This is a genomic window from Sorangium sp. So ce281 (assembly GCF_051527395.1).
GTDB classification, from domain to species: domain Bacteria; phylum Myxococcota_A; class Polyangia; order Polyangiales; family Polyangiaceae; genus Sorangium; species Sorangium cellulosum_B.
Genome location: NZ_CP150322.1, coordinates 11,682,247 through 11,912,932, shown reverse-complemented (window position 1 = coordinate 11,912,932; position 230,686 = coordinate 11,682,247). Strand labels below are relative to the sequence as shown.

The window sequence follows — 230,686 nt, the reverse complement described above, 5'->3', positions numbered from 1 at the left end:
CAGCGCTGGGCGAGGGCCTCCTCGGCGCCTTCAGACGGCGTGTCGTCCCAGTCGAGCTCAGGCGGCCGGGGCGGCGAGAACTCCGCGTCATCCGCTCCGCTCTTCGCCTTCGCGTTCCGGGGTCGGCGCTTCGGCGGCGCGGCGCTGGCCTGCTCGCCGGCGCGCGCTCTCGGGGGGCGCATCCGCGGCGCCGCCGGTGGCTCGGCCGCCGCGCGCTTCCCCGGCGCCGCCGGTCGCTTCGCGGCGGCCTCCACGAGCGAGGTCGCGCCCTTCGCCTTCCTGGGCCTGGCTCCCGAGCTCGCGGGCGCCCGCTCCTGCCGGTCGCGCAGCGCGGCCGGCGGGCCCACCTTCGCGCCCCCGCGCTCACCCGCCTTGCCATGGCGCCGCGCGCGCGCGGATCCGCTCGATGCCTTGACGGTGCGCCTGGGTTCGGCCGATGTCCCTCGACCGCGCGGTTTGGGCATTGCGACAGGCTATCACGAGCTCGAAGCGCAATATCGAGGGAGGCGCCCGAGAAACGCACAGGGTGAGCCGAGCGCCAGACCGCTCGGAGCGCAGGTCCTGGAGCCCTGCGCCGGAGCGCGCGCCGCCGGGAGGCGCGTGTCGCGGGTGTTCAGGTGGTGTTCAGTTCGCTTCGCTGAGGGCGCGCCGGACTACCTTCTTGAATTTCGCGAGCGGCTGGGCTCCGCTGACCAGGTAACCGTTGATCACGAACCCGGGAGTCCCGGTGATGCCGGCGCTCCGCGCGGTCTGCGCGTCGGCCTCGACGGCGGCGCGATGGGTGCGCTCGTCGAGCGCCTTTGCGAAGCGCGCCGCGTCGAGCCCGAGGCTCGCGGCGTGCTGCTCCAGGGCCGCGCGGTCGAGGTTCGAGGCGTCGTTGGCCTTCAAGAGCAGGTCGTGCATCTTCCAGAAGCCGGCCGGCCCCTTCTGCGCGAGCGCCTCCATGGCCGCTTCGGCGGCCAGCTGCGCCTCCGGGTGGAAGGGGAGCGGCAGGTGGCGGTAGACGACACGGACCTTGCCCGGGAACGCCTTGACGAGCTCGTCCATCGTGGCGGCGGCACGCGCGCAGAAAGGGCACTGGAAGTCGGAGAACACCTGGATGACCACCTTGCCCGCGGCCGCGCCCTTGCTGGGGTGGCCCTTGGGCACCGGCGGCACGGCCACCTTCGGCGGCGGCGCCGGCGGGACCGCCTGCCTCTGGATGGCCTCGTACACCTTCGCGCGCGGCGTCCCGGCCACGACCATCGCCTCCGCCTTGGCGATCTCCTCGTCGATGATCGCCTGGAACTTCTCGATCGGCTGCGCGCCGACGAGGCTGCGGCCATTGATGAAGAAGTGCGGGGTCCCCTGGGCGCCGAGATCGTCGGCGAGATCCACGTCGGCCTCGATCTTGGCGGCGTGCTTGTGCGAGGCGACGGCGCGCTTCACCGCGTTGACGTTCAGCCGGAGGTCCGCGGCGACGGCCTCGAGGGCGGCGTCGTCGAGGGCGGCCTCGCCGGCGAGGAGGCGATCGTTGGCCTGCCAGAAGGCGTCATTTCCCTTCTGGGCGCGGGCCTCGCGCGCGAGCTCTGCAGCGGGCTCGGCCCGCGGGTGGAACGGGAGCGGGTGGTCCTTCCAGACGACGCGCAGCTTGTCGCCGTACTGCGCCCTGAGCTTCTCGACCGTCGGCGTGACCCGCCTGCAGAACGGACACTGATAGTCGCTGAACAGCACCATCGTGACGAGCGCCGTCTCCGCGCCGCGCACGGGCGAGTCCCCGACGGGCACGAGGTGCACCACGCCGCCGTCGCCTTCCTCTTCGGCGTCGGGCTCCTCGGCAGGAGGGGCGAAGTTCTTCTCCGCGAGCGCCGCGTAGATCTTCTCCGGCGGCGTCCCCTCGGCGCGGAGCGCCTGCGCCGCGGCGAGCTGCGCGTCGATGATCTCCGAGAACCGCTCCGCCGGCTGCGCGCCGGCGAGGAGGACGCCGTTGATGAACGACGCCGGCGTGCCGTTCACGCCGAGCCGCCCGGCGAGCGCCATGTCCGCGTCGACCTTCTGCGCCGCCCCGCTCTGCTGGACGAGCTGCTGGATCTGGCCGGGGGTCACCCCGGCCCGCCGGAGCGCGGTGGCCTGGAGCTCCGGCGAGAGCCGCTCGTCGGCCGTGAAGATGGCGTCGTGAAACGCCCAGAAGGCGCTGGGACCCGCGTGCGCGAAGACCGCCGCCCCGGCCTCGGCCGTCGGCCGAGCCTGCTTGTGGAAGGCGAGCGGGAAGTTCTTCCACACGACCCGCAGCCGCTCCGCGCCGTACCGCTGCTCCAGCTGCCTCAGCGTGCCGCCCAGGTGCTTGCAGAAGGGGCATTCGAAGTCGGAGAACACGACGATCGTCACGGGCGCGAGCCGGCTGCCGCGCGCCGGATCCACGCGGGTCACCGGCACCGGGCCGGGGTCGCCGTCCGCGACCATCACCTCGTCGAGCGCCGCTCCCGGAGCGGCGGCTGGGCCCGGCTGCCGCGCAGGGGCGCCGCTGGTCTTCGCCTGCGAGGCGTCTGGAGGGGGCGGCGGCAGCGCGGAGCTGCAAGCCAGGACGAACAGCAACGAGAGCCAGGCGACGGCGGCGATGGCGCGGCGGGACATCGCGCGAGTGTACTCCGGTTCCGCGATGACGCCTTCGCCGTGCGGGCGTCGCTGTGCCCAGCGCGGAACGCCTCGCCGCGCGGCCAGGCGCGATTGACGCCCTCGCCGCCTTCGGCCATGACGGGCGCGGCGCGCCGCTCTGCCGCGCCAGGAGAGCGCACCGGAAAGCCATGGAGAAGGTCTACAGCGCCGCCCGCATCCAGCCGGAAGAGCACAGGGACGTCCTCGCGCAGCTCTGGAAAGAGAACCTCGCCCACGGCGAGGTAGCGCAGGAGCTCGTGGAGCGGCGGATGCGCTGGTTCCAGGAGCAGAACCCGGCCGGCCCCCCGCGGACCTGGATGGGCTTTCACGGACCGGAGCGGGAGATCATCGGGAGCGGCTCGTTCTACCCGCGCGACCTGGTTGTCGACGGGCGCAAGCTCAAGGCCGGCGTCCTCGGCGACTTCGGCGTGACCAAGGCGCACCGCATCGCGGGGGCGGCCATGAGCATCCAGCGAGAGCTCGCGAAAGGCTGCCGCGACGCCGGGGTCGATTTCGTGTTCGGCTTCCCCAACAAGGCCTCATTCCCGATCTTCCAGCGCGCCGGCTACAAGAAGATCGCCGATTCCATCATCTGGGTCCGGCCCCTCATGGCCGCGTACAAGCTGAACGAGCTCGCGGCCTCGTCGGCCGGCGAGCAGCGGAACACCGTGGGCGCGGTGGTGCAGCGGATCGCCGAGCGGGCCGCGTCGGCCGTCCCCCACCCCCGCTGGCGCGCGCTCTGGGAGGCGGCGGAGCCGGGCGCCCCGCCCGCCCCGCTCGCGCAGGCGCTGTCGACCGCGGCGGAGCGCGCCGTCCAGCGGGCGACGGTGAAGCCGGACAACCTCCTGGTCCGTGCCGCGGGCAGCGCCCTCGACGCCTCGATGGCGCTCCGGGACACCGCCGCGCTGCTCGCGAAGGGGAGCCGCGTGCGCACCGAGCTCGTGGACACCGCCGATCACCGCTTCGACGCGCTGTGGTCGCGGGCGAAGCCCTGGCCGGTCGTCGGCGAGCGGAGCGCCCGGTTCCTGAACTGGCGCTATGCGCAGCTCGGCGACGTCCGATACCGCTTCTTCTGCATGCTCGACCGGCATGACGGGCGGCTGCTCGGCTACGCCGTCTACTCGGTGCGGAACAACAAGGTCGAGATCAGCGACCTGTTCTGCGAGGACAACGGCCCCACGTTCGACGCCCTGCTGCTCGAGTTCTGCCAGGCGATGCGGCGAGAGGGGCACGTCTCCGTGGGCATGCTCCTCGTGGCGCCCCCTTCGTTCAGCGCCCGCCTGCGGGCGCTCGGGTTCTTCTCCCGCCCCCACCCGCCGAACGTCGGCTCGCGGTGGCTCATCGTACACCTCGATCCCGCCTTCCCCGACGAGCTGCGGCGCGTGCTGCTCGACGCGGAGAGCTGGTTCATGACCGACGGCGAGCTCGACGTCTGATCGCCCGGGCTCCCGCCGCCCGGGGGATCCCACCGATCCGCTGGACCACCTCCTCCCGCCGGTTACCCTTGCCTCTCCATGGATAACGAGGCGCCGGCCCTGTCCATCGCGCGGCTGCGCTCCGTCTGGGATGCGGAGGTGGGCCCCTCCGCGCGCCGCGCGCTCACCGCGGCCGCTTGCGCAGGGCTGTTCGGCGCGGCGCACGTGGCGCGCGTGGGGTCCCCGCTCGCCCGCGGGCTCGCCGGCGCCGGGCTCGCGCTGCTGCTCGCGGCGATCGCCGCGCGGGCCATCCTCGTGCGGCGGCGGCGCGGCGACGCCAGGCGCACGGTGCGCGAGATCATCGGTCGCACGGACGAGGCGCTCGGCGCCGCCACGCTGCGGGCGCTCACGCTCGCGGATCGCGCCGCGGCCGACGATCGCGTCGGGTCGCCGGAGCTCGCCGGCCTGCACCTCCGGCGGCTGCTCGGCCGCGCCTCGCAGGCGCGCGTCGTCGAGCGCGCGCGCCAGGCGGCGACGCGGTGGGCGAGCGCGGGCCTCGCCCTCGGCGCGGCGGCGCTCGCGGCGGCGGCGATCGAGCCGTCGCGCGTCGTCGAGGGGCTCGACGTCCTCGCCGCCCGCGGCGGCGAGGCTCCCCTCGATCTGCCGTGGATCGAGGAGGTCGAGATGACGGCGGCGCCGCCCGAGTACCTGCACCAGGGCGCGGAGGAGCTCCTGCCGTTCGCCCCGACGATGCAGCCCCGAGGGACCGTGATCACGGTGCGCGGCCGCCCCGTCCGCGCGGGGCGCGCGCTCGTGCTGACGGACGGCGGCGCCGAGGTGCCGTTCGTCGACGACGGCAAGGGCAGCGTGGTCGCCCGCTGGACGCTCGGCGAGTCGACGACCCTCCAGGCGGCCGCGCGCTTCGGGCAGGTGCGCGTCCGGCAGGCCGACGCGCAGCGCGTCGTGTCGATCCCGGACGACGCGCCGCGCGTCACGCTCGAGGGCGCGCCGCGCACGGTGAAGCTCCTCGACGAGCCCAGCATCCCGCTCCGCTACGAGATCACCGACGATCACGGCCTGCGCGAGGTCGATCTCGTCCTGCGCGCCGGAGCGAAGGAGGAGCGGCGGGTGCTCTCGCGGCCGGCGGCGGACGCGAAGGTCGACCGCGGAGGCTACGAGCTCCGGGCGCGCGATCCCTTCTTCCGCAGGACGTACGTGCCCGTCGAGGTGCGGATCGAGGCGCGGGACAACGATCCGATCGAGGGCCCGAAGTGGGGCAGGAGCGAGGCCATCCTGGTCGTCCCGCCCCAGGTGGGCGAGCCCGAGGCGCGGCGCTACGCCGCGCTCGTGAAGGCGCGCGACGCCCTCACGGATCTGCTCGCCGACCGCATCGGCCAGAGGCCGCCGGAGGCGGGCGGCGCCGCGGCGCACGCGGCGCACGAGGCCGAGGTGCAGGCGGCGGCCAAGGCGGCGGTCGAGGCGGCGCTCGCCGCGGATCACGGCGGGCTGCGGGTGCGGGGGCGCATCGCGTCGCTCGCCCGAGGTCAGCTGGCCCGGCTCGACGCGGCGCTCGCCGCCGAGCGGAAGTCGACGACCCGCGCGGCGCACCAGGAGCTGCTCGACGAGACCGAGGGCGCGCTGCTCGCGTTCGACGCCGGCCTGCGCGGCCTGGGCCACCGCGACGCCCGGGCCGTCGCGCAGCGGCTCGCCGACGTCGCAGACGAGGCGGCGGCGGCGGCCGAGCTCCTGGACAACGGCGACCGCGAGGGCGGCGAGGTCCGCCTGGAGGCGGCCGTCACGGTGCTGGGCGGCGGGGGGGTCGAGCTCGGCAAGCTCGGCGAGCTCGGCCTCGACCTCGGCGAGATCGTCGCGAACGACCTGCGCCGGATCGCGCGCGCCCGCGGCGCCAGCGACTGGCTGCACGCCGAGCTCTCGGCGCGCGACCTCGCCGCGCGGCTCAGGCGGCCGGAGCCCTCGTTCGGCGGCGGCGGCCGCGGCGGGGTGGAGTCGGGCGCGCCGCGCGGGCCTGACCCCGGGGACGCGTCGAACGCCGACGAGAGCGTCGCCCAGAGCGAGCGGGATCTCGAGGAGCTCGCGCGCGATCACGCCGCCGAGACGAACGCGGTCGCCGAGGAGCTCTCGCGCGCGTCGCGGCCCGAGGACATCGCGGCGCTCCGGGAGGAGGCGAAGAAGCACGCGGAGGCGATCCGAGAGGCCGTGCGGGACCTGCCGCAGCCGGGCGCGGCGCCTGGCTCGGCCGAGGCCGCCGCGGCGGCTGGCCGGGAGCAGGCCGAGGCGATGGCCGGCGCGCTGGAGCAGGGCCGCGCCGAGGAAGCGGTGACGAGCGGCCGGGGCGCGATGCGCTCGCTGGGCGACGCGAAGCGGCTCGGCGCGCAGGCCGGCGGCTTCTTCCCCGAGGAGCGCGCCGCTCGCGAGGCCGGCGAGGCGCAGCAGGCGCTCGCCGAGGAGCTGGCCTGGGCCGAGGAGGCGCTGCGCAAGCTGCGGCAGGCGGCGGCGGAGCGGGCGCGGGACGGCCTCGGGAAGTCGAGCCAGCGCGAGGGGTCGCTCGCTGACCGCACGCGCGATCTCCGCAAGCGGGGCGAGCGCGGCGACGGCCGCATGCCCGAGGAGATGCTCGATCGTCTCGACGAGGCCGAGCAGGCGATGCGCGACGCCCAGCGCGCCCTCGCCGAGGGGGACGGCGAGGGCGGCAACGAGCGCCAGCGCGACGCGCAGCGGCTGCTCGAGATGTCGCGCAGCGAGGACCAGGGTCAGGACAGCGACGCCGAGTCGGAAGGGGAGCGGAACATGGCGAGGAAGGCCGACATCCCGGACAAGGACAAACACAAGGGCCCCGAGGAGTTCCGCCGTCGCGTGCTCGAGGGGCTCGGGGGGACCTCGGAGCCGCGGTTGCGAGAGGCGGTCAAGCGTTACGCGGAGGGGCTCCTGAAATGACGCGCACAGGCGGCGGGGCGGCCACGGCCCGGCGTGGGGCGACGGCGATCGCGAGGCGCGGCCTCCGGGCGGCGATCCTCGCCGGGCTCGCGACGGCGTCGGCGACCGCGTCCGGACGCCTCACCGTCGGCGATCTCGATCGCGCGGCGCGGGCCCGGGCCGCGATCCTGGAGATCGACGTCCCCGCGGCGCGGGACGCCCTGAAGGACGCGGACCCGGCGGACCTCGCGCTCGCGCTCGAGCGCGGCCGCCTCGCCATCTACGAGGGCGACTGCGACGCCGCCTCGGCGATCCTCGCGCGCCCCGATCTCGCGGCGACGGCCGAGGGCGCGGCGCTCGGGGACATCGCGCGCGGCTGCGCCCGGGCCACCGCGGCGACGGTCGTCGTGAACGACGAGGAGCGCGGCGTCTGGGTGCGGCTCCAGGACGACGACGATCGCGCGCTCGTGCCGCTCCTCGTCGACGTCGCGGCGAGGACGCGCGAGGTGCTCGCGAAGGACCTCGGCGTCGAGCTCCTCCGGCCGCTGCGGATCGATCTCGTCCGCGATCAGTTCACGCTCTCCGCGATGACGGGGCTGCCCGAGGACGCGGCGCGGACGACGGGCACGGTCGCCATCGCCAAGTGGGGGCGGGTGACGATGCTCTCGCCGCGCGCCACGCCGAGCGGCTATCCCTGGCTGGACACGCTCGCGCACGAGATAACGCACCTCGCCCTCTCGCGCGGGACGCGCGACAACGCCCCGCTGTGGCTCCAGGAGGGCGTGGCCAAGCGCGAGGAGGTCCGCTGGCGCGAGCCCGACCCGCTGGACGACGTACCGTCCGCGGACGCGATCGCCTTCCTGGGCCTCCAGCGGGGCCTCGGGCGTCCGCTCGACAAGATCGGCCCCTCGATCGCGATGCTCCCGAGCGCGGAGGAGGCGGCGGTCGTGTTCGCCGAGGTCGCGAGCTTCATCCGTTACTGGACGAGGGAGGCGGGCGACACGGCGCTGCCGCAGCTCCTGCGCCGGCTCAAGGACGCGAGCAGCGACGCGGACCTCGAGCGGGCGATCGCCGAGATCTCCGGCGCGGACCTCGCGGCCTGGGACAAGCGCTGGCGCGCCTACCTCGCCAGCGTGCCGGCCGACGTGCCGCCCGACCTCGCGCCCGGCGCGGACATGCCGCACCGGCAGGAGGTGAGCAAGCGGGTGCGGCTCGGCCAGCTGCTCCACGACCGCGGCCACCACGCCGCCGCCGCGGTCCAGCACGCGCGGGCGCAGGCGCTCGCGCCGCACGAGCCGGCGGTGCGCTGCTTCCTCGCCGCCGCCCTGCTGGCGTCGGGCGAGCGCGCGAGCGCCTCGCCCCTCGTCGAGCGGGTGGAGGACGTGCACAGCCGCTACGGCCGGTGGTGGTCGCTGCACGGGCTGCTCCACGGAGGCCCCGACGGGGGCCGCGCCTTCTCGGCGGGCACGGCGCTCGATCCGCTGAACCCCGACGTGGCCTGCGAGGAGAAGCTGCCGCCCGATCTCCCCGGCGACCCCCGCCGTTCGGCCCTCTGCGAGGCCGCGCGCCGCAGGGCGCGCTAGCCCGTCGCACGCGAGATCCAAAAAAAAGACGGTGAGCCGAGGAAATAGCGCCGCTCGACGCAATGGGGCGCGAGCGGCGGTTTGTTCGCGAGCGGGCCCGCTCCGGATTCCGTCGCGCCGGAGCGCGCTCCTACGGTGCGCGGGATGCCGAACCCTGGTCGCATCCCCTTGATGATCGCGCTGGGCCTCGCCCTGCCGGCCCCGGCCTACGCCCAGGGCACGCAGCGCGCGCCGCAGCCGCGCGTGCAGAGCGAGTTCAGCGCGTCCTCCGTGCTGGCATTTGGCCTGACGCCGACGGCGGGCCTCGGCCTCGCGCCCGCTGCCGCTCTCCGCTGGTCCGACCTGTCCGTATCGCTCGAGGCGCGGGCGCTCGTCGCGCTGGGCGGCCCTCCGAGCGATCTGCCGAGCGGCGGGCCGCGGCGCATCAGCGCCGGGCTGGGGGTCATGTCGCTCTGCAGGTACCGGGACGACGTCTTCCTGTGCAACGTCTTCCAGCTCGGCGCTGTCCGCGCGCCCGCCCCGGAGAGCATCACCCAGACGGCAGGCGACGTCCTCTGGCTGCTCACCTCCGGCGCGCGCGGCGGCGCCGAGTGGCGCATCGCGCGGCACCTCCAGCTGCGCAGCTTCCTCGAGCTGCACGTCGTCCTGGCGCGCCCTCTGCTCTCGGCCGGCCCGGCCGGGAGGTGGAAGACCTCGGCCGTCGCGGCGATCGCCGGGATCGGCCTGACGTTCCCGGTGGACCCGGGGTAACCCGGGGTGAAGAGCGTCGCGCCTGCGCCCCGCGGCCCGCGCCTCCGCGGGCCTCGCGCGGCGCGGGCGCCGGGCCGGAGGAGATCGCGCGCTCCGCGCGGCCTCAGTGCTTCGCGCGGAGCGCGCGCGCCAGGGTGTTCCTGCCGACGCCCAGCCGCTTCGCCGCTTCCGTCTTGTTCCCCTCGCACGCCCGGACCATCGCCTCGACGTAGCGCCGCGTCGCCTCGTCGAGGGTGAGCCCGAGCGGCAGCGCGACCCGCGCGTCGCCCTCGGGCGCCGCGGCGGCGTGCGGCGGGGCGCCTTCGCCCCGGCGCGTCGGCAGGTGCCCCGCGGAGATGCGGCCGTCCGGCGCGAGGGCGATGGCGCTCTCGACCCAGTGCTCGAGCTCGCGCACGTTGCCTGGCCACGTATGAGCGCGGAGGTGGCGGAGCGCTTCCGGATCGAAGCGCGGCGGCGGCCTGCCGTACCTCGTCGCGTAGACGTCCGCGAAGTGCCGGGCCAGCGTCTCGACGTCGTCGGGGCCGCGCTCGCGCAGGGCCGGCAGATCGATCTCGACGACGCGCGCGCGGTAGTAGAGGTCCTTCCGGAAGCGCCCCTCGGCGACCGCGCGCTCGAGGTCGCAGTGCGTGGCGCACACGACGCGCACGTCGGCGCGGAGCGACTGGCGACCGCCGACGCGCTCGAAGGAGCGGTCCTGCAGGAAGCGAAGGAGCTTGCCCTGGATGTCCAGCGGCAGGTCCCCGAGCTCGTCGAGGAACAGCGTGCCGCCCTCGGCGAGCTCGACCTTGCCCGGCACGCGCCGGTCCGCGCCGGTGAACGCCCCCCGCTCGTGGCCGAAGAGCTCGCTCTCGACGAGCTGCGCCGGCAGCGTCGTGCAGTCGACGGTGACGAAGGGCCTCGTCTGGCGCCGCGAGTTGACGTGGATCGCCCGGGCGAACAGGCTCTTGCCGGTGCCTGTCTCCCCGCGGAGCAGCACGGTCGCGTCGGTCTGGGCCGCGAGCTGGACCTTCTCGTACACGGCGGTCAGCCGCTCGCTCCGGCCGACGATCCGGTTGAACGGCCCCTGCAGCACGACCCCCGGGCCGCCGCCCTCGGCGGCGCGGAGCGTCGTCAGCGAGAGGGCGCGGGCGAGCTGCGTCGCGAGGGCGACGAGGTAGCGCTGGTCCTCCTCGTCGAAGGGCGCGCCCGCGCGGTTCAGCAGCTGGACGACGCCGCGGACCGGGGCGGCGCCGTCCTCGCGGATGGGCGCGACGAGCATCGAGCGCGTCGTGTAGCCCGTGGCCCGGTCCGCCGACGGATCGAAGCGCGGGTCGCGCGAGGCGTCGTCGACGCGCACGACCTGTCCGGTCGTGGCCACGTGCCCGGCGATGCCGCGCTCGAGCGGCTGCCTGAGCGAGGGGAGCTCGGGCAGCAGGGCGACGCGCGTCACGAGATCGCCGCGCTCGGCGTCGACGAGCCAGATCGTCGCGCGGTCGGCGCGGAGCGCCTTCGCGAGCCGCTCGCACGCCGTGCCGAGGAGGGCGTCGAAGTCGACCTCCCGGGCGAGCAGGGAGGCGAGATCGACGAGCAGCGAGAGGCGCGACATGGATAGCGGAGCAGTATCCAGCATAGATTGCGCGGCGCTCGTCGTCATCCGGGTCATCACGCGGCCCGCGCGAGGGCCTCGACGCGGATGCAGAGCCCCTCGCGCGCGGCGACCGAGGCAGGGAAGAGCTCGCGGGAGAGGCGCTCGATCTCCGCGACGCCGGCGTCCGTCCGCTGCGGGTCGTGATGGAACAGGACGAGCTTCCGCGCGCCGCACGCCCGCGCGATCTCCGCGCCCGCGACGTACGTCGAGTGCCCCCAGCCGACCTTCGAGCGCCCGCCGTCGCCGCGGTACTCCTCCGGGGTGTACTGCGCGTCGTAGATGAGCACGTCGGCGCCGTCCGCGAGCGCGCGCAGCGCCGGATCGACGCAGGCGTAGTGCTCGGTGTCGGTCGCGTAGACGACGCTGCGGCCCTCGTGCTCGACGCGGTAGGCGAGGACGCCGCCCGGGTGGTTGAGCTTGGCGATCCGCACGTGGACCTCGCCCACATCGAACGCCTCGCCCGGCCGCGCCTCCCGCACGGCGATCTGCGCGCAGAGCTCGTCCATGCGGACGGGGAAGCTCGGCGCGGCCATCTGCGTCGAGAGCACCTCGCGGAGGCTCCCGACCCCGTGCGCGCTGCCCACGAACGACAGCCGCGAGCTCGGCAGGTACGCCGGCACGAAGAACGGCAGGCCCTGGATGTGGTCCCAGTGCAGGTGCGACAGCAGCACCGTCGCCTCGACCGGCCCCTCCCGGAGCAGGGCATCTCCGAGCTTGCGTACGCCCGTCCCTGCATCGAGGATGATCCGCGACGAGCCGCAGCGAACCTCCACGCAGCTTGTGTTTCCGCCCACCGCAGCCGTCTCCGGCCCAGGCGAAGCGATGCTCCCGCGAACTCCCCAGAACTTGATCTCCATCGTTGTTGCGAGCCTCCTCGGCCGCTCTTCAGCGAGCGGCGTGCCAGGACGCAGGCCCTTGAAACCGCTCCGCTTTTCTGCTGCGCCCGCGGAGGTCGATCGAAGTCGCAGCGCGGGGTCCGGATCGCCGCTTCAGAATGGAGCGCGTCGAGGGGACGGCCCGCGGGCCCTCGCGCCCCCTTTTGCGCGGAGCGGCGCTTCGCGATTGACGCGCTCGCAGCGACGTGGAGAAACGTGGGGCGCGGGGGACGGGCCTGGCGTCGCGCCTCGGATCGCGCTGTGCGTCGCGTCAAGGCTGAGCTCCCTCGCAGGTTGGGGACCGCGCCGACGCTGGAAGGTTCGTCTGACCCGAGCGTTGACCAAGGTCGTTCCTGAGGCCTAGCATTCCTGCACCGCTCTCTTTCCCGCATCGTTACCGCTGCTCCGCACAATGACCGTTGCCACCTACGCCGCCGCACAGCTGTTGCGGGTGCTTCCGCGAGAGCGCATTACCCGGGCCGTTGGCCGCCTCTGCGACGCCAGGGCACCCGCCGCCGTCTTGAACGCGGTGGTGAAGCTCTACGCGCGCGCGTACCGCGTCGACATGGACGCCGCCGAGGTGCTGACGAGCCCTTACGAGAGCTTCGACGCGTTCTTCACGCGCAAGCTCCGCGAGGGGATGCGCCCTGTCTGCTCCGATCCCGGAGCCATCACCAGCCCCGCCGACGGACGGGTCGAAGCGCTCGGCCCCGTGACCGAGGGCGGGCGGCTGACCATCAAGGGGCGGCCCTACCGCGTGGAAGACCTCGTGGGCGACCCCGCAGAAGCCACGCGCTATGACGGCGGGCAGTTCGCGATCGTCTACCTGTCGCCTCGCGACTACCACCGGGTCCATTCGCCCGTCGCCGGGCGGGTGAGCCTCATCCGCTCGATGCCGGGGGAGCTGTTCCCGGTGAACGCGATCGGCGAACGCCACGTCCCGGGCCTCTTCGCGCGCAACCGGCGCGTCGCGATCGTGATCGACACGGAGCGCCAGGGGCGCGTTACGGTGGTGATGGTGGGCGCGATGATCGTCGGACGGATCACGGTGAGCGCCGTCGACGCGCGCGACGTGCCGCTCGGCCTGCACGCGATCTCGCCGGCCCTTCCGGTCGCGTGCGGCGAGGAGATCGGCAAGTTCCACCTCGGATCCACCGCGGTCATGTTCGTGGAGCGCGGGGTGGCGCCCCCCTGGAGCAGGGCTCCTGGGCCGATCCTTTACGGCGAGCCGCTGGAGGGAGGGGGCCGGCGATGACGAGCGAGCGGCCGCGCAACCCCCTGGCTACGCCCGCCCAGGAAGGCGGCGCCCCCGGAGAGCCCGGCGCGCCGCTGCCGGACGAGGCAGGGAACGCGGCCGCACCGGCGCCGCAGGGAGAGCAGGGAGAGCAGGGCTCGCTCCCCGCGCGAGCGTCCGCTCCACGGCCCGAGCGCTCGCCCAGCGCGCGCCCGCAGCTCGCGACGACGACGCCGCTGCCGCGCCTCGATGTCGTCGCGGGCATCGCGGACGGGGGCTCCGGCGGGCAGATCGCGGAGATCCCGGACCTCGATCTCGACCCGCGGATCGCCGGACCGCCCACGGAGCGCTCGCGGCACGGCGCTCCCCTGCCGACGAGCACCGGCTCCAGGCGGTCCTGGCAGTCGCTCGCGACGGAGGTGGAGCGGGTGGCGGAGGTGGAGCGCGGCGAGGGCGCGAAGACGGGGCGACGACGCTCGCGGCGGCTCGTGAACGTGTCCGGAGACGCAGCGCAGCAGGACGACGAACAGGCCGCCACGCGCGACCGCGCCACCGTGCCCGAGGATGCCGCGGCGCAGCGCTCGCGCACGCTCGACGAGGCGGACGACGACGGGTGGCCGAGCGCCTCCGAGAGGCGGCCCAGCTACCCGACGCTCGACGCGCCCCGGCATCCCAGCGAGCCCGCGCTGGATGGATCCAGGCCTCCCAGCAAGCCGGCGGCGGCGACGGCGGCGGCGGCGGCGAACCTGGCCGAGCTGGTCGCGCCCCGCGCCGTCCCGCGCCCGTCACCGAAATCCTCGAGCGTGCCGCCGATGCCGGCGCCGAGCGGGCTCATCATCGATCCCGATTCGGTCGCGGTGATCCGGCCGCTCCAGATTGTCAGCATCGAGTCGGACCTGCCGCCGGTACCGCCGGTCACCTCGGCCGCCGAGCCCGCCAGGCCGCCGCTCTTGACCGATCCGGCGGAGCACGAGTGGCCGCCGCTCCAGTTCAGGATCCGGCCGGACGACGCCCCCACCGGGATGGGCCTCGAGTCGTTCCAGGAAGGCGTCTCCGAGGGCCCGCCGACGGCGCGCGACGCCGCCTTCGACGCCCTCCAGCCGCAGCCTCGAAGGCGGCCCAGGAGGCAGGCCTCTGCGCCGGAGATCGACGCGCACCCCTTGGATTGGCCCCCGCCGGGGGCGGGCGCGGACGAGGTCGCGGAGGTCGAGCCCGAGTCCGGGCCCGTCGCCGAGGCGAAGGCCGGGCTGTCGGGCGCTCCTCCCGGGGGAGGCGAAGGCCAGCAGGGGCAGGTCGACGCGACGCGCATCACCGTGCCGCCGAAGAGCACCGAGGTCGAGCTGGAGGAGGTCGAGCCCGAGCGCGACGCCGAGCTGGCCGACCCGGGCTCGACCGCGCAGACCGACCCGCACGCTGCGCAACCCAAGAAGCCACCGCCGCCTCCCTTGCCGCCGCGGCGCCCGCGCGCGCAGGCGCTGGCATCGCCGGATCTCGCGACGTTCACGAGCTCGGTGCCGCCGCCGCCCGTATCGGCGCCGCCCGTGTCGGCGCCTCCGTCTCCCAGCGAGCCGTCCGCGCCCGCGCGGCCCGCCGCTCCCGCCGCGGCGCCCGCGGCGAAGCAGGTCGAGCACGATTCCGGCCCGTCGACCGAGCCCGCCGCGCGCCGGAAGCGCCCGTGGTGGGAGGAGCTCTTCGGCGACGACTTCCTGCGCACGCTCGACAAGATCGACAGCAAGGTGGTTCGCCGCGAGGTCGATTTCATCGAGGAGCGGCTCGGCGTCGAGAAGGGCGCGGTGATCCTCGATCTCGCGTGCGGCGCAGGCGGCCACGCGATCGAGATCGCCAGCCGCGGCTACAGCGTGGTCGGCTACGACCTGTCGCTCGCCATGCTCGCCCGCGCCGCCGACGAAGCGCAGGACCGCGGCCAGAAGCTGAACTTCCTCCAGGGCGACATGCGCGAGATGACGTTCGAGGAGACCTTCGACGGCGTCTACTGCTGGTCGACGAGCTTCGGCTACTTCGACGACGAGAAGAACGCCGATGTCCTCGCCCGCATCCGCCGCGCCCTCCGCCCCGGCGGAATGCTCCTGCTCGACATCGTCAACCGCGACTATGTGGCGTCCCGCCAGCCGAGCCTCGTCTGGTTCGAGGGGGACGGCTGCGTCTGCATGGATGAAATGCACGTGGATTTCTTCACGAGCAGGCTCAAGGTGAAGCGCACCGTCATGTTCGAGGACGGCCGCTCGCGCGAGCTCGACTACTCGCTCCGCCTCTACGGGCTGCACGAGCTCGGCAAGGTGCTCCACGAAGCGGGCTTCAAGGTCACCGAGGTGACCGGACACCCTGCGCACCCCGGCGTCTTCTTCGGCTCCGAGTCGCCGCGGCTCATCGTCCTTGCCGAGCGGAGCTGAGGCGCTAGGGCTCCCCGCGCATGAGCTTCGAGGCCGCGATCGCGCGCGCGTTGCCGGGGATCCCGCGCAGCGCCTCCCCCGTCGATCAGATCGCCTACGCCCGCGATCTCTGGCCGCGGCACCACCTCGCGGTGTCGGAGGGCCGCATCGCCGAGCACCGGCCCGGGATGATCGTCTGGCCGTCCTCCACGGAGGAGGTCGCCCAGGTGGTGCGCTTCTGCGCGGACGAGGGGCTCCCGCTGGTGCCTTTCGGGGCGGGCTCGGGCGTGTGCGGCGGCGTCTTGCCGGACGAGCGCACGGTCGTGCTCGACCTCAAGCGGCTCTCCCGCCGCCGTTCGCTCGATCGTCAGGCCCCGTCGGTCGAGGTCGAGGCCGGCGCGCTCGGCATCCGCTTCGAGGAGGAGCTCAACGCCGAGGGCTTCACGCTCGGCCATTTCCCGTCGTCCATCCTCTGCTCGACCGTGGGGGGCTGGGTCGCGGCGCGCAGCGCCGGCCAGTGCTCCGGGCTCTACGGCAAGATCGAGGACATGGTCGCGTCGCTCGAGTGCGTCGTCGGCCGCGGCGAGATCGTCCGCTTCGATCGGCGCGCGCGAGGCCCGGATCTCACGCCGCTCCTCATCGGCAGCGAGGGCGTGCTCGGCGTGGTCACCGCCGCGACGCTCCGGCTGCACCCGGCGCCCTCGGCGCGCGCGTTCGCCGCGTTCTCGTTCCCCAGCGTCGAGGCCGGATGGGACGCGATGCGGGCGATGTTCCAGGCCGGCCTCCGCCCGGCGGTCTCGCGGCTCTACGACCCGTTCGACTCCTTCATGGCCCGGCTGGGCGCCGTGCGCCGGCAGCGCGCCCACGCCGGCGCAGCCGATGAATCCTCCGAGGGAGCGGCCGCGCGGGGGCACGGCGCGCGCGGCCCTGGGGCCGGCGCCGCGGTGCTGCGCGGCCTGCTGCGCGCGCCGGGGCTCCTCAACCAGATCGTCGACGGCGTCGGGTCGCGCGTGCTCCGCGGCGCGACGCTCATCCTCATCTTCGAGGGCACGGCGCGCGCGAGCGCGGACGACCTCGCCCGCGCCGCGGCGATCGCGGAGCGCGGCGGGGCCAGGCCGCTCGGCGAGGAGCCCGCGCGCCACTGGCTCGCGCACCGCTACAGCGTGAGCTACCGCCAGGCGCCCGTGTTCATGGCGGGCGCGTTCAGCGACACCATGGAGGTCGCCGCGCCCTGGTCGCGCCTCGACGGGCTCTACCGCGCGGTGCGCGGCGCGCTCGGGCGCCACGTGTTCGTGATGGCTCACCTGTCCCACGCGTACCCGGACGGCTGCAGCATCTACTTCACCTTCGCTGGCAGCGCGCCGAGCGTCGCGGCGGCCGAGGCGAAGTACGACGCGGCCTGGCGGGCGGCCCTCGACGCCGCGATCGACGCTGGCGGGACGCTCTCGCATCACCACGGGGTCGGCCGGAGCAAGGCGCCGCGGCTCGGCGCCGAGCTCGGCCTCGGCGTCGACGTCATCCATGCACTCCGCGGCGTCTTCGACCCCGCCGGCGTCATGAACCCTGGCAACCTGCTCCCGCGCGAGGCTCCCTCCGCCGCGCGCCGCCCGCTGCCGCCGCCGCCCGCGGCGCCTGTCCTCGACGGCGACTCCATGCTCGTGCACGCCGCTGGTACCGCTCGCCTCGGCGACATCGAGCGCGCCCTCGAGCAGCGCGGCCTCACGCTGGCGATCGACTTCGGCGCGACCTCGCCCGAGCTGACGCTCGACGCGTGGATCGCGGCGGGCGCCCCCGGGGCCCCGGATCCGTGGAGCGATCCGGTCGATCACCTGGTCGCCGGGTTCACCGCGCGGCTCGCGTCCGGCGCCGAGCTCGCGGTGCGGCCCGCCCCGCGGCGCGCGGTGGGCCCGGATCTCTTCGCGCTGTTCCTCGGCGTGGGCGGGCGCGTCGGCGCCATCACGTCCGCGCACCTCCGCGCCCACGGCGCGTCGCGGCCCCGCGCCCTGCCGACCGCGCTGCCGCGGCAGCCGTCGCTCCGCGACGACGAGGCGGCGTGGCTCGACGCAGTGGTGAGCGCGGCCCGCGGCGTCCGCTGAGCGCGGTCGGCGCGGCGCTCGCTCGGAGCGCGGCCAGCGCGGGCGGCGTTCAGCCGGGAGGCCAGGCCATCGGCCTTCCACCCATCACGTGGACGTGGATGTGGAAGACCGTCTGGCCGGCGTTCGCGCCGCTGTTCACCACGGTCCTGAAGCCGCTCTCCGCGATGCCGGTCAGCTCTGCCACCCGCCGCGCTGCGAGGAGCAGCCGGCCGAGGACGGCCTCGTCCTCGGGCGTGGCCTGGGCGATGCCCGCGATGTGGCGCTTCGGGATGACGAGCGCGTGCGTGGGCGCCTGCGGGTTCACGTCGTGGAAGGCGATGACGTGCTCGTCCTCGAACACGACCTTCGACGGGATCTCCTTGTTCGCGATCTTGCAGAAGATGCACATGGCCACCTCCTACTCCCAGGGTGCTTGCGAGTCACGCCGCGCCCGGTCACGCGGCAGCGCCCTGGTCCCGGGGTCCGGCTCTCCCGGCTCCCCCTGGCCAGGACACTCCAGCGCTCCGCCGGCCTTCCCCTCGGGCAGCAGCCGGGCGAGCGCGCGCTCGATCCGCGACGTGTCCGCCGGCTCGGGGAGGAGCTCCTGCGGCAAGGCGGCGCCCGTCGCCGAGCTCGGCGCGGCGCCCCCGCCGCCCGGCAGCTCGGCCCGCGGGACCGCCCCGCGCGCGACCGCGATGCGGAGCACCGCGAGCTCCAGGGCGTCGAGCGCGGCGGTGCGCTTCAACCCGAGCGACGGCACGTCGTAGGTGAGCAGCGCGCCGCCGCTCGCGGCGGGCGCGAGCCCGGCGCGATCCGCGCCCGCGACCAGCTGCCGCACGATGCTCCTGAGCAGCGCCGCCCGCCGCCGCACCCGGCGCGCCGCCGGGTCGGCGTAGAGCGAGAAGAAGCGGTTTCGCGAGAAGGTCGACGGCGCCAGCACGAGCGCGACGAGCAGCGCGTCCAGATCGACGGGCGGCGCCCCCCTCTCGACGGACGGCGCCCCCATCACGTGGCGGGCTCCAGCACGGGCCCCGAGAGCCCGCCGCGCCGGAGGAGCTCCGCCTGGCGGTGCGTGCGCAGCGCGCCGATGAGCTCGTCGAGGTCCCCTTCGATGATCTTGTCGAGCTTGTGCAGCGTGAGGCCGATCCGGTGATCCGTCACGCGATTCTGCGGGAAGTTGTAGGTCCGCACCTTCTGCGCCCGCTCCCCCGTGCCGACCATGGTCCTTCGCTCGGCGCTCTGGGCCTCCTCCTGCCGGCGCTGCTCGAGCTCGAGCAGCCGGCTCCGGAGCACCTTCATCGCCTTCGCCTTGTTCTTCAGCTGGGAGCGCTCGTCCTGGCACTTCACGATCATGCCCGTCGGCAGGTGCTTGATCTGCACGGCGCTGTTCGTCGTGTTGACGCCCTGACCGCCGGGGCCGCCCGACGCGGCGATCGAGATCTCCAGGTCCTTGTCGTCGATGTGCACGTCGACCTCGTCGGCCTCGGGCAGCACGGCAACCGTCGCGGTCGAGGTGTGGATCCGCCCCTGCGTCTCCGTCGAGGGGACCCGCTGAACGCGGTGGACGCCGCCCTCGTACCGGAGGTGGGAGTAGACGTCCTGCCCCGTGATCAGCGCCGCGACCTCCTTGTAGCCGCCGGCGGAGGCCTCGCTCAGGTTGAGCACCTCGACCTTCCACCGCTTCGTCTCCGCGTAGCGGCAGAGCATGCGGAAGAGATCGGCGGCGAAGAGCGCCGCCTCCTCGCCGCCCTCGCCGCTGCGGATCTCGATCACGGTGTTCCGCGTGTCGTTGGGGTCCTTCGGGAGGAGGAGCACCTCGAGCTCGCCGGCGAGCCGCTCCCGCTCGAGCTCGAGCTCGGGCAGCTCCGCCTGGGCGAGCTCGGACAGGTCGGGATCGCTCAGCGCCTCGCGATCCTCGGCGATGCGCCGCTCGACGTCCCGCAGCCGGGCGAAGGCGGCGACCACGGGCTCGATCTCGGTCCGCTCGCGGTTGAGCCGCTGGAGCTCGGCCGGCGCGGAGAGCACCGCCGGGCTGCACATGAGGTGCTCGAGTTCCTGAAAGCGGCGCTGAACCGCCTCGAGTTTCGCGATAGGTAGCATCTGCAATCCGAAGACGACGCGGGGTTGGACGGCGGCGAGGGGCCCGGCGGAGCCGGCGCGCGCTAGCCGTGAGCGCCTGCGTAGCCGGGGTCGGCCAGCAGCTTGGAGTAGTCGGCGAACACCCGATCGGGCTGGACAGGAGCGGCCACCGAGGCCTCGCGCCAGAGCGTCGCACGGAGCGACGCGAGGGCGATCTCCAGCTGCGCGTCGTCGGGCTCCGCCGTCGTGATCTTCTGGACCAGGAACCCCGGCCAGAGCAGCGCGCGGAGCGGGCCGGTGGTGCAATAACGCGCGAAGATCCGCTGGATCTCGAAGGTGACCGCGGCAATCAGCGGGAGGAACGGCAGCTTCATCAGGAAGAAGGTGACGCTCTCGACGAGCCGGCCGCCGGGCAGCTTGGGCAGGAGCGCCCCGAGGGACGCCCCGGCCACCGAGAACACGACGATCGACACGAGCGCCACCATGACCAGGAACGTCGTCCCGCAGCGGGGATGCATGGCCGTCTTCCGGCGCGCGTTCTCGACCTCGAGGACCTCGCGCGCCTCGTAGGTGGAGATCGCCTTGTGCTCGGCGCCGTGGTACTGGAAAACGCGTCGGACCTCGGGGATCTGGCGGATCAGCAGGAGGTAGCCGACGACGATGGCGAGCTTCGCCACGCCGGTGATCGCCTGGAACGCCGGCGACGTGACCTCGAGACCGAGGCCCAGGAGCTTGTTGACCAGCTCGGCGCCGGCCTGGGGCGCCGCCACGAAGAGCAGGACCGCGAAGAGGATCGGGATCATGCCCATCCCTCCTCCGCGCTTCTTCCCCTCTGCGCCGCCGTCCGGCGCGGGGCCGCCCGTGACCTGCGCGGGCTCCGCGTCCTGCGCCGCGATCGCCGCCATGCTGAGCGCCAGGGAGGTGAGGTTCACCCCGCCCGCCTGCCCCGCGCTCGGGCGCTTCGACTCCGGCTTCTTGGCCGAGCCCGCCTCCTCGGCCGAGAGATCTTGCTCGTAGAGGTCCGCGGACCAGCGGAGCGCCTGGGATCCCAGGCGGAGCGACTCGACGAGGGTCGCGACCCCCCGCACGAACGGCCACGTGCGCGGCCCCTTCGAGACGGCGGTCATCGGCTGCTCGCGAACGACCAGCTCTCCCGAGCGGCGCCGGCAGACGATCGCGACCGAGCTCGGCGACCGCATCATGACCCCTTCGATGACCGCTTGGCCGCCGATATACGGACGTGCAGGCTGATCGCTCATACGCGTTCCAATCTAGCGCATAACACGGCCAGCGCATCGGCCCGACCGACCAGCGCCGCACAGGTGAATGTGCCGACGTCGTTCGATCCGCGTCCGCCCGCGTCCGCGGCGCGCGACGTCTCGGCCGCTTTGGCCGCTCACGCGCTGCACAGGGGCCAGCGAGCTCGACGCGAACCAACCCATCCGCCACGCCCCGGGCGGGCGCGGCATGACGGGCGAATCCGGTGAAAGAAGGGATATCGGGGGTGGAGGGACGATCGGCCCGGCTACTTGCCTGCGGTCGCGTACTTCCTGCGGAAGCGGTCGACGCGGCCGGCGACGTCCATGATCTTGTGCTTGCCCGTGTAGAACGGGTGGCAGGCGGAGCAGACATCGGTGGTGAAGCTGCCGCGGGTGGAGCGGGTCTCGACGATGGCGCCGCACGCGCAGGTGATCGTGGAGGCCTTGTACTCGGGGTGGATGCCGGGCTTCATGGTGAGTCCTTCGGGTGTTGCGAGGGAGGGCGCCTATAGCTCAGCGCGTCTTGGACCGCAAGAAGCCCTTCAGACGCGCCCGCTCTTCTATCTCTCGTCCGGCTCTCGTCCGGCCCGCTCGGCGGCGTTTGCGCAAGGTTGCGCAGGGTTGCGCGGGTTTGGGCGAAGCCGCGCAGCGAGGCGGCCCTGGCGCTGCCGGCCGAGCCCGCCGCGCTTCCCCCAGGAGCTAGGCCCCCGGCTCGAGACGCTGGCGGCGCGAAGCGCGGACCCCTTAGGTGCGGCGCGACCGGGCTCTGGTCAAGGTCCAGGCAGCGCCGGCCCGCGCGCACGGCAATTGCTAGAGGCGGCGTTGACGCTCGGGCGCACATGGTTAGCTTCGCGGTCGCGAGCCAGCGAGCTCGCGAAAACTCGGCGAAAGTATCCGGATTCCCAGCGGTTTTTGACGGCTCTGGAGCGGTGGCTCGCGGCAGCTGTCAGCTGAGCCCTGCTGGCCGGTCGGGTCTTCTCGCCCCCCGTGGTCATCAGGCCGTCGCGTAAACAGTTCTCGGAGGGTTCAACGTCATGGGCAAGATCATCGGCATCGATCTCGGCACGACCAACAGCGTCGTCGCGGTGATGGAGGGCAAAGAGCCCAAGGTCATCGTGAATGAGGAGGGCTCGCGCCTCACGCCGTCCGTCGTGGCCTGGGACGACAAGGGCGAAGTGCTCGTCGGGCAGATCGCCAAGCGCCAGGCGGTCACGAACCCCACCAACACCATCTACTCGGCCAAGCGCTTCATGGGGCGCCGCTACGAGGAGGTGCAGGAAGAGGCGAAGCGCGTCCCGTACACGGTCAGCAAGGGCAAGAACAGCGACGCCTCGATCGCGGTGCGCGGCAAGCAGATGTCGCCCCCCGAGGTCTCCGCGAAGGTCCTCCAGAAGCTGAAGAAGGCCGCGGAGGACTACCTCGGCGAGAAGGTGACCGAGGCCGTCATCACCGTGCCGGCGTACTTCAACGACTCGCAGCGCCAGGCGACCAAGGACGCGGGCCGCATCGCCGGGCTCGACGTGAAGCGCATCGTCAACGAGCCCACGGCCGCCGCGCTCGCGTACGGGCTCGACAAGAAGAACGAGCAGGTCATCGCCGTCTACGACTTCGGCGGCGGCACGTTCGACATCTCGATCCTCGAGGTCGGCGACAACGTCGTGCAGGTCATCTCGACCAACGGCGACACCCACCTCGGCGGCGACGACGTCGACCACCTCGTGATGGACTGGCTCGCGGCCGAGTTCAAGAAGGACACCGGCATCGACGTCTCGAACGACAAGATGGTCGTGCAGCGGCTCAAGGACGCCGCGGAGCAGGCGAAGATCGAGCTGTCGAACGTGCAGGAGACGACGATCAACCTGCCGTTCTTGACCGCGGACGCCTCGGGGCCGAAGCACCTCCAGAAGCAGCTCACCCGGGCGAAGCTCGAGCAGATGATCCGGCCGCTCATCGACCGGACGCTCGAGCCGACCCGCAAGGCGCTCGCCGACGGGAAGAAGTCGCCGCAGCAGATCGACGAGATCGTCCTCGTCGGCGGCTCGACCCGCATCCCGCTCGTCCAGGAGACGGTCAAGAAGTTCTTCGGCAAGGAGCCCCACAAGGGCGTGAACCCGGACGAGGTCGTGGCCGTCGGCGCCGCGGTCCAGGCGGGCGTGCTCTCGGGCGACGTGAAGGATCTCGTGCTGCTCGACGTCACGCCGCTCTCGCTCGGCGTCGAGACGCTCGGCGGCGTGATGACCGTGATGATCTCGAGGAACACCACGATCCCGACCCAGAAGAAGGAGATCTTCTCGACCGCGACCGACAGCCAGCCCAGCGTCGAGGTCCACGTGCTCCAGGGCGAGCGCACCGAGGCCCGCTACAACCGGACCCTGGGCCGCTTCCACCTGGAAGGGATCATGCCGGCGCCCCGCGGCGTGCCGAAGATCGAGGTGACGTTCGACATCGACGCGAACGGCATCCTCTCGGTCCACGCCAAGGACACGGCCACCGGCAAGGATCAGCGCATCACGATCACCGCGTCGGGCGGCCTGAAGGAGGACGAGATCAACCGGATGGTCAACGAGGCGGCGGCGCACGAGGCGGAGGACAAGCGCCGGCGCGAGGAGATCGAGCGGCGCAACAAGCTCGATAACCTCTGCTACACGCTGGAGAAGACGATCAGCGAGAACAAGGACAAGCTGCCGGAGGGCGACGTCTCCGCCCTGAACGGGATCATCGCCGAGGGGCGGTCGGCCATCGAGAAGCAGGACGACGCGGCCGTGAGCGCGGCGCTGGAGAAGCTCGAGAAGGAAGCGCACCGCATCGCGAGCGTCATGTACGAGAAGGCCGGCCCGCCCCAGGACGGCGGCGGCGCCGCGCCCGGCGGCGCGCCGGGAGGCCAGCAGCCGCCCCCCGCCGGCGGCAAGGGGAAGGACTCGGTCATCGACGCGGAGTTCGAAGAGTCGAACTGATCGCCGCGAGGAGCCCGCTCCTCGACGGCGTGCGACGAGCGCGGATTCGTCCGCGCTCGTTCGCCAAGCGGCAAGCGCAACGAGCGCGGATTCGTCCGCGCTCGTTCGCATTTGGAGCGACCGCCGCGCGGGAGGCGGCGCATGCGACCGTCGCCTGCGCGGCGCGCTCCTTGGGCGTCGACTCGGATGTCCGGGAGCCGTATAACCGGCGCTCATGCGAACTCTCCTGCCGATCGCCCCCCTGGTCCTCATGGCCGGTTCCCTCGCCTGCGGGCCGTCCCCCGCGCCTGTCGCGCCGACAGCAGGACAGGGCGAGGTCAAGGGCGGACCTGCCCAGGTCGCCGCCGGCCCAGCGTTCGATCTATCGCCCGTCGCCGAGCCGGCCGACATCGTCGGCGTGCTCCGCTGGAGCAACCCCGCGGCCACGCTGTCGAGCATCGCGACGTGCGCGGGGCTGCCTCCGGCGCTCGCGGAGACGGGCGCGCAGGCGTTCTCCTCGGGTGTGCTGGGCGAGCTCGTGAGCCCTTCCATCGACACGGACCAGCTCGCCACGGTGCTCGCGCTCGACGCGCCGGTGCACCTGATCGTCGCGCTCGATGACAGCTCGAAGCGGGGCAAGCCCGTGGCGGCCGTGTCGTTCGGGCTCACGTCGCTCGAGCGGGCGAGGGGCGCGCTCGAGGCGGGCGCCGCGCTCACCGAGGTGAAGCCCGGCATGTGGAAGATCGGCGGCAAGGAGCCCTCGTCATCGAGCTGCTTCCTCGCCGCGTCCGCCGGCTCGGCGCCCGCGCGGCTCCTCTGCGGCGATCGGGACCGCGACGTCACGACGCTCGGGCCGTACCTCGCGCGCACGCTGCCGACGCTCGCGCCCGAGGCGCGCGATCTCCATGGCGAGGTCCGCTTCGTCCCGCTCAGCACGAAGTTCGGCGGCATGGCGAAGCAGCAGCTCGGCGGGCTCCCGATCCTCGCGCAGAGCCAGCTCTCGCTCGGGCAGCCCCAGTTCGACCGGGCGCTCACCGACGCGGCGACCTCCGTTCAGCAGGAGCTCGAGGCGCTCATCAACGACGCGAGCAAGGCGGTCGTCGATCTCCAGGTCGACAACCAGTCCTGCGTGAACCTCACCGCTGCCCTGGAGCTCCGGGGCCAGTCGTCGTGGCTCGCCAAGACGATGACCGACAGCGCGAACCGCGCCGCGGCCGCGCCGGCGCTGTACTGGCGCGCGCCGAAGGACAGCGCCGGCGCGTTCTTCGACCACGGCTACGACCCGGCGCACTACGGCGGCATCCTGAAGACGCTGCGCGAGATGCTCGAAGGGTGGCTGGAGAAGGAGAAGATCGGCAAGCCCGCCGATCGCAAGGCGCTCGCCGACCTCCTCGCGCTGCCGATCAACCAGGGGCCGAGCGTGTCCGCCCACGGGTACCCGGACGCGCCTCCTGCCGCTGCCCAGGCCGGAAAGCCGACGCCGAACGAGGCGCTCGACAAGATGATGGGGGGCTTCGTCGGCTGGAACCTGTTCGGGTTCGAGGAGGCGCCCGACGCGCTCATCAAGTACGTGAAGAACGCCGTCACCGCCTACAACACGCCCGCGCTGCGCAAGCGACTCCCGGAGATCGACGTCGATCCGAAGGATCTGCCGACGGTCAAGGTGGTCCAGGCGCCGAAGGAGCTCGGGAAGACGTCGCTCGCCGTCGAGATCCAGATCGTCCGCGATCTACCGCCGCTCGACGACGACGCGGGCTCGACCCCCGCCGCCAAGGGCAAGCAGAGGCCCAAGCTGACGATGACGCTCCACCTCCTCGTCATGGGTGAGGAGAAGACGACGTGGATCGCCTTCGGACACGACAAGGGCGATCTGCTGAGGCGGCTCGCCACGGTGAAAGCGGGCGCGCCCGCCGCGGCGACGCTCGCGTCACGTCCGGGGCTCGAGAAGCTGAAGACCGGGAAGTTCGCCTGGGGTGGATTCTCGACGCTCGCCCCGATCACCCGCACGTTTCAGAGCATGCTCTCGACGCTGGATCAGCCCGGCGCGGCGCCGATGGCGCTGCCTCGGGAAGCTCGAATCTTCGGCGAAGCGCTGGCAAAGCTCCCCCACAACGGGGAAGGGCTGATGTTCTTCACGACCCAGCAGCAGGGCGGCGCCGCGCCGCGGGCCGAGCTCTCGATCAACGTGTCGAAGCCCGTGCTCGAGGACATCGGCGCGCTCGTCGCGGCAGGGCTTCGAATGGCCGGCATCACGAAGCCATAGGCTCGTGGATGCGCTATCACCACAGCCAGTGAGCTGGCGCGGCTGCTCCTGCTCGTTCGTGTTCCCTGGTCACCGCGCCACGCGCGTGCTTCGTCCGCCCATGTTCAAGATCGGTACGCGAATTGCCACCGAAAAGATGAGAGGAAACAATGAACAACCGTGAAGGTGCGAGTCGCGACGGAATGAGCCCGGCGCGGCCAGAGACAGCCGCCACGACGGCAGCCGCCATGCCGAGGCCGCCCGTGCGCCGCGCGGCGCCCGAAACGGACGACTCCGATCTGCCCGATCTGACCCCGGAGCAGCTCGGCGAGCTCAGGCAGGCGCTCGAGGAGCGCCGAGCGAGCCTCGTCGCCAACATCGATGAGCGGCAGCACGCGGAGCGCGACATCTCGCGCGAGGTGGGCGACGAGATGGACGAGGCCAACGCCGAGGGCGCGACGTCGCTGACGTCGAAGCTCCTGGAGCGCGATGTCCGCGTGCTCGCCGAGATCGACCGTGCTCTCGCGAAGATGAAGGAGGGGAGCTACGGGATGTGCGAGGGCACCGGCGAGCCCATCGGTTACCGCCGCCTCAAGCTGCGTCCCTGGGCGCGCTACAGCGTCGCCTACCAGGAGCAGATCGAGCGCGAGGAACGGACCGGCGGCGGCGCCTGATCGCTCCCCGCCAGCAGGCACCGCACGTCCCTCCCCGCCAGCGCGGGCGAGAGACGTGCGGCCTGCGCTAGCGGAGGCGCATGTCCGCGGGGGCGCTCGAGTTCGTGCCGAGCGCCCTGGTCCGCGCAGCGATCACACGCACGAGCAGGACCCGCGCGACGAGGCACCTCAGCCGCCCATCCGCTGGATGAACGGGACGATGCGCTCGACGAAGGGCTGCTTGTGATAGCGGTCGAACTCCGCCCACGTGCAGAGCGTCCGCGGATCCTTCACGCGATCGACGAAGAGCACGCCGTCGACGTGATCCTTCTCGTGCTGGAAGGTGCCCGCCGACAGCCCGCGCACGATGCGGTCGATCGGCCTCCCATCGCGATCCAGGCCGGTGAGCCGGATCTCGGTGGTGCGGTCGACAACACCCCTCAGGTTCGGGACGCTCAGGCACCCTTCGTAGTTCTCGAACGTCTCCTGCGTGAGCGGCTCGATCACCGGATTGACCACGACGGTGAGCGGGATGTTCGGCTTGTACGGATAGCGGGGGTTGTTCTGCACCTCGACCGCGAAGATGCGCACCGGCACATGGACCTGAGTGGCGGCGATGCCGGCGCCGTTCGCGTCGCGCATCGTCTCCACCAGATCGTCGATGAACGCCTGCATCGCAGGGGAGGAGAGCTCTTCTGGCGTGACCTCACGCGCTCGCTGCCTGAGGACAGGGTTGCCGATGTGGGCGATTTTCAGGAGCGTCACGCGGCGATCGTACCATGGACGCGCGCTGTCGGCCTGGCTGGCCATGGCGGCGCCCAGGCGCTGGTCCATGCGGCGCGCGGCGGCGTCAGCTATGGAGACGGGGCATGCACCACTTCCCTGACGAGCCTTGCGTCCCCGAGCAGCAGCAGGCGACCGCCGTCATGCACCTCCGCTTCGAAGACGTCAGCCAGAACGGACGGGTGATGCTGGACGCGCTGCCGCACGGCCTCGGGCCCGCGGTCTGGGTGAAGCTCCTGCGGGCGAGCCCCATCGAGGCGCTCATGCTCACGCAAGGGATCGTCCCGATCCTCACCCGCCTCATCATCGAGGGCGGAGAGGGGCCGATCGCGACGCGGGAGCCGCTGGAGCTGCAGGGCCGCTACCAGCTGGCGCACACGGAGGACGCCGCCTCCCAGGTGAACCGGCTGATCCTGGCCATGTGGCTGTCGGCCAGCGGGCGCCGCGGCCGGACCTACGGCCCGCCGCCGCCAGGCGCGGGCGAGCGGATCCAGGTCGGTCGCGTGTTCGCGGAGCACGTCTTCACGCGGCTCTTCGCGGCGCCCGAGGCGCGCAAGGTGCTGCGCTTCGAGTCACCGGATCTGCCGGCGGTGCCGCCCGAGCGCTACGACTTCCGCTCGCCGGAGGCGTTGATGGGCCTGCCTGAGGGCGCGGAGCCGCTCGACGCGAAGCCGACCCTGGATCCGATCCCGGTGGTGTTCGGCCTGGATCACACGGACGGGAACCAGCACGTGAACTCGCTCGTGTACCCGCGGCTCTTCGCGGAGGCCGCGCTGCGACGTCTCTCGGCGCAGGGCCACAGCACGGCGGTGCTCGCCCGGAGGGTGGAGATCGCCTACCGCAAGCCGTGCTTCGCGGGCACGCGGGCGAGGATCCTGCTGCGCACGTTCACGCTCGGCGGCGCGCTCGGCGCGTTCGGTGCGTTCGTGCCGGACTCGCCGGAAGACCCCGCCAGCGCAGCCCCCGGGGCGCGCGCGACCTGCTACATCCGCACGCTGTTCCAGGGCTGAGCCGGCGCGAACGCGAAGACGGCGCGCCCTCTGGAAGGACCGGCCTTCCGGGCCGGCGCCGCGCGGCGGCGCGCGCGATGACCGGCCCGCTACGCGCTCACCGTCCGGGGAAGGCCGGCGCGATCGGCGATCTCGTCGTGGAAGGCGCGGAACGTCGACTCCTGGGGCCACGAGGGCGCGTTGGCGAGGAGCTCCTCGACGCGGGTGAGCTCGCCCTCGTCGATGGCGACGACGGCCGCGGCGTAGCGCATGGCCCAGAAGATGAGCGGGCTGGCCTCGCTCGCGCGCTCCAGCAGCGCGCGGTCGCCCGGCACGCTCGTGTGAGCGAAGGCGCGTGCGAGCGCGCCGGCCGCCGATCGCAGGGTGACCACGCGGCTGCGAAAGGGCGAGCTGATGTCCGGGAGAGGGAGGCGCGCCAGGCGACGCGCCTGCGCGAGCGCCGTGTCGCGATCGCCCTCGAAGGTGCAGAGGAGCGTGTCGAGGAAGAGGCGGTGCTCGAGGGCCGCTTCCCACGCGGGCCCCCGCTCGGCGGCGGCCATGGCCGCGCGCGCATTCTCGACCCAGCCATAGGCCGCGAACGCCGTCGCCGTCATGAGCGGCGCCATCGTGGCGGGGTGCGGGATACGGTGAAGCGACGTCGACCAGCGCCGCAGCACCGAGCCCACATCGCCCGAGCGCAGCAGCCGGCGCAGCTTGCGGCGCGCGAGCCAGCGGGCCGCGGCGAACACGAGAACCACGCTGAGCACCGCCCCCATGATCACCGGCTGCTGCCAGGTGAACCGGAGCGCGACCGCTGCCAGCGCTGCGGAGCCGATGAAGAGAAGCGCCGGAATCAGCCGGTCGCCCCGTCCCTCGTCCTCGGAATCGAACGGATTCACGACACCTCCAAGCGTACGGGGCTTCCTGAACGAGGCAAGTCCCGGCCGATGCCGCTCCAGGTCGATCGCTCCGCGCTCACACCACCACCCTTTGCACACCCCGATCGCCCCCTGCTCACGCGCACACCCCACTCGCCTCGCACCGCGCTCACCCCCCGATGGCCCCGAGGAGGGAACCGCGACGTGGGCAACGTGGGCAACGTGGGCGACGCTGCGTTCGCGAAGGAGCCGAGAGGCCATGGCCCACGAATCGCCGCCGCGCGCGCCGTGGGGCTCGACATAGGGACGAGGTTCGACTACGAAGTCCCTGCGTCAGGCAACAGCGCCTGGACCTCATGGGTCCGCCGACAGCGCGCCGTGAACCCCGCCAGGCCCGGAAGGGAGCAACGGTAGCGGAAAGCGAGTGTGGCGGGCCCACTTACTTTTTGTCGGCCCAGGTGTGGGCCCGACGCGCTCCCGCGCTCACCTCGGGACGCGCTCCCAGGGCCCGGTCGTCGCCGCGCTGATGCAGGCCTCACGGGGCGTCGAGCGCCGCCGGCGCGATGGGCGCGACGGGCACGGAGAACAGCGCCTCCGGGCTCGTCACGATGCGCGGGACCTCCGCGTCGCGCAGCGGACTGAGGCCGTCAGGGGGCAGACGCTGCTGCACGATGCCCGCCGCTTCGTCGCCGCCCTCCAACGTCACGGCGGAGAGGCGGCTGTCCAGACCGACGCCGCCGTCGATGAGCACGCTCGCGCGGCGTGACGGGCTGATGGAGGGGTTGAGGGACTCGAGCCCGTTGCCGCTCAGGACGAGCCCGAAGATCGCGGCCTGCGCGCGCTCCTGCCAGCTCACGCCGTCGCCCACGACCTCCTGGGCGAGCCCGCCGTCCGCGCTCACCACCGCCGAGTCGGCGAAGGTCCCGGCGATGCGCATGCCGTCGATGATGATGCCGCGCGCGTCGCCGCTCATCCCCAGGCCGATGGCCCGGTTCTTCTCGAGGAGACCTCCCGTGAGCTGGACGGTCTGCTCCGGCGTCGTGTGCTGTATCCAGATCCCGGGCTGGTTGCCGCTCACCTCGAAGCCCTCGCCGCTCTCGCCGAGGGATGCGCTCGCTCGATCGATCAGGAGACCGAACCCGGTGTTGCCGGCGACCTTGAGGGCCGCCGCGTCGAGGGCCGAGCAGCCGGACACGGAGATGCCGCCGCTCGGATCGAACCCGCTCAGGCCATTGCCGCTGACCTCGACGCCAGACATCGTGGCGCGCGCCCCGACGAGCGACACGCCGACCACCTTGCTGTCGCGGACGAGCGCGTCCTCGACGTGGAGCTCCAGCGGCGCATCGCAGTCACAGCCGCCGGCGCACTGCGCCCACAGCCCCGGCCCCTGGGAGCCCGAGACGACGGACCGCACGACGGAGACGCGGCCGGCGTCGAACGCGCTCAGGCCGTACCGCGCGGAGCCCTCGATCGCCGACGCGACGAGGTCGAGCGACGCGCCGAGGCCGAGCGTCACGCCGTCGGACGCGCTGCCGACGACGCGCACCGCCTCGATCCGCGCCCGGGCGCCGGCCGCGATCCGCACGCCGCCCGCGCCCACGGTCAACGCCCGGAGGACGGCGCCGTCGCCGGCCGCGAGCGAGACCGCCGCGACGCTCACGGAGCCGGCGCCGCGGCCGAGCAGGCTCACGCCGGGGGGCAGGTCGATCGGGCCGTAGGCGCCCGGGCCGAGCGCGATGCATACCCCAGGTCGAGCGGCCTCGGTGGCCTGCGAGAGCGCGGCGGCGCTCGAGACCTCGAGCACCTCGGCGCAATCGACCGAAGCGGCGCAGAAGTCCCCGTCGCAGAGCGCTCCCGCGGGGACACCGATGCACGCGCCGGACGCCGCGCGCGCGCCAGGACATCCGCCCGGCGGTGCGGGATCCGACGCGCACCCGAGCGCCGCCGAGCCGAGCGCGGCCGCGGCGGTCAGAACGATAGCTGCCTGATTCCAAGCCTTGATCATGACGAACGTCTCCCGCGCGGCACGTCGCGCTACCTGACGAGAAAGGGTCAGCGCCTCAGGGATCCGAGAGCAGCGCGCGGCACTCGCCCGCCCGCGCCGCGAGCTCGCCGTCCCGGAAATGCGCCGCCAGCGAGGCGGAGAGCTGCGCCACGGCCGCCTCGGCGCGAGGGCGGGTCGAGGCGTCGCGGAGGGCCGCGCGGCAGATCCGCGCGAGGCCGAGCGCGACGTCCGCGAGGTACACGCGCCCGCCGCCCACCTCGGCGAGGCGCAGCGCCGCGCAGCCGGACTCGAGCGCGTCGCCGACGTGGCCGGCCGCGAGCAGCGCGGCGGCGAGGTTGCGGTATGCGTCCGGGAGATCGGCGCCGGCGCCGGCCTGCTCGCCCAGCCTCACGGCGCGCCGCGCGTGCTCCAGCGCGGCGTGCGGGCGCGCGAGGCGGAGCTCGACCTCCGCGAGGTTGTTGTGACCCGACGCGATCGCCTGGAGATCGCCGAGCCGCTCCTTCAGCGCGAGCGCTCGGGCGAACACCTCCCGTGCGCCGCCGAGATCGCCCTTCGCGAACAGCACGGCCGCGACGCCGTTCAGCGCGAAGCCCAGCGCCTCCGGGTACGCGCGCTCGTCGACGGCCCGCGCGGCCTGGCGGTAGCAGCGCTCCGCCTGCACCAGCCGACCGCGCGAGTAGAACACCGTCCCGAGCGCGAGGAGCAGCTGCGACGCCGCCACGCGGCGGCGGTCGTCGCCTCGATGCAGCGTCCGGCAGATGCGCAGGCTCCGGAGCGCGACCGCGCGGCACGCGTCGAGATCGCCGGCGCGCCGGTGGAGCGCCGCGAGCAACCCGTGCATGGGGAGCGTCTCCGGGGCGGCGCCGCCGCGCTCCGCGAGCGCGATCGCGCGCTCGACCAGCGCGCGCGCGTCGGCCGTCGCGCCGCGCACCTTGAGCACGAGGGCGAGGCGGAAATCCACGCGCGCATCCCAGAGCAGCGCGGCCTCCGGGCCTTGCGCGGGCGGCGCGGAGGCGCGCCGCTCGACGCGGAGGATCCGCGTCCGCGCCTCGAGGTACGCGCGCTCGGCCTCGTCGAGCCGGCCCGCCCTGCGGAGGGCGTCGCCGACGTCGAGCAACAGCGCCGCGCGCTCGTCCCAGGCGAACAGCCGGCGCTCGTCGCCCCCCGGCGCGGCGGCCGACGGGGCGCGCGCCGCGGCGCCCCCCGCCGGGGCGCCGTCCGCCGCGCTCGCGTGGATCTCCCGGGCCCGCTCGAAGTGCCGCAGCGCCTCGGCGTTCTGCCCGAGCGACGACGCGCTCGCCGCCGCGCGCGCATAGGCGAGCGCCGCGCTCCGCGCGTCGCCGCCGCGATCATGGTGGAGCGCCGCGAGCGCCTCCCCGAGCCCCCGCGGCGCGCGCGCAGGCGAGCGCCCCGCCGAGACGCCGTCGACCCAGGCGGCGACCGCGCGGTGCATGGCCCGGCGCACCTTGAGGCTGAGCGTCTCGTAGGCGATCTCCTGGGTCGCCGCCTCGGCGAAGACGTACTCGCAGTCCTCGGGGAAGGTCGACGCGTCACGCGCCTGGATGATCTGCTGATCCCGGAGCCGCCGCAGCACATCCGCGGTGCTCGATCCGCCGCCGTCGAGCGGCGCGGCGCCGCGGAGGTGGTCGATCGCGCCCTTCCAGAACGTCCTGCCGACCACGGCCGCCTGCGCCAGGACCGCGCGCGCCTCGCCGTCGAGCCGATCGAGCCGCGCCTGGACGATGCCCTGGATCGTCGCCGGCAACGAGAGCCGGGCGAGCTGCTCCTCGTGCAGGATCCAGGGCTCACCGAGGCGCCGCTCGAGCGCGCCGGCGTCGATCAGCAGGTACAGCGTCTCGGTCAGCGTGAGCGGGTTGCCCTCGGCGCGCTCCGCCAGGGCGCGGATGGCCTCGGCGGAGCAGCGCGCGACGAGGCGGAGGCGCTCGCGCGCCATGTCCTCGACGTGCCGCCGCGGCAGCGGGCCGAGATCGAGGCGCGCGTGGCTCGCCTTCCCTTCGCCCCAGTGCGGCCGCCGCTCGTAGAGCTCGGGCCGCGCCGCGCCGATGATGAGCAGGGGCGCGTCCGACAGGCGCACGGCGAGGTCGTCGAAGAGGTCGAGGCTGGCGTCGTCCGCCCAGTGGATGTCGTCGAGCAGCACGACGACGGCTCCGCGCGCGGCCATCGCTCGCAGCAGCATCGCGACGGCCGCGGCCACCCGCTTCCCCACCTCGACGCCGCCCTCGTCAGGGACGATCGCCGTCGCGGGCGCGGCTTGCGCCGCCGGGCACGGGCAGAGCACGGCCGCGACCTCCGCCAGCGCGTCCTCCAGGGCGAGCGGGTGCGGCGCGCCGCCGGCCTCGCCTCCGGCGTCTGCGCCGAGGACGCCGCTCGCGAGCATGCTCCGCACGACGTCGCGCGCGTCGCCGTCCTGGACGCGGAAATGAGCGCGAAGGAGCGACGCGGCGAGGTGGTAGCTCGCGTCCATCGACAGCGACGAGCACGCCGCGCCGAGCACGATGCACGGTTCCGCGCACGGTTCCGCCTGCGACAGCGCCCTCGTCCGGACCTCGGCGAGGAGGCGGCTGCGGCCGATGCCGCCCGCGCCGATCACCGAGACGAACATCGCGCGCCGCTCCGCGATGACCGTCTCCAGCGCCTCCGAGAGCCGCTGCACCTCCCCCGCTCGCCCGACGAAGCGGGTGTCGAGGCCGAGGAAATCGGATCCCGCGCCCGATCCGCTCGCGAGCTTCAGCACACGGAAGCCCGGCGCGCTGTCGCCTTGCGGCTCGACCTGGAAGAGCCCGGCCACCTGCCGGAACGTGGGCTGCGCGATCAACACCGCGCCGGGCACGGCGGCCTGCTGGAGCTGCGCGGCCGCCTTCAAGGCCTCGCCGGAGGCGTCGACCGGAGCGCCCCGCCCGGTCGCGCCGCTCACGAACAGCCTCCCCGTGCTGATGCCCACGCGGAACCTCGGCCGGGAGCGCGGCGGCAGCTGGACAGGGAGCGACGCGGCGTCGAGCGACGCGAGCGCCAGCCCGGCGCGGACGGCGCGCTCGGCGTCGTTGTCGCTCGCGCGCGGCGCGCCGAACAGCGCGGTGACGACGCCCTCCCTCCTGCCCTGCACGACGCCCCCGAGCGCCTCGACGCGCTCGCGGACGAGCTCGCGGCACGCCTCGCGGAGCTCCAGCTCCTGCTCGGGATCGAGCGGCTCCTGCCCGTCGTCGCCGGCGACGATCTCCGCGGAGAGCACGGTGCAGACACGGTACTCCCCCGCGAGCGCCGCGGCCTTCGCGCCGCCCGCGGGCGCCGCGACCTTCGTGGCGCCCGCGGGCGCCGGGGCGGCCGGGAGCGCCGCGCTCGGCCCCCGCGGAGACGCCTGGTCGGCCCTCGGCGAGATCGCGGAGAGCGGGGCGGCCGGCGGCCGGAGCGCGGAGCCGGCGCGCGCGGACGCGAGCGCTTCTCCGAGCTCGCGCGCGTCCCGGAAGCGCGCTGCGGGCTCGACCGCGACGGCCCGCGCGACGACCGCCTCGAGCGCGGGGCTCGCCTCGACGCCGAGCCCCGCGAACGACGGCCGCCTGCGCGGGTCCACGGCGGCGAGGTAGAGCTCGGCCCAGTCTCGCCCGTCGATCGGCTGCTTCCCCGAGGCCAGCTGCAGCAGCACGAGCCCGAGCGCGAACACGTCCGTCCAGGGGCCCGTCGCGCCGAGCTTCGGCTCGAACTGCTCCGGAGCGCCGTAGAGCGGCGTGAACACGTGCAACGTCGGCGACGTCGCGAGCACCTGCGTCGTGTCGCTGGGGCTCACGCCCCGCGCCGCGGCCACGGCTCGCCTCGTCTCCGCGAGCGCCTTCGACATCGGCATCGACGCGTCGATCACCTTGGCGATGCCGAAATCGACGACCTTGATCGTCGTCGCGCCGGGAATCTCGACGAGGAACAGGTTCGCCGGCTTGACGTCGCGGTGAGAGACCCGCTCGTCGTGCGCCATCGCGAGCGCCCCCACCGCGGGCGCCAGGAGCTCGATCGCCTCGTCGACGGAGTACGGCGCGCGCCCGGAGGCGCGCCGCGCCTCGATGTGCTGCGCGAGCGTCTCTCCCTCGAGCCACTCCATGACGATGTACGGCGTCCAGCAGCCCTCCGGCGAGGTCGCGGCAGAGACGTCGAGCGCCTGGACGATCCCTGTCGTCCGGCGCGAGAGCCGGTGCAGCAGCCGGGCCTCGCGCTCGAACGTGTCGAGCAGCGGCCGCCGCTCTTCCGGCAGGAGATCTGCGGGGATCTTCAGGCACTTGACCGCCACCTGCTCCTGGAATCCCAGGTGGGTCGCCCGGTAGACCACGCCGAACGTCCCCTCGCCGGCCACGGCGTCCACCAGCAGCTTGCCGCCGATGGTGCTGCCCACCCAGCCGAACGGGTCCCGCGCGATCATCCGCGGAAATTCTACTGCCCGCGCCGCGGCGCCGGGAGCGCGCCGCCTCGCAGCGATGACGATCGCTGCCCCGCCCGCGCTGGACCACCTCGACCACCGCGGCTGGGGAGCCCCGCGTGCCCCGCGGGCGCGACGCGAGCGCGACGGCGGTCGCCCTGCGCGCGCGTCCGTGCTACGCAGCCGGCTGCTGGGCGTGCCCTCGGTCCCGGCGACCGTCCCGCGAACGCTGCCGCAACGGTCCCCGGAACGGATCGCACGCGCGCAGCGGCGGGGCGTCGCTCGTCGTCCGGCGCGACACAGGGGTGCGATGTGGCTGAGCCGGAGATTCTTTCCCGCGATGGTGGCTCGCTCGAGCTCCTGATCATCACCCAGAGCTCGATGAGCACCCGGCAGCTCCCGGGCTCGGGCAGCGTCGTCCTGGGCAGGGACGAGGACGCCGGCATCTGCGTCCCCGACGCCTCGGTGTCGCGCCGGCACGCGGTGCTGCACCTCGGCCCGCCGCTCCGCGTCGAGGACCTCGGCAGCAGCAACGGGACCCGCGTGCGCGCCCGGCACTGCAGCGCGGCGACCGAGCGCCTGATCGATGTGGGCAAGGACACGCCCGCGCGGGGCGCTGCCGTCGAGCTCTCGCCCGGCGACGTCATCTACCTCGGCGCGGCGCGCGTCGTCCTCCGCCAGAAGGGCGGCGCGCGGGACGCGGGCAAGGACGTCATCGTCAAGGACGACGCGATGCGCGCCGTCTACGAGCTGGCCGAGCGCGTCGCGAACGGCCCGATCAACATCCTCCTGCTCGGCGAGACGGGCGCCGGCAAGGAGGTGCTGGCCGAGTCGATCCACAGGGCCTCGCCGCGCGCGAGCCGCCCGCTCCTGCGCCTGAGCTGCGTCGCGCTGTCCGAGTCGCTGCTCGAGAGCGAGCTGTTCGGCCACGAGCGCGGCGCCTTCACCGGCGCCGTCCGGGCGAAGCCGGGGCTGCTCGAGACGGCCGAGGGGGGCACCGTGTTCCTCGACGAGATCGGCGAGCTGCCGCCCTCGATCCAGGCCAAGCTGCTCCGGGTCATCGAGGAGCGGAAGGTGATGCGGGTCGGCGGGCTGACCCCCATCAAGATCGACGTCCGCTTCGTCTCGGCCACGCACCGCGACCTCGAGGCCGAGGTGAGCCGCGGCGCGTTCCGGCAGGACCTGTATTTCCGGCTGAACGGCGTGACCCTCTCCATCCCGCCGCTGCGCGAGCGGCCCGGGGAGGTCGCGGCGCTGGCGCAGCTCTTCGCGGAGCGCACGGCGAAGGAGCTCTTCCCCGGCGAGGCGAGCGCCGCGTCCGTTCCGATCTCGCCCGCGGCCCTGGCCGAGCTCCAGCGCCACAGCTGGCCAGGCAACATCCGGGAGCTGCGCAACGTGATCGAGCGCGCGGTGATCCTCGCCAACGGGGCGCCCATCGGGCCGGAGCACCTGCTCCTCTCCTCTCTGGCCGATCCCACCCGTCCATCGCATGCCATGCCCCTTCCGGCGCGCCCGCCGCAGGCGCCCTCGAACGCGCGTGCGCCGGCGCCGGCGCCGGCGTCAGCCTCTACGATTGCGAGGAACGTGCCCGACGGCGCGAAGAGCGCGCCGGACGGCGTCGACCCGGGCCCCACCCGGCTGCGCGACGCCATGGAGGCCCACGAGCGCGAGCGCATCGTCCAGGCGCTCGAGCAGTGCATGGGGAACCAGACGCGCGCCGCGGCGCTGCTCGGGATCTCACGGCGCACGCTGGTCGAGCGCATCCGCGTGTACGGGCTGCCGCGGCCGCGCAAGGCCTGAGCGTTGCGCAGATCGCCGCGCAACCTGGCGTCGATTGCGCGAAGGCTCGCTCGACCGAGCGCCCTCCCGCGCAACCCCTCAGGCGGGCGTCTCGCGCCGCGCCAGCGGGGCGAGCTCGATCCCGAGCTCGGTGGCGAACCGGAAGATGCGCTCGTCGCGGTAGAACTCGCCGAAGACGACGCGCGAGAGCCCCGCGTTGGCGATCATCTTGAAGCACCCCCAGCAAGGCGAGGCCGTGACGTAGACCGTCGCGCCGTCGATGCGCACCCCGTTCCGCGCGGCCTGGATGATGGCGTTGGCCTCCGCGTGGATCGTGCGCACGCAGTGGCCGTCCTCGATCAGGTGCCCCTCCTCATCGCAGTGAGGCAGCCCCCGGATCGAGCCGTTGTACCCGGTCGCGAGGATGCTCTTGTCGCGCACGATCACCGCGCCGACGTGCTTCCGATCGCAGGTCGCCCGCGACGCGACGACCTCGGCGATGCGCATGAAATATTCATCCCACGAAGCCCGATGCGTCATCGCTCACCTCCACGACGGGGGATCCGCGCCCGCCGCCCCCTCGACGTCCCCTCGACGTCAAGCGACCCGCGCTCGCCGATCCCTCCAGAATGTTCAGGGATCCGCCCTCCGGTCCCCCTCGCGAAGGGCCCGGCGGCGCGCGCCCGCGGCCCCGGCTGAGCCGCGCCGCGCGCCCAGCGGGCGCTTCTATCACGACGCCGGGCGCCGCGGAGCCCCCCGCGGGCGCGGGACCGCGCGAGGCGCCTCGACAGCGAGGCCCGGCGCGTGGTAGCGCGCGGGGGTGAGCTCCGCCGCCCCCCGAACATCAGATCGCCGCATCCTCGTGCTCGGCTCCGGGGGGCGCGAGCACGCCCTCGCGCGTGCGTTCGCCCGATCGCCCTCGGTCGCCGAGGTGATCGTGGCGCCCGGGAACGCCGGGACCCACGCGCGCGCGGGCGCCGGCCGCGCCCCGATCCGCCGCGTCGATCTCCCGTCCCTGTCGCCCGCCGAGGCGACCCGGCTCGCCGTCCGCGAGCGCGCCGACCTGGTCGTCGTCGGCCCCGAGGCGCCGCTCTGCGCCGGCGTCGCCGACGCGCTCGCCGCCGAGGGCGTCGCCGTCTTCGGGCCGAGCCGCGAGGCGGCGCGCCTCGAGGGGTCGAAGGCGTTCCTCAAGGAGTTCGCCGCCCGCCACCGGATCCCGACCGCGCCGTTCCGGATCGTGCGCTCCTTCGACGAGGCGGCCCGCGTCATCCGCGAGCGCGGCGCGCCCATCGTCGTGAAGGCCGACGGGCTCTGCGCCGGCAAGGGCGTCGTCGTCGCGACGACCGTCGACGAGGCGCTCGCGGCCGCGAAGGAGATGCTCGTGGATCGCCGCTTCGGCGACGCCGGCGCGACCGTGATCCTCGAGGACGCGATCCAGGGCGAGGAGGCCAGCGTGCACGCCATCAGCGACGGCGAGGCGATCTTCGTCCTGCCGGCCGCGCGCGATCACAAGCGCGTCGGCGAGGGCGACACCGGGCCGAACACGGGGGGCATGGGCGCGTTCGCGCCGAGCGCCCGCGTCACCCCGGCCCTGACCGCGCGCGTCGAGCGCGAGATCCTCCGGCCGACCATCGACGGCATGCGGGCGGAGGGGAGGCCCTTCCGCGGGGTGCTGTTCGCGGGCCTGATGATCACGCCCGCGGGGGACCCCATCCTGCTCGAGCACAACGTCCGCTTCGGCGATCCCGAGTGCGAGGCGCTGATGGAGCTGCTCGAGGGCGACGTCGCCGAGCTCTGCGCGTCTGCCGCGGCGGGCGCGCTCGCCCCCGGGGCGGCGCGCGTCGCCCCTGGCCGCCACGCGCTCACCGTCGTGCTCGCGGCGCGCGGCTACCCCACGGCGCCGGTGACCGGCGACGTCATCCGCGGCCTCGACGCCGCGGCCGCCGTGGAGGGCGCCTTCGTGAACCACGCGGGCACGGCCGAGCGGGACGGCGCGGTCGTGACCGCGGGGGGCCGCGTGCTCGCCGTCACCGCCGCGGGCGACTCGCTCGCCGAGGCGCGGGAGCGCGCCTTCCGCGCCGCGGGCGCCGTCGACTTCGACGGCAAGGTGCTCCGCCGCGACATCGGGGTCGACGGAGCGCGCGCGGCCGGGTGAGGCGGCACCATGGAACCCATCGTCGATCTCGCCCCAGGCGCTGAGGAGAACCCGCTCGCGGCCTACCTCGGTCACCTCATCCGCGAGCACCTCGCGCGCGACCCGAAGCGCGCCTCCGATTTCCGGGCGCTGCGCGGGTCGGTGCTCGTCGTCGCGCAGGACGCCGACACGTCCATGACGATGCGCTTCGACCACGGGCGGCTCACCATCCACGACGGCGCCATCGGCATCCCGTCCGTCACGTTCTGCGGCGACGAGTCGGCGCTCCGCCGGCTCCCCGACGTCGCGTTCCACCGCTGGCCGCGCCTCCCGAAGCTGGGGGTGCTGCACCGCCGACAGAGCGGCCCCCTGCGCGACCTCGCGCGCCTCGTGGCCCGCGGGGAGCTCAAGATCTACGGCCTCGTCGCGCACCCAAGGCTCCTCCTCAGGCTGCTCCGGCTCCTCTCTCGCCTCCCCTGAGCTGAGAGCCTCGCCCAAGCCCGTAGCAACGGCGCGCGACGACACGCGACACCATGCGACGACGACAACTGGTGTGATACTGTAAGACGAAAGCGGACGTACCGTCCGCATTGCACGGCCGTTCTTGTAGGCTTGCAAACCAATGCTACACGGCCCGAAAGCTGTCTTTTGACGGCCTGTTGGGCTGTTGGTATGGCTCGATCATGGGCATCCGACTGCGCTACCTCGCCCACGATCTCGAGGTGCCGCTCGGCGAGTTCTTCATCGGACGGAGCGCGGACTGCCAGCTGTCGCTGGACGACCCGCTGGTGTCGCGCAGGCACGCGCTGCTGACCGTCGGTGAGGGCGGTGTCGCGATCGAGGATCTCGGCAGCCGCAACGGCGTGCTCATCAACGGGGCTCGGATCGCGGGGCGCCAGATCCTGGCGGACGGCGACAAGATCGCGATCGGGGGGCAGGAGATGTTCCTGCTCGGGGCCATCGAGCCGAGCTCGGCGCACTCGCCGCGGAGCGCGCCGCTCTGGACGAGGCAGCAGAACGCGCGCACGGTCGACATGAGCGAGATGCCCGCAGGCGAGGACGACGGCGCGACGGCCATCGCCTCCCGGAGGTCGCTCCCCGGGCTCGTCCCCCAGCACCCTGACAAGCGCGTGCACGCGCTCAGCCTCATCGGCAGCGTCGCCGACAAGGCGCTCGCCCTGGGGCGCGTCGACGAGGCCGAGCGCATCCTCCAGCGCTCGCTCAGCGACATCCTCACGAAGGCGCGGGACGGGGGCGTCGGCGCCGTGCAGCCCGAGCTGGTCGAGAAGGCAAGCATGTATGCGGCCCGCCTCGCCGCGGCGACGGGTCGGGGCTCGTGGATCAACTATATTTTCGAGCTCAATACCCGGCTCGAGCTCCTCCTCCCCGCCTACCTCGTCGATGAGCTGTATAGTGTTCTGCGCAAGGTGAAGGCCGTCGACATGTCCATTCTCCGTGGCTACGCGAAGCGGCTCCGCGAGCGCGCAGGTGAGCGTACGCCGGCGGAGCGGTTCATCCTCCAGCGCATTGAAGGGCTCGAGCGCCTCGGCGCACTGAAATAGACCATGCCTTTCCGCCTCCGGTACTTGGCACACGATTTCGAGCTCCCCGAAGGGCCCTTCGTGATTGGCCGGAGCGGCGACTGCCAGCTCTCGCTCGATGACCCGCTGGTGTCGCGGCGCCACGCGACGCTGCAGGTGCGCAACGACGGCGTGGCCTTGCACGATCTCGAGAGCAGGAACGGCGTGTACGTGAACGGCACGCGCATCTCCGGCCAGCGCGAGCTGACCGACGGCGACCGCATCATCATCGGCAGCCAGGAGATGCTGCTCTACGGCGGGGAGGAGTCGCGCCCCCACGACGCCTACGGGGTCGAGTTCCGTCGCGCGACGGCGACGCTCGGCGCGATGGCGCTGACCGAGATGCGCAAGATGTCGGACGACCCGACGGAGCTCACGAGCCCGACGGGGGACGGCGGATCCAAGGGTTTCCAGTCGCTGCGCCTGCTCGCGAGCCTCGCCGACAAGGCGCTGGCGATGGGCCGCAGCGAGGAGGCCGAGCGCATCCTGCAGACGGTGCTGATCGACATCCTGAGCCGCGCGCGGACGAACGTGCCGCTGGAGATGCCGGCCGCGGAGCTCGCCGCGCGCTACGCGGCTCGCCTCGCCGGCGCCACGACCAAGGGGACGTGGGTCAATTACGCGTTCGAGCTCTTCACGATCGCGCGCCGCCCGCTGCCCGGCCCCGTCGTCGACGAGCTCTACACCGTCGTCCGGCGCGTCAAGACGCTCGATATCCAGCCGCTCAGGATCTACCTCGACGACCTGCGCCGGATGGCTCCGTCGTTCGGTCCGACCGAGCGGTTCTTGATGCAGCGGATCGAGGGTCTCGAGCGCCTCGTCGCGGCGAAGTAGCCTCCGCATCGCCGCCGGGCGTCGCGGGAGCGGCGGCCTCTGGCGACACGCGCGACACGCGCGGAGCCGGCTGCTGCGCCGCTCGAGCGGCCCCGTGCGGGACAGGCGGCGACACACGTGGGGCAGGCGCCGCGGAGGGCTGGAGCGGCGGCGACACACGTGGGGCAGGCGCCGCGGAGGGCTGGAGCGGCGGCGGTGCGTAGCGGGGACGCGCGCCCGCCTCGGCTTCCTGCCAGCCGAGGTTCCTCGCGGCGGCCTTCGCGATCGCCTCGCGCAGCTCGGTATCGGCGACCTTCCCGAGCTCTCGCCGCACCTCGACCGGGAGCGGCGCCTCCTTCGGGGTCGGGCGGACCTCCTCGCGCCACGGCGGCCGTGCGACCGGCTCCACCTTGCCGACGCGGAACCGGAGGGACTGCACCGGGAGGCCGCGCGACCGGAGCTGCGCGGTGATGGCGTCGCCGAGCAGCGAGAGCTCCTGCGCCCACATCGAGCTCGCCGCGCGGACATGGAGCACGCCGCGCTCCAGCTTGAGCGGCCGCGCGCGCGCGGCGATCCGGGACCCCACGGCCGCTTCCCACTCGCGGAACGGCATCGGCGAGGTGTCGACCTCCGCCGGCGCCGAGAGCGAGGACCCGCGCTGGATCAGCGCACCCAGCCGTTCGATCCCACCTCCGCTCCGACGCGCCATGCGCGCCGAGCGTAGCAGCCTGACAGCGCCGTGCGCCGGCAGAGCGCGCCGTCCAGGCTCGCCCAGCGTCACGGACGGCCAGCCCCTACGGCGCCGCCTTGTGACCAAGGCGGCCGCCCGCCAGGGCGAACCACCCGCCCTCGGCTGCCTGGCGACGAACGATCGTGAGGGGCGCTCTCGGTACCGAAGGTGGGACTCGAACCCACAAGCCCGTGAGGACAGCGGATTTTGAATCCGCCGCGTTTGCCATTCCGCCACTTCGGCTCAGCGCTGCGATGTCAGCGAGCTCCTGGCACCGTAGATCACCGGGCACGATCCTGGCAACCGTCTGCGAGCCTGCGAGCCTAGGAGCCTGAGAGCCTGCGAGCGAGCGCGCGGGCAGGAGGCGCGGCGAGGCCAGGAGCAGCGCCGCCGCGCCGCGGCCGCCACGCATCGAGGCGCGGCCCGCGATCGCGGCGCGAGGTCACACCACGAAATCCAGCATCTGGAGGCGCGTCAGGTAGTCCTGGAGCGCAGAGGCGTACTCGTCGATCAGGAGATCGAGCTGCACCAGCGCGCCGTGATCGTCGACCGCGTCGATGGTCCCGCTCACCGGGATCTCGCGCGCCGGCAGGACGAGCACGCCGCTCCAGTGCGCGCCCTTCGCGACGTCGCGCAAACCGGCGAGGCGCAGCCAACCGTCCGAGAGCTCGATGACGGGGACGAGGGCGCCGCTGTCCAGGCGGACCGAGCTCTTCAGCGTGTGAGCCGGCTCGACCATGTAGTGGGAGCGCCGGTTCTTCTCGATGAGCTCCTCGAGGGTCGCGCAGATGACCTTGCTCAGCGGCGTCTCCTCGCTGTCGAGCACGAGATCGAGGAGCCGCTTCATCGCCTTCTGCGTGCGGATCAGGTTCGCGCGGGTCTCCTCGAGGCGGCGCGCGTCGCGCCGGATCTTGCCGGCCACGACGTTGAGCAGGTTGTTGTAGAAGGGGTACGCGACGTCCCCGTGGTCCTCGAAGAAGGCCTGGAGCTCGGCGACGCCGATGCGCCAGATCTCCGAAGGCTGCGTCGTCACCGCCGTCGTCGTCCGCCGGAAGCCGGTCAGCGCGCCGAGCTCGCCGATGGGCGAGATGGGGCTCAGGCGGAAGCGCGTCTCGCCCGCCTCGAGCAGCGCGACCTCGCCCCGGACCAGGAGGAACAGGTGCGCCGGAGCGCTCCGGGCCTCGAAGAGCACGTGGCCGGACGGGACTTCCTGGCGCTGAAACGCCTTCATCAGGTCATCGAGGTGATCCTCCGTGATTCTCTCGAACAGCGGGATCGCGTGCAGGTCGGATGGGCGGACCGCCATGGGATGACACTCCTCTTCTACGTGGGTCGGGCTCCGCGTCCGCAGCGTCGCGGGACACGGAGCCTTGCGGCGCGCACGAGCTCTGCGTGGACCGCGGGAGCGGCATCCTACTCCAGGTCCCGAGCCGAGGAAGAGGGATGGCCTCGCCGCAGCGAGGTGCGCGCGCAGGACCGCGAGCCCGCGCACCTTCTCGCATCGCCGCCGCGCAGCGCGTCGTCGCGTCGCGCGTCGGCGAGCGGCGAGCGGGCGGTCGCTCGGCGGGCGCCGGCGCGCGCCCGGGCGCCGTGGAGGTTTGCCCCGCTGGCAGGATCGGGTAGGTGCCGGTAACGTCGCCCGGGTGATGCCGTCCGTTCGCCAAGGGCTCCCCGCCGCGATGCGCGTCTCGCCGCCGCGCCGCCCGCTGCTGCGGCTCGTCGCCATCGGCCTCGCCCTCCTCGCCGCCTCGTGCGGCTCCGCGTCGCCGGGAGCGTCGGTCGGCGCGGAGACGCCGCCGCCGCCGAAGCCGCGCAACGCGGCCGCGATCGCGCAGTCGATCGCCGGGGGGAAGGTCTCGGTGCTCGTCTACGGCGACAGGACGCGGGGACACCCCATCATGGCGCGGCTCGCGGCGCTCGATCTGTGGGGCCCCGTGCTCACCGGCACGGGGCTCGATCCGGAGCGGGACGTCGAGCGCGCCTTCGTCACCGCGCCGCGCGCGGACGCGGCCCACGAGGCGGTGGTCGTCGTCCAGCACAGCGTGCCGCCGGACAGGCTGGCGTCCGGCCTCGACGCGCTCCTCTCGCGCAGCCAGCCGCCAGGGACCCGGGAGAGCGGGCTCGGCGTGCCAGCGGTGCGCGTGACCATCAAGGGGCACACGCGCGTCGTGGCGACCGTGGAGCCCGACTTCCTCGTGGTCTTGCCGATCGCGCGGGCGCGCGAGGCGCGGCGCTTCCTGGGCACGGGCGGATTCCCCGATCCGACTGGCGACGAGGCCGCGATCGCCGCGGCGATCGACCCGGCGCGGACGCTGAAGGGGCCGCGGGAGGCGCCCCGGGTGCCGCCCACCCTGAGATCGCTCGAGGCCGCCGTGACGCTGACCAAGGACGGCGGCGCCACGGTCGCGCTCGACGGCGCGAGCGAGAGCCCCGAGCTCGCCGCCCGCGACGCGGCCTTCCTCAACGAGGAGATCGAGCGCGCGACCTCGTTCCGCATCGCCATCGTGACGGTCCGCGTCGTCGACCCGATCGTCTTCTTCGCCGAGGGGGACCGCGTGAAGTCGAACCGGCGCGTGACGCCCGGAGAGCTCGACAAGCTCTTCGGCCTGCTCAGCGCCGTGCTGCCGCGGTAGGCTGCCGCCCGATGCGACTCGTCAAGATCGGAATCGCCAACGTCAACGCGACCGTCGGCGCCGTCCGCTCGAACACCGACCGGTGCCTCTCGCTCGCGCGCGCGATGGCGCGCGACGACGTCACCCTGGCGGTCTTCCCGGAGCAGGTGATCGGCGGCTACGCGGCCGAGGACCTCGTGCAGTGGCCGGCGTTCGTCGCGAGCCAGCAGCGCGAGCTCCGCCGGTTCGCCGAGGAGACCGCGCAGCTCCGCACCGTGTTCGTCATCGGCGTGACCGTCGGCGTTGGAGGCGACCTCTTCAACGCCGGCGCCGTCGTCCACGCCGGCCGGGTGCTCGCCTTCTCCCCCAAGGAGAAGCTGCCGACCTACAACATCTTCTACGAGGCGCGGACGTTCTCGCGCGGCATGCCGCTCATGGAGCTCGACGCCGACGGCGTGCTCTGCGGCGATCGCGTCTACGCCTTCGATTTCGGGACGATCGCCGTCGAGGTGTGCGAGGACATCTGGTCGCCCGACGGCCCGATGCGGCGCCGCTGCTACGCCGGCGCCGAGATCGTCTGCAACATCTCGGCGTCGCCGTTCCGCGCCGGGGTGACGGGCACCCGGCGCGAGATGATCGCGACCCGCGCCTCGGACAACCAGTGCACGGTCGCCTACGCGAACCTGGTCGGCGGCAACGACGGGCTCGTCTTCGACGGCGGCGGGTTCATCAACCAGAACGGCCGGCCGATGCTGGAGGCGCCGCGGTTCCGCGAGGGGTTCTCCGCGGCCGTCGTCGACCTCGACCGGACCACCCGCTGCCGCCGCGAGGCGAGCACCTGGCGCAGCGATCTCGAGGAGTTCCGCCGCGCCTCCGCCCGCATGGTGCAGGCCCTCCGGATCGACGGGGAGACCGCGGACCGCGCGCGCCTCGCCTACCCCGCCCCGCCGGCCGGCACGACGCCGTTCCTGCCCTCGGCGGCGCTGCCCGCGATCTCCGCGCGCGACGAGCTGCTCGACGATTTCTACGACGCGCTCGCGCTCGGCGTCGCCGACTACTACCGCAAGATCGGCGCCTTCAAGAGCATCGGCCTCGCGCTCTCGGGCGGCCGCGACTCGCTCCTCACGCTGCTCGTCGCCTGGCGCGCGGTGCAGCTCATCCACCCGGGCCTCGAGGGCGCGGCGCTGCGCGAGCGGATGAGGGCGTCGCTGCACGCGTTCTTCATGCCCTCCCGCTACTCCAGCGACGCCACGCACCGCGCCGCCGCGCAGATCGCCGACGATCTCGGGGTGTCGTTCGCGGTCATCCCGATCGAGGACGCGTTCCCCCGGGAGCTCGAGGCCGCCCAGGCGATGGTCGGCGAGGGCGGGCAGCTCACCGAGCTCACGAAGCAGAACGTGCAGGCGCGCATCCGCGGCGGGCGCATGTGGAACTGGGCGAACACGAGCGGCGCGCTGTTCCTGCAGACGGGGAACATGAGCGAGAAGGCGCTCGGCTACACCACGGTGGGCGGCGACCTCGAAGGGGCGTTCAGCGTCATCGCCAACCTGCCGAAGACGGTGGTCATCGCGCTGCTCGAGCGCCTCTCGCAGCGCTTCCGCTTCCAGGGCATCCAGCAGACGCTCGCCACCACCGCCGGGCCGGAGCTCGCCGAGAACCAGTCGGGCGAGGCCGAGCTCATGCCGTTCGAGGTCCTCGACGCGTGCCTCCACCTCTACGGCGCCGAGAAGCTCGCCGCCGACGAGGTCGCGGCGGCGCTCCCGAGCCTGTTCCCCGACAAGGACCCCGCCGCCCTGCGGGCCTGGGCCGAGAAGTTCGCGACGCTGTTCTCGAGATCGATCTTCAAGTGGGTGCAGTCGCCCATCGCGATCCACCTCGGCTCGCTCGATCTCGACCGCGAGCGCGCGCTGCAGCTGCCCGTGGTGCAGCGGACCGAGTGGAAAGGCGGCTGAGCCCGCCCGGAGGGCGCGGCCGCCGCCCTGCGCCGCGCGATCGGCGCTTCGATCCGCGGCGCGTCGGCGGGCGACGCGTCAGTTGGCGGCCTCCTCGACGGAGGCCGGGGGCCCCTGCCTGCCGTCCTTCCCGTCCCTCGAGGCGCTCTCGATCCCGTCGTGGCCGGCGGCCATGCCAGGAGTCACGGGCGTCACGGCGGGGCGGATCGAGCCGTCCGCCGAGAAGCGCTCGAGATCCTCGGTGACGCGGCGGAGATAGGCCTGCTTGATGTGGAACGGCAGGAAGGCGCTCTTGAAGCCGGCCACGATGGTCGCCTTGATCTCCTTCAGCCCGAACCCCATCTTCGTGTGGCAGTGCCAGAGCTCGTGCGACACCGTCGTGTCGGTGACGAGCCGGTTGTCGGTGTTGACGGTCACGCGCAGGCCGAGGCTCTGGTAGAGCTTGAGCGGGTGCGAGGCGAGGTCGCGCACGGCGCCGGTCTGCACGTTCGACGACGGGCAGCACTCGAGCGGGATGCGGTGATCGTTGATGTAGTGGAGCAGGTCGCCGTCCTCGCGCAGGCGGCAGCCGTGGCCGATCCGGTGCGCGCCGCAGACGTGGAGCGCCTGCGCGATCGACTCGGGGCCGTACGCCTCGCCGGCGTGGATGGTGCAGTTGATGTTGTTCTGCCGCACGAGCTGGAACGCGGCCTTGTGGTGCTTCGCCGGGTGGTCGTACTCGGCGCCGGCCAGGTCGAACCCGACGACGCCGCGGCCCTTGTACGCCACCGCGAGCTCCGCCATCTCCAGCGACGACTCCGGCGAGATGTTGCGGATGCCGCAGACGATGACGTTGCTCTCGATGCCCAGCGCGTCGCGCGCCGTCCTGAGCCCGGAGAGCACCGCCTCGACCACGCTCGTGAGCCGCAGGCCGAGGCGGGTGTGCAGCATCGGCGAGTAGCGGACCTCCATGTAGCGCACGTTCTCGCGCGCGGCGTCCTCCGCGAGCTCGTAGGCGACGCGGTGGAGGGCCTCCTCGGTCTGCAGGACGCGCAGCGTGATGTCGAACGCCTTGAGGTACTCGACGAGCGAGCCGCAGTTCTGGCCCAGGTTCATCACCCTGCGCAGCTCCGCCGGCTCGTACGTGGGGAGCTCGACGTGGTGGGTGCGGGCGAGCTCGATGATCGTCTCGAGGCGCAGCGAGCCGTCGAGGTGGACGTGCAGATCGGTCTTGGGTAGTTGCCGGAAGAACTCCAGGGGGAGCTTGCCGGCTAGCTCGGGATGATCACTCATGAGCTATTCTGTCACCCGGCGACCGGCCGCGAAAGGCAGCGCGGGGCGCGACGTCGCTCACGATCGCTCTGGCGAGGACGACGAGGGCGCGGCGCCGCCCTCGCCCGCCGCGCCGCGCGAGCGATCCCTTCCGCCCGCGAGCACGGCGACAGCGGCCGCGCCGAAGAGGGCGACGAAGAGCCACGGGAGCGGCAAGCTCATGTCGTCCCCGGCGGCCTCACGGCGCAGCGCATCGCGGATCCGCTCGGGGTTGTACGCCACCACGAGCCGCCGGCCGACGTAGGTCGTCGGGAGCCCGCGCGCCTCCATCCGCCCATACAGCGCGACGTCCGCGTCGATGGCGGCCTGGGTCTCGGGCGCGGCGAGGCAAGCCGCGAGCTCCGCGGCGGAGAGGCCGAGCGGCGAGAGGACGGACGCGACGCGCTCGTCCGTGAGCTTGCTCGGCGACGCGCTGTAGAGCAGCGCCGCGGCCTGCTCGCGCTTGTCCTCGGGCGTGCAGACGTAGGCCTTCGCGGCGGGGAGCGCGCCGGGGTGGTTCGGGAGCGGCACCATCTTGCGCACGTGGCGCACCCTGTCGCCGTAGGGCTCCTCGATCTTGCTCAGCTCGGGGTGCAGCCTGCGACAGAAGGGACACTCGAAGTCGGTGAAGGCCACGATCGTGATCTTGCCCGGCTCCTGCAGCGCCGCGAGCTCCGGCGGGAGCGGCGGGATGACCGGGTGGCTGCCCCAGAGGAACGGCAGGCCGATCGCGGCCGCGGCGGCCGCGCCCCACGCCGTGACGCCCAGCGGCCCGCCCTGCGCAGCGCGCTCGAACGCCGCGGCCGGCATGCGCCGCGCCTGCCGCGCGACGAGGGCCGACGTGATCGCGGCGGCGAAGGCCGCGAGATCGACCGCGACGCACCACGCGCAGAACGCCCCGATCACGAGGCTCTGGAGCCCGAGGAGCACCGCGGCGGCGAGGCCGCCGACGGCCGAGGCGGCCGCGAGCGCGGCGTGGTGCCAGCGCGCCCGCGCGAGCAGCGAGGCGGTGAGGAGCGCGGTGAAGGCGGCGAGGCCGAGGTTCGGCAGCGGGACGCCGAGGAGGCGGCTGTACGGCGAGATCCTGACGGCGAAGCACCCCGACGTGACGCCGCAGAACGCGGGATCGCCCGCGTTCTGGTACTCGACGACGAGCGCCGCGCTCGCCGCGATGGCGGCGAAGAGCGCGAGCCGGAAGAGCGTGACGAAGAACCGGACGCGCCCGGCCTGCCGCTCGTCGCTCGAGGACAGCGGCGCAGGCGCCTCGGGGCTCGCCTGAGGCGCCTCCGCGCGCCCAGGCCGTCCGTCGCGTCCTCCACGTCCTTCACGCCGGTCGCCGGCCGGACGCACCGCGAAGACGTTGCCCCTGCCGGCGAGGGCGACGAGGAGCACCAGCGCGAGGAGCAGGACGATCGAGTTCAGCAGCATCGGTCGTTGCGGTCGGTGAGAGGTGGGTTCGAGGCATACCGGACCCGGGCGGAGACAGCCAGCGCGAGGAGACTCGTGCTAGTCGAGTTTCATGCGTTCTTCATCTCGCGGAGATCCCCCGACGACCGGCTCCGGCGCGCGCCGCCGGGAGGCCGTGGTCGACCTGCTGTCCTCGTTCAAGCGCGCCCTGCACGCGAACGAGATCGCCGAGCGCCTCGGGGTCGAGCCGAGCCGCTACGCGAAGCTGCAGCGGCTGCTCGAGGAGCTGTCGCTGGAGGGCAGCATCGTGGCGCTCCCCGGGCAGCGCTTCCGCACGAGCCAGAAGCAGGTCGAGGCGCGCGGCGCCGAGCGCGAGGGGACGCTGACGGTGCACCCGCGCGGCTTCGGCTTCGTGGCGCTCGGGGGGGCGGCCGAGGACGTCTACATCTCGCCCGAGGCGATGGGCGGCGCGCTCCACGGCGACACCGTCGTCGTGCGCATCTCGACCCGCTCGCGGCGCGGCGTGGAGGGGGAGATCGTCCGGGTCGTCAAGCGGCGCCACGCGCGCGTGGCGGGCGTGCTGCGGCGGCGTGGCAGGAGCGCGTGGCTCGAGCCGGACGACGGGCGCGTCCGCGGGCCGATCGTGATCGTGCCGCGCGAGCCGGGCGGACCGCTCGTTCCGCCCGGCGCGGAGGACGGCGCCGCGGCGGTCGTGTCGATCGCCCGCTTCCCTGACCTGGCCGATGAGAACCCGGAGGGCGTGCTCGAGGCCGTGCTGGGGACGCCCGGCGACCCGAACGTGGAGGTCGCCAAGATCCTGCTGCGCGAGGGGATCGAGGAGGAGCACGCGCCGGAGGCGATCGCCGAGGCCGAGGCGTTCGGGGGCGAGGTGCCAGCCGAGGCGCTCGAGGGGCGCACGGACCTCACCCACCTGCCCATGCCGACGATCGACCCGGAGGACGCGCGCGACCACGACGACGCGGTGTGGGTGATCCGCGAGGATGACGGCTCGTACCGCGCCTGGATCGCGATCGCCGACGTCTCGCACTACGTGCGGCCGGGCACCGCGCTCGACCAGGCGGCGCTCGCGCGGGGCAACTCGGTCTACCTGCCCGATCGCGCGATCCCGATGCTGCCGCGGGCGCTGTCGTCGAACCTGTGCTCGCTGCTGCCGGGCGTGATCCGCCTGTGCCTGTGCGTCGAGGTCGAGCTCGACGCGACGGCGGCGGTGCGGCGGGCCCGCGTCATCGAGGGGTACATCCGCTCGAGCGCGAAGCTCACCTACCCCGGCGTGGCGCGCGCGCTCGGCTTCACGCCCGAGCCGCCGCGCAGCCCCGAGGCCGAGGCGCTCAGGAGCGACCTTCAGGTGATGTGGGACCTCGCCCGGCTGCTCCGCGGCAGGCGGATGCGGCGGGGCGCGCTCGACCTGGACCTGCCCGAGGCGAAGGTCGTGCTCGACCCGGAGACGGGCGCGCCCGTCGACGTGCAGAAGCGCAGCCACGACCCCGGCGTGGCGAAGGCCTACCAGCTCATCGAGGAGATGATGCTCCTCGCGAACGAGACGTGCGCGCAGTTCGTCGTCGACCAGGGCATCCCCACGGTCTTCCGGTACCACGCGCCCCCGGACCAGGCGAAGCTCGAGCGCTTCGCGACGATGTGCGGCGAGCTCGGGCTCGCGTTCGACCCGGAGGACGCGGCCGACCCCAAGCGGCTGTCGGTGTTCCTGAAGAAGCTCGACGCGCACCCGCAGAAGCAGGTGCTGCACATGCTGCTGCTCCGCGCGATGAAGCAGGCGGTGTACGACGTCGCGAACGTGGGCCACTTCGGGCTCGCCTCGAGCGCGTACCTGCACTTCACCTCGCCCATCCGGCGGTACCCGGACATCACGGCGCACCGGGCCATCCGCGCGGTGCTGCGCGGCGAGCGCGTCGACAGGAGCGAGGCGGCCACCGAGCGGCTGCGCGAGGCGGCCATCACGGCGTCGGAGCGCGAGCGAAAGGCGATGGAGGTGGAGCGCGAGGTCGTCGACCTGCACCGCGCGCTCCTCATGCGCTCCCGGCTCGGCGACACCTTCGAGGGCACCGTCACGGGCATCATGGGCGGGGGCGTCTACGTCAACATCGAGGATCCCTTCGTCGACGTGCTCGTCCGCATGGAGTCGCTCGGCCCGGATCAGTACGAGATCGACGACGAGGGGCTGCGCGTCATCGGCCGCCGCTCGGGGGACCGGATCGCGATCGGCGACGCGATGCTCGTGCAGATCGAGGACGTGGCCATCCTCCGGCGCGCCGTCTATGGCCGGCGCCTCGCCGGCGAGCCGGCGGCGGACGAGGCGAAGCCGCGCCGGCAGCGGCGCGACGCGGCGGACGCACGGCCCCCCCGTCGTGTCAAGATCAGCAAGAGCACCAGGCCCCTGACGGGCATTAAGACCAGCAAGCGCACCAAGGGCGGCAAGAGCGCCAAGGTGCGAAAGAAGCAGCGGTAGCAGCCCGCCCGAGGGCTCGATTCCCTGCAGGCTTTACCGCTCGAACGCACGAGCGCGCAGCACCCTCCCAGCCACGCTCGATACGCGCGGACAAGTGCGCGAAACCTCGTGGAAATCGTCGAGACGACACGACGAAACAGAACGAGTCGGCCCCGTCGAGACACACGCGACGACCCGGGCCAATAGCCGACCAAAGTCACGCCCCCTCCGCGCCCCTCTGCGACTGACACCCGCTCAAAAGAGGGAGGGCTCCTGCATTTTCCTTGCGCCCAGAAAACCACTATGTTCTCAACTAATTCATTCTAGGAGAGAGGTAACCAATGCCCAAGCCGACGTATCCCGCTTACAACGCTGGTGACTTCCTGGTCGATTACGAGGAGAAGGTCTTCGAAGACGTCAAGGCGAAGCCGGGAGAGAAGGCGCTGGTTACCTTTCACACGGTGGCCTTCGAAGGGTCGATCGGCCTCGTCAACGTGCTGACGGCGATCCGCCTGCAACGTAAGGGGTTTGAGACATCCATCCTGCTCTATGGGCCGGGCGTCACCCTGGGGCTCCAGCGCGGCTTCCCCAAGCTCGGCAGCGAGGCGTTCTCCGGGCACCTCGCGGTGAACCAGCAGATCGGCCGGTTCATGGAGGAGGGCGGCAAGGTGTACGCCTGCCGGTTCGCGCTGCAGGCGCTCTACGGCCACGGCGAGCACGCGCTGATCCCGGGCATCAAGCCCATCAGCCCGCTCGACGTGCTCGACATCCAGCTGATCCACCGCCGGGACAACGCCTTCATGGTCCACTCCTGGACGCTCTGATCCGAGCGCGGTCCATGGAGTTCAACCGCAAAGTCCGGGCGGCCGCGGTGCAGGCCAGTCCCGTCCTGGGCAGCCGGGACGGGACGACCGAGCGCGTCGTCGCCGCGATCGCCAGGGCCGCGAAGGAGGGCGCCGAGCTGTGCGTCTTCCCCGAGGCGTTCGTCCCGTATTACCCGTACTTCTCCTTCGTGCTCCCGCCGCCCGCCATGGGGAAGGAGCACATGCGCCTTTACGACGAGGCGGTCACCGTCCCCGGCCCGGTGACGCGGGCCGTGGCGGCCGCCGCGCGCGCGCACGGGGTGGTCGTGGTGCTCGGCGTGAACGAGCGCGATCACGGGACGCTCTACAACGCGCAGCTCGTCTTCGACAGCGACGGCTCCCTGGTGCTCCACCGGCGCAAGATCACGCCGACCTACCATGAGCGCATGATCTGGGGGCAGGGCGACGGCTCGGGGCTCAGGACGGTGGACACCGCGGCCGGGAGGCTCGGCGCGCTCGCCTGCTGGGAGCACTACAACCCGCTCGCGCGGTTCGCGCTCATCGCGCAGCACGAGCAGATCCATTGCAGCCAGTTCCCCGGCTCCCTTGTCGGGCCCATCTTCGCCGAGCAGATGGAGGTGACGATCCGGCACCACGCGCTGGAGTCGGGCTGCTTCGTGGTGAACGCCACGGCCTTCCTGACGCCGGAGCAGGTCCGGGAGGTCGCTCCGAACGAGCAGATCCAGGGCGTGCTGCGCGGCGGGTGCATGACGGCGATCGTGACGCCCGAGGGCGTGCACGCGTGCCCGCCCGTGACCGACGGCGAGGGGATGGCCGTCGCCGAGCTCGATTTCGCCCTGATCACGAAGCGAAAGCGGATGATGGATGCGGCGGGGCACTACGCCCGGCCCGACTTGCTGCGGCTTTGGATGGATACGGCGGAGCGCTCGATAACGCTCGGCGCGGGCAGCCCCAAGGCCTCCTCCCTTGCCCCTGCGGCGGTGGACCATGGATACCCAGACGCTGATCACCGAGCTCCAGTCGTTCGGCCTGAGGCTGGCTGAGGCCCCCGAGGGCGCCCTCGAGGCGGGCGCCGCGCCCTCGCCGGAGCCCGCCTCCGGCGAGGCCTCCGGCGAGGGTGGCGGCCGCCGCGCGGCGTGGACCTCGCGGCGCGGCGGCGCGGGGCCGACCCAGCACGTCGCGGCGACGCTGCGCGGGGCCACGGTGATGATCCCGATCCACACCGACCAGGCGGCGGCGTCGCCGTTCGTCGCGCGGCTCGGGCGCGACGGCGCGGGGACCGTGGAGCGGGACGGCCAGGAGCTCGCGCCCATCGCCCTCGTCAAGGAGCCGCGCTTCTACGCCCTCTCGACGAAGGACGGCGTCCCCTACCCCAAGATCGCGCTGCTGCACGGGGCGGACGTCCTCGCCTCGACGGTGCTCCAGACGTGCATCCGGTACACGGAGCGCGAGAAGGCCTGCACGTTCTGCGCGATCGGGCAGTCGCTCGCGGCGGGGCGCACCACCGCGAAGAAGACGCCCGAGCAGCTCGGCGAGGTCGCCGAGGCGGCGGCGCGGCTCGACGGGGTGCGGCACGTGACGCTGACGACGGGCACGCCGCGGTCGGCGGATCGCGGCGCGGCGCACCTCGCCGACTGCGCGCGCGGCATCAAGGCGCGCGTCGCTCTGCCCGTGCAGGCGCAGTGCGAGCCGCCCGACGATTTCGCCTGGTTCGACCGGATGCGCGCCGCCGGCGTCGACAGCCTGGGCATGCACCTCGAGGCGGTCGAGGACGAGGTGCGCGCGGCCGCGATGCCGGGCAAGGCCGAGGTGAGCGTGGCCCGCTACTTCGAGGCGTTCGAGGCGGCCGTGCGGGTGTTCGGGCGCGGCCAGGTGTCGACGTACCTCATCGCGGGGCTCGGCGACTCCCTGGCGTCGCTGCTCGACGCGAGCGAGCGGCTCATCGCGCTGGGGGTCTATCCGTTCCTCGTCCCGCTCGTGCCCATCCCCGGGACGCCCGGGGCCGATCGCGCGCCGCCCTCGGGGGACTTCATGCGGGCGCTCTACGAGCACATCGGCCCGCTGCTCGCGCGGGCGGGGCTGCGCTCGACCGACGTGAAGGCGGGCTGCGCCCGCTGCGGCGCCTGCTCGGGGCTCTCGGGCTTCGAGGCAGAAGGCCGGCCCGCGGCGCGGCCGGGACCCGGCGCGGCATGGACACCAACCTCGGAGAGCTCCGATGACGCCACGTTACAGCTTCGAGCTTGTGCAGAGCAGGGACACGTACCTCGAGTACCTCCGCTTGCGCCGGGCCATCTTCTGCGACGAGCAAGGGCTGTTTAAGACCACCGACGAGGACGACTGGGACGGCTCCGCGTTCCCCATCGCCGCCCTGGAGCACGGGGCGCCCGGGGGCCCGCGGCTCGTCGGCACCGTGCGCATCTACGAGGCGGAGCCCGGCCTCTGGTACGGCGGCCGGCTCGGCGTCGAGCGCGCCCACCGCAAGCAGGGCGTGGTCGGCCGCGGCCTCGTCCACAAGGCGGTCACCACCGCCCACGGCTGGGGGTGCCGCCGGTTCCTCGCGCTCGTCCAGGCGGCCAACGTCCCGTTCTTCGAGGGCATCCACTGGCGCTCCCTCGAGGAGCGATCGCACCGCGAGCGGCCGCACCACCTGATGGAGGCCGACCTCGACAGCTACCCGCCGAGCGACGAGCCCCGCCCGCCGCCCGGGCAGAGGTTCCGCTGATGCTCGGCGGCGTCGCGGCCGAGCTGCGCGGCGCGATCGGCGTCCTCGCGAAGCGGGACGTGCAGATCCCGGCGCGGCACCTGTCCGGCGCGCCGGGCGCGGCGCTCGGCGACGACTGCGCGGCCATCCCCGACGGAGACGGCTACCTGCTCCTCGCCGCCGAGGGGATCTGGCCGGCGTTCCTCGAAGGCGACCCGCGGTTCGCCGGCTACAGCGCCGTGATGGTCAACGTCAGCGACGTCTACGCGATGGGCGGCCGCCCCGTCGCCGTGGTCGACGTCGTCTGGGGGACCTCGGCCGGCGCGCTGGAGCCGGTCTGGGAGGGCATGGTCGCCGCCTCGCGCGCCTACGGCGTGCCGATCGTCGGAGGGCATACGAGCGCGCGCAGCCCCTACAACGCCCTCGCCGTCGCCATCGCGGGCCGTGCGCGGCGGCTCATCACGAGCTTCGCGGCGCGCCCCGGCGACGTGCTCGTCGCGGCGATCGATCTGCGCGGCGAGATGCACGCGGAGCACCCGTTCTGGAACGCCTCGACGGGCGCGGACCCGGCGCGGCTGCGCGGCGACCTCGAGGTCCTGCCCGCCCTCGCCGAGGCGGGCCTGTGCGACGCGGGCAAGGACATCAGCATGGGCGGCGTCGCGGGGACGCTGCTCATGCTCCTGGAGACGTCCTGCGCCGGCGCGGTGCTCGATCTGGAGGCCGTCCCGAGGCCGCGCGACGTCCCGCTCGCGCGCTGGCTGCTCGCGTTCCCGAGCTACGGCTTCCTGCTCAGCGTGCGCCCGGGGGTCGCCGGCGAGGTGCTCTCCGCGTTCGCGCGGCGGGGCATCGCGAGCGCGGCGGTCGGCGCGGTCGACGGCTCGCGGCGGCTCACCCTCCAGGCCGCCGGCGAGCGGCAGACGCTCTGGGACCTCTCCGCGGAGCCGCTCACCGGGCTCGCGCGCGAGGGCGCGCGATGAGCGCCCGCGCTGCGCCAGCCGACGACGCGCCGCTCTCGGTCGCGCTCCTCACCTACTCGACCAAGCCGCGCGGCGGCGTCGTGCACACGGTCGAGCTCGCGGAGGCGCTCCACGACCTCGGCGTCTCGGTCTGCATCTACGCGCTGAACAAGGACCAGGGCGGCTTCTACCGCGCGCCGCGCTGCCCCTCGGTCCTCGTGCCCGCCGCGCCCCCCCAGGCGGGGATCGACGCGGTCGTGAAGCAGCGCATCGCGGAGTTCGAGGACGGCCTGCGCCGCCTCGGGGCGCGGCACGACGTCTGGCACTCCCAGGATTGCATCAGCGCCAACGCGCTCGCGGCCCTGCGCGCCGAGGGGCGCGTCCCCCGCTTCCTCCGGACGGTGCACCACCTCGACGACTACGACAGCCCGTACCTGCGCGCCTGCCAGGACCGCTCCGTGCGCGAGGCCGACGCGTGCCTCGTGGTCAGCGAGGCGTGGAGGGAGGCGCTCCGGGCCGAGCACGGCGTCGACGCGGCGATCGTCCCGAACGGCGTGAGCCTGCGCCGCTACACGGCCACGCCCGACGAGCGGGACGCGGCGCTGCGCGCGCGCCTCGACGCCACCGGATCGCCGCTCTACGTGACCGTGGGCGGCGTCGAGCCGCGCAAGAACTCGATCGGCCTGCTCAAGGCGTTCCTGTCGGTGCGGAAGCGGCTGCCCGGAGCCCAGCTCATCATCGCCGGCGGAGAGACGCTGTTCGACTACGAACCTTACCAGCGCGAGTTCGAGGCGATCGCGCGCGAAGGCGGCGTGTGGCCCTCGCCTTCGGGCGCGTCGCCGCCGCCGCTCGTCCTCGCGGGCGTGCTCCCCGACGCGCTGGTCCCGCCGCTCTACCGGCTGGCCGACGCGTTCGTCTTTCCGTCCGTCCGCGAGGGGTTCGGGCTCGTCCTGCTCGAGGCGATGGCCTCGGGGGCGCCGGTGGTGAGCTCTGCGCAACCTCCCTTCACCGAGTTCCTCGCCGACGGCGAGAGCGCGCTGCTCGTCGATCCCTCGAGAACAGACGATCTCGCCGGCGCAATGGAGGCTATCCTGGACGAGGGCGTGAGGCGGCGCCTCCGCGCCGCGGGGCTCGAGACCGCGGCCCGGTACACGTGGGAACGTTCGGCCCGCACCGCGGCCGGCGTCTACCGCGAGTTCCTTGGATCCCGCCAAACCTAGGGCGAGCAAGCGAGCGACATATGCCGGAGATGCGCTTCGTTATCGAGTGGCCGAGCGGCGAGCAGCAGGTCTGTTACTCTCCGTCGCTCGTCGTGAAGGAGCACCTCGACGTCGGGGAGAGCTACGACCTCGACGACTTCGTGTCGCGTTGCCGGACGGCGCTCGATATCGCGAGCGAGCGGGTCTTCAAGAAGTATGGGTTCCCCTGCAGCCTGGCGCGGGCCGAGGCGGCGCGCATCGCGAGCGCGGCCGCGCGGTTCCACGGCCGGAGCGGGGCCAAGGTCCGGGTCCTCAGGTTCGTCGAGTGACGCAGTCCTCAGGTTCGTCGAGTGACGGAAGGAGCAGGAGATGGTGACGAAGTCGAAGATGGAGCGCCTCCTCAGCGAGCGCCAGTTCCTCGTTTCCGCCGAGCTGACGCCCCCGCGTCACTACGATCTGGAGAAGCTGCTGAAGCACGCCCGAAACATGGCGGGCTGTGTGGATGTGGTGCAGATCAACGATCACCTGCTCTCGCAGGCGCGCTGCGCCAACATGGCAGTCGGCCATTTCGTGAAGCAGGAGGGGCTCGAGCCGGTGCTCCAGTTCTCGCTCCGCCACAAGAACAAGATCGCCCTCCAGGGCGACCTCCTCGGGATGGCGGCGCTCGGGCTCTCGAACATCATCGTCCTCGGCGGCTACCCGTGCGCCATCGGCTCCGATCCCGACGCGAAGGAGGTGAGCGACGTCGACAGCTACGCGGCGATCGAGCTGACCCGCCGCCTGACGCGCGAGGGGAAGCTCTTCAACGGCGACGTCGTCTCGCCGGCGCCCTACTTCCACGTCGGGACCATCGATTTCCCGTGCGCGGAGCAGGCGATCGCCGGGGCGATGGACCGGCTCGCCGCGAAGATCGACGCGGGCGCGAGCTTCATCCAGGTGCAGGCGGTGTTCGAGCTCGCGTCGATGCGCCGCTGGATGGCCGCGGTGGTGGAGCGCGGGCTGCACGAGCGGGCGCACTTCATCGCGGCGATCTTCCCGTTCGCGGGCGTGGATCGGCTGAGCTTCCTGCAGAAGGTGCCGGGCCTCGTGGTCCCCGATCACCTGATCGAGCGCGTCCGCCTGAGCGGCGACGCGGAGGGGGAGAGCTACCGGATCACGCTGGAGCTCATCCGGGGGCTCCGCGACATCCCCGGGCTCTCGGGCATCCACATGCGGTCCATCGGCGCGGAGGACTGGGTGCCCCGGCTGGTCGACGAGGCAGGGCTCCGGCGGGCGGCATGAGCCTCTAGCGCGGGGCGCTTCGGGCGGCGCGCTCAGGCCTTGCGGGCGATCCAGAGCAGCGCGAGGCCGTTCATCCGGCGCTCGCGGCGGTCGACCTGGAGCCCTGCGCCGCCCAGCTCGCCGCCGAGCTTGTCCTCGGTGTGGCGGTAGGTGACCTCCGCCGCGTCGGCCCACGCCAGCATCGCGTGGGCCGTCGACGGATTGTACCGGTGGCCGCGCAGGTAGCCGGCCATCGCGGCGCGGCTCATCGTGGCCGCGGGCTCGAGCAGCGCCAGGCGGCCGCCCGGGCGGAGGACGCGCGCCGCCTCGACCAGCACCGGGCCCGGCTCGGGCAGGTGCAGGAGCAGGTTCGACGCGGTCACCACGTCGAACGAGGCGTCGGGGAACGGCAGCCGCGTCGCCAGCGCCTCCCGGAACGTCACGTTGTCCAGGCCGAGCGCCTTCGCCCGCTGCGCGGCGCGCTCCACCATCGCCGCCGTCGCGTCGATCCCGATCGACTCGTGGCAGCGGCGACCCATCTCGCGCGTCAGGCGGCCCGTGCCGCAGCCGAGGTCGAGGCACCGCTCCTCGACGCCCGGATCGACCAGCGTGACGAGCTCGTCGATGAGCGTCGCATAAGGGCCCTCCGCCTGCATGCGATCGAAGAAGTCGACGAGCTCGTGGAACGGGGTCGCCTGCTCCCGCGCCGCGTAGCGATCGCGCCACCGCCAGACGTCGTCGAGGGCCTGGTACGTGCCCCGGTAATACAGGAGCGGCGCGCCCGCCTCCCCCCGGCCCGACGCGAGCACGCGACCGACGTAGATGATGTGATCGCCCCCGTCGTACGTGTGCTCCAGCTTGCAGTCGAGGAAGGCCAGCACGTCCTTGAGGATCGGGCTGCCCGACTCGGCCACGTGAGCCTCGGTGAGCACCGCCTGCCGATCGATATCCGTGCCCTTGCCGGCGAACAGGTCCGAGAGCTCCCGCTGCTGGTCCCGCAGGATGTTCACCGCGAAGACCCCGGACGCCGCGATGGCCGCGCTCGTGCGCGACCGCCTGTCCGCGCAGAACAGCACGAGCGGCGGGTCGAGCGAGACCGCGCTGAACGAGTTCACCGTCATCGCCTGCGGCGTGCCGTCCTGCACCGTGGTCACGACCGTGACCCCGGTCGCGAACTGGCCCAGCACCTTCCGGAACTCCGCGGGATCGAAGAGCATGGGGCATAGTACGCGCTCGGCGCCCACCAGGGATCCAGGATCTGCGCGGCGCGCGCGCTGGCGCCGCGCACCGCGATGCGCGCGCTGCGCGCCGCCGCGCAAATCACGCGCCGACGCCGCGCACTGCGGAGCTCACTCGGCGTCGCGCCGCGCCAGGTCCGGCGCGAAGGCCGGTATGCAGAGCGCGAAATACTCGCTCTCCTCGTCGAACGGGTTGCTGTAGCGGACGCGCTGATCGGGCTCCGTCCAGAGGGCCTGGCCGGGCGAGACGTCGACCGTCTCGCCCGCGATCTCGGCGCGCACACGGCCGCGGATCACGAGCGTCAGCTCGCCGAACGAAGGCGTCTGCGCCGGCTCGCCCCAGCCCGGCGGGGCCACCATGTGCGCCAGGCTGAACCCCTCCGTGCCGGTGTTCACGCGGCCGAAGAGCTCCTCGATGAGCTTGCCGCCAGGGACGGGGATCCGGGCCCTGGAGGTGACGAGACGGTAGGGATGCGCCATGGGGTACCTCGCGATCACATCGCGCGCGTCCGATCATCGGACACGCGGTAGAGCTGCATGAGCAGGTGACGGCCGCCGTACGGCTGCAGGTAGCGGATCGCGCCGGCCTTGCTCGCCATGAAGCGATGGTAGCGCCGCGCCGGCACGGCGATGAGATCGCCCGCGCCGACCCAGATCCGCAGCCAATCGTCGTTCGTGCAACGGATGTCGTAACAGCCCTGTCCCTCCACGAAGAGCCGCACCTCGTCGCCCAGGTGGCAGTGCTCATCCGCCTCTCTCGCGCTCTCCGCCTCGTCGCGCGGCTTGCTGCCGTCGCGGCGGACATCCTCGTGCTCCGTCCATCCGCGGTCCGCGACCACGCGCTGCAAGGCGAGCGCAGCTGCGCCCGGGTCGAACGCGCCGCACCGGATCCCTTCCGCCTGAAGCTCCGCCTCGGTGGCCTCGCCCTCGCCGTCAGCACTCATTCGGATCGCACGCATGCGCACCCCTCCGGGACTGCGCTCTTCGAACCCTGCGCGCGCGCGACGTCAAGACGCTAAGAGCGCCCCAGCAGCCACAACAGGCCAGCAATGCTGAGCGCCAGCACACCAAGCGCGAGCAGGGCAATGAGCGCCTCTGTGAAGCCCCATCCACTTCCCTGCGCCGCGCGAGACGCCGGAGCCGCTTCAGCGGGCTGCGCGAGCGACGAACTCGTGCTCACCGAGGCAGGCGGAGGCGTCGGCGTGGAATGCGCTGCCTTCGGCTCCTCGAGCGACGGCGGCTCGAACACCGCGTCTGGACGGAGCGGCTCACACGGGCTGCGCTCGATCTCCGCGAGCGCCTCGGCGGCCGGGTGCTCGAAGATGAGCCGATCACCCGAGATCGCGAGCACCTGTCCAGGACGCCAGATCGTATCGAACTGAGGCACCGGCACGCCGTCGAGCGAAGCGCCCGAGCGCGATCCGAGATCTTGAACCGAGAATTGATCGCCCCTGCGGGTAATGGCCAGATGACGGCGAGAGACGTCCGGGTCGTCGAGGACGAGATCGGTGTCCCTGGCGCGCCCGAGGATGTAGGGCCGCGCCGCCTCCTCGATCCGCAACACGCGGCCGCTGTCGGGGCCGTCGACCACGAGCACGCGCGGCGCCGGATCCTCCCCTTGCGCCGCGAGGCCGCGCGCGACGAGCTCGAGGGCGAGCTCCTTGGCGGCGGCCGCCGGGGCGGCCTTCGCGACCGCCGGCTCGATCCGGAGCAGGAGCCACACGCGCCCGACGCGGATGCGGTCGCCGGTCTTCAGGGGCATCGCCGTGCGCAGGGCGATGCGCGTCTTGCCGAGGAACGTGCCGTTCTCGCTGCCCTCGTCGAGGAGCAGGTACGTGGCGCCCCGCTGCCGGATCGACGCGTGCCGGGGGCTCACGCTCGTGTCGGGGAGGCGCACCTCGCAGCTCTCCGCGCGGCCGAGGATGACGCGGGGCGCGTCCAGCGTCAGGGAGAGCTCGCCCCCGCCCGCCTTCCCCGCCCCGTCGGGCGCGAGCACCACGATCGTCAACGCCATCGATGCTGCCTGCGCGCGAGGGGGCGGCTCGGCCTCAAATCGCCGCCGTACGGCGCATCCGCTCGGACGCGCTGAGGAGCTGGCGCACCGCCTGGTCCTGCTGCCGCGCCGCCTCCTCGATGCGCTTGCCGGCCTCGACGAGCTGCTCGCCGCCGCGCGTCTGGCTGCGGTGCGAGGCGTTGAGGCTGTTGACCATGTGCGAGATCTGCTCGATCGCGCTCGTGATCTGGCGACCGCCGCGCGCCTGCTCCTGGCTCGACCGCTCCACGTGCTGGGTGATGGTCCGCATCTTCTCGGCGCTCTTCATGATGAGCTCCGAGCCGCGCGCCTGCTCCGCCGTGGCGGCGGCGATCTGCTGCACCGTCTCGGCGATGCGCCCGATCGCGTCCGTGACCTGCTTCGACCCCTTGGCCTGCTCGACCGTGGCGCGGGCGATCGCGCGCACCATGTTGGTCGACTTCTGCGAGCTCTCGAGGATCTTCTTGAGGGCCCGCTCGGCCTCGTTCGAGACCTCGACGCCGCGGTCGACGTTGTGAGCGCCGCGCTCGACGGCGGCGATCGCGTTCTTCGACTCGGACTGGATGGTCTTGATGAGCTCGGCGATCTCCTTCGTGCTGCCGCCGGCGCGCTCGGCGAGGTCCTTGATCTCGTCGGCGACGACGGCGAAGCCCTTGCCGTGCTCGCCGGCCTGGGCGGCGATGATCGCGGCGTTCAGCGCGAGGAGGTTCGTCTGCTCGGCGACGTCGTCGATGACGGCGAGGATCTGCCCGATCGCCTCGATGCGGAAGCCGAGGTTCGAGATGACCGCCACGGCCTCCTGGCTCGACTCCTTGATGCGGTAGATCTCGCCGATCGTCTTCAGGATCGCCTCGGCGCCCTTCTCGGCGTCGGTCGCCACCTCCTCCGAGAGCCGGGCCGTCTCGTTCGCGTTCGACTGGACCTGGTCGATCGAGACGTCCATCTGGTTCATCGAGGAGCTCGTCTCCTCGGCCGTCAGCGCCAGGGCGTCGACGTTCTTCGCGACCTCGCGGATGGAGTAGGCCATCTCCTCGATCGAGGAGACCGTCTCGCGCACGCTCGACCCGAGCTCGCCGACGTTCTCGGCGACCTCCTCGTTCGTGGCCGTCATCTCGAGGATGCTCGAGCTCGACTCCTCCGCGCTCGACGCGAGCGACTCGACCGACTGCGCGATGTTGGCGAGGGCGGTCGTCATCTCGCGGATGTACACGGTGGCCTGCTCGCTCGCGTGCATGACGCTGCTCACGCCGTCGCTGAGCTTGGGCAGCAGCTCGTCGAGCAGCACGGTGGCCTGCGCCAGCTCCGAGCGGCGCTGCTTGTCGCGCAGCTCCGCCTGGGTGATCCGCTCCGCGATGCCGCTGAGCTCCGCGTAGAGGCGCGAGAGCTCGGGCGACGAGCCCGGCGGGACGCGCACCCGCTCGCCGGCGGTGGCGCGGAGCACGGCGTCCACGAGCGCGTCGACGTCGATGTCGGGGCCGCGCTGCGCGAGATCGTTGACCTTGCGGGTGAGCGTCGAGCACTCCCGCTCGAGGGTGTCGCGCTCCTTCGCGATGCCGTCGCGCTCCCGGCTCAGGTTGTCCCGCTCCCGCTCGAGGGTGTCGCGCTCCTTCGCGATGCCGTCGCGCTCCCGGCTCAGGCCGTCGCGCTCCCTCGCGAGCTTGTCGCGCTCCTCGGCGAGCGCGTGGCGCTCCTCCGCGAGCTCGAGCTGGCGGCCGGCGATCTCGGCGATCTGCTCGTAGGTCTCGGCGACGTCGGCGGGGGCGCCCTCGGGGAGCTTGGGCCGCTTGCCCCGGGCGGCGCCGCGGAGCGCGTCGCGCAGGCCTCCCAGGGGGACGCCGCCCTTGCCCGCGAGGCTCGCGTACACCACCGCCACCGCCGCGGCGAAGCCGAAGACCATGAACAGCTGGCCCGAGAACTCCGCCAGCCACTTCGACGCGAAACTCAGCCCGAAGCCGATGAGCGCGAGGATGACGGCGATGGGGATGGAGAGCTGCTTGGAGTTCATTTCGTGCGTTCCAGCGCGGTCGAGCTGTGGCGCGCGCTGGCCGGCGCGCCAAGGGCGACCCCGAAGGACGACCGAGCGTAAGAGGCGAGTGCCCCCCGGTGCAAGGAGAGCGCGCGGCAGAGGCGCGGCAAGCTCCGGCAAGCGCGGCAAGGAACCCGAGGGCAGGCGAGCCGCGAACCGAGATCTCCTGGGCAGAGGCGCAGGGGGCGGGCCCTCGCGGCTGGGGGAAACGCGATGAACTTGGACGATCTCGACCCGATGGCGTATGCACGGAGGTTGCGGCGGAGAAGGAGCCCGCCGCGGGGGCTCGGCGCCGGCGCCGATTCCTCTAGGTTCGACCGCACCGACCCTGAACACCGCCGCGGACCGCGGCGGCCGCCCGGCCGTACCGGCGGCCGCGCGGCCGGGCGGGCGTGGCCGTCCCGCCATGTCCCTCGCCGCTCGCCTCCTGCTCGCCTTCGGGCTCGTCGCGATCATCGCGACGGCGTTCGTCGGGCTGACCCTCCGCGAGGCGTCGCGCGAGATCATCGAGGGCGGCTTCGCCGAGCGGATCGACGCGGCGCATGCAGGCGTCCGGCAGCTGCTTGCGTGGGAGGCCGACGCGCTGCGCGACCTCCTGCCGCCGCTCTGCCGGCACGACACGTTCGTCGACAAGGCCCATGTCGAGCTGGAGCGCGCCAAGGGCGACCCGGACGCGATGGACCCGGGGAGCCGCATCGCCCTCGGGCGGCTGGTCCCGAGCCAGGCGAAGGCGCTGCGCCTCGACGAGCTGTCGCTCGTGGCGGGCGACGGGAGCGTCCTCGGAGCCGAGGACGCCGCGCGCATCGGCGCGCGCGACAAGCGGCTCGCGGAGCTGATCCAGGCCCCCGGGGGCGCGCCGCGGCTCCGGCCGGCGAAGGCGGGCGCCGAGCCGTCGCTGGAGGTCCACTGCGCCCTCTCGAGCCACGGGGTGACCATCGGCCTCGTGGGGGCGCGGCGGATCGGCCCGGTCCTCGCACGGATCGGCGAGGCGTACCATGTGCGCCTCACGGCGGCGCGGGAGGGGGAGCTCGCCCCTCGGAGCAGCGAGGCGGAGGTCGTGCGCGTCCTCCATTTCGCCGAGATCCCGGGCCTTGACGTTGTCGCGTCCGTTCCGCGCGATCCGCTGAGGCAGGCGCTCGCCCGGCTCGATCGCGCGATCGCGCTGACCGGCGCCACGGTGCTGGCGATCGCCGTCGCGATGGCCGTCGTGCTGGCGCGCAGCCTGTCGCGGCCGCTCGTGGCGCTGGCCCGCGAGACGCGCGAGGTGATGAGCGGCGCGCCGCGGCGTGTGGAGGGGCGCGGGGGGCGGGAGATCGCGGATCTCGCGGCGGCGTTCAACGCGACCATCGACGAGCTCGCGGCGATGCGCAAGCGCCTGGCCGCGACCGAGCGCATCGCCGCGCGGCGCGAGGTCGCGCGCCAGATCGCCCACGAGATCAAGAACCCGCTGGCGCCCATCCGTGCGGCGGTGGAGACGCTGCGCCGGCTCCGTCAGCGCGACGACCCGGCGTTCGACGACTACTTCGCGGAGGCGACGTCGACGGTCCTGAACGAGGTCCACCGGATCGCGAACATCGTGACCGAGTTCACCCGGTTCGCGCGCCTGCCGCCGCCGAACCTCACGCCCATCGACCTCGTCGCGGTCGCGCGCGGGGTGGTCACGCTGCACGCCGCCCCGGCGTCGGGCGAGGCGACGTCCGGCGCGGGCGCCACCTCCGGCACCGGCGCGCCGTCGCCGCGCGTCGAGCTCGTGGCGGATTCGATCCCGGAGGTCTCGGCCGATCGCGATCAGCTGATCCAGGTCCTCACGAACCTGGTCCAGAACGGGCTGGACGCCGCGAGCGCCATCCGGCGCGACCCGCGCGTCTCGGTGACGATCGGCCCGCTGCCGAACGATCGCGTGCGGATCGTGGTGCGCGACAACGGCCCGGGCGTGGCGGAGGAAATGGTGCCGCGCCTGTTCGAGCCCTACGCGACCAGCAAGGAGAAGGGGACGGGGCTAGGCCTCGCGATCGCACAGCGGATCGTGTTCGAGCACGGCGGTGAGATCACCTACCGCAAGGCCAAGAAGGGGGGAGCAGTCTTCGAGATCTGGCTGCCCATCGCGGGCCCTCCCCTCCTGGAGAAGCCGCTGGGTGACACCACGGTGCGACCGCGGCCACCGGTGGCGCCGCGGTCGGGGGCGTGAGGGGCGGCTAGAGAGGTTGGCCGTCGTGCTTGCAGGCCGAGCTGCAGCCGTCGCCGCTCGTGTTGTTCGCGTCGTCGCACTCCTCGTACGGGGCCTGGCGCTCACCGTCGCCGCAGTACGGGCCGTACACGCACCCCGGCGCGCACTTGCCGTAGCCGCCGGTGTTGTTGCCGTCCCCGTCGTCGCACTGCTCGGGGCCGTTGACCACGCCGTCGCCGCAGCGCGGGCCGTACAGACAGCTGGGGCCGCACTCGCCGTAGCCGCCGTCGTTCACGCCGTCGTCGCACTTCTCGCCGAGGTTGGCCTGCACCACCGAGTCGCCGCACTGGGCGCCGAGGCGGCAGTTCTCGCTGCAGCCGGTCGCATCGTTCGGGGGATCGCACTGCTCGCCCCAGTCCTCGTCGACGCGGCTGTCGCCGCACTTGGCCGCCGGCGTGCAATCGGGGAAGCAGCTGCCGTAGAAGCCGTCGTTCACGCCGTCGTCGCAGGTCTCAGCGCCGTTGACGGCCGCGTCGCCGCAGTACGGCCCGTACGAGCAGTGCTGAGTGCACCCGTTGTAAGCGCCGTTGTTGTCGGCCTCGCCGAGGTCGCAGTCCTCCTCGTCGGGCTGCACCACGCCGTCGCCGCAGCGCGGGCCGTAGAGGCACATCGGCGCGCACTCGCCGTAGCCGCCGTCGTTGACGCCGTCGTCGCACTCCTCGCCGTAGCTCGCCTGCACCACCGCGTCGCCGCAGAGCGCCCCGAGCTGGCAGCCCACGCAGTTCGGGTCGGCCGGGTCGTCGCACTCCTCACCCCACTCCGCGTCGACGTTGCCGTCGCCGCACCGCGGGGCGGGCGTGCAGTTCGGGTTGCACGTGCCGTAGAAGCCGTCGTTGCTGCCGTTGTCGCACTGCTCGGGGCCGTTCGTCGCGCCGTCGCCGCAGTACGGCCCGATCTCGCACTCGAGCGTGCAGCCGCCGTAGCCGTTCGCCGTGTTGCCGGCGCCGAGGTCGCACGCCTCGTACGGCGCGTTGACCGCGCCGTCGCCGCACCGGGGCGGGGCCACGCACCCCGGCGCGCAGGCGTTCGAGGCGTTGGCGTACGCGCTGTTGTTGACCCCGTTGTCGCAGGTCTCCGGGCCGTTCCTCTGGCCGTCGCCGCAGTACGGCCCGAGCTGGCAGTTGTTGCACTCGCCGTAGCCCGTCCCGTTCTCGCTGCCGTCGTCGCACTCCTCGCCCGGCGTCACGACCGGCTCGTCGACCCCGCACTGCGGCGTGCACACCGACGTGCCGGCGCTGAAGCCCGACAGCGTGAGCTGGTAGTTCGACCCGGTGATGTGGCGCTCGGCCTGGAACACCGCGATCTCGTAGACCCTGCCCGGCTCGAGGTTCAGGTCGACCTCGTAGGGGTTGCGGGCGTCCGCCGGGCAGACGTTCTGGTTGCAGGGGGTCACGCGGGCGTCGCCGTTGTCCAGGATGGTCACGCTCTCCTGGAGCTGCCCGTGGATGCCGCCGATGTCCGCGGTCAACGTGTTCTTGATGAACACCCAGACATCGTCGTCACCGAAGAAGGTGAGCACCGGATCGGCCGCAGCGCCGTTTGGCGTGAACTGGAACCAGTACCGGACCTCGCTCGTGAAGTAGTAGTTGTGCGAGGGGTTGCTCTGCTGCGCCTTCTCCAGCCCGGCGGAGACCAGGTTGTTGAGCACGGGATCGCCATTCGGCGGGGTGGGGTCCACCGGCCAGAACGGGCTCCGCTGGTACACGTACCTGCCGGCGTCCGGGAGCAGCTCGATGGTGGTGACGAGCGTCCTGTTGTACGTCGGGTTGTCCCGGTACCACCACTGGAAGTTGTTCTGCCCCGTGGTCCAGCCGTTCGCGTCGCTCGGCGTGACGAAGCCGGGGCCGAACCTGCTCACGGGCTTGCCGTCGGCGTCGAGGGTCGTCTGGACCGTGCGGTCGGTCTGAATGCCGCTGGCGTTGCTGGGCGCGATCTCGAAATCGAAGTGCCCGACGAGGCTGTCCGTCAGGTTGTTGTCGCACGCGCTGTTGCTGAGGGCGCGGTCGTAGCTGTCGGGGCCGTCCGGGCACCAGCCAATGAAGTCGCGGATGACCATCGGCAGCCGCATCTCGGTGGGCTGAACGGCGCAGGTGTAGCCCGGCTCGATCGTGCACGTCGCGGAGCAGCCGTCGCCGCTCACGGTGTTGCCGTCGTCGCACGCCTCGGTGGTGTCGCCGGGCAGGAGCATGCCGTCACCGCACTTCGAGATGCACGCGCCGCCGCTGCAGTCCGGCTCGCCCTTGCAGTCCGGCGTGCAGCCGTCGCGCCAGTTGCCGTTGCCGTCGTCGCAGGCCTCGGTGCCCTCGCGGACGCCGTTGCCGCAGACCGAGTAGCCCGTGCAGTCCTGGGGCACGCCGTTGGTGCACACCCGCCCGGGCTCGATGCGGCACGTCTCGTCGCAGCCGTCGCCCGAGACGAGATCGCCGTCGTCGCACTGCTCGGCGCCGCGCTTGAGCCCGTCGCCGCAGATGGTCTTGCAGGGGAACCCGACGCGCGAGCAATCCCACCCGTCCTCGATCGTCTGGCAATCGGCGCTGCAGCCGTCGCCGCTCGCCGGGGGCTGCTGCCCGTCGTCGCACACCTCGGTGCCGCCGATCTTGCCGTCGCCGCACACGGGCGGCGGCGGCGGGGTGCAGCGCCCGCCCGCCGGCGGGCACGTCCAGCCGACCTCGATCTTGCACTGCGCGGTGCAGCCGTCGCCGCCCTCAGGGGACGTCCCCCCGCCGTCATCGCACTGCTCGCCGAGCTGCACGACGCCGTCGCCGCAATAGGTCCTCACGGTGCAGGGCTGGCCGGGCTTGCAGACCCAGCCCTCCTCGAGCCGGCAGTCCGCCGAGCAGCCGTCGCCGCTCTCCGGCGGGTCGTCGCCGTCGTCGCACTGCTCGTTGCCGCTCACGCGGCCATCGCCGCACAGGTAGAGCGGGATGCACGGCTGGCCCGGCGCGGGGCACACGTAGGCCGGGTCCTTCACCTGGCAGTCGGCGGAGCAACCGTCGCCGCCCACGGCGTTGCCGTCGTCACAGAGCTCGCCCGGCTGAACCTTGCCGTCGCCGCACTCGACCAGCCGCACGCAGGGCGATCCCGGGGTCGGGCAGTTGTAATAGGGCTCCTGCCGGCACAGGCTCGAGCAGCCGTCGCCGCTCGCGGTGTTGCCGTCGTCGCACCCCTCGCCGGCCTCCTTGGCGCCGTTGCCGCAGACCGGCAGCCGCGTACACGGCAGACCGGGCCGGCTGCACTGGTACCCCGCCTCGCGCTTGCAGTCCGCGCTGCAGCCGTCGCCGGACGCAGGCGGGTCGCCGCCGTCCTCGCACTCCTCCGAGCCGTTCACGCGGCCGTCGCCGCAGTCGTAGAGCAGGATGCACGGCTCGCCCGGCTTCGGGCACACGTACGAGGGGTCGACGTAGTAACAGTCGGCGCTGCAGCCATCGCCGTCGATGTTGTTGCCGTCGTCGCAGAACTCGCCGGGGTCGACGACGCCGTCGCCGCACGCGATGGTCAGCTCGCAAGGCTGGCCGGCCGTCGGACACTCCCAGTAAGGCTCGACCTGGCACTGCCCCGAGCAGCCGTCGCCCGGCAGCGTATTGCCGTCGTCGCAGGCCTCGGACGCCTGGTTCAGCGCCGCGTCCCCGCAGGCGGGGTCGGGAGGCAGGAAGCACTCGGGGGGCGGATCATCGACCTCGCACGGGCCCGGCTCGCCGCCGCCGTTGCCGCCGAGGCCGATGCCGCTGCCCACCGTGAACTCGGGCTCACCGCCGGTCCCGCCGGCGCCGCCGACGCCAGGCGCGCCGCCGCCGGAGTTCGCGCCGCTCCCGGAGCCGGTCGCATCGCTCGTGGTCGCGCCGCCCCCGCCGCAAGCGACCGTGATCTGAAGCAATCCCACCGCCAAAGCCAGATAAGACGTCCTAAAACCCACGGCCACCTCGATAACGCAAGTTGCGCTCTTCCCGAGCAAACGGCGCTAGACACACTTTATCGTAAAAGTGCACCCCGGCTCCAGGCGAAATCGGCGGCGCTGCTGTGCTCGGCGCGGGTCTTCATTCGTTGCTCGCCATCGCGCTCACCGCCAGTCGCCGCCGTGGTTCTGCGCCCCGGCTTCCACCTCGGTCCTGCACCATGGCCTCGATGGTCTCGGCGAGAATTTCGACAACGATGTTTTTTTCCATCGTGACTCAACTCAGCTTCTGCCTGAGGAGCTCGCGGCCTGATGTCGAATCGGGCACGGCCGGAGTTCGATCTTGACATCGCCGGGCTCGCCGCGGATCAGGGCGGCGGCGAGGTTCGCGCGGGCCAGCCGCCGCTCAGCCGCCTGCGACTGCCCACCTCGCGGCGGGCGCGGCTGGCCGTCTCAGGCACGCAGCGGCTGCCCGTCGACCCGGCCCGGCCTGCGCCGCGCGACCTCGATCCCCGAGATGCAGACGGCCAGCCACACGGTGCCCGCGGCGAACCCCGCGAGCACGTCGCTCAGGTAGTGCACGCCGAGGTACATGCGGCTGAAGCCCATCACCACGGTCCAGCCGAGCGCGAGCGCGACGAGCACGAGGCGGGCGCGCAGCGTCCGGAGGAGCAGCAGGCCCAGGTACGAGAGCATGCCAAAGGCGACGAACGTGCCCATCGAGTGCCCGCTCGGAAAGCTCCACCCCGCGGCCACCGCGAGCGGATCGGCGAACGTCGGCCGCGGCCGGGCGAACAGCGCCTTGAGCGCGGTGTTGAGGAGCCCGCCGCCGACGAGCGCGAAGAGCCACCCGACCGCGAGGACGCGCCGGCCCCGCCTCAGCAGCGCCGCGGCCAAGACGACCGCGAGCAGCGCGAGCGCCCAGAAGCTGCCGAGGAGGGTGAACGCGCGGAGCGCCGCCACCCCGGCGCGGCTCGACGACGCGTGGAGCGCGCGCGCGAGCGCGAGATCGACGTCCACGATCGGCTCGCCCTCGCGCACCCCCTCCGCGAGCGCGACGAACACGAGCGCGGCCATGCTGAGCACCAGCCCGAGGCCGAGGTGGATCACGAGGTACTCGGCCGCGGAGAGCTCGCGCAGCACCCTCGCGACCGCGGGGAACCGGGCCGAGAGGCGCCGCGTGACCGGGTGCGCGGCCGCCGCGGCGTAAGCCCGGACGGCCCACGCCCACAGCGCCCGCGCGTGGCGGTCGGAGAAGCGCGCGACGGCGACGAGCCCGAGGAGCACCCCCACCGTTCCGATCAAGAGCAGCGCGAGCAGCAGCAAGGGCCGCGCGCCGACCGCCGAGGCCAGCTGCTCGGCGGGGAGGTCCAGCGCTTCCATGCCGGAGCTCTATAGCGGGGCGCATCTTCGCGCGCCACGGGCGCATCCGGGCCGTCCGGCTCGGTGCGGCGCACGTTCGATCTCGCTCAGGGGACGAGGGACACGACGGCTTCCGGCGTCGCGAGATCGCTGATGTTGGCGACCCGGATCTCGTCCTCGGAGACGGAGTAGACGTGATCCTCCATGAAGACGCTCCGCTTCACGAACGACGTCGCGTTGCTCCACCAGCTCCCGCAGCTCGGGCCGCTCCCGCCCGCGCTCGCGTCGGGCAGCGGGTGGGGCACGCCCCCGACGGACGTGAAGCCCGCGCCGGTATCCACCTTGTAGACGAGCAGCCCGCTGAACGTCATCGTGTCGCCGAAGTCGCCGCCGCTCCCGCCCTCGCAGATGACCATGGGGATCCCGAGCAGCCCCCGCTGGGTGAAGTAGTTGAACGCGAGGTGGTTGGTCGCGGCGTCGCTCGCGGAGCCGCGCGTCCCGATCACCTCCTTGTGCGCGAGCCTCGGCGCGTCGAGGTCCGTCACGTCGAAGATCTGGAGCAGGATCCCCTGGAACCACGCGAAGTCGCCCTGGTCGTCGGCGTCGTAGCCGATGCTCATGACGTGGCCCTCGTCGATCATGTGCATGTAGGTCGAGAAGCCGGGGATCTTCAGCTCGCCGCGCACCCTCGGCGCCTCGGGATCCGAGAAGTCGATGGTGTAGAGCGGGTCGGTCTTCTTGAAGGTCACGACGAACCCGACGTCGCCGTAGAAGCGGGCGGATCGGATGTCCTCGCCGGGAGCGAGCTGGTCCACCATCCCCTTGACCACGAGCTCGCCGCCCTCCTGCTTCAGCGACGCGACGGTGTTGTGCGTGTCCGGGTCGGGCAGGTGCCCGGTGGTGGTCGCGATGCGGAGATAACCCTCGTGCTCGCTGAGGGCGAACTGGTTGAGCACGCGCCCCTTCACGACGCCGCTCCCCAGGTACGCGCTCGGCGCCGCGCGCTCGCTCAGCGCGAACTTGTGGATGGTCGTCGCGTCGGGCGTCGTCTCGCCGTCGTCGTAGAACCAGCCGTACGTCTGGCCGTACTGGTGCCGGCTCGCCACGTAGAGCGAGTCCGCGGTCGCGTAGACGGCGCCGGGCCTGCCCACGATCGTGGTCTGGCCGAACGCCTCGGTGCCGAGCTCGGTCGAGACGACCGAGAGGAAGCTCTGCCCGTCGCCCGTGTTCGACAGGTAGAAGTTCTCGCAGGCCACGAACGGGGCGTGGCTGCTCGGCGAGGCCACGCCGTCCCGGTACACCGTGTCCTCGACGGTGGGCAGCTGGATGTCGAGCGGGGCCGCGTCGATGAGGGCGAGGTTCTTCTCCAGGAGCTCGTCGTACGCGCTGTTCACGGCGGCCACCGTGGACGGGTTGACCCCCTGGTTGGACAGGGAGCAGATATCGAGTCCCTCTGGCCAGGTAGAGAGTCCCTCCACCGTCGGCTCGGGGGAGGCCACGACCGTGTGCACCGCGCTCCCGATGCGCCGGGCGTTGAGGAACGATCCGGAGAACTTCAGCGTCCGCACGACGGCCGGCGCCGTGAGGTCGCTGATGTCGAGCTCGGTGACCAGGAGCGGCGTGCCGTCGCCCGTGAACTCGCAGTCGTATCCGTACGTGCACTCACGGCTGGAAGAATAAGAGACCTCGCCGTCAGGCGACGAGGACGGGGACAGCGACGAGTACACGAGGGCGCGCTTCTCGTGGATGAAGAGCTTCTTCGGCTCCCCCTCGATCGCGACCGACGCGACGCGGTGCATGTCGGCGGCGGGCCACGCGTCGAAGATCTGGAATTGCCCGTGGGCCAGGATGTAGACGTGCTCTCCGTCGTTCTTGATGAAGTCGGCCTCGTCGACGTCCGCTTCCTGCGTGTTGGTCGTCGAGTACTCCTTGGCACCCCCGTCGTCGACACCCCCGCCCCCTGCCTCCTCGGCCGGCGGCGAGACGGGCCCTCCCGTGGAGGAAGAGGAGCCGGAGGAGGCGGATGCGACGACCCCGCCGTCCGCTCCGGACCAGTAGCACCCGCCCTCGAGCTCCAGCAGGGCGGACTTCCGCGCCACGTCGACCGACTTGGCCATGTTCTGCTTCAGCCGTTCGCGCAGCAGCGCCTCGACATCGTCGCAGCTCGTCGCGGGCGTGAGGGCGCTCTGCGCCAGGCCCGTCTGCGCGGGCCCGCCCGATCCGCTTCCGCGCGAGCAGGCGGCGAAGCTGGCGCCTAGCGCAAGCAGAGAAACAAGCGTACAACCCCTGTAGAATGATCGCATGTGAGTCTCCGTGTCCATCTGTCGTTCGGATCGATGGCCTCAGGAGAAGCACTCGACATGCCGAGACATTTTTTCAGCAATTACGGGCAGATACGACGGACTCCGCTTGGCACATGCCGGCACAACCTGCGCCTGACACCTGATTGGGTCGGCGCGCAGGCGCCAGAGGGCCCAGGAGGAAGTGAGGAGGAAGAGGAACGCCGCGGTGACACGGGGGCTCGGACGAGGCAGGGTGGGTCGAGAAGCGCACGAGGAGGGAGTGATGCAGGCGTGATGAAGAAGCTGGAGCTCGAGTCGTATGCTGCGCAGGCCGCCCGCTGGCCCTCGGCAGGACGCCATATCCTCGCGCAGTTCGACGCCGAGACCATCGTGGTTTATCAGGCGTACCGTCCGTCGATCGCGCGCCACGCGGCCCTGCACCAGCGGCTCGGAGGGCCGGAGTTCAGCTTCGGCCGCATGAGCTGGATCAAGCCGAACTTCCTCTGGATGATGTTCCGCTCGGGCTGGGGCACGAAGCCCGACCAGGAGGCGGTGCTGGCCACCCGCATCCAGCGCGCGGGGTTCGACGCCATCCTGGCGGCCGCGGTGCCGTCGGGCTTCGTGCCCGAGCTGCACCCGAGCGAGGAGGCGTGGAAGAGCGATCTCCAGCGCTCGGACGTGCGGCTCCAGTGGGATCCGGACCACCATCCGTCGGGCGCGCCGGTCGCGCGGAGGGCGATCCAGCTCGGTCTGCGGGGCGCGACGCTGCGGCGGTTCGCCGAGGAGTGGACGGTGGGCGTGGAGGACGTCTCGGCGCTCGTGGCGGAGCAGAGGGAGGTGCTGCGCGGCCGGGGTGCCGGGCAGATCGAGATCCCGCGGGAAGAGGTGTATTGGCCGACAGCGGCGGAGGCAGCGAGGCGGGTTGGGATAGAGCGCTGGGGGGCGTAGCGGGACGGCGAGCCCTGGCCAGGGTAGCGGCGCTCCCCTACTGTCGGCGCCAATGGCCTCCAGCTCTCTCGGCATTGCCGAGTCCCGCCAGCGACGCATCGCCCACGTCCTTCTGTTCGTCACCCCGGCGCTGTTCACCGCCAACATGCTGCTGGCCCGCGCCACGGCCGATTTCATCCCGCCGGTGGCGCTGGCGGAGCTGCGCTGGACGGGCGTCGTGCTGGTGCTGCTCCCCTTCTGCGGCCGCGAGCTGTGGCGCGCCCGCGCCGCGCTGCGGCGGAACTGGGCCCGAGTTGCCCTGCTCGGCCTGCTCGGCATGGGCATCTGCGGCGCCGGCGTCTATCACGGCGCCGCCACCACCACGGCCACCAATATCGGCCTGATTTACGCCGTCTCGCCGGTGATCATCCTCCTGCTGTCACGGGCCATGTTCGGAGAGCGGCTCAGCCGGCGCCAGGGCCTGGGCGCCGCGCTGGCGCTGGCCGGCGTGCTGGTCATCGTGCTGCGCGGCGACGCGGCGGCGCTGCTGGCGCTCAGCTTCAGCACGGGTGACCTGATGATCCTCGGCGCCGCGATCTCCTGGGCGCTCTACACCGTATTGCTGAAGCGCTGGCCCGATCCGCTGGGGGTCCAGGCGCGGCTCGCCGCGATCGCGCTGGCCGGCGCGATCCTCCTCTTGCCGCTGCTCGGCTGGGAGCTGGCCAGCCGCGGCGCGCCGCATTTCGACCTGCGCACCGTCGCCACCGTGCTGACCCTGGTCCTCGTGCCGGGCGTCGGCGCCTATGCCACGTACGGCTATATCACCGAGCATCTCGGCCCCAGCCGCACCGGCCTGCTGCTCTACCTGTCGCCGGTCTATACCGCCGTGCTGGCCTGGCTGCTCCTCGGCGAGGCCTTTGCCCTCTACCACTGGCTCGGCGCGGCGCTCGTCGTGCCGGGCCTCTTCTTCGCCACGTACAAGCCGAAGACGACCTGAATGCCCTGCGCCTCGTTGGGCGCTCCGACCCAGCATGGCGGGAGGGGCCCGCTCCGAGCCTGGGAGTTCCGCCGAGTGGGCCGCGTCCGCGACCTCGGCGAGCGGGCGCGGTTCGCGGAGGACGCCGGTCACGCGACGGCGCCGGAGCGTCGGCGTTCGCGGAGATTCGCGGAGACGAACGCGCCCGGGCTCTCCCTGGACCTGGAGGGCCCCGGCGGGGAATACTTTGCCGAGCCGGGACTTCCAGCTCGGCGCGGACCCGTGCGCCGCGTTCAAGCTCGAGCGCACCGCCCCGCCTGCTTGACAGAATCCCCCGTCGGCACCAGACAGATTGTTCCACATGATGACGAAGACCACCCTGCCCGTCGTGCTCATGACAGCCCTCGCCGTCGCGACCGCCGGTTGCGATACCAGCGGCAGCGGCGGGCGGTCCAGAGAGCGGTGGGCGACCACCGAGAACACCACCGTCGAGCTCGACTTCGACAAGGTCAACGAGGCCTTCAAGGCGGCCGAGGGGCCCGAGGACTTCGAGCGGCGCGTCAACGAGATCTACCAGGGGAGCGAGGTCATCAGCGTCGCCGTACAGGACCTGGACGCCAAGACGCAGGTCGTCACCGGGTTCTTCGACAAGAACAGCGACGGCAGCGTGCAGGACCCCGAGAAGGTGTTCTCGATCCGCCGTGACGTCTCGGGCGAAGGCGCCGCGCAGATCCAGACGTCCGGGTTCGGCCCCTACGGGTACTACCACTCGCCGGTGATGAGCCTGGCGTCGGGCATGCTCCTCGGCGCCATGGTGTCGTCGGCGCTGCGCCCGAATTACGTGCCGGTGTACACGCAGCCGTACACCACGCCGCCCGGCCGCGCGCCCGATCTGCGATCCCACCGCGAGGCGTACCGCGCCTCGAACCCGTCCAGCGTCGACCACAGCAGGTCGTCGCAGACCGGGCGGCGCTACAACAACGCCGGCGGCAGCCGCTTCGGGGGCGGCAAGTCCGGCGCCGGCTCGCGCTTCGGCGTCCGCCGCAGCGAGCGAGGCCGCAGGCCCGAGCGCCTGGTCGCGTAGCCGCGCGCCGGCCGCCGCGATGCAGCCGCTGCGAAGCATCTCCGAGCTCCCGTTCCGCTGCCGTCCCGCGCTGGAGCTGCTGAACCTCGAGCAGCACCGTGACGAGCCGGACGTGGAGTCCACGCAGTTCGGCTGGTGCCGGGTGGACGCTCTCTGGCTGGACGGCCGCGCGGATCGAGGGCCGCTCCGGCTGACCGACGCGCTCGTCGTGGCGGTGCACGCCGCGGACGAGCCGGAGGTGCTGCCCGATGACGTGGAGCTCGAGTTCTTCGTCGAGGAGGTCGCCAAGGACTACTCGGTGACCGTGCTCCTGTCGGCGTTCCTCGAGCGCTGGCTGCCGGCCGCGCTCTCCGGCGAGCGCGCCATCGTGCTCGCCATGTGCAACCCCCACGCCGCGCGCATCCGGCGGCCGGAGGCGGCGGGGCGCACCCCCGTGTACTACGCCGACGGCGACGTCGACGCGTGGCTCGACACCGACGCAGACGGTCGCCGGCACATCCGCCTCGAGGCGGAGGCCTGGCGCGCCGCGGAGTGAGGCGATGTTCGAAGGACGCAGACAGCAGCCGATCGTGTCACGCGAGCAGAAGCTGGTCTATGCCGGCATCTACGTGCTGAAGAAGATGGACCTGAAGCCCGCCGACGGAGGCATGGAGATGCCGCTCGTGCTGCCGTCCGAGCTGAGCCCGCTGGAGGACGTCCTGCAGGAGCTCGTGAACGCGGACCTCGTCGAGGTCAACCGCCGCAAGGCGCGGTTCGAGCTCACCAAGAAGGGCCTGGCCTACCTCGGCGAGATCATCGACGAGGCGGAGGCGCTGGTCGACGAGTTCGACGACGAGTCGCTCGAGGACGCGGTGGCCGAGCTCCGCGGGCGAAACGTGGACGTGCTGCGGGCCCGGTTTTTGTGGGGCTGGTACGACGGCGAGCTGGACGATCTGGTGCTCTTCCAGCAGCGCCGGGGCGTGACGCCGGTCGAGCAGTGGTGGGCAGACTACCTCATGAGCGACGCGTTCTACGAAGAGCTGCGGCGCGACTACGAGTGAACGCGAGGGCGGCCGTCAGCGCGGGCGAGCGCGCTCCCCCATCAGCCGCGTGAGGAGCCGCGCCAGCTCGGCGCGCTCGCCTGCCGAGATCCGCGCGAGCCTTCGCCCGAAGGCGTCGTCGAGGATCGCCCGCGCCGCCTCCATCGCCTTGCGCCCCGAGCGGGTGAGCGTCAGCCGAAAGCGCCGCAGATCGCCCGCCTCCGTCTCACGCTGGACGAAGCCGGCCGCCTCCATCCGCTTCACCATGAAGGTGATCGAAGGCTTGGGCGTGATCAGCGCGCGCGCCAGCTCGGCAGGATAAGGGTGGTCGTCGAGCTTGCCGAGGAGGAGGAACTCCTTCATCTCGAGCCCCAGCGCGCGCACCTCGGGCTCCACCTCGGCCATGACCGCCATGCTGAACTCGAAGTTCAGCGTCCAGAGCTCCCAGGGCGAAGGCTTGTCCATGTTCTTTCTGCTCGCGCTTGACGATGGAGCGGCGCGGCGTTATTAGTTTAACATTAAACTGTTCCAAACGGAACCAGCTCCGGAGATGATGCGATGCCGCTCGATCATTATGTCACGCTCGGTCGCTCAGGTCTGCGGGTGAGCCCCTTTTGCCTCGGCGCCATGACGTTCGGAGAGGACCTGGGCTGGGGGAGCAGCGTCAAGGACTCCGAAGCCATCCTCGACCGCTTCATCGAGCTCGGTGGGAACTTCATCGATACGGCGAACGTCTACACCAAAGGACACTCGGAGAAGATCATCGGGGACCACCTCGGCCACGACCGGCAGAAGCGCGACCGGCTGGTGATCGCCACGAAGTTCAGCGGAAACCTGTACGTCGGTGATCCCAACGGCGGCGGCTCGAACCGCAAATCGATCCTCGCCGCCTGCGAGCAGTCGCTCCGCCGGCTGCGCACCGACTACATCGATCTCTACTGGCTGCACAACTGGGACAAGTTCACGCCGATCGAGGAGACCATGGCGGCGCTCCACGATCTCGTCCAGTCGGGGAAGGTGCGTTATATCGGCGTGTCCGACACCCCTGCGTGGAAGGTGACTCAAGGGCAGCTGATCGCTCAGTTCCGCGGATGGGCGCCGTTCATCGGGCTGCAGATCGAGTATTCGCTCCTCGAGCGGACGGTCGAAGGGGAGCTGATCCCCATGGCCCAGGAGCTCGGGCTGGGGGTGACGCCGTGGTCGCCCCTGCGGAGCGGGATCCTGAGCGGCAAGTACACGCGGAGGAACGCCGCGACGGTCAAGCCGGAAGGGCGGCAGTGGACCGCGAGCTACCTCGACGAGAGGAGCTACACGGTGATCGACGAGCTCGAGCGGATCGCCAAGCAGCTCGAGACCACCGTCGCGCGCGTCGCCCTCAGCTGGGTGCAGGCGCGCCCGGCGGTGTCGTCCACGATCATCGGGGCGCGCACGCTGGCGCAGCTCGACGACAACGTGAGGGCGCTCGAGGTGAAGCTCACGCCGGAGCAGACGGCGGCGCTCGACGCGCTCACCGCTCCGAAGCTGAACTTCCCCGCCGAGTTCCTCAATCTGGCGCACATGATCCAGGCCGGGGGGACGACGATCAACGGCCAACCGTCGCAGCTCATCCCCTTCGGCGTCACGAAGAAGGGGGATCACTACTGACGGGTAACCTCGACCACGGCGCGATCCGCGCGACGCGAGCGCGCGGCAAGGGAGGCGCCGCCCGGGCGTTTTGATAGTCTCGCCCCTCGCCTCGTGGACACTCCCGCCCGCCGCCCGCTCTTCCCTCACCTGCCCGCGCTCGACGGGCTGCGCGGGCTCGCCCTGCTCGGCGTCCTCTTCTTCCACGCGAACGGGATGCTGCGCGGCGGCTTCCTCGGCGTCGATCTCTTCTTCGTCCTCTCGGGCTACCTCATCACGTCGCTCCTCCTCGCGGAGCACGAGGCGCGCGGCGCGATCTCGCTCAAGGACTTCTGGATCCGCCGCGCGCGCCGGCTCCTCCCGGCGCTCCTCGCGCTCGTCCCGGTGGTCGCGCTCCACGGTCGCCTCTTCGGGCCGCCGAGCGCGCTCCCCGGCCTCCGCGCCGACGTCCTCGCGACGCTCGGCTACGTCGCGAACTGGCGCGCCATCTACGCGCACAGGAGCTACTGGGAGCTCTTCACGTCGCGCTCGCCGCTCGAGCACACGTGGAGCCTGGCGATCGAGGAGCAGTTCTACGTCGTCTGGCCGCTCGTCATCGTCCTCGTGCTCTCGCGGTGGTCGCGCCGCGGCGTGCTCGTCCTCACGCTGGCGCTGGCCGCGCTCTCCGCGATCGCGATGCTCGTCCTCTTCGCGCCGGAGAGCACGACGCGCGCGTACATGGGCACGGACACGCGCGCCTCCGGCATCCTCCTCGGCGCCGCGCTCGCGACGGTGCTCACGCCGCGCACCGCGCTCTCCGCGGGCGCGGTGCGCCTCCTCGACGGCGCCGGCGTCGCCTCGGCGGTCGGCCTCGCGATCGCGTGGTCCGTGTTCGACGGCCAGTCGTGGCTCCTCTACCACGGCGGGTTCTGGCTCACGGAGCTCGGGGCCCTCGTCCTCATCGCGTGCGCCGTGCAGGGCTCGCGGAGCCTCGTCGCGCGCGCGCTCGCGTGGCGCCCGCTCGCGTGGGTCGGCACCGTCAGCTACGGCGTCTACCTCTGGCACTGGCCGGTGCACGTGTTCGTGTCGAGCGATCGCCTGCACGGCCCCGCCCTCACCGCGCTCCGCTTCGCGATCACCTTCGCGGTCGCGCTCGTCTCCTACCGCTTCCTCGAGAGGCCGATCCGCGAGCGCGGGCTACCGAAGGGGCGCGCGTTCTGGGCGGTGCCGGCCGGCGTCACGCTCGGCCTGCTCATCGCCGTCCGCGCGACCCACGCGCAGGACGGCGAGGCGCCGAAGGGCTCCGCGATGATCCACGCGCTCGTCACCTCCGTCGTGAAGGACGAGGCCACGTTCCACGTCGTCGTCGTCGGCGACTCGACCGCGAACACGCTCGGCTGGGCGCTCCGCGGCCTGCAGGAGCGCGGGATCGCGGTGGACCTCCACGGGCGGGACGGCTGCACCATCATGGCGGACCTCTGCGGCATGACCGAGTGGCCCGCGCTCCTCGCGCAGGCGAAGCCCGACGCCGCGGTCCTCTACCTCGGCGGCGCCTTCATGCACGGCATCACGGCGAACGACGAGTGGACGAAGGCGTGCAAGCCGGCGTGGCACGAGCGCTTCGAGACGAACCTCGTCACGAACCTCGACAAGCTCCGGAACCCCGACGTGCGCGTCTGGATGGCGACCGTCCCCTACGCGCTCGGCGACTGGGAGACGAAGGACGTCCGCGCGCAGGTGACGTGCATCAACCGCTCGATCCGGAAGGTCGTCGCGACGCTGCCCGACGTCGCGCTCCTCGACCTCCAGGAGCACATCTGCCCCGCGGGCGAGTGCCGGCGCATGTACGAAGGCGGGGCGATCCGGCCCGACGGCGTGCATTTCACGATCGAGGGGGCGCGCGGCGTGGCGCGGTGGACGCTCGCGGAGCTCCGCGCGAAGCCGCGCGTGACCGGCTCTCCAGCGGACTCCGGGCCGCCGCGCTGAGCGGGCACGCCTGCTGGGGAAGCTCGACGCCCTCAGACAATGTCCTCACGGCTGCGGGCGCGGAAGCACAGGTGGTGCAGGCCGGGCTTGTCCTGGTGAAAGCGGGCGCCGGCGTACTCCGAATTCACGGGGCGAATCAGCAGGCCGGTCTTACCGCCGATGTAATAGGCGTGGGCCGTTCGTCCTCGCTGCCCGGATCGTCGTACTGACACTGCATCTCGACGTGCTCGCACAGCGCGCGGCAGAACGCGCGGCTACGCGGGAAAGCACCGCTCGCGCAGACAGCGGGCGGAACGCGCTCTCCGCGTACCCTGGGCCACGGCCGAGCGTTCGCGCGCTCAGAAGTTCAACGTCGCGGTCACGTAGCCCGAGCGGGCGGCACCCGGGTTGAACTGGTTCTCGAGCGTGCCGAAATCCTTGTACCAGGCGGACGCGTTGTAGACACGATTCAAGATGTTGTCCACCTGGACGGTGAGCACGAGCCGCTCGGTCACATCATAGGACGCGTTCGCGTTGAAGACGATGTAGTCCCCGACCTTGGCTGAGCTGTTGTCCTTGGTCAGGTAGTAATCTCCCTGCGCGTAGCACCACAGGGAGACGAACAGCCCCTGCAAGGGGCGGACGTCGAGCCCCGCTTTCGCGAGGAAGCTCGGCACGTGATCGAGCTCCTTGCCCTTGAGCTTGGGCCGGGTGGGACCCGGCTCGACCTGCTCGGAGATGGGACGGCTGAACGAGCCCCAGATGGAGACCGGCTCGATCGGGCGCACGGTGAGCTCGACATCGTAGCCGCGCCGCATCGTCTCTCCGACGTTCTCGGATTCGCCCGACTCGTCCGCCTTGGGCCGCACCTCGCCGCTCGCGAACTGCTGCCAGTACGCGAGGTGGGCATTGAGCCATGGGGACACGCTCGCCCTGTAGCCGATCTCCCAGCCGTCGTTGATCGACGGCTCGAGCGGCGCCCTCCCCGGAGCGGCGTAGGCGCCGATTCCGGAGCCGACCTGGAACGATCGCCCGTAGTTGCCGTACACGCTGTGGCCCTTCACCGGCGTCACCCTGACACTCGCCTTCGGCTGCCAGATGGTGCCGTAGTCGTTGATGGGGAGCTCGACGTCGTTGAGCCGGTCGGTGAAGCCGCCGGCCAGGCGATCGGCCCGCAATCCGGCCACCAGCAGGAGCGGCTCGATCGGCTTCACACTCGCCTGCGCATAGGTGCCGATGGAGTGGAAGTTGAAGGCGTGATCGCGGAGCATCGGGTCCGGCAGCCGCTTGCGGTTCGCCGTGGGGAAGCGCTGCTGGACGTTATCCTGAAACTGGTAGTCGATGCCCCACTCGGCGGCCACATCGGCCCCCCAGGGGCCGCGCGTCCGCAGGGTGAGCACCGAGCTGCCACCGTATTGCTTCTCATCATGGGCCCGCAGCTGCTGGACCGTGTCGGCCTCGTACGTTACCCAGCGGTCTTGCAGGAACGACTGCCCGTACGCCTTCAGCTGCCAGGACAGGCCGTCGGCGAGGGCGTAATCCGCGTGGAGGCTCGCGTGAAGGGTCGTCTGCCGGCCGCCGTCGCTCCCCGCATAGAGGAGCGACTTTGTGGGGTGCGAGCGCGCATCTTCGGGACCGAGATAGCCGGGCGCGTCTGCGTCGAGGAACATGGCCCTGACGATGAGCCCGACCTTGAGCTCCTTGGACAGCTCATAGAACCATTTGCCAGACCCGGCGGCCTTGTCCGTTCTCGAATGGTCGCGGTACCCCTCGGCCCCACGGTAGCCCGCAAAGTAGGTCTGGCTCAAGCCGCCGCTCTCATGGCCGACGAGCACTTGGGGCTCGATCGTCCCGAAGCTGCCGGCGAGGAGCCGGGCGAAGCGCTCGCTGCCACTCTTGCGCGTGGTGACGTTGATGTTGCCGGCGACGTTGAAGAGCCCGTAGCGCGGGTCGTTCGTGCCCTTGACGACCTCGATGCGCTCGATCTCGAGCGGAAAGACGGCCTTCATGTCGGGGTAACCGATGTGAAGGTTGGCCGGGATGCCGTCGATCAGAAGCTTCGTATTGGCGTCGGCCTGCGTGCTGAATCCGCGGATCCCTATCTCGGCATTGGCGATGCCCTGGTTATAGGAGTCCATGTAGACGGTCGGCACACGCTTGAGCAGCTCGAGCGGATCGCTCGGGCTCTGCTTCTTGATCTCCTCGGCTCCGAGGACATCGACCGACGTCACGATGTCGGCGCTGGTGAGCGGGCCCACCTGCCTGCCGCGGATGGTGACCTCGGGGCTCGGCTCAGGAGGAGGGTCGGCCGGTGCGCCGTCGGGAGCGTCCGCCGGTGCGGGCTCGGCGGCCGGAGGCGCGCCCGATGCGCGCGTGACGGCAGGCGCCGCGGCGGCAGGGGGTGCTGCCTCGGTGGCGTCGGGTTCCGCCGCCCCGGCGATCTGGGCCGAAAGCAGGACGAGGAGCGTGGGGACAAGAGCGTGGGGGCGAGCGCGCAGGGTCATGACAGGAGCACAGGCGTAAGAGCGGCGGGGGAGCCGCAGCGCTGGGGTGGCGAGTGGATCAGGGCGCTTGGGGTGCAGGCGACGCAGCGAGAGGAGAGCGAAAGGAAATCGGACTCGAATACGCCGGAAACGATTGCGAAATGCACCCGCTAGACGGCCCGCGTGAACGGCTATGAGAACCAAACGTTCTCCGAGAAGTCAAGTCTCTCTGGTACCGAACGCTTCCCGGCGCGTTTCGATTCAACGGCGGTCCCTGGAGCCGGGAGACTGTGATCCAAGGGCAGCTGGATTGTAGTAAGCATTAGAATGATTGCCCATGTCAAGCCCTTCGTGAGGCGCGTGGGGCAGGCCCTGCGGCGCGTGTCTCAGTCCCAGCGCCCGGCAGCGCCGGTACCCCGCTCGCCTGGCCGCGGGCACACCGCCGCCTCGGCGACCTTTCAGCGTGGATTTCGCGCCCACGATGCCGATCCGAGGCCAGAAAAATCCGACGCCATCAACGGAACGCCTTGAAAGAAGGCTCCGGCGTGGCAACCCGTCCGGGTTGCGACGTTCAACCGAAGGGGCACGCCGAGCACCGGCGGGGTGCGTCGGCGCGAGCCCGGGGTTCGAGAGGCGCGGCGACGGGCGGCAACAAAGGCGAATCCGGCGGCCAGCCCCTTGCAAGATCCACGTCGCGCCCACGGAGAAGGACCTGACAGACGTCGCACGGCTCGTCCCGTTACGCGCCTTCGTCCGGGAGCTCGGGGTCGACGCGGCCTTGCACCGCAGATTTTTCCGGTTCAAGACTTGTCGCTCGGTCATGTACCCGATGGCCGCGCAGATGCGGCTGCTGATGGACAGCGCGCTCGCCGGCGAGGAGCGCGTCTTCGGCATCGAGGCGCTCGCCGTCGATCCGCTCTTCTCACGCCTCGCGGGCGGGGCCGTCCCGCGCATCGACACCGTCTACCGGGTACCGGGACATGCGCCGCTTCGATGAGGAGGCGCTCGAAGCGCTCCACAGCAGGGTCGTCGACCCGCGGACAGAGCCCGGCGTGCGAATTCCCCGCACCGGGCTCCCACCTTCGGTCTACGGACCGTGGAAGGGTCGTTCGGACCAGGGATGAACGATGCGGGTCGGCGGAGGCGGATAGCGTGCCTCGAATGGCTGGATCTTCTCCACCCTCCATCGCGCTCGCTGGGTTCGCCTCTGTAGCTCGTGATACCAGGTATGCTCGACTTGCCGGCGGAGCGTTTGCTGGCGCCCTTGCGTTGGCGGGGACGCCATAGTAGTTCAGCGCCCACGAATCACGGAGCAGAGCCACCGATGTTGCGGCGCCGGCGGCGCATGCATTCCTATCCGTTTGAGCCTCCCGGAGAGGGTGTCGAAGCCCGGCGTCCCCGTCATCTTTACCCTCCAACAGCTCCGCGTCCCGGTGCCGTCCTTGCCGCCGGTAAGCCGACCTTGGCCTCGTGACGAGACGGCGATTTCCAGTACACGTAAAATGCCACAGGCAAACGTCGCGGATCGCCGCCTCAGAAAGCCGTTGACACCGAGCACGCGTTGGCACATGCTGGCCTCGCGACGGAATGCCCCCTCGAAGCGATGATCCCTCGTGGATGGGCGGGCATATTCCGCCCACCAGGCGACGAATCACCTATCGTCGGTTCGCGAGCCGAGTCGGCTCTGCACACAGTGTTCAGACGGCACTGGCACGGACGCAGGCAGGATTCGGACATCCCTAAACAGCTCAGGGAGGATCCTAACTAGATGAGAGATCATCCGGACACGCCCGCGGGCAAGGCGCGGGGTGTAGCGCTCGTCGAGCGACACGTCACCCGTGCATTGAAAGAGGAAGAGCTCCTTCTGGGGAGGCATTCGCCCGCGGAGCCGGGGACGGTGCCGGTCGCGATGCCGTACTCCCGATTCCGCCGTGAATTCTTCGGCGGAGACGGCTATCAGTGTCTCAATGATCAGCGCACCCGGCTGGATGCCTTCGATATCATGCTCCTCGAGCAGATCGACGGCGCGCGAACCATCTCGGAGATCTACGACAATCTCTCGCGTGTCCCGGGCATCTCGGTGACCCTCGAGAGCACGCTGCACGCCATTGAGCGGCTCGTGAAGGGCGGTCTCCTCCGTTGGTCGACCGTGCGCTGTCCCGGCCGGCCGGTCAAGATCGAGGTGCACGAGCGGCAGAGCGACGTCTTCGATCGCCTGAGCTCCCCGATCAACGTGCTCTGGGAGCCGACGCTGCACTGCAATCTATCGTGCGACTTCTGCTACAATGCCTCCGGTCCGAGCGGGGACCGCGGCGAGCGCAGGACGGATGCTGTCAAGCAATTCGCCGATTCGGGCGCGCTCCAGCTGACGCTCATCGGCGGCGAGCCGATGATGCTGCCGGACTTCTACGACCTCGTTCACCAGGCCGAGGGGCTCGGCATGAGCACCGAGTTCGTGACCAACGGCTGGTTCATCGATGAGAAGCACATCGCGCGGCTGCTGGAGACGAACATCTTCCAGCTCGTCATCAGCATTGATGGCCTGGAGGCGACCCACGATCGCCTTCGTGGCAAGCAAGGCTCCTACAAGCGGGCGATGCGGGGGGTTCGGCTGCTGGCGGACGCGGGGTTCGACGTCAATGTCACCGTCTGCCTCCAGCGCAGCAACGTCAGCGAGATCGAGCCGCTCATCGACACGCTCGCCGAAGGGGGCGCGGCCCGCGTCAAGCTCCGCCCGATGGTCGCCGAGGGCCGTGCGCGCTCGATCTTCTCCGGAAGCGGCCTCACCCTCGCAGAGATCGAGCGCTATCAGCCCGTGATCAAGCGCAAGAAGGAAGAGTACCGCGGCCGCATGAGCGTCGCTCACCGGATGCCGGCGACCCAGCTGGGCGTCTGTGCCTGCGACTACAACCCGGAGAATCCGGGCGTTATCGCGCGCTACAAGGGGACGTGTGGCATGGGGCGTCTGCAGTGTTATGTGCGCGTCGACGGGGGCGTGACACCCAACTCGACGCTGCGCGACCACGTCCTCGGGAACATCTACGAGCGTTCTTTCAAGGAAATCTGGCAGGACGAGTCGCTGTGGACCGAGGCCAGGCCACCGAACCGCGCGGGTCTCAAAGTGCTGCATTTCTGATCCTGGTGCGGAGCTGGCTCGCGCGGGTCGATCTCGGCGGAGGCGGGTACGCTCCGGCCGGACGTTCAATCGGCGCAGGGTCGACGGTCAGGCCAGGGATGCCGTCGGGGATGCCTTGGCCCGTAGAGGACGCTTGAGGCGCTCGATCCATGAGAGTCACTGACGTACCGGGCGTACGAGTCGGCCATTTTACGGACATCGAAGGGCGCACGGGCGTGACTGTCGCGCTGTTCGAGGGCGGCGCGACAGGCGTCGGCGTATTCCTGGGGAGCGCAACCAGCACCCGGGGCTTCGACAGCCTCCTCCCTCGCGGTGTTGCCAGGCCGGTGCACGGCATCTGCTTCACGGGCGGGAGCGCCTTCGGCCTCTCGGCCACCGGTGGTGTCCAGCGCTACCTGCGCGAGCAGGGGCTGGGGCTTCGGATGGTCGATCTTGTCGTCCCTCTCGTGCCCACGGCCGCCATCTTCGATCTCCGCACCGGCAAGCCGGGCATCTATCCGACCGAGGACATGGCCTACCAGGCGTGCCTGAGCGCCGGGACGGAGGTGGCCGAAGGCAACGTCGGCGCCGGGACCGGCGCGACGGTGGGGAAGTTCATCGACTGGCGCCATGCCATGGCCGGCGGCATAGGCACCACGTCGGCGCGCGTGGACGGCATCACGATGGGCGCGCTGGCCGTCGTCAACGCCTTCGGTGACGTGCGGGATCCCGAGAGCGGGCGCATCCTCGCCGGAGCGCGGACGGCGCCCGATTCGCATGTGCTACTCGACGCTTCCCGTGCCGCCCGCCGCGGGCTCCTGAAAGAGAGCCCGATCGCTGGCAGCAACACGACGCTCGTCCTCATCGTGACGGACGCGGCGCTCAACCCGAACGAGTGCGACATGACGGCAAGGATGGCGGGAGCCGGGTTCGCCCGCGTCATCTCGCCTGTCTTCACGCACTACGATGGCGACATCGTCATCGTGCTCTCCGTCGGAGACAAGCCGGTCCATCCCCTGGTCGCAGGGCAGACGGCGGCTGATCTCTGCGCGGAAGCGATCGTGCGCGGCGTGCGGGCCGCCCTTCCGGTGGACGGCCTTCCGTGCTCCGCCCAACTCGCAGGTGGACCCGGTGCATGACCGCGGGCACCGGCCTGCACCCAGGAGCCGCCCGCCGCGCGCAGGCGCTCCGACGCTGCTTCTGGTCTCGATCCATCTGCTGCGCTCCCCGTAACCGCGCCGAGGCACTTCACTTTATGGCTTATGATCGGAGCCTTCTCGCGCTCGTAGAAGATACAGAGAGGGAAAACTTCATCGCGGACGGGGCGTGCGCCTTCGACCTTGAGGGCGACGGGGAGCCTTATTTCGTGCTGATGCCGCCGCCGAACGTCACCGGCCCGCTCCACCTCGGCCACGGCCTCTCCCTCATCCTGCAGGACACGCTGGTCAGGCACCGGCGCCTCCAAGGCTACAACGTCTTCTTCCCACCGGGAACGGATCACGGGGGCGCCCGGATGGAGAACGTCGTGCAGCGGCAGCTCCGCCAGCGGAAGCTGGAGCCGCGCGCATTGGGCCGCGAGCGGATGCTGGACTACGTCCAGACATACGCGAATGAGTACCGCGCGCTGATCGTGCAGCAGATGAAGATGCTGAGCATCGCGGCAAACTGGGATCACGAGTGGTTCTCCATGGACGAGGAGCGGAGCCGGGTCCTCAAGGAAACCTTTGTCGAGCTGGTCGAACGCGACGTCATCTACCGCGCCGAGGCCGTGACGAACTGGTGCCCCGCGCTGAACATGCCCTTCCCCGGCGACGGTATCGAGTGCACCGAGGAGGACGGGCTCAAGTACCTGCTGCGCCTGGAGCACCCGACCGGCCCGGTCGAGCTATCCGTCATCCGGCTCGAGTTCCTCCTTGCCGCGACCGCCATCGGCATCCAGCCGGAGCATCCCGCGTTCGAGCGTCTGCGCGGGACGACGATCGCCCTGCCGTTGGTCGACCGGCTCGTCCCGATCATCGCTGTCGGCGCGCGCAGCGGCATGGGGCGCGGCGAGGCGATCCTCGTCGTCCCCTCCGCGTCAGGGCTCGACTACGAGCTCGCCCAGCAAGGGATGCTCTCGGTGCCGGAGCTCTATGCCAGCGACGGGACCATTGCGGTCGGGCCTCACGCCTGCGGAGGGCTCGACATCGAGGTGTGCCGGCGCCAGCTGGCCGAGCAGCTCGAGGCGGCAGGAAAGATCATCCGGACCGCGTCGACCAAGGTGCAACGGGCGAACCCCATCGGCTTCGACGGCGTGCTGGTCGTGCCGAGGGTGACCGCGCAGTGGTATCTGCGCGTCCATGGGCTGGCCGAAGACGAGCTGAAACGGCTCGGCGAAAATGCCGTGAAGCTCAACGCGCGGACATGGGAGCTAGGTTATCGCTACTGGCTCCGGCGCTACCTGCAGATCCCTGGACAGATGCGTGGGCTCTGGTGGGACGGCGGCGATCTGAAGACGTCGCGGGGATTCTCGAACATCCGCGACTGGCTCGTGTCGAGCCAGTCGCTGTGGGGGCAGCGGATGCCCGTATGGGACTGCGTGTCGTGCGCGCGACCGACCGTCAGCACCACGCCGGTCGCGCGATGCAAGGCGTGCGGCGCCACCCACCTTCGAGAGAGCGACGACGTGATGCAGCTCACCTTCAGTGGCTCTGTTTGGCCGCGCTCGGTCAGTGTCTGGCCTGAACGCCCAGCCTTGGCCGACCTGACGGTCACGGGTCATGACGTCTATCTCTATTGGATCGCGACCTCGAACATGGTTTGCGGTGAGGTCGAAGACAAGGCCGCCTACAAGAACGTTCATGTCCACGGCCTGATCGTGGACGACCAGGGCGCGAAGATGACCAAGTCGAGCGGGAATACCGTCTCTCTCGCCGAGCTCTGCGCCCAGGAGGGGGTCGAGGTGGTCCGTGCGTACATCTACTACGGGCTGGCTGGCAGCAAGGAGGGGGAAGCGTGGGTGCGGCTCGGGCCCGATCTGCTCGAACGCGCGCGCGCCACGGTCTTCGGCCTGCTGGAAGCGCTCATGGGGCTTCCGCTCCGCGCCGGCGACGAGGGCGGCGACGAGGCTGATGGAGAGCCCACGCTGGATGCGCTGCAGGCGTCGATCGACGCGGATCTCGAGATCGGACGGGTCGGGATCGCCTACGGGCGCCTGCTCGACCATCTCGACCGGGTGCGCTCAAAGGACGGCGGCGTAGCTGCCCGGAGCCTCGATCGGTTCCTTGGCATGCTCCACCCGTTTCACCCGCTGCTCAGCGACCACATCTTTCGAACCCGGCTGAAGGGATCGAAGACCTTGTTGCTGGCCGCGCGGCGGCGCCGCTCGACGCCGGCGCACGCCCCGGCGTGAACCGCGAGCAGCTGCGGACACGCGCCTGGGGCGCGCTCGCCGCGCCCCTCATCGGTACCCGAACTTGTGCTCCACCTCCGTCAGGCTGCCGTCGAGGATCTCCACGATGCGGTCCGCTTCCGCGCGAGTGAGGCAGAGCGGAGGCGCCAGAAAGACGATGTGCCCCACGCGGGTCAAGAGCCCACGTTCTATGAGGAGCGTGCTGAGCGCCTTGATGGCGTCCCGCGCCAGGGGCGTCTTTCCCCCGCTCTCGCGATCTTTCAGCAGCTCGACGCCGAGCAGCAGGCCAAGCCCTCGCACATCGCCGACCGTCGGGTGACGTTTGAGCTCCTTCAGCTGCTCCAGCAGGTACGCGCCTACGTGCGCCGCGTTGTCGACCAGGCCCTCGCGGCGCAGGATCTCGATGTTCGCAAGGGACGCCGCGCAGGAGACGGCGTGGCCGCCGAAGGTGAGGAGGTGGGAGAGCCTCTTGTCGTGCATGAACGGCTCGACCACCTTGGGCCGGCACAGCGCGGCCCCGATGGGCGCATAGCCGCTGCTCAAGCCCTTGGCGACCGTCATGATGTCTGCGGTGACGTTCCAGTGCTCGGAAGCAAACATCTTTCCGGTGCGCCCGAAGCCGGTGATCACCTCGTCGAGGATCAACAGCACGCCGTGCCGATCGCAGATCTCACGCAGCCGCGGGAGGTACTCCGGCGGAGGGACGACGATGCCGTTTGACGCCGAGATCGGCTCGGCAATGACAGCAGCGACCGTCTCCGGGCTCTCGAACTCGATGAGCTGCTCGATGGCGTCGACGCAGTACACGCCGCACTCCGGATACGTCCTCCGGTAATCGCACCGATAGCAGTAGGGCGGCGACACGTGCAGCGCACCGTGCATGTAGGGGCTGTGGTACGGCTCGCTGAGCGCACGGACGCCGCTGACGCTCATGGCCCCGTGCGTAGCGCCGTGGTAGGAGCCGCGCCGGCCGACGACCTTGAACCGCTTCGGCATGCCCTTCAGGTAGTGGTGCTGCCGCGCGATCTTGATGGCCGATTCAACGGCCTCGGAGCCTCCGCTGCAAAAGAAGGTCACCGAGATGTCTCCGGGCGCGAGCTCGGCGAGGGTCTTGGCCAGCTTGATCGCTGGCACGGTGGTCGTCTGGGTCGCGCTGCCGTACGCCAGCGTGGCAGCCTGGGCGGCCATCGCCTCGCCGATCTCCTTGCGACCGTGGCCAACGTTGACGAGCCACATGCCCGCAAGGCCGTCGATGTACTCCCTGCCGTCCACGTCCTTCACCACGCACCCCCGCCCCTCGGCGAGGATGCGCGTCTCCTCCTGGCTCGCGAGCGCCCGCCACGGTGAGGCGTGTAGCCAGACATGCTCGCTTCCAGCCTCCAGGAGGGAGGCTGCGTCTACGTCCGCAACGACACCGGGGGCCGCTCGCATCGTCATGGGGAAGGGAGCTCCTCTTTGAAAAAGGGCACAACGTCCGCATAACATCATCGCAGGATGGATACAACGGGCGCCTCGTGCCCTGTGCGCCCAGGAAACGTCGTGTCGGCTGGACGGCTTCCGGCAGGAGAAGCCGCCGGCCCTGCCACGATGCGGCCAATGTAGGACAACGCAGCAGCGAGCGGTCGTTGAAGCGACCGTGAAACGTACCCTGCTTTGCTGCGCAGCCGCCCGGGGGATCTGGTCTGACCCTCGCCTGACCCTCTCCTGACCCTCGCAGGAGAGCGTCACTGGTTCGCCTCTTCGGGCAGGCGGTCTTCGAGTCGGCAGCAAGCGGCCATGCGCCTCTTCAGTGGAGAGGGCGTGCGCCTGCACCCGTGTCGAGCGCCTGCGCGCCTCGCTGGCCGCCTTGACCTCGCTCCGTCCGCCGTGCTACATCGGCGAAGCGCTTAGCTACGTGCGGACCCTTGTCATCGTGCCAGAGCGTAAAGGTGGAGCCTTGCCGGATTTCGATATCGTTATCAAGGGCGGGAAGATCGTTGATGGCACCCAGGTGCCTGCCTACCTGGGCGATATCGGCATTCGGGATGGCCGCATTGCGGAGATCGGACGCATTGCGGAGCACCGGGCGGCCCGGGTGCTCGACGCGTCCGGGCTGATCGTCGCGCCGGGCTTTATCGACCTCCACACCCATTACGACGCCCAGATCCAGTGGGACCCCTACTGTACCATCTCGGGCTGGCACGGAGTCACCTCCGTCGTCCTCGGCAACTGCGGATTCGGCTTCGCCCCGGTGCGCCCCGAGGAGCGGGAGCGCGCCATGCTCTCGATGACGCGCACCGAGGCGATCCCGTTCGAATCGATGAAGAAGGGGATGCTCTGGGACTGGGTCACCTTCCCGGAATGGCTCGACTCCCTCGAACGCATGCCGAAGGGGGTGAACTGCAAGACCTATGTGCCGGTGTCCCCGCTCATGATCTGGGTCATGGGCCTCGAGGCGGCGAAGTCGCGCGACGCCACCGAGGCGGAGACGCGCGAGATGCAGAGGTTGTTGAACGAGGCCATGGACCACGGCGCCTGCGGGTTCTCGGTCCAGCGCCTCGGGGAGTCCTCCATCCAGGCCGATTATGACGGCACGCCGATGGCCACCGACACCATGTCGGATCGGCTGGTGCTGGCGCTGGCCGACGTCCTCCGACAGCGGGGGGACGGCATCATCCAGATCACCCAGTCGCTCAGGGACATCGGGCCCGAGGTCTTCGGGACCGAATGGGAGACGAACCCCGATTGGGATTTCGAATCGGAGCTCGCCGCCGCGTGCGGGCGGCCTGTCCTTCACAACCTCATCATTCCGCTGGATATCAGGCAAGAGATCCATCAGAAGTCGATTCGTTGGGTCGAGAAATCCAACACGCGAGGTGAGCGTATCTTTGGTCAGACGCTCACCGGGCGTGCTCCCTACACGTTCACCCTGGAGGACTGGAACCTCTACGATACCGGGCCGGCGTGGAACAAAGCGCTCCTCGGGACCGCCGAGGACAAGATGCGGAACATCGCGGATCCCGAGATGCGGCGGCAGCTCGTCGAGGACAGCGACGAGAAGCGCCTGGCGACGGCGATCCTGGGCGGCCCGATCGCCGATCTCCTCATCGTGGATGTGGCCGGAAGGGCGGAGTTTGACAAGTACCTGGGCCGATCGGTGGGCGACCTCGCGCGGGAGACGGGCAAGCACCCCGTGGAGGCGCTCCTCGATCTGAGTCTGGCGACCAGGCTGAAGGCGGCTTTCCAGACGGGCAACGGAAATTCAAACTCGCCCGATGTCATCGCCCAGGCCATGGAGTCGCCGTACACGCTGCCAGGCGTGTCGGACGGCGGCGCGCATACCAAGTTCCTTACCGGGGGCTCCTACTCGACGGATTTCCTCACCTGGCTGGTGCGCGACACGGGCAAGATCTCCCTCGAGAAGGCGCACTACAAGCTCAGCTTCCTGCCCGCGCACGCAGCGGGCTTCCGTGACCGCGGCTACCTGCGTGAAGGGGCCGCCGCCGATATCATCGTCTACGATCTCCCGAACCTGCGCCGGACGCCCGAGTGGGGCGGGGATGTCGTCTACGACATCCCCGGCGGGGAGTGGCGGCGGGTGCAGAGGTCCGAAGGATATCGCTGGGTGCTGGTCAACGGACAGGTGACGTTCGAAGACGGAAAGTGCACAGGCGCCACGCCGGGCAGGCTGCTTCGCCACGGCAGAAGCACAGGCTGACGGCACCCGGGGGGACGTGTACCCGCACGCGTAAGGACGCCTCTGCGCGCCCGCGCACGAAGAGACACCGCCTCCTGAAGCAGATCGGCCCTGAGTAGGAAGCCACACGTTCGAGGGTGTCAGCGCGAGCATTATGATATCGATCCATGTAAAGCGTTTTATTCGACGTGCGTTGAAGGAGGCGACTGTCTGGCTCGAGGAGGAGCCGCACGACGGGTTCGTCTACACCGACCTCAACCGGCTCTATCGCCGTTGGATGCGCGAGGAGAACGGCGCCCTGCGAGATAGCTACACGTGGGGTGCGATCCAGGCAGCGCACCTCGCCCGGTCGCTCGGCCTTGGCAGCGTTTCTCTTGTGGAGTTCGGCGTCGCCGGAGGGCGCGGGATACTCGCGCTCGACCGGCTGGTGGCTCGGCTGGAGGAGCATTTCAAGCTGCGAGTCGAGGTCTACGGCTTTGACACGGGCGCTGGCCTCCCTCCTCCCGAGGACCATCGGGATCTGCCGAATCTGTGGTCAGAGGGGTATTTCCCGATGGACCAGGCGAAGCTCAAGAGCCGGCTCACGCGGGCCGAGCTGCTCCTCGGCCTGATCAAGGATACGCTCCCCAGCTTCCTGGCCCGAAAGCCCGCACCGATTGGCTTCGTCTCGATTGACCTCGACCTGTACAGCTCGACAGCCCACGCCCTGCAGATCCTCGCGACCGAACCGTCGCTGCTCTTGCCGCGCGTCCACTGCTATTTCGACGACATCCAGGGCTTCACGTTCAGCGAGTTCAACGGGGAGCGTCTGGCGATCGACGAGTTCAACAAGACGCACGAGAAGCGAAAGATCTCGCCAATCTACGGGCTGCGGCACTTCGTCCCGCGGGAGACGGCGAACGCGCAGTGGGTCGAGCTGTTTTACATGGCCCACGTCGTCGACCACCCGCTCTACGGGGCCAACGACGGGCTCCTTCGCCGAAAATCTCTCGACATCTAGAGCGGTGGTCACCCGCTTCGGATACGGGCCCATCTCGACGTTTTCGGTGCTCAGCGCACAGGAGTGCGCTTCCGCGCCGAGAACGCCGATCTGGGCCCGTCTCCTGTGCGGGTGACCGCCGCTCTGCGACGCTCGTACCAGGCTCAGCTGAAAACCGCTCTAGATCTCTGATCCAGATTCGGGGACGCTGGCAATCTACAGCGGGGGGCAGGTTCGTGCGCTACGGGCTCGGCCGCCAGGCAGGCGAGTGAGGCGCACGAAGGTACGCCGCGTGGCTACCCGGCTCAGGGGCAGGCGGCCGCCCAGCGCGCATCGTCTTGCCAGATAGTTTTCAGCGGCTCGCTCGTAATGTTGCCCACGACATGCTCACGGACGAAGGCGTGCGGCGCAACGCCGCCGTCCTGGCGCACATAGGCCAGCGTCCGGCCAACGAAGCAGGGGCCGCCACCGCATGTCCGGAAGGCCTTGTCCGACGGATCGTTTGGACAGAAACAGCCACCGACGACATTGACCGGCGCCGTATGGACGAACCTGAGGGCGCCGCCGAATTCTTCGAGCTTGCGTCGAAGAAGAGGTTGATACCCGACGACATCCGCCGGCGAAACAGCCTCCGACTGGTCGACTTCATCCTGAGCACGACCGGAGTTCACGATCGGGCGCAACTTCAGGTAGCTTGCCCCCGCGTCGGCACAGAGATCGATCATCGCTTCCAGATCGTTCAAATTGCTGCGCAGCACCGTGAGCGACACCGTCACGTCGTACCCTGCATCGCTGAAGCGACGCACCCCCTCGATGGCGCGCCGGAATGAGCTCTGCCGCCCACGGATCCGATCATGCATCTCCTCGGGCCCGTCGACGCTCACCATCAGCTCGCAGATGCGCGTGCCCTCGATGCGCTTGAGGTACTCTTCCGTCAAAAGCCAGCCGTTCGTGACGAACTCAACGCCCATCCCGCCAGCCTCGAGCGCGAGGACGTTGTCCACAAACTGGCGCTCGACCAACGGCTCGCCGCCCAGGATCGTCGTGAGGAACGTGCCCGAGGCCAGAAGCTGCGGGATGACGATGTCGGAAGCCACGCCGTCCGGCCCGTCCGGCCCGGACGAGTTGTAGCAGGTCGTACAGACGAGGTTGCACTTGAGCGTCGGCTCCCAGTGCACGACCAGAGGCGCGCTGAGCCGCTCGATCGACGAGGGCACAGGTGGCCGGTGATCCTCGATGTTGACCGCGCGACCAGGCCGCCGGATCTTCGACCAGCGGACGAGGTGGGCCGATATCAGGCTCGCGAGCGCTGCCTCCGCACGCGACGGCCCCGTGGAATCGCCGGGCGCGATGGCTTCGGCCAGACGGATGATGGTTCGCTCTCCGTCGATGAGCTGGAGCACCCGCATCGCGTCGTCATCGAGCCGGGTCGCCCTCTCATTGTAGGGGCTGTAGCCGAAGCCGCCTCGTGCTTCCCGCCGAAAGCGCGCGCGCGGCGCTGCCACCGGAATCACCCCGGGCTCCGCCACGCCGCACGCGCCGGCCTGGGCGAGCTCCTCGCGCTCGACGGCCTCCACATCGCGCGCGAACAGCGCGGCTCGCCGCCGGGGCACGCTTCGTTCAGAAGCGTTCTTCCTGTGGTTCCTTACGAGCTGCGATGTCGGGATCATCGTACACTCCTGGTTGGTGCCGGGGCCTGACTGCGAGCGCCGGCGCAATGCTCGGAGAGGTATCGAACTGTATCAGCTGGGGCAGCTCACGTGAAGGGAGATCTTGCCCGCTCGCGCATGCCGCAGTGCAATGATTGTGCAGTATGTTGGTACTTCAACCTGGCGCCGCTCGCGAGCGCGGAGCTCTCAAGCTGCTGTCGATACAGCAACGGTCGCATGCGCCTCCTCCGGCGCGCGCCAGGCGACGGCCCAGAGGAGCGCAGCGACCAAGAGCCCCACGGGAGTCAGCGTGAGCGCCAGGCCGACGCTTCCCGTGAGATCCGCGATGTACCCCGCGATCGGCGGGCTGAGCGCGTCTCCGAGCATGTGTGTCACGAGGACTGCGAGCGCGAAGGCACGCGCACGAGAGTGGCCGTCCACGAGGTTGATGAGCACGGCGTTGATCGGCGCGTTGTAGAACCACATGAAGAGCTGCGCGAAGAACATGCACGTCAGAATGGCGAGCCGGTTCTCCAGCACGATCGTCAGCATCGCGAAGAGGGCCGCAGCGACCGTCGAGAGCGCGCTCAGCGCGAGGTAAGGCCGCCGGGTGAAGCGCCCGAGCAGGTCGGCGCCGAAGCCCCCGAGCAGGGTCCCCCCGAGGCCCCCGACGATCATCGTGATTCCCATGGCGCTCCCCGCCTCGCCGATGTTCATGCCGCGCGAGCGCGACAGGTAGGTCGGCAGCCAGTCGCCCATGGCACCGCCTGCGAAGGTCACGGCGGTATAGCCCGCCACGGCCAGCACGTATTCGCGGTTCTTTACGAGCGAGCGGAGGACCTCGAGCCAGCTCGGCGGCGAGACCGGGCGGCTGTTGTCGTAGATCCCCCGCGGAGGCTCCCGGATGAGCAGCACCAGCCCTGCGGCGAAGACACCGGGAAATCCGCAGATCATGAACGCCGCCCGCCACCCCAGGTGATGACCGATCAACCCGCCCGCCACGTAGCCGAGCGCGAGGCCGACCGGCACGGCCGTGTAGAAGAGCGTCAGGATCCGGTTCCGCTTCGCTGGAGGATAGAAGTCGCTGAACAGCGAGGGGCAGAGAGATACATACGCCGCCTCGCCGATCCCGACGAGCGCGCGGGATATCACGAGCGACCAGAAGCCTGTCGCAAGGCCCGCGAGCCCGGTCGCGGCCGACCAGAGGGCGGCCCCAGCTGCGAGGATTTTCTTGCGCGGCAGGCGATCGCCCAGGGAGCCGAACAGGGGACTCGTGATCATGTAGACCACGATGAAGGCCGACAAGGGCAGGCTGGTCTCCGTATCGGAGAGATGCAGATCCCGCTTGAACAGGTCCTTCACCGCGCTCGTGATGAACCGATCGGCGTAGTTGAGGAGGTTCACCGCGGTGAGCACAGCGACCGCGAAGCCGGCGCCGGGAGCCGGCGGAGGCAGCCGGGCGGCGGGGAAAGCTGGTCGCGCGGGCGCTTGGAGAGCCATCGTCGCCTACCTGCTGGCAGCTCGGACCCGCGCAGGCATGCCCGGCTCCGACGTGAAGGTCAACCGATCCCGAACGTACTCGAGCACGACGGCCTCGTCCGGGCTCATGGCCTCCTGATCGAGGTAGTACGGCTGGACGACGGCGAGGTCGGGGCGGGGCCGACTCCAGAGCCCGAGGGGCGGGAACGCGAGATCCCGCCGCAGGCCGTCGCGAACGACCCATGTGCGCTTCGGCGGGACGACCGCCGTCAGCCGGAAGCCGCGCGCGAACAGCCACGCCTGAAACGGCGCCAGGGTGGGATCGTCGAGGCGCATCCGCACCACGCTGCAGCAGACGCCGCTCTCCATCAGGCGCTCGACCGCGACGTGCGCCGCAAGCGCCTCCGCGTGCGGCGCGCCGTCCGAAGAGAGCAGGACCGTGCCGTGGTTCGATGCGATGAGCGACTCCGAGGGCGGAAGGAGCAGCCGTGACGGGGTCGTCGAGGCCGATTGCGCTGCGTCGACGATCTTGATCGGGGGGCGCACGCCGAAGTTGAGGAGGGCCATCGCCTCGGCGTACGCCCCCTCTCGCGCGTCGGCGAACACCCATGGGTCGGTGCTCCGGAGGGCGCCGAGGATCTCCTCGGGATCGCGGTTGCTTTCCCGGAACTCCGTCTGCTCGATGACGCCCCCCTGCATCACGTAGAAGGGCGCAAAGCCCCAGAAGCACGAGCGGACGTAGTGGGTGTGGATGCGGTGGATCGCCTCGCCACCGCGCACCTCGGCCGTCGACGGGCGGTTCCGCGGGGCCAGGATCAAGGTGTGATAACGCTCTCGCAGCCACGTCTCGCGGCCGTTCAGGTAGTTGAGCGTCCTCGACACGATGGGCGCCTTGGCCCCGAGCGTGGGATCGACGCTCCCTGAGCGGCAGAGCTCGCCGTAGCCGAGCCCGAACTCCTCTTCGGCGGACAGCACCGTCACGGTGCCCAGCGCCAGATCAGGCGGTTCGGCGGTGGGCTCCCGGAGCAACTGGCGCAAGCGCGCTATCTCATCCTTGTGGCCCCAGAACCAGATGGCCTCTCGACCCGAGCGCACCTGGGCGGCGAGGCGCTCGAACTCGAACGAGTCCGTGTGGTAGTCGCCGCGGTAGGCCCGCAGCAGAATCCTCAGGCGCACCTTCAGGGCGACCTCGGGGCTCTGCGCGGTCTCAGCGGGGCCGACGCAGTTGGCGACGGGGTCGAACTGGGGCACCCCCGCCAGAACTCGCTCCATGCCCTGCACCATCTCGTCGGTGCCGCGGTACGGAACGCAGAGACACGGCTCGCCGGATCGCGCGCTATTCATTGCTCATGCTCTCCATCACCTCGATGAGGACGTGGGCAAGCAGATCGGCTTGCCGGGCGCCCCGGTCGCCGACATAGAGGCGCAGGAAGGGAGGCTCCGACTCGGCCATGCTGGCCGCCGCCGAGATGCGCGGCGCCGAGAAGCCGAAGCTGACGCCCTTGGTCAGGTGCAACCCGAGCGGGCGCGCGCGCTCGAGGATCTCCTCGATGACCGCCTCGAGCTGGTCGCGATGGTTCATGCCAGGCTCGCGGAACAGGAAGGTGACGCAGCCGCCCGCGTAAGGGAGGCGCTGGGCCACGGCGTGGTCGGGGTGGCTGGGCAGCCCGGGGTAGATCACCTCCACGAGGTCAAGCACCTGCTTGCGCTGGGAGAGCAGGCTCGCGACCCGCAGCGCGTTGTTCGATATCCGGAGCATGCGCTGATGGAACCGGGTGCGGTCGTAGACCGGGAAGAGGTGCGCGCCGTGCTTGTAGAGGATCGATCCGCAGTTGCGCCGCAGCCGCTCGAACGTCGCGCGCGCCTCGACTGGGTAGGCGACCAGGCCGGCCATGCTGGCGTCGAGGCCAAGCTGTAGATATTTCGAACAGCTCTCGTAATAGAGCACCTCGACGCCGTCGCCGCCTCGGATCACCTCGAGAGACACTCCCCCCGAGATCATCGTGCCGTCGATGACCAGCGTCATGGGGCCGAGCTTCTGGCGCCGCAGCCCCGCCACGAAGGCGGGCAGGTCGATCATGCGCTGCGTCGCGGTGTTCGCGAGCGAATCGAGGAAGACGACGCTCGGACGGTGCTCGGCGACGAGGGCGAGCATCGAGGCGACCTCGTACTCCTTAGCCCATACGCACCGGACGCTGCGCAGGGAGGTCAGCTGCTCGGACGCCTCGAAGTAGATGTAGGGCGCGAGGAGCACCGTGGCGCCGGGGGCGAGCCGCTCGCGGAGCAGGAATGACTCGATAAGCATGTACGCGGCCATGCCCGAGGACGTGACCGTAACCGCGAACTCCTCGGGGGGCAGCCCGAGCACGCCGACGAGCTGCGATTCGATCCGCTGCACCGCCGCGCTCTCGTAGCGCTCGTAGTTCACCGTCGGGTTGTTCTGCGCCCCGAGGTTGTAGAACTGGGTCACGCGCGACTGATCATACGAGGGAGAACACCACTCGAGGCTGCCGCGGACATAGGCGATGGTGCTGAGCCCCCATCGGAGCGCCGACTCCCCGATCGCGAGCCGGTCGGAGTCCTGCTCGGCGTCGCCCTCCTCGAGGAGCTGGATCGCCTGCCGCACGCTGGCAGCGATGGTCTCGATCTCCTGCGCCAGCGCATGCACGACCTTCTCGTCGAACAGCAGGTTTTGCGAGCAGCAGTATTGCTCGAAGTCGCTGATCTCCCGGCTGCACAGCCCGATGTCGTCGATGCAGAGCCTGAGCTGCTCGATGAGAGCGGCCTGCGGCGTCGCGATGTCGGCCTGCGCCGTCTCGTCGTGCGAGAGCCGGGTGCGCGCCACGGGCAGATCCACCGCACGCCGGCCGCGCAGATCGAGCAGCCGCAGCAGGAGAGGGTCGCTGTACGGGAAGCGCTGGATGCGCGAGAGCGCGATGTGGTGGAGATTGCCCCCGCAGATCGGGATGCCCACGGGCCCCCGCAGCCGCCCCTTCTGCGAGAGCCGGATGCACGCGACGATGGCGGCGGCGCCGGCAGGCTCCACGAGCAGGCTCTCGTGCACCAGCATGGCCAGCGTCGATGCGGCGAGTTCCTCCTCGCTCAGGCAGACGATCCCCTGCACATGCCTGGAGACGAGCTCGAAGGTGATCGAGTTCGGCTCCAGGTTGACCGCGAGCCCGTCGGCCAGTGTCGGCTGGTGCACCACCCGGACGATCTCTCCGGCTTTCAGGCTGCGGGTCAGCGAGTCGTAGCGGGCGGGCTCGCAACCGAAGACGTCGAGCGTGCGGCCCGTGCAAGCCGCTCCGAGCGCCATGCCCGAGATGAGCCCGCCCCCGCCCACGGGAACGACCAGCGACTTGATCTCTGGCACCTCATTGAGGAGCTCGATGCTGATCGTCGCGTTGCCCGCGATGACGTCGGGGTTGTTGTAGGGCGAGATGAAGTAATGGCCCTTGGACCGGGCGAGCTTGAGCGCATGCTCGATCGCCTCTTCGAGCGAGTTGCCGTGCTCGATCAGCCCGGCGCCGGTCGCCACGATATGCTCCCGCTTCAGCCGGCTGGCGGTGGTCGGAATGCAGATGTTCGCGGGGACGCCGAGCTGGCGGGCGACCTCCGCGACAGCGAGGCCGTGATTGCCGGCGGAGGCCGCGATGACCGGGCGCGTCGTCCCGTTGCGGTGGAGCGCGTAATAGGCGCCTCGGAACTTGAAGGAGCCGGTGTGCTGCTGGGACTCCAGCTTGGCGTAGACGGGAACGCCGACGTAGCGCTCCAGCCAGTAGAGCCGGCGGACAGGGGTCTTGATCGCGCGACCCTGAATGACCTCCATCGCATCCAATGGGTCGATGAGGGACGGGTCACCAGCAGCCTGTGACGGCCCCACGGAAACCGAGCCTGGTTCGAAGTAGTTCAGCATCTGCTCGACCTCCTGTGAAACGGAAAACAAGGCCGCCTCGGCCGGCCGCTCCGACCTACCGACCCGTCCTCCCGAACGGCACCCAGCGCGGCGTGCGGGCCTGGTACGCACGATAGGCTTCGCCGAGCTTGCTGACGAGGGCAATCTCCTCGACCCGGACCCGATAGAAGTTCGCGACGAGGGTCGCCGCAACCGTGGCCGCGAGAGCGAACCACGTGCCCGCCGCGATGGACGGGCCGGCATTCAGAAACAAGAGCCCGACGTACGACGGGTGGCGAATGAATCGATACGGCCCCCGATCACAGACCGCGTGATCCTGCGCTATCGAGACGTGGGCCGTGAAGAAGCGGCCAAGCGTCTTCACCGCCACGATCCGGAGCGCGCCGCCCGCGACGATGCAGCCGAGCCCCACCGCCGTCCGCGCCGCGGACGCCGGCGTCTCGCGGATCGCGACCTCCGCGAGCGGCATCCACCACGCGAGCAGGTGGGCTCCGAGGACGAGCCGGCGGGTGCCTGCGTCTTCCGAGCTCGTCACCGCCTGGCGGTTGGAATCCTCGTCTTCGGCGAGCGCCTCGCCGACCATCCACGCGGCGAGCCCCAGCAACGCGAGCACCAGATCGGCGCGTCTCAGGCCAGGGATCGCCGTCACCGCCAGGGCAGGAGGAAGCGCCCTGACGAGAACGAGCCCCACAACGCGCGTGTACTTCAATGTCCGTCTCACGGGCGCGTCACCCGCAACATGGCTCACGTCTCCACCCCTTTGCTGACGACGTAGGGACCGATGTAGAGGCGCTCAAGCCCCGAGGCCGCATAGCACCGGAGCGCGTCCTCCGGACTGCACACGATGGGCTCATCCCTGACGTTGAATGAGGTGTTCACGACCAAGGGAACGCCGGTGAGCTCCTTGAACGCCTCGATGAGGCGGCGAAACGAAGCGACCGGCACGTCGCGCGGCACGGTCTGCGGCCGCGCCGTGCCGTCCACGTGCACGACCGCCGGCGCGCGCTCCCGCGCCACGTCTTTGACACGAACGATCTCGCTCATCCGGCGGCTGCGGGTGATCTCGAAGTACTCCGGCGCGTCCTCCTCGAGGATCGAGGGGGCAAAGGGACGATAGCTCTCGCGGCGCTTGACGAGCGCGTTGATCCGATCCCGCGTCGCGGCGTCGCGCGGATCGCCGAGGATGCTGCGGGCGCCGAGCGCGCGCTCGCCGAACTCCATCCGGCCGTCGAACCAGCCGATGATCCGACCTGCGGCAAGCTCGCGCGCCGCTTCGACGGCGGGATCCTCCGCGCGGCGGTAGCTCCAGCGGGCGTGCTGAAGGACCTGCTCGATCTGCTGTTCGCTGTAGGAGGGCCCCTGGTAGGGGTTGTCCAGGCCCTCCCTGGAGAGCTGCGCGGCCCCGTCCCGGCGGAGCAGCGCGAGCGCGGCCCCGATGCAGGCTCCCGAGTCGGCCGGCGCAAGGGGCACGTAGACCTGCTCGACGAGCCCCGAGGCCCGGAGCCGGCCGATGGCGCATGCGTTCATCGTCACCCCTCCGGCGAGGACGAGGCGGCGCGCGCCCGTGCGCTGCACGAGCCGGCGCACGAGCCCCGTCATGGCCACTTCGAGCCGCTCCTGGGTGGCATAGGCGAGCGCCCGCGCCTCGTCGGTCAAGCCGTTCTCATCCTGGAAGCGACCTGGAAAGAGCGCTTTGCCTGCGGCGTTGAGCCACGAAAGCGGCGAGCCCGAGCACCGCTCCGGGTGGAGGTAACGGAGGCTCAAGCGGTAGCGGCCGTCCGGGTACAGAGCGAGGAACTGCGCCATCCGCTGCTGCATGGCCGCATCCGGCGCTCCGTACGAGGCGAGGCCCATGACCTTGTACTCGTCCGACAACGCCCGGTAGCCAAGGTGCTGCGTCAGAGCTCCAAAGAAGACGCCCAGCGAGTTCGGAAACGCATAGTCTTCGAGGAGGGAAGCGCTGCCCCGGCCGCCCGATGCCGGGTTGATCCGATAGACCGACGTGGCCGCGTACTCGCCACGCCCATCGAGGATGAGCGCGGCATCCGGCTCGAACGGCGCGCTGAGCCACGCTGCGGCGAGGTGCGCTTCGTGGTGGGCGATGCAGTGGATGGGCGGCAGGGCCTTGAAGTCGCCGTCGCAGTGCGCCGCCAGCCGCTCGCGGAGCACGGTCGGGCCCCAGTAGCTGCCGAGCCGGTCGCCGAGCAGGCGCAGCATCCCGCCGGGGTGCTCGGGGAGGTGCGCGAGCGTGCGGCCGACGACGGCGGGGAGCATGCCGCGGTCGTCCCAGTAATAGGCGATCGCGTCCAGGTCACGAAACGCGATGCCCCCCTTGGCGAGCACGAACGCGATAGCGCGATGCGGGAAGGCCTCGGTGCGCCGCTGGCGATTCAACCGCTCCTCTTCCACGGCGGCGACGAGGACGCCGTCCAGGAACAGGCATACCGCCGGGTCGTGCCCCAGGGCGGCGAGCCCGAGGACAGCGCGAAGGGGGCGCCCCCGGCGCTCGCTGGAGCGCAAAGCGTTACCGTCCATCATCGGCCGGATGGATTGAAGTGTCGCTCAAGCCGAGCCTGCCACTTTCGCCGGGTCCACCTGACCGAGGCGGCGGATGATGTCGTCCATGATCTCCGCCGTGCGAAGGGGCGAGCCCGCCTTGCGGCTCACCAGGTGGCCGTTCACCGCCTCGTTCAACTGGGCTGCGAAGTCGCGGATCCCGAGGTGATCGAGCAGAAGCCCCATCGACAGGATCGTCGCGACCGGATCCGCGAGCCCGCGTCCTACCAGATCGGGCGCCGAGCCGTGAATCGGCTCGGCGAGCGGCACCCCTTTGCCAAGGGAGAGCGAGGGGACCAGCCCGAGGCTGCCGACGACGGCCGCGCCCACGTCAGAGAGGATATCGCCGACGTGGCTCGTCATCATCATGACGTCGTACCGTCCGGGATCGAGGACGAGGTGGTAGCCTGCGGCGTCGGAGAGGGCTTCGTTCCACTTCACCCCCGCCGCCTCCACGGTCTCGATCGAGAGTTGACGAAAAAGCCCGTCGGCGTGCCTGAGGACGTTCGCCTTGTGCACGATCGTCACGTCGCCCCGTCGCCTGCGCGCCATCTCCGCTGCGGCGCGTGCCAGCCGCACCGTCGCGCCCCGCGTGACCTGGTAGTCCGCGATCACCCCATCTTCCACGTGCCGCTCGCGCTCCACGTAGAGCCCCTCGGAGCAATCGCGCAGCATCACCACGTCGAGCGGCCGACCGCCGACCGAGCGACAGTAGCGGATGTTGACCATGAGCCCGAGCCGATGCCTGAGGACGAGGATCGGGCTCTCGTAGCCGGGGGGAGGCGGCGAAGGGGTCCCGGTACAGCCAAACAGCACCCCGTCGGCCGAAAGCGCCGCTGCGACCACCCGCTCCGGGATGGCATCGCCCGTCTGGCGCCAGAGCTCGTAGCCGGCGTGCTCCAGCTGGACCTCCACCCGGGGCTCCCGCTTCAAGAGCTCCGCAGCGAGCGGCACGACCTCCCGTCCGATCCCATCTCCCGGAATCACCAGGATGCGACGACGATCTGCCATTTGTGAAGGGCTCTTTCCCATGACGGACGATGGGCACATTGGCGAGACGGCAGCTCGAAAGACGAGGTTGAACCAGAGCCGATGAATAGAGCGCGCCGTGGCGAAGCGGGGTGTCGCAGCGATGGCTCTGTGACGGCCCAGCTCAGCAACGCCGGCTCCAACGATCAGTACCGAGCGGAGGAGTTGATCTGGAGTGCGCCCCCGGTGCGGCTGTACGGGGAGGTGAACTTCCCAGTGACGGAAACCTCGCCCTCCGCGCGGAACGCCATCCTCGTGAACTCCTTCAACGTCTCGGGCTTCTGGCCGCCGTTCATCTCCTCACGGGCCAGGCTGTTGTGCAGGATCCCGAGCTGCCGCACCTCGTCCACGGAATAGCCGTGGTCGAGGAGGATCTTCGTGATCGATGAGCCTCGATCGATGTACGCCGAATTCGTGACCTCCTGGAACACGCGCCGGCATTGATCGATCGCCTCGCGGCAGGTCATCGTATCGTGGGACCAGTCGTTGAAGCCGCCCCGGAGCCCGAACGCAGCCGCCTCGCGCGCGACGGGCGAGTTCGGGAACACGAAGAGCGGAGAGTGAACGTAGGCGTGGAAGCCGCCCTCGTTCAGGAACTTGATCGTCTTGCCGACCGACTTCTCCGTCTCGCCGGGGAAGCCGAGGAGAACGAACGCGAAGCCCAGGACCCCGAACTTCTGGAGGTTCTCGGCGGCCATCCAGTTGTGCTCCTCGCGGGTCCCCTTCAGCATGTTGTCGAGGACCTGCTGGTCCGCCGACTCGATGCCCACCAGGACCAGCTTGCAGCCGGCATCCTTCAGGTAGCGCACGCACTCCTCCGTCAGCGTGGAGGCGCGCAGGTACGCCGTCCAGGGCAGCGAGAAGCCCATGTTGATCATGCCCTTGCAGACATCGATGAGCTGCCGCCGGCTCAGGAAGAGCGTGTCGTCGACGAAGCGAACCGATTTGATCTGCGGCATCTTGCTGATGTCGCGCAGCTCCTCGAGGATCGTCTCCGTCGTCATCAGATCGACGTTCTGATCATTGTAGCTCGGAAACGTGCAGAATTTGCACTTGAACGGGCACCCCCGACCGGTGCGCATGTTGACCGAGCTGCGCAGGATGTACGAAGGGAGGGCCGACCACTGGACGTGGTTCGTGTTGATGTCGACGCCGTCATGGCTGCTGACCGGCGAGCGGACAAACTGGCCGTCGTAGTAGGCGATGTTCGGGAGGTCCGAGATCGGTCTTCCTTCGTGGAGGCGCTCAATCACATGGAGCAGCGTCGTCTCGCCGTTTGGCGAGAGGACGAGCGCGTCCGCGACCTTCGCCGACTCGTGGATCTCCGAGTCGTGCGCGAACTGGGTCAGCTTGGCGCCGCCCACAACGACCTTGACGCGGGGGTTCCAGGACTTCAGGACGCGCACGACGCGGACAATGGTGTCCGCGCTCGTGATGAAGGTCGTGGAGAAGACGACGATATCGACCGCCTCCACCAGCTGCCGCGCACGCTCCGGCTCGAGATCCATGTTGTCGACGAGCTCGACGCGCCCGTCGTAGCCGGAACGGCAGAGAAAATTGTAGATGTAGACGCCGTTCAGTGCGGAGGAGTTATGCTCGTTGATGACCGCGCGCGAGCCCATGCTCCGTCGGACGTGGTTCACCGCGTCGACGATCTCGAGCCGCCCCTCTCCCAGGGTCGGAATCATCTCGCGGTAGTGACTCAGATAATGTTCGTTGTTCCGATCCAGGACCTCCGGATCGGTTGCATTCATGCGGTAGTGAGCGAGCGTCTCATCGACCGTCTGACATGCATTGGCGATCACCAACAGCCTGGCGCTGGTAGCCCTGGGAGTCTGCGTAGCGGTGTCGGAAGTAAAGGTGCGCAGCTTCATCAAACATCCCCTGTCGATGGCCAACGCACGACACTGGTGCGTCCAGCGTGATCTTGCCCGACGCTATGGCGATGTCAAGCGGCTTCTGGCTCCATTTTCGCGCTTGGTTCGCGCTTGGTTCGCGCTTGGTTCGCGCTTGGTTCGCGCTTGGTTCGCGCTCCGTTCACGCTCCGCTCACGCTCCGTTCGCCTTGGGTTGGCCCTTGGTTCGCGCTTGGTTCGCGCTTGGTTCGCGCTCCGGCGTCATGGCGATCCCTGAGCAATGTCCGGTATCTTACGAGCAACTGGCTTGTGTCTGGCCGATGTCCTGCCGGTGTCTGGTCAGGGTCTTGTTGCTGGTGTCGGCGCCGTACACGTACATTGCATAGCTACAGTCGCGCGACGACGGCTCGATCTCGGGGTCGGGGTCGGCGGTTTGCGAGCCGGCGCGCCGGGGCCCGGACGCTGCCATCGTTCATGCCACCTTGAGGATCGAAGCCCCCCACGAAGCCTGCCCCGTGCTCAGCGTCAGTGCGAACTCGCCGGATTTCAGGTCGCCTTGCTCCAAGGCGTCCTGCAAACCAATGAGGTTGTCCGCGGAGAAGGCGTGCGCCACCCTGCCGACGTTCTTCAGGTAGAGCGCTCCCGGGCGGACGCCGGCCTGCGCGGAGAAGACGCGCAGAACCGAGTAGCTGTAATTGTTGGTGATGAACGCCTTGATCTGGTGTGCGTTCAAGCCGGTGTCCGCGAGCAACTGCGTGATGGTGAGCTTCACCCCGTCGGCGGTGTACTTGAGGCGCTTGACGGACTCTTTGGCGTTGTCGACCATCCAGAGCTTCTGGTTCGCGCCCTGTCGGACCCCGAGGATCTCGAGCTCGCCCTGCCGTTCGGAGCTGACGATGCAGCTCGCGGCGCCATCGCTGAGCACGGACACGAGCGGGTCGACGAGCCGCTTGCCCGCGGCCCGATCGGTGGTCACGAGGAGCACGGTCCGGCAATCTCCGCTCCGGATCAAGCCGTATGCGCTCCTCAGCGCGCTGGCGAAGTTGCCGCACTCGCCCAGCGTCGTCCCGAGCGTGACTGCGTGCTCGAGGCCGAGCGAGCAGCAGAGCTCACCGATGTGCCTCGTGTAGAACTCCTGGCTCCAGAAGCTCGATGAGGCGTAGAGGACGGCGCCGATGTCCTTCGGATCGAGCCCCGATTTTTCGATCGTCCTGGCCAGGCTTTCGCGCGCCAGCTCTGCAGGCGAACGGGACGAGACAGCGTAGGTCTCCAGGCCAACGGCCTGGAGCGTGCCCAGCCCATCCTCGTCGTCCTTCAACTCGTCGAGATCGCTGATGCTGCGCGACTCCCCGAGCACGTGTGCGATGGAACCGAGATAGATGCTCGTCACCTTGCTTTTCCTTGGTCAAAGCTGCCTCGCGCCGAGCGCGCGGGTTGCACAGGTCAAGGCGTCACCGGCGCCACCGCCAACCGATCGATGGCGCCGCGTGCGCGGCCTCCGCGCACCTCGTGTCGTGCCCCTTCACGTGGTGCGCTCCGGCCCTGGCGGTCCCTCCGGTGAGGACGCAAACCTCTCCCGCGGAGGGCGCACATCGCTCCGGTCAGGCGAGCTCCACGCCGACGGACGCCATCCGCGAGCTGTACTCCTGCTCGACCTCGTGCATCACGATGCGAACCTGCTCCTCTTCGCTCGTGTCCGCCATCTTCCTGCCAGGGAAGATCTCGAGATCGCCGATCTCATCCATGTGGTTGTTCGCGGCCTCCTGGTAGAGACCTATGTAATGGCGGATGATGCTCTCGAACACGTCCATCATCAGCCTGTGGAACTCGGGCGCCAGCTTCTGGACCTGGTTCCGCACCGCCACATCGTCCTTGATCATGTGCCCCAGGGTCGTAGTGCCGAAGCCCACGTGCTGGACCTCGTCGGCGAAGGCATCTTTGATGATCTGGCTGAGGCCGACGTCGAAGCGCGACCAATACTTCATCTCATAGCGGTACACAGGGTACGCCATGCCCTCCAGGATGGAGTTCAGCGCGAGGCTGCCCGCCACGAAGTCCCCCTTGTCCACCTGCTCGAGGATGAGATCGTAGAACGTCTTCATCGCCTTGGTCGTGACGTGCGCCATCAGCTTCTCCCGCTGCGGCGGCGTCACGCCGACGTCAGCGAGACGGCGGCAGAAGACCTCGAAATGGCGAGCCTCGTCGAGCGTCTGCGTGGCGATGTAGACCTGACAGTTCTCGTTGGGCGCGCACCGCATGAGCCCGGCCACGCCGCACATGGAGACGCGCTCCGCCGTCAGGAAGGTCGCGATGTCCATCTTGTAAATGTGCATCAGCAGCGGATCGTCCCAGAGCGCCGGGTGGGGCTCAGGGGTGCCGTTCTTGACGCCGAAGGTGCTGTCTTTCAGGCGCCTCCAGGCCGTATGCTCCATCCAGTGCTGGATTGAAAATCGACCGTCGTCCCAATCTTGATTCGACAACGACGGAATTGTACGGTCCAGACGTGAAGGGCTCGCATCTTTAAAGCCGTTCATAGACACCTACAGGTCAGTACCCCGCCTGGCGTTTGGCCAATTGCTCGGGCGAATCGAGCCTCCTCTGGTGGGCGAGGGACCACCATGAGAGCAACCCCGTGCCCAGGATCAGTAGCACGAAAGACGAGACGGACAGTAGCCTCACGTCTGGCTGGGCGACCAGCGCGGCGACGCCGAGGAGCGGCAGCATGACGCCCAGGCAAACCTGCACCGCGGCGGGCATCCGGTTGCGGTAGGGGATCTTCGCCTTGTCACGGGTCTTGCGCAGCCGGAGGGCCGCGAAGATCAGGGCGCCGTACGTGAAGCACTGGATCGCAGCCCCCACCGCAGCGGCCGAACCATAGGCTTGGAAGTGCTGGACCGTCAACGCGGCGGGGATCGAGATGGCCCCCAGCACGAGGATGGCGCCGATCGGCGCGCCGGTGGAGAGCGACGTCGTGGCGCACCACGCCGGCACGCTCCGCTCCCGGGCGAGGCTGTACACCAGCCGGGACGCTCCCATGATGCCCGCGTTGAACGAGGTGGTCGTCGCGAGGAAGGAGATCAATGCGGCCACGACTCCCCCGGCGCGATCGGAGACGCGCGTCGCGAGCACGTAGTGCGGGATCGGCGTGGACGCGAGCTCCTTCTGCCCGATGTGCGCCTCCAGCGCCGCCGCGAAGACCGTGTAGAGCACGATGAGGATCGCGAGCGCGAGCGGCATCGATAGCGGGACCAGACGCTCGTAGGCCTTGGGGGAGCGCCCGAGGGGCGTCACCCATTCGAACCCCAGATAGAGGAACAGCGCGAGGCCGATCGTGCCAGGAAAATCGGTCAGCAACGATCCGGGAAGCGGGGTGGTGGCCGTCGCCTCCTGAGCGGCTCCGCCCGAGGCCAGCGACCAGACGGCGAGACCGAGGATCCCCAGCACCAGGACGAGCGTGGCCGACCGCTGTGTGCTCTGGGGCGGCTCGACCCCCAGCAGGTTCAGGAGCACGATCAGGACGAGCAGCCCCACGGTGGCCAGCGTCGAGGAGAAGCCGGGGAACAGCGCCACCATGAGGATCGAGATCGCGTAGCTCTCGACGCTGGCCAGGATCACGACCTGGGTCAGGTAGAGGAGCACCATGATCCGCGAGGCGGGGCGGCCAAAGGCCGCCTTCAGGTAGGTGCCAAGCCCCGGCGCGGACGGGAACATGCTCGCCAGCTCTGCGATCGAGAAGGACACGGCCATGCACACCAGGCCGGCGACAACGATTGCAGGCAGAATCCAGGCGCGATCGATCGACTGGTACAGGGCCGAGTAGATGGCAAAGTTGCTCGCGGCGAGCGCCATCCCGGTGCTGATGGCGATGTACCCGCCGAGCTCGCGCCACTGCTTCACTCAGATCCCCCACAACACGAGGCTGATAGCGTCCAGCTTGACCCGATCCCGATCGCTGCCGAACACCTCCAGATCGCCGTCGAGGAACACGCGCGACGGGTTCTTGGTCCCCGAGAAGATGTCGATGAGGAGCTGGTGCGTGGCGCGCAAGCGCACGGTGTGTTCGGACTCTTTCGCCCCCGACTCGAGCTCCTGCAGCTTGCCCGAGTCCACGCGGATGCTGAACTCCTGGAGGGAGTCGGTCGCCTCCAGGACGAGCGTGGGGCTCCAGCCCTTGAGGAGCGAGGCGAGCCTTTTGTTCTCGTTCACGTCATTGCGAAACTTCCGCAAACAACCTGCCAGATCCTGCGCCGTATCCATAGTGAATCACGCCTCTCTGCGACTGTTTCAGCCCGTGCGCTAGTAGCTCCGCTTCACCTTCGCGTCCGCCAACTCGAAGCCGTGAATATGAGCGAGCTTGGCCAGCTTCTTGACTTGAACCTTGCTGATGTGACCGCGGCTTGGGCTCTTCTTGATACCGCTGAGCCCCAGGATGATCGTCTCGGCCATGCACGCGAAGGACCTCCCGGGCGGGAGCGGGATTCCCCGCACCTTGAAGTCCGGGTTCAAAGGCAGCTTGACGATCCCGCCCTGGATCACGGTCACGTCCGGACGCTCCCGGACCACCGAGTCGTCCACGTCGTGAGGAATGGCGATATCGCAGATGACGATCGGGCCCTTGCCGAGGTGCTCGGGGAAGATCACAGGCTTCGCCGAGTTCGTCGCCCCCATGATGACGTTCGCCTGCCGGAGCATGGCGTAATCGGAGGTCATCACGATAGGGGCCTTGTCCTTCATCTCGGCACTGAGGCTCTCCAGGAGTCGAACCCCGATCCGGTCGTGCTGCCGGAACTCCTGGAGCATGTTCTTGACCGCGCGTGTATCTGCGATCTCTTGGGCTACGCCCCGGAGCTCCTTCGCTTCCATCGTGGCAGTCACGGGCCCCCAGCCGGGTGGCAGCAGGGAGTGGCACGCGAGCAGCTCCTTGAACGCGTCGAAGTAGATCTCCGAAGCGACATTCGCGAGCGCCCGCTCCCGCCCGGACCTGCCGATCAGGATGATGCGGGGCGCCTGCTCGGCGACGATGCGGGTGTAGATGCTGGAGATGTTGCCGCCGGCCCCGATGGCGGCGAAGCACGCCTTCTGTAGCGCGACGCCCTCCTCCGCGCAGCTCCGGTGGAGCGCCTCGAGGCCCATCGCGACCGTGAGGGCGTTCCCCGTCGTGAGGGCCATCTGGTCGCTGGCGACGTCACAGCAGTTGTTCGTGATGATGGAGCTGTAACCGCCGAAGCCGAGCACCTTCGCGCAGTTCTCTTCGGCCAGCCGCACCGCCGCCTCGACGCTCTCGTCGAGGAACGTCTTGTCGCGGTTGATGAGGTATTTCTCGATCTCGGTCGACTGGATCGCCAGGCCGATGAAGCTCATGCTGACGCACTGGCCCGTCTTCGACATCACGGTGATCTGGTCGACGACCTGGGGCCTGATGTACCGGTGGAGCTTCGTCAGGTACTCCGCGATCTGCTCGTCGGTGAAGAGCGAATAGCCCTCATCCCAGAGCTGCATGTCGCGCGCTTCGACGAAGTGCCCGAGGAATGCCACGTTCTGCGCGTACTTGGGCTTGCGGTACTCAGGGAGGATCTTGCGGAAGTTGGCGATCTCCTTGGTGCTCCAGGGCTCCTCCAGGCCGATCACGAACCGCGTCAGCTCGTAGACGTTCTGCTTGTAGAGCACCTCGCAGAGCCGCTCGATGCTCGCGATGAGCCGCGCGCAGTCGTCGGCGCCGATGAGCGCCGACGGCTCGAGGCGGATCACGTCGGGGTTCGAGAGGCACAGGGCGACCCGGATCCGGTGCTCGTGGAGCAGGTAGCCCGCCGCGAGGTAGTTGAGCAGCTGCTGCGCCGAAAAGGTGTTCAGCGCGGCGGAGCCGCTGTCGCTCTGCCCGGCGAGCTCTATCCCGATCATCAAGCCGAGCCCGCGGACCTCCTTGATGATGGTGGGGTACTTCTCGCGGACGCGCTCGAGGCCCTCGAGCAGCTGCGCACCGCGCTCGCGGCAGTTGGCCATGAGCCGACCGTCGCTCTCCAGGAGCTCGAGCGCCGCCATCGCGATGCGGGAGCTGTGATCGTCCTCGGCGAACGTCGATGCATGGATGACGCTGAAGTCCGGGTCGTAGCAGTCCCTCCGGATGAGGAGGGCGGATATCTTGGCCAGACCGCCGCCCAGGCTCTTGCCGATCATGTAGTAGTCCGCGGCGACGCCGCTCTGCTCGGAGCAGAGGAAGGTCCCGGTGCGGCCCATGCCGCACTGGATCTCGTCGAACACGAGCGGGATCTGGTGCTCGTCCGCCAGACGCCGGCAGTGCGCGAGGAAGGACGACGGGATCACGCGGATGCCGCCCTCTCCCTGGACGGGCTCGAGGAACATGGCCGAGATGCCCGCGTAGCGCTTCGTGACGAGCACCAGGTTGTTATCGCCGTCCTTCTCGAGCCAGAAGTAGTTCAGCGCCTCCTCTTCGAGGGTCCTCTGGAGCTGCTCCACGTTCTCGGTTTCAACGAAGATGACCCGCTGCGCGATGCGGGCGAACGGCTCGCGGTACTCCAGGGATTCGGTGAGCTGGACTGCGCCAGTGGTCAGCCCGTGGAACGCTTGCCTGAACGCCACGTAGGCCGCCGGACGGCTGAGGTTGCTCCGGATCGTCTGCAGGATGACGGCGAAGATGTGCTCGATATCATCGCCGGCCCTGACGTTCAGCCGCGCGCGCGCGGCTGCGTAGAAGGCCGGCGGTACCGTGATGGTGCCGTCGTGGATGGCCTCGCGGATGTCGGTGATCTTCTTGCGAAGCTGCTTCTCCAGCGTTTCGAGGCGCCTGTGGTGGTAGAGCGCCGCGTGCTTCAGGGCGGCCTCGGTCGCCTCCGAGCCGGTGTTCACCACGTGGACCACGTAGTCCTTCCCGAGGGACGTCTGGAGCATCTCGTTCAGCTTCCTGCCGAGCCGGGCCGTCTCGGTCCGACAGCTCGCCTGCGCATTGAACGGAAGCCGGTCGCGGTAGCTCGAGATCGCTACTTCCACGAGCTCGGGGTGGTTGTGACCGAACAGAGAAGCTCCATAGCCTCCCAGGAAGTCAGTCACCTCAGTCTCCGCACCAGTCGCGTCGTAGTAATAGAGGTGGTTCCCCTCCGCGCGGTGGTATGATTTGTCGAGGCGGATCGCCTGCAGCACAGCGCCGAGGCGAGGGCGGCAATACGTCGTGTAGGCGTCGTTGACGTTCATTTCATTTACGGCTCCCCTGAATGGCCGGCAATTTCAATGAAGCATCGTGCCCGCCCCTCGGTATGACTCGTAACACTGTCATCCTCAGAGGGGTGAGGAGCACGAGCGTGCCCGCGTCGTGTGTCTAGCTGGCTCCCATGGCGATAAAGATCCCGATCGAGACAAAGCCTCCGGTCGTGGTGATGAAGCTCAGGGTCGAGACCAGCCCCATCAAGGAGAAGGGTGACCTGTTCACCGTCGGATGGATCGACATGATCAGGAACAGCATCGGGTTCATGACCGCGCCGGCGATGGCGAGCGCGCATAGCGGCAGAGGCACCTCGACGCGAATGGCGTAGAACACCATCAAGAAGAGGGACATGAAGAGATAATCGATGTGAGCGCGCAGGAGGTTCGGAGGGTCCTTGAAGACCTTCTGGAGCGAGCCGACACGGAGGTGCTTGACCGCGACCAAGAGCCAGGCGAGGAGCAGTGAGAACGCCAGGAGCACCACGCCGCTGATCAGGAGAATTTTCATCGTGCGTATCAAGCCTTCGTGACGTCCTGGCCGCTCACAGTGCCCTTCGAGCCGGCTCACTGCCAGGCTTCGCATGTGCGTCCGGCTAGGGACGCTCACTATCCCTGGCGCTCTAGTGGGCTGATGCCCACAGGTAGCTCGATAGGAATTACCTCAATCGGATACATTCTCGAAACGAGAACTCTCGCAGTAATTTCAAGAGATCGCCAAAATAGTAATTCATGCATTGTATCCCGCCCCACTCAGGGGTGTCAAGCGGCATCGCGCAGCCGCAGCATCGCGCAGCCGCAGCATCGCGCAGCGCCCGACAATTCCAATGTCATTGCACAATAGCCGTGCGGCTGGCATGGGCAGGGCCGCGCGAGTGCGGCGCAGCAGACTGGGGCTGTGTGGGGGTGGGAATCGACCGCGCGCCCTCGCGGATGCGCGGTCGCGTCGTTTACGTGGTTACGTGGTCACGTGGTCACGTGGTCACGACGTCACGAGGTCGGCTCGGGGTCGCCGGCGGCAGGCTCGAGCTCGACCGTGACGACCGCGAAGACGTCGTCGGCGAGCGCCGCGTCCTCTGCAAGCTCGTGGTGCTTGCATCGCACGGCGCGCATCACGTCGCTCACGGCGAGGCCGAGCCGAGCGAGGGTGGCGGGGTTCCCGGCGAGCTTGATGTGGGTGATGACCCGGCCGACGGAGGCTCCCATCTCGCTCTTGCGCTTGTTGATGGCCGAGACGCAGGCGATCGCCGTCTCGAAGCCGTCGGCGTCTGCCGGGGGCGCGACGTCCTGGAAATCCTCGACGCCCGGCCACGGCGCGCGGTGGATGCTGCGGTGACCGGTCTCCTCCGCGAAGACCCAGCTCCAGACCTCCTCGGTCACGTACGGCAGCGCCGGCGCGAACAGCCGGAGCAGCACGTTCAGCGCGCGGCGCAGCGCCGCGACGGCCGAGCCGCGCGCCTCCAGGCTGACCCCGTCGTCGCCTCGGGCGCGCCCCTTGGCGAGCTCGATGAAGGTATCGGTGAACTTGGCCCAGAAGAACCCCTCGACCTCCATGAGGGCGCGCGCGTAGTCGAACTCGTCGAACGCCTCCGTCGCCCGCGCGGTCAGGTGCGCGAGCTTGTGGAGGAAGGCGCGATCGAGCTCGACGCTGATCGGCGCCACCTCCGCGCTCTGGGAGAGCACGAACTTGCCGGCGTTGAAGATCTTCGTGACCAGCCGCTTGCCGACCTTGAGGACCTTCTCGTCGAACGCCGTGTCGATACCGAGCCTGGCGCTCGCCGACCAGTACCTCACGCCGTCGGAGGTGTAGTTGTCGAGCAGGTGGCCCGGGGTGAGCACGTTTCCCCGGCTCTTCGACATCTTCTTGCGATCGGGATCGAGGACCCAGCCCGAGATGACGACGTGTTTCCACGGGGTCGCGTCCTCGTGCAGCATCGCCTTCGCGATCGTGTAAAACGCCCAGGTCCGGATGATCTCATGGCTCTGAGGGCGGATATCGGCAGGGAAGAGCTGCTTGTGCCGCTCCGGATCGAGCGTCCAGCCGGAGTTGATCATCGGCGACATCGAGCTCGTGAACCAGGTGTCGTAGACGTCGGTCTCGGCGGTGAAGCCCCCCGGCTTGTCGCGCTGAGAGGCGTCGTATCCTGGCGGAATGTCGGTGGTCGGGTCGATTGGCAGCTGAGACGCCTCGGCGAGGATCGGGTGATCGTGATCGATCCGCCCCTCGTCATCGACGGGGTACCACAGCGGAAACTGAACGCCGAAATAGCGCTGGCGGCTGATGCACCAGTCGAGCAGCAGGCCCTCCGTCCAGTTCTCGTAGCGCGTGCGCATGAAGCTCGGGTGCCACGAGATCTGCCTTCCCTTCTCGAGCAGCTGCTCCTTCTTGTCCATGAGACGGACGAACCACTGGCGCGTGGAGATGAACTCGAGCGGCTGGTCGCCCTTCTCGTAGAACTTCACCGAGCGCTCGACGGGCCGCGGCGTGCCCTGCAGCGGCGCGCCGGCGCCGGGAGCGCTCGCGCCCTCGTCGCTCTTCAGCATCTCGACGACCGCCGCCTGCGCCTGCTTGAGAGTGAGACCTTGCAGGCGCGCGTAGAAGCGGTTGGCCGCCGCGGGGTCGTTGCTCTCCCAGCCGTCGGTCCCGAACGTGACCGGCACGAGGCGGCCCGCGCGGCCGAGGATTTGCCGAAGCGCTAGCTTCTGCTCGCGCCACCAGAGCACGTCGGTGGCATCGCCGAAGGTGCAGACCATGAGGATGCCAGTCCCCTTCGTCGGATCGGCGAGGCTGCTCGGGAAGATCGGGACCGGGGCCCGGAAGAGCGGCGTGATCGCGCGCTTGCCGAACAGGTCGCGATAGCGCTCGTCGTCCGGGTGGGCCGTGATGCCGACGCAGGCGGCGAGCAGCTCGGGCCGCGTCGTCGAGATGACGAATTGGCGGTCGGACCCCTCGACGCCGAACGCGATGTCGAAGAACGCGCCGGGACGCGGCCGGTCCTCCACCTCGGCCTGAGCGACCGCGGTCTGGAAATCGACATCCCACATCGTGGGCGCCACAACGCTGTAGACCTGCCCCTTCTTGAAAAGGTCCAGGAACGACAGCTGCGCGAGCTGACGGCAATGTGGATTGATGGTCGCGTACTGCTGCGTCCAGTCGACCGACAGCCCGAGCCGGCGCCAGAGGTTCAGGAAGACCTGCTCGTCCTCCTGCGTGACCTTCTGACAGAGCTCGATGAAGTTCGGTCGCGAGACGATGCGCGGCGGTTCCTTCTTGGCCTTCTCGTCGCTCGCCGGCTCGAGCCTGAGATCCGGCTCGTACGGGACGCGGACGTCGACCCGGACGTGGAAATAGTTCTGCACGCGCCGCTCGGTCGGGAGCCCGTTGTCGTCCCACCCCATGGGGTAGAAGATGTTCTTCCCCCGCATGCGTTGATAACGGACGATGAGGTCGGTATGGGTGTAGCTGAAGACGTGACCGACATGGAGCGAACCCGAGACGGTGGGCGGCGGCGTGTCGACGATGAACGTCTCGTCCCGCGGACGGGACGGGTCATATCGATACGTCCCCTGGGCCTCCCACAACGATTGCCAGCGTTTCTCGACGATCTCCGGCTCGAAATGCTTGGGTACGGCTGTCGTGTCTATCGAGCGGAATGTGGGTTTTGATGTAGTCATTGACGTCGCGTGGTTCGGAATCGTTGCCAGGGGCGCAACCTACCACAGATCCCCCGGGTTGGTCACGGTGGCATGCGCGCGACGCCACGACCCAGACGAGGCGGCCGGCACGCTCGTCACGCAGCAGCGGCCCGAAATGCTGACCCAACCCGGAGCCCACACGAACCCACACGGGCCCCATGGAGACACGGGCGACGCGGGCGACGCGGAAAGGACGGGATTTTTTCTCTTGCCAACCCCCTGGTCGGGGGCGCTAGTATGGCCTCCGACTGAACAACGGGTGAGCCATGTGCGCCGCGGTGGCCCGCGGGAACGCTGGGGGACTCGGAGTGCTGGGGTCATGTTGAGCGGACCAGGCGAGCGGCGCTGCACCACGACGGGATGCGCGGGGGTGTCAGGATGATCATGCCTGGACTGAGAGCGCCGTGAGCCTGGATTACTCGGACGCTAGCGGCGGCGCAACAGGCACGCCGGAGGCCCTCCAGGAGGTGCCTCTAGCGCGCAATCGCGATTACAGGATTCTTATGCTGGGCCAGTGCCTGTCAGCGCTCGGCGGCGGCATCAGCTACACCCTGCTCCCGCTGATCGTCGCCGATATCACGCGTTCAGGCGCCCAGACAGGCCTCGTCGGAACCCTCGAGAGCATGCCGCACCTGCTCTTCGGCCTGCTCGCGGGCGTCGCGGCCGACCGCTGGAGTCGCTGGCGCATCATGGTGTACGCCGACGCGGGCCGGGCGCTGCTCACGCTCCTGCTCCCGCTCACGCTCCTGCTGAGCCTTCCGTTCATGCCCGTGCTGTACGCGGTGATCGTGCCGATCACCACGCTCGGGGTGTTCTTCGTCGGCGCTTACCAGGCGTGGGTGCCGAGCGTGGTCGGCATCAACCAGGTGGGTGCTGCGATCGCCTACGGCGAAGCGGTGCTCGCGGGGGGCTTCATCGTCGGCTCCGCGCTCGCCGGGCTGCTGATGGTCTGGGTCGGCCCGGGGCCGACGCTCGCGCTCGACGCGTTCTCCTTCATGATCTCCGTGGCGACGCTGCTCGCGTTGCGCCATCGGAGCCAGGGGACGGTGGCGCCGCGCGCAACGACGTCCGTCGTCCTGGAGATGAAGGAGGCCATCAGCTTCATCCATCGGCTGCCCGCCCTGCGGTCGATCATCGTGCTCTGGGCGTTCATCAACTTTGCGCGCGCACCGATGGTCGCGGCATCGACCTTCTACGTCACGATCGATCGACACAAGCCGGCGTCGCACTTCGGCATATTCATCGCCTCCTTCATGGGCGGCTTCATCTTCGGGGGCATCGCGGCTGGCCGCGTCAAGCAGCGCGCCGGCCTGGCGATGCTCGCTGGCAACGTCGTGACGGGCGTGGCGATCATGCTCATGCCGCTCGTGGGCAGCTACGGGTTGATGATCCTGCTCGCGCTTCTCGCCGGCGCATCGAACTCCTTCGTCCTCTCCTTGTACCTCTCGCTCCGGACGAAGCTCACCCCCGACAAGCTGCTCGGCCGCGTCGGAGCCACCGCCCGTTTCCTGCTGTTCGCCTTGAGCTCCGTGGGCTCGCTCGCCGGCGGTCTCGTCATCGACGCCGCGGGCGGGTCCGGCGCGCTCTACGCGATCGGCGCGGTGATGATCCTGCTCAGCGCGCTCTTCGCCCTGGTGCCATCACTCCGCAACGCGCGCCCGCCCGAAGCGGCGGTGCCCGCCAGCTGATCCTCCCCTGCCGCGAGCCGCGCGCGGCCGTCTGTCCACGCGGAGTGCAGCTCGACGACTGGAGGACAAAGGGCAACGATGAGCGAATTCGAGCCGATTGTGGTGCGCGTACTGCGCGATATCCCGGATCTGCGGCTGCCGGAGGGGAGGATCGATCCCGACGTGCCGCTCGCCAACTACGGCATGAACTCGCTGTGCACGATCCAGCTCATCGCTGGAATCGAGGCGACATGCCATATCACGTTCGAGGACGCGGATCTGGTGGACGAGAATTTCTTGAATCTCCGCAATATCTGCGCCTGTGTCGCGCGGCGCCGCGGTGCAGCGTCGCGCTGAGGTCAAAGAACACTTGCAGAAAAATCGCGGAAACGAGCGGGGAAAGGCGCGACGGCCTCCGCGCTAGCTAAATGAGATGAGGTGACGCGCGCGCAACCCGACATCCTGACGAAGCGCGTGGACGTGTCGTAGCGCACCTCAGAAGCGCTGTCGGCTGCACGGCTCGAACGCGGTGTGAACCGTCGTTAGGGCGCGGTCAGCGAGCGCAGAATCCGGCAGTAACAGCGAAATTTTCTCTCGACGCTGCCATCGCACACGCCGGCGCGGGCCTCTGGCAAGACGACGCGCCGTTGCCAGGTAAATTTGCTTGACACGAACCTGACCGGAAGCGATACCATCAATAGTATGGCCATGGGTTTGCAGACTTATGCTGAAACGGCATGCTGAACCCGTGTGACTGGTGATTCGATCGGGCGGATCGGGCTCGAATGCTCTGTCTTCGACCTGCGGATGGCATATGGACCAAGTACAGACCGACCAGGAACCGCCGCAGGAGCGGGGCGGTCGGGTCATCACATTCTACGATACGACGCTCCGCGATGGCGAGCAGATGCCCGGAGTCGCGTTCTCGCGTGGGCAGCAGGAGCACATCAGCCGGGCGCTCGACGCCATGGGGCTCGACGAGATCGAGATCGGCTTCGCCGCCTCGGGCCCCGCGCAGCGCGCCGACATGGCCCACATCGCGGGCCTCGGCCTACGCGCGCGTCTTCTCTCGCTCTGCCGGCCTCTGAAAGAGGACATCGACGCGGCTCGGCAGACCGGCGTCAGCGGGGTCATCCTGGTCACGAGCACCTCGGATATCCTGATGAAGCACAAGCTTCGTAAGGAATACCCGCAGGTGATCGACCAGGCTTGCCGCGCCGTGGCCTACGCAGCGTCCCTCGGCCTCTTCGTCCAGCTTTCGCTCGAGGACGCGACCCGTACCAGCGAGGAGCGGATTCAGGACGTCGCGAAGCGCGCCGTGCAGGCCGGCGCGATGCGGATCGGCGTCTCCGACACGGTCGGCGTCGGAACGCCCCGGCTCATGACGCGCCTGGTGCAGGCGCTGCGCGCCGTCGTGAGCGTGCCGATCGCCGCGCACTGCCACGACGACTTCGGCCTCGCGGTCGCCAACTCGCTCGCGGCCGTCGAAGGGGGCGCGGAGGTCCTGTCGACGACCATCAACGGCATCGGCGAGCGCTCCGGCAACGCGTGCACCGAGGAGTGTGCCCTCGCGCTGGAGCGCCTCTACGGCTACAAGACGAACTTCAACTTCGCGCGTGTGTACGACGTCTCCCGGCTCGTGGCGGAGTGCGCGCGGGTGCCCATCCCGCCGAACAAGGCGATCGTCGGACAGAACAGCTTCCGGCACGAGTCGGGGATACACGTCGCCGCGATGCTGCAGCACCCGGGCTGTTACGAGCCATACGACCCGGCGCTCATCGGGGGCAAGCGCGAGATCGTGCTCGGAAAGACGAGCGGGCGCGCGGCGCTCCGTCACTTCGCCGGCGAGATCGGCGATACGTTCGACGACGAGACGTGCCGGCGCATCCTCGACAAGATCAAGCTGCACGCCGAGCGGGGCGATCGCATCGACGCAGGTCAATTGCAGGAGATCGTGGCAGCGTGTCGAAGCTGATGTCCTTCACGACCCGGATCCTCGGCTCCCTGCTCGGTCGCGCCGTCGCGCCGGGCGAGCTCGTGACCGTTGACGTCGCTCGGGTCATGGCCCACGACGGCTCCGGTCCTGTCGCGGCCCGCGCGCTGGCGAAGCACGGCATCGAACAGCTCCGGGGCGCGGACCGGACCGTGTTCGTGTTCGATCACTACTACCCACCGGTGAACCAGCGGGAAGCGGCGCTCCAGGCCGAGGCGCGCAGCTTCGCGTCGCGATACGGAATTCCGGTCATCGCCGGCGAGGGGATCTCGCACCAGGTGTTGCCGGAGCGGGGGCTCATCGCGCCGGGCACGGTGTTCGTCGGCGGCGATTCCCACAGCTGCGCCGCCGGCACGTTCGGGGCGTTCGCCACGGGCCTGGGCGCGACCGATATCGCCGCGGTCATGGCGACGGGGCGGGTGTGGCTGGAGGTCCCCGAGACGCTGCGGATTCGCCTTTCCGGCAGCCTTCCCAGGGGCACGACAGGGCACGACCTCGTGCTGCACGTCGTCGGCCGCGTGCAGATCCGCGGCGCCCTCGGCAAGGCGATTGATTTCGTCGGCCCGGCGATAGAAGGGCTCTCGATCGCCGACCGCATGAAGCTGTCGAACCATGCGGTCGAGATGGGGGCGGTGGCGGGGATCATCGGGGTCGACGCCCGCTGTCGGGCGTGGCTCGAAGAGCGAAAGGCCAACCTCGCCCATGCCGATCGGGTTCCTCACGATCCTGTCGGTCTGGACGCTGATCTCGAGATCGATCTCGCGCAGCTGGAGCCAGTGATCGCCGTCCCGTCCCAGCCCGACAACATACGCCCCGCCTCCGCGGTCGAAGACAGCGTCGTCCATCAGGTCTTCATCGGCTCCTGCGCGGGCGGGCGCATCGAGGACCTGCGGGCGGCGGCCGAGGTCCTGCGCGGCCACCGGGTGGCCCAGAATGTCCGCCTGCTGGTCGGCCCGGCGTCCGCCGAGGTGATGATGGAGGCGACGCGGGACGGCACCCTGGCCGACCTGATCGCCGCGGGTGCGACCGTCCTGCCGCCCGGCTGCGGCGCCTGCCTCGGCCGCCTCGGCACCCTCGGTCCGGATGAGGTCGCGGTCGCCACGCAGAACCGCAATTTCATCGGTCGGGCGGGGAGCCCGTCTTCGAAGCTCTACCTCGCTTCGCCGGCCATGGCGGCGCAGATTGCGCGAGCAGGCCGCCTCAACAGGTCAGAAGTCGAATGAAGATCAGCGGCTCTGTCTTTCAGATCCCGCAGGAGATGTGGGACGACGTCAATACCGACCTCATCCTCCCGGGGGCCTATCTTCGGGTCCCCGAGGAGGAGCTGGGGTCGCACGCGTTCGAGGGGGTGATCCCGGATTTCCCGCGCCTGGCGCAGACGCGCCCGATCCTCGTGGCGGGCTCGAACATGGGCTGCGGATCGAGCCGCGAGCAGGCCCCCAAGGCACTGCTCGGCTGCGGGGTGCGGCTGGTCATCGCGGCGAGCTTCGGCGGGATCTTCTTCCGCAACGCGTTCAATCTCGGGCTGATGCTCCTCAAGGTGCCCGATATCGAGGTGCTTCGGACGCTGTGCACGGATGCGCACCTCGAGGTTGACCCGGAGCAGGGGACCGTCGTGCGAAGTTCGGGTGATATGCTGCGCGTCAGCCCGCTGCCGCCCCACCAGCTCCGCATCGTGCAGGCTGGAGGCATACTCCAGCTCATCCGGAACAACCCGGGGGCATTTGAATGAACGCCGACCGCCTGCCGCTCGGCGGGCCCGTGGCATGGCTTGACCACTGGGGACGCGAGCGGCCGGACGCCACGGCGATCCTCGACGCGGGCGGGCGGCAGTGGAGCTATCGCGAGGTGCTGTCGGCTGTCCGCTGCCGGACGGCGTGGCTCGTCCGGCGCGGGCTGACGCCGGGCTCGGTCGTGTGCATCTCGGTCGCCGATCCGGCCGAGCAGCGCCTCCTCCGGTGGGCGGTCAACGTCGGCGGCGGGCTCGACGCGCTACAGGACCCGGCGCTGGCTGAGGCCGAGCTCGCCGGGCGGATCGACCTCCTCCGGCCCGCTGTCGTCGTGCGCGATCCGCTCCCGTCGTGGACTGATGAGCAAGCGGGCTCGCTGGAGCAGGCGTCCGCCTTCCGGCCCACCGCGACGACGCCGACGCGCATCCTGTTGACCACCGGGAGCACCGGGTGGCCAAAGGCCGTGGTGCAGCTCGCCGGACACCTCGACTGCGCCGCTCTTGCGAACACGCGCGCGCGCGGCCTGCGCGGCGATGACGTGGTCCTCACCGCGTTGCCCCCCTACCACGCCGCAGGCTCGCTGTTCGAGGACAGCCTCCTTCAGCTCGGCGGCGCGCTGGCGCTGACCGCTCGAAAGGGCCCGGGCTGGTTCCTCGCTGCCCTCGAGCAGCAGCCGGCCACCGTGACCACCGTCATCCCATCGATGCTTCAACCCCTGCTCGCGTCGCCCTCGGGCATCGAGGCGCTGAACCGGCTCCGTGTGCTCAATTATGCGGGCGAGTCGATCCCCATGCCGCTGCTCGAGCGCCTCCTGCAGGTCTACCGCGGGCAGGTCTACCGCGGCTACGGGCTGACGGAGGCGGGGCCGATGATCTCTTTTCTCGGCGACGAGGATCACCGGCGCGCCGCGCCCGATCCGTGCAACATCGGCCGTCCGGCGCTCGGCGTGGAGGTGCGGATCGACGCAGCGGAAGGCGATGAGAGCGGAGAGCTGCTCGTACGCTCGGGCCACGTGATGGCGGGCTATCTCCACGACCCCAAGGCGACGGCCGAGCGCCTGCGCGACGGATGGCTGCGCACCGGGGATCTCGCGCGCTGGGTCGATGGCCAGCTCTACCTGACCGGCCGGCTGGGGAGCCGGATGCGGAGCGGGGCGGAGTGGATCGATCCGGGCGAGGTCGAGCGCTGCCTGCTCGCCCTCGCCGGGGTCGAGGAGGTCGCCGTGGTGCCGGTCGCCTCGCCGCGTTGGGGCGAGCGCCCGGTCGCGTTCATCCGTGCTTCCGCTCCTCTCGAGCGCGACCGCGTACGTGAGCACCTGGAGAGCCGGCTGGTCCGTTTCAAGTGGCCGGACTGGCTGGAGGTGCTCTCCGAGCTCCCCCGCATCGGTCCTGGCAAGCTCGACCGCGTCGCGCTCCGCCAGCGCGCCGCGACGGGTCCTGGGCGCGGGGCGCTGATCCTGGCCGCGGATGAGAGCTGGGCGGCGAGCACGCCATGAACGCGGAGGAGCCTGGTCGGGTTACCTGACCTCAGGGACCAGCTTGAGCTGCGCAAGCACCGCTGGGCACACGCAGCGTGCTGTTCGTGGCTCTATCTGCCCGACAGGACCCCCGCCAGCCGCTCGGCCAGGTCGCCCCTCGGCTCCACCCGCACGCGCTCCAGGCCCAGCCACGCGGCCATGGTCCGCAGCTCGCCCGCCAGCCGTTCCGGCGTCTGCGCGCCCGCCGAGGGCTCGGCGTGGCTTGCCTGAACGACGAGCACGCCCGCCTTGCGATCGGCCTTCAGGTCGACGCGCGCGGTGATCGCGTCGCCCTCGAGGAACGGCAGCACGTAGTAGCCGTGGGTCCGCTTCGCCGCGGGGGTGTAGATCTCGAGCCGCACCCGCACGCCGAACATCCGCTCGGTGCGCTCGCGGAACCAGATCAGGTTGTCGAAGGGCGAGAGGAGGGCGCGGGCCTCGATCCGCCGCGGCCGCCGGGCGGCGGGATCGAGGAAGGCCGGCTCCCGCCAGCCCTTCACGCCCACGGGGATCAGCTCACCGGCCTCGACGAGCTCGGTGACCCGCGCCTTCGTCTCGGCGACCCCCATGCGGAAATGGTCCCGCAGGTCCCGCTCGGTCGCCACGCCCAGGGCCCGCGCGGCGATGCGGATCAGCGCGCGCTGGGCGTCCTCGCGCGCGGGCGTCGGCGCCTCGATCACCGCCTGGGGCAGCACGCTCTCCGGCAGGCCATACACCCTCTCGAAGGTCCCGCGCCGGGTGGCTGTCGTCAGCTCGCCGATCCAGAACAGGCACTCGGCCGCCCGCTTGGCGTCGCTCCAGCCCCACCAGCCGCCCGGCCCCTTCTTGCCGATCTCGAGCTCGGAGGCGGCCAGCGGCCCGCGCTCGCGGATCTGTTCCAGCGCCCGGTTCACCACCTGCCGGTGCTCGCGCAGGAAGCGCGCCACACCCTTCCAGACGCCCACCCCGTCGTGCGCGTCGGCCATCCGCCAGCGCAGCAGCGGCTGGGTGGTGAGCGGCAACAGCGAGGCCTCGTGCGCCCAGTACTCGAACAGCGGCCGCTTCCTCGCCCACGCGAGCTGCTCCAGCATCGGCCGCGGATAGGCCCCCAGCCGCGAGAAGGCCGGCAGGTAATGGGTGCGCGAGACGACGTTGACGCTGTCGATCTGCACCACGCCCAGCCGCCCGATCAGCCGGGTGAGCTGCTGCTTCGTCGTCGCCGGACCGGGTCGCTCCGCCCGGAAGCCCTGCGCCGCCAGCGCGATGCGCCGGGCCTCCGCCGCCGACAGGGTGTCCTTCATCCGCGCCTTCCGTCCATTGGGGCCCGCACCCTAGCGCTACTGCGGGAAGTCGGCCGGGAAAGGGGACCGCCAGGCCGCCAAGGGCGCCAAGGGCGCCGCGGAAGGCGGCGAGCGCAGTGGGCAAGGGCGCGTATCATCACCCCGGATTGACCTGCTGTCACGGCCGGACGCGCTCGGACATCACCCGAGCTTCACGCGGAGGCCCGCTCGATGAGATCGGCGGCGACGGCCGTTCCATCCACCGCCACGGCGCCTGCGCTCGCGGCCGCGCGGGCTGCGACCCGATGATCGAGGGCGCCCTCCAGCGCCGCCAGAAGGGACTCCGCGCTCAGCGCTCCACGGGCGACGGACGTCCCGAGCCCGAGCGCCCGGACGCGCGAGGCCCAGTAGGGCTGATCGGCGAACATCGGGACGATCACCTGCGGGACGCCCGCGCGCGCCGCCGTCGTGGTCGTACCCGCCCCGCCGTGGTGCACCACCGCCACGACCCGCGGGAACAGCGCCTGCTGGTTCACGTCGCCGATCGCGATGCCGTCGGGGGCGTCGTCGACGAGACCGAGCTCGGCCCACCCCTGCGACAGCACGACCCGGCGCCCCGCAGCCCGCACGGCCTCGATGACGACACGGCCCGTCCGCGGGTCGACAGGCATGCTGCCGAAGCCGATGTAGACGGGCGGCTCGCCGGCGGCGAGGAACGCTTCCAGCTCGGGTACGAACGGCGCCTGATCGGCAAGGAGCCAGGCTCCCGTCTGCGTGACCTGAAGGCCGGGCGTCGCCGGCAGCGGCCCGAGGACCGAGTCCACGGCGAGCCACGGCGCCTTGCCCAGGACGTGGCTGACGACGTCGCTCAGCGGACCCAGGCCGATGCGCTCTCGATTGGCGTTGAGCCGCTCGAGGAGGCGCTCGTTCCAGCTCCGCGATTCGTCCTGCCAGCGCCGGAGGTTCGACTCCGGGTCGCCCCCGGGCTCGCCGCCGGGCGCATGATCCGGCGACGGCAGGGTCACCGGCGCGTACACGGCGACCACGGACGGGATGCCCAGCCGCTCCGCGATGGACCGCGCGGCATACTGGTGCGCTCCGCCGGCCACGATCACGTCGCACCCCTCGGCGGCCGACGCGGTCGCGTCGAACTGGTCTCTCACGAGGTGCTCGACCAGCGCGCGGACCTGCTCCGGCGTCGGCGGGGCGGCCCGCGCGGCGGCCCCGCTCGGTTGCCGCATCGCGATGCCGATCGGGGTCGCCGTGAAGCCCAGGCCGCCCACCCAGTCGATGAAGTTCGGCGGGACGCACAGCCTCACATCGTGCCCCCGTCGCCGCATCTCGACGGCCAAGGCCACCACGGGTTGCACGTCACCGCGAGTCCCCACTCCCGTCAGCAATACCCGCATCGTCTCTCTCCCTTCCACCACGCGGGCCGCGTGGATGACGGAGGCGACAATGGCACCGGAGACGCGTTTTTTCATCGTATCAACGCCAGAGTTCCGGTATACATGCTGGAATGGGAGGCAGGGAGAGGACGCCCATACAACGGATCATCCGTTCAGGCCGAGACGACTGGAGCCTCCTGGAGCTGAGTTGGCTCGTCGAGCCGTGGGAGCGGAAGGTGCTCCTCCTCCTCGGTGAGGGAGCAGGTGAATCGTTGTCCGCCCGACCAAGGCGATAGCCGATCTCGGCAGGGCTGCGACCGGGCTCGGCCTCGGCGCCCGCAGGGCGCGGAATGCATCTTGTACCGCCCTGATCCATGGGCGACGAGGCTGCGCATCCTGGTGACGCAGCGGGGGCCGTGGCGCTCCCGCTGAGCGAGGCGACGAGCGAAGCAGGCGTGCGCGGGCGCCCTGTCGATGCATGGCTCGCGGAGCTCTTGTCCCGCGCGGTGCGCCGCTACAACCGGCGGCCTCGCCCCGCGATCATCGCGGCGTCGACCGGCGTGACGGAGTCGACCGACGCGCGCGCGGTCATCCGGCGCGCCTGCATCCGCTCGGCGCTCGCGGGCGGCGCGACCGGGGCGCTCTCGACCGGCGCGGCCGTGGCCACGGCCGAGACGAACGGGCTCGGCGGGCTCGTCGCGATCCCTTCGGCCATGCTCGCGATCGGCGGTGAGACGGTGCTCCGGCTGCTCCTGCACGTGCAGATGCTCTGCGAGCTCGCGGATCTCTTCGGGCTCCGGTTCGATCCGGACGAGCCGGCCGACGTGTGGGCGCTGCTCGCCCTCGCGTTCGGCGCCGTGGAGCACCCCCAGGACACCGACGATCCAGCGGGCGCGCTCGTGCGCTCGGCGCGCGGGCGCGGCTCGGATGTGGCGAAGCAGCTCGCGGCGCGGCTCGCCGGCGAGAGCGTGGCGCGCAACCTGGTGCCCGTGCTCTCGGTCGCCTCGTCGTCGATCACGAGCTGGGTAGTCACCCGGCGCCTCGGGGATACCGCGCGTCGATACCTGCGTTACCGGCGCGCGCTCGACGAGGCGCTCTGCGACGAGACGCTGTGCCCGCACCTCGATCGGCTGTTCGACGGGCTCTGGTTCATCTTCACCGCCGATGGCCGCCTCACGCCGGAGGAGTCCGCGCTGCTCGCGGCCGTGCTGCGGCGGCTGCCGGCCCCGGCGCGCGCTGGCCTGAACGAGCGGCTCGCCGACGACATCGGCTGGGTCGAGCGCCTCCGCGGCGTGCCGGAGGGCGCGCGCGCTCCGCTGCTGCGCGCGCTCGAGATCGCGGCGGCCATGGACAAGGTCGCGTCGCTGCGGGAACGGAAGCTCCTCGTCCACGCCGCGGCGGCGCTCGGCCTCCGGGTCGACGAGGGCGGGCTCGCTCGGATGATCCGCGAGTTCGAGGAGATCGGCACCCTCGGCGTGGCCGCGTAGCGCGGGGCGTAGCGCGCCGGCCAGGGAATCACGAGAGGGTGGGCAAGCTCGACGCGGCGAGGCCCTTGCCGTCGAGGAAATACTCGGGAGAGATCGTGGCGGTGACCTGATCGAAGAGCGCGCCACAGGCGCCCGCGGCCAGCGCGCCAGCGAGGATGGCCAGGTACTCGCGAAGACGGGAGGGCGAGACGGGTGGGCCAGGCCGCACGACGCCCACGATACAACGAGCGGAGGCGATCGTGGCAAGCTTGCCGGGGGATTGATCTCGGCCGACAGCGCGCTTCCCGCTCGGAAGCGCTCGGTGGGCAGGCAACAAACGAGCAGAGTTATTCCAATGTATTGGCGTGAGATCCGACATGCGGGAGGGTCCGTTGCACGCTGCTCTTCGGGCGCGGCCCGCCGACGAGGCGAGGGCATTGCGTCATGGAAGGTGAACGCGATGAAAGGGAGCGGCAGATGATCCTGGTGACCGGAGCGACAGGGAATGTTGGCGGTGCGGTGCTCGAGCAGCTCGTCGACGCGGGCCAGCCGGTCCGCGCGCTCGTGCGCGATCCGGCGAGGCTGGGGGCGCTCGGCGGCGACACCGCCGTCGTGAAGGGCGACCTCTCGAAGCCCGAGACGCTCGACGCCGCGTTCGCGGGCGCGGACAGGGCGTTCCTGGTCTGCGTGGGCGGCAACCTGCCGAGCCTCGCCGGCAACGCGGCCGACGCGGCGAGGAGGGCGGGGGTGAAGCACGTCGTGCTGCTCTCGTCGTCGAGCGTCGCCCGCGCGCCCGACGTCCAGATCGCCCGCTGGCATTGCGAGGCCGAGGCGCGTGTCAAGGCGTCGGGCGTCGCCTGGACCATGCTCCGGCCGGGAGGGTTCGCCTCGAACACGCTCCGGTGGGCCGCGTCCATCAAGGCACAGGGCGCGGTGTTCCAGCCCCTGGGCGACGCCAGGACGAGACCCATCGACGAGCGCGACATCGCGGCGGTCGCGGTGAAGGCGCTGACTTCGCCGGGGCACGAAGGCAAGGAGTACGAGCTCACCGGGCCGGAGGCGCTGAGCGCAGCGGAGCAGGTGGCGAAGATCGGCGCCGCGATCGGCAGGCCGCTCAGGTACGTCGACGTGAGCGAGGACGCCGCCCGCGAGGCGATGGTGAAGGCGAAGCTCCCCGAGGGCTTCATCCGCGCCTTGCTCGAGGCGTTCGCGTTGATCAGGTCCGGGAAGGGAGAGGAGCCGTCGTCCACCCTCGAGCAGGTCCTCGGGCGCAGGGGGCGGACGTTCGACGAATGGCTGGAACGCCACGTGAAAGCGTTCCAGTAGGGCGCGGCGGCAGTTCGCCAAGGAGGAGAGAGCATGGCATCGAAAGCGACCAGGATCCTCGTCATCGGCAAGAGGGCAGATATCCTCGAGCGGAGTGTGGCAGCGCTGAACAAGCAGGGGCACTCGGCCGTCGGCACCTTGAGCGCGTCGCCGGACACGGAGTTCCACGCCGGCGACTTCGACCTCATCACGATCGGCGGCGGCGTGGACGCCGCCACCCGGGCGCGACTCCACGCGCGCTTCAAGGAGCAGAACAAGGGCGTGATGGTGCTGGATGTGTACGCCCCGATCGCCGGCCAGCAGATCGCCTGGGCGCTCAGGAGATCTTCCGTCGAGGGAGAGCTCGGGAGCGCCTTCTCGGTGACGGAGGCCAATGACACCTTCGTCGCCCGCGCGACGATCGAGCGCGCCTGCACGCTGCGCCTCGACATCTACAGCTACCCCGGCGGCGCCCTGGAACCGGAGGTCGCACGCGTCGTCGACACCTCCGTCCCCCAGGGAACGCACGAGTTCAGGATCGAGAAGCAGCTCGCGCGTGACGGGTTCATGGCGGTGCTGACCTTGAACGGCGAGGAGCACCACCTGCACCGCCTGCAGCAGCACCCGGGCTGAGCCTCCCCGGCCGCTGACATAGCAGGCCCCCAGGGCGCCCGGCCGTGGTGGGGACGTGCCCCTTCATCGGCAGCGGAGAACCATTTTCATGCCTTCTTGCGCCCTTGCATCTTTGCGCCTTTGCGTCGAGATTCTCCTTCTCACTCACCGCGCGCCAGATCCCCGGCGGGGATCCCTGACGCGCGGCACCACCCCTCCGCGCTCGGAAGGAGCTCCTCATGGCACGAACGCGCGTTCTCCTGGATCACGACGGCGGCGTCGATGACTACCTCGCGATGCTCCTCCTGTTCACGATGGACCACGTCGATGTCCTCGGCGTCGTCGTCACCCCTGCCGACTGCTACATCGAGCCCGCCGTCAGCGCCACGCGCAAGATCCTCGATCTGGTGGGCCGCCACGACGTCCCTGTCGCCGAGAGCACCGTCCGCGGGCTCAACCCCTTTCCGCCCATCTTCCGGCGCGACGCCTTCTGCATCGACAAGATTCCCATGCTGAACGAGCGCGAGGAGATCCTCACCCGGCGCCTCCCCGAGGCTGGTCAGGCCTTCATGGCGAGCGCCCTGGGCGCCGTCCCCGAGCCCGTGACGCTCCTCGTGACCGGACCGCTCACCACCGTCGCCGCGGCGCTCGACATCGATCCTCGCATCGAGGGGAACATCCGCGAGATCGTCTGGATGGGCGGCGCGCTCAACGTGCACGGGAACGTGCAGACGGCCTTCGAGAGCGGACAGGACGGCTCCGCCGAGTGGAACGTCTACTGGGACCCGATCGCCGCCGACCGCATCTGGAAGACCGCCATCCCGATCACCCTCTGTCCGCTGGACATCACGAACCTCGTCCCCATCACCCAGGCGTTCCTCCGCCGCCTGTCCCGCCAGCGCCGCTACCCCCTCTCCGACCTCGCGGGCACCTGCTACGCGCTCGCCGGCCACCAGGACTACTTCGCGTGGGACGTGCTGACGACCTCGTACCTCGGCAAGCCGGAGATGTTCACCCTGCGCGCCTGGGAGACGGAGATCGTCACCGCGGGCCCCTCGCAAGGACGCACGAAGGTCGTGCCCGGCGGTCGCCCGGTGCAGGCGCTCGACCATGTGGATCTCGAGCAATTCTACGGATATCTCTTCTCCCAATGGTCGAGGTGACACAGGGCGGCGGGCACAGGCTGGCATCACGATCATATCCCCGACGCCCGTCGGTACCCGCGAGGACCTCGCGGCGGTCGAGCGAGTCGCCGGCGTGGTATCTGCACATGCCGCGCGAAGCTGACCGCAAGCGCCTGCGCGGAGCGGCCTCGGACCGTGGCGCACACGGACAGCGGCCCCGGGCTATGCTGCCGCGGCGCCCGCGCGAGAGCTCATGACCACCCCCTCGACCGCCTCAGCACCGATGGGCCCCGGCGCCCCCGCCCTGCGCCCTTACCAGCGCGCCGCCGTCGATGCCGTCCTCGCGGCCCGCAGGCGCGGCGTCCGGCGCATGGTCGTGTGCCTCCCCACCGGCGCTGGCAAGACGGTCATCTTCTCCCATCTCGCCCGCCTCGCCAGGCGACAGGTCCTCGTCCTCGCCCACCGCGAAGAGCTCCTCTTCCAGGCGAAGGACAAGATCGAGCGCGCCCTCGCCGGACAGGCCACGGTCGCCGTCGAGCAGGGCGAGCTCCGCGCCCCGGCGGACGCGCGCGTCATCGTCTGTTCCATACGCTCCCTCCACGAGAAGCGGCTCGAACAGGTCACCGGCGGCCGCGATATCGGCCTCGTGATCTACGACGAATGCCACCACGCCCCCGCCGACGACAACCGCCGGGTCCTCCGCCAGCTCGGCGCCTTCGACCCCGCGTGGACAGGCACGCTCCTCGGGTTCACCGCCACGACGGCCCGCGGCGACGGCAAAGGCCTCGACGATGTCTTCGAGGCGATCGTCTACAGCCGCTCCCTCACCGAGATGATCGCGGACGGCTACCTCGCCCCCCTCACCGGCTACCGCGTCGCCACCGCCACCGACCTCTCCCCCCTCGACGCCGGCGGCCTCGACTTCGCCACGGACGAGCTCGAGGAGGCCGTGGACCTGGAGGAGCGCAACGCGCTCGTCGCCCGCTCCATTCAAGAGCTCGCCCGCGACCGGCGCACCATCGCCTTCTGCGTCACGGTCGCGCACGCCAGGAACCTCTCGAAGGCGCTCAACCACCTCGGCGTCCGATCCGCCTATGTCCACGGCGACATGCCCTCCGACCTCCGCGGCCGGATCCTCGCCGATTTCCGGGAAGAGCGCGTCCAGGTCCTCACCAACGTCGCTGTCCTCACCGAGGGCTTCGACGACCCCGGCGTCTCTTGCATCGCCATGGCCCGCCCCACCCGCTCGGACGGGCTCTATGCCCAGTGCGTCGGGCGCGGCACGCGCCTGCATCCAGGCAAGAAGGATTGCCTCATCCTCGATTTCGTCGACCTCTCCTCGCTCCAGCTGTGCACGCTGCCCTCGCTCTTCGGCATGCCCCGCGACCTCGATCTCGAGGGCAGAGACGCCTCGGAGGCGAGCCGCTTCTTTCGGCAAGTGACCTTCGACTACCCCGGGTTCGAGGTCGAGGCGGGCCGCATCACGCTGCGCGAGATCCAGGAGCGCGCCGCGCACTTCGATCCGCTGAGCCTCCGCGTCGACCCCGAGGTGATGGCCATCTCGCGCAATGCGTGGGCCTCTCTCGGCCGCTTCGGCCTCGCGCTCCACTTCGAGAGGAAGCCCGGCGCGATCAGCGAGGTCGTCGTCCTCGCCCGCGGTGCCCGCGGGAAGCGGTGGCACGTCCTGCTGGACGGCAAGCAGGTCGAGCGCTTCTCCACCCTCGAAGAGGCGGTGGCCGCGGTCGATTACGAGGTCGCGCGCCGCGGCCCCGCGGCCGGGGCTTCGGCGCGCCACGACGCGGCATGGCGCAGGGGGAAGCCCCCCGTGCCCCTGCCGGCCGAGCCCCCGAGGGGTCATCCCCCGCCGAGCACCATGGAACAGGCGATGATCCTCGCGGTGTGGGCGAGGGTCACCGCGCCAAGGTGACGGATCGCCTCACGGTGTGCTTTCCCATGATCGGGCCACTCGGCTGGCCCAAGGTCAGCCGCGGCTCCGGCGCCGTCGCATCGCCAGGGCGGAGAGCCCCACGGCGAGCGCCGCGGCCCACGAGCTTGTCGTGGAGCTGGCTCCAGCGACGACGCACCCACAATCATCGTCGGAGGACCCCGTGTCCGGCGTTGTTCCGCCGAGCCCACCTCCCTCGCCCGGTGCGTCGCCGCCCCCGGAGGAGGTGGCCGTCGTCCCCGCCCCGCCCACGCCGTCGCCGGAGGACGTGGTGGCCGTCGTCCCCGAGGGGAGCTCGCGAAGCAGGTGCTCGAGTCGCGCGCGGACGAGCCGGGCGCCGGCAAGGCGATGCAGGGCGGCGCCATGCGACGGCGGTGCAGGGCCGGGCCGTGGGGTGGCGGCGCGGGGTCGGACCGTGGCGCCGGGGTGGCGGCGCGGTGGCTCGCATCGGGGCGCGCCGCGCCGCCGGTCACTCCAGGACGGCGCAACGATGTCCGAAATCGGCTCTCTCGACATGGCTCCGTTCCGCTTGACGGAGCGACCACAGGTCGCTGCACTACGACACGTGAGGAGCCCAACATGAACTACCTACAAAAATGCTTGCTCGCCGTCGGGTGCATGGCAGGGACAATCCTGGGTTGCTCGATCCCCGAAGGCGGGGACGGGGATCTGGATGCGAGTGAGAATGGGGGCGCCCTGCCCCAACCCGGAGCGTCGCAGGAGATTCCGAGCTTCGAGCGCGTGGACGACTGGTTGCTTCTGGGCGACGGTGAGCTCTCGGCCGTCGCCCATTCGTCCGAGGGCGCTCGGGCCATCGAGGTCTCCACCGCCGGTGTGGCCCGGCTGGAGAGTCTTCCCTTCGAGGTGGCCGAACCGCCGACACGCATCGGGGTCGACCTGCGCACGGCCGATGAGGAGTATTCGTGGACCGGTGACCTGCAGGTATCCATCGACTTCACCGTTTTGCGGGGCGCCGCCTCTCTCGCCAGATGCTGAAGACGAGCTGCCCAACGGATACCTTCGCCGTCATACCTGGCGAAGCGGCGCCTACGTTCAGATCGAACTCGCTCGCCTTCAGGAGGCGCTCGAAGGCGACCCCCAGATCCTCGGGATCACGGCGGACGATGCCGCGCAGCACTTCATCGCGCTGGTCGACCGTGGCGCGACCCAGGATCTCTCGACGGTGGCGGAGAGATTGGAGCTGCTCCAGCCCACGATCCCCCTCGTGGTGCGACCGAGCTGCAGGAGCGGTGGTGAGCTCAGGCGAGCCCTCGAGGTCATCCAGCGCGGAGAGTTCCACCCGCGCGCCGCGGAGGTGGAGCTCCTCTATTCCTTGGGCGTCGCGAAAGGACGTTATGACGTGCTCGCGGATCGCGCCGGGGCGGACGTGGCGCGAACCCTGCAGACGGAGCTGGGTCCCCTCGTAAGAATCGAATACCGTCCCTTCGGCCACCATGGGCGCTTCGACGACGGCGAGCCGCACTACGGAGCCGCGGCCATCGAGAGCAATACAGGGAACTGCACGGCAGGGTTCGTCGTCAATTGGGGGCTCATTCGTGGCGCCGTCACGGCGGGGCACTGCCTGGGCTTCGTCGGGGAGGATGTATTCTCCGGGCCGGAGTTCTGGGGGGGAAGCCACCCTCTTCCCCGCCAATACGACGTCGTGGGACATGGTGTTCGTCGGCCCGTCATTCCCGCCGGAGACATACTCCCCGCGCATCCATACGGACCCCTGCTGCCCTACCACAAGACCAGTCACAGCAAAGGTGGCCCCGGCGGTCTCGCAAATCGTGTGCATCAGTGGGAGGAACTTTTTGGCCAAATGCAGTGTCGAAATTTTGAGGATGGAGACAACCCGGACTATCGACGGAAGGAACAGGGCGAATGTATGGATCGGCAAGCGCGCCGGCGTGAATATCGGGGCTCCGGCCGACTCCGGCGCACCGATCTACATCCCCGTTGGCTCCGGGAACGCAGCGATCGTTGGAATGCATATTGCTGGGTTCCTGGCCGCCCCGTTCGACGAAACCTGGTTCCACGCCGTCGGCGATATCGAAGCTCAGCTCGGAGTCACCGTTGCATTCTGACAGGAACCTCGCCGCCGCCCGGCTGCTCGCCGGCTCCCTGCTCCTCGTGATCGGATGCAACGCGCGCGCGCCGGCAGAGGGCACCGGCGCCGCGAGGAGCGGGGCCGAGCCGCATGCGCCCCGGAGATCGGCGTCCTCGTCGCCGAGGCCCGACCCCCCTCCGGCGGCGAGCCCGTCGAGCGCGGCCCCCTCGGCAGCCCCTGCTCCATCCGCCGTCGATCGCGCGCCGTTCCGTCCCGTTCCATTCGAGGCGATCCAGAGCGCGAAGCACGACATCATCGAGGACCACGCCGTCCGCGTGGATCTGCGCCCGTACTGCGAGCCCGAGGCTCAGGAGCCAGGCAGCACCAGCCCGTCCGGACCCATGGCGTGGCCAGGGCTCCGCTTGGACGACTATACCCCGTTGCACGAGCTGCTGTCGAAGAACCCGTCGTTCATCGGGGTCGTCCCCGAGCGGAAGCGGCGTCTGATCGTCGTCGTCTTCGAGCCGGATTTTCGTGATTGGGCGTCGGTCCAGCGCGAGATTCCGGCTCCAAGGCGCGTCCCGGTCGAGCTGCGGCCGGGCTGTCACACGCGGCAGCAGCGGGAGCTCGCGAAGCAGGTGCTCGAGACGCTCGCAAAAGAGCCGGGCGCCGGCAAGGCGGTGCACGCATGGGCGCCTGACGCGTCGATCGCCGGGTATCGTGTCTTCGTGCTGCCGGGCGACGAGGCGACGGCGGCGTTCGTCGCCGAGCGGCTCGGCTCCATCGCGAACGTCTGGTTCAGCCGGCCTTTTGGACATCATTGAGCTGCGGCGCCCGCGGGCGGCGCTCCATGCAGCGCTCCCGCGGCCCTTCGACCTGGGAGGCGCCGTCGCCCGCGCTCCCGGCGCCGCCCTCCAGGATCGCGGAGCGCTCCGCGGCGCGATGCCGGGACCGGCACCGTCCCCCGGCTGGCGTTGCTACCGTGAACCCTTCATGGCACCCTCGCCTAGGTGCCGGTCGAGCCGGCGCGCCGGACCTCCGATCCGGTCCGCTCGCCCGAGCTCGACGCGGTCTGAGCTCGACGCGGCCTGGGCTCGACGCGGAAAGACCGAGATCAGGGTCGGCTCAACTCGCACCGTAGACTCGGCATGCGCGAGCGACTTCGCTGAGGGCGCCGGCGGAGCGCACGACGACGCAGGGCGACGCGCAGGCGACGCAGGCGCAGGCGACGCGGGTGCAGCGGGCAGAGGCGCGTGCCCCGCGCACGGTTCAGGCTTCGCGGCGCGGGCCGGGGGTTTGGGCGTCACGAGAGAGCGCCACGACGAGCGAGGCGCGACCACGCCATGGTATCTCACAAGCGGGATCTTCGGCGGAGGAAGCAAAGCCGCGAGCCGGGTCGCGGAAGATCGCACGCGGCCGGATCAGTCGTGCAAAGGGGTGCTCTTCGAGCTCCTGAACGAGATGGATGGCCTCGGGGAAGACGCTGACGTCCTGTTCCTCCTGACCACGAACCGTCCGGATATCCTGGAGCCCGCGCTTGCATCTCGACCCGGCCGCGTCGATCTCACCATCGAGGTGCCGCTGCCGGATGGCGAAGGCCGCCGCAGGATGTTCGAGCTCTACGGACGCGGGCTGACGCTCAAGGGGGTCGATGTGCCCCGGTGGATCGCGCGCACCGAGGGGGCGAGCGGCGCCTTCATCCGCGAGCTGCTTCGCAAGGCGGCGGTCTTCGCCGCCGAAGAGGGGCAGGAGATCGTGGTGGAAGATCGGCACCTCGACGACGCGATCCGGGAGCTCGTGCTGTGCGGCGGCGGCCTCACGAAGAGCCTGCTCGCGGCGCAGAAGATGATCGAATGAGGGGGATCGCCCAGCCATCGCCATGGGCACGGCCGCTCGCGGCTCGCGATGATGACCGACGCTACCTGGCGAAGGAACTCGGGCCGCGGACGCTCAAGATCCCTTCTTCCCGGTCGCCTTCCCTCCCCTCTTCGCAGCCGCCTTCCCCGCCCTCTTCGGCGGCGCCTTCTTCACTGCCGCCCTCTTCGGCGGCGCCTTCTTCGCCGCCGCCTTCTTCGCCGGCGCGTCGCCCCGCTTCCGCCGCTCTCCCGGCACCTTCCCGATGCGCGGATCGCCCGCCTCGATGAGCGCGCAGGCCCGCAGCGCGGCTTCTTCGAAATCGGGCGCGTCCGCCGGGAGCACCTGCCAGCCCGTCACCCCGCTCCCGAGCACCTCGATGCTCCGCATGCTCGGAAACGCAGGGCGCAGGGCCGCGTGGTGCTCCGCCGTCGTGGCGAGCCAGACGCCGTTGTCCTGCGCGGGCGGGGGCTTGTCGCGCAGGATGAGGACGATCTTGTCCTCCACATAGACCGCCACGCAGCCGAACATCGGCCGCGTCTCGGGCCCGAGCGGGGCGAGCGCGTCGAGCACGAACTCGTGCGGTACCGGCTTGCGCTTCCTCGCGACGAACACGTCCTCCGCCGACGCGACTCCCCCGCTCCTGCTGCGCTTGATCATGGCGACCAGGATAGACGAAGCGGCGGCCGCCCGCACCGCCAGGCCGGCGCCCGCGCGACGCACCGAGGACACCCGAGCGCCCGAGCGCCGCCGAGACGACCGCGACGCGACAGCCCGACGATGATCCAGCCGGGGTCAGGCTCCGGTCGGATCAGGCGCGGTTGACACCTGCCCCCGCCCGGTGACACTTCACCGGTGGAACATCGGACGGTCCTGATCTCGGGAGCGAGCATCGCCGGTCCCGCGCTCGCCTTCTGGCTTGCGCGCCACGGATTCCGACCCGTCGTCGTGGAGCGCGCCGACGCGCTCCGGCTCGGCGGGCAGAACATCGACGTCCAGGGCGCGGCGCGGGAGGTCGTGCGCCGCATGGGGAATGGAGTCACAACATGGGCGTAGACTTCACCGCCATCGTCGACCATGGCCTATCCTGGGATGAGCTGTATGAACTGCCATGCGCGCTCAACGCTGCTTGGGCACTACCGCCCGTGCTCCGTCCATGGGTGCAGGAGTGGGCCCGGGCTGGACGAGCGTCGTGGGGATGGAAGCTGAGCGGGCTCAGCTCGAACGCCGCCGAGGAGCTATTCAACGAGGGCTACGTGTGTATGGATGGCCCAGACGGATTCCGCGCCAGTGTCCACAAGAGGTTGGTCGAATTCACGCATCTGGCGCGATGGTGGTCATTTCTTCACGAGCGTGACGTGCGGCAGGGTCTGCGAGAGTCCCTCCGGCTATTGTCAACGGTGGTTCGAGCGAGCATGGTCATCTACCTGCCGGACAGCGGCTTCAGGCCGTCAGAAGCGTCCGATCTGCTGTTCGAAGACGCCGGCGCTGGCGACGTGAAGAAGTGGCTGGAGACGAACGTCGGACCATCGATGGCCGACGCGGCGAGCCTCCTCGATGTAGACGACGATTCCGTAGAGACCGCCTACTTCATCGAGGAGGTCAATCCAGGTCGTTGATGTCAATGCACCAGGGAGCGCCTCCGGCATGATGTTCCCCGCTTGGTCCCAGACGCCGCCCGACGCGACGCCTGGCCGTTCGTTCAAGCCGACCAGGAACCCAGGCTCCGAGGCCCGGTCAGGCCGCGCCGGCCGCGCGCCGGGTAGTGGTCGTGTTTGAACATGAAGGCGGGAAGGCGGGAAGAAAAGATCAATGATCTTCCCGCCTTCCCGCCTTCATGTGAACTCTCTCCGGGCAAATGCGACCACTACCGCGCGCCGGGTGAATCGGTTCTCGGGGCGCGGCAGCCCCAGGTCCTCGCGCAGCGTGCGGCCCTCGTATTCGGTGCGGAAGAGGCCGCGGCGGGAAGAGGCCGGGCATGCTCTTGAGGTGCTCGGGGCTGCGCCCGTACTTGGCCAGGCGGCCCTTCACATCCGCGTAGAAGGCCCGGGCGGCCGGTGCAGCTGCGCCTGCGTAGCCGCAAAGCGGCGCGACGAGAGCCCATGGGGAAGCACAGGTGCTGCGGAGGTGCTTCCGGGGCAACACCTGACAAGTCCCCTCATCTTGTTGGGATTGTCAGCGGGAAATTGAGCTGCGGGGCGGGCGGCGCGCCCCGGCTGGTCCTCGATGCCGGCCAGGGCGCGCCGTCGGCGGCTCAGGGAGCAAGCGCTGTCTTGTCGAGGTGACCGAAGTCCCAGGCCACGGAGGAGCCTTGACCGTAGTCGACCCTCACCGGCTCCTGCGCGGCGAGGCGGTCGAAGGCGGCGCGCGGGAGCAGGAATTGAACGGTGTGGAGGTCGCCGTTCGGATGGCGTGCCGCGGTGCTTCGCTCGGCGCCGACGGTGAGCACCAGGTTGGTGGCGCGGAGGTCGAAGAACTCGGCGCTGGTGAGCGTGAGCTCGACAGCGTCGGACCCGCTGCTCCTCACGCTCTGGATGGCATTGCCCGCCGTGATCCGCCGCGCCTCGGGCCTGCTCGTGCCTGCGGCGCGCGCAAGGGACCTCGGCGGCGCTGCGCTCGACGCAGCGGAGGCGAGCTGCCCCGGAGCCGCCGGGGCCTCGGTGGTGGCGCGGGTGGCGCGGATGTTCGCCAGGTACAGGCTGCTTCCGTCGAGCGGGGTGGTGAAGGTCAGACGAACCCCGCGCACCGACGCGAGCGTGGCGCCGCTGAACGAGGACAGCGGAATGCGCGCGGTCGGCAGCGTGGTGCCGCCGCGCGGCGGTGGACCGAGCTCCAGGAACTCATCGATGGCGACGGCGCTCGACCGGGTATCGTCGGCGTTCACGAGCTCCACAAGGAACGACGCCTCGGTCGGGTCGGAGCCCCAGCCGCGGTCCGCGCGAAGATCGAGGAAGTCGTACCCCGTGAGATCGAAGCCTGTGCCGGCGGAGGACCAGTTCGACTGGAAAAACGTCGCGCTGCCCGCGGCCACGTCGTGGATCCAGGCGCCCGAGAGCGAAGGGTCGTGCCCGCTCAGGGCCGTGTGCTCCACCGAGAGGGTGCCGCCGGTGGTGTTCGGCAGGCCATACGAGCTCGTGCCGGTCGGGTTGATGAAATCCTCGAGCAGCAGGCTGTCGGCGGAGCCGCCGCCCGGGTGATAGCCGCGGCGGACGCGGTATGGGACGTCCGGAAAGGGGAAGGCGGGGTCGAACAGGGCGTTCGCGGCCTCGTCGCGCTCCGCGCCCACGTTGGCGGTGAAGAACTGAACGGCCGCCAGGCGACCCGTCTCGCGCTGCGCCGGCGAGCCGTACTCCAGCGGATCGAAGAGCTCCTCATGGTCGATGCAGCCCTGGATCCCGCCGCTGTTCCCGTCCGCGAGCTGCCACTCGCTGTTGTAGTAATTGTGATTGGCGCCCCACACATGATAGAAGGACTTGGAGAGGGGCTCCGGCTCGGCGATGCTCATCATGCGATCGAACGGGCGCATCCCGGGCAGATCGCTCAGGTCCCAGTCGCAGGCCGGAAGGATCACGTTCCAGGCCGTCTGGTCGGCGTTCAGGCGCTGGCCGTTCTGGCCCTGATCGGTCGGACCGATCTCGAAGATCCCGCGGATGCTCACCGGGCTGTCTATCAGCGCAGGCCAGGGGCTGCCGCTCCGGCGGTACTCGTTGTAGGCGAACCGCACGGCCTCGCCGCCGCGCGAGTGCCCCAGCAAGCCCACCTGATCGAAATCGATGCGATCGAGCAGATCCACGCCGAGCTCCGGGGGCGTCGGCTCGGCGCCGCTGTCCCAGCGGCTCAGCCGCTCCAGGTGGCGGAGCAGCAGGCGTCCGCGCGGCCCGATGACGAGCTCGTCGCTGGGCGAGCCCGACGCGGCATGGATACCCCGGTTCGTGTTGATGGACACCACGAAATAGCCGCGCGCGGCGAGGTCCTCGGCCATGTAGTCGTAGCCGCGATGGTTGGGGACGACGACATAGTTCGCCGGGCACGTCCCCGTCGTGGCATACTGGTTGTTGTTGTCCGTACGAGGATTCACGCCCGTGCCGCACGTGGGGTGGTTCCCGTGCATGAACACGAGCAGCGGATACTGCCGGCCGGCCTCCAGGTTCGCCGGGCGGTAGAAGGACGCCCAGAGCTCGGTCGCGTAGTCAGGGCTGACCATCGCGTCGATCGCGGCCGAGAACTTGTACTCCGCGATCGCCACGCCGCCGCCCATCGGCGGCAGGTCGCTGCTGACCGACAGCACGACCGGCTCGATCCCCTGGCTCGGGATGCTGGCGCAGAACCCGAACTGGCGGCTCTCCGACGGGGGGATCGCCGCATTGCTGCCTTGAGGCGTGACCGTGATCTGCCCCGTGCTCCCGCTGAACGTGCCATCCCAGGACGAGAAGATGGCGCCCGGGCCGACGTCGAGCGCGACGCTCCACGTCCCCGTCGTGGCGCTCGGGTGCTGGTTGCTCACGACGATGCGCGCGCAGTACCCCTGAGCCCACTGCGAATCGATCACGCGATCCGCGCTGATCCCGTTCGCGCCCTGCAGCGCGGCCTGCGATGTGCCGATCGGCTCCGTCGAGCCGTCGCTGCACGCCGGCAGCAGCGCCAGCGCTAGAGCCGCCACCCACGTGTCCCATCTGCTCTGGAAGCTGAAGTTGTGCATGGTTCTTACCCAAGTTGGTGATGAAGCGTCCGATCGTCGCGCCTCGTTCGGCAGGGCGACGAACCACCCCGTGCGTCACGACGCTCTGCTGACACTCGAACCGATCTAACGTCCGGATTCATGGCCTGGCAAGCGCCGGAGATGACCCGATGCGTATGCCCGATGCCGTGATTCAGCGGTGATACCGGGGCTCACACCTGACGACGCACGCCGCGCGCTCGTAGCGACGCGGCGGGCGGTCGCCCTCGGTGTGACGAACGCTATTGGCAAACAAAGGAGCCTTGTCAAGCTCAGCAGCGCGAAATCATTTCTTCATCGCCGGACGGCCGACGACGGCGCATGGCATAGTCGCTCTTCGACGCCTGCGCCAGTAGGGTTCTTCCGGACTTCAGCACGGATCCTCATGCGCCTGGCGCGCCACCCACCCTCGGCGACTCGTGGTTTAATTTCGAAAACTATCGTGTGAAATAATGTAAAAATCATGAAGTTCATTGCGTCCGGGCGTCTGCCGGCGCGATGCGCCGTGGAGGGGCGAGGCCGCGCCGGGGCCGGCGCTCGCCCTCCCCGCGCCGGTCCGTCGACCGGGTGCTTCGAGAGATCGAACACTCCCGCACGAACCCGTTGTCGCCTATGCTGCCGGAGCCATGGCGATCGGCGGCGTCAACCACGTGACCCTCGCGGTTCGCGATCTCGACCGCGCCGTGCAGTTCTACGTCCAGGTGCTCGGCGGAACGCGGCGAGCGCAGTGGGCCAGGGGCGCGTACCTCGAGCTGGGAGCGCTCTGGCTGTGTCTCGAGCTGGACGCGCGCGCCGCTCGGCAGGCCGACGACTCGCACCTCGCGTTCTCGGTCGATGCTGAGGGCCTCGCCTCCCTGGGCGAGGCCATTCGCCTGAGCGGGGCCCGGATCTGGAAAGAGAATCGCTCCGAAGGGGCGTCGCTCTACTTCGAAGACCCGGACGGCCACAAGCTCGAGATCCACGTCGGCGACCTCCGGACGCGCCTCGCGTCCTGCCGCGAGAAGCCCTACGAAGGGATGGAGTTCTTCGACGACGGAGAGCGCGGGACGCCGGCGCAGTGAAGGCGCGCACCGGCGCGATCGCGAAGATCAAGATCTGGAGGCAGCGATGAGCCGAAAATCGATTCAGGTGAGCGTTCTGAAGCAGGTCGTGGCAAGCGCCGGCCAGCAATTCTCTACCAAGGACATCTCAGAGGACGAGCGGATGCTCGCGGCCCACCCCGAGCTCGCGAGCCACAGCCACTACCACGCGTTCGTCGGCGGCGCGCTGAGCGATCACCACGTGACGCTCGACATCGTCGAGGTACAGGAGGGGACGTCGCGCGGATCCCGCTGGCAAAAGCAGGGTTGAAGGACAGGAGCACGTCTGCTGTCGTGAGCCGTCACGCGCGCGGAGACGGGCGCGTCGCCGGCCAGAGTCGGACGAGGAGCGCGCTGGCCGCCGCCGACGAGGCGAGGGCCGTCACCGAAAGCCAGCCCCACCGGGCAAAGAGCACGCTGCCCAGCGCGGCGCCGGAGGCCATCCCGACGAACATGCCGACGACGAGCACGGCATTGACACGGCTGCGCGCGCCGGGCTCGATGCCATAAACGATGGTCTGATGCGCCACCAGCGCGGCCTGGATGCCGAGGTCGAAGGCGACGGCGCTTGCGCCGAGCAGCCACAGCCGTCCATGGGCCGACAGCATGGGCGACAGCGCCATGGCGGAGAAGGCCACGAACGAAAGGGCGGCGCCCATGCGCGTCACCCGTTCGGGCCCGCTGCGGTCAGCGATGCGGCCGGCCAGGGGCGCCGCCACCGCGCCGGCCGCCCCGGCCAGGCCGAAGGCGCCCGCCACCGCGCTGCCGAGGTGGAACGGCGCGCCGTGCAACATCACGGCGAGCGTGGACCAGAACGCGCTGAACCCCACCGACAGCAGCCCCTGGGCCAGCGTCGCGCGGCGCAGCGCGCCGTGGCGCTTCCACAGCGCGGCCAGGGAGCCGAGCAGCGCGGCGTAGCTCAGCTGCGTTGTCGGCGCGAAGCGCGGCAGGCTGCGCCACATCGCCGCGCCGAGCAGGGCGATGCTGGCCGCGGCGGCGACGAACACCGCGCGCCAGCCGAAATTCTCCGCCACGAAGCCGCTGATCACGCGCGACAGCAGGATGCCCAGCAAGAGGCCGGTCATCACGGTGCCGACCACCTTGCCCCGATGCGCCTCCGGGGCCAGCGTCGCGGCGGCGGGCACGATGTCCTGCGCCAGGGTCGCGGCCAGGCCGGTGACCAGGCTGGCGACCAGCAGCGTGCCGATCGCATGCGCGGCGCCGCCGAGCAGCAGCGCGGCCGCCAGCAGGGCAGCCTTGGCCAGGATGATGCGCCGCCGGTCGTAGCGGTCGCCGAGCGGCGCGAGCAGCAGGATGCCCAGCGCATAACCCAGCTGCGTGAGCGTGGGCACGAGGCCGAGCGCGCGGTCGGAGGCGCCGATCTCGGCCCCCAGCACGCCGAGCATGGGCTGGCTGTAGTAGATCGAGGCCACGGCCAGGCCCGCGCCGGTGGCCAGCAGCAGCACCAGGGCGGCGGGCAAGGGCGGCGCGGACGCGGCGGGCAGCGGCTGGGTGGCGGGGGGTGTATGCGTCAACGGAATGACCTGCATGGTACACCGAGGTTGCGAAGTATTGTTCCAGCGCTGTAGTGGCGTGGAGCGCACGACGGTTATACCTTCAGCGTATGACCAGGCCGGCACCCCCCTCGCCCTCGTCGCTGGGCGACATCGGCTTGCTGCAGACGTTCGTGAGGATCGTCGAGGCCGGCAGCCTGTCGGCCGCGGCCACCCTGCTGGGGACGACGCAGCCCACCGTGAGCCGGCGCTTGCAGGCGCTGGAGCGCTCGCTGGGCCTGCCGTTGCTGCAGCGCTCCACGCACACGATGAAGCTGACCGAGGACGGCGAGCGGTGCTTCGAGCGCGCCAAGGCGCTGCTGGCCAGCCTGGAGGCGTTCGCGTCGGACATGCGAGGCGACCGCGACCAGCCCGACGGGACGCTCCGCGTGGTCGTGCCGCATGCGTTCGGCCAGCACCAGCTGGTCAAGCCGCTGGCCAACTACCTGCGCCGCTACCCGCGCGTCTCGGTCGAGTGGCTGCTGCACGACGGGCAGCCGAGCTTCATCGCCGACGGCATCGATTGCGCGATCCTGGTCGGCGCGGTGGCCAATCCGGCCGTGGTGGCGATGCGCCTGACCGAGGTGCCGCGCATCGTGGCCGCCGCGCCCTCGGTGCTGGGCCGGGCCGCGCGGCCGGCTCATCCATCGGACCTGGCCGACATGCCCTGGCTGGCGTTGCGCACCTACTACCGCGACACGATCACGCTGACCCACGCGTCGGGCGGCGAGCGGGTCGAGCTCGCGATCCGCCCGCGCATGAGCACCGACAGCCTGGTTGCCCTGCGCAGCGCCGCGCTGATGGGGCTGGGCGTCTGCGTGGCCTCGTCCTGGCTTTTGACCGACGACCTGGCGCAGCGGCGGCTGCTGCACCTCGCGCCGTCGTGGCAGGCGGATCCGCTGCCGGTCCACCTGGTCTATCCCCATGCCCGCTTCTATCCGGCCCGGCTGCGTCGCTTCATCGAGGTGATGCGGGAGTCCGTGCCGGCGGTGGTCGACGGCGCGGCGGCGCGGCGCGGCTGAGCAGCCGCCGCACACGACCGAACCGCCCGGGCGGCTTCCAGAACGTGGGTACCTGAAGCGTGGTGGGTGATCTAGGATGTTCGGCGGCTCCGAGAGGTTCGCTCCATGTCCAAGCTTCGTCTGGTCGCGCATGTTGGTCCCCTGCGGGGTGAGCCTGGCACTCGCCACACCATGGACACGCTCGGAGGCGCAGGCCACCTCATGCCACCGGCTGAAGTCGTCTTGATGGAGGTCCTCGACGACGGACCAGCGCTCCTCTACCGCTTCACACGAGACGGCGTCTTCGCTGGCGACACATGGCACGAATGCCGCGAGAACGCTGAAGACCAGCTAGCGTTCGAGGCTGGTGATGCCGTCGGCGCCTGGACTGCTGTGCCTTTGGACGTGGAGGATGCCCAGGCCTACGCGGTCAACTGGGCACAGCGCACGCATCCAGAACGCTGACCGTACACCGCTGACGCGGAGCGCTCGATCGATGTCGTCGAGGTCCTGTGCGGGCGAGGCAGCACGATGCCGCCGACCCGTCGGGCCGTAGTGAGCGTCCACGCCGCCGTCTCCGGCGCTATCCTTGCCGCATGACGCCCCGACCCATCTTCGTCGATCAGGCCCTGTCCGCCCGGATCGAGGCCACCGAGGCCGCGAAAATCGAGGCGCTCGCGCGCGAGGTCGCCGCGCGGGTCCCGGCGCGGCGCGCCGCCGTCGCGACCATCGCCGGCGGTCGCGCCGCGTTCCTCGTCCCGCACGCCCGGCTCTCGCGCGCGGTCGGCCTCGGGATGAGCAGCCCGGTCGAGGCGCGCGACGTGGAGGCCCTCGAGGACTTCTTCGCCTCGCGCGGCACCGCGGCGCGCATCCTGGTCTCGCCCTTCGCCCACCCTTCGCTGCTCGCGCGGCTCGGGGAGCGCGGCTTCCGCCTGGACTCGCTCGACACCGTGCTCATGCGCCACCTCGCCCCCGCCATCGAGGTCCACGCGCCTGAGCCGGCCGCCCACGGCGTGGTCGTGCGGCGCGCCACGCGCGAGGACGCCTCGGCGTCGGTCGCGGCCTCGCTCTCCGCCTTCGCAACGCCGGGTGAGCCTCTGTCCGATCGGGCCGACATCTTCGAGGCGGGCTTCCACATGCCAGGGGCGGCGTACTTCCTGGCATCGTCAGCCGCCGGCCCCGTCACCGGCGTCGGCGCGGTCTACGTGCACGAGCGCGTCGCCCTTTTGTTCGCGGGCGGCACACTCGCGGCCCACCGCGGCCGGGGCGTGCAGCGCGCCCTCATCGACGCCCGCCTCCCGTACGCCCGCGACGCGGGGTGCGACCTCGCCTACTCGGTGGCCGAGGCAGGGAGCACCTCGCAGCGTAACCTGGAGCGCGCGGGCCTCGTGGCCATCTACTCGCAGGCGATGCTCATCAAGTCCTTCGCCTGAGCGCCGTCTTCGGGGGTAGCCTCCCATCAGATCCTACCGATCGCGAAGAGTGGATTGCATGACGAAGCTTCACGAGATCCGAGCGGACTACGACGCGGAGACCATCGTCATGTACCAGGCCTACGCGCCGGCCATCGCCGAGCCTGCGCTCGCTGCCCAGCGCTTCGTCGCCCCGTTCTCGTTCGGTCGCATGACATGGATCAAGCCGTCGTTTCTCTGGCTCATGCACCGCAGCAACTGGGGGCGCAAGGCCGGGCAGGAGCGGATCCTCGCCGTCCGCATCCGGCGGACGGGCTGGGAGCAGGCGCTCTCCCTCGCCGTCCTCACCTCGCCGGAAGCGACGGTGTTTCGCTCGCCGGACGAGTGGAGCAAGGCGTTTGCCGGAGCCAAGGTGCACGTTCAATGGGATACCGAGCGGAACCTGCGAGGCGGCCCGCTGCCTTGCTACAGCATCCAGGTCGGCGTCGGCCGCGATCTCATTCGCGAGTACGCGGAGAGCTGGGTCGTCGCCATCGAGGATCGAACTCCCCTGGTCAGGAAGATGTACCAGCAGATTCAGGCCGGCCACGCGGACAGCGCGGCGAAGTCGCTGCCTCGCGAGAGGCCCTACGCCGTTGACGAGAGGATTGCCAAGCGGCTGCTCATCGACCCATGACGAGGCACGCCGCCCGGCAAGGCAGCGCAGCCCACGCGCGCGGCCGAGCGAAGTAAACCCGCACACGCGCATCGACGAACTGGCTCATCGAGCGGACGGGAGAGGCGAATGGATTGGCGAGCGGAGCACCAGATCTTGATCGACGCGGGTGCCACGATTGCCCCCGGTCTGACGGAATCCGAGATCGACCGGGCCGAGTCCGTCATCGGCGCCAGGTTTCCGCTCGATCTGCGCTCCTTTCTCTCGGAGGGGCTCCCGGCCGGCGAGCGCTTCCCCGACTGGCGGGAGCCACACTCGACGGAGATTCGCCGGCGGCTCGACTGGCCCTTCGAAGGCATCGCGTTCGACATCGAGCACAACGTGTTCTGGTTGGACGCGTGGGGCGCTCGCCCTCCGGAGCTGCCAGAAGCGTTGCAGATCGCTCGGGCCGCAGTCGCGGAGGCGCCCCGCCTGATTCCCGTCGCGGGCCACCGCTATATTCCGGCGGAGCCGGCGCTCGCCGGAAACCCCGTCTTCTCGGTCTACCAGACCGACATCATTTGCTACGGCAGCGATCTCGCGACGTACCTGCGCCGCGAATTTCGCCGACCACCTCCCGTCGACGCCGTCAGCAGAGGCATTCGCAGGATCCGCTTCTGGAGCGACCTCGTAGATGCCAACGGATAGGGAGGGAGCCCTCAACGCCGGACGGCGTGATGTTCCGGCAGCGGATGGTATGGCTCTGCATCCACGAACATGGGTCCTTCGGGCGGGTGAGCCCTGGACCTTCCGGACACCGAGGAACATGCTCGCATTTCTTCATACGTCCCGCGTTCACGTCGAGGCGTTCAGCCGTCTCGTTCGGGACGCAGACGACGCGATTCCGGTCCGGCATGAGGTTCAGGAGAGCCTCCTTGCGGATGCGCTGGCGGCCGGCGCGATCACGGACGGCATTCGCTCGGCCACCGCCACGGTCGTCCAGGCGCTCGCGAACGAGGGCGCGAGAATCATCGTGTGCACCTGCTCGACCCTCGGCGGCGTCGCGGAGGCGGTCCCCGTCTCGGACTGTCTCGTGATGCGGATCGATCGCCCGATGGCCGAGCAAGCCGTCGCGAGTGGACGCCGTATCCTCGTCGTGGCCGCGCTCCGGAGCACCTTTCAGCCCACCGGGGAGTTGCTGCGCCAGATAGCCTCGGACGCGGGTCGCTCGATCGATGTCGTCGAGGTCCTGTGCGGGCGAGCATGGCGGCTCTTCGAGATGGGTGACTCTCCTGGCTATGCCGGCGAGATCGCCAGGACGATCGAGGCGACGGCGCTCCCCGGCGATGTGGTGCTCCTGGCTCAGGCGTCGATGGCCCCCGCGGCGGAGCTGGTCCGTCACCTCGGAATCCCCGTTCTGAGCAGCTCGAGATCAGGCGTGGAGACCGCCGTGTCGAGGTATCGATCGAGATAGCCGCACAGATCCGGCGTGCTCCGGCGCTGCGCCCAGCCGCGAGCCGCGGTCCTCCGTCGACTGAGGCCGAGACGCGCGCCGTCCTCGCGAGGGCGCGGGCTCCTTGCGCCGCCTCTGCCCGGTGCGATTGAATTCGCGGAGAGCCATGAGCGACATCTCCGTGAAGGTCTTCCAGGCCGTCGTCGCCGGCGCGGCGGCCGACGGCGTGGCGCCCACGGAGCTGCTCGCCGCCGCCGGGGTCGATCCGGGGAACCTCGCCGATCCGGACATGCGCTTTCCGCGGGCGATCGAGGCCCGGCTCTGGAGCGAAGCCGCCCGGCTCACCCGCGACGACAGCTTCGGCGTGCGCCTCGCAGAGAGGCTGCCGGTGGGCAGCCTCGGAGCGCTCGGGTTCGCGGTGCGGAGCGGCGCCACCGTCGGGGAAGCCTACGCGCGCGCGGCTCGCTACCTCCGCGTCGTGGCCATCGGCCCCTCCCTCGAAATCCAGATCGACGGCGATGTCGCCCGCCTCCGCCACGAGCCGCCCCGCAGCAGCCCGGCGCCTTCACGCCATGCCGTCGAGTTCTTCCTGGGCAACCTCGTCGTCCTCGCGAGGGTGCCACGGCAGGAGCCGGTGTCCCGACGTTTCATCCATGACCATGACGGTCATCGGCGAGGTGGCCGCCGCGATCATCCCACGCACGAACGCTCGTCGATGCAACTCACGTGTCATGTCCTGCCTCCTTCGGACGGGAGCTCCGTCGTTCATGAGGCGTTTATTAAGACGCGAGCGCGCCCCCGCATTGGCCGAGCGCGACGAAAGCATTGGCCTACCGCGCCAGCGGGCGGCGTCGCGTGGGCGCGTCGTGCTCTCTCGAACGGGCAAATCGGATGGATAGATGATCGCCGACGGCCAGCGCCGGACAGCTCCAGCGCAGGCATTCGTCCGTGCGGTAGTCTCGGCCACCGACCGAGAACCAGAAATGGCTGGGAACGCCGCTTCCCGTAGGTCCGGCCCAGGTGATCAAGGACATCACATGACCACGGCGCGGCACCCCCGCGACACAGACGCGCCGCGAGTTCAGCTCGACGAGGACGGCGCGTTCTGCGCGCGCGCCAGGCGGACGAAGAGCGCGGCGCGCCATCGCGGTCGCGGTCCTCGAGAGAAGGTCCCGGGCGCTCCGGGAGATGGTCGCGAGTTGCCCTCGTGGATCGCGGATCATCGGCCCGGCGAAGGCGCCCAGCGCGGTACGGACCTGGCGGAGCAGCGTGTCGCGATACGACTCGGCGCCCGGCATGCGTTTCAAGGGGGGGTCGACCGTGTCGACATCGAGGACCTCGATCCCGATCTCGTCCCCGACCCTGAGCGCGCGGGAAGGCCACAGAAAAAACTCTCGCGGCTCAGATGCCATCCCGCAGATCCTCACGTCGCCGTCCCCGAGCAGCGCCTCCGGAGAGCCGGCGACCCGCGTGACCATGATCGTCAGAACGCCGGTCGGGCCGACGCCCGCGGTGCAGACCTTCGCTCCATTGACCGAGACACGGAATGCGATCATGGCTCCCCCGCGCGCACGCTTTGTTCACTGTATATCCCAACCCGTCAGCGAGCGCCGCAGCGTCGCTCCCGGTGGCCTCCTGGCGCTTGCGGCTGAACCCCGGTACGCTGGTGAAGACCGATGGACAGGATCGGCGTCGCCCGGTTTGCGCCGAGAGAGATCTCGGCCGGGAGGCGCGACCCCTATTCGGGATCGTCGAAGTCGGCGATCTTCGCCATGTCCCGCCGCAGCTGGAGATCGCGCTCCACGAGGAGCTGGTCGAGCTCCTCTTCGGAAGCGTACGCCAGCCGTCGATGGCGCTCCGCGACCCGGCTGTCGATCGCCCGGATCATCCGCACCGCGAGCCACGCAGCAGCGATCGACGCCGCGTCGGACGCAATGAACGCAACCCGGCACCGGATGAACTCCGCCACGGTCAGATCCGGCATGGAAGAGGCCAGCCACCCGAGGCCGCGGCTCGCGACATAACACCCCCACCACGCGCCGAGCGCGGCATGGTGCACCGCGCCCGCCCGCGGGGCGTGCGCCATCTCGACGCGCCGGTAACCACCCCCGCCGTCCAGGAGAGGGCGCGGCGCAGGCTCGGGCACGGCCTCCGGGGCAAGGCCGTCGTGGAGATCGCGCAGCACCCTGTACGGCTGCACCAGGTTCACGACGGGAATGAAGAATCCCAGGACCGCCTCGGACGGCGTCCAGGAAAACCCTCGCACGAGATCCAGCACGCCCGCCAGCGCGACCGCCCGGGCGAGCCAGCGCAGGAACACCACGCCAGCAACGAGCCCGAGCCCCAGCTCGAGCAACCCCCCGACCTCACGGAGCGTGTTGGCAAGCCGCCACGTCGATGGCGAGACGTCCGTCGAGCCGAGCAACACAATGTGCCAGGCGCCGGTCAGCGCCGTGAGCGCCGCCACCGCCCCCATCGCGATCAGCCCGGCAATCGCCACGCGAGCGCGCCGGCGCACGACGCGCACGTCGCGGCGCCACCCCTCCCGCGCTTCCGCCCAACCGCTCACGACGAGCGAGGCTATCAGCGTAACACGCCGCATCGCAAGCGACGTGGCCGAGGAGCCCACGTGGCAATCGTGCGCTTCGAGGCGCCCGCTCCGCCCCCGACAGCGCGATCGCAGGGCGGCAATGCGTCAGCTCGCCATCGCCGGCTCCGCCCGGCGCGCGCATTCGTCGAGCCCCGCCAGCGCGCGCCGGAAGCTCTGGATCGTCGCATAGAGCCCCTGCCGGAGCGGCACCCGCGGCTCGAACCCCAGCGCCCGCCGCGCCAGGTCGATCGCCGGGCGCCGCCGCATCGGATCGCCCTCCGGCAGCGGGCGGTACGCGATCCGGCTCGCGCTCCCCGTGAGCCGCACGATCTCCTGCGCCAGATCGAGCACCGTCACCTCCACCGGATTCCCCAGGTTGACGGGCCCCACCTCCGACGGGTGCTCCATCAGCCGCAAACACCCCTCCACCAGGTCGTCGACGTGACAGAAGCTCCGCGCCTGCGACCCATTCCCGTGGACCGTCAGCTCCTCTCCCCGGAGCGCCTGGGCGATGAAATTGCTCACCGCACGCCCGTCGTCGATCGCCATCCGCGGCCCGTACGTGTCGAAGATCCGCGCGATCCGCCCCGACGCCCGCCCCTGACGGTGAAAGGCCATCACCAGCGACTCCGCGCAGCGCTTGCCCTCGTCGTAACAGGCGCGCACCCCGACCGGGTCCACCCGCCCGAGGTAGCCCTCCGGCTGCGGGTCGACCTCGGGATCGCCATACACGTCGCTCGACGACGCCAGCAAGAGCCGCGCGCCGTGCCGCTCGGCGCACAGGAGCGCGTGCAGCGTGCCCATCACGTTCGTGATGGTGGAGCGCACCGGATCGCCCCGCCAGCGCGCAGGGCTCGCCGGCGACGCCAGGTGGTAAACCCTGTCGACCTCGTAATCGAACGGCAGGGCCACGTCGTGCTCGACCAGCCAGAAGCGGCTGCTGCGCATCAGGTGAGCCACGTTGGCCGGCGAGCCCGTCGAGAAATCGTCGAGCGCAATGACCTCGTGGCCGTCCGCGAGGAGCCGCTCGCACAGGTGCGAGCCGATGAAGCCGGCGCCCCCCGCCACCAGGACGCGCATGCCGCTCCCCACCGTCCTACCGTTCGCGTCACCCATCGGAACACCTCCGTCGTCGCAACACCGCCCCTCGTGAACCGCCGAGACCCCCCGCGCCGCGCAGCACCTCACGCGAGCGGGCTCCGGTAGCGGCCCGGGTCGCAGCGGCGAACGCCGGACGCAGGGCCGCTCCGCTCCACGTCGTCCTCCGCCGCCTCGCCGAGCCGGTAGCACGGCCGCAAGAGCAGCTCGTCGATCAGGTCGAGGAGCGTGTCCACGCGGTGCGCGCACGTGTGGCGCGCGAGCACCGTCCGGCGCCCGTGCTCGGCGACGCCGCGCGCGAACTCCGGGTCCGCGAGCAGCGCGCGGAGGTGCTCCGTCATCTCCGCGCCCGTGCGCGCGACGAGGTAGTCCCGGCCAGGCGAGAAGAGGCGCTCGACGTCGGTCCACGGCGCGCTCACGAGCGGGATCCCGCACGCCAGCGCCTCGAACGGCCGGATCGTGGGGATGCCGGGGAGCCACGCGGCATACGGCCGCCGCGGGACGTGCACCGTGATCCTGGCGCGCGCATAGGCGTCCGGGACGCGGTGGTTGGGGAGCCAGCCGGCGTACTCGATGCCGGCGTCCGCGAGCGCCGAGAGCGCGCGATCGGGGTAACGCACGCCGTGGACCCGCGCGCGGAGCCCGAGCGCCCTCACGGGCTCGACGAGGAACTCGTGGAGCTCCGCCGTCCGCTCGCCGTCCCCCCAGTTGCCGATCCACACGAGATCACGCTCCTTCTCGACCTCGGGCAGCGGCCGGAACAGGCGCGCGTCCGCGGCCTCGTGCCACACCACCGCGCGCCGCGCGACGCCGCGGCTCAGGTAGAGATCGCAAACGCTCTTTCCAAAGCCGAGCACGCAGTCGTACCCCGAGAGATCGCGCCGCACGATCGCGGCCGGATCGGTGATGAGCCCGTGGTGCGTGTCGTGGAAGAAGAGGCGATAACGATCCGCGCGCGCGCGGTGCTCGCCGAGCCGCCGCACGAGCTCCGGGTCGCTCCGCTCGTGGACGAGCACGACGTCGACCCCCGCGAGCGCGGCGTCGAGGTCCAGCGTGGAGAGCGCGTAACGGCGCGGGCGGAGGCGCGGATAGACGGCGGCGGCCTCGCGCAGCGCGTCCGGGCCGTACGCGGCGACGAGGCCCAGGGCGCTCCAGGCGTCCTCGGGCTCGAAGGCGAGCACGTCGTGGCCGCGCGCGTCGAGCTCGGCCGCGATCCCGCGGAGGAAGTGCGCGTCCGCGTGATCCCAGTCGGAGAGCAAGGAGTGGCAGAAGAGGGCTATTCGCATGGTGTCCCGCAGGGTGAAGGCGACGACGGAGGGCAGACCCGCCGGGGGGCCGGCGGGCGGGCGGCGAGCGCGAGGGCGTAGACGTCGAGGTAGCGGCGGGCCATGGCGCGCGGGCTGAAGCGCACCGCGCGACGGCGGGCGAGCGCGCCGAGCGCCTCGCGGCGCGCGACGTCCCGGATGAGGTGGTCGAGCGCGGCGTGGAGCGCGCGCGGATCGTCCGCGGGGACGTAGAGGGCGGCGTCGCGCCAGACCTCGCGCAGGCTCGGCAGATCGCCGAGCACGAGCGCGCAGCCGGAGAGGGCGGCCTCCAGGGTGGCCATGCCGAACGGCGCGTACCGCGCGGGGGAGGCGTAGATCGCGGCGCGCGACATCCACCACGTGAGCTCCGGCTCCTCGACCCACCCGAGCGAGCAGAGGCTCTCCCCGGCGCGGCGGCCGACGCCGCCCGCCGCGACGTCGCTCCCGGCCACGAGCACGGGCCACGCGAGGCGGGGCGCGACCTTCTCGAGGGCCGCGAGGTTCTTGGCCTCGTCCCAGAGCCGGCCGGCCGCGAAGACGAACGGCTCCTTCGGCGCCGGCGCGAACCGCCTGCGGTCCCGCGCGTGCGGGATGACATGGCCGCGGCCCAGGCCGAGCGCGCCATACTCGCCCGCGAGGGCGCTCAGCATCGCCGCGCTCGGCGCGACCACCGCGTCCGCGGCCCGGAGCCCCTCGGCGACCCGCGCGCGGTAGCGCTCGTAGCGGACCGGCGCGGGCCGGCGGTGCACCGCGCGCCACCACGACAGCACGCAGGAGTGCGCCACGACGATGCGGGGCGCCCGGAACGGCAGGGCCGCGTGGCAGTAGGCGTTCAGGTGGACGAGGTCCGGCCGCACCCGCTCCTCGAGGTCGAGCAGCCAGTCGCCGGCGGCCGCGACGTCGTCCCACGGGTCATCCATCCACTCGAGCCGGTAGGCGCTCTCCACGAGCTCGAGGCCCGGTATCGCGGCGGCCGCCGCGCGCGCCGCGGGCGACAGGGGCCCGCCCATGATCGCGAGCGCCGTGGCCACGCCGGCGCGGGAGAGCGCGCCCGCGAGCTCGAGCGCGACCGTCCACACGCCGCCCTGCGTGTCGGCCGTCATCAGCACCCGGCCGGGCCGCGGCGCCGCGGCGCCCGGGGATCGGCGGTCAACGCGCGCCATGCTCGAGCTCCGTGAGCGGCAGCGGCCGGCTGTCCGGCAGATCCCCGAACGTCCGGTGCTCGGCGATGTAATGGGCGTGCGCCCGCTCCCAGGCGCCGTCGTCCGGCGCCCCCCACCGCCGGGTGTACGCGGGCGAGCCAGGGTACGGGAACGCCGGGACAGGCTCGTTGGCCCACACGCCGAGCCCGAGGAGGCGCTGCCGCCACGACGCCGCCTCGGCCGGATCGCCGGGGCCCGCGTCGCTCAGGTTGGCCTGCACGAAGGGCACGCTGCGCCGGGCGTGGACGAGCAGCGCGGTGAGCTCCTCGGTCGAGGCGCTGCACCGCCTGGCGAGCGCGTCCATCCCCTCGATCGACGGGCGCTCGACGCTGGCCTCGATCGAGACGCAGCCCGCGCGGCCGAGGAGATCGAGCATCTCGCGCGACCAGCTGTCGATCCTGAGCTGGACGCCGAACACCACGTCCCGCGCCCAGAGCTCCTCGAGCAGGGCCCGGTCGGGCAGGAAGCGCTCGTCGATGAAATAGACGTGGCGCACGCCCTCGGCGAGGAGCGCGTCGAGCTCGTCGAGCACCGTCGCGAGCGGGCGCTTCCGGAGCCTGTCGCGCGCGCCGTCCCTGGCGCAGGTGGCGCAGCGGCAGGGGCTGCCGCGCGAGGTCTCCATCTCGGCGCTCGGCCCCTCGGGCACGGCGTCGAAGCGGTGGTGGTGGTGGACGTGCCGCGCGATCGTCGCGCCGTCCCACCGCAGGGCCGGCAGCGTCCTCAGGCACGCGGCGTAAGGGCCTCCTTGCACGTGGTCGATGCCGTTCCTGCGGTAGGCGATCGACGGGATCTGCCAGAAGCGCGACTCGGTCGCGCCGGCGAGCATGACGAGGATCTCCTCGCACTCGCCGAGGACGACGACGTCCACGCCGAGCTTGCGGAGCGCCGCGCGCGGGGTCGCGGAGCCGTGAGGCCCGACGGCGACGAGGAGGCCGCCGTGGCCCCGCAGCGCGGCGACCGCCGCCATGGGCACGCGCAGCTCGGGCGGGGGGCTGCGCCAGGCGAGGTAGCTCGGCGCCGTGGCGATCACCGTCATGGCCGGGCGGAGCGCCGCGACCTCGTCGCGCAGCGCGATGAGGTCGATCCCGCGCGCCTGGGCGTCGATGAGGGCGGCCTCGTGGCCCGCGCGCTCGAGCAGCGCCCTGGCGTACCCGAGCTCGATCGGCAGGTGCGGCTCGCGGCAGCCGAGGTAGACGCTGCCGTGGAAGGTCCAGGGCGGGTTGACCAGCGCGACCTTCACGAGGCGGCCTCCAGCCGGTCCATCCGGACCGACGAGGGGATGTCGGCGTAGACGGCCCCGAGGCGCGCCTCGACGCCGAGGCGCCATTGATAGAGCGCGCGCAGCCCGTCGCGCAGGGCGACCCGCGGCGCCCAGCCGGTGAGCGCCTGGAATGCGCGGCAATCGGAGACGTAGTACCGCGGATCGCCCCGCCGCCACGCGGCGAGCGAGACGACCGGGCGGCGCCCGTCGAGCTCCTCGAGCAGATCGAGCAGCTCGACGAGGCTCACCGCCGTGCCCGGGCCGCCCCCGATGTTGAAGGCGCGGCCCGAGGCGGGCTTGAGCGCGCGCCGCGCGCGCAGGAGGGCGTCGACGAGGTCCTCGATGAACAGCGCGTCGCGGACCTGCAGCCCGTCGCCGTAGAGGGTGATCGGGTCGCGGCGGATGGCGCGCGCGACGAAGTGGGCGATCCACCCCTGGTCCTCGTTGCCGAACTGCGGGGGGCCGTAGACGCAGCCCACCCGGAGCACCACGGCGTGGAGGCCGAAGGTGCGGGCGTAATCGAGGACGTACTGGTCGGCGGCGCCCCGCGAGCACCCGTAGGGGCCCCGGAGATCGAGCGGCTGACGCTCGGAGATGCCGTGCTCGCGCGCGCTCTCGCACAGGGGTCGATACCGCTCCTCGCCGCGCTCGATCGGCAGATCGGGCAGCGCGCCATAGACCTTGCTGGTGGAGGCGAAGAGGAGCGGCGGAGGGCGGTCGAGCCTCCGGAGCGCCTCGAGCACGTTCAGCGTGCCGCGCGCGTTCACCTCGAAGTCGAGCGCCGGGTCGGCGACGCTCCTCGCGATGGCGACCTGCGCGGCGAGGTGGAAGACGAACGAGGCGCGCCGCACGGCGTCGCTCACGGCCTGCTCGTCCCGGACGTCGCACACCCGGACCTCCACGCCGGCGCCGTGACGCCCCTTGAGGCGCTCGACGTTGCGCTCGACGAACCCGCGCGAGAGGTTGTCGAGGACGAGGACCGGCTCCCCCTTTCGGAGCAGCTCGTCGGCCAGGTGAGAGCCAATGAACCCGGCTCCCCCCGTGATCAGGACATGGTCAGGCATAGGATGCTCCGTTCCGGTCTGGACGAGCAGCGGGCGAGCGGGTGATGAGAGAGAGCGCCTCGCGAGCGGAGGGCGCACGACGGCGCAGCGCGGCAGGCAGACCGAACGCCCGCCCGCCGCGCGATGTCCCCCCGGCTCCGCGCCTCGCTGCGCGGGAGTCCCAGAGGAGACACCGATTAACATGCGATCTGGAGAACCGCAATCGATCGAAGGAGCTTTGTTTGACGATCGCTACGGCGCCTTCCGCGCCTCCTGGAGAGGGTACGGCGCCGCCGGATGGCGGCGGAGACTCGATGTGTCGCAAAGGAGGTTTGTGGCGAGGAGCGCCGCGCGGACAGGCGATGAGAGCGGCCGGGGACGGGGGGGAGAAGGGAGGGGCGCGCTCGGCGCGGGGCGGAAACGGAGGCGGAGACGGAGGTCTGGAGCTCCTCCTCGAATTTTTCGGAGAAATTCACAGGGAGGCGGGGAGACGGGGAGTAAAATCCCACCAATCTCACCGTCCCCCGCCGCCCGGCTCAATTTCCCGCCCCAATGAGGGGATCTGTCAGGCGGAAGAGGCGAGGCGGCGCGACGATGGCGCGCGGGAGGGGCTCGGCTTGCAGGGACGAGGGCGGCGCGGGAGCGAGCCCTGGGGAGGCTCAGCTCGCGGTGGGCTGGCCCGTCAGACGCAGGTAGATGAACGCAAGCCCGATGGCGGCGACCGGCGCGGCCACGAGCGTGCCGAGGCAGCAGGCGAGCACGCCCGCCAGCACGAGCGCGCAGGCGAGCAGGGCATAGACGAGGATGCCCCCCTTGTGGCCGGTCGTGATTCGCCAGCTCTCCTTCATGGCGTCGATGGCGCCCAGGTTCTTATCGACGATGCACAGCGTCGTCATGCTCAGGCCGAGCGCGACGATGACGCCGGGGACGATCAAGAGGAGCATGCCGGCGCCGACAGCGAGACCGGTCAGGAGCTGGGCGCCCAGGATGGACAGGAACCACCGCCCGCCGCCAAGGACGTCGCTGAACGAGTACGGCTCGCCGCGCGCGACCTTCAGCAGCAGGTTGTTCATGCCTCCGGCGAAGTAGGCGCCGACCACGAGCGCGACGGCCTGCATCAGGAACTGGATGGCCGCCCCCGCGGAGGGCGCGTCCTTCGCGAGCGCCGCCTGGATGCCTCCGCCGATGCCGTTGGGGACGCTCGACGCGAGCCCGACGACGACCATGGCGCCGATGAGGACAGCCGGGTCGCGCTTCAGGCGCTCCCAGCCGAAGGACGCCGCATCTCCCGCTCCCCACGGCGCCGCGACGCCCGTGCCCGGGGGTGAGCCGTAGCCCCCGCCGCCGCCCGGGGGCTGGTAGGGGTTGGCCCCACCCCAGCCGGCGCCGCCACCCGGAGGCGGGCCGTAGCCACCGCCGCCCGGAGGCGGGCCCCAGCCGCCGCCGCCGCCCGGGGGCGGGCCGTAGCCGCCGCCGCCTCCCGGAGGCTGGCCCCAGCCACCACCGCCCGGCGGCTGCCCCGGCGGCTGGCCGTAACCGCCGCCCGGAGGCTGCCCCGGCGGCTGGCCGTAGCTGCCGCCCGGCGGCTGCCCCGGAGGCTGGCCGTAGCCGCCGCCCGGAGGCTGCCCCGGCGGCTGGCCATAGCTGCCGCCCGGCGGCTGCCCCGGAGGCTGGCCGTAACCGCCGCCCGGAGGCTGGCCCGGCGGCTGGCCGTAACCACCGCCCGGAGGCTGGCCGTAACCGCCGCCCGGAGGCTGGCCGTAGCTGCCGCCCGGAGGCTGGCCGTAGCTGCCGCCCGGAGGCTGGCCCGGCGGCTGGCCGTAACCACCGCCCGGAGGCTGGCCGTAGCTGCCGCCCGGCGGCTGTCCCGGAGGCTGGCCGTAACCACCGCCCGGAGGCTGACCGGGGCCAGCGCCCCCGGGTGGCTGTCCGTAGCCACCCCCCGGCGGCGGGCCGTAGCCGCCGCCCGGCGGTTGCCCGTAACCACCACCGCCCTGACCGCCCCCTGATCCCCCGCCCCAGCCACCTTGGCTCATCTTGTCTCCACTGGGTGTGAATACCGACTACCCCCAACCAACTACCCCCCACTATACGTGGCGGGCGCCGGCGCGGAACAACTAACTTCCGGCGCGCGGCGCCCCCGTACGCGCCCGCACCGCGCCGCCGCGCGCCACGCGCCACGCGACACGCGCCACGCGCCACACAGAAGAGCGACGGCCGAACGCCGCGCGGGCTCCGCGATTGCGGACAGCGCAGCAATCGCGGAGTCCGCGCGGAATGCGGCGATCGACAGCGATTGATCGCTCGACGTCCATTGCTGGACGCGGGCGCGAAATGCGCGCAGATCACCTCGGCGGCGGGCCGCTCAGGCACAGGCCGGCGATGCTGCTCGTGAACGACGTCCCCTCCTCGCGCCGGACCTCGACGGAGTTGCCCGTGAGCGGCGACGAGAACACCCCCTGAACGACGCCTGCCCCCTGCTTCGCCGTCACGGAGCGGCCGACGAGGGACGCGGGCGACACGGCCTCGATCGGCGCTCCCGGCGCGATCGCCTGCTCCTCGGGCAGCTCCGCGCGCCGGAACCCGCCGAACCGCACCGCCGTGCCGCCGCCCTTTCCCGGCATGATCTTTCCGATGCACTGCCCGAGCGGCGTGCCGACGACCGCGTACGTCACGGCGGCGTCCACCGGCGACCGCCTCGATTCGCCCACCAGGGTGACGGCGACGGCGAGGACGAACGAGGCGACCGGGACCGCGAGCGCGGTCGCCACGACGACCGCGGCGGCGCCGGACGTCGCCCGGCCGAACGAGGCGAGCTCGGCGCTCACGGCCTGCTCGAACGACCGCAGGATCACGACCTGGCGCGCGCGCACCCGCTCGAGGACGGGCGCTGCGACCAGGTTGTCGGCGGCGCAGAAGCCGCACCGCGCGATCGCGCCGTCACCCGCGCCGAGCGGCGCGCCGCACACGTGGCACGCCGCCGGCTCGCCCGGGGCCGCCGGCGGGCGCGCGGCGCACGCCTCCTCGAGCCGCCGCTGCCTGCTGCGCATGACCGCGAGCACGGCCGCGCCCGTCCCGACGGTGCCGAGCCACGCCGCCACCACCATGCCGCCGGTGATCACGTTCCCCTCGGTGTCGGGGCTGACCCAGACCCCCAGCACGATGAGCGCGCCGAGCAGGGTGATCGGCACCGACGCGAGCGCGAACACGACAAGCAGCCGCGCGTGCCGCCGGGACGCCGTGACCAGCCTCCGCCGCAGCGCCTCCGAGAGCTGGCGGCGGCGCACGTCGGTCTGGAAGACCACGTGCGCCGCGGCGCGCAGGCCCTGCGCCGCCTCCCCGGGCAGCGGGCCGCGGTAGTGGCACGCCGCGCAGGCCATCCGATCCGGGCTGGCGAGGGACACAGGCGCGGGTCGCCCGCAGCGCGGGCAATGCACGGCGAGCATGGACCGATTCTACGCCAGCCGCGTCTCGGCAGGTCAAGGCGGCTCACCGCGCCCCACGCCTCGCCTTGCGCGCGCGCCGCCCCGCCGGCGCGAGCTCGCGGAGCGCCGCCGACAGCGAGGAGAACGTGCTCAGGACGCCGAGGTCGACGCCGACGAGGCTCATCGCGATCTCCGGGCGCACGCCGACCAGATAGACCCGCGCCCCGAGCAGCGCCGACGCGCGGCTGGTCATGCCCACCGTGTCGGCGACCCGGGCGTCCACGAACGGCACGCCCGTGAGATCGAGCAGCACGGAAGAGGCCCTGTGCCGGCTCACCCCCTCGGACACCTTCTCGAGCACCTGCCTGGCGCGGCCGCCGTCGATCATCCCGATCAGCGGCACGAGCAGCACGCCGGGCAGGAGCGGGATGAGCGGACAGCCCAGCTCGCGCACCGTCTCCGAGAGCGCGCGCTCGATCTCGTACGCCTTCTGCAGGTCGGCGTGCTGCGACGACAGCGACTCCACCAGCGCGTCGCGCTCCAGGGCCGCGCCGAGCAGCGTCCCCCAGATCGCGACCGTCCCCTCGTCTCCGGCCATGGCGACGAGGGTCGGGCCGACGAGCACCAGGATCCCCCAGTCGCGCCGGGCAGAGCGTATCGGCAAGAGCAGCACCATGTGGGTGCCGTCCTCGGCCGACGGCGGCAGCATCTCCGCCGGCGGAAACGCCTCCGGCCGACAGCGGCGGCCGATCGGCGGCGTCGGGCTGCCGTCGCGGCTGTAGGCGCCGGCGACGACGAGGCGGGAGCGCGCCTGCGGGTCATCCCACAGCGCGAGGCAGCCCCAGATCACCGTGGTCGTCTCGAGCCACGAGAGCGACCGCGTCGCCTGCTGGGTGCCGCCGAGCAGGGCGAAGCTCACATCGTAATTCGTCCTCGCGAGCACCCCGAGCTGGCGGACATACTGACTCTCGGCCTCGAGCCGGGCCCGCGTGATCGTGAGGCGCACGAGCTCCAGGAACGCTTCCACCCGCCGCCTGGCCGCGTCGTCCAGGGACGCGCCGCGCCGCTCGTGAAACTGGCCCAGCAGGCGGATCGCCGCCAGCAACGTCCCCACATCCATCGTGATGTCGACCGCCTGCCGGCAGGCGCCCCCGAGCTCGGCCGCCGAAGGCGGCGCGGTGCCCCGAAGCGCCGCGAAATAGCCGTCGATCAACGACGTGACCGCCGGCCATACCTCGGTCGGCGGGAGGTCGGGCGGGAGCGGCTGGGGCAGGAGCAGGAGCTCGACCAGCTGCCGGGCCAGGACGCCGGCGGCGTCCTCGTCGGGCACCGTGTCCTCCTTGTCGAGGAACTCCTGGACCGTGTTGCACCCGCACGAGCTCCGCACGGCGAGCGCGTTGGCCGTGCGCACGCCCTCGGCCGGGAAGGCCTCGCCGGCGATCATCGACGCGAGGAGATCGCACGCGGCGCTCCCCATCATCTCGAACCGCTGGCGCACCGTGGTCAGCGGCGGATCGGCGCTCTCCGCGTCCGCGATGTCGTCGAAGCCGATGATGGCGAGATCCTCGGGGATGCGGACGCCCGCCGCCCTCAGCGGGGGCATCATCCCGAGCGCGTTCTTGTCGGTCGCGAAGACCGCCGCCGTGCACCCAGGCAGCCGCGCGAGGAGCGCCGGCGCGGCGCCCTGGCCGCCGGTGTACCAGTTGTTGCCGCTCCGGATGACCAGATCGGGGTCGAAGGCGATGCCCGCCTCGGCGAGCGTGTCCTTGTAGGACGCGAAGCGCTCGCGCACGTCGTACGCGTCGAAGTGGCCGACGAACGCGATGCGCCGGTGCCCGTGCTCGATCAGGTGGCGCACCGCGCTCCGCATCCCGCCGTGGTTGTCCGGGATCACGGCTGGACAGGCGACGTCGGCGGCGCGCGTGCCGACGGTGATGAACGGGGCCCGGCCGCGCGCGAGCGCCTCGATGCCGTGCAGCTCGATCAGGACGATCCACCCATCCACCTGCTCCCCGGCGAGCGACGGCGCGTGGACCTCGAACGGCGTACCGCGCAGCACCAGCGTGCGAAACCCGCGCTGCTGGGCCGAGTCATGGATGCCGAGCAGGACAGGGTTCCAGAACGAGCCGTCGAGAAAGGGGGAGATCACCCCGAGGGTGCGAAAGCGGGCCGCGGCGCCGGCGGCCGGGACATGGAGCGGCGGGGCGTCGGCGCAGCGCGCCGGAGGGAGAGAGGAGCGGCGCGCCGGAGGGAGAGAGGAGCGGCGCGCCGGAGGGAGAGAGGAGCGGCGCGTCGGAGGGAAAGAAGAGCCGGTGCCGCGCCCCGGGCCCGCCTCCTGCCCCGGTGCGCCGGAAAGCTCGCCCCACTGCTCCGGCACCACGATGCCGCTGTCCCGGCGCCCCTGACCCATCCTCGCGCTCCCTCCCGCCCTGCTCGCCCACGTCCGGCCGAGCCTCTCCACTTCCGTGGCCAGCGCCATCCTTAATCGATTTCGGGCGGGAGGTGAGGAAAGTAACAATGCCCTGGCGCGCCCATCACCTCGCCCTGTGTGCGCCCCCCGCCGCCGGCGCGAGCTCGAGGAGCGCCATCGCGAGCGAGGAGAACGTGGCCAGCTCGCCGAGCTCGACGTCGATGAGGCTCTCCGCGATCTCGGGGCGCACGCCGACCAGGTAGACCCGCGCGCCGAGCAGGGCCGCCGCGCGGCTGGTCATGCCCAGGAAATGGGCGACCTGGATGTCCACGCACGGAACGCCCGTGAGGTCGAGCAGCACGGACAGCGCCTCGTGCCGGCTCACCCCCTCGGCCACCTTCTCGAGCACCTGCTGGGCGCGGCCGTTGTCGAGCATCCCGATCAGCGGCACGAGCAGCACGCCGGAGAGGAGCGGGATGATCGGGCAGCCCAGCTCCCGCACCGTCCGCGACAGCGCGCGCTCGCTCGCGAACGCCTGCTGCAGGTCGGCGTGCCGCGCCGACAGCGACGCCAGCAGCGCGTCGCGCTCGAGGGCCGCCCCGAGCAGCGTCCCCCAGATCGCGACCGTGCCCTCGTCCCCGGTCATCGCGACGACGGCCGGGCCGATGAGCACGAGGATCCCCCAGTCGCGCTCCACGGAGCGTATCGGCAGGAGCAGCACCATGTACGTGCCGTCCGCGGCCGACGGCGGCAGCATCTCCGCCGGCGGGAACGCCTCCAGCCGATGGCGGCTCCCGTTCGGGGGGACCGGGCTGCCGTCGCGGCTGTAGGCGCCCGCGACGACGAGGCCCGCGCGCTCCGCCGGGTCGTCCCATAACGCGAGGCAACCCCAGACCATCGTGGTCGTCTCGAGCCACGAGAGCGACCGGTACTCCTGCTGGGTGCCGCCGAGCAGGGCGAAGCTCACATCGTAGTTGGTCCTCGCGAGCACCCCGAGCTGGTGGACGGAGTGGGTCTCGGCGTCGAGCCGCGCCCGCGCGCTCGCGAGGCGCGCCTGCTCCACGAAGTCCTGGCCCCGCCGCCTGGCCGCGGCGTCCAGGGACATGCGGCGCCGCTCCGGGAGCTGATCCATCAGGCGGGCCGTCGACAGCAGGGCCCCCAGATCGGGCGTGATGGCGACGGCCTGGCGATAGGCTCGCTCGAGCTCGGCGGCCGGGGCGGGCGCGGTGCCCCGGAGCGCCGCGAAATACATGTCGACCACCCGCGTGACCGCCGGCCAGACCGCGGCCGGCGGGATATCGAGCGGGAGCGGGCGCGGCAGGAGCAGCTGCTCGACCATCCGCCGGGCCAGGGTGTCGCCGGCGTCCTCCTCGGAGGCCGCGTCCTCCGTGTCGAGGAAGTTCTGGACCACATTGCAGCCACACGAGCTCCGCAGGACGAGCGCGTTGGCCGTGCGCACGCCCTCGGGCGGGAAGGGCTCGCCGGCGATCATCGACGCGAGCAGCTCGCACGCCGCGCTCCCCATCATCTCGAACCGCTGGCGCACCGTGGTCAGCGGCGGGTCGGTGCTCTGCGCTTCCACGACGTCGTCGAAGCCGATGATCGCGAAATCCTCGGGGACGCGGACGGCCGCCGCCTTCAGCTCGGCCATCGTCCCGATCGCGTTCTTGTCCGTCCCGAAGACGGCCGCCGTGCACGCGGGCAGCTGCGCGAGGAGCGCCGGCGCCGCGGCCCGGCCTCCGCTGTACATGTTGTTGTCGCACGGGATGACCAGATCGGGGTCGAAGGGGATCCCGGCCTCGGCGAGCGTGCTGACGTAGGCGTCGCAGCGCTCGCGCACGTCGTACGCGGCGAAGTTGCCGACGAACGCGATGCGCCGGTGCCCGTGCTCGATCAGGTGGAGCACCGCGTTCCGGATGCCGCCGTGGTTGTCCGGGAGCACCGCAGGACAGCGGATGTCGGCGGGGCGGGCGCCGAGCGTGATGAACGGGACCCCCGCGCGCTCGATCTCCTCAAGACCGCCGAACTCGACGACGACGATCCACCCGTCGACCTGCTCTCTGCCGAGCGAGGGCGCCAGGACCTCGGATGGCGTGCCGCGCAGCACCAGCGTGCGGATCCCGCGCCGCTGGGCCGACGCATGGATGCCGAGCAGGATAGGGCCCCAGAACGCGCCGGAGAGAAACGGGGCGACGACGCCGAGGGTAGGAGGGCGAGCCGCCGGGTGCGCGCTCTCGGGCCGGCGCACATCAGGGCCGGAGACGCCGGCGTTTCCCCCGGACTTCCACCTCGCGGCGCCAGGCAGCTCGCCCCACTGCTCCGGCAACGGTACTGCACTGCCCTGGCGACCCTGACCCATTCCCGACGGCCTCCTGATCCACAACCTGACCGCCCTCCCCACGACCGCTGAGGACCGGCTACATCGTATACGCTGCGCCGCCGGCCCGGGCGAGGAGTCTTGCGTTCTGCCGTGGAATCCGGAGCGTGGCGTCAGACTGCAGACATGGCCGCCCCACACACCGCGTGTGTCGACGCGCTTGGACGCGTTTCGACGCGCTCGGACGACCGGCGCGCCGCCGGCGCGGACGAGCTGGTCGGTGGTATCGTCGAGCAATGCAATACCGCGACGAACGCGACGCGCTGCGGGGGCGTGTGGACAGCCTCGAGGAGCAGCTCGCGGCGGCCAGGAGGGAGCTCGAGGAGCACCGCGACGACGATCGGGCCGCGCGGGTCGAGCAGATCGAGCGCCAGATGGCGGAGGCCCGCCGCGTGCTCGACCAGCTCGGCCGGGAGCTCGCCGCGGTGCGCGGCCAGCCGAAGCGGTCGTCGGCGGTGCCGCTCCTGGTGACGATGGCGGGCGTGGGGCTCTGCGCGATGGTCGCGAGCTACCTGCTGGCGCGGCCCGCGCGCGAGACGATGGCGATCGTCCAGCAGCCGGCCGTGCCCCCGCCTGCCCCTCCCCTCCCGGAGCTGCCGGCGCCGGTCCCCGAGCCAGCGCAAGCGCCGCCGGAGCCGGCCGCGCCGGCGCGCGAGGCGCCGTCGCGGACCGCGACCGCGACCTGGAAGGCGGCCGTCACGCGCGCCACGGGGCTCCCCCTCGCGGCCGGCGCGGCGTGCACCGTCGAGGCGGAGCTCGCGAGCTCGGGCGACGACATCCGCGTGCCCGCGCTCCGGGTCCTCTGCGGCGGCAAGCCGATCTACCGGTCGAGCGATCCGCTGAACGGCATGTCGATGTTCAGCAGCGGCGTGGAGGAGGACTCCGGTCCTGAGCCTGGCACCTATGTTTATGCCCTCTCGTACCAGGACAAGGGCTCTCGCGCCGGGGAGCGGGCCGAGGTCTCGCTCGACAGCATACGCAAGGCCGGCGCCGTCTGGCGCGACTCGGCGCCCGCGTACCGCGTCGAGTTCATGCTGGCGTACCAGAGCCTGTCCGTCGCGGGGGAGCCGCTCCTCGACGCGACCCGGAGAGCGCTGCGCCGGCCCGCGCGCGTCACCGAGTCCACGGGACCGAGCCCGGTGAAGGCGGGCCAGAGGTGCGCGCTGCTCGTCTCGCCGCTGCCGCGAGGCGGCAAGTGCCTCACGCGCCTCGCGTGCGCCGGCCGCATGCTCTACGGCGCGGGCACGACCGGCGTCTCGGAGTGCACGGTGGAGGGAGACAAGGTCGTCCGCGTCCACGACGGGAACACGACCCCGAACGGCGGTGACCCGGCGTTCGAGCTCGACGTCGCGACCGGGCGCATCACCGTGAAGGACGAGGTGGGAGGCGCCGCGTGGACCGTCGGCGTGCAGCTCGATCCGAGCGGCTAGTACTACAGCCGCACGTCGGTGAGTGCCGAACGAGCTGGGCTTCACGTCGCGCATCGCGCCATGGGCGAGTATGCCCATGCCTCACGCCCGAGGCATAGGCGAGTATGCCTATGCCTCGGGCGTGAAGCATAGCGTACGACGTCGTCGCAGATCACCTGCATCGGGTGATGCGACGACGGACGGCGATCTTGGAATAGAGAGGCGGGGACGAATGAAAACGCTTCGCAATTTCGGCGCGATCGCTCCAGCGCTCGTTGCGCTCGCGGCGTTCGCGGCGCTGGGCTGCGCCAGCCAGGGAGAAGCGACGACCGAGGCATCCTCCGGCGGCAGCGCCGGAGGGCCCGCTGGGCCCGGATCCAGCGCCTCCGGCGCCACGGGCAGCACGTCGGCAACCGGTGGCTCGCCGGCGACCGGCGGCTCGTCGGGGGCGGTCAGCGGCGCGGGCGGCAGCGGCGGGCGCCCGGACTCGGGGGAGACTGGCGCGGGCGGCGGGGGCGCTGTCGGCTCCGGATCGAGCGGCGCTGGAGGAGAGGCGCAGAGCGCGGGCTGCGGCAGCGCGACCGCGCCGAAGAGCGGCCGTTTCAGCGTCGATGTCGGGGGCGCGACGCGCGAGTACATCCTCGCCGTGCCGGACAACTACGATTCGAAGCACCCTTACCGGCTGATCTTCACCTGGCATCCCCGCGGCGGCTCGGCCGAGCAGGTCGCGACCGGGTTCGGCGGCGGCTACTACGGCCTCCAGAGCCGCGCCGACGGCTCGGCGATCTTCGTCTCGCCCGAGGGCCTCGAGCAGGGCTGGGCGAACACGGGGGGCCGCGACATCGCGTTCCTCCGCGCCATGCTCGACCGCTTCCGTGCCGAGCTCTGCATCGACGAGAGCAGGATCTTTTCGACGGGGTTCAGCTACGGCGGCATGATGTCCTACGCGATCGGCTGTGCGATGGGCGACGACTTCCGCGCCATCGCCTCCATGTCCGGCGCGCTGTACAGCGGCTGCGAGGACGGCGACCATCCCGTGGCCATGTGGGGCTCCCACGGCAAGAGCGACAACGTGGTTCCGCTCGAGAACGGGCAGAGCGCTCGCGATGTCTTCCTCGAGCGAAACCACTGCGGTCAGCAGACCACACCGGTCGAGTCGGGCCGCTGCGTCAGCTACGAGGGCTGCGACGCGGGCTATCCGGTCGTCTGGTGCGAGTTCGACGGGGGCCACGCCCTGCCGGACAACTCCGGCGAGTCGATCTGGAGCTTCTTCTCGCAGTTCTGAAGCGGGTATCGCTCGATAAAGCGCCACGCTTCAGAATGCATCGAATCCCAGCGTGGATTGAATGGACGGGTCCGGCCATGGTGATCAAAAATCTCCCAGCGAAGCTCTTGATAACTGGAATCCTGGGCATCTGCTCTGGAGGGTGTGGTTCGTCGACCGACGATACCAGCGGAGCGACGACGAGCGGCAGCTCCGGCGGCGCGACGTCGAGCGGTCCCGGCGGCGCGACCGGCACGGGCGGCGACGCCGGCACGGGCGGCGCGGGTAGCGGAACCACCGCGGGTAACGGAGCCACGGGAACCGGCGGCGCTGAGGAGACGGGCAGCAGCAGCAGCAGCGGCGGCGGCGCAGGCGGGGCGCCCGGCGCCGGCGGCGGCGACAACGGCAGCGAGGAGGCGACGATCGTCCCCGATCCGTCGTGGACCTGCGGGATGCCGGATGGCATTCCGCTCCCCACGCGCGGCGAGCTCGTCTTTCGGGCGACGCTCCAGCTCGGCGAGACCCACGATGTCGGGACCACCCAGTTCGGACACCGCCGCCTCCTCGACGTGAAGGGGGGCACGCTCACGGGCGACAAGATCCAGGCCACGTTCCTCACGGGCGGCATGGATCTCGAGCTCACGCTGTCGAACGGATCCGTCGAGCTCGAGGAGATCAACATCCTGAAGGCGAGCGACGGCAGCTCCATCTTGCTGCGGACCTGCGGCGTCGCCGCCGCCGGCGATGATGTCGTCCGGATCGTCCCGGACTTCGAGGTCGCCACCTCGAGCTCGCTCGCGTGGCTCAACACCGGGAAGTTCGCGGGCACCCGTGTCGTCGACGCCGCGGCCGGCACGATCCAGCTCGACGTCTACGACATCAGCAAGGTGGCCGCCGGAGAGCCGAAGATCCAGCTCAAGGATCCGGAGGGCGTCCCGAACCAATCGTGGGAGTGCTCGAAGGCGACCGGGGCGAGGGGCTCGAGCGTGTTCACCGAGACCGTCACGCTCGGCTCATCCGTGTCTGTCGGCGCGAGCAAGCGCGGCACGCGCAACATCATCCCCATCACCGGGGGCACGGTCACCGGCGGAATGCTGCTGAGCGGCCTGTCGGGCACGGTGCTCCCCGGAGGCGCCGACTACCAGCTCATCGGATCGACCACGGTGCTGGACGCCCGGTACGCGCTGTCCTCGAAGGACGGCGAGGTCATCGTGGTGAGGAACTGCGGACCGTTCGGCGCGCTCATTCCTGTCTTCGAGACGCGCGCGGACGGCCCCTATGCGATCCTCAACACGAAGTCCTATGTGAGCTCCGACCCGGGCGGCGCGGGGGGCGGAGTGAGCCTCACCTTCTACGAGCGCAAATAGAACAGCAGCGCCGCGGTGACGTCGGCGCCTCCGGGTGGCCAAAGGCACGACGGCCACGGCGGTGGGCGTCTCGGGTAAAGCTACCACGGCCTCGGGACGTGGTCGGCCATCGCCTCCGACGTCTCCCGCGCGGCGCGGACCGCCGCGAGCCAGTGGACCTGGGCCGGATCGCTCTCCCACGGCGGCGCCTCGCGCCAGCGCGCGTCCCAGTACTCGCGCGCGGCCGCCTCGGCCGTCGCGAGCTCGCTCTCGTCCTCGGGCGCGTCCTCGACGCGCTCTGCAACGAACCGCCACGGTTCCGAGTCGCGGTTGCGCCGCTTCGACCAAGGGGGCGCAGGCTCCTCGTCGAGGATTCCGTCGCTGCTCCGGAGATAGGCCTCGTAGGCGCTCTGCGCCATCGCGTCGCGCCGGTGGACGGTGACCCAGTGCGCGCACGTCTCGCGGTACGCCTCGGCCCACGCGCGGTCCTCCTCAGGCACATCATTGCGCCAGGCGCTCGCGTGGAGCTCGCGCAGTGCTGCCTGGCTCGCCTCCACGTCCTCGCGACTCGCGCCGCTCGCGCGCCACGCGGCCACGAGGGCCCGCTCGCGAGCTGCGCTCGGTCCCACTTGCCCACCTGGTCGTTCTCGTCCCTTGTCTCCAACCATTCCTTCGCCAGCTCGTGCATGGTCCAGCGCTTCATCGCCATCATCTTGTCGTGCGGTAGCATCGCGATCATCGGTGTCGCGAAGGGAGAAAGATTTCAACGCAAAGGCGCAAAGGCGCAAACCTGCACAAGATCTGTTCTTTTTTGCGGCTTTGCGCCTTTGCGCCTTTGCGTTGAAATCTCTCGCCAGATCGCTGGCCGGACTTCTGGCGGGCGGAACGAGTATCGTCCTCCGTGAACGCTACCCCCCGAGCACCTCGTCATAGAGGTCCTCGTACGCTCGCGCCATGCGGTCGATCCCGAACCGCTCCATCACCCGCGCCCGCCCGCGCAATCCCATCTCCGCGCGATCCTCCCGCACGGCCACCGCCTCGAGCGCGCCCGCCAGGGTCTCCGGCGCTCCGGGCGGCACCAGCATCCCCGTCTCGCCATCCACCACGATCTCCGGATTGCCCCCCACCCGCGTCGCGACGATCGGCAACCCCGCCGCCGCCGCCTCGATGAGCGTCAGCGAGATCCCCTCCGTCAACGACGCGAGCGCGAACACATCGAACGCCGGCAAGAGCTCCGCCACGTCCCCGCGCGTCCCCGTGAACGTCACCGCCCCGCCGAGCCCGAGCCGCGCCGCCTGCGCCTCGAGCGCCGGCCGCCGCGGGCCGTCGCCGATCAGCGTCAGATGCGCGTCGGGCCGCGCCGCGCGGAGCCGCGCGAAGGCGTCGAGCAGCGTCGCGTGATCCTTCTCCGGCGACAGCCGCGCGACGCACCCCACGTGGTAGCCCGTCGCCGGCACCCCGAGCCGCGCCCGCGCCGCGCCCGCGTCGCCCGGCCGGAACACGTCCGTGTCCACGCCGTTCAGGATCGTCACGACCTTGGCCGGGTCGACGTGCTCCACCTCGAGCGCGACCGCCCGCGTGTCGTCGCTCACCGCCACCACCCGGTCCGTGAGCGCCGCGGCCAGCCGGTTGACCAGCACCTTCCGCTTCTGCTTCGGGTAGTTGCGACCGTGCTTCGTGTGGATGACGCGCGGCCCGCCTCCGCCAGGGAGCGCCGCCGCCCGCAGGAGGCCCGCCGCGAGCGCGCCGTAGAGGTGCGGCCCCGGGTTGTGCGTGTGCACGAGCCCGATCCCCTCGCGCCGCAGCCACGCCGAGAGCCTGAACGGCAGCCCCGGGTCGAGGCCGGGCTTCCGCGAGAGCACCACGAGCGGCACGCCGAGCCGCGCCAGCTCCTCGGCCAGCGCGCCGGGCTCCTGGAGCGCGCACACCACCGGCGCGAACCGGTCGCGCGCCATCCTGTCGAGCAGCCGGAGCACCACCCGCTCGAGCCCACCCACGTTGAGCGAGAGCACGACGTGGGCGACCTTCGCGGGCCGGCCCGGCGCGGCAGACGGCGCCGGCCGGACCCCGGGCGCTCCGATCATGCCGCGGCCCCGCGGCCGAACTCGATCGGCACCTCGGTCATGGTGAAGCGGAACTTCCCCCCCGAGGTGACCGGGATGTCGCTGACGAGCTGCACCCGGATGTCCGCCCGCTCCCCGAGGAACCGGCGCAGATCGCGCTCGATGGCCTGCGACGTCTCCGGCCCGTACCCCTCGCCAGGGATGATCTTGATCGTGATCGCCCGCGTCTTGTCCTGGTGGACCTGATACCGCTCCACCGTCGGGTTGTCCTTGAAGAAGTAGGGGAAGAACACGGACGAGAGGAGCTGGCCGTCCGTCCCGACGATCATGTCGAGCACCCGCCCCTCGACCGAGGCGAGCAGCGGCAATCCGCGGCCGCACGAGCAGGCCTTGTCGGCCGCGACCACCACGTCCTCGTTCTTGTAACGCAGCAGCGGCATCGACCGGCACACGAGGTCGCTCAGGATCACCTCGCCCGGCTCGCCGGGCCGCGCGTGCCGGCCGCCGCGCACCACCTCGAGGAAGACGTTCTCGAGGTTGAGGTGCTTGCCCTCGTGGCGCTCACACTCCGCGCCGATCAGCATCATCTCCCTGCACCCGTAGCGATCGTAGACCGGCGCCTGGAACGCCCGCTCGATCACCTCGCGCTGGTGAGGGAAGAGCCGCTCCGCCGTCGCGATGATCCCCCTCGGCGTGGGCAGCCGGTGCCCCGTCTCGAGCGCATAGCGCGCCGTGTAGTAGAGAGGGCTCGTGTACCCCACAACGAGGTTCGGCTGGTAGCGCCGGATCTCGTCCACCACCCCCGCGAGCCGCTCCTCCGCCAGGTTCCACGCGCTGACCGTCTTCTTCCGGATCAGCGCCTCGTGCAGCGTGCGCTTCGCCTTCTTCCAGCGGGGCTCCAGGGTCGGAATCCCCCAGATGTACAGCTCCTTGTCCCCGATCCGGCCGCCAGCCCACGCGTCGGAGCGCAGGGCCGCGGCGCTTCTACACTCGTACGTCGCGTGATCGTAAAAGAAGCGCGCCGGCTCTCCGGTCGATCCGCCCGTACCGCTCCTGAAGAGCTTGCCGCGCCACCCATCCGCGATGAGCTCGCCGCCGTGCGCGCGGAGATCGGCTTTGGTCAGAACCGGAAAGCGCGCGAGATCCTCGGGCGCTTGCACGTCCTTGACCCGCACCCCGTATTCGGCGAAGCGGCGCCGGTAGAAGGGCACGCTCTGCTCGGCAAAGCGGAGGGCCGCCTGCATCTTTCTCCAGTTGAGCTCCCTGAGCTCGCGCTCCGGACGCCACTGGGACCGCTCCAGCTCCCCCAGGTAGGCCAGCGTGGCTCTCCCTCGGAGCTTCGTCTCGTAAAACGGAAAGAGCACGTTCCGAAAGAGGGCTGAATACATGGCTGCTGACGATTCTTTCGAACCTCGGCCACACAGTCAAGCAGCCGCGGCCGGGTCGCCGCTTCTCCACGCACGCCCCACCCACGCCCTACCCACGCGCCACCCACATGTTGCGCACGCCCCGCCACCCGCGGCCACGATTGGTTACCGCAGAGATGGCGGGAGTGAACTCCTCATGACAGCGGCTCAGCTCGACCCGCTCACCGCGGCGCGGTGACACCCGCGCTGCGCATCACCGTCGCCCTCGCCCGCCGGCGCAGGCGGGCGAGCCAGCAGACATGAGCTCTTCCGTCCGCAGCGCGGCCGCGGGTGGTGTTCGAAATTGAACATGAAGGCGGGAAGGCGGGAAGGCGGGAAGGAAAGTTCAATGATCTTCCCGCCTTCCCGCCTTCATGTGAACTCTCTCCGGGCAAATTGGAGCACTACCCGGCCGCGACTCGGCGCCTCACTGAAGCGTCGGCTCGGCTTCTTGCTGCCAGAGCGCCGCCAGCGCGAACGTCTTGGCGTTCTCCGGCACGGCCTGGCAAAAGCTCTCCCGCCGCGCCGGGTCCTGGATCCATTGCGCCCGCGCGACGAGCCGCTGCATCGCCACCGCGATCGCCTCGCGCGCCGCCTCGTGGTGGCCGCTGGCGCGGAGCGACTCGGCGTACACGAGCCGGATCTGCGCCTCGCCCTCCTCGGTCCCGCCGACCGACACGAGCAGCCCGAGCCCGCGCCGGGCCGCCTCGAGCGCCTCCTCGGCCCGGCCCTGCTCGAGCAGCACCCGCGCGCGCACCGAGAGCGCGTGCGCCTGGAGCGTCGGCACGTGCGCCAGCATCGCCACCGCCGCCCCCGCCTCGTTGTCCGCCGCGTCGAGGTCGCCGAGCCGCGTCAGGATCGCGGCGAGGTACGCCCGCGACCGCGCCTCCTGCCGCCGGTTCGCCTGCGCCACGAAGGCGTCGATCGCCTCGACCGTGGCCGCGCGCGCCGCGCCGAGATCGCCCTGCTGGATCCAGAGCAGGCCCTGGTTCTGCTTGGCGAACGCCGCCACGTTGTGGAGCCCGAGCCGCCCCGCCTCCGCGAGCGCGTCGCGCAGCTCGGCCTCGGCGCGGCCGTACACCCCGAGCTGCAGCAGGCAGTGCGCCGCGTTCACGCGGCTCAGGCACGCGTTCCTGAGGTCGCCGGTCTGGAGGTAGGCGGGGATGCTCTGCTCCGTGCACGCGAGCGACGCCGCAGGGTCGCCGTAGCAGAGCGCCCGCGACGCCCGGAGCGCGTGGATGCGCGCGGCCACCGCCGCGTCGCGCTCGGCGAGCGGCATCGCCACCCGGGAGAGCTCCTGCACGATGTCCTCCGCCGCGGCGTACTGGCCCCCGTGCAGGAGCGACCCGGCGATGCGCGCCAGCGCGCTCACGGAGGCGCCGGTCGCCTCCGCGACGTCGATCCACGAGCCGCGATCCCCGCTGCCCGGGCCGGCCCCGCGGAGCTCCTCGACGAGATCCGCGAGGCGGTCGCCCATGCCGAGGCGCACGCGCATCGACGCGGCCTCCCCGGCCGCCGCGTACCAGAGCGCGCTCTTCCGGGGGAAGCCCCGCATCGCCATGACGGCGCACCGCTCGGCCTGGGACGCCTCGCCGAGCCACTTGTGCGCCTCGGCCTGGACGAGGCGCAGCGCCGCGAAGAGCTCCCCGTCCACGTCGGCGCTCGCGGCCCCCTGCTCGGCCCGCTGGATCGCGGCGCGGAAGTCGTTCGCCCCGAGCGCCTGCTCCGCCGCGCGCCGGAACCAGACGACCGCCCGCTCGGCGTCGCCGCCCCGCTCGAAGTGGTCGGCCAGGAGCGCCGCGTCGCGCTCGCCGGCCGCGTCCAGCCACTCGCCGGCGAGCAGGTGGCCGAGCGCGCGATCCGCGTCCGTGAGCGTCGCGTACGCCGCCTCGCGCACGAGCGCGTGCCGGAACGCGTACTCGTGCTCGCTCCGGAACTTGCCCTCGCCCCGCCGCGCGATGAGCTCGCGATCGACGAGCACCGCGAGCCACCCGTCCACCTGGGGGGCGCGGCGCTCGCCGCCGAGCAGCGCCATGAGCCCCCCGCGCCAGAACTTCTGGCCGAACACGCTCGCGGCCCGGAGCACCCGCCGCGCCTCGCCGTCGAGCGACTCGAGGCGGGCCTGCACCATCGACAGCACCGTCTCGGGGAGCGCCTCGGTCCGGCCCGAGGCGGCGGCGCGGATGAGCTCTTCCAGGTAGAACGCGTTGCCCCCGGCCCGCTCGCACAGGCGCGCGCAGAGGTCGGGCGTCACGGCGTCGCCGAGCACCTCGCGCACGAGCCGCTCGCTCCCCCGCCGCCCGATCTCGCGCAGCCGGAGCTCCTGGACGCCGCGCGAGACCCACACCTTCGGGAAGACGGTCTCCACCTCCGGCCGCGCCAGCGCGAGCACCATGAGCGGCTGGTCGCGCAGCGCGAGGGCCGCGTCGATGAGCTTCACCGTGGGCACGTCGCCCCACTGGAGGTCCTCGAGCACGAGGAGCACCGGCTCGGCCCGGCACTCGGCGAGCACGAAGTCCTCGAAGGCGCGGCGGATCTGGTCGCCCATGAGCATCGGGTCGCTCCGCGCGGCGCGCAGCTCCACCCTGCCCTCGTCGGAGAAGCGGATCCGCGCCACCTCGCCGAGGAACTCGGTCACGCGGTCGAGGTCGGCGCCGCTCAGGTAGCGGCCTACCCGCGCGCGCAGGCGCTGCTCGCGGACCTCCTGCGGCTCGCCGCCCGAGAGCCCGGCCTCGCGGCGGAGCATCTGGCGCAGCATCCCGAAGGGCGACCCTGCGCTCATCGGGTCGGCGTGGCCGAGCCAGACCTGCACCCGCTCCTTGCGCTCCTCGACGCGGCGCAGGAACTCGTAGCGCAGCCGGCTCTTGCCGAGCCCCGCGGGCGCCGTGATGAGCACCGCGCGCGCGGTCGGCTCGGAGAGGCACTCGTCGAGCACGGCGTCGAGGATGGCGAGCTCGTGGTCGCGCCCCACGAACGGCGTCGTGCGCCCGAGCAGCGTCCGCGCGGCCTCGACGAGGTCGCGCTCGGCGCGGAGCACGAGGCCGGTCGCGTCGCCGCCGACCTCGAAGCGGGCGTCGAGCAGGCCGGCCATCACCTCGTCGAGGCGGATCGACCCGCCGTCGGCGCGGTCGAGCAGCCGCACGGCGCGGTCGATGGTGGGCCCCATCGGGAGCTGGTCGTCGGCGGAGCCGCGGCCGGCGACGAGGGCCATCTGCACGCCGGGCAGGAGGTCCCGCACCTCGATCGCGCACCGCGCCGCGCGGGCGGCCTGGTCCGTGATGAGGCCGCGCCCCTCGAGCGTGATGAGCAGGAGCCCGTCGGCAAGCGTCTGTAGCGCCCCGCCGAAGCGCGACGCCACGCGCTTCACCTCGTCCTCCGGGACGGTGCGCGCGAGGGGCATCGTCATCGGGAGCGTCATCGGCAGGGTGGGCCCCTGCCACGAGGGGGCCTCCGGCGCCCCCATGCGCGCGAGCATCAGGCACAGCGTGCGCCGCTCGCCGGTCGTGAGCGCGCTCGCGCGGCGGCTCGCGGGCGCGGGGGGGGTGCTCTTGATCTCGCCGACGCGGAGCAGCTCGAGGGCCACGGCGGCGCCGTTCGCGGGCCGGTCCGCCGGGGCCTTGGCGAGCATGCGCGCCACGGCGATGTCGACGTTCTCGGGGACGTCGGCGCGCAGGTCGCGGAGGCGCGGCGCCTCGTCGAGCACGACGCGGAGGAGGGCTGTGTGGATGTCGTCGCCGACGAACGGCGGGCGCCCGGTGAGGCAGTGGAACAGGACGCAGCCGAGCGCGAACACGTCGGCCTGGGTCCCGACGTCGCGCTCGCCGCGCGCCTGCTCCGGCGCCATGTAGAACGGCGTGCCCATCACGACGCCGGTCATCGTGAGGGGCGCGAGCGACGTGAGGCGGGCGATGCCGAAGTCGAGGAGCTTGACCTGCTCGGCCGACTTGTCGACGAGGTACAGGTTGCTCGGCTTGAGGTCGCGGTGGACGACGTTGTGGCGGTGCGCCTCGGCGAGCGCCTCGGCGACCCGGAGGCCGAGCGTGACGCTCTCGGCGATGGTGAGCCCGCGCCGGCGCAGCCGGTCGCCGAGGCTCTCGCCCTCGAGCCACTCGAGCGCGAGCCAGGGCTCGCCGCTCTCGGTGGCGCCCTGCGCGATGTACCGGACGATGCCGGGGTGCCGCAGCTCGGCGAGCACCTGCGCCTCGCGCGCGAAGCGCTCGCCGTGCTCGAGGCCGCGGCCCGACATGACCTTGAGCGCCGCCGTCTCGCCCGTGTGCCGATCGAGGGCGCGGTAGACGGAGCCCATCCCGCCCGACCCGGCGAGGCGCTCGATCAAGAAGCGGTCGGCGACGATGTCCCCGGGTTTCATCGGGACGGCGAGTATCACACGGAGCCCCGTGGGAGAGGCCAGATCCCGGCAATCCCGGCGACGAACCGCGGCGGGGCGCCGGCGAGCCGGCTCACTCCCCACGGCCAAGGTGTGATAGGGTGCGCGCTATGTCTGCGCTAGTTCTGCCCTCCGTCGAGCTGCTTTCGCCGTACGAGACGGGGAAGCCGCTCGACGAGCTCGCGCGCGAGCTCGGCGTGACGGACGCCGTGAAGCTCGCCTCGAACGAGAACCCGCTCGGCCCGAGCCCACGCGCCCTCGAGGCGGCGCGCCAGGCGCTCGCGAACGTGCACCTCTACCCGGACGGGGCGGCCTACCGGCTGCGCGAGCGGCTCGCGGCGGTCCACGGCGTCACGATGGAGGAGATCGTCCAGGGAAACGGCTCGAACGAGCTCCTCGACCTGATCGTGCACGCCTTCGCGACGCCCGGGTCGCACATCGTGTTCGCCGACCCGGCCTTCGTCGTCTACAAGCTCGCCGCGCTCGCCTACGGCGTCCCGTTCACGGCCGTGCCGCTGCGCGACCTGCGGCACGACCTCGAGGCCATGGCCGCGGCCGTCACGCCGAAGACGCGGCTCCTGTTCATCGCGAACCCGAACAACCCGACGGGCACGCACGTGGGCCGCGCCGCGGTCGAGCGCCTGCTCAGGGAGCTCCCGCCCGAGGTGATCGTGGTCATGGACGAGGCGTACATCCAGTACGCGGACGCGCCGGACTTCCCGGACTCCATGCGCCTCCGCGGGCTCCGCGAGCGGCTGCTCGTGCTGCGCACCTTCTCGAAGATCTACGGCCTGGCGGGCTTCCGCGTCGGCTACGCCGTGGGCCCGGTTCAGCTCATCGACTACCTGAACCGGGTGCGCGCGCCGTTCAACGTGAGCGCGCTGGCGCAGGCGGCCGCCGTCGCGGCGCTCGACGACGCCGAGCACGTCGAGAAGAGCCGCGCGCTGAACCTCCGCGAGCGCGAGCGGCTCACGCGCGAGCTCACGCGGCTCGGGCTCTCGGTGGCGCCGAGCCAGGCGAACTTCGTGCTCGTGGACGTCGGGCGTCCGGCGCGCCCGGTGTACGACGCCTTGCTCCGGAAGGGCGTCATCGTGCGGCCCTTCGGCAACCTGCCGACCAGCCTTCGGGTCACCATCGGCACCGAGCGCGAGAACCAGCGCTTCCTCGACAGCCTGTCCGCAGCGCTGGCCTGACCCGGCGAGCGGCGCGCTACCAGCGCCTCGCCTCCGGCGGCGCGCAGCGCACTGCAGCGCGCAGCATGCCGCCGAGGCGCAGCGGAACGAGCGTGATGAGGCCGGGCTCCTCCGCGGCGCCGGGGCGCGACGAGAGAAAATAGCGCACCGATGGGTTCTCGTGGACGTGCAGGAAATCGCAGCCGCCCGCCGGCTCGGCCGCCATCTGCCCGACCTCGAAGACGAACGGGCTACCTCGATCGTTCGCCTCGGGGTCGAACGAGGAGGCGAGCCTGGACATGAGATCGTCCGCGCCCTCCAGCGGGCTCGTGCGCGCGATGTCGAGGAAGCGCGAGAACAGCGCATAGCTCGACGGGTGAGCCTGCGAGCACAGGCAAAACACGGGTCGACCCGGGTGAGCGAGCATGTACCGGATCAGGCGCAAGAGGACGTGGCGGAGGACGACATCGTCGCCGACGTGCTCGCCGAGCGCCCCGGACTCGCCGCGGAAGATCGCGATCTGCGCGCCGGAGGGCTCCGGATCCATGATCTGAACCGCGAAATAGCCGATGATCTGGCCGCCTGCGCCCCTGTGGACCACGACGGCACCGTGCTCCGCGCCAGCGTCGATGACGTGGGTGGCGAAGCTCTTCTCCCGCCGCGCGCCCTCGAAGATCACGCGGCGTAAGCCATAGAGCTCGTCGATGAGGCGCTGCCTCTGATCCGGCGACATCTCCCGCGGAACAAGAACCTCGACGGAGCTCTGGTCTTTCATCGAATCCTCCATGCCTGCCCATCCCGATGGCCCACCTCGGCCGCGGGACGGCGGTCCGCTGGGCGCCGTCAGCGTCGTTCATGCGGTCGACGCCGGCGCCATCAGCGCCATCGGATTCAGCAAGGGTGGTGCCACCGGTGCGAGGAGCGGCGATGACGCCACAGCTGTCCCGCGTCGCCGGCGTCCGAGCCGCGCGCGGCGCGCCCGCCCGAGCTCGGCGACGCGGCGGATTCAGGCGTCTATCGCTGTACAGCGGCTGCGTTCGCCGGAACGCACGGCGGAGCGGGTGAGGCCGGCGGGCATCAGGCCGGCAGGCATCAGCCTGGAGCGCCGCCGAGGCGCGGCCCCGGCGTGAAGCGGATCGGCAGGCGGGTCGGGCCGTGCACGTGGATCGCCCGGCGCGGCTCCCACGGCGCGTCGCTCGCGAGCTCGAGGCCGCCGAGCCGCGCGACCAGATCGGAGAGCGCGACCCTCGCCTCGAGGCGCGAGAGCGGCGCCCCGATACAGAAGTGAATGCCGTGCCCGAACGCGATGTGCGGGTTGGGATCGCGCCCGATGTCGAAGCGGTCAGGGTCGCAGAATTGCTGCGCATCTCGGTTGGCCGAGCCGATCATCGCCAGCACCGCCTTGCCGGCGGGGATCACCTGGCCGTGCATCGGGACATCGCGCCTCGTCACGCGGAACATCGCCTGGACCGGCGAGCGGTAGCGCAGCACCTCCTCGATCGCGGAGGGCAGCAGATCGGGCGCGGCGCGGAGGCGGGCGAGCTCGTCCGGGTGCTCGAGGAAACACAGCATCGCATTGCCGATCAGGTTCGTTGTCGTCTCGTGGCCGGCCACGAGGAGGAGCTGGAAGAAGCCGAGGATCTCGTCCTCGTTCAACCGCTCTCCGTCCACCTCGGCCTCGACGAGCCTGGTCAGGAGGTCATCCTCGGGCGCCGCCCGCCGCTGCTCGATGAGGCCTCTCAGGTAGGCCTGCATCTCGGCCGTCACCGCGGCGAACTCGTCGAGCACCCGGGCCGCCTCCGCGCTGCCGGAGGCCGTGGTGCTGAGGTCCAGGATCACGTCGCTCCAGCGCTTGAACCGCGGCTGGTCCGCGATCGGGGCGCCGAGCATCTCGGCGATCACCAGGAGGGGGAGCGGGACCGTGTAGTCCTCGGCGAGGTCCATCTGGCCGCTCTCGATCGTCCGGTCCAGGAGCTCGCGCGACAGCCGGCGGATGCGCGGCTCGAGCCCCGCGACCGCGCGCGGGGTGAAGGCCCGCAGGACGATCGCGCGCAGCTTGGTGTGGCGCGGAGGGTCGGAGAAGATGAGCCACTCGGCGGTCCTGGTGCCCGGCGGCGACACGACCGAGCTGAACGCCTCGTGATCGTGGAGCGCCCGCTTCACGCCGTCGTAATCGAAGATCATCCACGCGTCGGACGGCGCGTAGTGGAGCACGGGAGAGCGGCTCCGGAGCTGGTCGTACGCGGGGTAAGGGTTGCGGCGCATCTCTTCCGAGAACAGGTTCATCACTCACGACCTCCAGCGGAGGCCAGGGTAGGATCAGGGTACGTGGGTCGCTTGAACGAATCCCGGATCGGCGCCGTGATCGCGGACGCCTTCGCGGTGCGCGCCTCGACGGCGATGAGGTCGACCCCCCACGCCGAGCACGGCGCGGCGCTCCTTGTGGGGATCGAGCGCGAGGTGACCGTGACCGAGCCGGGCGGCGCGGTCGTGCGCGGGCGCGCGGTCGTGGTGCCCCCCGACCTGTGGCACGCCGCCGCGAGCCCCGGAGCGACGCTCGGGTTCCTGTACGACCCCCAGGAGATGCCGCACGTGGCGGCTCATGCGCGCTTGCGCGGCGGCCCCTGTCCGCTCGAAGGCCGGCTCCTCACGCGCCTCGACGGGGCCGTGGCGGCGCACCGCGCGTCCCTGTCGCGCCCCGACGTGCTCGGCGGCCTCGCGCGCGAGGTCGCGTCCTGGCTCGCGAGGGAGTCGCCGCGCGTCGCCCTGGATGGGCGGGTCGCCCGCGTCCTCGAGGCGCTGCGCGATCCGGCCGCGGACCGGCGCCACGCGGTCTCGCGCGCCGGGGTCTCCGAGGCGCACCTGCAGGCGCTGTTCGTGCGCGACGTGGGGCTGCCCATCCGCACCTTCCAGCTCTGGCGCCGGCTGCTCGTCGCGCTCGGGGCGTTCGCGCGGCTCGACGCGACCGGCGCCGCCCACGCCGCGGGGTTCGCCGACCTCGCGCACTTCTCGCGGACCTGCCGCCGCATGCTCGGCTACTCCCCGAGCGAGCTGCGCAGCGGGCTGATGGAATAGCCCTCACCGCGCTCCACCGGCGAGCCGCCGCGATTGACGTGGAGCCGCCCAGCCGGCAGCGTGTCGGCCTCTCGAGGAGACGACGTCATGACGATGGATATCGCCGCGCTGCGCCGCGACACCCCGGCCTGCGCCAGCGTCCTTCACTTCAACAACGCGGGTTCCTCGCTGCCTCCGGCCGTGGTGGTCGACACGGTGGTCGAGCACCTGCGCCGCGAGGCGACCCTCGGCGGCTACGAGGCCGAGGCGGAGGCGGGCGAGCGGCTCGAGGCGGTCTACGGCGCGATCGCCCGGCTGATCGGCGCGGCGCCCGGCGAGATCGCGCTGGTCGAGAACGCCACGCGCGCCTGGGACATGGCGTTCTACTCGCTCCGCTTCGGCCCTGGCGATCGCATCCTGACCGCGCGGACCGAGTACGCCTCGAACTACATCGCGTTCCTGCAGGTCGCGCGGCGCACCGGCGCGGAGATCGTCCCTGTCCCGAGCGACGAGCGCGGCGCGGTATCGCTGTCCGCGCTCGATCGCCTGCTCGACGAGCGGGTCAAGCTGATCGCCGTCACCCACGTCCCCACGAACGGCGGGCTGGTCAACCCGGCGGAGGAGATCGGCCGTCGCGCCCGGTCGGCGGGCGTGCCCTTCCTGCTCGATGCTTGCCAGTCGGTGGGGCAGCTGCCGATCGACGTCGAGGCGATCGGCTGCGATCTCCTGTCGGCGACCGGGCGCAAGTACCTGCGCGGGCCGCGCGGCACCGGCTTTCTCTATGTCCGTCGCGCGCTGCTCGACCGGCTGGAGCCGCCGTTCCTCGATCTCCACGCGGCCCGCTGGACCGCGCCGGATCGCTACGAGCTGCGGCCCGACGCCCGGCGCTTCGAGAACTGGGAGAGCTATGTCGCCGGCCGGCTCGGGCTCGGCGCGGCCGCGGAGTATGCGCTCCGGCTGGGCCTGCCGGCGATCCGCGACCGGGTAGGTGCGCTGGCCGAGCGCCTGCGCGAGCGGCTCTCCGAGCTCCCCGGGGTCGCCGTGCGCGACCTCGGCGAGCGGCGCTGCGGCATCGTGACCTTCACCCGGGCCGGCGAGGACGCCACGGCCATCAAGGCGCGGCTCGGCGCGCAGGCGATCCATGTCAGCGTATCGACCGCCTCCGGGACGCTGCTCGACTTCGAGGATCGCGGGATTCCCGATCTGGTGCGCGCCTCGGTTCATTATTACAACGACGAATCCGAGATCGACCGCTTCGTCGCCGCGCTCGCCGCGGCCTGAGCGGGGGGGAGGCCCGGGGCTGCGTCTGGGCATCGCTCGCCGTTCTCGACGCGCCTGATCATGCCTCGAAGAACCACGCAAGCAGACGTCCCTCGCCGCCCATGATGCCTGTCGGTCTACCATTTCGAGGCCCGGGCGGCTCTCGGCGCGGCTAGCCTGATACCCCCTGCCCCTTCACGGCTGTCCTGTCCGCAGCGAAGGCGGCAGCACCTCGTTCAGCCGCGCGACGTCGCGCGCCATCTCGAGGCGGCGCGGCTCCTGGTCCGCCTGCGACGGGAACGGGATCGCAGCGAACGCCGCTATCGTGGCCTCGGCCACGCGCGCCGCGCCCTCGGGGCCGAGGAGGCCGAGCTCGAGGGCCACGAGCGCGGCGCCGATGTAGGTATCGAACAGGTGAACGCCGGAGGTCGCGAGCTCCCTCCGCGCGAGATCGGGTGTCGCGACCACGTCGTGGATGAAGATCGCCCTGACCACTTCCGGCGCGAGCTCGAGCATGCGCTGGCCGAAGTGAATATCGCCCTGCCCGCTGTCGCCGACGAAGACGAAATCGTACTCGGGGTACAGCCGCCGGTACTCGAGGAAGTTCTCGAGCTTCTTCTCCGCGATCGTGCGGTTGCCGATGAGGCGCGTGAACGAGCCCGCGAGCACGGTCGCGGCGAGCTGACCGCGCTCGGCGAGCGCCTTGATGGTCGCGTCCTCGACGAGGCCGAGGCGGTCGCCGGGGCGGGCGGTGACGAAGGTCAGATCGCCGGCCCGCCCGGGCACGGGGCCAGGGCCGCGGTCGAGCTCCGCATAGAACTGCAGGACGCCGGGATAGACGGTCTTCTTCGGGTACCGGGCGTCCTTCCAGTTCGCATAGAACGTATCGTCGATATCGGACAGGATCTTCACCTCGCGCCCCGAGACCGAGCCTGAGGCCGCCTCCTGCGCGAAGTGCGCGAGGAGCTCCTCGCGCAGGGAGTCGTCGTCGATATCGTGGTAGAAGAGCTGGTGAAGGTCGCGGTAGCCGCCGCGGCCGTCGAGCGCGTTCTTGAGCCGCGTGACGTCCGCGCCGCGCGTGCCGAGCCAGAGGCGGCGCAGCGCCCGCTCGTCGAGGCTCCCCGTCCGGCCGCGCTGCAGCGCCGAGACGAGCGCCGCGCGCGCCGGGATCCCGAGGTCGCCGAGGCGCTCGGCGGTCAGGAGATCGAGCAGCGCCGTGCGGTTGTCGGGCCCGATGAGGCGATCGTCGATGTCTCCGAGCAGGGCGGGCAGATCGAGCTGGAGGAGCAGCTGATCGAGCTCGACGGCGGTCGAGCCCGCGAGGATCTCCAGGATCCGCCGCTCGTCGTCCCGATCGGTGTGGGAGGCCATGCGCTGCCGGATCTCGTCGAGCTTCGACAGCACCGACGGGATGGGCGCGCCGGGAGAGGCGTCGATCGTCATGGGATCCTGACAACGTAACCGATCCGGCGGGCGCTGGTAGCCTCCCGGCCAGGCGGCCCGAGCTCCTGCTCTCCCAGACGGATTCAACCCGCTGACCGCTGGTTCCCCGGGTGGCGGAGGGCGTGCGCGATGCCGCTTTGCAGGGTGCCCAGCGTGGTGATACCGGACAGATCCGCGCCGAGGGTGACCAGCGTCTGCGCCACCTCCGGGCGCACGCCGGTGAGCACCACGCGCGTGCCGAGCAGCTGGGCGGCGCGCGCTGTCCGCGTCAGCGCATCGGCGACGTGCTCGTCGACCGCGCGCACGCCGGTGACGTCCAGGATCGCGGTGTGCGCGCTCTGGCTGCTGATGCCGGACAGCAGCGTCTCCATGATCTGCGCTGCGCGCGCGCTGTCGATCGTCCCCACGAGCGGCATCGCGACCACCCGGTCGGCGATCGGGATGAGCGGCGTGGACAGCTCCCGGAGGGCCGCCTGCTGGGCGACGATGATCTTCTCCTGCAGCGCGGCCCGCTCGGCCTCCGCGTGCCTCAGCGAGGTGGTGTTGGTGACGACGCCGCCGAGGCCGATCGGCTCGCCGCGCCCGTCGAGGATCGGGAACTTGACGGTGGAGAAATGAATGCTCGTGTCGCCGAGCAGCAGGACCTCTTCGTACTGCATCGCCTTTCCCCCGGCCATCACACCGTGCTCTCTCGCCGCGACCTCCTCGATGGCCTCGGGGGCCAGGGGGCTCAACTCGAATTCATCCTTGCCGATCACCTCGACGACGTGCCTCTGGAAAACCTCGGCGTGAGCTCGGTTGGCGAAGACATAGCGCCCGTCGGTGTCCTTGACGAAGATCGAATTGCGCGAGTGGTCCAGCAGCTGGAGGAGCAGCTGAAGCCGCCCGAGCAGCACGTCCTCCCTCCACGGTGGCTCGCCGGCGTCCTCGACGATCGCCGCGATCTCACGCGCGCCGCCGCCGTCGTCGCGCAGCGCCGCGTAGGTCCACCGGAAGAGGCGCGCCTGCCCGTCTTTCGTCCTGCCCTCGCTCGTGGCCGAGGCGAACCGGTTCTCCGCCCAGTCGAGCACGAGCGCACGCACCGCGTCCGGGGACACGGGATCTGCGCCCACGAGCTCGGAGAGCCTGCGGCCGACGGCCTCGCCCTCGCTCCAGCCGAAGACACGTTCGGCGCCATCGTTCCAGCGCGTCACCACGCCATCGGGACGCCAGTGGATCAGCGCCGGCGCCGGGGTCAGCAGCCACGCGAGCGCGCCGCAGGCGGCGTGAGCGTCCGCGCTCGCCGCGTCGGGCCGCGCTGCTCCCCCGGCCGCGCCGCCGCTCGACCGCTCCGCCAGCGCGCTCTCCAGCTCCTCGACGCGCGCGCGCAGCGCCGCGATCTCTGCCCTGAGCCGCCCGGTTTCCCCCAATCCATCCTCTGTCATTCGCTAGATGCTGGATTGTATCCAGAGCGCGCCCGGCGTTGCAAGATAGATATCCCGAAGAGCACGCGAGATCCGTACGCCGGCACACGACGACGCGGCCGATCGCGACATTCCCCAAACGACCGACGGGATGGGCGCGGGGCTGCGCGGCTCACCACGAAGCCGTGAGATGCGAAGTTCGACAGGAGAGCCTGTGTAGCTGGTCACCTGCGTATTGATCCCGGGGCCGAAGAGGATCGGCGCATGCAAGAAGCCGCCTTCACCCAGGCGTTCAGGCCTGAAGATCGTGTAAGTTTCCGCTGGGCCCCGCGCTCCGCTCCACCGTCGTCGCGAACGGCCCCTCGGCGGAGTCATCGGTGATCGGCGGGAGCGGCGAGCCACCGGCTCCGCCCGCTCCGGCGCCGCCGTCCCCTGCTCCCCCCGCGCCCGCTCCGCCCATTCCGCCGTCGCTCACGTCGGCGCCGCCGCTGCCGCTGGCAGCGCCACCTGACCCAGCGGTCACGCTGGTCGACGCCCGCTGGCCGCTGACACGCTCGAGCTGCCCGAGCCCGCGGCTTGCGCCGCGCCGCCGCTCTCTTCGCCGCACGCCAGCATCGCGACGCTCGAGAGCAAGCAGAAGACATGGAAGCGCCAGACGGCTTTCTTTTCGTGGTACACGGTGCCCCTCGGGTACGTCACGCCAGCGCGAAGCGGGCAAGGCAATGCAGGCCCTGGAGCGCCGAATGTGAGCGCTCACATTTCCGGCGTCAATCCCAAACTGGCGCGCGGCGGTCGCGCGGACGGCGCTACTTGGCCAGCTCTTCGATGGCCGCGGCGAGCTCCGCGGGGGGCAGCGCGTCGGCGGCGCGCCACGGCGGCATGCGCAGCGGCGAGGTCGCGGGCTCCTGCAAGCGGAAGATGGCCTTGTCCTTCGCCTCTCGCGACATGCCGTCCAGGTCCTTCACGTTGAACTTGGCGCGGTTCAGCGCCGGGTTCCCGCGACCGTCGTGACAGCGCGAGCAGAGCTGCGTGAGCACGGCGCGCCCGCTCGCCCCCGGCGGCGGCACCAGGCCGAGCTTCACCTTGGCGTCCGCGGAGAAGAGGTCGCGCAAATCGAGCAGGGATTGTCGCGGGGCCGCGCCCGTCACCACGTCGAGGTAGGACCGGGTCCGCTCCGCGCGGAGCGCGGGATCCGTCACGTCCACGAGCGGGTAAGGCACCGAGATCGAATCACCCGCCAGCGACACGGCGAACTGCTTCTCCCAGATCGCGCTCGACGAGCCGGCCTTGGCCTCGGCCTCGATGCGCGGGTCGAACGCGTTCGGCTGCGCCGCCTGGCCTTCGGCCACGAGCAATGCCTCGAGCTGCGCGCCGCTGCCCTCGTCGATGGCGTTCTGGATGGTCGCGGTGGGGATGCCGCCGTACTGCGCGTCCTCTGCGTGGGCTTCCAGGAACTGCGCCGTGAGCACCCGATCGGACTCCGTGCGCTGCACGAAGCGCTGCGGAAACCAGTGCATCCAGGGGAACTCCAGCTCCTGCATGCGCAAGATCTTCCTCGTGCCGTGGCCGCCGGGCTGGTGGCACGAGCGACAGTCGAACGACGTGTTCTCGACGTCTTCCTCGCTGTAAATGCTGAACGCGGTCCAGCCGTGCTCTATCTCTTCGGTGAGCAGGCTCGCCAGATCGCAGCTGCCGTCGTAATCACACTGCCGCTCGAACGTGAACAGGTAGAAATTGTAGTCACCGGTCGAGAGGTCGCGGCTCACGATCTCGACGAAGGGCTCACCGCGAACGAAGCCGAGCGCGGTCATTTCGGCCGGCCTCTCGCGCATCTCGGTCACGCGCGGAAAGACGATGAGGCGCGGATTGATGGCGGACACCGAGCTCTTCACGAGCGAGGTGGAGTTGCCGGTGAGCGCGAAGGCGCGATCTTCGTCGAGCTTCGCGACGCCGAGCAAGCTGGCGAGGTCCGTGATGTTCGGCCGGGGCGCGGCGCACACCGCCTGCCAGAAGCTGTCGCCGCGCGGCGTCGCGCAGAGCGCGCGGTGCTGCGCCTCGCGCCTGGGTAGGTTCGACAGCTCCGGGTCGGGAGCGTTCACGGACGGCAGCGTGTCCCAGTCGGTCGTCGCCTCGCCCGTGTCGTCTGTGGCAACGCCCCCGCCGATCTCGCCGACGCACGCCGCCAGCAGCAGCGAAACCGCGCACAGGCTCTGCGTGCGCCTCACGCGGGCCTCCCTCGGCGGGCGCCGAGCGTCATCAACCCCGCCACGAGCGCGAACGAGAGCAGCGGCGCGTGGCGATCGCCGCGCCCGCCCGCCGCGCTGCAGCCAACAAGGCCCTCCTCGCTCGGCTCCTCACCCGCGCCGTCATCCTCGCTCGGCTCCAGGTCGACGGTGCCGTCCAGCTGCTGCACGTAAGCGATGAGCTGCCCGAGCTCGGCTTCGCTGAGCGCGCTGATGAAGGCGTGGCGATCTTCGGCGTTGGCCGTGACGAGGACGTCGCGCAGCGTTGGCGCGGAGCCGTCGTGCAAGTACGGCGCCGTCTCCCAAACGCCGTTCAAGGTCGGCGTGTCGATCCCGAACAGCGGCTCACCGGCGCGCAACCCAGAAGACGCCTTCACGGTGCCGACGTCGTGCAGCTTGCCACCCGCGCTGTCGGTTCCGTCGGGGCCCGTGTGGCAGAAGCCGCACCCCAGGCGCTTGAAGATGGCGCGACCCGCGACGCCGTCCTGGGTGAGCGAGCCGTCGGCGTCGCGAAAGGGGCTCGGGTGGTACGTGTCGAGCGAGCCGAGGAACGCCGCCAGCGCGTCGAGCTCGGGGCTCAGACCGGCCTTCCTGTCGCCGCGCGGCGTGCCGACGGTTCCCACGGCGAGCTGCTCGTCGGTCAGGAAACCCTTCCCGCCGAACAGGTGGCGGATGTTATCGTCAGAGTCCTGGATCTCGTCGAAGCTGCCGCTCCAGTTGACGTTGCCGTGGCCCGTGCCGCGCCGTCCGAGCAGCGAGACGGTGTTGCGAAGCCCCTCCCCCACGCTGCCGAAGTCCCAGACTCGCCCATCCTCCGCGCCGTCGAAGTGACACGACGCACAGCTGATGTAGCCCTGGTCGCTCATGCGTATGTCGGCTGAGTTGAAGAACAGCTGCTTGCCGCGCAAGACCTGCGCATCGAGCTTCTCCGCAGCGACGGTCGGAATGTCGGCCAGCTTCTTGGTGATGAGGTCGTGCGAGCTGACGATGTCGGCGACGTCGTAGACCGCCACCGTACGGCTGAGCGACGCGTGCACGAACAGCCTGTCGGTCTCGGTGAGCGCCAGGCCGCGCGGAGCAAAGCCCGTCTCTTTCAGCGCGGTCACGAATTCGCCCGTGTAGGCGTCGCGAACCTCCACCAGGGCCGAGCCGGCGACGCTGACGAACGCATAGTCGCCGAGCGGCGTGAACACGACCTGGTTGGGTAGATTGCGATCGTCCAGGTCGATGCGCCGCGCGACGTCTTCAACGCCCTCCGCGAGGTTCAACAGCGCCACGAGCGGCCGCACCGTGTTGTCGTCTGTGAGATCGAGCTGATCGCGAAATGGACCACGGAAGATGTTGTCCTTCTTGCCCGGCACCCACGCGAACATGCCGTCGGGCGAGAGCCCCACCGAAAACAGGTAGTTCGGCAGGCCACGCCCTTGTTGATCCGTGTCCTCCGTCGTGGTGTCCGCCGCGAGCTCGAAGCGCGTGCTCACCTGGAAGGTCGCCGCGTCGATGCGCGCCACCTCGCCGTGGCTGTCCTCGGAAATGAAGCGTGTGACGTAGATCTGCGAGCCGTCGTGCGACACCGAGACGCCCCGCGGCGTACCGCCGAGCGAAAGCTCGCCCACGACGGCGCCGCTCGCCACGTCCAGCTTCAGCAGCTTGCCGATCGCCATCAGCGTCACGTACGCGGCGTCCCCGGCCGGGCTGATCGCCAGGCCCATCGGCTGCGACGCGTACGGCAGCATGACCTCGCTCTCGACCGCCAGCGACGTGGTGTCGATGATGGTGAGAGCGTGCGCGTCGCGGTGCAGCACCCACAGCTTGCCTTGCGCCGTGAGCGCGACCCCGACCGGGCCGCGCGCCACCGGCACCTCCGCGAGCTTGGCCAGCGCGTTCGCGTCGACCACGCTCACGCTGTCGTTCTCGTAGTTGGCCGTGTAGACCTTCGCGTTCGGCCGGTCGTAGACGAGATCGGTCGAGCCCGCCGCGCTGCCCGGGACGAGCGGCCGGTGCGCCGTGTGCACGAACGAAACGCTGGTGAACCCGACATTGTCTTTGACCGTCGCCAGCACCGGGTAGTGGCCCGGAGCGGCGTAGGTGTGCACCTGCTGCACGTCGTCGACCGTGAACTCGGTGCGTGTCTCGTCTCCCATGTCCCAGCGCACCTGCACGGGGCCGACCGCATCGCCGATCGTCAGGTCGAACGTGACGGCCTCGCCGGCGACCGAAGGCACGCGCTCGGCGACGCTGGCCGTGATGGCGTGCGCCAGGGTCGGCCAGGCCGCCACGGAGCAGATGCCTCCGAACAGGCCGAGGAGCTTCGGTAGCGAGCGCATGGCTCAGGGACCGGTCGTGAACGTTGACTTGAACTCGGCCGCGATGCCGTTACCGACGAGATCCTTCATACCGTCCTTCGGCAGGACGACCTCGTAGGTGGTGTTCGGCATCAGATCCTCGTCGGGGTCGAAGTTGACGATGCCCATGTACAGGCCGAACTTGCCCTTCACCTGCTGCCCGCCCACCGGCCTTACGATGAAGCTGCCGTTGTGAACCGTGGCGATCTCGACGTTGTCGGTGAGGCTGAGGCCGATGCGCGACTTCCTGGACAGACCCGTCGCCCCGTTCTTCGGCAGCACCGTGTCGACCGCCGGCGGCGTGGTGTCCGGCTCCGCGGAGTGCGCGGCGATGACCATGCCGCGGTAGGGCAGCTCGTCGTCGGCCAGCACCAGCAGGCTGCCGACCGGGATCGAGAACTGGTCGTCGCCGTTCGTGAACTCGAGCCGGCCCCAGATGCGGCTCTGGATCGACATCCGGTTGATGTTGTGCACGTCGATCTTGGAAACGCCGGCGTCCGGCCGCAGGTGACCCAGGAACAGATAGCCGTCGGAGAAGCTCATGTACTCGGACCCGGCGGGGTAGCCCTTGGCCCTGAACGCCGAGTCGGGCAGCGTGGCGAGGGGCGCGTTGGCCGCGCCGATGTCGGTGGGGTCGGTCAGCACGTCCCACACGCGCAGCGGCGACTGTACGTAGACGTGCTTACCGTACAGGCCACAGATGTAGGTCTTGCTCGGGGTGATGAAGTCGAGCGCGACCGGGTTCATCGGATCGCTGATGTCCATCGTCGCGATGCCGCCGTTGTCCTTGGGCGTCGTGATGACGAGCGTATTTCCGACGGCCCACAGCGGGCCGGCGCTCACGCCGCCGAACTGCGAGATCGGGATCTTCTTCACGACCTTGACGTCTTCGGGATCCGCGGCGTCCAGGATGTGCAGGCCCGTGTTGGTGCCGCCGACGTAGATGACGCTGCCCTGCCAGTACATGCCCCAGACGGCGTCGGTGAAGTCGCCATAATTGACGCCCTCGAGCCGGACGAGCTTCACGTGACGAGGCGCGCGGGCGTCAGTAACGTCCCAGATGTCGACGCCCGTGCCCGAGGTGGTGACCTGGTAAAACTTGTCGCCGTAGCGACCGAGCGAGGTCTGGTGCGATTCCGCCTCGCCGACGCCCTTCGGCCCTCCCCTGGGATTGAAGCCAGGGCTCTGCATGCGCGAGAGCATCTGCGGCTTGGCCGGATCGGCGATGTCGTAGAAGACGATCTCGGCGTTGCCGGCGCCTTGAACGTAGCCGTTGATGACGATCGGCTGGTTCTGGTGGTGGCCCTCCTCGAGGGTCGGCGACACCAGGCCATCTCGCCATCTGTCACGCGGCAGGTTGACCTTGTTCGCCGGCATCGGAATGTTCGGTATCTTGCCTTCCGGGGCGGTGATCGTGTCCGGGTCGATTCCGCCCGAGCCGCCGCTTCCGGTCGTGGCGCCTCCACCCGAGCCGCTCGTGGCGCCGCTGCTCGTGGCGCCGCTGCTCGTGGCGCCGCCGCTCGTGGCGCCGCCGCTCGTGGCGCCGCCGCTCGTGGCTCCTGTCGCCGGCGCTGGGGCTGCGCCGCCGCTGCCCACCACCACGGATGTGGTGTCACCGGAGCCACCGCCGTCATTTCCTTCCGGTGAGTTGAGGTCCCCGCCGGAACACGCCGCGAGCAGGGCGGCAAACGATGAAAAGCCGAGCCAACGTAGTTCCATCCTCGTCGAACGCATGCCTGACCTCTTCTGTAGCGTGTAAGTCATGATAGGTGGCCATCCCGACGGAAGGCGGAGCCGACAGCCCCCACTACGATCGCGCGGGCACACGGGCTCACGAACGCACGACGCGCCCCCCGCAAATGAATCGGTTAAGTCGTTGGCGATTGTGAACGTTCACATTTTGGATGTCAAGCGCGATCGGCCGCACGCGTTTTGACACGATCCGGCGGCTCCCCCCGCAGGCTTCGGTGCGAAGGAGGGCCCTACGACCGGCCGCCGCTGCGCCCTGCTCGGGATCGAGGATCGCCGGTTTTCAATTGACGCCACAAATGTGAACGCTCACATTGACTGGTGGGGTACTGGACTTCCGAACGGTACAGCTTGGCGTGGTGGTGCTCGCCGTCGCCATGATCGTCGTGTTGGATAGGCTGATGAGGAGGTGCTCGACATGGACTACGCTCGTTCGAAGCTGATTGCTGGTCTTCTACTTTCAGCATGGCTCGGGGCTTGCGACGGTGGTGAGGAGAAGCCGGACACGGCGGCCTCTGGCCCAGGAACGTCGTCATCGAGCTCCAGCAATAGCTCGAGCAGCAGCGGCGCAGGCGGCAGCGGAGGTGAGGGCGTCAGCAGTGGCACGGTGGGCAGCGGCGGCGCAGGCGGCAGCGGCAGCGGCGGCGCAGGCGGCGGCGGCGCAGGCGGCAGCGGCGGCGCGGAAGGCGGCGGCGGCGCAGGCAACACGCCGCCCCCGGCAGAGTTCGACAACCCCATCATCAAGCACGATGCGCCAGATCCGACCAGCGGTCCCGGAGACTACATCTTCACCGCGGACGGCGCGGCCATGGTCTGGGACAACAAGGTCTACCTCTATACCGGCCATGACGAGCAGGCCGAGGGTGCAGAGGGCTACCGCATGTTCGACTGGCGGCTCTGGACATCGTCCGACATGATCCACTGGGAGAACAAGGGCGCGGTGATGCGCTACAATGTGTTCTCCTGGGCTCACGGCGGCGACTCGACGGGCAACGCCAATGCCGCTCAGGTGGTCGAACGCGACGACGAGGACGGTAACCCGAAGTTCTACTTCTACGCGCCGGTGGAGGGCGGCCAGTCCGACTACGGGATCTCGATCGGCGTCGCGGTCGCGGACAAGCCGGAAGGGCCGTTCAAGGACGCACGGGGGATCCCGCTCGTCTTCCTGGCCGACACCGCCGGCACGGCGGACCATTCGTGGCGAAACCTCGATCCGACGGTGTTCGTCGACGACGACGGCCGGGCCTACATGTACTGGGGGAATGGGGTCTTGTACTGGGTCGAGCTCGAGGACGACATGATCCACCTGAAGGGTGAGACCTACACGACCGACGGCAGCGGGAAGATGCAGAACCGCAGCCTCGGCGACGCGCAGATTCACGTGCTCAAGAACATCCCCGACTACACCGAGGCGCCTTTTCTGTCCAAGCACGGCGGCCTCTATTATTTGACCTACGCTTCGGGGTTCCCGGAGAGCATCTCCTACGCGACCAGCACGTCGCCGGAGGGGCCGTGGCAACATCGGGGCGTCATCCTGGATCCGGTGCCGAACAGCAGCACCATTCACCAGTCGCTCTTCGAGTTCAAAGGGGCCAGCTACCTCACGTACCACAACGCCGCGCTGCCGACCGGCGGCAGCTACCGGCGATCCACGTGCGTCGATCGCGCCTACTACAACGACGACGGGACGATCCGGAAGATCGTCCCGACACACAGGTGATTCGCACGGCACGAGCCGGCTCTGACGATCCTGGAATACCCCTCATCGCCGTAAGAGCCTATCCGAAGCGCCGCTCCGGCTTGTGCATCCGCGCGCTCCAGAGCAGCGCCGCCGCGACCGCCGGCGCCGCCACCGCCGTCGCCACGACCGCGGCCTCGAACGCCCCCCGCGCCCGCGGCACGTTGAACAGCAGCGCCTGCGCCAGCGTCAGCGCCGCGTCGCAGGTCACCAGCGCGGCCAGCGCCAGCGAGAGCCTCTGCCCGTACCGGCGGCTCAGCCGCAGCATGGCGGGCGCGAGGCCCACGTCGAACGCCACCCACGCCCATTTCACGGCGGGTGACGGGAACCACCGCGCCACGGGCGCGAGCGCGAGCAGCGCCGTCCACGGGACGAGCAGCCAGCCGAGCACCTCGAAGATCACGGCCGGCCCGCGCAGCAGCGTCGCGAGCCCGAAGCGCAGGAGCCCCCCGCGCGAGAACGCCGCGAGCGTGTCGTAGATGGCCACGAGGCCATGGCCGCCCGGCGGGACCGCCAGGTAAATCGGCGCCCATCCGTCGGGACGCAGCTTCGCCTTGAACGCGTAAAGCCCCTGGAAATCGTACAGGCGAGCCCCGATCCGCCGCGCCGCGCGCAGCCCGCGCCGCACGGGCCCGGCGAGCGGCGCAAGGCCGAGCGTCACATACAGGCACTCCTCCGCCGCGGCGGCGCGCATCGCCTGATCGACGAGCAGCTCCGTGGTGCCGTTCGGCGCGGACGGGTCGCGGAGCAGGTCCTCCAGAAAGAGGCCGCGCCGCGCGTACACGGGCACCGCTGCGAGGAAGCCGACCACGGCGCCTCCGGCCTCCGCCACGACATAGCGCCGCTCGCCCGCGAACGAGAACGGCTCCAGCTGCACGAGGAAGCCCATGGGCGCCATCGGCCGCGACGAGGCCCAGCGCGCCATGAGGCGCTCCACCTCGCCCCGCAGCGGGCTCCCGGGGTCCTCGAGCTCGCCGCGGCTCACCGAGCGCGCGACCACGCCCTTCGCGCGCGCGCGGCGGAGCTGCTCGCGCAGGCTCCGGCTCGACCGGAGCACGCCGCTCCAGCGCGCCGGTTCCCACACCGGCTGCTCGCCGACGAGCATCGCGCTCCACGAGACCCGCTCGCAGAACCGCGCCTCCGCGCCGAAAAGGCACGCCCGCCGCCCCTCCGCCGCGGCCGCCTGCACGAACGCCTGCGCGACCTCGGCCAGGTGCTCGGCCGCCGTGATCGGCGCGCCGGCGGCGACCCAGGCGCCGCCGGTATCGACGTAAGCGACGCAGGCGTCGTCTCCATGGAACCAGTAGCGAAAGTCGGACTCCAGGGTCTGGAACGAGGTCGCGTTCCATCCGTGGCGTTTGAGCAACGCAAGGACGCGCTCGCGGTCGGAGCGCTGGTTCGGCGGCGGCACGGTCCGTCGGAGCATACCTCAGGGGCGCGTGGCCGGCGCCGCGCGCGCCCGTGCTCCCCGAGCAACAGCAGCGCATGGACGCGGTTTTGCGCCGCGCGATGGCGAGGCCCCCTCCGGTATCAATCTGAGGGGCCATTCCTCCGGTGCGCGGATCCTTCGCTCGCGTCGAGCCCGGCAGCCGACTCGACGCGATCGGCGTGAGGGCTGCCCGGATGCGCCTCGAGGAAGCGCCGCGCCGCCGCGTGTGCGCCCGCGCGATCTCCCTTGCTCGCCAGCGCCTCGACGCGGATCGCGGCGGCCTCGTCGGAGAGCTGAGCGCTCGGGAACTCGCGCGCGTGGCGAGCCAGGAGCGCGAGGGCGGCCGTTGGATCGCCGCGTCGCAGCGCGCGCCGCGCGGTGTCGAGCAGCGCCAGCTCGGAGGCCAGCGTCGGCGCGTTCCTTTCGCGTGCGCGCGGGCTGTTCGCCGCCGGGGCGGCAGGAGCCGGGGCGGCGGGCGCGGCCATGAGCGGAGCGTCGTCCGCTCGCTGCTCCTCCGGGACGCGCTCGTGCAGCTCCGCCTCGGCCGCGCCAGGCGCGCGTGGCGCGGCGAGCGCAGCCGGCGCGCTGGACGCCTCCTGAGCGCGCCTCGCGGGCATCGGCGCGTCGACGTGCGTCCATTCCGCGACCCCGAGCGTGAGGACCCCCGCGAGCGCGCCGATCCCGAGCGCGCTCAAGATCCCGCTCCCGCCCGCCACGGCCGCCACCTTCAGCGCGGCGCTCGCCCCCGCCGCGGCCGCGCCCCCCGCCCCCGCGGCCGCGCCCCCTGCCGCCCCCGCGCCCCCCGCCGCGGCCGCGCCCCCCGCCCCCGCGCCCGCGCCCCCCGCCGCGGCCGCGCCCCCCGCCCCCGCGCCCGCGCCCGCGCCCCCTGCCGCGGCCGCGCCCCCTGCCGCGCCCGCGCCCCCTGCCGCGGCCGCGCCCCCTGCCGCGGCCGCGCCCCCTGCCGCGGCCGCGCCCCCTGCCGCGCCCGCGCCCCCCGCCCCCGCGCCCGCGCCCCCTGCCGCGGCCGCGCCCCCCGTCCCCGCCGCGGCCGCGCCCCCCGTCCCCGTCACGGCAGCCCCGACCCCGACCGCGACGAGCATTCGCCGGGTCAGGCCGCCCGGCGGACTCTCGTCGAGCGCCGCGCGGAGGAGCGTCGTTCGCAGAGCACTCCCCTTCTGGTCCAGAAGGCGCTCGGGATCGGTCATGGCGATTCACCTCGGAAATGGGCCCGCGCCTCTATCCGCCTCACGGCGGCCTGGAAGTGCTCGCGCGCCCGGCGGAGGCGAGACGCGACCGTGCCTGGCGGAAGATCGAGCAGCGCCGCGATGTCCGCCGTCGTCATCTGCTCCAGCTCGAACAACACGAAGACAGCGCGCTGCTCGAGGGCCATCGTGTCGAGGATGGCATCGAGCATCGCGCGGGCGCGAGCGCGATCCATCATCTCCTCGGGGTCCGGCGCCGGGTCGACGCGCTCGCAGGGCGCTTCCTCCAGCACCTCCCGGCGCCGCTGCTGGGTTCTCCGCGCGCGCGAGGCGATCCGCAGCGCCGTGCTGAACAGGAACGCGGCCTCCCGGCCCGATTCGATGTCCCCGAGCCGCCGGGCCGCCACGAGGAAGACCTGCTGCGCCGCGTCCTCGGCGTCGGCGCGCGGAACGCCGAGCCGCACAAGCGAGCGCCAGACGAACGCCGAATGCTCCATCACGAGCCCGGTGAGGCGCCCGGCCGCCGCCCGGCTGTCGGGCGGAACTGCGGCGGGGAGCTGCATCAGGGTCAGCGCTTCACCACGGCTCACGCCTTGTGCAATCTCCGGATCGAGGCAACTCGATCACAAAATCGACAGGTCAGCGCGGAGCAGCGACACATGGTGACCGCGGGCACTTCGTGGATGAGCTGCGCCGGGCGCTCGAACCAGCATGAGCGCCACACCAGCGGAAATTGCGGTCCTTATTGCACGTCGACGCGCACAGGCGCGCTGGGCGTGGGCTCCCCGTTCCACATCGGTGTCGCCTCACGCGCGGAGCACGACCGCGCGCGCAGCGCATTCGTCGTCGCCGGCGCTCGTGGTCACGACGACGCTTCCTCTCTTGTGCCCTTGTTCGACACGGGCGTGGGCCTCGGCCATTCGCTCGAGCGGATAGCGTCCTTCGATGACCGCGCGCACCCTGCCGGCCCCATCGAAGATGACGTCGCAGGCACGTCCGGCGCGGGTGGAGCCCTCCCGGCGTAGTCGATGACGTGATCGGCCCCCACGGACTTCACGAGGTCCAGGTCCGCCGTGCTGCAGACGCCGGTGACCTCCGCGCCAAAGGCCCTCGCGAGCTGCACCGACACAGCGCCGACGCCGCCGGAAGCACCGTTGTTCTCAGCCCCGCTCGCCCGGCGCGCCACCTTTCCACTGAAAGACGTGCTCGAGCGGCACGCCGAAGGCCGCCGCGATGCGGAAGGCGACCTCGAGGGAGGGCGAGTAGCGGCCCTGCTCGATGGCGACGATGGTTTGACGGGTGACGCCGACCTTCTCGGCCAGCTCCGCCTGGGTCATCTCGCCCGCCTGAAACCTCAGCGCGCGAATGACGTTGGTGATCTGAGGCTGCCCCTTGCCCATGCCGCGTTCCATTCCTTGAACGTCATCTCGCCCTCCGAGGCAACGCGTCCTTATTTCCTCGCGGTTTCGCCCCGCGCCGCGCCCCGGCGCCCGCTCTCGGCCGCGCTGGTTCGAGGCGCCAGCGATCCCTGGCGGGGCTGCTGAAACCTCGAACAGGTAACTGACCGGCGAACCAATGTCAAATTTACGATACATAGAGTCGTAATTAATGGACACCGTGTCCGGTTTCTATGACACCTGGGTGCTCGCCGTACCTTCCGTCAACGAGGGCGCCAGCGTAGGCTCTCTGGCGATGCTCACTCCCACGGTGGTCGTGTTCGACCTGGACGGTACGTTGATCGACAGTCGGGGCGACATCGTGGCGGCGGTGAACCATGCGCTGGTGGCGACGGGCCGGACCCCGCTGCCCGGGCAGGTGATCGTCCGGTACGTGGGCGACGGCGCGCGCGCGCTGTGTGCGCGCGCGGCCAGGCTCCCCGAGACGTCCGAGAGCGTCGAGGACGTCCTCCGCCGCTTCCTCGACTACTACGCGCGACACCCGCTCGACTTCACCCGCTGGATGCCCGGCGCGCAGGAGATGCTCGAGAGGCTCTCTGACCTCGGCGATCTCGCGCTCTGCGTCTGCACGAACAAGCCGCGCTCGACCACCGACGCGGTGCTCGCCGCGCTCGGGGTCGGCGCGCGCTTCCGCGCGGTGGTCGCGGGCGGCGACGTCGCCGCCAAGAAGCCAGATCCGGCGCCGCTGCTCCACCTCGCGGCGCGCCTCGGCGTCCAGCCGCGCAAGATGGTGATGGTCGGCGACGGCCCCCAGGACATCGAGTGCGCTCGCCGCGCGGGCGCGCGATCGATCGCCGTCCTCGGCGGCTTCGCATCGCAAGACGAGCTCCTCGACGCCCGCCCCGACGTGCTCCTCCGTACCATGGGAGAGCTCTGGGACGTCCTCCGCCGCTGGCGCGACGCGACGGTCAGGCTCTCCACCGTTCGTTAGCTGCACACCCCCCCCGGGTGGTGCGCGTCGGATCTGCGCGCGGCCAGCCTCCCTCCCCGCACGCGCAGGACGTCGCCGCCTGCGCGCGCCTCAGGCCGCGACGCCCTCGGCGATCTCGCGCCCGAACGCGGTCGCGTTGAGGATCGCCCGCAGGCGCACGCGCGCCCGGTGGAGCCGCGAGCGGACGGCGCTCTCGCTCACGGCGAGCTTCTGCGCGATCTCCTGGAGGCCGAGGTCCTCGTGGTAGTGCGCGAGCACCACGTCGCGGTAGTCGTCCGGCAGCTCGCAGAGCGCCTCGCGGACGTACGCCTCCCGCTCCGCCGCGGACGCGGCGTCGTCCTCGCCGATCGTGCTGCGCATCGTCGGCAAGAGGCCGAGCTCCTCGAAGTCGAGCCCCTCGACGATGCGCGCGCGCTGCCGCCGCTGCGACCGCATCAGCATGAGCGCCTCGTTCGCCGTCACGCGGAAGAGCCACGTCGTGAAGCTCGAGTCGCCGCGGAACGAGCGGATCGTCCGCACCACCTGCAGCAGCGTCGACTGCACGAGGTCGAGCCGATCCTCGTCGGACACGGGGTAGCGCGCGAGCTGCCGCTCCACGTGCGGGCGAATGAGCCGCGTGAGCTCGTCGAGCGACTCCCGATCGCCGTCCTTCGCCCGACAGATGACCTCGGCGAACGGCCCCGCGCTCGCGGCGCGGGGCGAGGGGCGCGACCCGACCGCGCCGGGCGGGGTGAGACCGCAGGGCGCCAGAGGAGTCTCAGGCCTCGTGCTGGCGCTCGGTACATCGGTCGGAACGGCGGTCAGAGCCATGAGCCATCTCTCCGTCGGGGGCGCCGCGTGCGCTTCCGGCCCACGGGCCCGGTGGTGCGCACCGACCAGCAAAGGCCTTGCCACGGCAAGCTCAACGGACGTGCGCGCCGCGTGCGCACCGCGTGCTCAGCCGGTATAAGCGGGGCCACGATGTCCAGCGACGCTCCGCGATGGGAAGCCCCCCGAGGGGGAAACAGCCACGTTCCGACGCCCGAGGTGGACCGGCCAGCGCCGTCCGCCTCCACCCCGCCGCGTGCGCTGGCCCACCCGCTGCCGGCCGGGATGCGCGATCTGCTCCCGGAGGAGGCGCGGCGCCGGCGCGCGCTCGCCAAGCGCGTGCTCGATCACTTCGTGCTCTGCGGCTACCAGCCGGTCTCGCTGCCCGCGTTCGAGTTCGCCGAGGTGCTCGAGCGCGGGCTCGGCACGCTCGACGCCGCGGACGTGCTGCGCTTCATCGAGCCCGAGTCGGGCGAGGTGGCGGCGCTCCGCCCGGACATGACCCCGCAGATCGCGCGGCTCGTGGCCACGCGGCTCGCGGACGCGCCCCGCCCCATCCGCCTCTGCTACGAGGGCACGGTCCTCCGCCGCCGCCAGGGGCGGGCGCGGCGCCACCGGCAGATCCCGCAGGCCGGCGTCGAGCTCTACGGCGTCGGCACGCTCGCCGGTGAGCTCGAGATCCTCCGCCTCGCCGCCTCCGCGGCGCGGGAGGCCGGCCTGGAGCACTTCGTGGTGGACCTCGGCCACGCGATGATCGCGCGCGCGCTGATCGAGGCCGTCCCGGCGGGGCTCAGGGCCGAGGTCACGGAGGTGCTCGAGCTGAAGGACGCCTCCCGCCTCGCCGCCGTGCTCGCGAGCCCGAAGGCCGCCGACGTCCCGCGCCCCATCGTCGCGGCCATCGCCGCGCTGCCGGACCTCGCGGGCGGCGGCGCGGCTGACCCGGACGGCGCCGCGGTCTTCGACCGCGCCACGCGCCTGCTCACCGGCACGCCCGCCGAGGCGCCGCTCGCCGAGCTCCGCGCGCTCTGGGACGCGGCGAGGGCGAGCCCCGAGCTCGGCCCGGCGCTCCGGGTCGACCTCGGCGAGCTCCGCGGGCTGGCGTACTACACGGGTGCAATTTTTCACATACTGGCCGATGGCCCCGGGGAGGCGATCGCGGCGGGCGGGCGCTACGACATGCTGCTCTCCCGCTTCGGCCTGCCGATGCCGGCCGTCGGCTTCGCGCTGAACCTCGACGCGATGGCCTGGGCGCGCGACGTCGCGGGCGCGGCGGACGAGCCGGCGCTGCGGGTGCTCGTCGCCGTGCGGCCGGAGCGCGCCGCGTCGCTCGCGGCGGCGCTGCGGGGGCTGGGCCTCCCGGCCGTGACGCACGCGCCGGACCAGGATCCGGAGGGGTACGCGCTGTCCTGGCGGTTCTCCCACCTGGTGCGGGAGCGGGACGGGGCGCTGGTGGTCGAGGCGACATCCGGCGGCGGCGAGGCCGCGACGAGCGCGAGCGCCGTTCCGGCGACGCTCGACGACGCCGCGGCGGCCCAGGCGATCGTGCTGAAGACGGGGGCAGGACGTCCGGGCGGCAAGTAGACGCTCGCTCGGCAAGCGAGCCTGGGGTAAAGGCGAACCTGGACCCGGACGGAGCCGCTCGGAGTGACGAGCGGGCCGAGGCCGGGCCACGTGATTCAAGAGGAGCTTCGGAATGACCGCGATCGTGATCGTCGGCGCACAATGGGGCGACGAGGGCAAGGGCAAGGTCGTCGACCTTTATACGGAGAGCGCCGACCTCGTGGTGCGCTACGCCGGCGGGCCCAACGCCGGCCACACGCTGGTGGTGGGCGGGGAGAAGCTCATCGTTCGGCTCATCCCGAGCGGCATCCTCCGCTCGAACGCCCGCTGCGTGATGGCGCAGGGCATGGTGGTCGATCCCGGGGTGCTCGTCTCCGAGATCGACGCGGTGGAGGCGCGGGGCTGCTCGACGCAGGGGCGGCTGTTCGTGTCGGATCGCGCGCACCTGATCTTGCCGTTCCACCCGCTCATCGACTCGCTCCGCGAGGCGGCGGCGGCCGACGGCGTGCGGCTCGGGACGACCAAGCGCGGCATCGGCCCCTGCTACGAGGACAAGGCGTCGCGGCGCGGGGCGCGGCTCGGCGATCTGCGCGACATGAAGCGGCTCGCGCAGCTCGTGTCGCGCTCGCTCGAGGCGTGGACGCCGACGCTGCGCGCCCTGGGCGGCGAGCCGCCGTCGCTCGACGCGATCCTCGACGAGCTCACGCCGCTGGCGAAGCGCATCACGCCGCTGCTCGCCGACACGTCGCAGCTCATCGACGGCGCGCTCCGCCGCGGCGAGCGCGTGCTGCTCGAGGGGGCGCAGGGGACGCTCCTCGACATCGATCACGGCACGTTCCCGTTCGTGACGTCGTCGTCGGCGATCGCGGGCGGCGCGTGCGTCGGCGCCGGGGTCGGCCCGACGCGCATCCGCCGCGTGCTCGGCCTGGCGAAGGCGTACTGCACGCGCGTGGGCGAGGGGCCGTTCCCGACCGAGCTCGACGGCCCGCTCGGCGAGCGGCTCCGGTCGGTGGGCGGCGAGTACGGCTCGGTGACCGGCCGGCCGCGGCGGACCGGGTGGCTGGACCTGCCGGCGCTGCGCTACGCGGCGCGGGTGAACGGCCTCGACGGGATCGCGCTCACCAAGCTCGACGTGCTGACCGGCATGCCGGAGCTCAAGGTGTGCGTCGCCTACGACACGCCGTCGGGGCGCACGCGGGAGTTCCCGATCGACGACATCGCGACGGCGAAGCCGGTGCTCGAGACGGTGGCCGAGTGGAGCGAGCCGATCGACGCCGCCCGATCCATGACGGAGCTGCCCGCGGCGGCGCGGCAGTATGTGGAGATGGTCGAGAAGGAGACCGGCGTGCCGGTCGACGTCGTCTCGGTCGGCGCGGACCGCGAGGCGACCATCGTCCGGCGCAACGCGTTCGCCTGAGGGGCGGGACCTCGGCTCACCGCAGCGGGCGATGACCCGCCGTCTCGTCCCGCGGGATGCTCGTCCGGACGTTCAGCTTCGATGATTACTGGCCCGAGCCGCCGCCCGGCGTGTGAGAGCCGCCGCTCTTGCTGCCGCCGCCGGGCGTGCCGCCCCGCTGGCCGCTGCCGCCGCCCGGCGTGCTGGTCCCGCCCGGCGCGCCGGTTCCGCCGCCCGGCGGCGCGATAGACCCGCCGCCCGGCGTGCCGCCGGTGCCCGGCGTGCCGCCCGTGCTCGGCGTGCCGCCCGTCGTGCCGCCGGTGCCCGGCGTGCCTCCTGGCGTGCCTCCTGGCGTGCCGCCGGTGCCCGGCCTGCGCTGGGTGCCGCTGCCCCACTCCTGCGTGCCGCCCTGGGTGCCTTGCCCGCTCTGGGCGCCTCCGCCCGGCTCTCCCATCTCTCCTCCACCTTCAGGCATCGTACCCGTGCCGGGCGTCCCGCTCTCGGGCGCTCCCGGGGTCTCTCCGCCCGCCGGTGCGGGCGCCGGCGAGGCCGCCTCTCCGCCTCGATTGCCCCCGCAGGCCACGAGCGGCAGCGCGGTCAGGACTACCAGAAACATGCTTCGCATGATGTGTCTCCCAGGTCGTTTGCGTTCGCGGCTCGTGCCGAGCCGCCGGCGATGCGGACGCGCCCGTGCGCGCGAAGGCCGCCTCCGGAGCCTGGCGGCGTAGCGTCCCGCGCTCGACATGCTGGGGCCGGATACGGCCCTCGGGATCGAGACGACGCCGGAACGGCGCATCGGGCCGCGCCCGATCGAGAGCCGTTAACCCCTCGGGACACGAACAACGCCTGACGCCGGCCGGCGCGCGCTCGACGACAGGCGCTCAGCCGGTCACGGAGCGAGCGAATCGATCCACACGCGCCACACGCCACGGCGCCCGGGCCGCGCTGGCCCAGGTCCGGCGGCAGGGCAGCGGCGTGCTCATCAGAAGCCGCGCGGGAAGGGGCGCCCCCTGCGCGCCGCGGTCGTCGAGCTCTCGGCCGTCGCACCCGCCGCGACAGGCCTCCTGTGGCTCCGCTCAAGGCTGCTCGCCTCGACGCGCGGCGGTGACGGCGCGCTCCCTTGAAGGCGTCTGGACATATCGCCGGCACAAGCGCGCTTTACAGCCCGGGCCGAACAGCTCACCCGCTGTGCGCCGCTCGACAGATCGATGCCGCTGGAAGAAGGTGGGGCGAAGTCGGCAGGGAGAAGTTCGCTTTTCCTCCAGGGGATCGATTATTCTGTCCATTCCTATGGCCGAGGACAGCTACGTGTTTGCGGGTTCGGAGCGTGCGCGAGAGCTGGAGCGCCTGCGGCGGATCGAGGGCTTCTTCGACCCCGGCAGCCGGCGCCTTCTCAAGGCGTCCGGGATGGGGCCCGGCTGGAGCTGCCTCGAGGTGGGAGCCGGCGCCGGGTCGATCGCCTGCTGGATGGCAGAGCGCGTGGGCCTCGAGGGCGAGGTGGTCGCGGTCGACCTCGATGTCGGGTTCATGGACGCTTCTCCGCCGCCGGGCGTCCGGATCATCGAGGGCGACATCCGCCAGCTCAACTTCCACGCGGCGCGCTTCGATCTGGTGCACGCCCGCTACGTGCTCGTCCACAACGCGGATTTCCAGGATCTCCTCGACGCCATGCTCGCGGCGCTGAAGCCCGGCGGCCACCTGGTGCTCGAGGAGCCGGATTTCACCGCGGCGAGGGGCGCCTCCGGTCCGGATATCGAGGCTTTCGATCGGGTCAATCGGTCGATCCTCGCGATGTTCGAGGCCGACGGCAAGGACCCCGGCCTCGGCCTGCGCCTTCCCGCGATCCTGACGTCGCGAGGGCTCGCCATCGAGGCTGTCGAGAACGAGGTGCCGCTGTGCCCGGGCGGTCACCCGCTGTCCGAGATCATGAGCCTCTCAGCCACCCAGCTCCAGCACAGGTACCTCGCGACAGGGCGGGTCAGCGCGGAAGATCTCGCCGGCTACGCCCGGTTCGCGGCCGATCCGTCGGCGTGGGGTGTCTACTATGGCACCGTCGGCGTCCTGGCCCGCAAACCGGCCAGGAGCTCCGACTGACGTCCTTCTCCCGCCCGGGCGGCCAGGTGACGGGGACCGAGCGCCCGACTCCGGGCCCGTCCTCCAGCAAAGCGGCGAACTCCGTCCTGCGCTCTCCGTCGAGCTCGGACATGGCACCACGCTGATCCTCCGACAGCGCCGCTCCCGGCCCCCGCCCGCGCTCGCGCGGGGATTCCAGCGCCGCCGCCCGGGCGGCGCCCGCGTCCGTTCATCGACGTCGAGAGGTGGCACCTCTGCGCCGGTCCGTCGCGCGGCACGGACGATTCAGCCGATCCTGCGCGCTGGTGAGAATTGCCTATTTGATGTTCTCGCGGCTTGCGTCTCCCAACAACAGTTCAAGATACGTGACGGGGCGGGCCAGGCATCACCGCCGAGCGCTCCAGCGCCGGCCCCGCTTCCGTCAATGACATGGGGGAATTATGAACATTCGAGTCGACTCTCTTCGTTTTGCATGGATGGCAGCCCTCGCGCTCGCGGGGACCAGCGCTTGCTCCGTCGCGGCGGGAGACGGTGTTCTGGTGGCGGCGGACGAAGACAGCACGGAGGAGGCGGTCGAGTCCACCTCACAGGCCTTCTCGCTCACCATGCCGCAGCTCGCCGCGGTGCTCGCCGCCTTCAACGCGCTCGAGATCAGCGACGCGCAATTGGCCCGGGCCAAGGCGTCGGACGCGCACGTCTTCGAGCTCGCCCAGACGCTGTTCGATCATCACACCGCCACGAGCGAGCAGCTCGCGCTCGCGCTCACGCAGATGGGCATGGCGCCGGTGGACAACGAGATCAGCCTGGCGCTGATCGAGCAGGGCGCGGCGGATCAGCAGCAGCTCACGGGGCTCGCGGGGCCCAGCTTCGACTGGACGTTCGTCAATGTTCAGATCTATCGACACCGGGAGTTCCTCGCCCATCTCCAGGAGCAGATGGCCATCGTGGGGCCCGAGCTGCACCCGGGGCTCTCTCACCTCGTCCCGGAGGTCCTGAGCGCCACGAAGCGGAACCTCTCGTTCGCCACGTCGCTCCTCGCGCTCATCGGCAGCCCGTACATTCCGGAGGGCGGCTATCCGCCTGGCGTCCCCTATTTCGGCAATTACGGCACCTACGGCAGCTACATCGACTACGGCAATTACGGCAACTACGGCAACTACGGCAACTACGGGGGCGGCTTCGCCAACAACGCGCCTTCCTACGGCCCCGTGTACTTCGGCGCCAACGGGCCTTACTCGCCCGCCGTCTCCCCCTACTACGGGGTTTACGGCCGCAGCACGCCGTCTGGCTTCGGCGCGCCCAGCCCGTACCCCCGCCCGTGAGCCGAGGGGCGCGGCGCGCTACAGGCGGCGCCGCGCCCGGCCGCGATCCGGGATGACCGCGTGGATCTCCGCCTCGCTGAAGCCAGCCGCCCTGTAGAGACGCTTCAGGTGCACCAGCTCGATGTGCGCGCTCTTCGCCACCGAGGCGCGGATGCGGTCGAGCACGCTCAGCCGCTCCAGCGGCAGCCGGGTCGCCTCGACCGTCGAGCGCACCGCCGCCGCCGCCGACTTCACCTCGGCCGCCGCGGCCTGCGCCTTGTCCAGGCTGAGCTTCGGGTGGATCCCCGAGCCGAGCAGCTGCGCGAGCACCTCCAGCCGATCCGGCTGCCCCGTGAGATCGCCGTCCTCGTCGTCCGCGAAGTAGGCCACGCCGCCCGGGAACAGGATCGACAGCGCAGGATCCGCGGAGGGGCGCCCCACGGCGTTCCAGACGTCGTCGGCGACCTTGCCGAGCGCGTCGTCGGCGCGCGCGGACTCGGCCTCGACCTTGGCGAGCAGCGGCTCCGCCTCGGAGCGCGCGGCGTTGCGCTGGGCCTCCACCCCGTCGAAGAGCGTCAGCACGGGCACGAGCCGCTGCTCGGCGAGCTCCCGGAGGGGCCCGCCCTTCGCAGAAGCGCTGTGGAGCGTCGCGCGCACGTCACCGATGATGTCGTCCGCTGGCGCATCCTTGCGAATTACCTCGCCCATGATGTCGATCCTCCTCAAGCTCCAAGGCTGCGGAGTCCAGCGAAACACGACCCGCGAACGCCCCCCGTCGACGCTGTCACCTCGGGCACCATAACGGACCAGCGCCCACCCGATCAACCGGATCGCAGCCCTGCGCCGCCGGCCCCGGCGTGAGCCTCCAGCGCGCCTCCCTGGTACACTCTCGCCGTGCACCTCGGCCCGCTGCTGCTCACGGCCCTGCTCGTCCTCCCGCTCGCCGCGCGCGCCGGACAGGCCGGCGATCTGGTCGCCGCCGCGGCGGCGGCGGGGCGTCCGCCCGAGTGCGCGGCGCGATCCGGCCGGGCCATCGCGCGGGGGCCCACCGTCTGGGAGCGCGCGCGGGCGCCTGAGCTCCCGCGCTACTGCGACCTGCTCGCGCGCGGCCATGCGCAGCTCGGCGGCGACGCCGGGGCGGCGCGCGAGTCGGCGCGCCTCGCCGACCAGCTCCTCCCGGGGCACGCGGCGCCGCAGGTCCTGATCGCCCGCGCCGCCCTCGCGCTCGGCTCGCCCGAGGACGCCGCGCGCGCCTTCGAGCGGGCGCGGAGCGTCGATCCCCGCAGCGTCGAGGATCCGCAGACGATGCACGACCTCGCGCGCTCGCTCGCCCGCACCGGCAAGCGCGGCGAGGCGATCGCGATCTACCGCGCGCTCGTCCCGCGGATCGATCTGCTCGGGACCGCGGACCGGCGCGCGCTCGTGCTGCTCGAGGCGGCGCACCTGTCGATGGCCACCGCGGGCGCGGCGTCCGTCGCCGGCGCGAGCGCGAGGCCGCCCACCAGCGCGCACAGAGACGCGCACAGAGACGCGCACAGAGAGGCGGCCGCCCGCGGGGACCTCGACGAGGCGATCGCCTACCTGCGCGAGGCGCGCCTGCGCGCGCAGACGCAGCTCGCCCGCGACGTCACGCTGTCGCTCGCGCTCGCGCTGGACCGCTCCGGCGACAAGGCCCAGGCGGACGCCGCGCTCGAAGGCGACGCGGGCGCGCTGGAGCCCGCGCGCCCGCGCGGCGAGGGTGCGCGCGGGCGCGCGGAAGACCGGAGCGCCGGCGCGGCCGCGCGCGAGCGGACCGCGGACGACCTCGCCAGCGCGGCGGCGCGCCTGCGCACCGTCGAGTACCTCGCGGTCCCGGAGGACAGGCTCGCCCTCGAGGCGCTCGCGCTGGAGCGGGCCATGACGGGGGCCGCGATCGCGCGCTGGGAGGCGTACCTGTCGGGCGCCGGCGGCCAGGGGCCGTGGGCCCCGGCGGCGCGCGCGCGCCTCGACGCGCTCCGGCGAGGCGCCGGCGGCGGAGGCCACCGGCCCGCGCGCGCCCCGCAGGAGCGGAGCGCGGCGCCGCGGCCAAGCGCGGGAGGGGCGCGGTGACGCGGCCATCGCCCCCGCCCCGGCGGTCGCCCCTGCCGCGGCGCTCGCGCCCGCCGGGCGCCGCGGCGCTCCTTGCGTTCGCGCTCGCGGCGGGGCCCCTCCACGCAGCGCCGACCGTCTGGTCCCGCGCGCTCGATCCGGCGGCCGACGAGCGCGAGGAGCTCATCTCCCAGGCGGACGCGCTCCTCGCGCGGTACGACCAGCTCCGGCGCTCGCCGCTCCTGGAGCGCGTCGAGGAGATCGGCCCGCTCTGGCTGCGCGAGGCGCGCGCCCTGTACGAGCGCGCCGGCGCGGCGACGTCGCGCGCCCCTTCGGTGCGGCTGCGCTACGCCGACATCCTGGAGCACCTCGGCGACGTGCAGGGCGCCGTCGCGACGCTCGAGGGGCTCCTGCGGCTCCAGCCGCCGGCGCCTTTCCGGGCCGACGCGTGGCACGCGCTGGCGGTCTGCTACGCGCGGCTCGGCAGGTACACGGACGAGATCGAGGCGTACGACGAGGCGCTGGTGCTCGAGCCGCACGCGGTCTCGCGGGCGCTGCTGCTGGCCAACCAGGCCGAGGCCTACATGGCGCTCGGCGACGTCACGTCGGCGGTCGAGGGGTACCGCGCCTCGCTCTCGACCCTCGGGTCGCTCGACATGGTCCGTTACGGCGTGACCACGCTCTGGGGGCTCGCGGTGGCGCTCGACCGGTCCGGCGACCTGGAGGGAGGCATCGAGAACATCCGGCTCGCGAGGACCTACGACCGGGCCGACCAGCAGATCAACGGCGCCGGCTGGTTCTACGTGCCTGCCCACGACGAGGCCTGGTACGCGGCGCTCGGCCACTGGGCCGCGGCGCGGAGCGCCGAGCTCGGCGCCGCGCGCGCGGAGGCCTACCTGCAGGCCGTGGCCGCGTGGGAGTCCTACATCGCCCGGGCGCCGGGGAACGATCACTGGCTGCCGCTGGCGAAGGTGCGGCGAGCGCAGTGCGAGAGGGAATCGGAACAGACGTTGAAGACGTTGAGGCGCCTGCGCAAGCTCGCGGCGCCGCAGCGGCGCTGAGCCGAGGCGGCGCGCGCTTCAGCGTCTGGACGGCCGCGCGTGCGCGTGGTGCGCGTGGTGCGCGTGGTGCGCGTGGTGCGCGTGGTGCGCGTGGTGCGCGTGGTCACCGAGGGCGCTCTGGTCGTACAGCGCACAGCGGGCGATGGCGAGAGCCCCCTTTACGACCCCGGCCGGCAGGTTCACCTTAACGTGGTCGCCCTCGCGCGCGGGGGCGGCGCCGGCCAGCTCACCCCGGACGGAGGATCCATCGAGATGCGTGACTCGGTGTTCGATGAGCATGTGCTCTGGTCCGGGCGTCCCAAGGTCGTCGCGACGCCGATGCTCTACCTCGTGGGCGCGGCGGTCTGCGGCGTGACCTCCGCGATCAGCACCGCGTCCGCCGTCGTCGTGAGCAAGGCGCTCGACGCGTCGCCGAACCAGCTGCTCGCCTTCGCGGCCTGGATGGCGAGCCTCGCGGTGGCGTTCAGCTACCTGCCGCGCTGGTGGCGCTCGGAGCTGGAGTACATGCTCACCGATCGGCACATCGTCGTGCAGCGCGGGAAGCTCCGGCGCTCCATCGAGCGGCGGTCGATCAGCTACGCGCGCATCCACTGGAACCCGAAGCACCCCGGCGTCGGCGACCTCGAGCTCGTCAGGGCGGTGCCGACCGGCGCCCTCCGGCGGCGGCTGTCGATCGTGCTGACCGGGGTCGTGGCCCCGGATCGCGTCTGGGCGATCCTCCGGGGCGTGGTCCCGTCGGCGCCCGCGGGCGACGGTCACCGCCTGCTCTCGCAGCGCCTCGACGAGGGCGAGCGGGTGCTCTGGTCGGCGCACCCGGCCGACGGCTGGCACAAGTGGCTCCCGAGCGGCCTGCGCGGCGTCGGCTCGGTCCTGCTCGGCGTGCTCCTCGGCGGCTTCGCGGTGGTCACGGCGGTGCACGCCGTGCGCAGCATCCGCATCGTGACCGCGGCGGGCATGGATCCGGAGAGCGTCTCCTTCGTGGCGCTGGTCGCGTCCCTCTCGCTCACGATCGTGCTGCTCGTCGCCGCGGGCGCGGCGATGCTCTACATGTCGGTGGTGCGCCCCGCGCGGCTCTCGGCGCGGACGCGGTACCTCATCACCGATCGGCGCGTGCTCATCCAGCGGGGCGACGAGGAGCTGCACCTCGATCGCTCGCGCATCGTCGACGTGATCGACGCGCCGGGCGCCGGGGGCCTGAGGGACGTGTTCCTCGTGCTCGACGGCCCGCGCGCCCGCGCCGTCGCCGCGAGCGGCGCCTTCGGCGAGGCGCCGGGCGCCGGGCTCCAGCCTGTGCTGCACCGGGTCGCGGACGTGGACTCGGTGCGGCAGATCCTGCGGCCGGCGTAGTCCGCTGCGCGGTGCCGTTCAGACTGGATCTCGAGCGCTGCCTCACACTCGAGCCTCGATCCTGCGCCTCCGCGCTCGGCGGTGTACCCCGCGCACGCTGGATCGGGGTAAGGAACCCTCATGCCGATCGTTCAGATCTCCGATCCGCAACAGCCTACGCCGACGAGCTGCGGCGTCATCCTCTTCCGCCTCGATCTCCAGACGGGTGATGTCCACGGCACCTTCGCCCTCGCCCTCTACGAGGGTGAGCTCGCGCGCGAGACCGGAGTCAAAATCAGCGGCCTGCCGGGAGATTTCGCGGGCGAGTACTCGGTCACCACCCTGCGCCCCGACGGGACCACGTTCGCTCATGGCCGCATGATCGCCAGGCGGCTCGGCGCGCAGGGCGTCTACCTGGTCCACTGGGACCTCGAGCCGGTCCCGGAGGCGCTCCAGGATCTCGGCTATGTCCCGGGGACGCGGCTCATCTACGAGGCGATAGGGATGACGCTCGGAGGCGGCGCGGAGATCGCGGTCGCCTGGGACAACAACGTCTTCGCGCGGCGCTGGCCCCAGGGCTCCGCCCCGCAATAGAGAGCCCCGGCCTCAGCCAGGCAGCGTGACGATGAACGTCGCGCCCTCTCCCTCCTGGCCATCGACCCGGATCGTGCCCCGGTGGGCCTGGACGATGTCGTAGCTCAGCGACAGCCCGAGGCCCGTGCCCTGGCCCGTGGGCTTCGTCGTGAAGAACGGGTGGAAGATCTTGTCCCGCAGCGCCTCGGGGACGCCGACCCCGTTGTCGCGCACCCGGATCTCGACCTCGCGCCCGAGCCGCCGCGTGCTCACCATCAGCGTCGGCACGTACGGCCCGGCCGCCGAGCGCTGCTTCTCTCGCAGCGCGTGGAAGGCGTTCGTCAGGAGGTTCACGAACACCCGCCCGATCTCCTGCGGCACCAGCTCGATCGCGCCCACCGCCGCGTCGTAATCGCGCTCGATGATGACGTTCAGATCGAGCTTCTGCGCCCGCATCCCGTGGTAGGCGAGGCTCACGTACTGATCGAGCAGCCCGTTCAGCCCGACGCTCTGGCGCTCCCCCGTGCCGCCGCTCGCGTGCTGCATCATCCCCCGCACGATCCCGTCGGTGCGCCGCCCGTTCTCGGCGATCTTCTCGGCGCTCTGCTTGAGGCTCACCACCAGATCCTCGATCTCGGCGACCCGGAGATCCCGGTTCGACGCGAGCCCGTCCAGGATCTCGGCGGCGATATCGACGTTCGCCTCGGCGAAGTTGTTGATGAAGTTGAGCGGGTTCTTGATCTCGTGCGCGATGCCCGCGGTGAGCTGCCCGAGCGAGGCCATCTTCTCCGATTGCACGAGCTGGAACTGCGTCGCCTTGAGGTGATGCAGCGCCTCCTCGAGGTCGGCGTTCTTCTTCCGCAGCTCCGCCGTCCGCTCCCCGACCCGCTGCTCGAGCTGCCCGTAGAGCACCGCGTTCTCGATGGACACCGCCATCTGGGCCGAGAGCAGCCGCAAGACCTCCAGCCGCTCCTGCGTGAACGCGCCCGTGGCCAGGTTGTTCTCGAGATAGAGCACGCCGATGAGCTTGCCCTGGTTGACGAGCGGCATGCACAGGACCGACCGCGTCTGGTTCCGCGTGATGTAGGGGCTCTGGGTGAAATCGCCCTCGTGCGCCGCGTCGCCGAGCAGCACGCTCTCGCGGGTCCGCTCCACGTAGACCGCGATGCTCTCCGCGAACTGCCCCCCCTCCACGGAGGACACCAGCTCCAGCTCCGTGACCGCAGGGGCGGCCCGCGGGTCGGCCGGATCCACGCGCGCCTCCACGCTGGGGATGAGCTCCTCGCCCTGCGCGAGCAGCAAGACGCCGCGCTCGGCCCCCGCGTTCTCGACGACGATGGTCATCAGCTTGGTGAGCAGCCGCTCCAGCACGAGCTCGCTGGCGATCGCCTGCGACGCCTTGAGCACGCTGCCCAGATCGAGCACCCGCGACGTCTGCTGCCGAGTGCTCGTGGTGGTGAGCGTCGTCCGGTCGAGGGGCGCCTCGGCCAGCGGCTGCAGCGGGTTGAGCTCCGCGTCGAGCAGCGCCACCTTGCGCCGCGCGCCCCAGAGCTCGAAGCCATAACGCGCGTCGGCGAGGTAATCCCTGCCGAGCCGCTCCTTCCCGCGCCGGAGCCAGAACCTGCCGCAGAGCTCGCTCGCGAGCGCCTCGTCCTGGAGGAACCCGTGCGCCCTCGCCGAGGAGATCGCGCGCTCGTACAGCGCGATGGCCTCCCCGGTCTCGCCCGCGAGCCGCGCCAGCTCGGCCCCGACCAGCGCGTGCATGTGCGAGAACGTCTCCGGGCAGACCTCCGCCCAGCGCCCCAGCTGATCCCGCCTCGCCGCGGCGGCCTCCTGGAAGGCCCGCCGCTCGTCCGCCCCGGCGCCGTCGGCCAGCGCCGCGAGGCACAGCGCATGATGAAACTGGTGCTCCGCCGACGCCACGTTGCCGGTGACGGCCGAGATGAGCGCCTCGGCCCTCGTCGCCGCGGCGCGCGCCCCCGCCAGATCGCCGTGCAGGTACAGCGTCTGCGTCTTCAGGATGTGATGGTAACAGAGCGCCATCACGCTCTGGTTCGCCTCGCATGCAGCCAGGTAATCGGCCTCGGCGGCGGGATCCGGCGCGGCGCCCCCGGCCCTGCCCGAGAGGTCCGCGAGCACGAGCTCCAGCCCGCGGATGATGTCGATCGCGATCTGGTTCTTGCTCTTCTGGTTGAAGTGCAAAAACTCCGGCAGATCCGCGAGCACCTGGGCGAGGGGCCTGCCCTCGTACAGCTGGTTGAACAGCTTGTAGATGAGGATGTAGCCCGCGTACCGCAGCTCCCCGGCCTCGAGCCCCGCCTTGTACCCGGCGTCGTTGACCGCCTGGGCCGCCGGCAGGTGCTTCACCCACGGTAGAAGGAAATTGCCGAGGGCGAAGCAGCTGTTGCAGACGTCGCCGGGGCTGTTGAACCGCTCGCCGAGCCGCACCGCGAGCACCCCCATCTCGTAGCCCGCGAGCTGCTGGCCCCGGAACCCCGAGAGCACGATCCCGAAGAACGCGAAGATCGAGCAGGCGCCGGGGGCGAGCCCGTACTGGAGGCTCAGGCCGACCGACTTCGTGACGGTGAACGCGTAGAGCTGCCGGTCCACGTAGAACGTCGCCGAGAGCACGTTCGAGAGCAGCTTGAGCGCGGCCTTGCCGGCGGGGTCCTCCACGGCGGGCGCCTCCAGCAGCGACTCGAGGGGGCGATCGCCGAGCCGGCGGTCGACGTCCGCGAGCTCCGCCTCGAGCGCCGCGCCGAGATCCCGCTCGGGCAGGTCGATGCCGAGCAGGGCGAGCCCGCGCCGGGCCACGTCGATGGCCTCCGCGTACCGCCCGACCATGGTGCAATGGCTGACCAGCGCGTCGTAGACGCCGGCCTGCTCGAGCGGCGTCCGCGCGTGATCGAGCAGCGCCCGGGTGAGCGCCTCGGCGCGCTCGTGGTTGCCGTTGAGCCCCTCGGCCTCCGCGAGCGCGCGGTGGAGATCCGCGGTGAGATCGTGGTGCTCTCCCCAGGAGCCCTCGGGCAGGAGCTCGAGCCCCGCGGCGAGGTACTCCCGCGCCGCGGCATAGGCGGTGGAGCTCTTCGCCCGCTTCCCGGCCTCCAGGTTCAGCCGGGCGATCTCGAGCCGCTCGGCCGGATCCGTGACGAGCCCCCGCCCCTGGTTCAGGTGCGTCGCGAGCTGGAAGATCCGCTCGGCCCGCTCCGGCCCGCTGATCTTCGAGAGGAGCAGCCGCCCGATCCTGAGGTGCACCGCGGGCCGCTCCGCCTCCTCGACGAGCGCATACGCCGCCTGCTGCACCCGGTCGTGCAAGAACCGGTAATGCCGCACGAGCAGCGAGGGATTCGTCGAGTCCTGGACCACCTCGAGCTCGGAGGCCGGGAGCAGGAGCCCCTCCAGCGCCGCCGCGAACAGCGCCTGGGACAGCGCCTCCTCGGACCTGCCCGCCACCAGCGAGAGCGCGCGCCCGTCGATCTCGCTGCCCATGCAGGCGCCGAGGCTGAGCGCCTGCTGGGTCGCGGCCGGCAGGCTGCGGATCTTGCCGATCATGAGATCGATGATGCCGTCGGTGACGCCCTTCGCCTCGATCCGGCCGAGGTCCCATTGCCACCGCCCCCGCTGCCGGTCGAAGGCGATGAAGCCTTCCTTGTGCACCGCCTTCAGCAGCTCGCTCACGAACAGCGGGTTGCCCTCGGTCTTGCGCACGATGAGCTCCGCCAGCGGGCGGACCCGCTCCGGCTCCGCGTGCATGGCCTGGCCGAGCAGCTCCTCCACGTGCTCGCGCGCGAGCGGCCCGAGGTGGATCTCGCGCACCGCCGTCCCGTACGCGCGGATGGCCGCGAGCGTCATCGCGAGCGGGTGAGCCGGCCCGACCTCGTTGTCCCGGTAGGCCCCGATCAGGAAGAGGTGCGCCAGGCGCTCCTCCCCGAGCACCCGCTCGAGCAGCCGCAGGCTGGCCGCGTCGGCCCATTGCAGGTCGTCGAGGAAGATCACGAGCGGGTGCTCCGGCTTCGCGAAGACCCGCAGGAAGCGCTCGAGCACCAGGTTGAAGCGGTTCTGCGTCTCCGTCGGCCCGAGCTCGGGCACCGGCGGCTGCGGCCCGAGGATCGCCTCCACCTCGGGGAGCACGTCGAGGATGACCTGCCCGTTCTGGCCGAGCGCGCCGCGCAGCGCCTCCTGCCACCCCGCGAGCCGCGCCTGGCTCTCCCCGAGGATCTGCCGCACCAGCGACCGGAACGCCGCCACCACGGCCGCGTAGGGCGTCGCCCGCTGGAGCTGGTCGTATTTCCCGCCGATGAAGTACCCCCGCCGCCGCGTGATCGGCTCGTACAGCTCGCGCACGAGCGCGCTCTTGCCGATGCCCGAGGAGCCGGTCACGAGGAGCAGCTCGGCCGCCCCGCGCGCCCCCTCGACGGCGCTCCGCGCGCCCTGCGCGACCCGCTCGAAGGTCGAGAGCAGCGCCTCCACCTCGCGCTCCCTGCCGTAGAGCCGCTGGGGGATCTGGAACCGCTCCGGCACGTCGCGCGCCCCGAGGTCGATCGCCCCCACCGCGCCCGTCTCGCGGAGCGCCGCGATGCACGCCTCGAGATCCGCCTTGATGCCGTACGTGCTCTGGTATCTCGCCTCGGGCGCCTTCTCCAGGAGCCGCATCACCACGTCCGACACCGCCCTCGGCACGCCCTTCGCCCGCGCGTGCGGCGGCGCCGGGAGCCTCGCCAGGTGGCAATGCACGAGCTCCATCGCGTCCTGCGCCGGGAAGGGGAGCGCCCCGGTGAAGAGCTCGTAGAGGGTGACGCCGAGCGAGTAGAAGTCGGTGCGGTAATCGATCGCCCGGTTGGTCCGGCCGGTCTGCTCGGGGGCGATGTACATGAGCGTCCCGTCGAGCACGTCCGGGCTCTTGAGGACGGGGTTCTCCCGCGAGAGCACGGTGGAGATGCCAAAGTCGATGATGGCGAGCCGCTCCCGCTCCGCGCTCCAGACGATGTTCGAGGGGTTGATGTCCTTGTGGATGATGCGCTGCTCGTGGAGCTGCCCGAGCGCGTCCACGACACGGACGGCGATGTCCAGCGCCTCGGCGAGCGGGGGCGTCCCCCGGCGCAGCAGCCTGTCCAGCGACTCCCCGCCGAAGTCCTCGATAGCCATGGTCCAGCCCTGCAGCTCGAGCCCGAGGCCATAGGCCCGGGGGACGCAGGGCAGCTCGAGCCCACGCTGCATATCGTATTCGCGCTGGAACCAGGCGAGCCGCTCGGGAGACGGGCGGAGCGGCTTCAGGATCTTGAGGATGAGGGGCTCCCCGTCCGCCTTGCGCAGGGCGCGGCAGACGCGGGTGTTGGTGCTGTCGTAGACCTGAGCCTGGTTCTCGTACCCGGGCAGGACCATGCTGGATCTAGCCTCGAAGCGCCGCGGGGCAGCGGGGCGAGTGGCGGAGGGCGGCGCTCATGGGAGCGGATTGGACCACGGTCCGCGGGACAAAGCCATGTCCCCGCCGGGGCAGGCGCTGATTCGACGCGGATTCGACGCTCTCGACCGGACGCGCGCGCGGCGCCTCCTCCCGCCGGAGGTGGCCGCGAGGCGCCCCACATTGACGCCCACATTGCGGTGCTGATAACAAGACCCCTCATGCTCCGCTCAATGAGGGGAAGGGTCCTCGCGCCGTGGATCCTGCTGGTGGGCCTCGGAGGTTGTTCCAAGCCGCCCCCGTGCGCCCCCGTCCAGATCCACGAGCGGAAGCACCCGTTCATCGCCTTCGATCGCCGCGACATCCCCGCCCTGCGCCAGCGGGTCACCCAGGACCCTTACAAGACCTGGATGGACGATGTCCGCCGCGGCCCGCCGGGGCAGGGCCACCCGTGCGGAGCCCCCTCCACGAATACGGACGTACAAGAATACCAGATCTCCAACTGCGCGCTGTACGGGGCCCTCTCCTGGGTGGTCGAGCAGCGCGGCGACGGGTTGAAGGCGGCGCGCGACGCGCTGCTGAAGGCGGGCGACACCAGCACCGGCTGGAACCAGACGCCCGGCGCCTGGTACTGGGGCGGAGCCCTGCTCAACTATGCCTACGCCTACGACCTCGTGCAGCCGGCGCTGAGCGCGGACGACGACGCGGCCGTCCGCGACAAGCTGGAGGACGCGCTCGGGAAGACGATGGGTGTGTACGAAGAGTTCAACACGACGTACGTCACCAACTTCCGCTATCGCGTGGGCAGCGGCGCGGCCACGCTGAGCTACGCCCTCGGCGAGCACGGCCACGCCTGCACCGTCGAGCGCGATCTCTTCGGCGACGCGCCGCTGGACTCGCTCGTCGCCCTCCGCTCCTACGGCCCTTACGTGCAAGCCTGCCTCACCCAGGACGGCACCTACGTCGAGGGCCCGAGCTACCAGGACGACGTGTTCTCGGTGATGCTGCCCTACCTCCAGGCCATGAAGAGGCTCTCCGGCGGGGCGCACGACGGCCGGGATTACATCAACGCGGTGAACACGCCCGCTGCCTGGGGCAATGACACCCGCATCGCCCGCATGCTCCGCTACGGGGCCGCCCTCTCCATGCCGGACGGCAACGCGGCCACCATCGAGACCGGCTGGCGCGAGCCCCTGCAGCTGAGCAGCATCGCCGCCAGCATGCTCAGCGAGAAAGAGGGGCGCCGCGACGCGAAGGGCTTCTACGGCTGGCTCAGCGCGAAGGGCAAGGCCGCCGTCAACAACCCTGTCTACAGCATCCTCTATACCGATCCCGACATCGCCAAGGCCGCCGCCGGGGACCAGGAGCCCACGTACACCTCGATCGTCACCTCGGACATGACCTCGCTGCGCTCCGGCTGGAGCGCGGACGCGGTTCACCTGCTGATGACGACCGAGCACGAGTACCGGCCGTCCTCGCACAGCCAGCCCGACCAGACGAGCTTCCTCCTGCACGCGAAGGGGCAATACCTGATCATCGATCCGGGCGACGGCCGCAACTACGATCCCGCGGGCAGCCCCCACACCTCGCTGTTCTACTGGGTCAACTTCAGCCCGGAGTCGCACAACCTGGTCACCGTCGACAGCTACAAGGGGATCCGGGACACGTACCAGACGCCCGCGTGGCGCCAGCTCGGCGTCTTCAGCAGCCTGACCCGGCCCGTGGACGATCCGGCGATCTTGCAGGCCTCGTTCCTGACCGGGGAGCTCGACGCCTCGACGGTCACGATCGACGACTACGTCAATGTGCCCGACGTGTCCACGCGGCGGACGGCGGCGCTCGCGCGGAAGAGCTACGTGGTCGTCTTCGACCACATGATCTCCGCGGGCGTCGGCTCGGCCCAACCGATGCTCCACTATTACGACACCCACCTCCATTACAGCGGTTGGCTGGGGTGCCGGCCGGGCGCGCCCGCCATCTGCACCGATTACGCCACCGCGAGGCCCACCTCGCCCAGCACCCAGGTGGACTGCGGCGACGTCTGCGGCGAGGTCCGGATGGCCAGCGACCTCGCAGCGGAGGCAGCGACCGGGCTCGCCCCGAGCGAGCCGGTGACGCCGGACGCCGGCGGCCGCGCTCCGTCCGCTCCCACGGCGGGGCGGCTGGCGTGGGCCACGCGGACCGACGACGGCAAGCGCGAGCTCGAGCTCGACGTGGTCTACGTCCCCCGCCCCGACGCCTTCTCGGTCGATCGAAGCGGCTTCACCAACTTCTTCCCGAACATGACCTTCCGGCACCCGTTCTCGGTGGCGCGCTACATCGCCTCCAGCACGCAATGGCTGACCGTGCTCTACCCGCGCGACCTCACCGCGGGCGAGCCGAAGCCGGCGATCGAGGCGCTCAAGGTGAGCGGCGGGAGCGGCTCGGCCGCGCTGGTCTCCATCGCGGAGCAAGGCACGCAGGATCTCGCGCTGGTCTCCGACGGCGCGCGGCCGGTGGAGGTGGGCGACGGTCCGCGCGTGCCCTCCGCGAAGCTGCAGGGTCGCAGCGCGCTGCTGCTCCTGCGCCACGGGGCGCTCGAGCGCGCCCAGGTCGACGCCGGCACCTCGCTGAGCGTCGGCGGCCGCGCCCTGCTGCTCGCCACGTCGCCCGTGTCCGCGTCGCTCCGGCCCGAGGGCGCCGGCGTCGCCGCGGAGCTGGTGCTCTCGATCCCGGCGCAGGTCGGCCTCGCCGTCTCCCAGACGGACGCGCAACTCTATCTCGACGGCAAGCCCGCGCCGACGCGCTACGACGCTGCCAGCGGCACCGCCTCGACGAGCGTGCCCCAGGGCCGCCACCGCCTCGCGGCGCGCTGAGGCGCTTCGCGCCGGCGCCTTCGCGGCCTCATCGCATGGTGGTCGTCGAGTGGACTCCGACGGTCGGCTCGCACCCTGGGATGACGTCGGCCGGAACGCGCTTGACCAGGTTGAAGACGCTCACGGGAGGGGCCCCCGGCAGCAGGCTCCTCGCGCCGACCTCTTCGAAATCGAAGAGCTGCTGCGCGGCCTCGCGGACCGTCGCATCGACGAGGATCTCCCCGGGCCGAGACGCCCTGGCGAGGTGCGCGGCGGCGTTGACCACCTCGCCGAGCACCGTGTAGTCGAGCCGGCCGTACGCCTGCGATCCGACGCTGCCGGAGAGGACCTGCCCCGTGGAGAGCCCGATGCAGATCCCCTGCGTATACGGCGAGCCCTCGCCGGCGCGGCGCGCCACCGCCGCCATCTGCGCGCGGACGGCCACGCACGCGCTGAGCGCCCGCGACAGGTGATCCGGCCCCTGGAACACCGTCATCACCGCGTCGCCGAGGAACTTGTCCACGACCCCCCCCTTGGCGACGAGCTCCGGAACGATCACCTCGAAGTTGGCCCGGAGCAGCCTCATGGCCTCGCCGGGCAGCCTCTCCCTGGTCACGGGCGTGAACTGGAAGATGTCGATGAACGCCACCGTGGCCATGACCGCCTCGCTCGCGAGCGCGATCGCGGGGCCCATCTCCCGGATCCGCTCGATCAACGCCGCGCTCGTGAACTGCCGGAGGATCTTGTTCTCCTCGTCCGAGCGGGCGTTCCTCCGCAGCTCCGCGACGTGCTTGATGGTCTTGTCGATGGTCGCCTCGAGATCGCCGCGCTGGATCGGCTTGAGCAGGAAATCGAACGCGCCCTGGTTCATCGCGCTCCGGATGTTCCCCATGTCGCCGTAGGCGGACATCATCACCGTCCTCGCAAAGGGGCTCACCGCCGGGACGCGTCCAAGGAACGTGAGGCCATCCATCACGGGCATGTTGATGTCGGTGACGACGACGTCGATGTCGGGGTGGCGCCGGAGCTCGTCGAGGGCGTTCTCGCCGTTGTCAGCGAAGATGAACTCGTAGACCCGGTCGCGGATCTTCTGCCGGAAGAGCAGCTTCATCATGAGCGCCACGTCGGGCTCATCGTCGGCGATGAGGATCTTGGCGGGGCCCCCGCTGGCCTCGATCACCGCCGCGAACGCCGCCACGAAGTCGGCCGCGGACTGGAACCGCTGCGCCGGGTCCTTCGCCAGCGCGTGCTCGAAGAAGCGGTCGAAGCCGGGCAGCAGGCCGGGCACGAGGCTCGACGGCGCCGGGAACGGGTCGGTGCAGATGCTGATGAGCAGCTCCCCGATCCCGCTCGCCGCGAAGGGGAGCCGGCCCGTGAGGGCCCTGTAGGTGATGACGCCGAGCGACCAGAGATCGCTCAGGTGATCCGGCACGACGGCGCGCACCTGCTCGGGGCTTATGTACGACGGCGTGCCGACGACCCTGCCGAACGAGCCCTGCTGTTCCTCATCCGACTCGAAGACCGTCCACACCACGCCGAAATCGAGGAGCTTCACGCACTCTCCTGGCTCCTTCCGCGCCAGGAAGACATTCGCCGGCTTGAGATCGCGGTGGACGATCCCCGCGGAGCTCGCCACCTGCAGGCCAATGGCGATCTGCCGGAGCAGGGCGAGCGCCGCCGGCGGCGAGAGCTGCCGCTCCCGCGTGAGCCTGGCCTCGAGGTCCTCGCCTTCGAGCAGCTCCATGACGATGTACGGGCAATCTTCGTCGATGCCGTAGTCGTGTATCTGGATGATGTGCTCGTTCTGGAGCCGCGCGATCGCCATCGCCTCTCGCTCGAATCGGCGTCGCGCGGAGTCCGAGCTGACATGCTCGGGCGTCATCACCTTGAGCGCCACGGGACGTCGGAGCACCTGATCGAACGCCTCCCAGATGACCCCCATCCCGCCGCGTCCGATCTCTCGTCTCAGCGAGTACTTCCGCGCGATCGTGCGATTCAGCATGGTCAGCGCAGTGTAGCGAGCTCCCAGCGCGCTTGCTCAGGTTCGAGACGCGGGAGCTCGTCGGCGGCAGCTGCGCATCATCGAGGAGACGGCCGCTTCACCCCGAGGACCTTCATGCGGTAGGACAGCGTGCGCACCGGGATCCCCAGCCGGCGCGCGGCCTCGGTCCGGTTCCAGCCCGCGGCTTCGAGCATGTCCTGGAGCAGCTTGGCCTCGTACTGCTGCACCTTCCCCCGGACCCGCCCGCCCTCGGGGGGCGCCTCCTTCGGGGCGGACGGCGTGGGGCAGAACACGGCCACGTCCGGCGGTGCGCCGCCGAGCTCGGCGTCCGTCCCCCGGTCCGCGGGGCGCTCCGACGCGCCGCGCGCCGCCGCCGCGCGCACCCGCGGGGGCAGATCCTCGAGGCCGACGAGCGCGCCGGGCGTCACCACCACCGCGCGCTCGATCACGTTGCGCAGCTCGCGCACGTTGCCAGGCCACGCGTACGCGCAGAGCAGGGCGAGCGCCTCGGGGGTGATGCCCTCGACATGTCGCCCGTTGGCCGCGCAGGCCGCGCGCAAGAAATGCCGCGCGAGCGGCTCGATCTCGTCCGTTCGAGCGCGCAGCGGCGGGATGTCGATCACGACGCCGCCGAGCCGATAATACAGGTCGGCCCGGAACGCGCCCGACGCGGCCATCGCCTCGAGATCCCGGTGCGTCGCCGCGACGACGCGCACGTCGACCTCGATCTCGCGGCTCGATCCGACGCGGCTGAACGACCCCGACTCGAGCACGCGGAGCAGCGCTGCCTGGGCCGGCGGCGGCAGCTCGCCGATCTCGTCCAGGAACACCGTGCCGCCGTCGGCCTCCTCGAACACGCCCTTCTGCTGCTGCAGCGCGCCGGTGAACGCCCCGCGCTCGTGGCCGAACAGGGTGCTCTCCACGAGGTCCTTCGGGATCGCCCCGCAGTTGACGCGCACCACGCGCCGCCCCTTGCGCGGGCCGCCCTCGTGGATCATCCGCGCGACGACCTCCTTGCCGGTCCCCGTCTCGCCGTGAAGGATGACCGGGATGCGCGAGGCGCCCACGCGCCTCACCGTCTCGATCACCTCGCGCATCTGCTGGCCGGCGATGCTCCCCCCTTCCTCCGGCTCCTCGCGCGCGAGCACCGAGGTCGCGGCGGGGCCGCACGCCACCGGGCGCTCGGGCGAGGCGTGGCGGGCCGCCTCGCGGGCGGCCGCGAAGACCTCGTCCGCGGTGCTGCCGGCGTCCGGGTAGAGGGCGAGGCCGACGAGGAGCCGGGCGTCGCCGCCCACGGAGGAGGCCGCGATGGCCTGCGCGGTGCGGCTCGCCTCCTCGGCGCCGGCCTCGGGCAGCAGCACATGGGCAGCGGAGGTGCCGTAGAGCGCCACGCGATGCAGGGGCTGGAGACAGGCGCGCACGGCGTTGACCCAGCCCTCCGCCGTCACCGCCGCGCTCATGCGCACGTGGAGCAGGGCGAAGGGGCGGCGAAAATGCCGGGCGCGCGTCAGCTCGTCCTCCACGCGGCGCAAGAGCTTCTCCTCGCCCTCGAGATCGAGGGACTCGCCGCCGGCGCCGAACGCCTGCACCCGCAGCGCGACGCTGCCGAGCACGACCTCATCCCCTACCCCGATCCCGGCGCGCGAGACGCGGCGGCCGTCGAGGAACGTGCCGTTCTTGGATCCCAGGTCATCGACCCACACCCGCCCGCGCGAGAGGAGGAAGCGGGCGTGCTCCCGCGACAGGGTACGATCGTCGATGCAGAGCGCGGCAGGCGCGGCGCGCCCCACGACAAGCGGCGTGTCGGGCGAGAGCAAACGTCTCTCCGTCTTTCCGGCGTATTGCCAGACGAGCGCGATGCCCAGCGCCGCGGTCTGCTGAATGGCAGACATCGACCTCCCCGCCAAGGTCCAGGTCTTCGCCGCGTCGTCCTGCACCGACTTGCCCGAGCGCATGCACTCCGCCTCGCTGGTCTCTATATCAGGCTCCTTCGGGAGGTCCAAGAACCACCACGGACCTCGCCGCTCATGAGTCTCCGCCGCGCCGCTGCTGTTGGTGTCGCCAGGCCGACGCAGGTGGTCGATCCTTTTCCACGTCCATTGCGCGCAAACGTTTACCGGCGCGCCCGGTCATGCACGGTGGGCCGGGGACCGGGGGCTCTGGCCGGCTCACGTGCCGGGCGGAGCGACCATCTGGACGAGGGCCGCGGTCGCCGGAAGGACGCCGCTGGAACGCTCGGCCCGTCCTTGCCGGCAAACTCTTGCCGGGCAACTCGCGACGGCGATCGCTCGCGGGCAAGGTCTTGCCGAGGCGGCCGTCGGCGGGCGCGCCGCGCCCCCGGAAACGCGCGGGCGCCGCTCGCATTCTGCCCGCTGACATAGACGGCCTGGCGCTTCCGAGGAGAGCGCGCCCTCGTGGCACGCACGCTGCAAACAACCGAAACCAGAAGCTGACGGGCGGCGAACATCGCGACCCAGGACATCCACCGGACCGACCACTCCAGGAGCCGACCATGAACACGAAACACATCTTCTCCGGACTCTTCACCTCCAGCGCGCTCGGCATCATGCTCATCGCGGGTTGCAGCGTGCCGATGGACGAAGGCGACTCGGAGCAGGCGTTCTCCGGCGAGGAGACCGTCGAGGAGGCGTCGCAGGCGCTCGGCCCTGCGTGCGTCGCCAAGAACCTCGCGCTGGAGGCCGGGCCCATCTGGAGCACGAGCGATGCCCAGACCAAGTGCCCGAACGTCTGCAATCCGCAGAACATGAACTGGAACGGGCAGTGGTGGACCACCGTTCCGGGCGCGATGTCGGTCTGCGAATGCGCCCCGCGCCCCGCCGCCGTCGTGCAGGCCGGCCCCATCTGGAGCAACACCCATGCTCAGACGCAGTGTCCGAACACCTGCGCCGCGTACAGCAGCGCGACGAAGTGGAACGGGCAATGGTGGACGACCGTCCCGGGCCAGATGTCCGTCTGCGAGTGCGCCGACAAGCCGCCGGCGTCGGTGTCGCAGGAGGCCGGGCCCATCTGGAGCAACGCCGACGCCCCGAGCAAGTGCCCGGCCGCCTGCGGCACCAACCGAACCTGGAATGGGCAGTGGAGCACGACCGTCTCGGGCCAGATGTCCGTCTGCAGCTGCGAGTGCACGCCCTGACGTCACGATGACCCGTTCGGCGGCCGCGCCGGCCCCAGGGCGTTCCTTAGCTCTGCTGCGGGAAGTCGGCCGGGGAAGGGAGCCGCCAAGCCGCCAAGGGCGCCAAGAACACAGGGGACTGGGGGGGATTCCCGGACGGCCCCTTCCCCCTCTCCCCTTGGCGTCCTTGGCGGCTTGGCGGCTTTTCTGCCGCTCCGGGGCAACTTCCCGCAGTGGTGCCAGGCTCCCTGTCCAGAGTGTTACCAGGGCTCCCGGTCGTTCAGCCTCAAGCCCGGTGAGCGACGGCAGCCACCCGGACCGGGAGCCCGGAAAGTGTCACCTGGTTCCGCCCATCAGGGCTCCGGAGAGAGAGAGCAACGCAAAGGCACAGAGGCGCAAAAGAGAGAACACATGTCGTGCATTTTTGCGTCTTTGCGCTCTTGGCGTCTTTGCGTTCAATCTCTCTCCGCTCGCGACGCAGATCCCTGGCAGCAGTTCTGACCCGAGGTACCGGCGCGTGAGCCACCGCGCTCACCTCCGGGTCACGCGGGCCTCCAGGTCGCGCACCCGCGCCTCGAGCTCGCGGACCCGCGCCTCGGCGGCGGCGCGGGCGCGCTGCTCCGCGACGCGGGCGCGCTGCTCCAGGGCGCGCGCCTCGCCCTCGGCGCGGAGGGCCTCCTCCTCGGCCGGCACGAGATCCGTCGCGCGGGAGCTCCGCGCGACGCGCAACGTCGGGTGCGGGCCGTCCTTCAGCACGACGAGGTGCGCGTCGAGCGCCTCGATCCAGACGGGATCGCCGCTTCCGTGGACCCGCAGGTAGGTGCCGTCCGCGTCCCGCCGGTACAGCTGGAGAGGCACCCGCTCCTCCGCGAGCGGCGCGCTGGCGGCAGCCGCCTCGGGATCGAAGAGCAGGAGCTCGGGACAGCCGAGCTGCCAGTACTTCGCCGGCGCATCCTCGTACATACGGCGCCAGTCGCCCGCGACCACCTCCAGCGCGAACCGCGGCGGACGATGGCCCGGCAGCCAGGTCTGCCACTGCCGCGGGATGGGCGGCAACGGGCGATGATCGAGGACGTAGAGGTCCGGCAGGACGCGCACGAACGGCTCGCCCCGTACCCACGCGAAGAAGTGCCCGGTGCCTGCGTACCAGTCGGCCCAGCCACGCTCGCGCGCGAGCTGCGCGATCACCGACAGCAGCAGGCGGGCGACCTCGGACCGCCCGGCCTTGTCAGGACGCTCCGCGTCATCGGGCAGATACCAGCCGGACCAGTCGATCGCGGCGCCGGCCTCCTCCGGCGACAGATCGCGGAGCACGAGCGCGCGGGGAGAACGCCGAGGGGTAAGGGGGAACCCGATGCGATTCGGCGATGCCACGCGAAGAAACTAGCACTGCCTACTGCGGGAAGTTGCCCCGGAGCGGCAGAAAAACCGCGACGTAACCGACGCAACCGACGCAACCAAGCCACGCGACGTGCCCTTGCCGGACGCTTGACAGGAACGAGGGTCCATGTCCTCCTACCTGCTCGAACCTTTCTTCACGTCGTCAACGACGGCAACGGCGGCAGCCTCGCGCTGAGCGATCTCGCGATCCGCTGCTGGTACCCCCCGAGGCCCGGCGCGACGAACCAGCAGCACCGTGACCACGCATCCATCGCGTCAGCTCGGGCGCGTCGCGCGAGCGTCCGGGATCAACGCCGGCCGCGACCGCGAGATCACGGCCGCACCTCACGGTGTGCTGGTCCGGGAGCGCCGCGCCTCGAGCGCGCGCACGGAGGAACCTGGATGAGAACCTTGCATCGACGGATTGGGACGCTGGTGATCGGCTCTGCCTGCGCGATCGCCTGCTCGGCAAGCGCGGATCGGCCCCCGCAGCAGGCCCAGGGAACCGGCGGCGCGGGCGGCATCCCGGACGACATCGGCGGCGGAACGGGGAACATCTTCGACGTGGGCAGCGGCGGCCCCGTGGAGCCGCCTCCCTGCGAGGTGTGCGAGGACTTTCCCGCGGCCCCGGTGCTCGACGACAGCGGGACGCCGCCGCCGGCGAACGCGGCCGAGCTCTTCGGCGCCCCGGGCAGCGGCGGGACAGGCGGCCCGTGCCTCGCCGAGCCGGAGATCGGGGCGCTCTTCCCGAACAACTGGCTGCGGCCCCGGTTCCGCTGGATCGCGCCGCAGGGACAGGACCTGTTCGAGATCCACGTGCGCGCCGACCGGGAGAAGAACGATCTGGTCGTCTACACGACGAACAGAGAGTGGAAGATGCCCAAGGACATGTGGGAGAAGCTGGCCGCGCACGTCCGCGGCGAGCCGATCACCATCACGATCCGCTCCGTGTCGACGAGCGCGCCGGGCGCGCCGCTCGTGGGCTCCTCCGGGCCGATCACCATCGCGCCGGCGCCGGCCGGCGGCAGCATGGTGTACTGGGCGGCGATCGGCGAAGGGCCCGCGGACGCATGGCTGGCAGGCTTCGGCGTCGGCGAGGAGGGCGTCGTCGACGCGCTGAAGGTCGACCAGGTGCAGCAGGGCGGCCGGCGCGACGAGAACGGCAACGTGAGGGGCGACGGCAAGGCGCGGTGCATCGGGTGCCACACGTCGACGCCCGACGGCGAGGCCGTCATGTTCATGGACCACTGGCCGTGGGATCTCGCCATCGCGTCCGTGCAGGAGGACTCGGTGGGCGCGGTCCCCGCCTATGTGACGCCCGGCGGCTCGGAGGCCATGAACCAGGCCTGGCTCGGGCCACCCAAGATGTCGCCCGCGCATTTCTCCCCCGGAGACCGGATCTTCATCACCTCCTATGGCCGGGACAAGGGCAGCGTCTGGGATGGCCAGTCGCACACCAGCATGCCGAACGCGCGCCTCGCATGGTTCGACCTCGAATCGCCCGCGCCGACCTACGCCGAGGGGACCAACGCCACGACGGCCAAGGCCGAGATGGCGGCCGCGGAAGGGACCGCCTTCGGCTTCATCGAGCGCGGGGGCGACCCGCGCGGGGCGATGATGCCGGACTGGAGCAACGATGGCCAGACCATCGTCTACGTGTCGACCGACACCGGCAAGGACGGGCGCCTCGCCGCAGGCGCCGGCGATCTCTACACCGTGCCTTACAACAACAGGCAAGGCGGCGCGGCCACGCCCCTGCCCGGCGCCGCAGAGGCGAATTTCAACGAGTACTACCCGGCGTTCGCGCCCGACGACGAGCTCATCGCGTTCAACAGGGCGCCTGGTCCGGGGGAGATGTACTACAATCCCGACTCCGACATTCACGTCATCCCCGCGGCCGGCGGCACGCCGACGCGGCTCGCGGCCAACGACCCGCCCGCTTGCCTCGGGGTCACGAGCCCTGGAATCCACAACAGCTGGCCTCAATGGTCGCCCGAGGCGACCACCGTCGACGGCAAGACCTATTACTGGGTCATCTTCTCGTCGTCGCGCGACGGCTATACGCTCCAGAAGACCCCGAGCAAGAAGGCGTCGCAGCTCTACGTGACCGGCGTGGTCGTGGAGGGCACGACGGTGCACACGTATCCGGCCATCTACCTCTGGAACCAGGATCCAGGCACGAGCAACCACACGCCCGCATGGGACGTGTTCAAGATCCCTCCGGCGCCCGTCCCCCTCTGATCCAGCGCGAGACCCACACGGTTCAGAGCGCTCACCCCACAAGGTGGGCCGTCCGGGTCCCATGAACGTCGGTGTCATCCCGCACTGACGGAAACCAACAGCCCTACCATCCGCCTGGCACACGTGTGCCAGGCGGCCTGCGGCGAGCGCTCGCCTGTCGTGCTCTCCGCGGCGCGACAGGCGCGGCGCGCGGGCAAAGCGCGGTGAATCGAGCGAGCGGGCGGCTGGCGCGGGCCTTGCGAACGCAGCGGGCACCATGCGAACCCACCGCACCCATTCCTCCCTCTGGCTCCTCCTGGCAACAGGCCTCCTCGCCGCCGGATGCGAGACGGCGTCCGCGCCTGTCGACTCGATCGGCTCTCAGCGCGCGGCGCTCCACCGGGCTCAGTCCTGCGACGACCTCGGAGCGCTGCTGAAGCAGGACGCGCTCGCCAAGATGAACGCCCAGATCGACGCCACGATCGCGAGCTACTCGGCGTACGGCTACCCCCGCGGCGCCCTCGGCGGCGTCGACAACGGCAGCGTCGGCGTCCCCGGAGGGGCCCAGGATCCCACGGACACGCCCGCCCCGGTGCCGCCCAGCGCAGACGACGGGGGAGCCGGCCAGGAGACCTCAGGGGAGAACAGCGGCAGCG

At 71.1% G+C, this 230,686-nt stretch carries 170 protein-coding genes, 1 tRNA gene, 1 other RNA gene and 3 pseudogenes (2 of these 175 running past the window's edge); 88 read left to right on the top strand and 87 right to left on the bottom strand.

The features are described from left to right. Positions 1-464, bottom strand: the 5' portion of a protein-coding gene (locus WMF27_RS45705; protein WP_437762589.1) for a hypothetical protein. Its footprint begins 739 nt before the window's first position; 464 of the gene's 1,203 nt are visible here — the first part of the coding sequence; its start codon is at positions 462-464; its stop codon lies off the left edge, out of view. A gap of 160 nt (positions 465-624) precedes the next feature. Then, complete coding sequence (locus WMF27_RS45700; protein ID WP_437762590.1) at positions 625-2,613, bottom strand: DsbA family protein; 1,989 nt, start codon at positions 2,611-2,613, stop codon at positions 625-627. 170 nt (positions 2,614-2,783) lie between these two features. Between WMF27_RS45700 and WMF27_RS45695 the strand changes: the two genes are divergently transcribed. From WMF27_RS45695 to WMF27_RS45680, 4 genes are all read left to right on the top strand, one after another. Further along, positions 2,784-4,070, top strand: a complete 1,287-nt coding sequence (locus tag WMF27_RS45695; RefSeq protein ID WP_437762591.1) for a GNAT family N-acetyltransferase — start codon at positions 2,784-2,786, stop codon at positions 4,068-4,070. Between the two features lie 78 nt (positions 4,071-4,148). Next, a complete protein-coding gene (locus tag WMF27_RS45690; RefSeq protein ID WP_437943669.1) occupies positions 4,149-7,004 on the top strand; it encodes a DUF4175 family protein in 2,856 nt (951 codons plus the stop codon). After that, positions 7,001-8,566, top strand: a complete 1,566-nt coding sequence (locus tag WMF27_RS45685) for a hypothetical protein (protein WP_437762593.1) — start codon at positions 7,001-7,003, stop codon at positions 8,564-8,566. The genes WMF27_RS45690 and WMF27_RS45685 overlap by 4 nt, the downstream gene beginning before the upstream one ends. Before the next feature lie 144 nt (positions 8,567-8,710). Beyond that, the gene (locus WMF27_RS45680; RefSeq protein ID WP_437762594.1) at positions 8,711-9,316 is read left to right on the top strand and encodes a hypothetical protein; all 606 of its coding nucleotides are present in this window, start codon (positions 8,711-8,713) and stop codon (positions 9,314-9,316) included. Between the two features lie 103 nt (positions 9,317-9,419). On the opposite strand, the gene WMF27_RS45675 is transcribed toward WMF27_RS45680, so the two are convergent. Both WMF27_RS45675 and WMF27_RS45670 read right to left on the bottom strand, forming a co-directional pair. Continuing rightward, on the bottom strand, positions 9,420-10,901 hold the full coding sequence (locus tag WMF27_RS45675; RefSeq protein ID WP_437762595.1) for a sigma-54-dependent Fis family transcriptional regulator: 1,482 nt from the start codon (positions 10,899-10,901) through the stop codon (positions 9,420-9,422). Between the two features lie 56 nt (positions 10,902-10,957). Beyond that, positions 10,958-11,800 (bottom strand): MBL fold metallo-hydrolase, encoded by an 843-nt coding sequence (locus WMF27_RS45670; protein WP_437762596.1) that lies wholly within the window; start codon positions 11,798-11,800, stop codon positions 10,958-10,960. A 430-nt stretch (positions 11,801-12,230) separates the two neighbouring features. Here WMF27_RS45670 and asd point away from each other — a divergent pair, with 430 nt between their 5' ends. Genes asd through WMF27_RS45655 form a run of 3 tightly spaced genes read left to right on the top strand, consistent with a single transcriptional unit; the run spans position 12,231 to position 17,538 of the window. Continuing rightward, a complete protein-coding gene (gene asd, locus WMF27_RS45665) occupies positions 12,231-13,073 on the top strand; it encodes an archaetidylserine decarboxylase (protein WP_437762597.1) in 843 nt (280 codons plus the stop codon). Continuing rightward, positions 13,070-15,463 (top strand): methyltransferase domain-containing protein, encoded by a 2,394-nt coding sequence (locus tag WMF27_RS45660; RefSeq protein WP_437943665.1) that lies wholly within the window; start codon positions 13,070-13,072, stop codon positions 15,461-15,463. The genes asd and WMF27_RS45660 overlap by 4 nt, the downstream gene beginning before the upstream one ends. Before the next feature lie 20 nt (positions 15,464-15,483). Next, complete coding sequence (locus tag WMF27_RS45655) at positions 15,484-17,538, top strand: FAD-binding protein (protein ID WP_437943663.1); 2,055 nt, start codon at positions 15,484-15,486, stop codon at positions 17,536-17,538. A 49-nt stretch (positions 17,539-17,587) separates the two neighbouring features. Here the strand turns inward: WMF27_RS45655 and WMF27_RS45650 are convergent, their stop codons facing one another. The 5 genes from WMF27_RS45650 to rpmE form a co-directional block, all read right to left on the bottom strand. Beyond that, the gene (locus WMF27_RS45650) at positions 17,588-17,926 is read right to left on the bottom strand and encodes a histidine triad nucleotide-binding protein (protein WP_012241641.1); all 339 of its coding nucleotides are present in this window, start codon (positions 17,924-17,926) and stop codon (positions 17,588-17,590) included. Between the two features lie 9 nt (positions 17,927-17,935). Then, a complete protein-coding gene (locus tag WMF27_RS45645; protein WP_437762600.1) occupies positions 17,936-18,523 on the bottom strand; it encodes a hypothetical protein in 588 nt (195 codons plus the stop codon). Then, the gene (gene prfA / locus WMF27_RS45640) at positions 18,523-19,617 is read right to left on the bottom strand and encodes a peptide chain release factor 1 (RefSeq protein ID WP_437943661.1); all 1,095 of its coding nucleotides are present in this window, start codon (positions 19,615-19,617) and stop codon (positions 18,523-18,525) included. The genes WMF27_RS45645 and prfA overlap by 1 nt, the downstream gene beginning before the upstream one ends. Positions 19,618-19,679: 62 nt before the next feature. After that, entirely contained in the window at positions 19,680-20,855 is a 1,176-nt protein-coding gene (locus WMF27_RS45635; protein WP_437943659.1) for a DUF1385 domain-containing protein, read from the bottom strand. 266 nt (positions 20,856-21,121) lie between these two features. Further along, positions 21,122-21,328 (bottom strand): 50S ribosomal protein L31, encoded by a 207-nt coding sequence (gene rpmE / locus WMF27_RS45630; RefSeq protein WP_437762603.1) that lies wholly within the window; start codon positions 21,326-21,328, stop codon positions 21,122-21,124. A 561-nt stretch (positions 21,329-21,889) separates the two neighbouring features. Between rpmE and dnaK the strand changes: the two genes are divergently transcribed. From dnaK to WMF27_RS45615, 3 genes are all read left to right on the top strand, one after another. Next, the gene (gene dnaK / locus WMF27_RS45625; protein ID WP_437762604.1) at positions 21,890-23,809 is read left to right on the top strand and encodes a molecular chaperone DnaK; all 1,920 of its coding nucleotides are present in this window, start codon (positions 21,890-21,892) and stop codon (positions 23,807-23,809) included. A 214-nt stretch (positions 23,810-24,023) separates the two neighbouring features. Next, on the top strand, positions 24,024-26,051 hold the full coding sequence (locus tag WMF27_RS45620; protein ID WP_437762605.1) for a hypothetical protein: 2,028 nt from the start codon (positions 24,024-24,026) through the stop codon (positions 26,049-26,051). A 227-nt stretch (positions 26,052-26,278) separates the two neighbouring features. Further along, the gene (locus WMF27_RS45615) at positions 26,279-26,704 is read left to right on the top strand and encodes a TraR/DksA C4-type zinc finger protein (protein ID WP_044970476.1); all 426 of its coding nucleotides are present in this window, start codon (positions 26,279-26,281) and stop codon (positions 26,702-26,704) included. Between the two features lie 168 nt (positions 26,705-26,872). Here WMF27_RS45615 and def read toward each other — a convergent pair whose 3' ends face one another. Then, positions 26,873-27,448, bottom strand: a complete 576-nt coding sequence (def, locus tag WMF27_RS45610) for a peptide deformylase (protein WP_437743274.1) — start codon at positions 27,446-27,448, stop codon at positions 26,873-26,875. A 104-nt stretch (positions 27,449-27,552) separates the two neighbouring features. Here def and WMF27_RS45605 point away from each other — a divergent pair, with 104 nt between their 5' ends. Continuing rightward, a complete protein-coding gene (locus tag WMF27_RS45605; RefSeq protein WP_437762606.1) occupies positions 27,553-28,476 on the top strand; it encodes a hypothetical protein in 924 nt (307 codons plus the stop codon). 89 nt (positions 28,477-28,565) lie between these two features. Here the strand turns inward: WMF27_RS45605 and WMF27_RS45600 are convergent, their stop codons facing one another. After that, positions 28,566-29,354 (bottom strand): hypothetical protein, encoded by a 789-nt coding sequence (locus WMF27_RS45600; RefSeq protein WP_437762607.1) that lies wholly within the window; start codon positions 29,352-29,354, stop codon positions 28,566-28,568. A 333-nt stretch (positions 29,355-29,687) separates the two neighbouring features. Here WMF27_RS45600 and ffs point away from each other — a divergent pair. Next, an RNA gene (gene ffs, locus WMF27_RS45595) (signal recognition particle sRNA small type) lies at positions 29,688-29,777 on the top strand. Positions 29,778-29,868: 91 nt separating this feature from the next. On the opposite strand, the gene WMF27_RS45590 is transcribed toward ffs, so the two are convergent. Continuing rightward, on the bottom strand, positions 29,869-31,338 hold the full coding sequence (locus WMF27_RS45590) for a hypothetical protein (protein ID WP_437762608.1): 1,470 nt from the start codon (positions 31,336-31,338) through the stop codon (positions 29,869-29,871). Positions 31,339-31,393: 55 nt separating this feature from the next. After that, positions 31,394-35,761, bottom strand: a complete 4,368-nt coding sequence (locus WMF27_RS45585; RefSeq protein ID WP_437762609.1) for a serine/threonine-protein kinase — start codon at positions 35,759-35,761, stop codon at positions 31,394-31,396. A 309-nt stretch (positions 35,762-36,070) separates the two neighbouring features. Here WMF27_RS45585 and WMF27_RS45580 point away from each other — a divergent pair, with 309 nt between their 5' ends. Next, complete coding sequence (locus WMF27_RS45580; protein ID WP_437762610.1) at positions 36,071-37,558, top strand: sigma 54-interacting transcriptional regulator; 1,488 nt, start codon at positions 36,071-36,073, stop codon at positions 37,556-37,558. 78 nt (positions 37,559-37,636) lie between these two features. Here the strand turns inward: WMF27_RS45580 and WMF27_RS45575 are convergent, their stop codons facing one another. Next, positions 37,637-38,077 (bottom strand): deoxycytidylate deaminase, encoded by a 441-nt coding sequence (locus WMF27_RS45575; RefSeq protein ID WP_437762611.1) that lies wholly within the window; start codon positions 38,075-38,077, stop codon positions 37,637-37,639. 280 nt (positions 38,078-38,357) lie between these two features. On the opposite strand from WMF27_RS45575, the gene purD reads away from it, so the two are divergent. The 4 genes from purD to WMF27_RS45555 all read left to right on the top strand — a co-directional run bounded on the left by purD (position 38,358) and on the right by WMF27_RS45555 (position 42,085). Further along, on the top strand, positions 38,358-39,692 hold the full coding sequence (purD, locus tag WMF27_RS45570) for a phosphoribosylamine--glycine ligase (protein WP_437762612.1): 1,335 nt from the start codon (positions 38,358-38,360) through the stop codon (positions 39,690-39,692). Positions 39,693-39,701: 9 nt separating this feature from the next. Beyond that, positions 39,702-40,151: a hypothetical protein gene (locus WMF27_RS45565; RefSeq protein WP_437762613.1), complete on the top strand. Its 450-nt coding sequence runs from the start codon at positions 39,702-39,704 to the stop codon at positions 40,149-40,151. Positions 40,152-40,354: 203 nt separating this feature from the next. Beyond that, positions 40,355-41,233, top strand: coding sequence for an FHA domain-containing protein (locus tag WMF27_RS45560; RefSeq protein WP_437762614.1), 879 nt, complete (start codon positions 40,355-40,357; stop codon positions 41,231-41,233). Positions 41,234-41,236: 3 nt separating this feature from the next. Further along, positions 41,237-42,085, top strand: coding sequence for an FHA domain-containing protein (locus WMF27_RS45555; protein WP_012241622.1), 849 nt, complete (start codon positions 41,237-41,239; stop codon positions 42,083-42,085). Here the strand turns inward: WMF27_RS45555 and WMF27_RS45550 are convergent. The 3 genes from WMF27_RS45550 to WMF27_RS45540 form a co-directional block, all read right to left on the bottom strand. Continuing rightward, positions 41,976-42,677, bottom strand: coding sequence for a DciA family protein (locus WMF27_RS45550; RefSeq protein ID WP_437944562.1), 702 nt, complete (start codon positions 42,675-42,677; stop codon positions 41,976-41,978). The genes WMF27_RS45555 and WMF27_RS45550 overlap by 110 nt on opposite strands. A 277-nt stretch (positions 42,678-42,954) precedes the next feature. After that, a tRNA-Leu gene (locus WMF27_RS45545) sits at positions 42,955-43,037 on the bottom strand. Between the two features lie 199 nt (positions 43,038-43,236). Further along, positions 43,237-44,100 carry a Crp/Fnr family transcriptional regulator gene (locus WMF27_RS45540; RefSeq protein ID WP_437762616.1) on the bottom strand — a complete coding sequence of 288 codons (864 nt, stop codon included), beginning with the start codon at positions 44,098-44,100 and terminating at the stop codon, positions 43,237-43,239. A 340-nt stretch (positions 44,101-44,440) separates the two neighbouring features. Between WMF27_RS45540 and WMF27_RS45535 the strand changes: the two genes are divergently transcribed. Continuing rightward, a complete protein-coding gene (locus WMF27_RS45535; protein WP_437769924.1) occupies positions 44,441-45,427 on the top strand; it encodes a hypothetical protein in 987 nt (328 codons plus the stop codon). An 11-nt stretch (positions 45,428-45,438) separates the two neighbouring features. Then, complete coding sequence (gene nadE / locus WMF27_RS45530; protein ID WP_437762617.1) at positions 45,439-47,358, top strand: NAD(+) synthase; 1,920 nt, start codon at positions 45,439-45,441, stop codon at positions 47,356-47,358. 78 nt (positions 47,359-47,436) lie between these two features. Here the strand turns inward: nadE and add are convergent, their stop codons facing one another. Both add and WMF27_RS45520 read right to left on the bottom strand, forming a co-directional pair. Next, positions 47,437-48,630, bottom strand: coding sequence for an adenosine deaminase (gene add / locus WMF27_RS45525; protein ID WP_437762618.1), 1,194 nt, complete (start codon positions 48,628-48,630; stop codon positions 47,437-47,439). Positions 48,631-48,687: 57 nt separating this feature from the next. Continuing rightward, entirely contained in the window at positions 48,688-50,076 is a 1,389-nt protein-coding gene (locus WMF27_RS45520) for a vitamin K epoxide reductase family protein (RefSeq protein WP_437762619.1), read from the bottom strand. A gap of 91 nt (positions 50,077-50,167) precedes the next feature. Between WMF27_RS45520 and rnr the strand changes: the two genes are divergently transcribed. The 9 genes from rnr to WMF27_RS45475 all read left to right on the top strand — a co-directional run bounded on the left by rnr (position 50,168) and on the right by WMF27_RS45475 (position 59,480). Beyond that, positions 50,168-52,540, top strand: a complete 2,373-nt coding sequence (gene rnr, locus WMF27_RS45515; protein WP_437762620.1) for a ribonuclease R — start codon at positions 50,168-50,170, stop codon at positions 52,538-52,540. A gap of 320 nt (positions 52,541-52,860) precedes the next feature. Further along, on the top strand, positions 52,861-53,343 hold the full coding sequence (locus WMF27_RS45510) for an MSMEG_0572/Sll0783 family nitrogen starvation response protein (protein ID WP_012241614.1): 483 nt from the start codon (positions 52,861-52,863) through the stop codon (positions 53,341-53,343). 14 nt (positions 53,344-53,357) lie between these two features. Continuing rightward, positions 53,358-54,386 (top strand): Nit6803 family nitrilase, encoded by a 1,029-nt coding sequence (locus WMF27_RS45505; protein WP_012241613.1) that lies wholly within the window; start codon positions 53,358-53,360, stop codon positions 54,384-54,386. After that, positions 54,331-55,662, top strand: coding sequence for an MSMEG_0568 family radical SAM protein (locus WMF27_RS45500; protein WP_437943652.1), 1,332 nt, complete (start codon positions 54,331-54,333; stop codon positions 55,660-55,662). The genes WMF27_RS45505 and WMF27_RS45500 overlap by 56 nt, the downstream gene beginning before the upstream one ends. Further along, positions 55,559-56,065, top strand: coding sequence for an MSMEG_0567/Sll0786 family nitrogen starvation N-acetyltransferase (locus WMF27_RS45495; RefSeq protein ID WP_373372214.1), 507 nt, complete (start codon positions 55,559-55,561; stop codon positions 56,063-56,065). The genes WMF27_RS45500 and WMF27_RS45495 overlap by 104 nt, the downstream gene beginning before the upstream one ends. After that, positions 56,065-57,021, top strand: coding sequence for a sll0787 family AIR synthase-like protein (locus WMF27_RS45490; protein ID WP_437762622.1), 957 nt, complete (start codon positions 56,065-56,067; stop codon positions 57,019-57,021). Before WMF27_RS45495 ends, WMF27_RS45490 begins: the two co-directional genes overlap by 1 nt. Further along, positions 57,018-58,220 carry an MSMEG_0565 family glycosyltransferase gene (locus WMF27_RS45485; protein ID WP_437762623.1) on the top strand — a complete coding sequence of 401 codons (1,203 nt, stop codon included), beginning with the start codon at positions 57,018-57,020 and terminating at the stop codon, positions 58,218-58,220. The genes WMF27_RS45490 and WMF27_RS45485 overlap by 4 nt, the downstream gene beginning before the upstream one ends. Positions 58,221-58,240: 20 nt before the next feature. Continuing rightward, positions 58,241-58,528, top strand: a complete 288-nt coding sequence (locus WMF27_RS45480; protein ID WP_012241608.1) for an MSMEG_0570 family nitrogen starvation response protein — start codon at positions 58,241-58,243, stop codon at positions 58,526-58,528. A 40-nt stretch (positions 58,529-58,568) separates the two neighbouring features. Then, a complete protein-coding gene (locus WMF27_RS45475) occupies positions 58,569-59,480 on the top strand; it encodes a methylenetetrahydrofolate reductase (RefSeq protein WP_437762624.1) in 912 nt (303 codons plus the stop codon). A 32-nt stretch (positions 59,481-59,512) separates the two neighbouring features. On the opposite strand, the gene WMF27_RS45470 is transcribed toward WMF27_RS45475, so the two are convergent. From WMF27_RS45470 to WMF27_RS45450, 5 genes are all read right to left on the bottom strand, one after another. After that, a complete protein-coding gene (locus tag WMF27_RS45470; protein ID WP_437762625.1) occupies positions 59,513-60,676 on the bottom strand; it encodes a flavin reductase in 1,164 nt (387 codons plus the stop codon). A gap of 132 nt (positions 60,677-60,808) precedes the next feature. After that, the gene (locus WMF27_RS45465; RefSeq protein WP_437762626.1) at positions 60,809-61,177 is read right to left on the bottom strand and encodes a cupin domain-containing protein; all 369 of its coding nucleotides are present in this window, start codon (positions 61,175-61,177) and stop codon (positions 60,809-60,811) included. A gap of 14 nt (positions 61,178-61,191) precedes the next feature. Beyond that, a complete protein-coding gene (locus tag WMF27_RS45460; RefSeq protein ID WP_437762627.1) occupies positions 61,192-61,656 on the bottom strand; it encodes a 1,2-dihydroxy-3-keto-5-methylthiopentene dioxygenase in 465 nt (154 codons plus the stop codon). A 56-nt stretch (positions 61,657-61,712) separates the two neighbouring features. After that, on the bottom strand, positions 61,713-62,711 hold the full coding sequence (locus tag WMF27_RS45455; protein ID WP_437762628.1) for an FHA domain-containing protein: 999 nt from the start codon (positions 62,709-62,711) through the stop codon (positions 61,713-61,715). Positions 62,712-62,745: 34 nt separating this feature from the next. Then, on the bottom strand, positions 62,746-64,734 hold the full coding sequence (locus tag WMF27_RS45450; RefSeq protein ID WP_437762629.1) for a methyl-accepting chemotaxis protein: 1,989 nt from the start codon (positions 64,732-64,734) through the stop codon (positions 62,746-62,748). A gap of 427 nt (positions 64,735-65,161) precedes the next feature. Between WMF27_RS45450 and WMF27_RS45445 the strand changes: the two genes are divergently transcribed. Then, positions 65,162-66,943, top strand: coding sequence for an ATP-binding protein (locus WMF27_RS45445; RefSeq protein ID WP_437762630.1), 1,782 nt, complete (start codon positions 65,162-65,164; stop codon positions 66,941-66,943). 7 nt (positions 66,944-66,950) lie between these two features. Here the strand turns inward: WMF27_RS45445 and WMF27_RS45440 are convergent, their stop codons facing one another. The 4 genes from WMF27_RS45440 to WMF27_RS45425 all read right to left on the bottom strand — a co-directional run bounded on the left by WMF27_RS45440 (position 66,951) and on the right by WMF27_RS45425 (position 74,539). Then, positions 66,951-70,856 carry a DUF4215 domain-containing protein gene (locus tag WMF27_RS45440; RefSeq protein ID WP_437769925.1) on the bottom strand — a complete coding sequence of 1,302 codons (3,906 nt, stop codon included), beginning with the start codon at positions 70,854-70,856 and terminating at the stop codon, positions 66,951-66,953. A 160-nt stretch (positions 70,857-71,016) separates the two neighbouring features. After that, positions 71,017-71,145 (bottom strand): hypothetical protein, encoded by a 129-nt coding sequence (locus WMF27_RS45435; protein WP_437762631.1) that lies wholly within the window; start codon positions 71,143-71,145, stop codon positions 71,017-71,019. 182 nt (positions 71,146-71,327) lie between these two features. Next, on the bottom strand, positions 71,328-72,257 hold the full coding sequence (locus tag WMF27_RS45430; protein ID WP_437762632.1) for a phosphatase PAP2 family protein: 930 nt from the start codon (positions 72,255-72,257) through the stop codon (positions 71,328-71,330). Between the two features lie 86 nt (positions 72,258-72,343). Then, positions 72,344-74,539, bottom strand: a complete 2,196-nt coding sequence (locus WMF27_RS45425; protein WP_437762633.1) for a beta-propeller domain-containing protein — start codon at positions 74,537-74,539, stop codon at positions 72,344-72,346. 273 nt (positions 74,540-74,812) lie between these two features. Between WMF27_RS45425 and WMF27_RS45420 the strand changes: the two genes are divergently transcribed. The 5 genes from WMF27_RS45420 to WMF27_RS45400 all read left to right on the top strand — a co-directional run bounded on the left by WMF27_RS45420 (position 74,813) and on the right by WMF27_RS45400 (position 78,545). Beyond that, a complete protein-coding gene (locus WMF27_RS45420) occupies positions 74,813-75,466 on the top strand; it encodes a DUF4291 domain-containing protein (protein ID WP_437762634.1) in 654 nt (217 codons plus the stop codon). A gap of 52 nt (positions 75,467-75,518) precedes the next feature. Next, a complete protein-coding gene (locus WMF27_RS45415) occupies positions 75,519-76,442 on the top strand; it encodes a DMT family transporter (protein WP_437762635.1) in 924 nt (307 codons plus the stop codon). Positions 76,443-76,782: 340 nt separating this feature from the next. Continuing rightward, on the top strand, positions 76,783-77,505 hold the full coding sequence (locus WMF27_RS45410; RefSeq protein WP_437762636.1) for a hypothetical protein: 723 nt from the start codon (positions 76,783-76,785) through the stop codon (positions 77,503-77,505). Positions 77,506-77,524: 19 nt separating this feature from the next. Continuing rightward, positions 77,525-78,040, top strand: coding sequence for a hypothetical protein (locus tag WMF27_RS45405; RefSeq protein ID WP_437762637.1), 516 nt, complete (start codon positions 77,525-77,527; stop codon positions 78,038-78,040). 34 nt (positions 78,041-78,074) lie between these two features. Beyond that, on the top strand, positions 78,075-78,545 hold the full coding sequence (locus WMF27_RS45400) for a hypothetical protein (RefSeq protein ID WP_437762638.1): 471 nt from the start codon (positions 78,075-78,077) through the stop codon (positions 78,543-78,545). Between the two features lie 15 nt (positions 78,546-78,560). Here the strand turns inward: WMF27_RS45400 and WMF27_RS45395 are convergent, their stop codons facing one another. Next, positions 78,561-78,989: a MarR family winged helix-turn-helix transcriptional regulator gene (locus WMF27_RS45395; protein ID WP_437762639.1), complete on the bottom strand. Its 429-nt coding sequence runs from the start codon at positions 78,987-78,989 to the stop codon at positions 78,561-78,563. Between the two features lie 93 nt (positions 78,990-79,082). Between WMF27_RS45395 and WMF27_RS45390 the strand changes: the two genes are divergently transcribed. Next, positions 79,083-80,168, top strand: a complete 1,086-nt coding sequence (locus WMF27_RS45390) for an aldo/keto reductase (RefSeq protein ID WP_437762640.1) — start codon at positions 79,083-79,085, stop codon at positions 80,166-80,168. A 93-nt stretch (positions 80,169-80,261) separates the two neighbouring features. Continuing rightward, on the top strand, positions 80,262-82,112 hold the full coding sequence (locus tag WMF27_RS45385; RefSeq protein ID WP_437762641.1) for a DUF459 domain-containing protein: 1,851 nt from the start codon (positions 80,262-80,264) through the stop codon (positions 82,110-82,112). Positions 82,113-82,450: 338 nt separating this feature from the next. Here WMF27_RS45385 and WMF27_RS45380 read toward each other — a convergent pair whose 3' ends face one another. After that, positions 82,451-84,595 carry a TonB-dependent receptor gene (locus tag WMF27_RS45380; RefSeq protein WP_437762642.1) on the bottom strand — a complete coding sequence of 715 codons (2,145 nt, stop codon included), beginning with the start codon at positions 84,593-84,595 and terminating at the stop codon, positions 82,451-82,453. A 582-nt stretch (positions 84,596-85,177) separates the two neighbouring features. On the opposite strand from WMF27_RS45380, the pseudogene WMF27_RS45375 reads away from it, so the two are divergent. The 4 genes and pseudogenes from WMF27_RS45375 to WMF27_RS45360 all read left to right on the top strand — a co-directional run. Next, a pseudogene (locus tag WMF27_RS45375) lies at positions 85,178-85,608 on the top strand (IS1380 family transposase); the annotation flags it as partial. Between the two features lie 734 nt (positions 85,609-86,342). Continuing rightward, complete coding sequence (locus tag WMF27_RS45370) at positions 86,343-87,710, top strand: radical SAM/SPASM domain-containing protein (RefSeq protein WP_437762643.1); 1,368 nt, start codon at positions 86,343-86,345, stop codon at positions 87,708-87,710. Positions 87,711-87,859: 149 nt separating this feature from the next. Continuing rightward, positions 87,860-88,828, top strand: coding sequence for a P1 family peptidase (locus tag WMF27_RS45365; RefSeq protein WP_437762644.1), 969 nt, complete (start codon positions 87,860-87,862; stop codon positions 88,826-88,828). 116 nt (positions 88,829-88,944) lie between these two features. After that, positions 88,945-91,080, top strand: coding sequence for a class I tRNA ligase family protein (locus WMF27_RS45360; protein WP_437762645.1), 2,136 nt, complete (start codon positions 88,945-88,947; stop codon positions 91,078-91,080). 48 nt (positions 91,081-91,128) lie between these two features. Here the strand turns inward: WMF27_RS45360 and WMF27_RS45355 are convergent, their stop codons facing one another. Then, positions 91,129-92,517 carry an aminotransferase family protein gene (locus WMF27_RS45355; protein ID WP_437762646.1) on the bottom strand — a complete coding sequence of 463 codons (1,389 nt, stop codon included), beginning with the start codon at positions 92,515-92,517 and terminating at the stop codon, positions 91,129-91,131. A gap of 352 nt (positions 92,518-92,869) precedes the next feature. Between WMF27_RS45355 and WMF27_RS45350 the strand changes: the two genes are divergently transcribed. Continuing rightward, on the top strand, positions 92,870-94,777 hold the full coding sequence (locus tag WMF27_RS45350; RefSeq protein ID WP_437762647.1) for an N-acyl-D-amino-acid deacylase family protein: 1,908 nt from the start codon (positions 92,870-92,872) through the stop codon (positions 94,775-94,777). A gap of 172 nt (positions 94,778-94,949) precedes the next feature. Then, entirely contained in the window at positions 94,950-95,756 is an 807-nt protein-coding gene (locus WMF27_RS45345) for a hypothetical protein (protein WP_437762648.1), read from the top strand. A gap of 284 nt (positions 95,757-96,040) precedes the next feature. Here the strand turns inward: WMF27_RS45345 and WMF27_RS45340 are convergent, their stop codons facing one another. The 15 genes from WMF27_RS45340 to valS form a co-directional block, all read right to left on the bottom strand. Continuing rightward, positions 96,041-97,405 carry a radical SAM protein gene (locus tag WMF27_RS45340; RefSeq protein WP_437762649.1) on the bottom strand — a complete coding sequence of 455 codons (1,365 nt, stop codon included), beginning with the start codon at positions 97,403-97,405 and terminating at the stop codon, positions 96,041-96,043. Positions 97,406-97,591: 186 nt separating this feature from the next. Then, complete coding sequence (locus WMF27_RS45335; protein ID WP_437762650.1) at positions 97,592-98,884, bottom strand: spinster family MFS transporter; 1,293 nt, start codon at positions 98,882-98,884, stop codon at positions 97,592-97,594. A gap of 6 nt (positions 98,885-98,890) precedes the next feature. Next, positions 98,891-100,207, bottom strand: a complete 1,317-nt coding sequence (locus tag WMF27_RS45330) for a hypothetical protein (RefSeq protein ID WP_437762651.1) — start codon at positions 100,205-100,207, stop codon at positions 98,891-98,893. Next, on the bottom strand, positions 100,200-102,692 hold the full coding sequence (locus WMF27_RS45325; RefSeq protein ID WP_437762652.1) for a pyridoxal-phosphate dependent enzyme: 2,493 nt from the start codon (positions 102,690-102,692) through the stop codon (positions 100,200-100,202). The genes WMF27_RS45330 and WMF27_RS45325 overlap by 8 nt, the downstream gene beginning before the upstream one ends. Before the next feature lie 142 nt (positions 102,693-102,834). Continuing rightward, a complete protein-coding gene (locus tag WMF27_RS45320) occupies positions 102,835-103,470 on the bottom strand; it encodes a methyltransferase family protein (RefSeq protein WP_437762653.1) in 636 nt (211 codons plus the stop codon). 53 nt (positions 103,471-103,523) lie between these two features. Then, positions 103,524-105,299, bottom strand: a complete 1,776-nt coding sequence (locus WMF27_RS45315) for a carbamoyltransferase family protein (RefSeq protein WP_437943648.1) — start codon at positions 105,297-105,299, stop codon at positions 103,524-103,526. 42 nt (positions 105,300-105,341) lie between these two features. Next, the gene (locus tag WMF27_RS45310; protein ID WP_437762655.1) at positions 105,342-106,346 is read right to left on the bottom strand and encodes an isocitrate/isopropylmalate family dehydrogenase; all 1,005 of its coding nucleotides are present in this window, start codon (positions 106,344-106,346) and stop codon (positions 105,342-105,344) included. Positions 106,347-106,510: 164 nt separating this feature from the next. Next, positions 106,511-108,118, bottom strand: coding sequence for a B12-binding domain-containing radical SAM protein (locus tag WMF27_RS45305; RefSeq protein WP_437762656.1), 1,608 nt, complete (start codon positions 108,116-108,118; stop codon positions 106,511-106,513). Between the two features lie 573 nt (positions 108,119-108,691). Beyond that, positions 108,692-109,609, bottom strand: coding sequence for a 3-oxoacyl-[acyl-carrier-protein] synthase III C-terminal domain-containing protein (locus WMF27_RS45300; RefSeq protein WP_437762657.1), 918 nt, complete (start codon positions 109,607-109,609; stop codon positions 108,692-108,694). Between the two features lie 211 nt (positions 109,610-109,820). Next, positions 109,821-110,699 (bottom strand): ferritin-like domain-containing protein, encoded by an 879-nt coding sequence (locus tag WMF27_RS45295; protein WP_437762658.1) that lies wholly within the window; start codon positions 110,697-110,699, stop codon positions 109,821-109,823. A gap of 67 nt (positions 110,700-110,766) precedes the next feature. Further along, the gene (locus WMF27_RS45290) at positions 110,767-112,116 is read right to left on the bottom strand and encodes an APC family permease (RefSeq protein WP_437943645.1); all 1,350 of its coding nucleotides are present in this window, start codon (positions 112,114-112,116) and stop codon (positions 110,767-110,769) included. Further along, complete coding sequence (locus WMF27_RS45285; RefSeq protein WP_437762660.1) at positions 112,117-112,425, bottom strand: SCP2 sterol-binding domain-containing protein; 309 nt, start codon at positions 112,423-112,425, stop codon at positions 112,117-112,119. It abuts the gene before it with no gap. Between the two features lie 90 nt (positions 112,426-112,515). After that, complete coding sequence (locus WMF27_RS45280; protein WP_437762661.1) at positions 112,516-115,425, bottom strand: aminotransferase class III-fold pyridoxal phosphate-dependent enzyme; 2,910 nt, start codon at positions 115,423-115,425, stop codon at positions 112,516-112,518. A gap of 124 nt (positions 115,426-115,549) precedes the next feature. Then, positions 115,550-116,017, bottom strand: coding sequence for a hypothetical protein (locus WMF27_RS45275; protein ID WP_437762662.1), 468 nt, complete (start codon positions 116,015-116,017; stop codon positions 115,550-115,552). A 404-nt stretch (positions 116,018-116,421) separates the two neighbouring features. Beyond that, on the bottom strand, positions 116,422-119,106 hold the full coding sequence (valS, locus tag WMF27_RS45270; RefSeq protein ID WP_437762663.1) for a valine--tRNA ligase: 2,685 nt from the start codon (positions 119,104-119,106) through the stop codon (positions 116,422-116,424). 425 nt (positions 119,107-119,531) lie between these two features. Here valS and WMF27_RS45265 point away from each other — a divergent pair, with 425 nt between their 5' ends. From WMF27_RS45265 to WMF27_RS45240, 6 genes are all read left to right on the top strand, one after another. Then, entirely contained in the window at positions 119,532-120,815 is a 1,284-nt protein-coding gene (locus tag WMF27_RS45265; protein ID WP_437943642.1) for an MFS transporter, read from the top strand. A 78-nt stretch (positions 120,816-120,893) separates the two neighbouring features. After that, a complete protein-coding gene (locus WMF27_RS45260) occupies positions 120,894-121,151 on the top strand; it encodes an acyl carrier protein (RefSeq protein ID WP_437762664.1) in 258 nt (85 codons plus the stop codon). A 400-nt stretch (positions 121,152-121,551) separates the two neighbouring features. Continuing rightward, on the top strand, positions 121,552-122,769 hold the full coding sequence (locus WMF27_RS45255) for a homocitrate synthase/isopropylmalate synthase family protein (protein WP_437762665.1): 1,218 nt from the start codon (positions 121,552-121,554) through the stop codon (positions 122,767-122,769). Then, a complete protein-coding gene (locus tag WMF27_RS45250; RefSeq protein WP_437943639.1) occupies positions 122,757-124,010 on the top strand; it encodes an aconitase/3-isopropylmalate dehydratase large subunit family protein in 1,254 nt (417 codons plus the stop codon). The genes WMF27_RS45255 and WMF27_RS45250 overlap by 13 nt, the downstream gene beginning before the upstream one ends. Then, the gene (locus WMF27_RS45245; protein WP_437762666.1) at positions 124,007-124,519 is read left to right on the top strand and encodes a 3-isopropylmalate dehydratase; all 513 of its coding nucleotides are present in this window, start codon (positions 124,007-124,009) and stop codon (positions 124,517-124,519) included. The genes WMF27_RS45250 and WMF27_RS45245 overlap by 4 nt, the downstream gene beginning before the upstream one ends. Continuing rightward, positions 124,516-126,012 (top strand): class I adenylate-forming enzyme family protein, encoded by a 1,497-nt coding sequence (locus WMF27_RS45240; protein WP_437762667.1) that lies wholly within the window; start codon positions 124,516-124,518, stop codon positions 126,010-126,012. The genes WMF27_RS45245 and WMF27_RS45240 overlap by 4 nt, the downstream gene beginning before the upstream one ends. Positions 126,013-126,104: 92 nt before the next feature. Here the strand turns inward: WMF27_RS45240 and WMF27_RS45235 are convergent, their stop codons facing one another. Both WMF27_RS45235 and WMF27_RS45230 read right to left on the bottom strand, forming a co-directional pair. Continuing rightward, positions 126,105-127,313 (bottom strand): winged helix-turn-helix domain-containing protein, encoded by a 1,209-nt coding sequence (locus WMF27_RS45235; RefSeq protein WP_437762668.1) that lies wholly within the window; start codon positions 127,311-127,313, stop codon positions 126,105-126,107. 191 nt (positions 127,314-127,504) lie between these two features. After that, positions 127,505-128,701, bottom strand: coding sequence for a glycosyltransferase (locus WMF27_RS45230; RefSeq protein WP_437762669.1), 1,197 nt, complete (start codon positions 128,699-128,701; stop codon positions 127,505-127,507). A gap of 353 nt (positions 128,702-129,054) precedes the next feature. On the opposite strand from WMF27_RS45230, the gene WMF27_RS45225 reads away from it, so the two are divergent. Further along, entirely contained in the window at positions 129,055-130,167 is a 1,113-nt protein-coding gene (locus tag WMF27_RS45225; RefSeq protein ID WP_437762670.1) for a hypothetical protein, read from the top strand. Positions 130,168-130,195: 28 nt separating this feature from the next. On the opposite strand, the gene WMF27_RS45220 is transcribed toward WMF27_RS45225, so the two are convergent. Further along, entirely contained in the window at positions 130,196-130,375 is a 180-nt protein-coding gene (locus WMF27_RS45220; protein ID WP_437762671.1) for a hypothetical protein, read from the bottom strand. 248 nt (positions 130,376-130,623) lie between these two features. On the opposite strand from WMF27_RS45220, the gene WMF27_RS45215 reads away from it, so the two are divergent. From WMF27_RS45215 to WMF27_RS45200, 4 genes are all read left to right on the top strand, one after another. After that, positions 130,624-131,472, top strand: a complete 849-nt coding sequence (locus WMF27_RS45215; protein WP_437762672.1) for an SDR family oxidoreductase — start codon at positions 130,624-130,626, stop codon at positions 131,470-131,472. A 33-nt stretch (positions 131,473-131,505) separates the two neighbouring features. Continuing rightward, positions 131,506-132,084: a hypothetical protein gene (locus WMF27_RS45210; RefSeq protein WP_437762673.1), complete on the top strand. Its 579-nt coding sequence runs from the start codon at positions 131,506-131,508 to the stop codon at positions 132,082-132,084. Between the two features lie 218 nt (positions 132,085-132,302). Beyond that, positions 132,303-133,226, top strand: coding sequence for a nucleoside hydrolase (locus WMF27_RS45205; protein WP_437762674.1), 924 nt, complete (start codon positions 132,303-132,305; stop codon positions 133,224-133,226). A 244-nt stretch (positions 133,227-133,470) separates the two neighbouring features. Next, positions 133,471-135,114 (top strand): DEAD/DEAH box helicase, encoded by a 1,644-nt coding sequence (locus tag WMF27_RS45200; RefSeq protein WP_437943635.1) that lies wholly within the window; start codon positions 133,471-133,473, stop codon positions 135,112-135,114. Between the two features lie 54 nt (positions 135,115-135,168). Here the strand turns inward: WMF27_RS45200 and WMF27_RS45195 are convergent, their stop codons facing one another. After that, positions 135,169-135,648 (bottom strand): MYXO-CTERM sorting domain-containing protein, encoded by a 480-nt coding sequence (locus WMF27_RS45195; RefSeq protein ID WP_437762676.1) that lies wholly within the window; start codon positions 135,646-135,648, stop codon positions 135,169-135,171. A 63-nt stretch (positions 135,649-135,711) separates the two neighbouring features. Between WMF27_RS45195 and WMF27_RS45190 the strand changes: the two genes are divergently transcribed. Beyond that, on the top strand, positions 135,712-136,128 hold the full coding sequence (locus tag WMF27_RS45190) for a hypothetical protein (RefSeq protein ID WP_437762677.1): 417 nt from the start codon (positions 135,712-135,714) through the stop codon (positions 136,126-136,128). Here the strand turns inward: WMF27_RS45190 and WMF27_RS45185 are convergent. Beyond that, positions 136,088-136,804 (bottom strand): hypothetical protein, encoded by a 717-nt coding sequence (locus WMF27_RS45185; protein WP_437762678.1) that lies wholly within the window; start codon positions 136,802-136,804, stop codon positions 136,088-136,090. The genes WMF27_RS45190 and WMF27_RS45185 overlap by 41 nt on opposite strands. Positions 136,805-136,946: 142 nt before the next feature. Here WMF27_RS45185 and WMF27_RS45180 point away from each other — a divergent pair, with 142 nt between their 5' ends. The 3 genes from WMF27_RS45180 to WMF27_RS45170 all read left to right on the top strand — a co-directional run bounded on the left by WMF27_RS45180 (position 136,947) and on the right by WMF27_RS45170 (position 139,039). Then, complete coding sequence (locus WMF27_RS45180; RefSeq protein ID WP_437943633.1) at positions 136,947-137,219, top strand: hypothetical protein; 273 nt, start codon at positions 136,947-136,949, stop codon at positions 137,217-137,219. Further along, complete coding sequence (locus tag WMF27_RS45175; RefSeq protein WP_437762680.1) at positions 137,209-138,006, top strand: hypothetical protein; 798 nt, start codon at positions 137,209-137,211, stop codon at positions 138,004-138,006. Before WMF27_RS45180 ends, WMF27_RS45175 begins: the two co-directional genes overlap by 11 nt. 118 nt (positions 138,007-138,124) lie before the next feature. Beyond that, entirely contained in the window at positions 138,125-139,039 is a 915-nt protein-coding gene (locus WMF27_RS45170; protein ID WP_437944561.1) for an AAA family ATPase, read from the top strand. A 93-nt stretch (positions 139,040-139,132) separates the two neighbouring features. Here the strand turns inward: WMF27_RS45170 and WMF27_RS45165 are convergent, their stop codons facing one another. Next, on the bottom strand, positions 139,133-139,696 hold the full coding sequence (locus WMF27_RS45165; RefSeq protein WP_437762681.1) for a hypothetical protein: 564 nt from the start codon (positions 139,694-139,696) through the stop codon (positions 139,133-139,135). Positions 139,697-139,891: 195 nt separating this feature from the next. Here WMF27_RS45165 and WMF27_RS45160 point away from each other — a divergent pair. Both WMF27_RS45160 and WMF27_RS45155 read left to right on the top strand, forming a co-directional pair. Next, positions 139,892-140,068: pseudogene (locus tag WMF27_RS45160) on the top strand (FAD-dependent monooxygenase); the annotation flags it as partial. A 14-nt stretch (positions 140,069-140,082) separates the two neighbouring features. Then, the gene (locus tag WMF27_RS45155) at positions 140,083-140,655 is read left to right on the top strand and encodes a hypothetical protein (protein WP_437762682.1); all 573 of its coding nucleotides are present in this window, start codon (positions 140,083-140,085) and stop codon (positions 140,653-140,655) included. A gap of 635 nt (positions 140,656-141,290) precedes the next feature. Here the strand turns inward: WMF27_RS45155 and WMF27_RS45150 are convergent. Then, a complete protein-coding gene (locus WMF27_RS45150; RefSeq protein ID WP_437762683.1) occupies positions 141,291-143,735 on the bottom strand; it encodes a cellulose binding domain-containing protein in 2,445 nt (814 codons plus the stop codon). A gap of 644 nt (positions 143,736-144,379) precedes the next feature. Between WMF27_RS45150 and WMF27_RS45145 the strand changes: the two genes are divergently transcribed. Together WMF27_RS45145 and WMF27_RS45140 are read left to right on the top strand one after the other, a co-directional pair. Beyond that, positions 144,380-144,814: a fosfomycin resistance glutathione transferase gene (locus tag WMF27_RS45145; RefSeq protein WP_437762684.1), complete on the top strand. Its 435-nt coding sequence runs from the start codon at positions 144,380-144,382 to the stop codon at positions 144,812-144,814. A 46-nt stretch (positions 144,815-144,860) separates the two neighbouring features. Next, positions 144,861-145,103: a hypothetical protein gene (locus WMF27_RS45140; RefSeq protein ID WP_437762685.1), complete on the top strand. Its 243-nt coding sequence runs from the start codon at positions 144,861-144,863 to the stop codon at positions 145,101-145,103. A gap of 31 nt (positions 145,104-145,134) precedes the next feature. Here WMF27_RS45140 and WMF27_RS45135 read toward each other — a convergent pair whose 3' ends face one another. Beyond that, the gene (locus WMF27_RS45135) at positions 145,135-146,382 is read right to left on the bottom strand and encodes an MFS transporter (protein ID WP_437762686.1); all 1,248 of its coding nucleotides are present in this window, start codon (positions 146,380-146,382) and stop codon (positions 145,135-145,137) included. Between the two features lie 74 nt (positions 146,383-146,456). Here WMF27_RS45135 and WMF27_RS45130 point away from each other — a divergent pair, with 74 nt between their 5' ends. The 7 genes from WMF27_RS45130 (at position 146,457) to WMF27_RS45100 (ending at position 151,894) form a co-directional block, all read left to right on the top strand. Next, entirely contained in the window at positions 146,457-147,407 is a 951-nt protein-coding gene (locus WMF27_RS45130) for a LysR family transcriptional regulator (protein ID WP_437762687.1), read from the top strand. Positions 147,408-147,512: 105 nt separating this feature from the next. After that, positions 147,513-147,851, top strand: a complete 339-nt coding sequence (locus WMF27_RS45125) for a hypothetical protein (protein ID WP_437762688.1) — start codon at positions 147,513-147,515, stop codon at positions 147,849-147,851. A gap of 131 nt (positions 147,852-147,982) precedes the next feature. Then, positions 147,983-148,819 carry an N-acetyltransferase gene (locus WMF27_RS45120; RefSeq protein ID WP_437762689.1) on the top strand — a complete coding sequence of 279 codons (837 nt, stop codon included), beginning with the start codon at positions 147,983-147,985 and terminating at the stop codon, positions 148,817-148,819. Positions 148,820-148,877: 58 nt separating this feature from the next. Further along, positions 148,878-149,474 (top strand): DUF4291 domain-containing protein, encoded by a 597-nt coding sequence (locus tag WMF27_RS45115; protein WP_437762690.1) that lies wholly within the window; start codon positions 148,878-148,880, stop codon positions 149,472-149,474. A 108-nt stretch (positions 149,475-149,582) separates the two neighbouring features. Further along, positions 149,583-150,140, top strand: a complete 558-nt coding sequence (locus WMF27_RS45110) for an SMI1/KNR4 family protein (RefSeq protein WP_437762691.1) — start codon at positions 149,583-149,585, stop codon at positions 150,138-150,140. 118 nt (positions 150,141-150,258) lie between these two features. Continuing rightward, positions 150,259-150,906, top strand: a complete 648-nt coding sequence (locus WMF27_RS45105) for an aspartate/glutamate racemase family protein (protein ID WP_437762692.1) — start codon at positions 150,259-150,261, stop codon at positions 150,904-150,906. 145 nt (positions 150,907-151,051) lie between these two features. Further along, positions 151,052-151,894 carry an AraC family transcriptional regulator gene (locus tag WMF27_RS45100; protein WP_437762693.1) on the top strand — a complete coding sequence of 281 codons (843 nt, stop codon included), beginning with the start codon at positions 151,052-151,054 and terminating at the stop codon, positions 151,892-151,894. Positions 151,895-152,623: 729 nt separating this feature from the next. On the opposite strand, the gene WMF27_RS45095 is transcribed toward WMF27_RS45100, so the two are convergent. The 10 genes from WMF27_RS45095 to WMF27_RS45050 all read right to left on the bottom strand — a co-directional run bounded on the left by WMF27_RS45095 (position 152,624) and on the right by WMF27_RS45050 (position 167,577). Then, positions 152,624-153,454 carry a DUF4328 domain-containing protein gene (locus WMF27_RS45095; RefSeq protein WP_437762694.1) on the bottom strand — a complete coding sequence of 277 codons (831 nt, stop codon included), beginning with the start codon at positions 153,452-153,454 and terminating at the stop codon, positions 152,624-152,626. Positions 153,455-153,580: 126 nt separating this feature from the next. Continuing rightward, entirely contained in the window at positions 153,581-154,591 is a 1,011-nt protein-coding gene (locus WMF27_RS45090) for a UDP-glucuronic acid decarboxylase family protein (RefSeq protein ID WP_437762695.1), read from the bottom strand. A 68-nt stretch (positions 154,592-154,659) separates the two neighbouring features. Further along, positions 154,660-155,859 carry a CgeB family protein gene (locus WMF27_RS45085; protein WP_437762696.1) on the bottom strand — a complete coding sequence of 400 codons (1,200 nt, stop codon included), beginning with the start codon at positions 155,857-155,859 and terminating at the stop codon, positions 154,660-154,662. Then, complete coding sequence (locus WMF27_RS45080; protein ID WP_437762697.1) at positions 155,850-157,040, bottom strand: glycosyltransferase family 4 protein; 1,191 nt, start codon at positions 157,038-157,040, stop codon at positions 155,850-155,852. Before WMF27_RS45080 ends, WMF27_RS45085 begins: the two co-directional genes overlap by 10 nt. After that, entirely contained in the window at positions 157,027-158,319 is a 1,293-nt protein-coding gene (locus WMF27_RS45075) for a TIGR04295 family B12-binding domain-containing radical SAM protein (protein WP_437762698.1), read from the bottom strand. The genes WMF27_RS45080 and WMF27_RS45075 overlap by 14 nt, the downstream gene beginning before the upstream one ends. After that, entirely contained in the window at positions 158,316-159,404 is a 1,089-nt protein-coding gene (locus WMF27_RS45070) for an SDR family NAD(P)-dependent oxidoreductase (RefSeq protein WP_437762699.1), read from the bottom strand. Before WMF27_RS45070 ends, WMF27_RS45075 begins: the two co-directional genes overlap by 4 nt. Before the next feature lie 638 nt (positions 159,405-160,042). Next, positions 160,043-161,419: a hypothetical protein gene (locus WMF27_RS45065; RefSeq protein ID WP_437762700.1), complete on the bottom strand. Its 1,377-nt coding sequence runs from the start codon at positions 161,417-161,419 to the stop codon at positions 160,043-160,045. Positions 161,420-161,728: 309 nt separating this feature from the next. Continuing rightward, positions 161,729-162,829 carry a hypothetical protein gene (locus WMF27_RS45060; protein WP_437762701.1) on the bottom strand — a complete coding sequence of 367 codons (1,101 nt, stop codon included), beginning with the start codon at positions 162,827-162,829 and terminating at the stop codon, positions 161,729-161,731. A 43-nt stretch (positions 162,830-162,872) separates the two neighbouring features. After that, a complete protein-coding gene (locus WMF27_RS45055) occupies positions 162,873-165,218 on the bottom strand; it encodes a substrate-binding domain-containing protein (RefSeq protein ID WP_437762702.1) in 2,346 nt (781 codons plus the stop codon). Between the two features lie 124 nt (positions 165,219-165,342). Further along, positions 165,343-167,577, bottom strand: coding sequence for a substrate-binding domain-containing protein (locus tag WMF27_RS45050; protein WP_437762703.1), 2,235 nt, complete (start codon positions 167,575-167,577; stop codon positions 165,343-165,345). Positions 167,578-167,831: 254 nt separating this feature from the next. Here WMF27_RS45050 and WMF27_RS45045 point away from each other — a divergent pair, with 254 nt between their 5' ends. From WMF27_RS45045 to WMF27_RS45035, 3 genes are all read left to right on the top strand, one after another. Then, positions 167,832-169,025, top strand: a complete 1,194-nt coding sequence (locus tag WMF27_RS45045; RefSeq protein ID WP_437762704.1) for a hypothetical protein — start codon at positions 167,832-167,834, stop codon at positions 169,023-169,025. A 211-nt stretch (positions 169,026-169,236) separates the two neighbouring features. Next, complete coding sequence (locus tag WMF27_RS45040) at positions 169,237-170,289, top strand: alpha/beta hydrolase family esterase (protein WP_437762705.1); 1,053 nt, start codon at positions 169,237-169,239, stop codon at positions 170,287-170,289. 77 nt (positions 170,290-170,366) lie between these two features. Continuing rightward, a complete protein-coding gene (locus tag WMF27_RS45035) occupies positions 170,367-171,635 on the top strand; it encodes a DUF3237 domain-containing protein (RefSeq protein WP_437762706.1) in 1,269 nt (422 codons plus the stop codon). Positions 171,636-171,715: 80 nt separating this feature from the next. On the opposite strand, the gene WMF27_RS45030 is transcribed toward WMF27_RS45035, so the two are convergent. From WMF27_RS45030 to WMF27_RS45015, 4 genes are all read right to left on the bottom strand, one after another. Further along, positions 171,716-172,243, bottom strand: coding sequence for a hypothetical protein (locus tag WMF27_RS45030; RefSeq protein WP_437762707.1), 528 nt, complete (start codon positions 172,241-172,243; stop codon positions 171,716-171,718). Positions 172,244-172,522: 279 nt separating this feature from the next. Beyond that, positions 172,523-173,698 carry a glycosyltransferase family 4 protein gene (locus WMF27_RS45025; protein ID WP_437762708.1) on the bottom strand — a complete coding sequence of 392 codons (1,176 nt, stop codon included), beginning with the start codon at positions 173,696-173,698 and terminating at the stop codon, positions 172,523-172,525. Further along, entirely contained in the window at positions 173,695-175,065 is a 1,371-nt protein-coding gene (locus WMF27_RS45020) for a phenylacetate--CoA ligase family protein (RefSeq protein ID WP_437762709.1), read from the bottom strand. The genes WMF27_RS45025 and WMF27_RS45020 overlap by 4 nt, the downstream gene beginning before the upstream one ends. A gap of 445 nt (positions 175,066-175,510) precedes the next feature. Beyond that, positions 175,511-179,452, bottom strand: a complete 3,942-nt coding sequence (locus WMF27_RS45015; RefSeq protein WP_437762710.1) for a serine/threonine-protein kinase — start codon at positions 179,450-179,452, stop codon at positions 175,511-175,513. Between the two features lie 128 nt (positions 179,453-179,580). On the opposite strand from WMF27_RS45015, the gene hisC reads away from it, so the two are divergent. Then, positions 179,581-180,663 (top strand): histidinol-phosphate transaminase, encoded by a 1,083-nt coding sequence (hisC, locus tag WMF27_RS45010; protein WP_437762711.1) that lies wholly within the window; start codon positions 179,581-179,583, stop codon positions 180,661-180,663. A gap of 16 nt (positions 180,664-180,679) precedes the next feature. Here the strand turns inward: hisC and WMF27_RS45005 are convergent, their stop codons facing one another. Then, the gene (locus WMF27_RS45005; RefSeq protein ID WP_437762712.1) at positions 180,680-181,417 is read right to left on the bottom strand and encodes a hypothetical protein; all 738 of its coding nucleotides are present in this window, start codon (positions 181,415-181,417) and stop codon (positions 180,680-180,682) included. A gap of 317 nt (positions 181,418-181,734) precedes the next feature. Beyond that, the gene (locus tag WMF27_RS45000) at positions 181,735-182,928 is read right to left on the bottom strand and encodes a cytochrome P450 (protein WP_437762713.1); all 1,194 of its coding nucleotides are present in this window, start codon (positions 182,926-182,928) and stop codon (positions 181,735-181,737) included. Positions 182,929-182,970: 42 nt separating this feature from the next. On the opposite strand from WMF27_RS45000, the gene WMF27_RS44995 reads away from it, so the two are divergent. Both WMF27_RS44995 and WMF27_RS44990 read left to right on the top strand, forming a co-directional pair. Beyond that, positions 182,971-183,717: a helix-turn-helix domain-containing protein gene (locus WMF27_RS44995; protein WP_437762714.1), complete on the top strand. Its 747-nt coding sequence runs from the start codon at positions 182,971-182,973 to the stop codon at positions 183,715-183,717. 87 nt (positions 183,718-183,804) lie between these two features. Further along, positions 183,805-184,977, top strand: a complete 1,173-nt coding sequence (locus WMF27_RS44990; RefSeq protein WP_437762715.1) for an aminotransferase class V-fold PLP-dependent enzyme — start codon at positions 183,805-183,807, stop codon at positions 184,975-184,977. A gap of 174 nt (positions 184,978-185,151) precedes the next feature. Here WMF27_RS44990 and WMF27_RS44985 read toward each other — a convergent pair whose 3' ends face one another. The 5 genes from WMF27_RS44985 to WMF27_RS44965 form a co-directional block, all read right to left on the bottom strand. Next, positions 185,152-186,399, bottom strand: a complete 1,248-nt coding sequence (locus WMF27_RS44985) for a phosphatase domain-containing protein (protein ID WP_437762716.1) — start codon at positions 186,397-186,399, stop codon at positions 185,152-185,154. Positions 186,400-186,482: 83 nt separating this feature from the next. After that, on the bottom strand, positions 186,483-187,823 hold the full coding sequence (locus tag WMF27_RS44980) for a PAS domain-containing protein (RefSeq protein WP_437762717.1): 1,341 nt from the start codon (positions 187,821-187,823) through the stop codon (positions 186,483-186,485). Positions 187,824-188,608: 785 nt separating this feature from the next. Continuing rightward, positions 188,609-190,027 (bottom strand): c-type cytochrome, encoded by a 1,419-nt coding sequence (locus WMF27_RS44975; RefSeq protein ID WP_437762718.1) that lies wholly within the window; start codon positions 190,025-190,027, stop codon positions 188,609-188,611. Next, on the bottom strand, positions 190,024-192,372 hold the full coding sequence (locus WMF27_RS44970; RefSeq protein ID WP_437762719.1) for a PKD domain-containing protein: 2,349 nt from the start codon (positions 192,370-192,372) through the stop codon (positions 190,024-190,026). The genes WMF27_RS44975 and WMF27_RS44970 overlap by 4 nt, the downstream gene beginning before the upstream one ends. Before the next feature lie 3 nt (positions 192,373-192,375). After that, on the bottom strand, positions 192,376-194,124 hold the full coding sequence (locus WMF27_RS44965) for an Ig-like domain-containing protein (RefSeq protein WP_437762720.1): 1,749 nt from the start codon (positions 194,122-194,124) through the stop codon (positions 192,376-192,378). A gap of 433 nt (positions 194,125-194,557) precedes the next feature. Between WMF27_RS44965 and WMF27_RS44960 the strand changes: the two genes are divergently transcribed. Beyond that, positions 194,558-195,859: a glycoside hydrolase family 43 protein gene (locus tag WMF27_RS44960; protein WP_437762721.1), complete on the top strand. Its 1,302-nt coding sequence runs from the start codon at positions 194,558-194,560 to the stop codon at positions 195,857-195,859. Between the two features lie 58 nt (positions 195,860-195,917). Here the strand turns inward: WMF27_RS44960 and WMF27_RS44955 are convergent, their stop codons facing one another. The 5 genes and pseudogenes from WMF27_RS44955 to WMF27_RS44935 all read right to left on the bottom strand — a co-directional run bounded on the left by WMF27_RS44955 (position 195,918) and on the right by WMF27_RS44935 (position 199,908). Next, a complete protein-coding gene (locus tag WMF27_RS44955; protein ID WP_437762722.1) occupies positions 195,918-197,303 on the bottom strand; it encodes a phosphatidylglycerol lysyltransferase domain-containing protein in 1,386 nt (461 codons plus the stop codon). Positions 197,304-197,407: 104 nt separating this feature from the next. After that, positions 197,408-198,511 carry a hypothetical protein gene (locus WMF27_RS44950; RefSeq protein WP_437762723.1) on the bottom strand — a complete coding sequence of 368 codons (1,104 nt, stop codon included), beginning with the start codon at positions 198,509-198,511 and terminating at the stop codon, positions 197,408-197,410. Further along, positions 198,508-199,098, bottom strand: a complete 591-nt coding sequence (locus WMF27_RS44945) for an RNA polymerase sigma factor (protein ID WP_437762724.1) — start codon at positions 199,096-199,098, stop codon at positions 198,508-198,510. Before WMF27_RS44945 ends, WMF27_RS44950 begins: the two co-directional genes overlap by 4 nt. A 216-nt stretch (positions 199,099-199,314) precedes the next feature. Continuing rightward, positions 199,315-199,661 (bottom strand): annotated as a pseudogene (locus tag WMF27_RS44940) (zinc-binding dehydrogenase); the annotation flags it as partial. A 7-nt stretch (positions 199,662-199,668) separates the two neighbouring features. Beyond that, positions 199,669-199,908, bottom strand: coding sequence for a helix-turn-helix transcriptional regulator (locus WMF27_RS44935; RefSeq protein ID WP_437769929.1), 240 nt, complete (start codon positions 199,906-199,908; stop codon positions 199,669-199,671). 217 nt (positions 199,909-200,125) lie between these two features. Between WMF27_RS44935 and WMF27_RS44930 the strand changes: the two genes are divergently transcribed. After that, a complete protein-coding gene (locus WMF27_RS44930; RefSeq protein ID WP_437762725.1) occupies positions 200,126-200,896 on the top strand; it encodes an HAD family hydrolase in 771 nt (256 codons plus the stop codon). 90 nt (positions 200,897-200,986) lie between these two features. Here the strand turns inward: WMF27_RS44930 and WMF27_RS44925 are convergent, their stop codons facing one another. After that, positions 200,987-201,706, bottom strand: a complete 720-nt coding sequence (locus WMF27_RS44925) for an RNA polymerase sigma factor (protein ID WP_437762726.1) — start codon at positions 201,704-201,706, stop codon at positions 200,987-200,989. 150 nt (positions 201,707-201,856) lie between these two features. On the opposite strand from WMF27_RS44925, the gene WMF27_RS44920 reads away from it, so the two are divergent. Both WMF27_RS44920 and WMF27_RS44915 read left to right on the top strand, forming a co-directional pair. Beyond that, positions 201,857-203,284 carry an ATP phosphoribosyltransferase regulatory subunit gene (locus tag WMF27_RS44920; RefSeq protein ID WP_437762727.1) on the top strand — a complete coding sequence of 476 codons (1,428 nt, stop codon included), beginning with the start codon at positions 201,857-201,859 and terminating at the stop codon, positions 203,282-203,284. A 112-nt stretch (positions 203,285-203,396) separates the two neighbouring features. After that, positions 203,397-204,680 carry an adenylosuccinate synthase gene (locus WMF27_RS44915; RefSeq protein ID WP_437762728.1) on the top strand — a complete coding sequence of 428 codons (1,284 nt, stop codon included), beginning with the start codon at positions 203,397-203,399 and terminating at the stop codon, positions 204,678-204,680. An 85-nt stretch (positions 204,681-204,765) separates the two neighbouring features. On the opposite strand, the gene WMF27_RS44910 is transcribed toward WMF27_RS44915, so the two are convergent. Continuing rightward, positions 204,766-205,284, bottom strand: a complete 519-nt coding sequence (locus tag WMF27_RS44910) for a hypothetical protein (protein WP_437762729.1) — start codon at positions 205,282-205,284, stop codon at positions 204,766-204,768. A gap of 665 nt (positions 205,285-205,949) precedes the next feature. Between WMF27_RS44910 and WMF27_RS44905 the strand changes: the two genes are divergently transcribed. After that, a complete protein-coding gene (locus tag WMF27_RS44905; protein ID WP_437762730.1) occupies positions 205,950-206,753 on the top strand; it encodes a class I SAM-dependent methyltransferase in 804 nt (267 codons plus the stop codon). A gap of 455 nt (positions 206,754-207,208) precedes the next feature. Next, complete coding sequence (locus WMF27_RS44900) at positions 207,209-208,054, top strand: DUF4142 domain-containing protein (RefSeq protein ID WP_437762731.1); 846 nt, start codon at positions 207,209-207,211, stop codon at positions 208,052-208,054. An 18-nt stretch (positions 208,055-208,072) separates the two neighbouring features. On the opposite strand, the gene WMF27_RS44895 is transcribed toward WMF27_RS44900, so the two are convergent. Next, positions 208,073-208,741 carry a hypothetical protein gene (locus WMF27_RS44895; RefSeq protein WP_044967360.1) on the bottom strand — a complete coding sequence of 223 codons (669 nt, stop codon included), beginning with the start codon at positions 208,739-208,741 and terminating at the stop codon, positions 208,073-208,075. A gap of 186 nt (positions 208,742-208,927) precedes the next feature. On the opposite strand from WMF27_RS44895, the gene WMF27_RS44890 reads away from it, so the two are divergent. From WMF27_RS44890 to WMF27_RS44875, 4 genes are all read left to right on the top strand, one after another. After that, the gene (locus WMF27_RS44890) at positions 208,928-210,121 is read left to right on the top strand and encodes a hypothetical protein (RefSeq protein WP_437762732.1); all 1,194 of its coding nucleotides are present in this window, start codon (positions 208,928-208,930) and stop codon (positions 210,119-210,121) included. After that, positions 210,118-211,161 (top strand): tetratricopeptide repeat protein, encoded by a 1,044-nt coding sequence (locus tag WMF27_RS44885; protein WP_437762733.1) that lies wholly within the window; start codon positions 210,118-210,120, stop codon positions 211,159-211,161. Before WMF27_RS44890 ends, WMF27_RS44885 begins: the two co-directional genes overlap by 4 nt. A gap of 39 nt (positions 211,162-211,200) precedes the next feature. Further along, the gene (locus WMF27_RS44880) at positions 211,201-212,508 is read left to right on the top strand and encodes a hypothetical protein (RefSeq protein ID WP_437762734.1); all 1,308 of its coding nucleotides are present in this window, start codon (positions 211,201-211,203) and stop codon (positions 212,506-212,508) included. A 120-nt stretch (positions 212,509-212,628) separates the two neighbouring features. Beyond that, positions 212,629-213,081 (top strand): hypothetical protein, encoded by a 453-nt coding sequence (locus WMF27_RS44875; RefSeq protein WP_437762735.1) that lies wholly within the window; start codon positions 212,629-212,631, stop codon positions 213,079-213,081. A gap of 12 nt (positions 213,082-213,093) precedes the next feature. Here WMF27_RS44875 and WMF27_RS44870 read toward each other — a convergent pair whose 3' ends face one another. After that, positions 213,094-218,442: an AAA family ATPase gene (locus WMF27_RS44870; protein ID WP_437762736.1), complete on the bottom strand. Its 5,349-nt coding sequence runs from the start codon at positions 218,440-218,442 to the stop codon at positions 213,094-213,096. Between the two features lie 252 nt (positions 218,443-218,694). On the opposite strand from WMF27_RS44870, the gene WMF27_RS44865 reads away from it, so the two are divergent. Beyond that, a complete protein-coding gene (locus tag WMF27_RS44865; protein ID WP_437762737.1) occupies positions 218,695-221,316 on the top strand; it encodes a hypothetical protein in 2,622 nt (873 codons plus the stop codon). Positions 221,317-221,344: 28 nt separating this feature from the next. Here WMF27_RS44865 and WMF27_RS44860 read toward each other — a convergent pair whose 3' ends face one another. Both WMF27_RS44860 and WMF27_RS44855 read right to left on the bottom strand, forming a co-directional pair. Beyond that, complete coding sequence (locus WMF27_RS44860) at positions 221,345-223,297, bottom strand: protein kinase domain-containing protein (RefSeq protein ID WP_437762738.1); 1,953 nt, start codon at positions 223,295-223,297, stop codon at positions 221,345-221,347. Positions 223,298-223,374: 77 nt separating this feature from the next. Beyond that, on the bottom strand, positions 223,375-225,300 hold the full coding sequence (locus WMF27_RS44855; RefSeq protein ID WP_437762739.1) for a sigma 54-interacting transcriptional regulator: 1,926 nt from the start codon (positions 225,298-225,300) through the stop codon (positions 223,375-223,377). 509 nt (positions 225,301-225,809) lie between these two features. Between WMF27_RS44855 and WMF27_RS44850 the strand changes: the two genes are divergently transcribed. Beyond that, positions 225,810-226,451: a mannan-binding protein gene (locus tag WMF27_RS44850; RefSeq protein ID WP_437943623.1), complete on the top strand. Its 642-nt coding sequence runs from the start codon at positions 225,810-225,812 to the stop codon at positions 226,449-226,451. Positions 226,452-226,961: 510 nt separating this feature from the next. Here WMF27_RS44850 and WMF27_RS44845 read toward each other — a convergent pair. Next, positions 226,962-227,804: a Uma2 family endonuclease gene (locus tag WMF27_RS44845; RefSeq protein ID WP_437943622.1), complete on the bottom strand. Its 843-nt coding sequence runs from the start codon at positions 227,802-227,804 to the stop codon at positions 226,962-226,964. A 408-nt stretch (positions 227,805-228,212) separates the two neighbouring features. Between WMF27_RS44845 and WMF27_RS44840 the strand changes: the two genes are divergently transcribed. Both WMF27_RS44840 and WMF27_RS44835 read left to right on the top strand, forming a co-directional pair. Then, positions 228,213-230,051 carry a TolB family protein gene (locus WMF27_RS44840; RefSeq protein WP_437762742.1) on the top strand — a complete coding sequence of 613 codons (1,839 nt, stop codon included), beginning with the start codon at positions 228,213-228,215 and terminating at the stop codon, positions 230,049-230,051. A 256-nt stretch (positions 230,052-230,307) separates the two neighbouring features. After that, positions 230,308-230,686 carry the start of a beta-propeller domain-containing protein gene (locus WMF27_RS44835; protein WP_437943621.1) on the top strand. Its footprint extends 2,081 nt past the window's final position, so the window shows 379 of its 2,460 coding nt (coding positions 1-379); the start codon lies at positions 230,308-230,310; its stop codon lies off the right edge, out of view.

Bases quoted from the DNA above. Each gene is read 5' to 3' on its own strand.
- WMF27_RS45420 (WP_437762634.1), top strand. From the start codon at position 74,813: ATGAAGAAGCTGGAGCTCGAGTCGTATGCTGCGCAGGCCGCCCGCTGG.
- WMF27_RS44905 (WP_437762730.1), top strand. From the start codon at position 205,950: ATGGCCGAGGACAGCTACGTGTTTGCGGGTTCGGAGCGTGCGCGAGAG.
- WMF27_RS45245 (WP_437762666.1), top strand. From the start codon at position 124,007: ATGAAGATCAGCGGCTCTGTCTTTCAGATCCCGCAGGAGATGTGGGAC.
- WMF27_RS44970 (WP_437762719.1), bottom strand. From the start codon at position 192,372: ATGCGCTCGCTACCGAAGCTCCTCGGCCTGTTCGGAGGCATCTGCTCC.
- WMF27_RS45100 (WP_437762693.1), top strand. From the start codon at position 151,052: ATGAGCGACATCTCCGTGAAGGTCTTCCAGGCCGTCGTCGCCGGCGCG.
- WMF27_RS45020 (WP_437762709.1), bottom strand. From the start codon at position 175,065: ATGTATTCAGCCCTCTTTCGGAACGTGCTCTTTCCGTTTTACGAGACG.
- WMF27_RS45510 (WP_012241614.1), top strand. From the start codon at position 52,861: ATGCCCAAGCCGACGTATCCCGCTTACAACGCTGGTGACTTCCTGGTC.
- WMF27_RS44965 (WP_437762720.1), bottom strand. From the start codon at position 194,124: ATGCGTTCGACGAGGATGGAACTACGTTGGCTCGGCTTTTCATCGTTT.
- WMF27_RS45435 (WP_437762631.1), bottom strand. From the start codon at position 71,145: ATGGAAAAAAACATCGTTGTCGAAATTCTCGCCGAGACCATCGAGGCC.
- WMF27_RS45155 (WP_437762682.1), top strand. From the start codon at position 140,083: ATGGGCGTAGACTTCACCGCCATCGTCGACCATGGCCTATCCTGGGAT.
- WMF27_RS45550 (WP_437944562.1), bottom strand. From the start codon at position 42,677: ATGCCGTTCCGCGAGTGGGAAGCGGCCGTGGGGTCCCGGATCGCCGCG.
- WMF27_RS45650 (WP_012241641.1), bottom strand. From the start codon at position 17,926: ATGTGCATCTTCTGCAAGATCGCGAACAAGGAGATCCCGTCGAAGGTC.
- WMF27_RS45410 (WP_437762636.1), top strand. From the start codon at position 76,783: ATGATGACGAAGACCACCCTGCCCGTCGTGCTCATGACAGCCCTCGCC.
- WMF27_RS44955 (WP_437762722.1), bottom strand. From the start codon at position 197,303: ATGCTCCGACGGACCGTGCCGCCGCCGAACCAGCGCTCCGACCGCGAG.
- WMF27_RS45365 (WP_437762644.1), top strand. From the start codon at position 87,860: ATGAGAGTCACTGACGTACCGGGCGTACGAGTCGGCCATTTTACGGAC.
- WMF27_RS45690 (WP_437943669.1), top strand. From the start codon at position 4,149: ATGGATAACGAGGCGCCGGCCCTGTCCATCGCGCGGCTGCGCTCCGTC.
- WMF27_RS45480 (WP_012241608.1), top strand. From the start codon at position 58,241: ATGCCGGAGATGCGCTTCGTTATCGAGTGGCCGAGCGGCGAGCAGCAG.
- WMF27_RS45190 (WP_437762677.1), top strand. From the start codon at position 135,712: ATGAACTACCTACAAAAATGCTTGCTCGCCGTCGGGTGCATGGCAGGG.
- WMF27_RS45130 (WP_437762687.1), top strand. From the start codon at position 146,457: ATGACCAGGCCGGCACCCCCCTCGCCCTCGTCGCTGGGCGACATCGGC.
- WMF27_RS45370 (WP_437762643.1), top strand. From the start codon at position 86,343: ATGAGAGATCATCCGGACACGCCCGCGGGCAAGGCGCGGGGTGTAGCG.
- WMF27_RS45565 (WP_437762613.1), top strand. From the start codon at position 39,702: ATGGAACCCATCGTCGATCTCGCCCCAGGCGCTGAGGAGAACCCGCTC.
- prfA (WP_437943661.1), bottom strand. From the start codon at position 19,617: ATGCTACCTATCGCGAAACTCGAGGCGGTTCAGCGCCGCTTTCAGGAA.
- WMF27_RS45200 (WP_437943635.1), top strand. From the start codon at position 133,471: ATGGGCCCCGGCGCCCCCGCCCTGCGCCCTTACCAGCGCGCCGCCGTC.
- WMF27_RS45150 (WP_437762683.1), bottom strand. From the start codon at position 143,735: ATGCACAACTTCAGCTTCCAGAGCAGATGGGACACGTGGGTGGCGGCT.
- WMF27_RS45540 (WP_437762616.1), bottom strand. From the start codon at position 44,100: ATGGCGGTCCGCCCATCCGACCTGCACGCGATCCCGCTGTTCGAGAGA.
- WMF27_RS45210 (WP_437762673.1), top strand. From the start codon at position 131,506: ATGGCATCGAAAGCGACCAGGATCCTCGTCATCGGCAAGAGGGCAGAT.
- WMF27_RS45415 (WP_437762635.1), top strand. From the start codon at position 75,519: ATGGCCTCCAGCTCTCTCGGCATTGCCGAGTCCCGCCAGCGACGCATC.
- hisC (WP_437762711.1), top strand. From the start codon at position 179,581: ATGTCTGCGCTAGTTCTGCCCTCCGTCGAGCTGCTTTCGCCGTACGAG.
- WMF27_RS45205 (WP_437762674.1), top strand. From the start codon at position 132,303: ATGGCACGAACGCGCGTTCTCCTGGATCACGACGGCGGCGTCGATGAC.
- WMF27_RS45305 (WP_437762656.1), bottom strand. From the start codon at position 108,118: ATGAATGCAACCGATCCGGAGGTCCTGGATCGGAACAACGAACATTAT.
- WMF27_RS45105 (WP_437762692.1), top strand. From the start codon at position 150,259: ATGCTCGCATTTCTTCATACGTCCCGCGTTCACGTCGAGGCGTTCAGC.
- valS (WP_437762663.1), bottom strand. From the start codon at position 119,106: ATGACTACATCAAAACCCACATTCCGCTCGATAGACACGACAGCCGTA.
- WMF27_RS45135 (WP_437762686.1), bottom strand. From the start codon at position 146,382: ATGCAGGTCATTCCGTTGACGCATACACCCCCCGCCACCCAGCCGCTG.
- WMF27_RS44990 (WP_437762715.1), top strand. From the start codon at position 183,805: ATGACGATGGATATCGCCGCGCTGCGCCGCGACACCCCGGCCTGCGCC.
- WMF27_RS45585 (WP_437762609.1), bottom strand. From the start codon at position 35,761: ATGATCGCGCGGGACCCGTTCGGCTGGGTGGGCAGCACCATCGGCGGC.
- WMF27_RS45615 (WP_044970476.1), top strand. From the start codon at position 26,279: ATGCCGAGGCCGCCCGTGCGCCGCGCGGCGCCCGAAACGGACGACTCC.
- WMF27_RS44915 (WP_437762728.1), top strand. From the start codon at position 203,397: ATGACCGCGATCGTGATCGTCGGCGCACAATGGGGCGACGAGGGCAAG.
- WMF27_RS45405 (WP_437762637.1), top strand. From the start codon at position 77,525: ATGCAGCCGCTGCGAAGCATCTCCGAGCTCCCGTTCCGCTGCCGTCCC.
- WMF27_RS45425 (WP_437762633.1), bottom strand. From the start codon at position 74,539: ATGCGATCATTCTACAGGGGTTGTACGCTTGTTTCTCTGCTTGCGCTA.
- WMF27_RS45465 (WP_437762626.1), bottom strand. From the start codon at position 61,177: ATGGCGCATCCCTACCGTCTCGTCACCTCCAGGGCCCGGATCCCCGTC.
- WMF27_RS45050 (WP_437762703.1), bottom strand. From the start codon at position 167,577: ATGGGTCAGGGTCGCCAGGGCAGTGCAGTACCGTTGCCGGAGCAGTGG.
- WMF27_RS45070 (WP_437762699.1), bottom strand. From the start codon at position 159,404: ATGCCTGACCATGTCCTGATCACGGGGGGAGCCGGGTTCATTGGCTCT.
- WMF27_RS44950 (WP_437762723.1), bottom strand. From the start codon at position 198,511: ATGACCGATCCCGAGCGCCTTCTGGACCAGAAGGGGAGTGCTCTGCGA.
- WMF27_RS45330 (WP_437762651.1), bottom strand. From the start codon at position 100,207: ATGAATAGCGCGCGATCCGGCGAGCCGTGTCTCTGCGTTCCGTACCGC.
- WMF27_RS45675 (WP_437762595.1), bottom strand. From the start codon at position 10,901: ATGTCGCGCCTCTCGCTGCTCGTCGATCTCGCCTCCCTGCTCGCCCGG.
- WMF27_RS45340 (WP_437762649.1), bottom strand. From the start codon at position 97,405: ATGATCCCGACATCGCAGCTCGTAAGGAACCACAGGAAGAACGCTTCT.
- WMF27_RS45475 (WP_437762624.1), top strand. From the start codon at position 58,569: ATGGTGACGAAGTCGAAGATGGAGCGCCTCCTCAGCGAGCGCCAGTTC.
- WMF27_RS45310 (WP_437762655.1), bottom strand. From the start codon at position 106,346: ATGGCAGATCGTCGTCGCATCCTGGTGATTCCGGGAGATGGGATCGGA.
- WMF27_RS45045 (WP_437762704.1), top strand. From the start codon at position 167,832: ATGCAATACCGCGACGAACGCGACGCGCTGCGGGGGCGTGTGGACAGC.
- WMF27_RS45500 (WP_437943652.1), top strand. From the start codon at position 54,331: ATGGATACCCAGACGCTGATCACCGAGCTCCAGTCGTTCGGCCTGAGG.
- WMF27_RS45445 (WP_437762630.1), top strand. From the start codon at position 65,162: ATGTCCCTCGCCGCTCGCCTCCTGCTCGCCTTCGGGCTCGTCGCGATC.
- WMF27_RS44925 (WP_437762726.1), bottom strand. From the start codon at position 201,706: ATGGCTCTGACCGCCGTTCCGACCGATGTACCGAGCGCCAGCACGAGG.
- WMF27_RS45085 (WP_437762696.1), bottom strand. From the start codon at position 155,859: ATGCGAATAGCCCTCTTCTGCCACTCCTTGCTCTCCGACTGGGATCAC.
- WMF27_RS45335 (WP_437762650.1), bottom strand. From the start codon at position 98,884: ATGGCTCTCCAAGCGCCCGCGCGACCAGCTTTCCCCGCCGCCCGGCTG.
- WMF27_RS45260 (WP_437762664.1), top strand. From the start codon at position 120,894: ATGAGCGAATTCGAGCCGATTGTGGTGCGCGTACTGCGCGATATCCCG.
- WMF27_RS45520 (WP_437762619.1), bottom strand. From the start codon at position 50,076: ATGCTGCTGAACTCGATCGTCCTGCTCCTCGCGCTGGTGCTCCTCGTC.
- WMF27_RS45620 (WP_437762605.1), top strand. From the start codon at position 24,024: ATGCGAACTCTCCTGCCGATCGCCCCCCTGGTCCTCATGGCCGGTTCC.
- dnaK (WP_437762604.1), top strand. From the start codon at position 21,890: ATGGGCAAGATCATCGGCATCGATCTCGGCACGACCAACAGCGTCGTC.
- WMF27_RS45695 (WP_437762591.1), top strand. From the start codon at position 2,784: ATGGAGAAGGTCTACAGCGCCGCCCGCATCCAGCCGGAAGAGCACAGG.
- WMF27_RS45195 (WP_437762676.1), bottom strand. From the start codon at position 135,648: ATGTCGAGAGAGCCGATTTCGGACATCGTTGCGCCGTCCTGGAGTGAC.
- WMF27_RS45055 (WP_437762702.1), bottom strand. From the start codon at position 165,218: ATGGGTCAGGGGCGCCGGGACAGCGGCATCGTGGTGCCGGAGCAGTGG.
- WMF27_RS45275 (WP_437762662.1), bottom strand. From the start codon at position 116,017: ATGCGAAGCCTGGCAGTGAGCCGGCTCGAAGGGCACTGTGAGCGGCCA.
- WMF27_RS44865 (WP_437762737.1), top strand. From the start codon at position 218,695: ATGAGGGGAAGGGTCCTCGCGCCGTGGATCCTGCTGGTGGGCCTCGGA.
- WMF27_RS45110 (WP_437762691.1), top strand. From the start codon at position 149,583: ATGGATTGGCGAGCGGAGCACCAGATCTTGATCGACGCGGGTGCCACG.
- add (WP_437762618.1), bottom strand. From the start codon at position 48,630: ATGAGTGATCATCCCGAGCTAGCCGGCAAGCTCCCCCTGGAGTTCTTC.
- WMF27_RS44980 (WP_437762717.1), bottom strand. From the start codon at position 187,823: ATGACAGAGGATGGATTGGGGGAAACCGGGCGGCTCAGGGCAGAGATC.
- WMF27_RS45040 (WP_437762705.1), top strand. From the start codon at position 169,237: ATGAAAACGCTTCGCAATTTCGGCGCGATCGCTCCAGCGCTCGTTGCG.
- WMF27_RS45235 (WP_437762668.1), bottom strand. From the start codon at position 127,313: ATGAAGGACACCCTGTCGGCGGCGGAGGCCCGGCGCATCGCGCTGGCG.
- WMF27_RS45555 (WP_012241622.1), top strand. From the start codon at position 41,237: ATGCCTTTCCGCCTCCGGTACTTGGCACACGATTTCGAGCTCCCCGAA.
- WMF27_RS45035 (WP_437762706.1), top strand. From the start codon at position 170,367: ATGGTGATCAAAAATCTCCCAGCGAAGCTCTTGATAACTGGAATCCTG.
- WMF27_RS45685 (WP_437762593.1), top strand. From the start codon at position 7,001: ATGACGCGCACAGGCGGCGGGGCGGCCACGGCCCGGCGTGGGGCGACG.
- WMF27_RS45390 (WP_437762640.1), top strand. From the start codon at position 79,083: ATGCCGCTCGATCATTATGTCACGCTCGGTCGCTCAGGTCTGCGGGTG.
- WMF27_RS45605 (WP_437762606.1), top strand. From the start codon at position 27,553: ATGCACCACTTCCCTGACGAGCCTTGCGTCCCCGAGCAGCAGCAGGCG.
- WMF27_RS45575 (WP_437762611.1), bottom strand. From the start codon at position 38,077: ATGACGCATCGGGCTTCGTGGGATGAATATTTCATGCGCATCGCCGAG.
- WMF27_RS45505 (WP_012241613.1), top strand. From the start codon at position 53,358: ATGGAGTTCAACCGCAAAGTCCGGGCGGCCGCGGTGCAGGCCAGTCCC.
- WMF27_RS45090 (WP_437762695.1), bottom strand. From the start codon at position 154,591: ATGGGTGACGCGAACGGTAGGACGGTGGGGAGCGGCATGCGCGTCCTG.
- WMF27_RS45450 (WP_437762629.1), bottom strand. From the start codon at position 64,734: ATGAACTCCAAGCAGCTCTCCATCCCCATCGCCGTCATCCTCGCGCTC.
- WMF27_RS45125 (WP_437762688.1), top strand. From the start codon at position 147,513: ATGTCCAAGCTTCGTCTGGTCGCGCATGTTGGTCCCCTGCGGGGTGAG.
- WMF27_RS44840 (WP_437762742.1), top strand. From the start codon at position 228,213: ATGAGAACCTTGCATCGACGGATTGGGACGCTGGTGATCGGCTCTGCC.
- WMF27_RS44860 (WP_437762738.1), bottom strand. From the start codon at position 223,297: ATGCTGAATCGCACGATCGCGCGGAAGTACTCGCTGAGACGAGAGATC.
- WMF27_RS45670 (WP_437762596.1), bottom strand. From the start codon at position 11,800: ATGGAGATCAAGTTCTGGGGAGTTCGCGGGAGCATCGCTTCGCCTGGG.
- WMF27_RS45120 (WP_437762689.1), top strand. From the start codon at position 147,983: ATGACGCCCCGACCCATCTTCGTCGATCAGGCCCTGTCCGCCCGGATC.
- WMF27_RS45430 (WP_437762632.1), bottom strand. From the start codon at position 72,257: ATGGAAGCGCTGGACCTCCCCGCCGAGCAGCTGGCCTCGGCGGTCGGC.
- WMF27_RS45535 (WP_437769924.1), top strand. From the start codon at position 44,441: ATGCCGTCCGTTCGCCAAGGGCTCCCCGCCGCGATGCGCGTCTCGCCG.
- WMF27_RS44870 (WP_437762736.1), bottom strand. From the start codon at position 218,442: ATGGTCCTGCCCGGGTACGAGAACCAGGCTCAGGTCTACGACAGCACC.
- WMF27_RS44875 (WP_437762735.1), top strand. From the start codon at position 212,629: ATGCCGATCGTTCAGATCTCCGATCCGCAACAGCCTACGCCGACGAGC.
- WMF27_RS44910 (WP_437762729.1), bottom strand. From the start codon at position 205,284: ATGCGAAGCATGTTTCTGGTAGTCCTGACCGCGCTGCCGCTCGTGGCC.
- WMF27_RS45485 (WP_437762623.1), top strand. From the start codon at position 57,018: ATGAGCGCCCGCGCTGCGCCAGCCGACGACGCGCCGCTCTCGGTCGCG.
- WMF27_RS45700 (WP_437762590.1), bottom strand. From the start codon at position 2,613: ATGTCCCGCCGCGCCATCGCCGCCGTCGCCTGGCTCTCGTTGCTGTTC.
- WMF27_RS44960 (WP_437762721.1), top strand. From the start codon at position 194,558: ATGGACTACGCTCGTTCGAAGCTGATTGCTGGTCTTCTACTTTCAGCA.
- WMF27_RS45280 (WP_437762661.1), bottom strand. From the start codon at position 115,425: ATGAACGTCAACGACGCCTACACGACGTATTGCCGCCCTCGCCTCGGC.
- WMF27_RS45145 (WP_437762684.1), top strand. From the start codon at position 144,380: ATGGCGATCGGCGGCGTCAACCACGTGACCCTCGCGGTTCGCGATCTC.
- WMF27_RS45000 (WP_437762713.1), bottom strand. From the start codon at position 182,928: ATGAACCTGTTCTCGGAAGAGATGCGCCGCAACCCTTACCCCGCGTAC.
- WMF27_RS45140 (WP_437762685.1), top strand. From the start codon at position 144,861: ATGAGCCGAAAATCGATTCAGGTGAGCGTTCTGAAGCAGGTCGTGGCA.
- WMF27_RS45230 (WP_437762669.1), bottom strand. From the start codon at position 128,701: ATGCGGGTATTGCTGACGGGAGTGGGGACTCGCGGTGACGTGCAACCC.
- WMF27_RS45015 (WP_437762710.1), bottom strand. From the start codon at position 179,452: ATGAAACCCGGGGACATCGTCGCCGACCGCTTCTTGATCGAGCGCCTC.
- WMF27_RS45635 (WP_437943659.1), bottom strand. From the start codon at position 20,855: ATGAGCGATCAGCCTGCACGTCCGTATATCGGCGGCCAAGCGGTCATC.
- WMF27_RS45065 (WP_437762700.1), bottom strand. From the start codon at position 161,419: ATGAGCCAAGGTGGCTGGGGCGGGGGATCAGGGGGCGGTCAGGGCGGT.
- WMF27_RS45060 (WP_437762701.1), bottom strand. From the start codon at position 162,829: ATGCTCGCCGTGCATTGCCCGCGCTGCGGGCGACCCGCGCCTGTGTCC.
- WMF27_RS45360 (WP_437762645.1), top strand. From the start codon at position 88,945: ATGGCTTATGATCGGAGCCTTCTCGCGCTCGTAGAAGATACAGAGAGG.
- asd (WP_437762597.1), top strand. From the start codon at position 12,231: ATGACCGTTGCCACCTACGCCGCCGCACAGCTGTTGCGGGTGCTTCCG.
- WMF27_RS44935 (WP_437769929.1), bottom strand. From the start codon at position 199,908: ATGGGCAAGGGGCAGCCTCAGATCACCAACGTCATTCGCGCGCTGAGG.
- WMF27_RS45005 (WP_437762712.1), bottom strand. From the start codon at position 181,417: ATGAAAGACCAGAGCTCCGTCGAGGTTCTTGTTCCGCGGGAGATGTCG.
- WMF27_RS45590 (WP_437762608.1), bottom strand. From the start codon at position 31,338: ATGATCAAGGCTTGGAATCAGGCAGCTATCGTTCTGACCGCCGCGGCC.
- WMF27_RS44985 (WP_437762716.1), bottom strand. From the start codon at position 186,399: ATGACGATCGACGCCTCTCCCGGCGCGCCCATCCCGTCGGTGCTGTCG.
- WMF27_RS45680 (WP_437762594.1), top strand. From the start codon at position 8,711: ATGCCGAACCCTGGTCGCATCCCCTTGATGATCGCGCTGGGCCTCGCC.
- WMF27_RS45460 (WP_437762627.1), bottom strand. From the start codon at position 61,656: ATGCGTGCGATCCGAATGAGTGCTGACGGCGAGGGCGAGGCCACCGAG.
- WMF27_RS45395 (WP_437762639.1), bottom strand. From the start codon at position 78,989: ATGGACAAGCCTTCGCCCTGGGAGCTCTGGACGCTGAACTTCGAGTTC.
- WMF27_RS45115 (WP_437762690.1), top strand. From the start codon at position 148,878: ATGACGAAGCTTCACGAGATCCGAGCGGACTACGACGCGGAGACCATC.
- WMF27_RS45560 (WP_437762614.1), top strand. From the start codon at position 40,355: ATGGGCATCCGACTGCGCTACCTCGCCCACGATCTCGAGGTGCCGCTC.
- WMF27_RS45645 (WP_437762600.1), bottom strand. From the start codon at position 18,523: ATGGGGGCGCCGTCCGTCGAGAGGGGGGCGCCGCCCGTCGATCTGGAC.
- WMF27_RS45455 (WP_437762628.1), bottom strand. From the start codon at position 62,711: ATGGCGTTGACGATCGTGGTGCTCGCGCCCGACGGGGCGGGGAAGGCG.
- WMF27_RS45490 (WP_437762622.1), top strand. From the start codon at position 56,065: ATGCTCGGCGGCGTCGCGGCCGAGCTGCGCGGCGCGATCGGCGTCCTC.
- WMF27_RS45495 (WP_373372214.1), top strand. From the start codon at position 55,559: ATGACGCCACGTTACAGCTTCGAGCTTGTGCAGAGCAGGGACACGTAC.
- WMF27_RS44920 (WP_437762727.1), top strand. From the start codon at position 201,857: ATGTCCAGCGACGCTCCGCGATGGGAAGCCCCCCGAGGGGGAAACAGC.
- WMF27_RS45025 (WP_437762708.1), bottom strand. From the start codon at position 173,698: ATGATCGGAGCGCCCGGGGTCCGGCCGGCGCCGTCTGCCGCGCCGGGC.
- WMF27_RS45240 (WP_437762667.1), top strand. From the start codon at position 124,516: ATGAACGCCGACCGCCTGCCGCTCGGCGGGCCCGTGGCATGGCTTGAC.
- WMF27_RS45325 (WP_437762652.1), bottom strand. From the start codon at position 102,692: ATGGAGGTCATTCAGGGTCGCGCGATCAAGACCCCTGTCCGCCGGCTC.
- rpmE (WP_437762603.1), bottom strand. From the start codon at position 21,328: ATGAAGCCCGGCATCCACCCCGAGTACAAGGCCTCCACGATCACCTGC.
- WMF27_RS45080 (WP_437762697.1), bottom strand. From the start codon at position 157,040: ATGGCGCGCGTTGACCGCCGATCCCCGGGCGCCGCGGCGCCGCGGCCC.
- WMF27_RS45655 (WP_437943663.1), top strand. From the start codon at position 15,484: ATGAGCTTCGAGGCCGCGATCGCGCGCGCGTTGCCGGGGATCCCGCGC.
- WMF27_RS45380 (WP_437762642.1), bottom strand. From the start codon at position 84,595: ATGACCCTGCGCGCTCGCCCCCACGCTCTTGTCCCCACGCTCCTCGTC.
- WMF27_RS45215 (WP_437762672.1), top strand. From the start codon at position 130,624: ATGATCCTGGTGACCGGAGCGACAGGGAATGTTGGCGGTGCGGTGCTC.
- WMF27_RS45165 (WP_437762681.1), bottom strand. From the start codon at position 139,696: ATGATCAAGCGCAGCAGGAGCGGGGGAGTCGCGTCGGCGGAGGACGTG.
- WMF27_RS44895 (WP_044967360.1), bottom strand. From the start codon at position 208,741: ATGGGCGAGGTAATTCGCAAGGATGCGCCAGCGGACGACATCATCGGT.
- WMF27_RS45185 (WP_437762678.1), bottom strand. From the start codon at position 136,804: ATGTCCCACGACGTCGTATTGGCGGGGAAGAGGGTGGCTTCCCCCCCA.
- WMF27_RS45225 (WP_437762670.1), top strand. From the start codon at position 129,055: ATGGGCGACGAGGCTGCGCATCCTGGTGACGCAGCGGGGGCCGTGGCG.
- WMF27_RS45470 (WP_437762625.1), bottom strand. From the start codon at position 60,676: ATGCTCTTCGATCCCGCGGAGTTCCGGAAGGTGCTGGGCCAGTTCGCG.
- WMF27_RS45355 (WP_437762646.1), bottom strand. From the start codon at position 92,517: ATGACGATGCGAGCGGCCCCCGGTGTCGTTGCGGACGTAGACGCAGCC.
- WMF27_RS45170 (WP_437944561.1), top strand. From the start codon at position 138,125: ATGCCGGGACCGGCACCGTCCCCCGGCTGGCGTTGCTACCGTGAACCC.
- WMF27_RS44850 (WP_437943623.1), top strand. From the start codon at position 225,810: ATGAACACGAAACACATCTTCTCCGGACTCTTCACCTCCAGCGCGCTC.
- nadE (WP_437762617.1), top strand. From the start codon at position 45,439: ATGCGACTCGTCAAGATCGGAATCGCCAACGTCAACGCGACCGTCGGC.
- WMF27_RS45660 (WP_437943665.1), top strand. From the start codon at position 13,070: ATGACGAGCGAGCGGCCGCGCAACCCCCTGGCTACGCCCGCCCAGGAA.
- rnr (WP_437762620.1), top strand. From the start codon at position 50,168: ATGCGTTCTTCATCTCGCGGAGATCCCCCGACGACCGGCTCCGGCGCG.
- WMF27_RS44900 (WP_437762731.1), top strand. From the start codon at position 207,209: ATGGCAGCCCTCGCGCTCGCGGGGACCAGCGCTTGCTCCGTCGCGGCG.